At 68.6% G+C, this 224,621-nt stretch carries 219 protein-coding genes, 1 tRNA gene, 3 pseudogenes and 1 riboswitch (2 of these 224 running past the window's edge); of the genes and pseudogenes, 109 read left to right on the plus strand and 114 right to left on the minus strand.

The window, feature by feature from the left end; translation table 11 throughout:
* Together ACQPYY_RS27995 and ACQPYY_RS28000 are read right to left on the minus strand one after the other, a co-directional pair.
* Nucleotides 1–186, minus strand: the start of a protein-coding gene (locus ACQPYY_RS27995; protein ID WP_433591600.1) for a class I adenylate-forming enzyme family protein. 1,065 nt of this gene lie to the left of the window's left edge; 186 of the gene's 1,251 nt are visible here — the first part of the coding sequence; the start codon lies at nt 184–186; the stop codon falls past the left edge of the window.
* Between the two features lie 319 nt (nt 187–505).
* The gene (locus ACQPYY_RS28000) at nt 506–1,300 is read right to left on the minus strand and encodes an enoyl-CoA hydratase/isomerase family protein (protein WP_433591601.1); all 795 of its coding nucleotides are present in this window, start codon (nt 1,298–1,300) and stop codon (nt 506–508) included.
* 201 nt (nt 1,301–1,501) lie between these two features.
* On the opposite strand from ACQPYY_RS28000, the gene ACQPYY_RS28005 reads away from it, so the two are divergent.
* Nucleotides 1,502–2,527, plus strand: a complete 1,026-nt coding sequence (locus ACQPYY_RS28005) for a glutathione S-transferase family protein (RefSeq protein ID WP_433591602.1) — start codon at nt 1,502–1,504, stop codon at nt 2,525–2,527.
* Nucleotides 2,528–2,531: 4 nt separating this feature from the next.
* Here ACQPYY_RS28005 and ACQPYY_RS28010 read toward each other — a convergent pair whose 3' ends face one another.
* Together ACQPYY_RS28010 and ACQPYY_RS28015 are read right to left on the minus strand one after the other, a co-directional pair.
* Nucleotides 2,532–2,951 carry a VOC family protein gene (locus ACQPYY_RS28010; protein WP_379093896.1) on the minus strand — a complete coding sequence of 140 codons (420 nt, stop codon included), beginning with the start codon at nt 2,949–2,951 and terminating at the stop codon, nt 2,532–2,534.
* Nucleotides 2,944–3,795, minus strand: coding sequence for a helix-turn-helix domain-containing protein (locus ACQPYY_RS28015; RefSeq protein WP_433591603.1), 852 nt, complete (start codon nt 3,793–3,795; stop codon nt 2,944–2,946). The genes ACQPYY_RS28010 and ACQPYY_RS28015 overlap by 8 nt, the downstream gene beginning before the upstream one ends.
* 130 nt (nt 3,796–3,925) lie before the next feature.
* Here ACQPYY_RS28015 and ACQPYY_RS28020 point away from each other — a divergent pair, with 130 nt between their 5' ends.
* The 3 genes from ACQPYY_RS28020 (at nt 3,926) to ACQPYY_RS28030 (ending at nt 6,553) form a co-directional block, all read left to right on the plus strand.
* The gene (locus tag ACQPYY_RS28020) at nt 3,926–4,642 is read left to right on the plus strand and encodes a hypothetical protein (RefSeq protein WP_357087233.1); all 717 of its coding nucleotides are present in this window, start codon (nt 3,926–3,928) and stop codon (nt 4,640–4,642) included.
* Nucleotides 4,639–5,586 (plus strand): ABC transporter ATP-binding protein, encoded by a 948-nt coding sequence (locus tag ACQPYY_RS28025; protein WP_433591604.1) that lies wholly within the window; start codon nt 4,639–4,641, stop codon nt 5,584–5,586. The genes ACQPYY_RS28020 and ACQPYY_RS28025 overlap by 4 nt, the downstream gene beginning before the upstream one ends.
* Nucleotides 5,587–5,764: 178 nt before the next feature.
* A complete protein-coding gene (locus ACQPYY_RS28030; RefSeq protein WP_433591605.1) occupies nt 5,765–6,553 on the plus strand; it encodes a hypothetical protein in 789 nt (262 codons plus the stop codon).
* Nucleotides 6,554–6,556: 3 nt separating this feature from the next.
* On the opposite strand, the gene ACQPYY_RS28035 is transcribed toward ACQPYY_RS28030, so the two are convergent.
* Entirely contained in the window at nt 6,557–7,090 is a 534-nt protein-coding gene (locus ACQPYY_RS28035) for a VOC family protein (protein ID WP_433591606.1), read from the minus strand.
* A gap of 146 nt (nt 7,091–7,236) precedes the next feature.
* On the opposite strand from ACQPYY_RS28035, the gene ACQPYY_RS28040 reads away from it, so the two are divergent.
* Together ACQPYY_RS28040 and ACQPYY_RS28045 are read left to right on the plus strand one after the other, a co-directional pair.
* Nucleotides 7,237–10,986 carry an ABC transporter ATP-binding protein gene (locus ACQPYY_RS28040; protein WP_433591607.1) on the plus strand — a complete coding sequence of 1,250 codons (3,750 nt, stop codon included), beginning with the start codon at nt 7,237–7,239 and terminating at the stop codon, nt 10,984–10,986.
* A gap of 112 nt (nt 10,987–11,098) precedes the next feature.
* On the plus strand, nt 11,099–14,845 hold the full coding sequence (locus ACQPYY_RS28045) for a multifunctional oxoglutarate decarboxylase/oxoglutarate dehydrogenase thiamine pyrophosphate-binding subunit/dihydrolipoyllysine-residue succinyltransferase subunit (protein ID WP_433591608.1): 3,747 nt from the start codon (nt 11,099–11,101) through the stop codon (nt 14,843–14,845).
* A gap of 58 nt (nt 14,846–14,903) precedes the next feature.
* Here the strand turns inward: ACQPYY_RS28045 and ACQPYY_RS28050 are convergent, their stop codons facing one another.
* Nucleotides 14,904–15,752, minus strand: a complete 849-nt coding sequence (locus ACQPYY_RS28050) for a GNAT family N-acetyltransferase (protein WP_433591609.1) — start codon at nt 15,750–15,752, stop codon at nt 14,904–14,906.
* 88 nt (nt 15,753–15,840) lie between these two features.
* The gene (locus tag ACQPYY_RS28055) at nt 15,841–15,969 is read right to left on the minus strand and encodes a hypothetical protein (RefSeq protein ID WP_357283393.1); all 129 of its coding nucleotides are present in this window, start codon (nt 15,967–15,969) and stop codon (nt 15,841–15,843) included.
* A 223-nt stretch (nt 15,970–16,192) separates the two neighbouring features.
* On the opposite strand from ACQPYY_RS28055, the gene ACQPYY_RS28060 reads away from it, so the two are divergent.
* Both ACQPYY_RS28060 and ACQPYY_RS28065 read left to right on the plus strand, forming a co-directional pair.
* On the plus strand, nt 16,193–16,849 hold the full coding sequence (locus ACQPYY_RS28060) for a PadR family transcriptional regulator (protein WP_379093870.1): 657 nt from the start codon (nt 16,193–16,195) through the stop codon (nt 16,847–16,849).
* Nucleotides 16,850–16,861: 12 nt separating this feature from the next.
* A complete protein-coding gene (locus tag ACQPYY_RS28065) occupies nt 16,862–18,358 on the plus strand; it encodes a DHA2 family efflux MFS transporter permease subunit (RefSeq protein ID WP_433591610.1) in 1,497 nt (498 codons plus the stop codon).
* Nucleotides 18,359–18,466: 108 nt separating this feature from the next.
* Here the strand turns inward: ACQPYY_RS28065 and ACQPYY_RS28070 are convergent, their stop codons facing one another.
* The 3 genes from ACQPYY_RS28070 to ACQPYY_RS28080 form a co-directional block, all read right to left on the minus strand.
* Nucleotides 18,467–19,087 (minus strand): Uma2 family endonuclease, encoded by a 621-nt coding sequence (locus tag ACQPYY_RS28070; protein WP_433591611.1) that lies wholly within the window; start codon nt 19,085–19,087, stop codon nt 18,467–18,469.
* Between the two features lie 245 nt (nt 19,088–19,332).
* On the minus strand, nt 19,333–20,886 hold the full coding sequence (locus tag ACQPYY_RS28075) for a molybdopterin-dependent oxidoreductase (protein ID WP_433591612.1): 1,554 nt from the start codon (nt 20,884–20,886) through the stop codon (nt 19,333–19,335).
* 66 nt (nt 20,887–20,952) lie between these two features.
* A complete protein-coding gene (locus tag ACQPYY_RS28080) occupies nt 20,953–21,384 on the minus strand; it encodes a VOC family protein (protein ID WP_357087266.1) in 432 nt (143 codons plus the stop codon).
* Between the two features lie 140 nt (nt 21,385–21,524).
* On the opposite strand from ACQPYY_RS28080, the gene ACQPYY_RS28085 reads away from it, so the two are divergent.
* The gene (locus ACQPYY_RS28085) at nt 21,525–22,394 is read left to right on the plus strand and encodes an alpha/beta fold hydrolase (protein ID WP_433591613.1); all 870 of its coding nucleotides are present in this window, start codon (nt 21,525–21,527) and stop codon (nt 22,392–22,394) included.
* Between the two features lie 72 nt (nt 22,395–22,466).
* On the opposite strand, the gene ACQPYY_RS28090 is transcribed toward ACQPYY_RS28085, so the two are convergent.
* From ACQPYY_RS28090 to ACQPYY_RS28105, 4 genes are all read right to left on the minus strand, one after another.
* Nucleotides 22,467–24,263: an AMP-dependent synthetase/ligase gene (locus ACQPYY_RS28090; RefSeq protein ID WP_379093854.1), complete on the minus strand. Its 1,797-nt coding sequence runs from the start codon at nt 24,261–24,263 to the stop codon at nt 22,467–22,469.
* A 111-nt stretch (nt 24,264–24,374) separates the two neighbouring features.
* Nucleotides 24,375–25,289 (minus strand): alpha/beta hydrolase, encoded by a 915-nt coding sequence (locus ACQPYY_RS28095; RefSeq protein ID WP_433591614.1) that lies wholly within the window; start codon nt 25,287–25,289, stop codon nt 24,375–24,377.
* 27 nt (nt 25,290–25,316) lie between these two features.
* Complete coding sequence (locus ACQPYY_RS28100; protein ID WP_379093848.1) at nt 25,317–26,147, minus strand: SDR family NAD(P)-dependent oxidoreductase; 831 nt, start codon at nt 26,145–26,147, stop codon at nt 25,317–25,319.
* A gap of 38 nt (nt 26,148–26,185) precedes the next feature.
* Entirely contained in the window at nt 26,186–27,706 is a 1,521-nt protein-coding gene (locus ACQPYY_RS28105; RefSeq protein WP_433591615.1) for a flavin-containing monooxygenase, read from the minus strand.
* Between the two features lie 130 nt (nt 27,707–27,836).
* Here ACQPYY_RS28105 and ACQPYY_RS28110 point away from each other — a divergent pair, with 130 nt between their 5' ends.
* Nucleotides 27,837–28,463, plus strand: coding sequence for a TetR/AcrR family transcriptional regulator (locus ACQPYY_RS28110; protein WP_379093842.1), 627 nt, complete (start codon nt 27,837–27,839; stop codon nt 28,461–28,463).
* Between the two features lie 85 nt (nt 28,464–28,548).
* On the opposite strand, the gene ACQPYY_RS28115 is transcribed toward ACQPYY_RS28110, so the two are convergent.
* Both ACQPYY_RS28115 and ACQPYY_RS28120 read right to left on the minus strand, forming a co-directional pair.
* Entirely contained in the window at nt 28,549–29,295 is a 747-nt protein-coding gene (locus ACQPYY_RS28115) for a Crp/Fnr family transcriptional regulator (protein WP_433591616.1), read from the minus strand.
* A gap of 102 nt (nt 29,296–29,397) precedes the next feature.
* Entirely contained in the window at nt 29,398–30,417 is a 1,020-nt protein-coding gene (locus tag ACQPYY_RS28120; protein WP_433591617.1) for a glycine betaine ABC transporter substrate-binding protein, read from the minus strand.
* Nucleotides 30,418–30,707: 290 nt separating this feature from the next.
* Between ACQPYY_RS28120 and ACQPYY_RS28125 the strand changes: the two genes are divergently transcribed.
* From ACQPYY_RS28125 to ACQPYY_RS28160, 8 genes are all read left to right on the plus strand, one after another.
* The gene (locus tag ACQPYY_RS28125) at nt 30,708–31,604 is read left to right on the plus strand and encodes an ABC transporter substrate-binding protein (RefSeq protein ID WP_433594751.1); all 897 of its coding nucleotides are present in this window, start codon (nt 30,708–30,710) and stop codon (nt 31,602–31,604) included.
* 16 nt (nt 31,605–31,620) lie between these two features.
* Nucleotides 31,621–32,766, plus strand: a complete 1,146-nt coding sequence (locus ACQPYY_RS28130) for an ABC transporter ATP-binding protein (protein WP_433591618.1) — start codon at nt 31,621–31,623, stop codon at nt 32,764–32,766.
* The gene (locus tag ACQPYY_RS28135) at nt 32,763–33,404 is read left to right on the plus strand and encodes an ABC transporter permease (protein ID WP_379093827.1); all 642 of its coding nucleotides are present in this window, start codon (nt 32,763–32,765) and stop codon (nt 33,402–33,404) included. Before ACQPYY_RS28130 ends, ACQPYY_RS28135 begins: the two co-directional genes overlap by 4 nt.
* Nucleotides 33,401–34,111 carry an ABC transporter permease gene (locus ACQPYY_RS28140; RefSeq protein ID WP_433594752.1) on the plus strand — a complete coding sequence of 237 codons (711 nt, stop codon included), beginning with the start codon at nt 33,401–33,403 and terminating at the stop codon, nt 34,109–34,111. The genes ACQPYY_RS28135 and ACQPYY_RS28140 overlap by 4 nt, the downstream gene beginning before the upstream one ends.
* Nucleotides 34,112–34,161: 50 nt before the next feature.
* On the plus strand, nt 34,162–34,584 hold the full coding sequence (locus ACQPYY_RS28145; protein WP_357087292.1) for a CBS domain-containing protein: 423 nt from the start codon (nt 34,162–34,164) through the stop codon (nt 34,582–34,584).
* A gap of 60 nt (nt 34,585–34,644) precedes the next feature.
* Entirely contained in the window at nt 34,645–35,316 is a 672-nt protein-coding gene (locus ACQPYY_RS28150; RefSeq protein WP_357087294.1) for a response regulator transcription factor, read from the plus strand.
* Nucleotides 35,313–36,671, plus strand: coding sequence for an ATP-binding protein (locus ACQPYY_RS28155; RefSeq protein WP_433591619.1), 1,359 nt, complete (start codon nt 35,313–35,315; stop codon nt 36,669–36,671). Before ACQPYY_RS28150 ends, ACQPYY_RS28155 begins: the two co-directional genes overlap by 4 nt.
* A 91-nt stretch (nt 36,672–36,762) precedes the next feature.
* The gene (locus ACQPYY_RS28160) at nt 36,763–37,098 is read left to right on the plus strand and encodes a hemophore-related protein (protein ID WP_433591620.1); all 336 of its coding nucleotides are present in this window, start codon (nt 36,763–36,765) and stop codon (nt 37,096–37,098) included.
* Between the two features lie 60 nt (nt 37,099–37,158).
* On the opposite strand, the gene ACQPYY_RS28165 is transcribed toward ACQPYY_RS28160, so the two are convergent.
* Entirely contained in the window at nt 37,159–37,950 is a 792-nt protein-coding gene (locus tag ACQPYY_RS28165) for a hypothetical protein (protein WP_433591621.1), read from the minus strand.
* 118 nt (nt 37,951–38,068) lie between these two features.
* Between ACQPYY_RS28165 and ACQPYY_RS28170 the strand changes: the two genes are divergently transcribed.
* Together ACQPYY_RS28170 and ACQPYY_RS28175 are read left to right on the plus strand one after the other, a co-directional pair.
* Nucleotides 38,069–38,776, plus strand: coding sequence for a TetR-like C-terminal domain-containing protein (locus ACQPYY_RS28170; protein ID WP_433591622.1), 708 nt, complete (start codon nt 38,069–38,071; stop codon nt 38,774–38,776).
* 117 nt (nt 38,777–38,893) lie between these two features.
* Nucleotides 38,894–39,754, plus strand: coding sequence for an Ig-like domain-containing protein (locus ACQPYY_RS28175; RefSeq protein WP_433591623.1), 861 nt, complete (start codon nt 38,894–38,896; stop codon nt 39,752–39,754).
* 22 nt (nt 39,755–39,776) lie between these two features.
* On the opposite strand, the gene ACQPYY_RS28180 is transcribed toward ACQPYY_RS28175, so the two are convergent.
* From ACQPYY_RS28180 to ACQPYY_RS28205, 6 genes are all read right to left on the minus strand, one after another.
* Entirely contained in the window at nt 39,777–40,421 is a 645-nt protein-coding gene (locus ACQPYY_RS28180) for a response regulator (RefSeq protein WP_433591624.1), read from the minus strand.
* The gene (locus tag ACQPYY_RS28185) at nt 40,418–41,578 is read right to left on the minus strand and encodes a sensor histidine kinase (protein WP_433591625.1); all 1,161 of its coding nucleotides are present in this window, start codon (nt 41,576–41,578) and stop codon (nt 40,418–40,420) included. The genes ACQPYY_RS28180 and ACQPYY_RS28185 overlap by 4 nt, the downstream gene beginning before the upstream one ends.
* A 126-nt stretch (nt 41,579–41,704) precedes the next feature.
* Nucleotides 41,705–42,922, minus strand: coding sequence for an NAD(P)-dependent malic enzyme (locus tag ACQPYY_RS28190; protein ID WP_433591626.1), 1,218 nt, complete (start codon nt 42,920–42,922; stop codon nt 41,705–41,707).
* Nucleotides 42,923–43,390: 468 nt separating this feature from the next.
* Nucleotides 43,391–44,947 (minus strand): FAD-binding protein, encoded by a 1,557-nt coding sequence (locus ACQPYY_RS28195; RefSeq protein ID WP_433591627.1) that lies wholly within the window; start codon nt 44,945–44,947, stop codon nt 43,391–43,393.
* A 51-nt stretch (nt 44,948–44,998) separates the two neighbouring features.
* Entirely contained in the window at nt 44,999–45,265 is a 267-nt protein-coding gene (locus tag ACQPYY_RS28200) for a hypothetical protein (RefSeq protein ID WP_433591628.1), read from the minus strand.
* The gene (locus tag ACQPYY_RS28205) at nt 45,262–46,116 is read right to left on the minus strand and encodes a PHP domain-containing protein (RefSeq protein WP_433591629.1); all 855 of its coding nucleotides are present in this window, start codon (nt 46,114–46,116) and stop codon (nt 45,262–45,264) included. Before ACQPYY_RS28205 ends, ACQPYY_RS28200 begins: the two co-directional genes overlap by 4 nt.
* Nucleotides 46,117–46,178: 62 nt before the next feature.
* Here ACQPYY_RS28205 and corA point away from each other — a divergent pair, with 62 nt between their 5' ends.
* Nucleotides 46,179–47,255 carry a magnesium/cobalt transporter CorA gene (corA, locus tag ACQPYY_RS28210; RefSeq protein ID WP_433591630.1) on the plus strand — a complete coding sequence of 359 codons (1,077 nt, stop codon included), beginning with the start codon at nt 46,179–46,181 and terminating at the stop codon, nt 47,253–47,255.
* Nucleotides 47,256–47,271: 16 nt separating this feature from the next.
* Here the strand turns inward: corA and ACQPYY_RS28215 are convergent, their stop codons facing one another.
* From ACQPYY_RS28215 to ACQPYY_RS28225, 3 genes are read right to left on the minus strand one after another with little or no spacing between them, the layout of a single operon-like run.
* Nucleotides 47,272–47,847 (minus strand): suppressor of fused domain protein, encoded by a 576-nt coding sequence (locus tag ACQPYY_RS28215; protein WP_357283338.1) that lies wholly within the window; start codon nt 47,845–47,847, stop codon nt 47,272–47,274.
* A 4-nt stretch (nt 47,848–47,851) separates the two neighbouring features.
* Nucleotides 47,852–48,346: a general stress protein gene (locus ACQPYY_RS28220; RefSeq protein WP_357091391.1), complete on the minus strand. Its 495-nt coding sequence runs from the start codon at nt 48,344–48,346 to the stop codon at nt 47,852–47,854.
* A 51-nt stretch (nt 48,347–48,397) separates the two neighbouring features.
* A complete protein-coding gene (locus ACQPYY_RS28225; protein WP_433591631.1) occupies nt 48,398–49,333 on the minus strand; it encodes an HpcH/HpaI aldolase/citrate lyase family protein in 936 nt (311 codons plus the stop codon).
* Between the two features lie 61 nt (nt 49,334–49,394).
* Between ACQPYY_RS28225 and ACQPYY_RS28230 the strand changes: the two genes are divergently transcribed.
* From ACQPYY_RS28230 to ACQPYY_RS28270, 9 genes are all read left to right on the plus strand, one after another.
* Nucleotides 49,395–50,720: a magnesium transporter MgtE N-terminal domain-containing protein gene (locus ACQPYY_RS28230; protein ID WP_433591632.1), complete on the plus strand. Its 1,326-nt coding sequence runs from the start codon at nt 49,395–49,397 to the stop codon at nt 50,718–50,720.
* Nucleotides 50,717–51,304, plus strand: coding sequence for a DUF1003 domain-containing protein (locus ACQPYY_RS28235; RefSeq protein WP_379093780.1), 588 nt, complete (start codon nt 50,717–50,719; stop codon nt 51,302–51,304). Before ACQPYY_RS28230 ends, ACQPYY_RS28235 begins: the two co-directional genes overlap by 4 nt.
* 156 nt (nt 51,305–51,460) lie before the next feature.
* Nucleotides 51,461–52,897 carry a lytic transglycosylase gene (locus ACQPYY_RS28240; protein ID WP_433591633.1) on the plus strand — a complete coding sequence of 479 codons (1,437 nt, stop codon included), beginning with the start codon at nt 51,461–51,463 and terminating at the stop codon, nt 52,895–52,897.
* Nucleotides 52,898–53,073: 176 nt separating this feature from the next.
* Entirely contained in the window at nt 53,074–53,943 is an 870-nt protein-coding gene (locus ACQPYY_RS28245) for a lytic transglycosylase domain-containing protein (protein WP_433591634.1), read from the plus strand.
* 71 nt (nt 53,944–54,014) lie between these two features.
* Entirely contained in the window at nt 54,015–55,151 is a 1,137-nt protein-coding gene (locus ACQPYY_RS28250) for an Mrp/NBP35 family ATP-binding protein (RefSeq protein WP_379093771.1), read from the plus strand.
* 83 nt (nt 55,152–55,234) lie between these two features.
* A complete protein-coding gene (locus tag ACQPYY_RS28255) occupies nt 55,235–55,621 on the plus strand; it encodes a DivIVA domain-containing protein (protein WP_433591635.1) in 387 nt (128 codons plus the stop codon).
* A complete protein-coding gene (locus ACQPYY_RS28260; protein ID WP_433591636.1) occupies nt 55,618–56,190 on the plus strand; it encodes a DNA-3-methyladenine glycosylase I in 573 nt (190 codons plus the stop codon). Before ACQPYY_RS28255 ends, ACQPYY_RS28260 begins: the two co-directional genes overlap by 4 nt.
* Nucleotides 56,191–56,355: 165 nt before the next feature.
* On the plus strand, nt 56,356–56,523 hold the full coding sequence (locus tag ACQPYY_RS28265; RefSeq protein WP_083869218.1) for a DUF3117 domain-containing protein: 168 nt from the start codon (nt 56,356–56,358) through the stop codon (nt 56,521–56,523).
* Between the two features lie 62 nt (nt 56,524–56,585).
* Entirely contained in the window at nt 56,586–57,878 is a 1,293-nt protein-coding gene (locus tag ACQPYY_RS28270; protein WP_433591637.1) for a methyltransferase domain-containing protein, read from the plus strand.
* A gap of 34 nt (nt 57,879–57,912) precedes the next feature.
* On the opposite strand, the gene ACQPYY_RS28275 is transcribed toward ACQPYY_RS28270, so the two are convergent.
* Nucleotides 57,913–58,824: a LysR family transcriptional regulator gene (locus ACQPYY_RS28275; protein ID WP_433591638.1), complete on the minus strand. Its 912-nt coding sequence runs from the start codon at nt 58,822–58,824 to the stop codon at nt 57,913–57,915.
* A 69-nt stretch (nt 58,825–58,893) separates the two neighbouring features.
* Between ACQPYY_RS28275 and ACQPYY_RS28280 the strand changes: the two genes are divergently transcribed.
* Nucleotides 58,894–59,397: a GNAT family N-acetyltransferase gene (locus ACQPYY_RS28280; protein ID WP_433591639.1), complete on the plus strand. Its 504-nt coding sequence runs from the start codon at nt 58,894–58,896 to the stop codon at nt 59,395–59,397.
* Nucleotide 59,398: 1 nt separating this feature from the next.
* On the opposite strand, the gene glgA is transcribed toward ACQPYY_RS28280, so the two are convergent.
* Nucleotides 59,399–60,568 carry a glycogen synthase gene (gene glgA, locus ACQPYY_RS28285; protein ID WP_433594753.1) on the minus strand — a complete coding sequence of 390 codons (1,170 nt, stop codon included), beginning with the start codon at nt 60,566–60,568 and terminating at the stop codon, nt 59,399–59,401.
* Nucleotides 60,569–60,788: 220 nt separating this feature from the next.
* Here glgA and glgC point away from each other — a divergent pair, with 220 nt between their 5' ends.
* A complete protein-coding gene (glgC, locus tag ACQPYY_RS28290; protein ID WP_379093751.1) occupies nt 60,789–62,003 on the plus strand; it encodes a glucose-1-phosphate adenylyltransferase in 1,215 nt (404 codons plus the stop codon).
* Between the two features lie 98 nt (nt 62,004–62,101).
* Nucleotides 62,102–63,292, plus strand: coding sequence for a DUF7373 family lipoprotein (locus tag ACQPYY_RS28295; protein ID WP_433591640.1), 1,191 nt, complete (start codon nt 62,102–62,104; stop codon nt 63,290–63,292).
* Nucleotides 63,293–63,310: 18 nt separating this feature from the next.
* On the opposite strand, the gene ACQPYY_RS28300 is transcribed toward ACQPYY_RS28295, so the two are convergent.
* The 6 genes from ACQPYY_RS28300 to ACQPYY_RS28325 form a co-directional block, all read right to left on the minus strand.
* The gene (locus tag ACQPYY_RS28300) at nt 63,311–63,808 is read right to left on the minus strand and encodes a hypothetical protein (RefSeq protein WP_379093746.1); all 498 of its coding nucleotides are present in this window, start codon (nt 63,806–63,808) and stop codon (nt 63,311–63,313) included.
* Nucleotides 63,809–63,908: 100 nt separating this feature from the next.
* Nucleotides 63,909–64,145, minus strand: a complete 237-nt coding sequence (locus tag ACQPYY_RS28305) for a hypothetical protein (RefSeq protein WP_379093743.1) — start codon at nt 64,143–64,145, stop codon at nt 63,909–63,911.
* 214 nt (nt 64,146–64,359) lie between these two features.
* Complete coding sequence (locus ACQPYY_RS28310; RefSeq protein ID WP_433591641.1) at nt 64,360–66,021, minus strand: ABC transporter permease; 1,662 nt, start codon at nt 66,019–66,021, stop codon at nt 64,360–64,362.
* Nucleotides 66,018–66,953: an ABC transporter ATP-binding protein gene (locus tag ACQPYY_RS28315; protein WP_433591642.1), complete on the minus strand. Its 936-nt coding sequence runs from the start codon at nt 66,951–66,953 to the stop codon at nt 66,018–66,020. The genes ACQPYY_RS28310 and ACQPYY_RS28315 overlap by 4 nt, the downstream gene beginning before the upstream one ends.
* A 41-nt stretch (nt 66,954–66,994) precedes the next feature.
* Nucleotides 66,995–67,630 (minus strand): TetR/AcrR family transcriptional regulator, encoded by a 636-nt coding sequence (locus tag ACQPYY_RS28320; RefSeq protein ID WP_379093734.1) that lies wholly within the window; start codon nt 67,628–67,630, stop codon nt 66,995–66,997.
* Nucleotides 67,631–67,878: 248 nt separating this feature from the next.
* On the minus strand, nt 67,879–68,526 hold the full coding sequence (locus ACQPYY_RS28325) for an O-methyltransferase (protein WP_433591643.1): 648 nt from the start codon (nt 68,524–68,526) through the stop codon (nt 67,879–67,881).
* A 236-nt stretch (nt 68,527–68,762) separates the two neighbouring features.
* Here ACQPYY_RS28325 and sigE point away from each other — a divergent pair, with 236 nt between their 5' ends.
* Genes sigE through ACQPYY_RS28350 form a run of 5 tightly spaced genes read left to right on the plus strand, consistent with a single transcriptional unit; the run spans nt 68,763 to nt 72,832 of the window.
* Entirely contained in the window at nt 68,763–69,452 is a 690-nt protein-coding gene (sigE, locus tag ACQPYY_RS28330; RefSeq protein WP_379093731.1) for an RNA polymerase sigma factor SigE, read from the plus strand.
* Nucleotides 69,453–69,507: 55 nt separating this feature from the next.
* Nucleotides 69,508–69,912 (plus strand): hypothetical protein, encoded by a 405-nt coding sequence (locus ACQPYY_RS28335; RefSeq protein ID WP_379093728.1) that lies wholly within the window; start codon nt 69,508–69,510, stop codon nt 69,910–69,912.
* Nucleotides 69,913–69,922: 10 nt separating this feature from the next.
* Entirely contained in the window at nt 69,923–71,482 is a 1,560-nt protein-coding gene (locus tag ACQPYY_RS28340) for a S1C family serine protease (RefSeq protein WP_433591644.1), read from the plus strand.
* A gap of 13 nt (nt 71,483–71,495) precedes the next feature.
* Entirely contained in the window at nt 71,496–71,933 is a 438-nt protein-coding gene (tatB, locus tag ACQPYY_RS28345) for a Sec-independent protein translocase protein TatB (RefSeq protein WP_433591645.1), read from the plus strand.
* 59 nt (nt 71,934–71,992) lie between these two features.
* The gene (locus tag ACQPYY_RS28350) at nt 71,993–72,832 is read left to right on the plus strand and encodes a hypothetical protein (RefSeq protein ID WP_357091433.1); all 840 of its coding nucleotides are present in this window, start codon (nt 71,993–71,995) and stop codon (nt 72,830–72,832) included.
* Between the two features lie 52 nt (nt 72,833–72,884).
* On the opposite strand, the gene ACQPYY_RS28355 is transcribed toward ACQPYY_RS28350, so the two are convergent.
* The 6 genes from ACQPYY_RS28355 to dapE form a co-directional block, all read right to left on the minus strand.
* A complete protein-coding gene (locus tag ACQPYY_RS28355) occupies nt 72,885–73,808 on the minus strand; it encodes a glucosyl-3-phosphoglycerate synthase (protein ID WP_379093719.1) in 924 nt (307 codons plus the stop codon).
* Entirely contained in the window at nt 73,805–74,677 is an 873-nt protein-coding gene (gene folP, locus ACQPYY_RS28360; RefSeq protein WP_433591646.1) for a dihydropteroate synthase, read from the minus strand. The genes ACQPYY_RS28355 and folP overlap by 4 nt, the downstream gene beginning before the upstream one ends.
* 136 nt (nt 74,678–74,813) lie before the next feature.
* On the minus strand, nt 74,814–76,583 hold the full coding sequence (locus ACQPYY_RS28365) for a long-chain-acyl-CoA synthetase (protein ID WP_433591647.1): 1,770 nt from the start codon (nt 76,581–76,583) through the stop codon (nt 74,814–74,816).
* Nucleotides 76,584–76,682: 99 nt separating this feature from the next.
* Nucleotides 76,683–77,234 (minus strand): TIGR00730 family Rossman fold protein, encoded by a 552-nt coding sequence (locus ACQPYY_RS28370; RefSeq protein ID WP_379093710.1) that lies wholly within the window; start codon nt 77,232–77,234, stop codon nt 76,683–76,685.
* Nucleotides 77,228–78,031: a TIGR00730 family Rossman fold protein gene (locus ACQPYY_RS28375; protein ID WP_433591648.1), complete on the minus strand. Its 804-nt coding sequence runs from the start codon at nt 78,029–78,031 to the stop codon at nt 77,228–77,230. Before ACQPYY_RS28375 ends, ACQPYY_RS28370 begins: the two co-directional genes overlap by 7 nt.
* Nucleotides 78,032–78,096: 65 nt before the next feature.
* Nucleotides 78,097–79,203 (minus strand): succinyl-diaminopimelate desuccinylase, encoded by a 1,107-nt coding sequence (gene dapE / locus ACQPYY_RS28380; RefSeq protein ID WP_379093704.1) that lies wholly within the window; start codon nt 79,201–79,203, stop codon nt 78,097–78,099.
* A 109-nt stretch (nt 79,204–79,312) separates the two neighbouring features.
* Here dapE and dapD point away from each other — a divergent pair, with 109 nt between their 5' ends.
* Entirely contained in the window at nt 79,313–80,275 is a 963-nt protein-coding gene (dapD, locus tag ACQPYY_RS28385; protein WP_379273364.1) for a 2,3,4,5-tetrahydropyridine-2,6-dicarboxylate N-succinyltransferase, read from the plus strand.
* A 77-nt stretch (nt 80,276–80,352) separates the two neighbouring features.
* On the opposite strand, the gene ACQPYY_RS28390 is transcribed toward dapD, so the two are convergent.
* The 3 genes from ACQPYY_RS28390 to ACQPYY_RS28400 all read right to left on the minus strand — a co-directional run bounded on the left by ACQPYY_RS28390 (nt 80,353) and on the right by ACQPYY_RS28400 (nt 82,580).
* Complete coding sequence (locus tag ACQPYY_RS28390) at nt 80,353–80,664, minus strand: hypothetical protein (protein WP_357283292.1); 312 nt, start codon at nt 80,662–80,664, stop codon at nt 80,353–80,355.
* 100 nt (nt 80,665–80,764) lie between these two features.
* Complete coding sequence (locus ACQPYY_RS28395; RefSeq protein ID WP_357091451.1) at nt 80,765–81,136, minus strand: PPOX class F420-dependent oxidoreductase; 372 nt, start codon at nt 81,134–81,136, stop codon at nt 80,765–80,767.
* Between the two features lie 34 nt (nt 81,137–81,170).
* A complete protein-coding gene (locus ACQPYY_RS28400) occupies nt 81,171–82,580 on the minus strand; it encodes an acyl-CoA synthetase (RefSeq protein WP_433594754.1) in 1,410 nt (469 codons plus the stop codon).
* Nucleotides 82,581–82,738: 158 nt separating this feature from the next.
* On the opposite strand from ACQPYY_RS28400, the gene ACQPYY_RS28405 reads away from it, so the two are divergent.
* Entirely contained in the window at nt 82,739–83,593 is an 855-nt protein-coding gene (locus ACQPYY_RS28405; protein WP_433591649.1) for an oxygenase MpaB family protein, read from the plus strand.
* A gap of 13 nt (nt 83,594–83,606) precedes the next feature.
* Here ACQPYY_RS28405 and ACQPYY_RS28410 read toward each other — a convergent pair whose 3' ends face one another.
* Nucleotides 83,607–84,239: a TetR/AcrR family transcriptional regulator gene (locus ACQPYY_RS28410; RefSeq protein WP_379093692.1), complete on the minus strand. Its 633-nt coding sequence runs from the start codon at nt 84,237–84,239 to the stop codon at nt 83,607–83,609.
* 148 nt (nt 84,240–84,387) lie between these two features.
* Between ACQPYY_RS28410 and ACQPYY_RS28415 the strand changes: the two genes are divergently transcribed.
* A complete protein-coding gene (locus ACQPYY_RS28415; RefSeq protein ID WP_379093688.1) occupies nt 84,388–85,251 on the plus strand; it encodes an oxygenase MpaB family protein in 864 nt (287 codons plus the stop codon).
* Nucleotides 85,252–85,273: 22 nt separating this feature from the next.
* Here ACQPYY_RS28415 and ACQPYY_RS28420 read toward each other — a convergent pair whose 3' ends face one another.
* The 7 genes and pseudogenes from ACQPYY_RS28420 to cofG all read right to left on the minus strand — a co-directional run.
* Nucleotides 85,274–86,233 (minus strand): proline dehydrogenase family protein, encoded by a 960-nt coding sequence (locus ACQPYY_RS28420; protein ID WP_433591650.1) that lies wholly within the window; start codon nt 86,231–86,233, stop codon nt 85,274–85,276.
* A complete protein-coding gene (gene pruA / locus ACQPYY_RS28425; protein WP_433591651.1) occupies nt 86,233–87,867 on the minus strand; it encodes an L-glutamate gamma-semialdehyde dehydrogenase in 1,635 nt (544 codons plus the stop codon). The genes ACQPYY_RS28420 and pruA overlap by 1 nt, the downstream gene beginning before the upstream one ends.
* Before the next feature lie 76 nt (nt 87,868–87,943).
* Complete coding sequence (locus ACQPYY_RS28430) at nt 87,944–89,431, minus strand: GMC oxidoreductase (protein ID WP_379093679.1); 1,488 nt, start codon at nt 89,429–89,431, stop codon at nt 87,944–87,946.
* A gap of 351 nt (nt 89,432–89,782) precedes the next feature.
* Nucleotides 89,783–89,856, minus strand: a tRNA-Asp gene (locus ACQPYY_RS28435).
* Nucleotides 89,857–89,926: 70 nt separating this feature from the next.
* The gene (dapC, locus tag ACQPYY_RS28440) at nt 89,927–91,033 is read right to left on the minus strand and encodes a succinyldiaminopimelate transaminase (protein WP_433591652.1); all 1,107 of its coding nucleotides are present in this window, start codon (nt 91,031–91,033) and stop codon (nt 89,927–89,929) included.
* A 9-nt stretch (nt 91,034–91,042) separates the two neighbouring features.
* Nucleotides 91,043–91,366 carry a ferredoxin gene (fdxA, locus tag ACQPYY_RS28445; protein WP_040812194.1) on the minus strand — a complete coding sequence of 108 codons (324 nt, stop codon included), beginning with the start codon at nt 91,364–91,366 and terminating at the stop codon, nt 91,043–91,045.
* 139 nt (nt 91,367–91,505) lie between these two features.
* Nucleotides 91,506–92,825: pseudogene (gene cofG, locus ACQPYY_RS28450) on the minus strand (7,8-didemethyl-8-hydroxy-5-deazariboflavin synthase CofG); the annotation flags it as partial.
* A 174-nt stretch (nt 92,826–92,999) separates the two neighbouring features.
* Between cofG and ACQPYY_RS28455 the strand changes: the two are divergent.
* The 3 genes from ACQPYY_RS28455 to ACQPYY_RS28465 all read left to right on the plus strand — a co-directional run bounded on the left by ACQPYY_RS28455 (nt 93,000) and on the right by ACQPYY_RS28465 (nt 96,757).
* Complete coding sequence (locus ACQPYY_RS28455; protein ID WP_433591653.1) at nt 93,000–94,493, plus strand: hypothetical protein; 1,494 nt, start codon at nt 93,000–93,002, stop codon at nt 94,491–94,493.
* A gap of 99 nt (nt 94,494–94,592) precedes the next feature.
* A complete protein-coding gene (locus ACQPYY_RS28460; RefSeq protein ID WP_433591654.1) occupies nt 94,593–95,099 on the plus strand; it encodes a PH domain-containing protein in 507 nt (168 codons plus the stop codon).
* A 116-nt stretch (nt 95,100–95,215) separates the two neighbouring features.
* A complete protein-coding gene (locus tag ACQPYY_RS28465; protein WP_433594755.1) occupies nt 95,216–96,757 on the plus strand; it encodes a PH domain-containing protein in 1,542 nt (513 codons plus the stop codon).
* A 6-nt stretch (nt 96,758–96,763) separates the two neighbouring features.
* Here the strand turns inward: ACQPYY_RS28465 and ACQPYY_RS28470 are convergent, their stop codons facing one another.
* The 6 genes from ACQPYY_RS28470 to typA all read right to left on the minus strand — a co-directional run bounded on the left by ACQPYY_RS28470 (nt 96,764) and on the right by typA (nt 103,638).
* A complete protein-coding gene (locus ACQPYY_RS28470) occupies nt 96,764–98,068 on the minus strand; it encodes an FAD-binding oxidoreductase (protein WP_433591655.1) in 1,305 nt (434 codons plus the stop codon).
* A gap of 83 nt (nt 98,069–98,151) precedes the next feature.
* Nucleotides 98,152–98,649 carry a hypothetical protein gene (locus ACQPYY_RS28475; protein ID WP_379093664.1) on the minus strand — a complete coding sequence of 166 codons (498 nt, stop codon included), beginning with the start codon at nt 98,647–98,649 and terminating at the stop codon, nt 98,152–98,154.
* A complete protein-coding gene (locus tag ACQPYY_RS28480) occupies nt 98,646–98,804 on the minus strand; it encodes a hypothetical protein (RefSeq protein WP_167333469.1) in 159 nt (52 codons plus the stop codon). The genes ACQPYY_RS28475 and ACQPYY_RS28480 overlap by 4 nt, the downstream gene beginning before the upstream one ends.
* A gap of 12 nt (nt 98,805–98,816) precedes the next feature.
* Nucleotides 98,817–99,707 carry an N-acetyl-1-D-myo-inositol-2-amino-2-deoxy-alpha-D-glucopyranoside deacetylase gene (mshB, locus tag ACQPYY_RS28485; protein ID WP_433591656.1) on the minus strand — a complete coding sequence of 297 codons (891 nt, stop codon included), beginning with the start codon at nt 99,705–99,707 and terminating at the stop codon, nt 98,817–98,819.
* Entirely contained in the window at nt 99,704–101,464 is a 1,761-nt protein-coding gene (locus ACQPYY_RS28490; RefSeq protein WP_379095781.1) for an ABC transporter family substrate-binding protein, read from the minus strand. Before ACQPYY_RS28490 ends, mshB begins: the two co-directional genes overlap by 4 nt.
* 278 nt (nt 101,465–101,742) lie before the next feature.
* Nucleotides 101,743–103,638, minus strand: coding sequence for a translational GTPase TypA (gene typA / locus ACQPYY_RS28495; protein ID WP_379093657.1), 1,896 nt, complete (start codon nt 103,636–103,638; stop codon nt 101,743–101,745).
* A gap of 168 nt (nt 103,639–103,806) precedes the next feature.
* On the opposite strand from typA, the gene ACQPYY_RS28500 reads away from it, so the two are divergent.
* A complete protein-coding gene (locus tag ACQPYY_RS28500; RefSeq protein WP_357091493.1) occupies nt 103,807–103,983 on the plus strand; it encodes a hypothetical protein in 177 nt (58 codons plus the stop codon).
* Between the two features lie 21 nt (nt 103,984–104,004).
* Nucleotides 104,005–104,298, plus strand: a complete 294-nt coding sequence (locus ACQPYY_RS28505) for a 4a-hydroxytetrahydrobiopterin dehydratase (RefSeq protein WP_379093654.1) — start codon at nt 104,005–104,007, stop codon at nt 104,296–104,298.
* On the opposite strand, the gene ACQPYY_RS28510 is transcribed toward ACQPYY_RS28505, so the two are convergent.
* Together ACQPYY_RS28510 and ACQPYY_RS28515 are read right to left on the minus strand one after the other, a co-directional pair.
* Nucleotides 104,240–105,460, minus strand: a complete 1,221-nt coding sequence (locus ACQPYY_RS28510) for a mannosyltransferase (RefSeq protein WP_433591657.1) — start codon at nt 105,458–105,460, stop codon at nt 104,240–104,242. The two genes, ACQPYY_RS28505 and ACQPYY_RS28510, sit on opposite strands and share 59 nt — an antisense overlap.
* 146 nt (nt 105,461–105,606) lie before the next feature.
* Nucleotides 105,607–106,836, minus strand: a pseudogene (locus tag ACQPYY_RS28515) (mannosyltransferase); the annotation flags it as partial.
* A gap of 247 nt (nt 106,837–107,083) precedes the next feature.
* Here ACQPYY_RS28515 and ACQPYY_RS28520 point away from each other — a divergent pair.
* Both ACQPYY_RS28520 and ACQPYY_RS28525 read left to right on the plus strand, forming a co-directional pair.
* The gene (locus ACQPYY_RS28520) at nt 107,084–107,866 is read left to right on the plus strand and encodes an Rv1157c family protein (RefSeq protein WP_379093648.1); all 783 of its coding nucleotides are present in this window, start codon (nt 107,084–107,086) and stop codon (nt 107,864–107,866) included.
* Between the two features lie 107 nt (nt 107,867–107,973).
* Nucleotides 107,974–108,339, plus strand: a complete 366-nt coding sequence (locus ACQPYY_RS28525) for a hypothetical protein (protein ID WP_357283263.1) — start codon at nt 107,974–107,976, stop codon at nt 108,337–108,339.
* Between the two features lie 134 nt (nt 108,340–108,473).
* On the opposite strand, the gene ACQPYY_RS28530 is transcribed toward ACQPYY_RS28525, so the two are convergent.
* The 4 genes from ACQPYY_RS28530 to ACQPYY_RS28545 all read right to left on the minus strand — a co-directional run bounded on the left by ACQPYY_RS28530 (nt 108,474) and on the right by ACQPYY_RS28545 (nt 115,735).
* Complete coding sequence (locus ACQPYY_RS28530; protein WP_433591658.1) at nt 108,474–109,199, minus strand: DUF1906 domain-containing protein; 726 nt, start codon at nt 109,197–109,199, stop codon at nt 108,474–108,476.
* A gap of 286 nt (nt 109,200–109,485) precedes the next feature.
* A complete protein-coding gene (locus tag ACQPYY_RS28535; RefSeq protein ID WP_433591659.1) occupies nt 109,486–110,718 on the minus strand; it encodes a hypothetical protein in 1,233 nt (410 codons plus the stop codon).
* A gap of 155 nt (nt 110,719–110,873) precedes the next feature.
* Complete coding sequence (locus tag ACQPYY_RS28540) at nt 110,874–111,518, minus strand: CHAP domain-containing protein (protein ID WP_433591660.1); 645 nt, start codon at nt 111,516–111,518, stop codon at nt 110,874–110,876.
* Nucleotides 111,519–111,556: 38 nt separating this feature from the next.
* A complete protein-coding gene (locus ACQPYY_RS28545) occupies nt 111,557–115,735 on the minus strand; it encodes a BTAD domain-containing putative transcriptional regulator (RefSeq protein WP_433591661.1) in 4,179 nt (1,392 codons plus the stop codon).
* A 149-nt stretch (nt 115,736–115,884) separates the two neighbouring features.
* On the opposite strand from ACQPYY_RS28545, the gene ACQPYY_RS28550 reads away from it, so the two are divergent.
* Complete coding sequence (locus ACQPYY_RS28550; protein WP_357283257.1) at nt 115,885–116,361, plus strand: hypothetical protein; 477 nt, start codon at nt 115,885–115,887, stop codon at nt 116,359–116,361.
* Here ACQPYY_RS28550 and ACQPYY_RS28555 read toward each other — a convergent pair.
* The 3 genes from ACQPYY_RS28555 to ACQPYY_RS28565 all read right to left on the minus strand — a co-directional run bounded on the left by ACQPYY_RS28555 (nt 116,358) and on the right by ACQPYY_RS28565 (nt 118,771).
* Nucleotides 116,358–116,903 carry a hypothetical protein gene (locus ACQPYY_RS28555; protein ID WP_433591663.1) on the minus strand — a complete coding sequence of 182 codons (546 nt, stop codon included), beginning with the start codon at nt 116,901–116,903 and terminating at the stop codon, nt 116,358–116,360. The two genes, ACQPYY_RS28550 and ACQPYY_RS28555, sit on opposite strands and share 4 nt — an antisense overlap.
* 192 nt (nt 116,904–117,095) lie before the next feature.
* Nucleotides 117,096–117,779, minus strand: a complete 684-nt coding sequence (locus ACQPYY_RS28560) for a GNAT family N-acetyltransferase (RefSeq protein ID WP_433591664.1) — start codon at nt 117,777–117,779, stop codon at nt 117,096–117,098.
* A gap of 305 nt (nt 117,780–118,084) precedes the next feature.
* The gene (locus ACQPYY_RS28565; RefSeq protein ID WP_433591665.1) at nt 118,085–118,771 is read right to left on the minus strand and encodes a nucleoside deaminase; all 687 of its coding nucleotides are present in this window, start codon (nt 118,769–118,771) and stop codon (nt 118,085–118,087) included.
* Nucleotides 118,772–119,026: 255 nt separating this feature from the next.
* On the opposite strand from ACQPYY_RS28565, the gene ACQPYY_RS28570 reads away from it, so the two are divergent.
* Nucleotides 119,027–119,266, plus strand: coding sequence for a hypothetical protein (locus ACQPYY_RS28570; protein WP_433591666.1), 240 nt, complete (start codon nt 119,027–119,029; stop codon nt 119,264–119,266).
* Between the two features lie 69 nt (nt 119,267–119,335).
* On the opposite strand, the gene ACQPYY_RS28575 is transcribed toward ACQPYY_RS28570, so the two are convergent.
* Nucleotides 119,336–120,097, minus strand: a complete 762-nt coding sequence (locus ACQPYY_RS28575) for a dienelactone hydrolase family protein (RefSeq protein WP_433591667.1) — start codon at nt 120,095–120,097, stop codon at nt 119,336–119,338.
* A gap of 198 nt (nt 120,098–120,295) precedes the next feature.
* On the opposite strand from ACQPYY_RS28575, the gene ACQPYY_RS28580 reads away from it, so the two are divergent.
* The 7 genes from ACQPYY_RS28580 (at nt 120,296) to ACQPYY_RS28610 (ending at nt 128,954) form a co-directional block, all read left to right on the plus strand.
* Nucleotides 120,296–120,703 carry an SgcJ/EcaC family oxidoreductase gene (locus ACQPYY_RS28580; protein ID WP_433591668.1) on the plus strand — a complete coding sequence of 136 codons (408 nt, stop codon included), beginning with the start codon at nt 120,296–120,298 and terminating at the stop codon, nt 120,701–120,703.
* Nucleotides 120,704–120,937: 234 nt separating this feature from the next.
* Entirely contained in the window at nt 120,938–124,210 is a 3,273-nt protein-coding gene (locus ACQPYY_RS28585) for a protein kinase domain-containing protein (RefSeq protein ID WP_433591669.1), read from the plus strand.
* A gap of 157 nt (nt 124,211–124,367) precedes the next feature.
* Complete coding sequence (locus ACQPYY_RS28590) at nt 124,368–125,204, plus strand: hypothetical protein (RefSeq protein ID WP_433591670.1); 837 nt, start codon at nt 124,368–124,370, stop codon at nt 125,202–125,204.
* Between the two features lie 243 nt (nt 125,205–125,447).
* Nucleotides 125,448–126,026, plus strand: a complete 579-nt coding sequence (locus ACQPYY_RS28595) for a TetR/AcrR family transcriptional regulator (RefSeq protein WP_433591671.1) — start codon at nt 125,448–125,450, stop codon at nt 126,024–126,026.
* 22 nt (nt 126,027–126,048) lie between these two features.
* Nucleotides 126,049–126,327, plus strand: a complete 279-nt coding sequence (locus tag ACQPYY_RS28600) for a YciI family protein (protein WP_379093605.1) — start codon at nt 126,049–126,051, stop codon at nt 126,325–126,327.
* 408 nt (nt 126,328–126,735) lie between these two features.
* Nucleotides 126,736–127,944: an FAD-dependent oxidoreductase gene (locus ACQPYY_RS28605; protein WP_433591672.1), complete on the plus strand. Its 1,209-nt coding sequence runs from the start codon at nt 126,736–126,738 to the stop codon at nt 127,942–127,944.
* Between the two features lie 95 nt (nt 127,945–128,039).
* Nucleotides 128,040–128,954, plus strand: a complete 915-nt coding sequence (locus ACQPYY_RS28610; protein ID WP_433591673.1) for a hypothetical protein — start codon at nt 128,040–128,042, stop codon at nt 128,952–128,954.
* A gap of 76 nt (nt 128,955–129,030) precedes the next feature.
* On the opposite strand, the gene ACQPYY_RS28615 is transcribed toward ACQPYY_RS28610, so the two are convergent.
* Complete coding sequence (locus ACQPYY_RS28615) at nt 129,031–129,477, minus strand: MarR family winged helix-turn-helix transcriptional regulator (RefSeq protein WP_433591674.1); 447 nt, start codon at nt 129,475–129,477, stop codon at nt 129,031–129,033.
* Between the two features lie 74 nt (nt 129,478–129,551).
* Between ACQPYY_RS28615 and ACQPYY_RS28620 the strand changes: the two genes are divergently transcribed.
* The gene (locus ACQPYY_RS28620; protein ID WP_433591675.1) at nt 129,552–129,926 is read left to right on the plus strand and encodes a cupin domain-containing protein; all 375 of its coding nucleotides are present in this window, start codon (nt 129,552–129,554) and stop codon (nt 129,924–129,926) included.
* A 145-nt stretch (nt 129,927–130,071) separates the two neighbouring features.
* Here ACQPYY_RS28620 and ACQPYY_RS28625 read toward each other — a convergent pair whose 3' ends face one another.
* Entirely contained in the window at nt 130,072–130,644 is a 573-nt protein-coding gene (locus ACQPYY_RS28625; protein WP_433591676.1) for a TetR/AcrR family transcriptional regulator, read from the minus strand.
* Nucleotides 130,645–130,741: 97 nt separating this feature from the next.
* On the opposite strand from ACQPYY_RS28625, the gene ACQPYY_RS28630 reads away from it, so the two are divergent.
* From ACQPYY_RS28630 to ACQPYY_RS28650, 5 genes are all read left to right on the plus strand, one after another.
* Nucleotides 130,742–131,173, plus strand: a complete 432-nt coding sequence (locus ACQPYY_RS28630; RefSeq protein ID WP_433591677.1) for a tautomerase family protein — start codon at nt 130,742–130,744, stop codon at nt 131,171–131,173.
* Entirely contained in the window at nt 131,166–131,645 is a 480-nt protein-coding gene (locus tag ACQPYY_RS28635) for a hypothetical protein (protein ID WP_433591678.1), read from the plus strand. Before ACQPYY_RS28630 ends, ACQPYY_RS28635 begins: the two co-directional genes overlap by 8 nt.
* A 5-nt stretch (nt 131,646–131,650) precedes the next feature.
* Nucleotides 131,651–132,070, plus strand: coding sequence for a VOC family protein (locus tag ACQPYY_RS28640; protein ID WP_433594756.1), 420 nt, complete (start codon nt 131,651–131,653; stop codon nt 132,068–132,070).
* Nucleotides 132,067–132,555 carry a tautomerase family protein gene (locus tag ACQPYY_RS28645; protein WP_433591679.1) on the plus strand — a complete coding sequence of 163 codons (489 nt, stop codon included), beginning with the start codon at nt 132,067–132,069 and terminating at the stop codon, nt 132,553–132,555. Before ACQPYY_RS28640 ends, ACQPYY_RS28645 begins: the two co-directional genes overlap by 4 nt.
* 758 nt (nt 132,556–133,313) lie before the next feature.
* Nucleotides 133,314–134,264 (plus strand): LysR family transcriptional regulator, encoded by a 951-nt coding sequence (locus tag ACQPYY_RS28650; RefSeq protein WP_433591680.1) that lies wholly within the window; start codon nt 133,314–133,316, stop codon nt 134,262–134,264.
* 302 nt (nt 134,265–134,566) lie between these two features.
* Here the strand turns inward: ACQPYY_RS28650 and aspS are convergent, their stop codons facing one another.
* Nucleotides 134,567–135,865, minus strand: coding sequence for an aspartate--tRNA(Asn) ligase (gene aspS, locus ACQPYY_RS28655; protein WP_433594757.1), 1,299 nt, complete (start codon nt 135,863–135,865; stop codon nt 134,567–134,569).
* 836 nt (nt 135,866–136,701) lie between these two features.
* On the opposite strand from aspS, the gene ACQPYY_RS28660 reads away from it, so the two are divergent.
* Both ACQPYY_RS28660 and ACQPYY_RS28665 read left to right on the plus strand, forming a co-directional pair.
* Nucleotides 136,702–137,454: a Mut7-C RNAse domain-containing protein gene (locus ACQPYY_RS28660; RefSeq protein ID WP_433591681.1), complete on the plus strand. Its 753-nt coding sequence runs from the start codon at nt 136,702–136,704 to the stop codon at nt 137,452–137,454.
* A gap of 548 nt (nt 137,455–138,002) precedes the next feature.
* Nucleotides 138,003–138,227: a hypothetical protein gene (locus ACQPYY_RS28665; RefSeq protein WP_433591682.1), complete on the plus strand. Its 225-nt coding sequence runs from the start codon at nt 138,003–138,005 to the stop codon at nt 138,225–138,227.
* Nucleotides 138,228–138,512: 285 nt separating this feature from the next.
* On the opposite strand, the gene ACQPYY_RS28670 is transcribed toward ACQPYY_RS28665, so the two are convergent.
* From ACQPYY_RS28670 to ACQPYY_RS28680, 3 genes are all read right to left on the minus strand, one after another.
* On the minus strand, nt 138,513–138,842 hold the full coding sequence (locus ACQPYY_RS28670; RefSeq protein WP_433591683.1) for an STAS domain-containing protein: 330 nt from the start codon (nt 138,840–138,842) through the stop codon (nt 138,513–138,515).
* 715 nt (nt 138,843–139,557) lie between these two features.
* Nucleotides 139,558–140,637, minus strand: a complete 1,080-nt coding sequence (gene ychF / locus ACQPYY_RS28675; RefSeq protein ID WP_379093518.1) for a redox-regulated ATPase YchF — start codon at nt 140,635–140,637, stop codon at nt 139,558–139,560.
* Between the two features lie 66 nt (nt 140,638–140,703).
* Complete coding sequence (locus ACQPYY_RS28680) at nt 140,704–141,333, minus strand: TIGR03086 family metal-binding protein (protein ID WP_433591684.1); 630 nt, start codon at nt 141,331–141,333, stop codon at nt 140,704–140,706.
* A 101-nt stretch (nt 141,334–141,434) separates the two neighbouring features.
* Between ACQPYY_RS28680 and ACQPYY_RS28685 the strand changes: the two genes are divergently transcribed.
* A complete protein-coding gene (locus ACQPYY_RS28685; protein ID WP_433591685.1) occupies nt 141,435–142,382 on the plus strand; it encodes a helix-turn-helix transcriptional regulator in 948 nt (315 codons plus the stop codon).
* Between the two features lie 3 nt (nt 142,383–142,385).
* Here ACQPYY_RS28685 and ACQPYY_RS28690 read toward each other — a convergent pair whose 3' ends face one another.
* Both ACQPYY_RS28690 and ACQPYY_RS28695 read right to left on the minus strand, forming a co-directional pair.
* Entirely contained in the window at nt 142,386–143,300 is a 915-nt protein-coding gene (locus tag ACQPYY_RS28690; protein WP_433591686.1) for a family 43 glycosylhydrolase, read from the minus strand.
* Between the two features lie 66 nt (nt 143,301–143,366).
* Nucleotides 143,367–144,680 (minus strand): MFS transporter, encoded by a 1,314-nt coding sequence (locus ACQPYY_RS28695; RefSeq protein ID WP_433591687.1) that lies wholly within the window; start codon nt 144,678–144,680, stop codon nt 143,367–143,369.
* Nucleotides 144,681–144,883: 203 nt separating this feature from the next.
* On the opposite strand from ACQPYY_RS28695, the gene ACQPYY_RS28700 reads away from it, so the two are divergent.
* Together ACQPYY_RS28700 and ACQPYY_RS28705 are read left to right on the plus strand one after the other, a co-directional pair.
* Nucleotides 144,884–145,378 (plus strand): diadenosine tetraphosphate hydrolase, encoded by a 495-nt coding sequence (locus ACQPYY_RS28700; protein WP_433591688.1) that lies wholly within the window; start codon nt 144,884–144,886, stop codon nt 145,376–145,378.
* A 199-nt stretch (nt 145,379–145,577) separates the two neighbouring features.
* Nucleotides 145,578–147,023 (plus strand): DUF1254 domain-containing protein, encoded by a 1,446-nt coding sequence (locus tag ACQPYY_RS28705; protein WP_379093500.1) that lies wholly within the window; start codon nt 145,578–145,580, stop codon nt 147,021–147,023.
* Between the two features lie 217 nt (nt 147,024–147,240).
* On the opposite strand, the gene ACQPYY_RS28710 is transcribed toward ACQPYY_RS28705, so the two are convergent.
* The 3 genes from ACQPYY_RS28710 to ACQPYY_RS28720 form a co-directional block, all read right to left on the minus strand.
* A complete protein-coding gene (locus ACQPYY_RS28710) occupies nt 147,241–147,558 on the minus strand; it encodes a helix-turn-helix domain-containing protein (RefSeq protein WP_379093497.1) in 318 nt (105 codons plus the stop codon).
* Nucleotides 147,555–147,920 carry a type II toxin-antitoxin system RelE/ParE family toxin gene (locus ACQPYY_RS28715; protein WP_433591689.1) on the minus strand — a complete coding sequence of 122 codons (366 nt, stop codon included), beginning with the start codon at nt 147,918–147,920 and terminating at the stop codon, nt 147,555–147,557. Before ACQPYY_RS28715 ends, ACQPYY_RS28710 begins: the two co-directional genes overlap by 4 nt.
* Nucleotides 147,921–148,019: 99 nt before the next feature.
* A complete protein-coding gene (locus ACQPYY_RS28720; RefSeq protein ID WP_433591690.1) occupies nt 148,020–148,775 on the minus strand; it encodes an ATP-grasp domain-containing protein in 756 nt (251 codons plus the stop codon).
* A gap of 95 nt (nt 148,776–148,870) precedes the next feature.
* Here ACQPYY_RS28720 and ACQPYY_RS28725 point away from each other — a divergent pair, with 95 nt between their 5' ends.
* Nucleotides 148,871–149,530, plus strand: coding sequence for a DUF6304 family protein (locus ACQPYY_RS28725; protein WP_433594758.1), 660 nt, complete (start codon nt 148,871–148,873; stop codon nt 149,528–149,530).
* A gap of 137 nt (nt 149,531–149,667) precedes the next feature.
* Here ACQPYY_RS28725 and ACQPYY_RS28730 read toward each other — a convergent pair whose 3' ends face one another.
* The 5 genes from ACQPYY_RS28730 to ACQPYY_RS28750 form a co-directional block, all read right to left on the minus strand.
* Entirely contained in the window at nt 149,668–150,084 is a 417-nt protein-coding gene (locus tag ACQPYY_RS28730) for a PIN domain nuclease (protein ID WP_379093488.1), read from the minus strand.
* Complete coding sequence (locus ACQPYY_RS28735; RefSeq protein WP_357280055.1) at nt 150,081–150,299, minus strand: type II toxin-antitoxin system VapB family antitoxin; 219 nt, start codon at nt 150,297–150,299, stop codon at nt 150,081–150,083. The genes ACQPYY_RS28730 and ACQPYY_RS28735 overlap by 4 nt, the downstream gene beginning before the upstream one ends.
* Nucleotides 150,300–150,399: 100 nt before the next feature.
* The gene (locus ACQPYY_RS28740) at nt 150,400–151,224 is read right to left on the minus strand and encodes a carbohydrate ABC transporter permease (RefSeq protein WP_379093485.1); all 825 of its coding nucleotides are present in this window, start codon (nt 151,222–151,224) and stop codon (nt 150,400–150,402) included.
* Nucleotides 151,221–152,117, minus strand: a complete 897-nt coding sequence (locus ACQPYY_RS28745) for a carbohydrate ABC transporter permease (RefSeq protein ID WP_433591691.1) — start codon at nt 152,115–152,117, stop codon at nt 151,221–151,223. The genes ACQPYY_RS28740 and ACQPYY_RS28745 overlap by 4 nt, the downstream gene beginning before the upstream one ends.
* On the minus strand, nt 152,114–153,469 hold the full coding sequence (locus ACQPYY_RS28750) for an ABC transporter substrate-binding protein (RefSeq protein ID WP_433591692.1): 1,356 nt from the start codon (nt 153,467–153,469) through the stop codon (nt 152,114–152,116). Before ACQPYY_RS28750 ends, ACQPYY_RS28745 begins: the two co-directional genes overlap by 4 nt.
* Before the next feature lie 358 nt (nt 153,470–153,827).
* Between ACQPYY_RS28750 and ACQPYY_RS28755 the strand changes: the two genes are divergently transcribed.
* From ACQPYY_RS28755 to ACQPYY_RS28775, 5 genes are all read left to right on the plus strand, one after another.
* A complete protein-coding gene (locus ACQPYY_RS28755; RefSeq protein WP_433591693.1) occupies nt 153,828–156,143 on the plus strand; it encodes a carbon starvation CstA family protein in 2,316 nt (771 codons plus the stop codon).
* 7 nt (nt 156,144–156,150) lie between these two features.
* Nucleotides 156,151–156,390, plus strand: a complete 240-nt coding sequence (locus ACQPYY_RS28760) for a YbdD/YjiX family protein (protein ID WP_433591694.1) — start codon at nt 156,151–156,153, stop codon at nt 156,388–156,390.
* A 68-nt stretch (nt 156,391–156,458) separates the two neighbouring features.
* Nucleotides 156,459–158,105, plus strand: coding sequence for a DNA-3-methyladenine glycosylase 2 family protein (locus ACQPYY_RS28765; protein WP_433591695.1), 1,647 nt, complete (start codon nt 156,459–156,461; stop codon nt 158,103–158,105).
* 35 nt (nt 158,106–158,140) lie between these two features.
* The gene (locus ACQPYY_RS28770; RefSeq protein ID WP_433591696.1) at nt 158,141–158,659 is read left to right on the plus strand and encodes a methylated-DNA--[protein]-cysteine S-methyltransferase; all 519 of its coding nucleotides are present in this window, start codon (nt 158,141–158,143) and stop codon (nt 158,657–158,659) included.
* A 69-nt stretch (nt 158,660–158,728) separates the two neighbouring features.
* Entirely contained in the window at nt 158,729–159,001 is a 273-nt protein-coding gene (locus tag ACQPYY_RS28775) for a DUF2277 domain-containing protein (protein ID WP_379093464.1), read from the plus strand.
* A gap of 94 nt (nt 159,002–159,095) precedes the next feature.
* Here the strand turns inward: ACQPYY_RS28775 and ACQPYY_RS28780 are convergent, their stop codons facing one another.
* Together ACQPYY_RS28780 and ACQPYY_RS28785 are read right to left on the minus strand one after the other, a co-directional pair.
* Nucleotides 159,096–162,452, minus strand: coding sequence for an AAA family ATPase (locus ACQPYY_RS28780; RefSeq protein WP_433591697.1), 3,357 nt, complete (start codon nt 162,450–162,452; stop codon nt 159,096–159,098).
* Nucleotides 162,453–162,879: 427 nt separating this feature from the next.
* A pseudogene (locus tag ACQPYY_RS28785) lies at nt 162,880–164,040 on the minus strand (exonuclease SbcCD subunit D); the annotation flags it as partial.
* Between the two features lie 278 nt (nt 164,041–164,318).
* Here ACQPYY_RS28785 and ACQPYY_RS28790 point away from each other — a divergent pair.
* The gene (locus ACQPYY_RS28790; RefSeq protein WP_433591698.1) at nt 164,319–165,479 is read left to right on the plus strand and encodes a DNA recombination protein RmuC; all 1,161 of its coding nucleotides are present in this window, start codon (nt 164,319–164,321) and stop codon (nt 165,477–165,479) included.
* Between the two features lie 117 nt (nt 165,480–165,596).
* The gene (locus tag ACQPYY_RS28795; RefSeq protein WP_433591699.1) at nt 165,597–166,742 is read left to right on the plus strand and encodes a DUF6542 domain-containing protein; all 1,146 of its coding nucleotides are present in this window, start codon (nt 165,597–165,599) and stop codon (nt 166,740–166,742) included.
* Between the two features lie 150 nt (nt 166,743–166,892).
* Here the strand turns inward: ACQPYY_RS28795 and ACQPYY_RS28800 are convergent, their stop codons facing one another.
* Nucleotides 166,893–167,909, minus strand: coding sequence for a 4-hydroxy-3-methylbut-2-enyl diphosphate reductase (locus tag ACQPYY_RS28800; RefSeq protein WP_433591700.1), 1,017 nt, complete (start codon nt 167,907–167,909; stop codon nt 166,893–166,895).
* Between the two features lie 114 nt (nt 167,910–168,023).
* Here ACQPYY_RS28800 and ACQPYY_RS28805 point away from each other — a divergent pair, with 114 nt between their 5' ends.
* From ACQPYY_RS28805 to ACQPYY_RS28815, 3 genes are all read left to right on the plus strand, one after another.
* Entirely contained in the window at nt 168,024–168,743 is a 720-nt protein-coding gene (locus ACQPYY_RS28805) for a lipid droplet-associated protein (protein WP_433591701.1), read from the plus strand.
* Nucleotides 168,744–168,955: 212 nt separating this feature from the next.
* A complete protein-coding gene (gene xseA, locus ACQPYY_RS28810) occupies nt 168,956–170,182 on the plus strand; it encodes an exodeoxyribonuclease VII large subunit (protein WP_433594759.1) in 1,227 nt (408 codons plus the stop codon).
* Nucleotides 170,182–170,406: an exodeoxyribonuclease VII small subunit gene (locus ACQPYY_RS28815; protein ID WP_357280090.1), complete on the plus strand. Its 225-nt coding sequence runs from the start codon at nt 170,182–170,184 to the stop codon at nt 170,404–170,406. The genes xseA and ACQPYY_RS28815 overlap by 1 nt, the downstream gene beginning before the upstream one ends.
* 49 nt (nt 170,407–170,455) lie before the next feature.
* On the opposite strand, the gene ACQPYY_RS28820 is transcribed toward ACQPYY_RS28815, so the two are convergent.
* Nucleotides 170,456–171,037, minus strand: a complete 582-nt coding sequence (locus ACQPYY_RS28820) for a DUF4245 domain-containing protein (RefSeq protein WP_433591702.1) — start codon at nt 171,035–171,037, stop codon at nt 170,456–170,458.
* Between the two features lie 206 nt (nt 171,038–171,243).
* Here ACQPYY_RS28820 and glpX point away from each other — a divergent pair, with 206 nt between their 5' ends.
* From glpX to ACQPYY_RS28835, 3 genes are all read left to right on the plus strand, one after another.
* Nucleotides 171,244–172,275: a class II fructose-bisphosphatase gene (gene glpX / locus ACQPYY_RS28825; protein ID WP_357280095.1), complete on the plus strand. Its 1,032-nt coding sequence runs from the start codon at nt 171,244–171,246 to the stop codon at nt 172,273–172,275.
* A 155-nt stretch (nt 172,276–172,430) separates the two neighbouring features.
* Nucleotides 172,431–173,822: a class II fumarate hydratase gene (locus tag ACQPYY_RS28830; RefSeq protein WP_433591703.1), complete on the plus strand. Its 1,392-nt coding sequence runs from the start codon at nt 172,431–172,433 to the stop codon at nt 173,820–173,822.
* 88 nt (nt 173,823–173,910) lie between these two features.
* Nucleotides 173,911–174,663 (plus strand): isocitrate lyase/PEP mutase family protein, encoded by a 753-nt coding sequence (locus ACQPYY_RS28835; RefSeq protein ID WP_379093437.1) that lies wholly within the window; start codon nt 173,911–173,913, stop codon nt 174,661–174,663.
* Nucleotides 174,664–174,679: 16 nt separating this feature from the next.
* On the opposite strand, the gene ACQPYY_RS28840 is transcribed toward ACQPYY_RS28835, so the two are convergent.
* Nucleotides 174,680–175,858 (minus strand): FAD-dependent monooxygenase, encoded by a 1,179-nt coding sequence (locus ACQPYY_RS28840; protein ID WP_433591704.1) that lies wholly within the window; start codon nt 175,856–175,858, stop codon nt 174,680–174,682.
* A gap of 106 nt (nt 175,859–175,964) precedes the next feature.
* Between ACQPYY_RS28840 and ACQPYY_RS28845 the strand changes: the two genes are divergently transcribed.
* Both ACQPYY_RS28845 and ACQPYY_RS28850 read left to right on the plus strand, forming a co-directional pair.
* The gene (locus ACQPYY_RS28845) at nt 175,965–176,693 is read left to right on the plus strand and encodes a TetR/AcrR family transcriptional regulator (RefSeq protein WP_379093430.1); all 729 of its coding nucleotides are present in this window, start codon (nt 175,965–175,967) and stop codon (nt 176,691–176,693) included.
* Between the two features lie 49 nt (nt 176,694–176,742).
* Entirely contained in the window at nt 176,743–177,165 is a 423-nt protein-coding gene (locus ACQPYY_RS28850) for a limonene-1,2-epoxide hydrolase family protein (protein ID WP_357091684.1), read from the plus strand.
* Between the two features lie 209 nt (nt 177,166–177,374).
* On the opposite strand, the gene ACQPYY_RS28855 is transcribed toward ACQPYY_RS28850, so the two are convergent.
* The 3 genes from ACQPYY_RS28855 to ACQPYY_RS28865 all read right to left on the minus strand — a co-directional run bounded on the left by ACQPYY_RS28855 (nt 177,375) and on the right by ACQPYY_RS28865 (nt 180,465).
* On the minus strand, nt 177,375–178,232 hold the full coding sequence (locus ACQPYY_RS28855) for an acyl-ACP desaturase (protein WP_379093426.1): 858 nt from the start codon (nt 178,230–178,232) through the stop codon (nt 177,375–177,377).
* A gap of 217 nt (nt 178,233–178,449) precedes the next feature.
* A complete protein-coding gene (locus ACQPYY_RS28860; protein ID WP_379093423.1) occupies nt 178,450–179,850 on the minus strand; it encodes a PhoH family protein in 1,401 nt (466 codons plus the stop codon).
* Between the two features lie 243 nt (nt 179,851–180,093).
* Complete coding sequence (locus ACQPYY_RS28865) at nt 180,094–180,465, minus strand: DUF488 domain-containing protein (protein WP_379093420.1); 372 nt, start codon at nt 180,463–180,465, stop codon at nt 180,094–180,096.
* 22 nt (nt 180,466–180,487) lie between these two features.
* Here ACQPYY_RS28865 and ACQPYY_RS28870 point away from each other — a divergent pair, with 22 nt between their 5' ends.
* Nucleotides 180,488–180,760, plus strand: coding sequence for a hypothetical protein (locus tag ACQPYY_RS28870; protein ID WP_379093418.1), 273 nt, complete (start codon nt 180,488–180,490; stop codon nt 180,758–180,760).
* Nucleotides 180,761–180,784: 24 nt separating this feature from the next.
* Here ACQPYY_RS28870 and ACQPYY_RS28875 read toward each other — a convergent pair whose 3' ends face one another.
* Nucleotides 180,785–181,111, minus strand: a complete 327-nt coding sequence (locus tag ACQPYY_RS28875) for a hypothetical protein (RefSeq protein ID WP_379093416.1) — start codon at nt 181,109–181,111, stop codon at nt 180,785–180,787.
* A 61-nt stretch (nt 181,112–181,172) separates the two neighbouring features.
* Here ACQPYY_RS28875 and ACQPYY_RS28880 point away from each other — a divergent pair, with 61 nt between their 5' ends.
* On the plus strand, nt 181,173–181,481 hold the full coding sequence (locus tag ACQPYY_RS28880; RefSeq protein ID WP_379093414.1) for a glutaredoxin domain-containing protein: 309 nt from the start codon (nt 181,173–181,175) through the stop codon (nt 181,479–181,481).
* A gap of 60 nt (nt 181,482–181,541) precedes the next feature.
* Here the strand turns inward: ACQPYY_RS28880 and glyA are convergent, their stop codons facing one another.
* Together glyA and ACQPYY_RS28890 are read right to left on the minus strand one after the other, a co-directional pair.
* Nucleotides 181,542–182,900, minus strand: coding sequence for a serine hydroxymethyltransferase (gene glyA / locus ACQPYY_RS28885; protein WP_379093411.1), 1,359 nt, complete (start codon nt 182,898–182,900; stop codon nt 181,542–181,544).
* A 46-nt stretch (nt 182,901–182,946) separates the two neighbouring features.
* A riboswitch (ZMP/ZTP riboswitch) is annotated at nt 182,947–183,032 on the minus strand.
* A 286-nt stretch (nt 183,033–183,318) separates the two neighbouring features.
* Nucleotides 183,319–184,515, minus strand: coding sequence for a DUF885 domain-containing protein (locus ACQPYY_RS28890; protein WP_433591705.1), 1,197 nt, complete (start codon nt 184,513–184,515; stop codon nt 183,319–183,321).
* A gap of 239 nt (nt 184,516–184,754) precedes the next feature.
* Between ACQPYY_RS28890 and coaA the strand changes: the two genes are divergently transcribed.
* Nucleotides 184,755–185,687 (plus strand): type I pantothenate kinase, encoded by a 933-nt coding sequence (gene coaA, locus ACQPYY_RS28895; RefSeq protein WP_357091711.1) that lies wholly within the window; start codon nt 184,755–184,757, stop codon nt 185,685–185,687.
* 41 nt (nt 185,688–185,728) lie between these two features.
* Here the strand turns inward: coaA and ACQPYY_RS28900 are convergent, their stop codons facing one another.
* Nucleotides 185,729–186,334 (minus strand): hypothetical protein, encoded by a 606-nt coding sequence (locus ACQPYY_RS28900; RefSeq protein ID WP_379093405.1) that lies wholly within the window; start codon nt 186,332–186,334, stop codon nt 185,729–185,731.
* 151 nt (nt 186,335–186,485) lie between these two features.
* Nucleotides 186,486–187,256, minus strand: coding sequence for an isoprenyl transferase (locus ACQPYY_RS28905; RefSeq protein ID WP_379095769.1), 771 nt, complete (start codon nt 187,254–187,256; stop codon nt 186,486–186,488).
* Between the two features lie 163 nt (nt 187,257–187,419).
* On the opposite strand from ACQPYY_RS28905, the gene trhA reads away from it, so the two are divergent.
* The 3 genes from trhA (at nt 187,420) to ACQPYY_RS28920 (ending at nt 190,495) form a co-directional block, all read left to right on the plus strand.
* Nucleotides 187,420–188,127: a PAQR family membrane homeostasis protein TrhA gene (gene trhA / locus ACQPYY_RS28910; RefSeq protein WP_433591706.1), complete on the plus strand. Its 708-nt coding sequence runs from the start codon at nt 187,420–187,422 to the stop codon at nt 188,125–188,127.
* Nucleotides 188,128–188,184: 57 nt separating this feature from the next.
* On the plus strand, nt 188,185–189,762 hold the full coding sequence (locus tag ACQPYY_RS28915; RefSeq protein ID WP_433591707.1) for an adenylate/guanylate cyclase domain-containing protein: 1,578 nt from the start codon (nt 188,185–188,187) through the stop codon (nt 189,760–189,762).
* A gap of 244 nt (nt 189,763–190,006) precedes the next feature.
* Nucleotides 190,007–190,495, plus strand: a complete 489-nt coding sequence (locus ACQPYY_RS28920) for a hypothetical protein (protein WP_433591708.1) — start codon at nt 190,007–190,009, stop codon at nt 190,493–190,495.
* A gap of 62 nt (nt 190,496–190,557) precedes the next feature.
* Here the strand turns inward: ACQPYY_RS28920 and ACQPYY_RS28925 are convergent, their stop codons facing one another.
* Entirely contained in the window at nt 190,558–192,636 is a 2,079-nt protein-coding gene (locus ACQPYY_RS28925; protein ID WP_433591709.1) for a thioredoxin domain-containing protein, read from the minus strand.
* Nucleotides 192,637–192,761: 125 nt separating this feature from the next.
* Between ACQPYY_RS28925 and ACQPYY_RS28930 the strand changes: the two genes are divergently transcribed.
* On the plus strand, nt 192,762–193,556 hold the full coding sequence (locus ACQPYY_RS28930; protein WP_433591710.1) for a maleylpyruvate isomerase family mycothiol-dependent enzyme: 795 nt from the start codon (nt 192,762–192,764) through the stop codon (nt 193,554–193,556).
* 130 nt (nt 193,557–193,686) lie between these two features.
* The gene (locus ACQPYY_RS28935) at nt 193,687–194,739 is read left to right on the plus strand and encodes an extracellular catalytic domain type 1 short-chain-length polyhydroxyalkanoate depolymerase (RefSeq protein ID WP_433591711.1); all 1,053 of its coding nucleotides are present in this window, start codon (nt 193,687–193,689) and stop codon (nt 194,737–194,739) included.
* 36 nt (nt 194,740–194,775) lie between these two features.
* On the opposite strand, the gene ACQPYY_RS28940 is transcribed toward ACQPYY_RS28935, so the two are convergent.
* From ACQPYY_RS28940 to ACQPYY_RS28965, 6 genes are all read right to left on the minus strand, one after another.
* On the minus strand, nt 194,776–195,249 hold the full coding sequence (locus ACQPYY_RS28940; RefSeq protein ID WP_433591712.1) for a hypothetical protein: 474 nt from the start codon (nt 195,247–195,249) through the stop codon (nt 194,776–194,778).
* A gap of 92 nt (nt 195,250–195,341) precedes the next feature.
* Nucleotides 195,342–195,560, minus strand: coding sequence for a hypothetical protein (locus tag ACQPYY_RS28945; protein ID WP_379093380.1), 219 nt, complete (start codon nt 195,558–195,560; stop codon nt 195,342–195,344).
* Nucleotides 195,561–195,746: 186 nt separating this feature from the next.
* The gene (locus ACQPYY_RS28950) at nt 195,747–195,896 is read right to left on the minus strand and encodes a hypothetical protein (RefSeq protein ID WP_379093377.1); all 150 of its coding nucleotides are present in this window, start codon (nt 195,894–195,896) and stop codon (nt 195,747–195,749) included.
* 273 nt (nt 195,897–196,169) lie between these two features.
* A complete protein-coding gene (locus tag ACQPYY_RS28955) occupies nt 196,170–197,267 on the minus strand; it encodes an FAD-dependent monooxygenase (protein ID WP_433591713.1) in 1,098 nt (365 codons plus the stop codon).
* Nucleotides 197,267–197,614, minus strand: coding sequence for a DoxX family protein (locus ACQPYY_RS28960; protein ID WP_433591714.1), 348 nt, complete (start codon nt 197,612–197,614; stop codon nt 197,267–197,269). Before ACQPYY_RS28960 ends, ACQPYY_RS28955 begins: the two co-directional genes overlap by 1 nt.
* 156 nt (nt 197,615–197,770) lie before the next feature.
* Entirely contained in the window at nt 197,771–198,376 is a 606-nt protein-coding gene (locus ACQPYY_RS28965; protein ID WP_379093368.1) for a response regulator transcription factor, read from the minus strand.
* Nucleotides 198,377–198,459: 83 nt separating this feature from the next.
* On the opposite strand from ACQPYY_RS28965, the gene ACQPYY_RS28970 reads away from it, so the two are divergent.
* Both ACQPYY_RS28970 and ACQPYY_RS28975 read left to right on the plus strand, forming a co-directional pair.
* On the plus strand, nt 198,460–200,202 hold the full coding sequence (locus ACQPYY_RS28970) for a histidine kinase (RefSeq protein ID WP_433591715.1): 1,743 nt from the start codon (nt 198,460–198,462) through the stop codon (nt 200,200–200,202).
* Nucleotides 200,203–200,298: 96 nt separating this feature from the next.
* On the plus strand, nt 200,299–200,604 hold the full coding sequence (locus ACQPYY_RS28975) for a hypothetical protein (RefSeq protein ID WP_433591716.1): 306 nt from the start codon (nt 200,299–200,301) through the stop codon (nt 200,602–200,604).
* Between the two features lie 23 nt (nt 200,605–200,627).
* Here the strand turns inward: ACQPYY_RS28975 and ACQPYY_RS28980 are convergent, their stop codons facing one another.
* Nucleotides 200,628–201,491 carry an alpha/beta fold hydrolase gene (locus ACQPYY_RS28980; RefSeq protein ID WP_433591717.1) on the minus strand — a complete coding sequence of 288 codons (864 nt, stop codon included), beginning with the start codon at nt 201,489–201,491 and terminating at the stop codon, nt 200,628–200,630.
* Between the two features lie 387 nt (nt 201,492–201,878).
* Between ACQPYY_RS28980 and ACQPYY_RS28985 the strand changes: the two genes are divergently transcribed.
* The 5 genes from ACQPYY_RS28985 (at nt 201,879) to ACQPYY_RS29005 (ending at nt 206,760) form a co-directional block, all read left to right on the plus strand.
* Nucleotides 201,879–202,646, plus strand: coding sequence for a DUF3159 domain-containing protein (locus ACQPYY_RS28985; protein WP_433591718.1), 768 nt, complete (start codon nt 201,879–201,881; stop codon nt 202,644–202,646).
* A complete protein-coding gene (locus ACQPYY_RS28990; RefSeq protein ID WP_433591719.1) occupies nt 202,570–204,474 on the plus strand; it encodes an alkyl/aryl-sulfatase in 1,905 nt (634 codons plus the stop codon). Before ACQPYY_RS28985 ends, ACQPYY_RS28990 begins: the two co-directional genes overlap by 77 nt.
* A gap of 134 nt (nt 204,475–204,608) precedes the next feature.
* The gene (locus ACQPYY_RS28995; protein WP_433591720.1) at nt 204,609–205,475 is read left to right on the plus strand and encodes an alpha/beta fold hydrolase; all 867 of its coding nucleotides are present in this window, start codon (nt 204,609–204,611) and stop codon (nt 205,473–205,475) included.
* Nucleotides 205,476–205,554: 79 nt separating this feature from the next.
* On the plus strand, nt 205,555–205,788 hold the full coding sequence (locus ACQPYY_RS29000) for a hypothetical protein (RefSeq protein ID WP_433591721.1): 234 nt from the start codon (nt 205,555–205,557) through the stop codon (nt 205,786–205,788).
* A gap of 21 nt (nt 205,789–205,809) precedes the next feature.
* Nucleotides 205,810–206,760 (plus strand): SGNH/GDSL hydrolase family protein, encoded by a 951-nt coding sequence (locus tag ACQPYY_RS29005; protein ID WP_433591722.1) that lies wholly within the window; start codon nt 205,810–205,812, stop codon nt 206,758–206,760.
* Nucleotides 206,761–206,852: 92 nt separating this feature from the next.
* Here ACQPYY_RS29005 and ACQPYY_RS29010 read toward each other — a convergent pair whose 3' ends face one another.
* On the minus strand, nt 206,853–207,389 hold the full coding sequence (locus ACQPYY_RS29010; protein WP_433591723.1) for a hypothetical protein: 537 nt from the start codon (nt 207,387–207,389) through the stop codon (nt 206,853–206,855).
* A gap of 258 nt (nt 207,390–207,647) precedes the next feature.
* Between ACQPYY_RS29010 and ACQPYY_RS29015 the strand changes: the two genes are divergently transcribed.
* Both ACQPYY_RS29015 and ACQPYY_RS29020 read left to right on the plus strand, forming a co-directional pair.
* A complete protein-coding gene (locus tag ACQPYY_RS29015) occupies nt 207,648–209,072 on the plus strand; it encodes an MFS transporter (RefSeq protein WP_433591724.1) in 1,425 nt (474 codons plus the stop codon).
* A gap of 99 nt (nt 209,073–209,171) precedes the next feature.
* Complete coding sequence (locus ACQPYY_RS29020) at nt 209,172–209,516, plus strand: DUF1361 domain-containing protein (RefSeq protein WP_433591725.1); 345 nt, start codon at nt 209,172–209,174, stop codon at nt 209,514–209,516.
* Between the two features lie 43 nt (nt 209,517–209,559).
* On the opposite strand, the gene ACQPYY_RS29025 is transcribed toward ACQPYY_RS29020, so the two are convergent.
* On the minus strand, nt 209,560–211,017 hold the full coding sequence (locus ACQPYY_RS29025) for an SPFH domain-containing protein (RefSeq protein ID WP_433591726.1): 1,458 nt from the start codon (nt 211,015–211,017) through the stop codon (nt 209,560–209,562).
* Between the two features lie 9 nt (nt 211,018–211,026).
* Nucleotides 211,027–211,236, minus strand: a complete 210-nt coding sequence (locus ACQPYY_RS29030) for a hypothetical protein (protein WP_433591727.1) — start codon at nt 211,234–211,236, stop codon at nt 211,027–211,029.
* Nucleotides 211,237–211,376: 140 nt separating this feature from the next.
* Between ACQPYY_RS29030 and ACQPYY_RS29035 the strand changes: the two genes are divergently transcribed.
* Both ACQPYY_RS29035 and ACQPYY_RS29040 read left to right on the plus strand, forming a co-directional pair.
* Nucleotides 211,377–212,072 (plus strand): hypothetical protein, encoded by a 696-nt coding sequence (locus ACQPYY_RS29035; RefSeq protein WP_433591728.1) that lies wholly within the window; start codon nt 211,377–211,379, stop codon nt 212,070–212,072.
* Nucleotides 212,073–212,196: 124 nt separating this feature from the next.
* A complete protein-coding gene (locus ACQPYY_RS29040) occupies nt 212,197–212,664 on the plus strand; it encodes a VOC family protein (RefSeq protein WP_433591729.1) in 468 nt (155 codons plus the stop codon).
* A gap of 28 nt (nt 212,665–212,692) precedes the next feature.
* Here ACQPYY_RS29040 and ACQPYY_RS29045 read toward each other — a convergent pair whose 3' ends face one another.
* The 3 genes from ACQPYY_RS29045 to mca form a co-directional block, all read right to left on the minus strand.
* Nucleotides 212,693–213,592, minus strand: a complete 900-nt coding sequence (locus ACQPYY_RS29045; protein ID WP_433591730.1) for an alpha/beta hydrolase — start codon at nt 213,590–213,592, stop codon at nt 212,693–212,695.
* Between the two features lie 130 nt (nt 213,593–213,722).
* On the minus strand, nt 213,723–214,010 hold the full coding sequence (locus ACQPYY_RS29050) for a hypothetical protein (RefSeq protein ID WP_379095766.1): 288 nt from the start codon (nt 214,008–214,010) through the stop codon (nt 213,723–213,725).
* Complete coding sequence (gene mca, locus ACQPYY_RS29055) at nt 214,010–214,891, minus strand: mycothiol conjugate amidase Mca (RefSeq protein WP_379095762.1); 882 nt, start codon at nt 214,889–214,891, stop codon at nt 214,010–214,012. Before mca ends, ACQPYY_RS29050 begins: the two co-directional genes overlap by 1 nt.
* Before the next feature lie 173 nt (nt 214,892–215,064).
* On the opposite strand from mca, the gene ACQPYY_RS29060 reads away from it, so the two are divergent.
* Together ACQPYY_RS29060 and greA are read left to right on the plus strand one after the other, a co-directional pair.
* Nucleotides 215,065–215,481 (plus strand): DUF4307 domain-containing protein, encoded by a 417-nt coding sequence (locus ACQPYY_RS29060; RefSeq protein ID WP_379093321.1) that lies wholly within the window; start codon nt 215,065–215,067, stop codon nt 215,479–215,481.
* A 247-nt stretch (nt 215,482–215,728) separates the two neighbouring features.
* Nucleotides 215,729–216,220 carry a transcription elongation factor GreA gene (greA, locus tag ACQPYY_RS29065; RefSeq protein ID WP_357280179.1) on the plus strand — a complete coding sequence of 164 codons (492 nt, stop codon included), beginning with the start codon at nt 215,729–215,731 and terminating at the stop codon, nt 216,218–216,220.
* A 200-nt stretch (nt 216,221–216,420) separates the two neighbouring features.
* Here the strand turns inward: greA and ACQPYY_RS29070 are convergent, their stop codons facing one another.
* Complete coding sequence (locus tag ACQPYY_RS29070) at nt 216,421–217,566, minus strand: cystathionine gamma-synthase (RefSeq protein ID WP_433591731.1); 1,146 nt, start codon at nt 217,564–217,566, stop codon at nt 216,421–216,423.
* 95 nt (nt 217,567–217,661) lie between these two features.
* Here ACQPYY_RS29070 and ACQPYY_RS29075 point away from each other — a divergent pair, with 95 nt between their 5' ends.
* Nucleotides 217,662–218,837, plus strand: coding sequence for an acyl-CoA dehydrogenase family protein (locus ACQPYY_RS29075; RefSeq protein WP_379093315.1), 1,176 nt, complete (start codon nt 217,662–217,664; stop codon nt 218,835–218,837).
* Nucleotides 218,838–218,911: 74 nt separating this feature from the next.
* Nucleotides 218,912–219,259, plus strand: coding sequence for a DUF6401 family natural product biosynthesis protein (locus ACQPYY_RS29080; RefSeq protein WP_379093312.1), 348 nt, complete (start codon nt 218,912–218,914; stop codon nt 219,257–219,259).
* 86 nt (nt 219,260–219,345) lie between these two features.
* Here ACQPYY_RS29080 and ACQPYY_RS29085 read toward each other — a convergent pair whose 3' ends face one another.
* The gene (locus ACQPYY_RS29085; protein ID WP_433591732.1) at nt 219,346–220,548 is read right to left on the minus strand and encodes a mechanosensitive ion channel family protein; all 1,203 of its coding nucleotides are present in this window, start codon (nt 220,546–220,548) and stop codon (nt 219,346–219,348) included.
* A gap of 185 nt (nt 220,549–220,733) precedes the next feature.
* The gene (locus tag ACQPYY_RS29090; protein ID WP_433591733.1) at nt 220,734–221,381 is read right to left on the minus strand and encodes a transglycosylase SLT domain-containing protein; all 648 of its coding nucleotides are present in this window, start codon (nt 221,379–221,381) and stop codon (nt 220,734–220,736) included.
* Nucleotides 221,382–222,240: 859 nt separating this feature from the next.
* Here ACQPYY_RS29090 and ACQPYY_RS29095 point away from each other — a divergent pair.
* Entirely contained in the window at nt 222,241–222,840 is a 600-nt protein-coding gene (locus ACQPYY_RS29095) for an HD domain-containing phosphohydrolase (protein ID WP_433591734.1), read from the plus strand.
* A 115-nt stretch (nt 222,841–222,955) separates the two neighbouring features.
* Here ACQPYY_RS29095 and ACQPYY_RS29100 read toward each other — a convergent pair whose 3' ends face one another.
* Nucleotides 222,956–224,347, minus strand: coding sequence for a cystathionine beta-synthase (locus tag ACQPYY_RS29100; protein WP_433591735.1), 1,392 nt, complete (start codon nt 224,345–224,347; stop codon nt 222,956–222,958).
* An 81-nt stretch (nt 224,348–224,428) separates the two neighbouring features.
* On the opposite strand from ACQPYY_RS29100, the gene ACQPYY_RS29105 reads away from it, so the two are divergent.
* Nucleotides 224,429–224,621 carry the start of a hypothetical protein gene (locus ACQPYY_RS29105; RefSeq protein ID WP_433591736.1) on the plus strand. Its footprint extends 272 nt past the window's final position, so 193 of the gene's 465 nt are visible here — the first part of the coding sequence; its start codon is at nt 224,429–224,431; the stop codon falls past the right edge of the window.

Here is a 224,621-nt window from a genome sequence, read left to right on the forward strand (position 1 = left end):
GAGCCGGGGGCCGCCGATCTCGACGACGGCCTCGCGGGCGGCGAAATTGTGGACCTGGATGTCGAGTAGCTCGGTCAGTGCGGGGGTGAGGTTTCCGTAGCGCAGGATGCCGTCGGCGGCGCGCGCAAGCGGGTTGTCACACCAGCCGTTTCGCGTGTGCGGGAATTCCACGAGTAACTGCGACATCGTCCCTCCGAGTGCCTCGAAGCCCTGCCAGGCATGAGTGACTATATGATGCAGATCACAGAAGTGGGCGGATTGTCGGCAAACGGATGTCAGGCTTTGACCCCACGGAAACAGATCGGCGTCCTGCCAAACCCTGGTTCCCCCAATCGAGCCTGCGGAAACGTCGGATTTCGGATGTCGTTCACGACCGGGCGTCCGGAATGCGGATCGAGCGGTCTCGTGTCGCCCTCACTCCGACACCATCGCAGGTAGACGGCTTGACACGCCCGGGCGTCATTAGACACGCCGGGCGCGCGCAGCCGGTTCGACCGGTCGGGGTCTATTTGCCCGTGTACGTGGCCTTTCCGGGGCCGACCTCCAGGAAGCTGCGCACCGCGCCCTTCAGGTCCGCGGTGCCGAAAAGTTGCCCGGACACCTCCGGGGTCACCGAATCGGCGTGGGCGACACCGCCGGACCGCCAGGCCTCGATAATCGTCTTGGTGGCCGCGTGCGCGCGTGTCGGCCCCTCGGCGAGGCGGGCCAGCAGCGCCCGGGCGGCGGCGTCCACGTCCTCGTGCACGGCATTGACCACACCCCAGTCGGCCATGGTGGCGGCGTCGTAGAGGTCACCGGTCATGACGAACTCGCGGGCCCGGCCCGAACCGGCCCGCTCGGCCAGCCGCTGCGGGCCGCCCATGGACGGGGTCAGGCCCACCACGGTCTCCACCAGACCGAACTTGGCCTTGGGAGCGGCCAGGATGATGTCGCAGGCCAGCGACATCTCGAAGGCCGCGGTCAGGGTCAGCGAGTGGGCGGCGAAGACGACCGGGCACGGCAGCGCCTCGAGCGGGTGGATGATGCGCGCGAACAGGGCCTGCCACAGCTGCGCGCCCTCCTCCTCCGACAGCCCGTCGAAGACATGCACGTCCACCCCGCCCGACACCAGCTTGCCGTCGGCGCGGATCAGCAGCGCGCGGGGCGGATTCGCCGACAGCTCCTCGAGATCCGAGGCGAGGGTGTCCATCAGCGCCTTGTCGAAGAGGTTCAGCGGCGGATGGTCGATGGTGAGGATCGCCGCATCCGCGCCGCCATCGGTGACGATGCGCTCCAGGCGGGTGGGCTTCGAGTCAGTCATGCCCTGAATGTATGCGGACGCTTACCTTCGCAAAAGAGGCGGCGCGACATCGGTACGACTACCTGCGAGGAGATCACCCCGAGGTTCGCGGCCGTCTCGATTCTGGACCGACGGAGCGGGGGAGCGAAGCGGAGGAGGGAAGGATCGAGACCTCGGGGCCGCGAACCCGCCCGGAGCGGAGCGGAGGGCAAAATAGACACAGTGACCACCTCGAACAGCGAGCCGGGGACCTATGTCGAGCCCGGCGAATTCAAGCGGGACACGAATTACATCGAAACGCGGATCACCGCGGACGGGCGGGACGGGTATCCGGTCGAGCCGGGCCGGTACCGGCTGGTCGCGGCGCGGGCATGCCCGTGGGCCAATCGCACGCTGATCGTGCGGCGGCTACTGGGGCTGGAATCGGTGCTGTCCCTGGGCTTGTGCGGGCCGACCCACGACAAGCGCAGCTGGACATTCGACCTGGATCCGGGCGAGGTGGATCCGGTGCTCGGCATCCACTTCCTGCGCGACGCGTACTTCGAGCGATTCCCCGACTACCCGCGCGGCATCACCGTGCCCGCCGTCGTGGACCAGCGCACCGGCGCGGTGGTCACCAACGACTACGCGCAGATGACCCTCGACTTCTCGACCGAGTGGACCGAGTACCACCGGCCCGGCGCGCCCGACCTGTACCCGGAAGATCTACGCGCGGAAATGGATCCGGTCATGCGCCGCGTCTACACCGAGGTCAACAACGGCGTGTACCGGTGCGGGTTCGCCGGCGACCAGCAGGCCTACGACGCCGCCTACGACCGGCTGTTCACCGCGCTCGACTGGCTGAGCGAACGCCTCGCGGGCCAGCGGTACCTGATGGGCGACACCATCACCGAGGCCGACGTGCGGCTGTTCACCACCCTGGCCCGTTTCGACCCGGTCTACCACGGCCACTTCAAGACCAACCGGCAGAAGCTCACCGAGATGCCGGTGCTGTGGGCGTACGCCCGCGACTTGTTCCAGACCCCCGGTTTCGGCGACACCATCGACTTCGTGCAGATCAAGCAGCACTACTACATCGTGCACACCGACATCAATCCGACGCGGGTCGTGCCCCAGGGCCCCGAACTCGGCGACTGGCTGACCCCGCACGGCCGGGAAGCCCTGGGCGGCAAGCCGTTCGGCGACGGCACCCCGCCGCCTCCGCCGGTGGAGGCCGAGCGGGTGCCCGCCGGTCACGGCGCGGTCTGACCGCTCACTCCCCCGCCGCGCCCCGATAGGTGCCGAAGCTCCAGTAGACGCCTTCGGGGTCGCGGCAGGTGAAACCCCGTGATTCGTAATCGGTTTCGTCGCGCAGTTCGCGGGTGATGGTCGCGCCCGCCGCCCGCGCCCGCTCGTACAGCGCGTCGATCTCGTCGAGGGCGATGTACACCGAGCCGACGCCGGGCGGCTGGCATGCCAGCGCCATGCCCTCGCGCACCCCGCCGAGCATGATCGCGCCGCCGCCCGGCCAGGCCAGTTCGGCGTGGTCGACGGTGTCGCCCGAGTCGTAGCGGGCGGTGGTCTCGAAGCCGAAGGCGGCCTCCAGGAACGTGATCGCGGCCGCGGCGTCGCGGTAGACCAGGGTCGGCCAGACGACGATGGCGGTCCGCACGGAATTGGTGGTTTCACTCATGGCACCAGCCTCCGACCTCGGCCACCGGTTGGTCTTGGACGAATGGGAACTCCTCGTGTTCCCGCCACACCGACGGCGGCATGCCCGCCAGCTCCCGCCACTCGCGGGCCATGTGCGCCTGGTCGTAGTACCCGGCGGCCGCCGCCACGGTCGCCAGCGGCGGCGCGACCGGCTCGCGCAGCAGTTGGTGTGAGCGTTCGAAACGGGCCACCCGGACCGCGTCCTTGGGGGTGATGCCGAACTCCGCGCCGAAACGGTTGCCGAGATGCCTTCGACTCCAGCCGATCTCGTCGGCGACCTCGGCCACCCGCACGGCCGGGTCCGGCCCGGACAGCAGCGCCCAGGCGTGGGTCAGCTCGTCGTCCCAGCGCACGGGGGCGATATGCCGCAGCAGGATCTCGTCGATGACGGCGAACCGTTCCGGCCACGACACCGGCTCCGCCAGCCGCTCCCGCAGCTCCGTCGCGCGCGGCCCGAGCAGGTCGGCCAGATCCACGATCCACGAACCGAGCGCCGCGGCGGGCATCCCCAGCACCGCCCGGCAGCCCAGCGGGGTCAGATTCAGCTGCACGCCGTGCTGGAAGCCGTTGTGCGCGATCACCGCCGGACGCACCGTGAGCCCGCTGGCCAGCATGTTCCAGTGCCCGCCCGGCTGCTCGGGATGACTGGAGACGGGGACGTGGATGGATTCGCCGATGGTGATGATCACCGTCAGCGCCGAGCCCGGCATGCCGACGTGGGTGCCCGGGGTGAAGCCGTGCAACAGGTAGCCCTCGTAGCCGAGGACGTACGCGCTCAGCCGCGGGTCGGGCACACCCGAGGCGCCTTCGGACACGCCTGCCACGCGATCCACCCTAGGCCGATCCGGCGCGGCGCGCGATGCTCTCATCCGGAACCGGTCTATCTCGCGAATCGTTGTCGAGGTGCCATAGAGTTTCGGTCGGAGAGGACCGCACGGAAGTAAGGGGTTGCCGATGTTCAAGGGCGGATTCGAAAAGGCGGTCGTTTCGCTGCTCGACAACGGGTCCCAGGTGCAGGCCCCGGCGGTCGCGAAATACGTCGCGAAGCTGCGGGCCGATCATCCGGACGAGACACCCGGGCAGATCATCGCGCGGTTCGAGAAGCTGTATCTGAACACCGTCACCGCCTCCGGCACCGCGGTCGGAGCGACGGCGGCCGTGCCCGGCGTCGGAACCGTCGCGTCGGTGGCCGCCATGAGCGCGGAGACCGCGTTCTTCCTGGAGGCGTCCGCGGTGTTCACCCTGGCCGTGGCCGCCGTGCACGGCATCGCGCCCGAGGACAAGGAACGCCGCCGCGCCCTGGTGCTGGCCGTGGTGCTCGGGGAGAGCGGCATGGAGATCGTGCAGAAGAGCGTCGGCGTGTCGGCGAAGAACTGGGGTGGCCTGATGGCCGCCAAGATCCCCGGCCTGAGCTCCATGAACGATTCGCTGCTCAAGCGGTTCATGGTGCAGTTCATCGCCAAGCGCGGGGCGCTCATGGTCGGCAAGGTGATCCCCGCCGGAATCGGCGCGGCCATCGGCGGATTCGGCAACCGGGCGCTGGGCCGCCGCACCGTCGACAATGCCCGCAACGCCTTCGGCGCGCCGCCGCTGAGCTGGCCGCAGCCCATGATCGTCGACGCCGACCCGCTGACCGCCCTGAACGCGCCGGCCTGGAACAAGCAGCAGTGAGCGCCCGGCCCCTCGCCTTCGCCGCCGGCGGGCTGACCAAGACCTTCGACAGCATCACCGCCGTCGACGACGTCAGTTTCGTGGTGCCCGCCGGGACGGTGGCCGCGCTGGTGGGACCGCACGGCGCGGGCAAGTCCACGGTGCTGCGCATGCTGCTCGGACTGCTCACCCCCACCTCCGGCACCGCCGGTGTGGGCGGGCCCGGTTCCGGTGCGCGGGCCGGGCGGCGGGCGGTCGGCGCGATGCTCACCCCGCGCGGGCTGGACCCGGCGCGGCGGGTGTTCGCCCAGCTGCGCGTGTACGCCGCGGCCGCGGGCGTCTCCGACGAGCGGGCCGAGGAACTGCTGCGGCTGGTCCGGCTCCTCGACGCCGCCGACGAACGGATCGGCACCCTCACCGAGGGCATGCGGACCCGCCTGGCGCTGGCCGTCGCCCTGCTCGGCGATCCCCCGCTGCTGGTGCTCGACGATCCGGCCACCGGACTCGACGTCGGCGAGACCGCCTGGCTCAATGACCATCTGCGCGGCCACGCCCGCCGCGGCGGCACCGTGCTGCTCACCTCGCGCACCCTGAGCACCGTGCTGCCCATCGCCGACGAGCTCATCGTCATGGACCGCGGCCGCATCGCCTACCAGGGCAGTCCCGCCCGGCTGCGCCGCAGCCACCCGGACCGGCTGCTGGTCAAGGCCTCCAGCCCGATCGCGCTGGCCACCTCGCTGGCCGCGCAGGGCTTCACCGACTCGGTCATGCGGCCGGACGGTCGCCTCGCCATCGCGGAAGCCTCACTGTCACAACTGGAATCGGCCGCCTCCGCCGCCCGGGTCCAGCTCACCGAGGTCACGCCCGAACACATCCACCCCGATCAGGTGCTGGCCGCCCTCACCCACACCGGACCCACCGCCCCCGCCTACCCCGGCCCGGCCGCCCCCGGGGCGTATCGGTGACATCGGTGTGCCACATCGACATTCGCAATCGGTCGGCGGCGCCGGCGACCGGTGGCCCGGCCCGCGAACGACCGGTCCTCCGCACCGCCGCCGAGACGCTGGATTCCGGATCAGCGTCCCGTGCCGCACGGATATGCGGAGCCGCCCAGGCCGGGGACGCTTCACGAAAGGACGCTCGATGAAGTTCACTGTGCCGCCGGTGGTGGCCCGGGCCGCGAATTCCGAAGTGCGGAAGGTGACTTCGGTGCGGCTGAACTGGGTGATCGGCGGCGGGGTCGTCGCGGCGGGTGTGGCGGCGTTCGTGGCGCTGGGGACCGGATTCCAGCCCGGGGGCGAGAACGCGCAGGGGTTCAGCTCCGGGTCCGGCTGGGCGTCCGTGCTGACCGCGTGGGTGGTGGTGCTGACCGTGGCCGCGGCCGCCGCCTTCGGGGCGGTCGGCGCGGGCTCGGAGTTCGCGACCGGGGGCGTGGCGATGGGCTCGCTGTTCACGCCCGACCGAACCCTGCTGCTGAGCGCGAAACTCGCGGTGGCGGGGGCGTTCTCGCTCGCCACCGTGGTCGCCATGGAAGTGCTCGGCGGAGCCGCCATGCGACTGGCGGGCGGCTCGCGGGTGCCCATGGACGGCGGCTTCTTCGGCGTGCTGATCGGGGTGGCGCTGGCGGCGGTGTGCTGGACGGTGATCGGGGCCGCGGTGGGCTTCGTGCTGCGCTCGCCCACCCAGGCGCTGATGGCGGTACTGGGCTGGGCGGTGCTGGAACCGCTGATCTGGATCACCGCGCGCGCCATCGGATTCGGCGGGCTGGCGGCCATCCTGCCGGTGTCCTCGACGGTCGGGGCGATCAGCGGCGGACGGTACGCCAAGAACGCGCTCATCGCACCCACGCCGGCGGCCATGGCGATGCTGGTGCTGTGGACCGCGGCGGCGGGCGCGGCGGGCTGGTGGTTCTACACCCGCCGCGACATCTGACGCTCAGTCCCGGTCGGCGAACACCCGCTGCCAGACCGCGTGATCGGTGCGCGGGCCGCCCGGGGTGTCCGCGCCGTACTCGGCGATGAGCCCCGGCAGGTCCAGCGGCAGGCTCGGCGCGGTCATTCCCGCCAGTTCGGCCTCCACCGCGGCGTCGGGAACCAGCCAGCAGACCTCGAATTCGATGCCGTCCGGATCGGCCGCGTAGAGGGCCTTGGTGGAGGCGTGGTCGGACGCCCCCGTGAGCGCGCCCGCCGCGATCAGGGCGTCGCGCACCCGCTGCAACTCGCTGAGCGTGTTCACCTCCCAGGCCAGGTGGTAGAGCCCGACCCGGCCGGTGCGGTGCGGGACCGACGGGTCCGGGGACTGGAACAGGCCCAGGTCGTGGTCATTGGCCGACCCCTCGGCCTGCAGGAACGCCCCGCCCGGGAAGCCGCCGGGCAGCCGGCGGAAGCCGAGCACCTCGCTGTAGAACGCGACCGAGCGTTCCACGTCGGAGACGAACAGGACAGCGTGATTGAGGCGCTGAATCGGCATGGCGGGAACTCCGTTTCGACGTGACCGGACGCGGGGGTGCGAAGTTCAGCGGAACACGCCGGGACCGGAGACACAAGGCGGCGTCCCGGCCACACTGATGAGGGGACGGGAACAAACAGGGGGTGGGGCGGTCGTTGTTCTCCGCGATGAGTTCGAGTGATGTGGGCGAGGCGATGGTGACCGGGGCCGGTGACGGAACAGGCCGCGGATGGCTGCGGCGGCTGTGGGACAGGTGCGCGGGGCACCCGTGGATGCTGGCCGGGCTGGCGGTGGCGATCGTGGCCGGCGCGGTCGTCGAGGTGACCGGGCCGCTACTGGCCAAGCGGGCCCTCGACGGCGCGACCGCGGGCCATACCGGCATCATCGCGGGCCTGGCGATCGCCTTGGGCGCGCTCGCCGCGGGACGCTTCCTCGCCTCCTTCGGCCGCCGCATGCTGGCCGGACGGCTCGCCCTCGACGTCCAGCACGAACTGCGGGTGGATCTGCTGGCCGCGCTGCAACGCCTGGACGGGCCCGGGCAGGACGAGCTGCGCACCGGCCAGGTCATCTCCCGCTCGATCAGCGACCTCACCCTGGTGCAGGGGCTGCTGTCGATGGCGCCCTGGTCCTCGGTGGCGGCGCTGCAATTCGTGCTCGCGGCGGGCGTCATGCTGTGGCTCTCGCCGCCGCTGGCGCTGGCCGCGCTGCTGGTGGTGCCGGTGCTGGCCTTCGTGGTCTACCGGGTGCGGCCGCGCCTGTACGCCGCCACCTGGTCCGCGCAGCAGCGCGCCGCCGATCTGGCCCAGCACGTCGAGGAGACCGTCACCGGCGTGCGCGTGGTGAAGGGCTTCGGGCAGGAGGCCCGCATGGTCGACCTGCTGGAGGGCCACGGTCGCGAGCTGTACGCCGAACGCATGCGCGCGGCCCGCATCGACGCCCGCTTCAGCCCGACACTGGGCTCGATTCCGCAGGCCGGGCTGGTCGCGGTGATCGCGGCGGGCGGGCTGCTGGCCTTCCACGGCAGCATCGGGCTCGGCACCTTCCTGGCCTTCGTCGCCTACGTGGCCACCATGACCAACTCCACCCGGATCGTGTCGTACGTGCTGGTGATGGCGCAGTTGACGCGGGCCGCGGCCGAACGCGTGCACCAGGTCATCGACAGCGCGCCCGACCGCGTCGACCCCGAGCATCCGGCGCCGGTGCCCGACGGGCCGCTCGGCATCCGAATCGAGGACGTCACTTTCGGTTTCGATCCGGACCGGCCGGTACTGCGCGATGTCAGCCTCGACATCGCGCCCGGGGAGACGGTGGCGATCATCGGCCCGGCGGGCTCGGGCAAGTCCACGCTGAGCCTGCTGCTACCGCGCTTCTACTCCCCCGACTCCGGCCGGATCAGCCTCTACGGCACCGATTCCCGCGCCGATGTCGCCGACCTGCGCGCGGCCGAGCTGCGCGCGGCCGTGGGCGTGGTGTTCGACGAGGCGTTCCTGCTGTCCGACACCATCGCCGCCAATATCGCCCTGGGCCGCCCCGAGGCGACCGAGGCCGAGATCCACGCGGCCGCCGCCCAGGCCGCGGCGGACGACTTCATCACCGCCCTCGCCGACGGTTACGACACCGTGGTCGGCGAACGCGGCCTGACCCTGTCCGGCGGCCAGCGCCAGCGCATCGCCCTGGCCCGCGCCCTGCTGGCCGACCCGCGCGTCCTGATCCTCGACGACGCCACCTCGGCGGTCGACGCGGTCACCGAGGCCGCGATCTTCGCGTCCCTGCCCACCGATTCCGGCCGGACCACGCTGATCCTGGCCCACCGCGAATCGACGCTGTCCCACGCCGACCGCGTGATCCGGCTGCCCGCACCGGAATTCGCGCCGCTCGATCCGGCGGCCGCGGACTCCGACCTCGAACTCGGGCAGACCGCGGCGGGCGCGCAACCGGATCGGGATACGCCCGAGGAAGTGCGGCGGGTGCTCGGCAAGCTGCCGCCCGCGCTGGAAGAGCCCGGGCTGGACGCGGACTCGTTGCGGGAGCCCGACCCCGGGTTCCGGCTGAGTCACGCGCTGGGACTGGTGAAATGGCTGGTCGCGGGAACCATGCTCCTGCTGGCACTGAACGCGCTTGTCGGCGTGGGTTTCCCGTCGGTGGTGCGGTACGCGGTGGACGCGGGTGTCGGGCGGCACGACGGCGCGGCGCTGGTACGGGCCACCGTCATCGGCGTCGTCCTGGTCGTGGCCGGGTGGCTGGTCGCGGCGACCGCGCTGCTGTGGAGCAACCGGGCCGGTGAGCGGGTGCTGTTCGGGTTGCGGGTGCGCAGTTACGCGCATCTGCAGCGGCTCGGCCTGGACTTCTACGAGCGGGAACTGTCCGGCCGCATCATGACCCGGATGACCACCGACATCGACGCGCTGTCGACGTTCATGCAGACCGGCCTGCCGGACGCGCTGGTCGCGCTGCTGACCGTCGGCGGAATCGCGGTGGCGCTCACCATCATCGACCCGGGCCTGGCCCTGGTGGTGTTCGTGACGGTGCCCGCGCTGCTGGTGGCCAGCTGGAAGTTCCGCAAGGTCTCCGATTCCGCCTACAGCGCTTCCCGGGAGCATTCGGCGACCGTGAACGCCGACTTCGCCGAGAACGTCGCGGGACTGCGGGTGGTGCAGGCCAACCGGCACGAGGCGATCTCCGAGCGGCGCTTCGCCGGATACTCGGACAACTACCGGGTCAGCCGGATGCAGGCGCAGCGGGCCATCGCCACCTTCTTCGCCTTCGTCGGCATGTGGGCGGACCTGGCGCTGGCCGCCGTCGTGTTCACCGGGGCCTGGGCGGTCGCGCACGGGACCACCACCGCGGGCACCCTGGTCGCGTTCGTGCTGTACCTGCAGCTGCTGTTCGGGCCGATCATGCAGTTGTCGCAGCTCTTCGACGGGTATCAGCAGGCGCGGGTCGGGCTGCGGCGCATCGGGGAACTGCTGCGCACCCCGTCCTCGATCGCCCCCGATCCCGCGGACGCGGCCCCGATCGACGGGCAGCTGCGCGGCGAGGTGGTGTTCGACGACGTGCGCTTCCAGTACCCGGGCGCGGTGCGGCCCGCCCTGGAGGGCGTCAGCCTCGGCATTCCGGCGGGCGGCAGCCTCGCGCTGGTGGGCGAGACCGGCGCGGGCAAGTCGACCATCGTGAAGTTGCTGGCCCGGCTCTACGACATGCCACGAGAACCTGTGTCCGGTGACGCGAATCACGAAGTTACCGACGCCGCGACGGCAATCTCCATAGCGAAAACGCATGACAAAGCCCGTGATCCGGACACTCACGGCGCAATTCGGGTGGACGGCGTGGATATTCGCGACTATCGCCTCGCCGACTTCCGTTCCCGGCTCGGCGTGGTCCCACAGGAAGCTCACCTCTTCACCGGCGACATTGCCAGCAACATTGCATTTGGCAAACCTTTTGCGAGTCGCGTTGAAATCGAGGCGGCGGCCGCCGCGGTCGGTGCGCTGGACACCATCGCCGCGCTGCCCCGGGGCATGTCACAGCCGGTCGGGGAACGCGGGCGCGGGCTCTCGGCCGGGCAACGCCAGCTCATCGCCCTGGCCCGGGCCGAACTGGTCCGGCCCGACCTGCTCCTGCTCGACGAGGCCACCGCCGTCCTGGATCCGGCCGCCGAGGCATCGGTGCTGGTCGCGAGCGAATCGGTGACGCGGGGGCGGACCTCGATCATCGTGGCGCACCGGCTCGCGACAGCCGCGCAGGCCGATCGGATCGCGGTCGTCGAGCACGGCCGGATCAGCGAAATCGGGTCACACGACGAACTCCCCGCGGCCCGCGGCGCGTACTCCCGCTTGTGGGCTGCGGCGCGGGCGACGGAAGGAATATTCTCGAGCGAGGACGAGTCGTCACGAGAGAATGCGTCCGCTCGGTGGTAGCCACGACCGACGGCGAACGGGGGTGGGCATATCCTCAGTGGGGGCGCATCGGCGCGCATCCGCCGATTACCCGTGCCGGGCACGTCACAAACGTCGCAGCGCGAAGAACGAAATGAGGCGAACACCTGCTGTGAGCAGCTCAACAGACCAGTTCGGACAGAACCAGTGGCTTGTCGACGAGATGTACCAGAAGTACAAGCAAGACCCCTCGTCCGTCGATGAGAGCTGGCACGAGTTCCTGGCGGACTACACGCCGGAGAACACTGCCGAGATTGGTAACAACAGCCAGGCGGCCGCCGCCGTCGCTCCGGCCCCCGCCGCCGTCGCGCCCGCCGCTCCCCCCGTCGCCGCACCCGCCGCGCCCGCCCCGGCTCCGGCCCCCGCGCAGGTGCGCACCCCGCAGACCACCCCGGCCCCGAGCTCGAACGCGGCCCCGACCTCCGGCGGCCCCAAGCCGTCCGCCGAGGACGAGACCAAGGTGCTGCGCGGCGCGGCCGCCGCGACCGTGAAGAACATGTCGGCCTCGCTGGCCATCCCCACCGCTACCTCGGTGCGTGCCATCCCGGCGAAGCTGATGATCGACAACCGGCTGGTCATCAACAACCACCTGGCCCGCACCCGCGGTGGCAAGATCTCCTTCACCCACCTGCTGGGCTACGCCATCGTGCAGGGCATCAAGTCCTTCCCGAACATGAACCGGCACTACGCCGAGATCGACGGGAAGCCGAACGCGGTCACTCCGGCGCACACCAATCTCGGTCTGGCCATCGACCTTCCGGGCAAGGACGGGTCCCGCGCACTCGCGGTCGCGGCCATCAAGAACACCGAGGAGATGACCTTCGCGCAGTTCCACACCGCGTACGAGGACGTCGTCCGCCGGGCGCGCATCGGCAAGCTGACCAACGACGACTTCTCCGGCGTCACCATCTCGCTCACCAACCCGGGCACCATCGGCACCAACCACTCGGTGCCGCGTCTGATGCTGGGCCAGGGCGCGATCATCGGCGCGGGCGCCATGGAGTACCCGGCCGAGTTCCAGGGCATGAGCGACCAGCAGCTCGCGGAGATGGGCATCGGCAAGCTGATGACCTTGACCTCGACCTACGACCACCGCATCATCCAGGGCGCGGAGTCCGGCGACTTCCTGCGGACCGTCCACAACCTGCTGATCTCCGACGAGTTCTACGACGAGATCTTCCACGGCATGGGTGTCCCCTACGAGCCGGTCCGCTGGCGCAAGGACATTCAGGAACGCGGCATCGACAAGTCGACCCGTGTCCAGGAGATGATCAACGCCTACCGCAGCCGCGGCCACCTGATGGCCGACACCGACCCGCTGCGCCTGGTGAAGGACAAGTTCCGCTCGCACCCCGACCTGGATGTCACCCAGCACGGCCTGACCCTGTGGGACCTGGACCGCGAGTTCAATGTCGCGGGCTTCCACGGCCAGGAGCGCATGAAGCTGCGCGACGTGCTGTCCATCCTGCGCGACGCCTACGCCCGCCACGTGGGTGTGGAGTACACCCACATTCTGGATCCCGAGCAGCTCAAGTGGATTCAGGAGCGGGTCGAGCAGAAGCACGCGAAGCCGACCGTCGCGGAGCAGAAGTACATCATGTCCCGGCTCAACGCGGCCGAGGCGTTCGAGACCTTCCTGCAGACCAAATACGTCGGCCAGAAGCGCTTCTCGCTGGAAGGCGCCGAGTCGGTCATCCCGATGATGGACGCCGTCATCGACCAGTGCGCCGAGTACGCCCTCGACGAGGTCGTCATCGGTATGCCGCACCGTGGCCGCCTGAACGTGCTGGCCAACATCGTGGGCAAGCCCTACTCGAAGATCTTCACCGAGTTCGAGGGCAACATGAACCCGGCCGCCACTCACGGCTCCGGTGACGTGAAGTACCACCTCGGTGCGCGCGGCACCTACCTGCAGATGTTCGGCGACAACGAGATCGAGGTGTCGCTGACCGCGAACCCCTCGCACCTCGAGGCCGTCGACCCGGTGCTGGAAGGTCTGGTCCGCGCCAAGCAGGACCTGCTCACCAAGGAAGACATCGTCACCAAGGGCGAAGAGGCGCGGTCGTTCTCGGTCGTGCCGCTGATGCTGCACGGTGACGCGGCCTTCGCCGGCCAGGGTGTCGTGGCCGAGACGCTGAACCTGTCGGGTCTGCGCGGCTACCGCACCGGTGGCACCGTGCACATCGTGGTGAACAACCAGATCGGCTTCACCACCGCGCCGGAGTACTCGCGTTCCACCGAATACTCCACCGACATCGCGAAGTTCATCGGCGCCCCGATCTTCCACGTGAACGGCGACGACCCGGAAGCCTGTGTGTGGGTGGCCAAGCTGGCCGTCGACTACCGGCAGAAGTTCCAGCGCGACGTCGTGATCGACCTGATCTGCTACCGCCGCCGCGGCCACAACGAGGGCGACGACCCGTCGATGACCCAGCCGGGCATGTACGACGTGATCGACACCAAGCGTTCGGTCCGCAAGGCGTACACAGAGTCGCTGATCGGCCGTGGCGACATCTCCATGAAGGAAGCCGAAGACGCCCTGCGTGACTACCAGGGTCAGCTGGAGCGGATCTTCAACGAGGTGCGCGAGCTGGAGAAGTTCCCGCCGGAGGCGTCGGAGTCGATCGAGGAAGAGCAGCAGCTGCCGCCGAATCTCGTGACCTCCGTGGACAAGACGGTGCTGCAGCGCATCGGCGACGCGTTCCTGAACGTGCCCGACGGCTTCACCGTGCACCCGCGCGTCAAGCCGGTGCTGGAGAAGCGCCGCGAGATGGCCTACGAGGGCAAGGTCGACTGGGCCATGGCCGAGTTGCTGGCCTTCGGCACGCTCATCGACGAGGGCAAGGCCGTCCGCCTGACCGGTCAGGACTCGCGCCGCGGCACCTTCTCGCAGCGCCACTCGGTCATCATCGACCGCAAGAGCGGCGACGAGTACACCCCGCTGCACAACATCGGCTCGGCCAACCCGGGCTGGTTCGCGGTGCACGACTCGGCGCTGTCGGAGTACGCGGCGGTCGGCTTCGAGTACGGCTACTCGCTGGGCAACCCGGACGCGCTCGTCCTGTGGGAGGCGCAGTTCGGTGACTTCGTCAACGGCGCGCAGTCCATCATCGACGAGTTCATCTCCTCCGGTGAGGCCAAGTGGGGTCAGCTCTCCGAGGTCGTGCTGCTGCTGCCGCACGGTCACGAGGGCCAGGGTCCGGACCACACCTCGGGTCGGATCGAGCGCTTCCTGCAGCTGTGCGCCGAGGGTTCGATGACGGTGGCGGTCCCCTCCACCCCGTCGAACTACTTCCACCTGCTGCGCCGCCACGCCCTGGACGGCATCCGCCGCCCGCTGGTGGTGTTCACCCCGAAGTCCATGCTGCGCAACAAGGCTGTCGTCTCCGAAGTCGAGGACTTCACCGACAACAAGTTCCGCACCGTGCTCGAGGAGCCCACCTACGAGTCGGGCAACGGCGACCGCGCCAAGGTCAAGCGCGTGCTGCTCACCTCCGGCAAGATCTACTACGAGCTGGTGGCCGAGAAGAACAAGCACAACCGCGACGACGTGGCCATCGTCCGCGTCGAGCAGCTGTACCCGATTCCGAAGTTCCGCCTCAACGAGGCCCTGGAGCAGTATCCCAACGCCTCCGATCTGGCGTGGGTCCAGGAGGAACCGGCCAACCAGGGCGCCTGGCCTTTCTTCGGCCTCAACCTCCCGGAGATCCTGCCGGCCCGCTTCGGCAAGCTGCGCCGCATCTCCCGCCGCGCCATGTCGGCCCCGTCCTCGGGTTCGTCCAAGGTGCACGCCGTGGAGCAGCAGGAAATCATCGACGAGGCGTTCTCCCCGACCGCCTAGTCACCGAATCCCAGTGCGGGGCCGGATCTCTCACCGAGATCCGGCCCCGCGCCGTTTCTCAGTCGAGGCGGTAGATGTCGTAGTCGCTGAGTGGCCGGAAGCCGAGTCGCTGATAGAGGGCCGTGCTGGTGCGGTTCGCCTGATCGGCGAAGAGCATGACGTCTTTCGCGCCGGAGGCGAGGGCGTGGCGGCAGGCGTAGGTCGTGGCGGCGGCTGCGAAGCCCTTGCCGCGCAGGGGTTTCGGGGTGAAGACCGGGGCGATGCGGATGGTTCCGGTTACGGCTGTGCCGGTTCCGGCCATCGATACCGGGGTGCCGTCCACTTCCCACAGCGAGAGGCCGCCTCGCGTGAGGCGTTCATCGACCATGCGGTCCAAGTGCGCCGGGGGCGGGTCGCCGATATCCCGGGTGAATTCGAGCAGAAATTCGATCGCCAGTTCCCGGTCACGGTCGGTCGCGAGGCGTCCGATGCCGTCCGGCATCGGATCGGGCGGGATCAGATCGCCCAGCCGGTAGAGGCGATCGGCGCGGCTCAGGGTGACCGACTTGCCGTGCGACCGCGCCCAGGCTTCCGCGACGGGACGGGCGGAGTCGGAAGGGCCGGACACCGCGGACAGCGCCGGATCGATCGCCGAGTAGTCGCGCACGAGTGGATCGATCGCCTCGGACGGCAACGGGGACACCACGATTCCGAAGGGCGGTGTCCGGAAGAACGCGGCTGTGACCTCGCCTCCGGCAGTGGTCCACCACCCGAAATGGGGAGCGGCGTCCCCGTAGATCGTCGGCCCCTGCCGTCGCAGTCGATCCAGCACCGTGAGCAGCACGGTGTTCCGGATCGGATCCGACCGCAGGAATTCGTCCGCCGCCCGCTCGTATGCCGACAGGTCCTCGGTAATCGTCCACCCCATGTGTCCATCATGGCGCAGACGACCGGGAACGGGACAGCCCGCCGAGAATGACTCGGCGGGCTGTGCGGTGTCCGGTGCCGGCGACGAGTTACTCGCCCGCCGAATCCGCCTGCTCCGCAGTGGAATCGGCCGTGCCCTTGATGTCCCAGGCCGCCATCATCGCGGCGAGGCCGTCCGCGGCGGCGGTGTCCTGGGTGGTCGATTCCTGGTCCGACATGGCGGGTACCTCTTTCTGCTACTTCCCTGACGAAAGGTTGATGTTACCGGTCGGTTTCAGTTGCTGCTCGCCGAGAAATGGCCTGCAACAATCGATTTCACAGACACGTGACAGGGGTCACAAATACCGGCGGAGCCGGTCGCCCGAGAGGGGTTGTGGGCGCGGTGTTCGGCGTCGTATATTCCACGTGGAATATTTGGTCCGGAGGATGGTGGTGACGGTGATGGCGTCACTCGAAACGGAGGTCGTGGTGATCAAGAAGCAGTCGGCTCCAGCGCTCACGCCGATGGCGCTGCTGGTTCTCGCACTGCTGGAGGAACGTCCGATGCACCCGTACGAGATGTATCAGCTGTTATTGAGCCGCCACGAGGACCAGTTCACCAAGATCAAGCCGGGGTCGCTGTATCACACGGTGGCGCGGCTGACCGATCAGGAACTGATCGCGGCGGAGAGCACCGATCGGGCCGGTAACCGGCCGGAACGAACCACCTATCGCATTCGCACGGCCGGGCACACGGCGCTGCGTGAACGAGTCCGGGACCTGCTGCGGGAACCGGTTCACGAGTACCCGGCGTTCGTGACCGGATTGGCCGAAGCGCACAATTTGCCCGTGGACGAGGTCATCGATGCCCTCCGCGAACGCGTCGCCTCGATCGAGGCGCGGGTCGCCGAGCTGACCATGCTCCGCGACCTGGCCGCCGCCTCCGATGTCCCGCGCCGTTACTGGATGCGGGTCGACTACATACGCGCGCACAGCACCGCCGAAGTCACCTGGCTGCGCGGACTCATGGACGAGCTCCGCAGCGGCGAACTCGAATGGGAGACCTTCGACTCCGAGTCCGGCGAGCGCGTCGACACCAGAACCCACTCCCAGGGGTAGGAACCCGAATCCATGTCCACTCAACGCAACCCGTGGCTCGCGCTCTACGCGCTGGTCGTCGGGTTCTTCATGATCCTGCTGGACATGACCATCGTCGCGGTGGCCAATCCGGCGATCATGAAGGACCTGAACGCCGATGTCTCCCAGGTCATCTGGGTCACCTCCGCCTACCTGCTGGCCTACGCGGTGCCGCTGCTGGTCACCGGCCGGCTCGGGGATCGCTTCGGCCCCAAGAACATCTATCTCGGCGGCCTGGTCGTGTTCACCCTCGCCTCGCTCTGGTGCGCCGAGTCGACCAGCATCAACATGCTGATCGCGGCCCGCGCCGTGCAGGGCCTGGGCGCGGCGCTGATGACGCCGCAGACCATGGCCGTCATCACCCGCACCTTCCCGCCGGACAAGCGCGGCGCGGCCATGGGCCTGTGGGGCGGTGTGGCCGGTCTGGCCACCCTGGTCGGCCCGATCCTGGGCGGCGTGCTGGTGGACTGGCAGGGCTGGCAGTGGATCTTCTACGTGAACGTGCCGATCGGCATCATCGCCTTCGCGCTGGCGTTCTGGCTGGTCCCGTCGCTGCCCACGCACGAGCACAAGTTCGACCTGGTCGGTGTGGCGCTGTCGGGCGTCGGCATGTTCCTGCTGGTGTTCGGCATCCAGGAGGGCAACACCCACGACTGGGACGCCGAGATCTGGGCCATGATCGCCGCCGGTGTGGTGGTGCTGGCGCTGTTCGTGGTCAACCAGGCGCGCAATACCGGTGAGCCGCTGGTGCCGCTGAGCTTGTTCAAGGACCGCAACTTCGCGCTGTCCAATGTGGGTATCGCGGCCATGGGCGCGGCGGTGACCAGTGTGTTCGTGCCCGCCTACTTCTACCTGCAGCAGGTGCACGAGCTGTCGCCGACCCGCTCGGCGCTGATCTTCGCGCCGATGGCCATTCTGACCGGTGTGTTCGCGCCGATCATCGGCAAGATGTCGGACAAGGTCGCGCCGCGGGTCATCCCGACGATCGGTTTCGCGATGTTCGCGGCCACCCTGTTCGGTTTCGCCGTGTTGATGAAGCCGGACGGCTCGCTGCCGCTGTTCATGATCGTCGGCGGCTTCGCCGGTATCGCCAACGCCTGTATCTGGGCGCCGCTGGCCTCCACCGCCACCCACAACCTGCCGGTGCAGCTGGCCGGTGCGGGCGCGGGCGTCTACAACACCACCCGCCAGGTGGGTTCGGTGCTCGGTTCGGCGACGATCAGCGCGCTGCTGTCGGCGCGGATCTCGGCGCAGGGCCTGCAGAGCGGTCCGATCGGCGAGGGCTCGGGCGGTAAGAGCCTGAGCGATCTGCCCGCACAGGTGCGGGATCCGATCCTGGAGAAGCTCAGCACCGCGCTGAGCCAGTCCATGTACCTGCCCGCGGCGATCCTGCTGATCGGTGTGGTCGCCTCGGCGATGTTCATCAGCTTCGGCAAGCAGGGCGACGGTAAGCAGGACGATATGGCGAAGGCGAACATCGGAGCGCACTGACCTATCGCAGGGCCTGATCGGCCGCTGGTCGATCGGCTCGAATCCAAAGGTGCTGCCCGCCAGGACTTCCCGGCGGGCAGCACTGTTTCCGTCCCCTGCGGGTCGCGGTCAGAGCAGCAGGCCGGCGAGGCGGGTCCAGTCGATGCGGATGTCGATCGGCATGTCCGTCAGGGTCTCGCCGATGTGGGCGGTCAGCCGCCGCAGCGGCCGGTAGTGGCCCAGTACCAGGACGTGGGTCTGGATGGCGCGCACTCGATCGCGATCCATGTAGACCAGCCAGTACCAAGGGATTCCGGCCAGTGCGTACTCGGCCATCTTGTCCGTGGTGTCGACGCGTTCGGTCGCCGGGGACACTACCTCGACGGCGATCTTCACCCGCTCGGCCCGCAGCGGGCCGACATCGGCGGGCGCACAGGAGAACAGGATGATGTCGGGACGGCGGATGGTGAGGCGCGGCGATTCCCACAGCAGCACGTCCTGGTCGACGCCGACGTAGAGCGAGCCGTCGTTGTATCGGCTCATGTGGTGCTCGGCCCCGGACTCCAGCATGGCGGCCAGCCGGCGGGTGGCGTTGCGGTGGGGCAGGGCGGGCGTTTCGGCGCGCACCACGTCACCGTTGACCACCTCGACGAGCCGGCAGAAGTCGGGGGGCAGCTGCTTCCAGATGTCGAGCGTGATCGGTTCGGGCTGCAGGTTTTCCGCCCGCGCCCATTCGAGTACGCCGAACATGCGCGCTCCCCTCATTCCCCGAACGAGTTGTGCCCCCGGGCGAGCAGATGCCCCCGAGCGGCCGGACCGAGCCACGACTGCCGCGATGATCTTAATCCGCGCGGGCCGCCGAAACGGTTGTTCGGAACGTTCGCCCGCGCCGGACCGGCGAGCCGCGCGGACGATGGTCGGGCACGAGGTGTTTCGCGCACTGGATCGGCGGCGTGCGTGACGCGGCGCCGATTCTTGGGGCGGAACAGTCTTTTTCAGCCGATTCGCACGGTCAACGACGGATATCCGGTCGCGCCGTCGGGCACGACGTCCTGTCGCCGCTCGGTCTGGGTCTCCCCCGTGCCGTCGGTGGCGCGCGCCCAGACGGTGTGTACGCCGCTGCCCGCGGGCGCGTCCCAGTCGAAGGCCCACTGCACCCAGGTGTCGATGGACGGGGCGTTCGCCAGGCGCGCGGGCTGCCAGTCCCCTTGGTCGATACGGACTTCCACGCCGCGGATGCCGCGATGCTGCGCCCACGCCACCCCCGCGATGGTGACCTTGCCGGGCGCGAGGGTGCGGCCGCGCGGGGTGTCGATGCGGCATTCGGTCTTGATGGGGCCGTACGCCGACCAGCCGCGTTTGGTCCAGAACGCTTCCGCGCGATCGAATCTGGTGATCTCGAGTTCGGTCACCCACTTGGTGGCCGACACGTACCCGTACAGGCCCGGTACCACCAGCCGCGCGGGATAGCCGTGCGCGGTGGGCAGTGGTTCACCGTTCATGCCGACGGCCAGCATGGCGTCGCGGCCGTCGGTGAGCACGGCGAGGGGGCTGCCCGCGGTGAAGCCGTCGACGCTGCGGGAGAGCACCATGTCGGCGTCGGGGTGCGGCCCGGCCTGGGCGATCAGTTCGTCGAGCCGGTAGCCGAGCCAGCGGGCATTGCCGATCAGTTCGCCGCCGACCGGGTTGGAGACGCAGGCCAGGGTGACCAGCCGTTCGATGGGGGTGCGGGCGGCGAGATCGGCGTAGCCGAGCCGGATCTCGCGATCGACCATGCCGTGGATGCGCAGGGACCAGTCGTCCTTGCTGACCTGCGGCACGGTCAGCGCCGTGTCGATGCGGTAGAAGCTGGAGTTCGAGGTGAGGTAGGGCGTGAGGCCCGGCAGTTTCAGGTCCGCGCCCGGGTCGACGGGCGGCTCGACGCTGGTCGGCGTGGGCAATTCGACGTCGGCCCGCTCGGCGGAGACGTCCCGCGACCGCAGCCCGATGAGCCGTCCGGCCATGCCACCGGCGACCGCGACGGCTCCGGTGATGGCGAGCCAGCGCATCACCTGCCGCCGTTGCGTGGTCTGTTCCGCGGCGGACTCCGCGGTGGCCGGTGTCGCGTCGGCGCGTTCGGCGGACTCCTCGAGCCGGCGAATCAGGCTGCGCAGCACGAGAATTCCGGCCACGGTGCCGAGCAGCGCGGGTATCGCCCAGGTCCAGGCGGCAGCGGGACGTCCCACCGCGGCCGACATCGCGAGCAGTCCGAAGACCCCGAACAGGATCGATCCCCAGGGCCGCCGGACCCGCTCGGCGAGTCCGGCGACGGCCGCCAGCACGACGGCCGCCACGCCCATCGACACGAACAACAGCAGTTTGTCGTTGGTGCCGACCAGCCCGATCACCCATTCCCGGAACCCGTCCGGCGTATGGTCGACGACCCACGCCCCGACGGCCTGCAAGGGGGTGCTGTCCGGACTGATCAGCACCGACACCACTTCGGCCACGCCCAGCGTGACCAGGCCCGCGACGATGCCGCCAGCGATTCGTACTTCGCGATCGGCCACGAAACCGACCCTACTGCGGGAACCGCCGCGCGAACCCGCGCCAGAAATGACGATCCGGTGACGTCGTCACATGGTGGCGGAACCGGTGTAGTTGATCATCCACGGCACCGAGAACTTGTCGGTGACCATGGCGAACGCGTCGGCCCACTCGACCTTGCCGAGCGGCATGGTGACGGTGCCGCCGGGGGCGAACTCGTTGAACAGGCGCTCGGCCTCGGCCGCGGACTCCACCTCGACCTGGACGGCGAAGCCGGGGTTGGAGTTGTCGATGTCATTGCCGGGCGGGGTGTCGGACACCATGAGGATATTGGTGGCGCTCAGCGGCAGCTGCGCGTTGGCGACCCGGTTGGCGATCTCCGGGGGCAGGTCGCCGGGGGTGTCGCCACCCATGTCACCGAAGCGGACGATGGTGGCCTCGCCGCCGAAGACGGACTGGTAGAAGGTGATCGCCTCCTCGGCGTTGCCGTTGAAGACCAGGTACGGGTTCAGTGCGGGCATGGGTTCCTCCTCGGTCGGTGTGGCGGGTGCGGCGGCACCCGACAGGTAGGACGCGGGGGCCGCCCGGAAATCATCGGTCGCGGCCGGGATATTTCGGTGAATGCGAGAAATATTCGGTGCGTCCCCCGGTTGACCTTGCTATGAGCGAACTGCCCCGGGTCCAGCACCGTCACCTCGAGGTGGACGGCGTCGACGTGTTCTACCGCGAATCGGTCCCCGCCCGCGCCGATGCCCCGGTCCTGCTGCTACTGCACGGTTTTCCCACCGCCTCGCACCAGTTCCGGCGGCTCATGGACGCGCTCGGCGACCGCTACCGGCTGATCGCGCCGGACTATCCGGGTTTCGGAAACACCGTGGCGCCGGCGGATTTCGACTACACCTTCGACCGGTTGGCCGATATCACCGAGGGATTCGTGCGGGGGCTCGGCCTGACCCGGTTCGCCATGTACATCTTCGACTTCGGCGCGCCGATCGGCCTGCGCGTGGCCGCCCGCCATCCGGAGTGGATCGCCGGGCTCGTGGTCCAGAACGGCAATGCCTACGAGGCCGGACTGTCCGAGGCCGCACAGGGTTTCGTCGCGCTGCGGCCCGATCACGAGGGTGACGAGGACGTCATCCTCGGCCTGCTCACCCTCGAGGGCACCCGCGGCCAGTACGAGGGCGGCGTTCCCGATCCGAGCCTGCTGAACCCCGACTCCTGGACCCTGGACCAGCACTATCTGGATCTCCCCGGCCGCAAGGAGGCTCAGCTGGCCCTGGCCTACGACTACAAGTCGAATGTGGCCCGCTATCCCGAATGGCAAGCGTGGCTGCGCAAATACACTCCGCCGACCCTCATCACCTGGGGTGCGAACGACATGTTCTTCCCCGCCCCGGGCGCGCACGCGTATCTCGCGGACGTTCCCGACGCCGAACTGCACCTGTTCGACACCGGCCACTTCGCGCTGGAAACGCATGTGGCCGAGATCGCCCCGCTGATCGCGGACTTCCTCGACCGGCTGCCCGCCTGAACGAACGAGGCGCTGCCGGTGGAATTTCCACCGGCAGCGCCTCGTTCGACTCGGGTCAGGAGTCGACTCCGATCAGGAGTTGTAGATCGCGTCCACGTCGGCCGCGTACTGCTTCATGACGACGGCCCGCTTGAGCGACAGCTTCGGGGTCAGCTCGCCACCCTCCTGGGTCCAGTCGACCGGCAGGATGCGGACCTTCTTGATCGCCTCGGCGTGCGAGACCAGCTTGTTGGTGGCCGCGACCGCGTCATTGATCTCGCCGACCAGGGCCGGGTTCTCGATGAGGTGCTCGATCGGGGTGTCGGCGGGAATCCCGTTGCGCGTCTTCCACGCCGGCAGCGCCTCGGGGTCGAGGGTGACCAGCGCGGCGATGAAGGGCTGCCCGTCGCCGACCACCATGACCTGGCTGATCAGCGCGTTCTGCCGCAGCGAGTCCTCGAGCATGGCCGGGGAGACGTTCTTGCCGCCCGCGGTGACCAGGATTTCCTTCTTGCGACCGGTGATCGCGATGAAGCCCTGCTCGTCGATGGCGCCCAGGTCGCCGGTCTTGAACCAGCCGTCGGCGTCGAACGCGTCGGCGCTGGCCTCCGGGTTGTTCCAGTAGCCGCCGAACACGACCGGGCCGCGGATCAGCAGTTCGCCGTCCTCGGCGACCTTGGCGCCGTGGCCGGGCAGCGGGCGGCCGACCGAGCCGACCTTGATGTGCCGGGGGGTGTTGACGCTGACGGCCGCGGTGGACTCGGTCAGGCCGTAGCCCTCGTAGATGGTGACGCCGGCGCCGCGGAAGTAGTGGCCCAGGCGCGCGCCCAGCGGGCCGCCGCCGGAGACGGCGGAGGAGCACTGGCCGCCCATGGCCTCGCGCAGCTTGCTGAACACCAGCTTGTCGAGTACCGCGTGCTGCAGCTTGAGCACGATGCCGGGGCCGCCGGTCTCGAGCGACTGGCTGTACTGGATGGCGATCTCGGTGGCGTAATCGAAGATCTTGCCCTTGCCGCCGTCGTGCGCCTTCTGCTTGGCGCCGTTGAACACCTTCTCGAACACGCGCGGCACCGAGAGGATGAAGTTCGGCTTGTACTGGCCGAACTGCTCGACCAGGGTGGACCAGTCGGCGGTGTGGGCCACGGTGACGCCGGCGTCGAAGGCGGCCAGCGCGACCGCGCGGGCGAACACGTGGGCCAGCGGCAGGAACAGTAGCGACTTGCGGCCGGGCTGCAGGAACTCGCTCATGGAGGAGCGGTCGGCGGCCGACTCGGCGTAGAGGTTGGCATGCGAGAGCATGACGCCCTTGGGCCGGCCGGTGGTGCCGGAGGTGTAGATCAGGGTGGCCGGGGACGCGGCCTTCACCTGGGCGCGGCGCTCGTGCACCACGGCGTCGTCGAGATCCTTGCCGCGGGCGGTCAGCTCGGCGATCGCGCCCTTGTCGATCTGCAGGACCTCGCGCAGGCTGTCGAGCCCGGCCTCGATCTCGGCGATGGTGGCGCGGTGCTTGTCGTTCTGGACGACGGTGAGCTTGGTGGCGGAGTCCTCGAGGATCCAGCGCGCCTGCTCGGCGGAGGAGGAGTCGTAGATCGCGACGGTGCAGCCGCCGGCCGCCCAGATGGCGAAGTCCAGCACGACCCACTCGTAGCTGGTCTGAGCCATGACGGCGACGCGGTCGCCGAGCTCGATACCGGAGGCCACCAGTCCCTTGGCCACGTCGGTCACGGTCTTCGCGAACGTCGCCGCCGTGACGTCGTTCCAGCCGCCCTTGCCATTCGGGGTGTTGAAGACCACCAGCTCGGGGGTCTTCTCAGCATGCCGGAACGCGCCGTCCGACATGTTGGCGTTCTCCGGAATGGTGTAGGTAGCCGGGACTTCGAACTCTCGCATCGCTGCCCTTCCACAGAGGTTTACTGGCGGGTAATTTACGCCACGCTCACAGGTAACTCTCCGCGGACCGCCCGAACCTGTTCCCGGACGGTCTCGCGCTGTGATTCGTCTCTATCCTATTGACCGAGTTTGCGCCGGTCGAAGCGCCTGGCGCAGGAATTGCCCGAGTTCGACGGTGACCGCGGCGGCCGGCGCCACCAGAGCCGCCTGCAACTGGGCGACATGCCAGAGGCCTTCGGTCTCGGTGAACTCGGTCGGCACACCCGCCGCGCGCAGCTGCGCCACCAGCCGCGTGCACTGGTCGTGCAGCAGCTCGGCCTTGTCGGCCTGGACGTAGGTAGGCGGCAGTCCGCGCAGTTCGCCCAGCAGCGGCGCGTACCCGGCGTCCTTGCCGTCGCCGCGACCCAGGTAGGCCGCCGCGCAGGCCCGCGACCACGGCTTGTTGATGACCAGATCGCGGTTGCGGGTGGGGACCTCGTTCGGGTCGGTCCACGGCGCGATCAGGCCCAGGGCGGCCGGGGTCAGGCCGTGCCGGTCGCGCAGTCGCTCGGCCAGCGCCAGTGACAGCCCGCCACCGGCCGAATCACCGGCCACCGCAATGCGTTCCGGCCGGTAACCGGCCGCCACCAGTTCCAGGAACGCGGCCTCGGCGTCCTCGAGCGCCGCCGGGAACGGGTGCTCGGGGGCCAGCCGGTAGTCGGGAACCTGCACGGCGCAACCGGTTTCGCGGGACAGGTAGGCCGCCAGCGAGCGGTGCGTGAGCGGCGAGCCGACGGTGTAGCCGCCGCCGTGCAGATACAGCACGGTGGCGCTGTCGGAGACCGGCCCGACCGAGACGCGCTCGGCCGGGCGGCCGCCGAGGCGGATGTGCTCGACATGGGTGCCGCGCGGCGCGCGCTGCGCCACCGAACCCCAATCCATCAGTGCCCGCTGGACACCGAACGGGAGCCGGTGATGGAGCATGACCCGGAAGACCGGGTTCAGCACGGCTCGGACGACGGGCAACGGCAGTGTCACATCGGGCATGACCGAATGTCCTTCAGAATCGCTGTATTACGGCAGGAACCGCTTCTGCACGACCGCGGAGATCCGCTGGTAGTACGAAGCCGTGGTGCGCACGAACAGGTCGAGAGCCTTGGCCTCCCAGCCGATCAGCACGCGGCCGTAGCCCTTGCGGACCGCCTCGGTGATGGTCTGCGCGGCCATCTCCGGGGTGTGCAGGGCGAGCTTGCTGTCGAAGAGGCTCGCCAGATTCTTCTGGTCCAGGCCCTCGGAGACGGTGGCGTTGCGGGCGACGGCGGTCTTGATGCCGCCGGGGTGCACGCAGGTGACCTTGACCGGGGTGCCGCTCATCAGCATTTCCTGGCGCAGCGCCTCGGTGAAGCCGCGGACCGCGAACTTGGCCGAGTTGTAGGCGCTCTGGCCGGGGACCGCGATCAGGCCGAAGAGGCTGGACACGTTCACCACGTGGCCGTCACCGGATTCGATGAGGTACGGCAGGAACGCCTTGGTGCCGTTGACGACGCCCCAGAAGTCGACATCCATGATGCGTTCGATGTCCTTGAACGCGGTGTCGGTGACATTGCCGTGGTGGGCGATGCCGGCGTTGTTGTAGATCTGGTTGACCTTGCCGAAGTGCTTCTTCACCTCGTCGGCGTAGAGCAGCACGGCCTCGCGCTCGGCCACGTTCAGGCGATCGGACTTGATCTTGACGCCGAACTTCTCACAGCGCCGCACGGTTTCGGCGAGGCCCTCGGCGTCGATGTCGGACAGCGCCAGGTGCGCGCCCCGCTTGGCCAGGTTCTCCGCCAGCGCGCGGCCGATGCCGGAACCCGCACCGGTGATCACGCAGACCTTGTCCTTGAAGTAAGCATCGTTGCTCACGGTTACCGCTTTCGGTTCGTCAGGAGTGGGGGGTGTGACTAAACGGCCTGTGCGACAGGCCGGCGGGTGGTCTCGTAGGCCGCGACGTCGAAGTGCTCGAGCAGACTACGGAACCGGAAGGTGAAGTCCGGCCAGAGCGTGGTGTTGTTGCCGTGCTTGTCCAGGTACCAGGAGGCGCAGCCGCCGGTGCTCCACACCGCGCCCTCCAGCTTGCGCTGCAGACCCGCGTTGTACTCGTCCTGCACGTCCTTGCGGACCTCGACGGTGCGCAGGCGCAGGTTGTCGAACTGGGCGATGGCGTCGGAGATGTAGTTGATCTGCGACTCCAGCATGAACACCATCGAAGTGTGGCCCAGGCCCACGTTCGGGCCGAGCATGAAGAACATGTTGGGGTAGTTGTTGATCGCCGAACCCTTGTAGCCCTGCTGGCCGATGGCGTCGAACACCTCGGACAGGGTACGGCCGTCGCGGCCGGAAACCGTGTCGTAGACCGGCGAGTCGGTGACATGGAAGCCGGTGGCCACGATGATCGCGTCCACCTCGCGCTCGACGCCGTCCTTGGTGACGATGGCGTTCGGGCGGATCTCCTTGATGCCGTCGGTGACGACATCCACGTTCTCGCGGCTCAGGGCCGGGTAGTACTCGTTGGAGATCAGCATGCGCTTGCAGCCGATACGGAAGTTCGGGGTGACCTTCTTGCGCAGTTCCGGATCGCGGACCTCGGCGAACAGCTTGGCGCGGGCCACGGTCTCGAGGGCGAGCATGGCGGGCGGGAACTTGGCCAGGCCGACCACCTGGGTCTCGCGGGCGGCGTAGATGCCGGCGCGGTAGAGGCTGCGCAGCGCGGGAATGCGCTTGAGCGCGAACTTCTCCGGGGCCAGGTACTCGCGGTCGACGCGGGGCAGCAGCCAGGGGGCGGTGCGCTGGTAGACGTCCAGGTGCGCGACCTCGGCCGCGATGTTCGGGACGATCTGGATGGCGGAGGCGCCGGTGCCGATGACGGCGACGCGCTTGCCGGCCAGGTCGGAGTCGTGGTTCCAGCGGGCGGAGTGGAAGATCTCGCCCTGGAAGTCGTTGATGCCCTTGATGTCCGGCAGGTTGGGCTCGCACAGCGCGCCGACGGCGGACACCAGGATGTCCGCGGTGAACGGGCCCTGGCTGGTCTGGATCTCCCAGCGCGCCTCGGCGGCGTTCCACTGGGCGCCGGTCATCTCGCAGTCGAAGATGTGCTTGTCGCGCACGCCGTACTTGTCGGCGACGCCCTGGATGTAGCGCTGGATCTCCGGCTGCTTGGAGAACGAGCGCGACCACTCCGGGTTGGTGGCGAAGGAGTACGAGTACAGCTGCGAGGGGACGTCGCAGGCCGCGCCCGGGTAGGTGTTGTCGCGCCAGGTGCCGCCGACATCGTTGCCGCGCTCCAGCACGAGATAATCGGTGCGTCCCTGCTTGCTCAGCCGGATGGCCAGGCCCAGGCCCGAGAACCCGCTGCCGACGATGATCACGTGGGAGTGCCGGGCGGGCCGGTTGCCGACAGCTTTGTCTGTAACCTTGCGACTCATGTACCCGAGAATATGGTCTTATTGAGTGGGAGTCAATACTGTTATTGAGCGCTGGTCAATATTATTGACTCGTGTTCAGTAACTGTCGACCCCAGTCAGTACTGTCGGACAAGTGACCAAGGAGCGCGTCGTGAGCAGCAGACCGGACAGCCGGGCCAAACGCGTGCGCCTCAGCCCCGGCGAACGCCGCGAGCAACTGATCACCCTCGGCGCCCGCATGCTGCGCGAACGCGCCCTCGAGGACATCTCCATCGGCGAGATCGCCGCCCAGGCCGGCATCTCCCGCGGCCTGCTCTTCCACTACTTCCCCACCAAGCACGACTTCCACCTGGCGATCGTCAACCACGCCAATGCCGAACTCCTCGAACGCACCACCCCCGACCCCACCCTGTCGCTGTTCGACATGCTGCAGGACGCGATCGAGCGCTACATCGCCTACGTCACCGAGAACCGCACCTCGTATCTGGCGTTGCTCCGCGGCCCCGCCAGCGCCAGCCCGGAACTCGTGGCCCTCGTCAACGCCACCCGCATGGCCCTCGTCGACCGCATCCTCACCGAGGCCCCCATCCCCGCCGACGACCCCGACCGCCCCCGGCTCGCCTTGGCGGTCCGAGGCTGGATCGCCTTCGTCGAGGAAACCACCCTCACCTGGCTCCGCGAGGAACCCATCCCCCGAGAAGCCCTCGTGGACATGCTCGTAACCTCCCTGCCCGCCCTCGCCCTCAACGCAGATCTGGCCGCCGCCCTTCAGCAGTGAGCGCCGCCGCCGCGAGCATGAGCTCTGCCGCCAGTTGGCTGTGGACCACCAGCAAGCGGGCGATACAGCGAGCACGCCTGAAAAATCAGGTCACCCGGGCGTCTTTCACGAAAACATCCGTCAACTCGGCTGCCCGCCGCAGGTTTTCGAGATGACGAACCATGACATGTCGCTTCATCAGGCACACGGAACCGTCCGCGCCCAGTTCCTTCATCGCCTTGCCCACCGCGTCCACCCGCGCCCCGACCAGATTGCCCAGCTCCTCGTAGGACAGCCGCACGGTGAGCTCCCACCCGGCCGCCACCCGCCGCCCGTACGACTCGACGAACTCGACGAGCAGGCGCGCCAGCCGCACCCGCACCTGATGGTCGCGGAAATCCAGGCGGCGCTGATCCGACCAGGCCAGCCGGTCGGCCAGGGAACGGCACAGCACCAGGGAACCGTCGTGATGGGTTTCCAGGAAGGTCATGAACGCCGTGCCCGGGATGCGGTGCACGATGGTGGGCGTGCACACGGTCGCGGTGTTGGAGCGCAGCGAATCCGGCACCAGCGCACCGAGTTCACCGATCACGTCACCGCTGACCCGGATCGCGAGCAGCCGGCCGTCGGCCGTGGTGATCTTCACGCACGCCGACAACGAGCGGTCGCGCGAGCGCAGCAGATACACCATGCTGCCGGGATCGCCCTGCCGCATGAGAACCGTGCCCGGCGGGCCGTACGTCCGCGTCCCGAGCCGGAGCAGCGACCTCCGGGATCGCGGGCACAGCCGCTCCATGAAAGTACCTGTGGGCCAGGGCCAATTGCCCAGATGATCGTCGTCAGGTGAGTTCACCGTCGTATCCAGTTCCGTACCGCCGTTGGAAGCTGCCCCCGAACCCTCCACGGTAAGCGACCGAAAGGGTTTGTGGCACAGCGCGACGGTGGTGGACCCGGATCAGAGGGCGTGGGCGTCGAGCCAGGTTCGGGCCACGGTGGAGGGGATGGCGTTCTGGTCGCGGATCTGGTGGATCATGTCGGCGAGCTCGGTGGTGGTGAGTTCGCCTGCCACGTAGTTGAGTTTGCGGAGCTGCGGGTCGGTGAGGGCGGACTTGCGGAGGATGGGCGCGACCATGGCGGCACGGAAGGCGTAGTCGGGGTCGGAGAGGGGCGTTAGGTCGGCGCCGTCGCCGGGGAGGAAGGATGAGGGGCCGGGGAGGACTGCTAGGTCGATTTCGCCTTCGGAGAGGGCTTTTCGGAGGTCGGTGGGGGTGGTGAAGGCGACCCATCGGGTGATGGTGCAGTGGTAGACCGACTGCAGGGGGGTCAGGACATCAACTTCGGGGTCGAGGGGGGTGCGTTGCGCGTCCAGGGGGGCGCCGGTGTCGATGCCGAGGATCAAGCTGTCGCAGCGGGGGGCCAGGTCCTTCAGGGAGGTCGGGAGAGTCGTGGGGTGGGCGGCGGAGGCGACGATGGCGGGGCGCAGGTCGGTGCCGTCGGCGGGGTCGGAGGTGGCGACACCCTGCGGAAGGGCTTTGGCGAGGGCCGCATTCACCGCGTCCGGCTTGGTGACGGTGGCGGTGGAGTCGAGGGCGGTGAGGATGTCGCCGGTGATGTCGCCGAACAGGGCGAGGTCGCCGGAGTCGAGGGCGGCGAGCAGATCGCCGCGGGAACCCACCCGCTCCGCGACGCGGGTGTGCAGGCCGGTGCGGGCCAGTGCGCCCGCGTAGAGTTCGGCGATGATCCGGGACTGGGGCGAATCCCCTGCTCCCACCGTCACAACCGGACCGGCGTCCTTGCTGCCGCAGGCCACCGCGGCCACCGCGATCGCGGTGACGAGCGCGCCCCGGCCCAGTGTTCGCACGGCGCAAACCAATCGGTTGGATCCGGTCCCGGACGTGCGCGCGCGGCGCGACGGGCGACGGCGGGCGGCGCGGCGGCCGAGCGCCTGCGAGGGATGGGAGTCAGTGCCGGACACGCGCAACAGTCTGCCGCGCCGACCCTCGCGGCGGTGAAACCGGGCCGGACATCGGGCGTGCCTTTTCCGCCGGAAGCGTGAAACCGACCGTAGGTAGGCACCGTTCGCGGGATGAGACGGGCAATATGGACAGTTAGGTCTGTTCCAGGGGTGGTGACACCCCGCCCGCCGCAGGCATCCCGCTCGGAAGGACGACAGTGCAATCGCTCATCACCACGCGCGCCGATGGCAAGCGCATCTCCCGGACCGTACTCCGAATCCTGGCCGCGTCGGTCGCGCTGGCCGCCGCCATGGCACTGTCCGCCTGTGGCGACAACAAGTCCAATCCGCTCGGTGGGGGCGGCGGCTGCGGCGGCGACGCGAACAAGGTGACCGTCGGGTCCGCCAACTTCCCCGAATCCGAGACCGTGGCCGACGTCTACGCGGAAGCGTTGCGGGCCAACGGGTTCAGCGTCGACACCAAACTCAATATCGGCAGCCGTGAAGCGTACGTGCCCGCGTTGAAGCAGTGCGCCATCGACCTGATCCCGGACTACACCGGGAATCTGCTGCAATACCTGGACAAATCGAGCACCGCCACCACGCCCGACGAAGTGAACACCGCACTCGCCAAGGCGCTCGGCGATCAGCTCGCCATCGGCACGCCCGCACCCGGCGAGGACTCCGACGCCGTCGTCGTCACCAAGGCGACCGCCGAGAAATGGAATCTGACCAGCATCGCCGACCTGGCCGCACACTCGGCCGAGGTGAAACTGGCCGCGCCGGCGGAATTCTCCGAACGGCCGGGCGGGCTACCCGGCCTGAAGAAGAACTACGGACTCGACATCTCCGCCGGCAACTTCGTGCCGATCGCAGACGGTGGCGGCCCCGCCACCGTGAAGGCGCTGACCGACGGCCAGGTCACCGCCGCCGACATCTTCACCACCTCCCCCGCCATCGCCGCCAACAACCTGGTGGTGCTGACCGACCCCAAGCACAACTTCCCGCCGCAGAACGTGGTGCCGCTCTACAACACCGCCAAGAAGAGCGACAAGCTGACCAAGGTGCTCGACGCGACGTCCGCGAAACTCACCACCGCCGAACTCATCTCGCTCAATACCGCCGTCTCCGGCAGCAGCAAGACCGAACCGGCCGCCGCCGCCCGCCAGTGGGCCGCCGCGCAGGGGCTCGACCAGCCGATCGCATAAGGAGAGGCGGAACACGGTGTCCGACATCGAATTCACCGGCGTCAGCAAGACTTACCCGGACGGCAGCACCGCCGTCCACGACCTGAGCCTGCGCATCGAATCCGGGTCGTTCACCGTGTTCGTGGGACCTTCCGGCTGCGGCAAGACCACCTCCATGCGCATGATCAACCGGATGATCAGCCCCAGCCGCGGCGCCATCACCGTAGGCGGACAGGACATCTCCCGCGTCGACCCCGTCGAACTGCGACTCGGCATCGGGTACGTGATCCAGAGCGCGGGCCTGCTGCCGCACCGCACCGTCGTCGACAATGTGGCCACCGTGCCGGTGCTGCGCGGGCAGTCCCGCCGCGCGGCCCGGCGGGCGGCGCTGGAGGTGATGGATCGCGTCGGACTGGATCACGCTCTGGCGCAACGCTATCCGGCGCAACTTTCCGGCGGCCAGCAGCAGCGCGTCGGCGTCGCCCGGGCGCTGGCCGCCGACCCGCCCATCCTGCTCATGGACGAGCCGTTCAGCGCCGTCGACCCCGTCGTGCGCACCGAACTGCAGAACGAGATGCTGCGGCTGCAGGCCGAACTGCACAAGACCATCGTCTTCGTCACCCACGACATCGACGAGGCCATCAAACTCGGCGATCACATCGCCGTCTTCGGGCCCGGCGGGCACCTGCAACAACACGACGTCCCGCAGACCGTACTCGCCCGGCCCGCCACCGATTTCGTCGCCGGATTCGTGGGCCGCGACCGCGGCTACCGCGAACTGTCCTTCCGGGCCGCCGGCGCCGTACCCCTGCACGACCTCTCCACCGTCTCCCCCGAACAGGTGCCCGGCCTGCGGTTGGACAAGGGCGAATGGCGGCTCGTCATCGACGAGGCCAAGAAACCCATGGGCTGGATCGACACCACCGGCGTGGAAGGCGTCCGCGCCGGGCACGCGCTCGCCGACAGCATGGCCTCGGGCGGCTCCCTGTTCCCGCCCGGCGGCGACCTGCGGCAGGCACTCGACGCCACCATCTCCTCGCCCGCGGAAATCGGTGTCGCGGTGGACGATTCCGGCGGCGTGCGCGGCGCCATCTACGCCCGCGACGTGCTCGAACAGCTGCACCGGCAGCGCACCGCCGAGGACGCCGAACGCAATCGGGTCTTCTTCGAGGAGACCACGTGAAGTACCTGCTGGACAATGTCGGCGAGATCGCCGGATACGCCCGCACCCACTTGTGGCTGGCGCTGCTGCCGCTGGCGCTCGGACTGGTGATCGCGATCCCGGCGGGCGCGCTCGCACATCGGGCGCGCTGGCTGCGGCGGATCACCACCACCACGGCCGGGATCGCCTACACGATTCCGTCGCTGGCATTGTTCGTGATCCTGCCGCCACTGCTCGGGATCGGGGTCATCGATCCGCTGAATGTCGTTATCGCCCTGACCATCTACTCGGTGGCGCTGCTGGTGACGGCGGTGCCGGCGGCACTGGATTCGGTGCCCGACGCCACCCTCGACGCTGCCGACGCCATCGGCTACCCGCGCTGGCGGCGGGTGCTCACCGTCGACTTCCCGCTCGCGCTGCCCGTCTTCCTCGCCAACCTGCGAGTCGTGGCCGTCACCAATATCTCGATGGTGACCGTCGGCGCGCTGATCGGGGTGGGCGGGCTCGGCAAGCTGTTCACGCAGGGATATCAGCGTGACTATCCGGACGAGATCGTGGCGGGCATCATCGTCGTACTGGTGCTGGCCTTGATCGTGGACCGGGCGCTGTACCTGCTGGGCAAGGTGGCGACGCCGTGGCTGAAAGGGGCTGCGCGGTGAACCTTTTCGTGGACGCCTGGCACTTCCTCACCGACGGCGCGAACTGGTCCGGTCCCGCCGGGATCGGGCGGCGGCTGCTCGAACACCTCTGGTACAGCCTGCTGGCCGTGGGACTCTCGGCCGTGATCGCGGTGCCGATCGGCCTGCTGATCGGGCACACCCGGCGCGGGTCGGCGCTCATCGTCGGATTCGCGAACTCCATGCGCGCCCTGCCGACCCTGGGCGTGCTCACCTTCGTGGTGCTGCTCATGGGGCTGGGGCTCACCCCGCCACTGCTGGCGCTGCTCACCGTCGGCATTCCGCCGCTGCTGGCGGGCGCGTACGCGGGCATCGCCAACGTGGACCCCATCGTGGTCGACGCCTCCCGTGCCATGGGCATGAGCGAGCCGCGGGTGCTGCTGCGCGTCGAACTCCCCAACGCGCTGCCGGTGCTGCTCAGCGGCCTGCGCGCGGCCACCCTGCAGGTGGTGGCGACCGCGACCATCGCCGCCTACGTGAACCTGGGCGGGCTGGGCCGGTACATCTTCGACGGCATCAGCCTCTACCGCTACGACAAGGTGTTGGTCGGCGCGATCCTGGTGGCCGCGCTGGCGCTCGTCCTGGACGGTCTGCTGGCGTTCGTGGTGTGGCTGAGCGCGCCCGGGACCGGACGATTCGGCCAGCTCACCGCCCGGATCCGAAACAAGCGCATTGACCTTCCGGTGTGATCGGGGTCACGATGTCTCCTGGCACACCCATCCGAGACAGGAGGTTCGCAGTGAAGGCTCGCGACATCATGCACCGGAATGCGGAATGCATCCCCGCTGATGAGACGCTCGATCGCGCCGCGCAGATGATGCGCAACATGGACGTCGGCGCCCTGCCGATCTGTGACGGCGACCAGATGATCGGCATGCTCACCGACCGCGACATCGTGGTCAACTGCATCGCCATGGGACACGATCCGGGCAAGGTTCGCGCCGGAGACCTGGCCCAGGGCCGGGTGTGGTCGGTGGACGTCGACACCGACCTCGGAACCGTCCTCGACGTCATGGAGCAGAACCAGATCAAACGCATGCCCGTCCTCGACATGCGCAAGGGCAACAAGCTCGCGGGCATGATCTGCGAATCCGACCTCGCCAAGAACGTCAGCGACAAGCAGCTCGCCGCGTTCATCAGTGCCGTGGCGGTGCCGCACTAAATCCACGGGAAGCGTCCCGGTTCGCAGCGGATTCACAGGCAGTGACCGGAGAATTGCCGGGTGCAACCGGGACGCATTCTTGTCATCGAAGACGCCGAGGCCATTCGCGCCGCCGTGGGAGCCGGGCTCACCGCCGCCGGGCACGACGTGCTCGCGCGAGGCGACGGCGCGCTGCTGGAACAAGACCTCACCCGCTACCGGCCCGACGTGGTGGTGCTCGACGTCGGCCTGCCCGGGCGGGACGGGTTCGCACTCTTGGAATCGGTGCGGGCGCGCTCCGCGGCGGGCGTGGTCATGCTCACCGCCCGCGACGGCGTCGAGGACCGGGTCCGGGGACTACGCGCCGGATCCGACGACTACCTGGTGAAACCGTTCGACCTCACCGAACTCGTGGCCCGCGTGGACGCGCTGCTGCGGCGAATGGGGAAACTCCAGCGCCGCACCGTGATCGGCGACCTCGAGGTGACCGTGGACACCGGCACCGCGCGCCGGGGCGGACAGGAACTCACGCTCACCGCCACCGAGTTCAAACTGCTGGCGTACCTGGCGGCGCAGCGGGACCGGGTGGTGACCAAGACCCAGATCCTCACGGCCGTGTGGGGATACGACGACTACGACCCGAATCTGGTCGAAGTGCACGTCAGCGCGCTGCGGCGCAAGCTCGAGGAACACGGGGAGCGGGTCGTGCACACGGTGCGCGGGCTCGGGTACACCCTGCGGGCGCCGAAGTGAGGACGGTCTCGCTGCGTGGGCGGGTAACCCTCACCGCCGCACTGGTTTCCGGCATCGTACTGGTGCTGGTCGCGCTGAGCGTGCACGCGTTGTTCGGGCTGGTCGTCAACCGCAGCGAGAACACGGTGCTCACCGACCGAGCGCAGCTGGCCCGCGAGCTCGCGCAGAACGGGGTGACACCGGAAGATCTCGTCGCCCACGTCGACACCCGATCCGTGCGGGTGCGGCTCGTGCTCGCCGACGGCCGCACCTTCGGCAGCCTCGACCACCGGATCGCCGAGGACACCACCACCAAGACACGCCTCATTCGCTTGAGCGGGTCCGGTGAGATCGACGGCAGCCGACTCACCTTGCAGATCGACACCCCGCTGCTGGCCCGGGTGCAATCACGGCTGGGACTGCTGCTGACCGCGGCGACCACGTCCGCCATCGCGATCATCTCGCTCGCGCTGTGGTTCGGGATACGCCACGCGCTCGGACCGCTCGACGCCATGACGCGGCTGGCCCGCGACATCGCGCACGGCCACCTCGGACGACGGCTCGAACCGTCCCGCACCGACACCGAATTGGGGCGCACCGCGGCCGCGTTCGACGAAATGCTGGACGCGCTGGAAGGGGCGTTGCGCGACACCGCGGCCGCCGAGGCCCGGTCCCGCGCCTCCGAACAGCAGATTCGCGCGTTCGTCGGGGACGCCGCCCACGAATTGCGCACACCCATCACGGGAGTGCGCTCGCTCGCCGAAGCGGTCCTGCAACAGCCCACCGACACCGATCCCGAGGATCGACAGCGGATGCTGCTCCTCTTGGTCCGCGAGACGCATCGCGCGGGGCGGTTGGTCGATGATCTGCTCGACCTGGCACGCATCGACGCCGGGCTCCAGCTCCGGCGCGCACCCGTCGATCTGCGCGCGCTCGCCGCCGCCCAGCTCGACAGCATGCGAATGCTGCATCCGGACACCGAATTCCACCTCATCGGCGATCCCGTCACCGTGTCCGCCGATCCCGAGCGCGTCACGCAGATCCTCACCAATCTGCTGACCAACGCCTGCCAAGCCATGCGGGACCACGGCTCGGTCTCCATCGACGTGCGCGCCGCGCTGGACCGATCCTCCTCCAGCACAGTCGAAGTGACGATCTCCGACACCGGGCCCGGCATCCCTGCCGAAGCCCGCGAACGCATCTTCGACCGCCTCGTCCGCCTCGATTCCGCCCGCGACACCCGCCCCGACGGGTCCGGTCTCGGCCTGGCCATCGCCCGCGGTCTCGCCCGCGCCCACGGCGGCGACCTGGCCTGCATCGCCCCCGAACCCCGCGGCGCGCAGGGCGCGGTATTCCGCCTCACCCTCCCCGCCTGAAGATCACCTGAAGAAGCCCGCCGGCTTCAGGGAGGCTTCAGGTTCGGCGGGCAGATTCGACGGCGAACCCACCACACACCCTGGAGTGAGCATGAAACGCACCCTCGCCGTGGCCCTCGCCGGAGCCGCCGGAGCCGCCGCCATCGCCCTCGCGATCCCCGGCACCGCCTCCGCCGACACCCCCGCCTGCGGCCCCGCCGCCGCGGCCGCCGCGCGCGCCGACTCCGCCCCTAAGGTCGCCGCCTACCTGGCCGCGCATCCCGATGTCGCCGCCGAGATCGCCAAGGTCAAGGCGCTGCCCAAGGATCAGCGGCGGGCGGAGCTGAAGGCCTGGCGCGAGGCCAACCCGCAGCAGGCGCAGGATCTGAAGGCGGCGCGCCAGGCCGTCATCGACTACCACAAGGCTTGCGGCAAGCAGCACAAGTAACCGGTCATCGCGTGTGGGGCCCGGTCGAAACGACCGGGCCCCACACGCGTTTCGGGACCTCTAGACCGTCGCGGCCACAGGTGCGGCCGCGATCAGCCAGTTGCTGAACTCCGCGGCCAGATGCCACCGATGCTGCCGGATGAACCTCCCGGGCAGGCTCGCCGGAAACTGCACGGTGAGAAGCGCGTTCACAGCGCCGTCCTGATCGCGGAACTGATGACGGACGCCGCCGATGACCAGCCCGTCATCCAGAACCGCTTGCCCCGCGATCTGAATCGGATATCGCGGGTCGACCGGAACGGTCAGGGCATCGGTCGTGGTGTAGTCGACCAGGAACCGGGTCGGCATCGGCGATCCGCCGGTGGTCTCGACGACTTCCTGCCGTCCGTCGGGCAGCCCGCGGAGCAGATAGTGATCCGGGCAGGCGTCGACCATCTCGGCCTCACGGTTGTCGGCGACCAGATTCTCGAACCACGCGGCGAACCGTTCCGCGGAGTAGCCCGGGACCTCCAGGCGAATCGCGGAGTGCTTCGTCCGACCCCGGCTCATCGCCATCCCCACGCGGGCCATCCGCTCCGACCGGACCAGATCCCGCTCGAGCAGTGCGTAGATCCCGGCGTGCCCGAGTCGAATCTTCCAGTCCGTCAGCGTGACTCGCTGCACAGCGAGGGGCGCGGCGAGCAACTCCGCGATCGTGCGATCCGGCAGCAGTTCGGCGACAGCACGCTCCCCGAGCCGGGAGGCGAGCTTTCTCAGAACAGCACCGGCACGCCGCGATTCCCACGCCCGCACCTGATCTCGGGTGATCCGCCGTCCCCCCAGGTCCGCACGAATCTCGATGGGCTCGGCCATATCGTGTCCTCTCATCCCCATCCTTAACGCAAGAGAGCCTAGCATTAAGCCCGGTTCGATGGGAATGCTAAAGCCAGGATTGTTAGCTTTCGATCTCCGAAACTGTTATGAACAGGGCATGGATCAGCCCGGAGACCGCGAGAACCCGGAATCAAGCCCCCGCCGCAGGACCGGAGGCCGATCCGCCCGAGTCCGCCAGGCCATCCTCGCCGCCACCCTCGACCAGATAGCCGACCACGGCATCGAGGGCCTGACCATCACCGAGGTGGCCGCCCGTGCCGCCGTCGCCGAGACAACCATCTACCGCCGCTGGGGCACCCGCACCGCCCTCATCGCCGACGCCGTCACCGAACTGGCCGCCGAAACCAACCCCATCCCCGACACCGGCACCCTCCGGGAAGACCTCCGCCAACTGGCCCAGCAGATCGCCGACCTGATCTCCCGCCCCGGCATAGCCCGACTCCTCGGCACCACGGTCGCCCTCTCCCCGGACCCGGAAGTCGCGGCGGCTCGCCGCCACTTCTGGGCCACCCGCTTCGAACAGAGCTCCTCGATCATCCGACGGGCCATCCGGCGCGGCGACCTCCCCCCCGACACCAGCCCCGGGGACGTCATCGAAACCCTTTCCGCCCCTCTGTATTTCCGCCTTCTCGTCGGAGACCGCCCCCTCGACACCGCTTTCATCGAGCGCTGCACAGACCACGCCGTCACCCTCTACACCACCCCGGATCAACCGAGACGCGCCGCCAACCCACGCGGCCGCGATCTGCCTCACGCCACAGATGGTCAGTCGACCAGAAACGCGGATGATCAAAGACCTATCTGACATGGGTTCATTTCGGAATTGGGTCCGTGGAAGTAAACGGCGTGATCTAATTCCGCCAACTCGGGTGAATCCTGCCTCGATGACGATATCGAGGGCGCCCGGTGCGTGGGAGAAACGATGGTGGACAGAAGTATGCAGCGGGCGGCCGGATCGGTTGCCGCGTTTGCGGTGGCGGCCGGGTTCGCGGTCGCGGCGATGCCCGGCATGGCCTCGGCCGCGTCCGGGACAGTGACCTGGAACGACGGGAACAGCAAGTTCACCCGGACGGTGTCCAACACCAACCCGATCGCCGGCGAGGTCGTGACCGTGTCGACGAAGTTCGAGCGGACCGGCATCCCGGTGGAGTACATCTACTCGATCAAGGACGCGCACCCGACCTGCCTGACCCCCGTCGCGGGCTCGGCGAAGATGGGCGGCGACCAGGTCTCCATCGACACCACGCCGGACGCCGTCAGCGCCTCGTTCAGCATCGTCAAATACCCGGTGTACCCGAACATCTCGCCGAAGTCGCAGACCTTCGAGGTGCAGTACACCGTGGGCGTCAACTGCGCCCGCGACACCCCGCTGGCGACCTCCATGAGCTACAGCGGCTCCCTCGGCTCGGGCAACTACACCGACAAGGGCCCGGCCATCACCGTGTCCAGCGACGCCGTGTCGACCACCGTGCTCACCGACGTCAGCGGCGCCAAGATCAACACCCCGGTCACCCTGGAGGCCACCGTGTCCCCGGCCGCCGCGGGCGGCACCGTCCAGTTCAAGGCGGGCGACCAGGTCCTCGGCGATATCCCGGTCAACGCGAACGGCAAGGCCACCATCGTGTGGACCCCGGGCGCGGCGGGCTCGTACACCATCGGCGCGAACTTCTCCGGCCGCACCGGCGTCGCCGCCTCGTCCACCACCAAGGTGGTCACCGTGGCCGACGTGCCGGTCGACCCGGGCCCGGGCACCAAGCCCAGCACCGGATCCTTCGGATTCTGATCGCCGCCACGGACTCGGCCGGCTACCGGCCGAGTCCGTGCTGGTGCGCGAACACCACCGCCTGAATGCGGTCGCGCACACCGAGTTTGGCGAGTACCCGGGACACGTGCGTCTTGATCGTCTCCTCGCCGACACCCAGCGCGGCCGCGATCTCGCCGTTGCTGCGCGCATCGGCCAGCAACAACAGCACCTCCCGTTCCCGGGCGGTCAACTGCGCCAGCTCGGGCGGCTCCACCGGCGGCGCGATACCGAGCGCGAAACGTGTTGCGAGCCTACGCGTCATGGACGGGTCGATGACCGCGTCCCCACGCACCGCGACCCGGATCGCGGCCACGAGCTCTTCCGGGGGAAGACTTTTCAAGAGAAAGCCGCTCGCGCCCGCCGACAAGGCCCGATGCAGATTGGCCTCACTGTCGTAGGTGGTGAGCAGCAGCACCCGGGTGCCGCCCGCGGCGACGATCGCCTCGGTCGCGGCCAAACCGTCCAGCTTGGGCATGCGGACATCGAGAATCGCCACATCGGGATGCGTGCGGGCGGCTGCCTCGATGGCCGCGCGGCCGTCACCCACCTCGGCCACGCACTCCAGATCGGGGTGAGCGTCCACCACCGCGCGCAAGCCGGAACGGAAGACCGCGTGATCGTCGGCGATCAGGACCGTGATGCTCATGCGACTCCGATCGGGACGGAAACCCGGATATCCCAACGGGTTCCGGAGGAATCGGCACCGTGGACCACGGTCCCGTCGAACAGTTCGACACGGCGGCGGATGCCGTCCAGACCGCGATGCACATCCGCACCCGGCGCTCTGGCCGTGATCGGATTGGTCTCGCGAATCTCCACCGAGCCGGGCCGGTAGACGATTTCGAGCTCGGCCCGCTCGCCACCATGACGCAGCGCATTGGTCAGCATCTCCTGCACGACCCGATAGAGCATGACGTCGAGCGACTCCGGCAGCACCGGCGCCTCCCCCGAGACGGTCACGCGCACAGTCAATCCGGCATCCCGCACCCGGTGCACCAGATCATCGATATCGGCCAGCCCGGGCTGCCGCTCACCGTCGTCCTCGCGGCCGTGCAGCAGATCCAGCTGCCGCCGCAGATCCACCATCGCCGCCCGGCTACTGGACTCCACCGCATGGACCGACCCGGCCGCCGACTCGGAATCACTGCGCGACAAAGCCATTCGCGCTACGCCCGCGTGAATTCCGATCGCGCTCACATGATGCGAGATGACATCGTGCAGATCCCGCGCGATCGCCTCCCGCTCATCGGCCAGCGCCCGATCCAGCGCCGCCCGCTGCTCCTGCCGTCGCAGCCGCTCCCGCTGCTCCAATTCCGCGATATAGGCCCCGCGCGCCGCCGTGTACCGGCCCACCAGCCACGGCACCACCCCCGCCCCGAGCGCCGAGATCACCAGCCGCACAGGATTGTTCGTGCCCGCCAGTGCCGCCATCATGTTCACCGTCAACGCGCCGCCCGCCAGCAGCGTGACGGTCAGCACCGACACCACCCCGCTCAGCCACGCGCCCGCCTGATACCCGGCCACCAGGAACCCGACATCGAAAACCCTGGCGGTGAGCCCGTAATGGTGCGCGAACACCGCCACCGACACCTTCACCACCACCTGCGCCACCGCCACCGCGGCCGCCGTCGCCGCCGGAGCGGCCAGCGCCAGATCCGCGGCCACCGTGGCCACGGTCAGCACGGTGGCCGTCACCGGGGCCAGGCCGAACCCGCCGCACATCACCATCTGCGCACCGTCCAGCACGGCCGCCACCGCGGCCACCAGCAGCGACTGCCGAGCCAGTGACCTGGTCACATCCATGGCCGCACGCTACCGTCCGGACCCCTCCTCCCCCGTGTGGGGGACGACCGAATCCCGCGCCCGCGAACGCGGAAGGGGCGCTTCGTCGATGACGAAGCGCCCCTTCCGGCTCGGTTCAGCGTGCGACTACGCGACACCCTCGGCGCGGGCGGCATTGCCCACGGCCTCGGCGACCGCCGGGGCCACGCGCGGGTCCAGCGGGCTCGGGATGATCTTGTCCGCGGACAGCTCACCGGCGACCACATTGAAGATCGCCTCGGCCGCGGCCACCTTCATGCCCTCGGTGATGCGGCGGGCGCCGGCATCCAGCGCGCCCTTGAAGACGCCCGGGAAGGCCAGCACATTGTTGAGCTGGTTCGGGAAGTCGCTGCGACCGGTGGCCACGATGGACGCGTACTTGGCGGCGACGTCGGGGTGGATCTCCGGGTTCGGGTTCGACATGGCGAACACGATGGACTCCGGCGCCATGGACGCGATGAGCTCCTCGGCGATGGTGCCCGCCGACAGACCCAGGAACACGTCCGCGCCCGCGAGCGCCTCGGCCGGACCGCCGGTCACATTGCGCGGGTTGGTGCGCTCGGCCAGCGCGGTCTTGTACTCGTTCAGGTCGCCGCGATCCTTGCTCACGATGCCCTTGGAGTCGAGCACGACGATGTCGGAGACACCGGCGGCCAGCAGGATGTCGGTGCACGCGACGCCCGCGGCGCCCGCACCCGAGACCACGACCTTCATGCTGGACATGTCACGGCCCTGCACCGCGGCCGCGCCCTTGAGGCCGGCCAGCACCACGATGGCGGTGCCGTGCTGGTCGTCGTGCATGACCGGGCAGTCCAGCGCCTCGATGACGCGCTTCTCGATCTCGAAGCAGCGCGGGGCGGAGATGTCCTCCAGGTTGACCGCGCCGAAGCTCGGGCGCAGGCGGATCAGGGTCTCGACGATCTCGTCGGGGTCCTTGGTGTCCAGCACGAGCGGGATCGAGTCCAGCCCGGCGAACTTCTTGAACAGCGCCGCCTTGCCCTCCATCACCGGCAGCGAGGCGCGCGGGCCGATATCGCCCAGACCCAGCACGGCGGTGCCGTCGGAGACGACCACGACCAGGCGCTCGGCCCAGGTGTAGGTCTTGGCGAGGGACTCGTCCTCGGCGATGCCGAGGCAGACCTTCGCGACGCCCGGGGTGTAGGCGATGGACAGATCCCGCTGGGTCTCCAGCGGTGCGGTGAGTTCGACCGAAAGCTTGCCGCCAAGATGCCCGGCGAAAATTTCTTCCGTGGTGATGTCGGACAGGTTCGCGCCATTGGACGCGGGGGCCTCGGTGGCATTCACTGCTTCAGTCACGGGTGACACGCTTTCACTCCTGATCGGTTCGGACTCAACCGTTTGACGGTTACCGTTCGGTAATAGCTGTTTTTATGGTTTCGGTGCTCATATATATCTTTTCGCCGTGACGGAATGGTCGACGGCGGCACAGATCGTCGAGCGAGAACCGGAGGGGTGTGTCCGGACGAGACAGTCGGGGTGATCCCGGGTGAACCCGCGAGTCGGAGTTCGTGATCACCGAGTGTCCCGGGCCGGGCGGTGGCTGCGGCCGGGATCGGCCCATTCTGCCAGTCGCTGCGACGGGGTGCCAAATCGACCCCGGGTCCGTCGCGTCGCCTCACCATCGTTGAAGAGTAAGTCAGCCGCGTCACGCGCAGGTGAACGGAAACTCGCTGGTGGGAACCCGAACTCGGAGAACTGTCACAACCCGGTCGCGGGGACGGTTGTGAGGTTGTCAACGGGACTGTTCGACTGATCAGTAACCTACCGCCCGGTTCACGCCGGCGCCGCCTCGGCTACCACGGGTTGCGGTCGGACCCACACGGATTCGAGACCGCCGGAGAGCAACCGTACCCGCCAGTCGCTTCCCGCGCCGGGGTGGTCGGTACGCCGATGCATTCCCCGGGTCTCGGTCCGGGCCAGCGCCGAATATTTCGTCCAGCGCGCCACCGCGAGCAGTGCCGCGGCCTGCCGGGCCCACAACCGATCAGGACCTTTTCCGCCCAGCGCCAACTCCGCCCCCGGCCACAGGCCGTCCAGTTCGCCGATGCTGTCGCGCAGACTGCCGTCACTACGCCAGTAGCTGCGCCGCAGGGGCAGAGTGTGCTCCTGGACCAGTCCCACCACCGCGCGCGGATCCAGGCGGGACTTGTCCCCCAGGCCCACACCCGGCACCGGCCGCGCCTTGCCCAGCTTGCGCCGGGACGCCGCGAAACCGGCCGCACCGGCACCCGCCCACACCCCCGACGAGATGGACCACGCGCCGTTCTGGCCACCGAAACCGCTGACCGCGCCGGTGATCGGCTCCCGGGTGGTGACATCCCCCGCGCCGTAGAGGCCCGGCACGGTGGTGGCGCAATCCGGTCCCACCAGGCGCAATCCACCCGTACCGCGCACCGTGCCCTCCAGCACCGCGCCCATCGGCACCTGACCGGTCGGGCTCGGGCCCAGCCGCAGCAGCTCCGCGCGAACCCCCTCGGGCAGCTCGTCCAGCGCGGCATACACCCGCCGGCCATCGGCGATGGCCGCGAAAGCCTGTGCCCGCGAACCGCATCCCTGACCCCACAGCACCGACCGCGATTCGTCGTACAGAGTCGCGAAATGCATGACCTGGTCCGAGGCGAACACCGCCGACACCGGGCGACCCCCGAGCGGCCGGGAATCAGCCACCGGAGCCAGCGAATACGCGTTGGAGAACTCCATGCCCGACAGTTCGGCCCCGGCCTCCGCGCCCATGAGCAGGCCGTCCCCGGTATCCACATCGGTGCCGGCGCCGCCGGAGAGGAACGCGCAGCCGCCGGTCGCCAGCACCACCGCGCGGGCGCGGACGATCCAGGTGGGCGAGTCGCCGTGCAGCGCCACGCCCGCCGCGCCGGACACCACGCCGTCCTTGTCGGTGATCAGCTGCAAGGCCGGATGGTGGTCGAGGATGCGGACCCCCGCGATCACCATGCTGCGCCGCAGCCTGCCCAGATACTTCGCGCCGTCGAGGTAGACCCGCGCCGGACGCTCCGCGTGTTCGCCCTGAAAACGGAAGCCGCCGTGCACCAGCTGGCCGACCCGCCGATGCGTCTCCTCCAGCACCCGGTACATCCAGTCCGGTTCGCCCAGCCCGCCGCCGTGCGCGAAGTTCTGCCGCACAGCCTCCTCGCGGGCCGCGCCCGACGGGATGTTCCACAGGGTGACCCCGCCCCGCGCAGTCGGCCCGCTGGATCCACAGCGGGCCTTGTCGACGACCAATACCCGCGCGCCCGCGGCGGCCGCGGCAAGGGCGGCCCAGCATCCGGCCGGGCCACCTCCCAGCACCAGCACATCGGCGTCGAATTCGGTCATAACGACAAATGTTCGACGACAGTTCAACTCGCCGCAACCGTTATGCGTATTTCAATTCCACCACTGCGCCCACAGCAGATATCCCGCTATCCCGAAAACTGCCAAGCATCCGAAAAAAGCGGCAAAACCTTGACGTCTATCCGCATAAATCTGGGCGGCGACAACCGCGAGCGCGGCGGCCACATGCCATGTCACCGACTCCGCTCCGGGGCCCGGAAAACCGCGGCGAGCACCGATGCTCGCGGCCCCGGCGACCGTGACCGCCAGCACCACCGTGCCCCCGGCGACGATCCCGCTCAGACCCCGGAACACCTTCACGCGGTGATCACCGGAACCCCACTGGCTTTGCCCACAATTTCCTCGAATTGTGTTGGGTCGGTGGTGAATTCACCGAGCCGAATGGTCTTGTTGGCGCCGTGGTAGTCGGAGGATCCGGTGGTCAGCAGCCCCAGCTCCGCGGCCAGCCCGCGCAGCACCGCACGGTCGGCCTCGCTGTGATCGATGTGGTCGATCTCCAGACCGCCCAACCCGAACTCGGTCAGCTCGCGAATGTGGTCCAGCGCCAGCAGCCGCCCCCGCTTACGGGCGCGCGGATGCGCCACCACCGACACCCCGCCCGCCGACGCCACCATCTCGACCGCCCGCCGCAGCGGCGTGTCGGCCTTCTCGACGTAGTACCGGCCATGCGGGGCCAGCAGATCCTGGAACGCGGCGTCCACCGTCGGCACAACGCCCGCGGCCACCAGCGCCCGGGCCAGATGCGGCCGGCCCGCCGACGGGCCCACCGAGGCCATCACTTCCTCCGGATCGATGGGCAGGCCGTCCGCGGCCATCTGCTCGGCCATGGCGCGCAACCGCACCACCCGCTCGGCGCGCAGCCGCTCCCGCTCCTGCGCGAAGGACTCGTCGGTCGGATCGAACAGGTAGGCCAGCAGGTGCACCGGCACCGGGTAACCGTCCTCGCCGAGCCCCACACACGACATCTCCATGCCCCGGACCAGCGTCAAACCCGGCGGCAGGGCGCCGACGGCCTCGGCCCAGCCGGAGGTGGTGTCATGGTCGGTGAGGGCCACCACGTCGAGACCGGCGGCGGCAGCCTTCGCGATCAGTTCGGCCGGGGTGTCCGTGCCGTCGGACGCGTTGGAATGGGTGTGGAGATCGATGCGCACCCCACCTATCTTGCCTGCGGCGCAAACGATCACCCCGACCCGGGACGATTAGCATCGTTGATGTGTCCTCCTTACCGCCGCTGCCCTCGTTCCACTGGCCCGGGCGGCCCGGCGAACCGGTGCCCGCCACACCGGCCGCACCGCACGGCACGATCGTCGACTGCGCCGTCTACGTGGACGGACAGCGGCTGTGGGACCGGTGCACCTACAAGAACGCCCTCGCCGAAGTGCGCGAACGCAAAGCGGGCTTCGTCTGGCTGGGTCTGCTCGAGCCCGGCAAGGAGCTGATGACCGACGTCGCCGAGACCTTCGGCCTGCACTCGCTGGCTGCCGAGGACGCGGTGCACGCCCACCAGCGTCCGAAACTCGAACGCTACGACGACATCCTGTTCCTGGTCATGCGCACCGTGCAGTACCTCGAGCACGAGCTCAAAACCGTCGCCGAGATCGTCGATACCGGCGAGATCATGGTCTTCACCGGACCCGACTTCGTCATCACCGTGCGCCACGGCGAGCACGGCGGGCTGGCCGGACTGCGGAAAGACCTGGAAGCCGACCCCGCGCAACTCGCGCTCGGCCCGGGCGCAGTGCTGCACGCGGTAGCCGACCACGTCGTCGACACCTATGTCACCGTCACCGCCGATATCGAGGAAGACGTCGACGCCATGGAGGAAGAGGTCTTCACCCCCGCCAACAAACTCCAGATCGAGGCGATCTACCAGCTCAAACGCGAAGTGGTGGAACTACGCCGAGCCGTGAAGCCCCTACAGCTACCCCTGCAGGTGCTCACCCACGACACCACCCTGCCCCTGCCCAAGGAGATTCGGCGCTACCTGCGCGACGTCACCGACCACCACACCGCGGTCACCGAGCAGATCCTCGACTTCAACGAATCCCTCAGCGCCCTCATCAATGCCGCGCTGGCCAAGGTGAGCGTCCAGCAGAACACGGACATGCGCAAGATCTCGGCGTGGGCGGCCATGGCCGCGGTGCCGACCGCCATCGCGGGGATCTACGGCATGAATTTCGATTTCCTACCGGAGCTCCGATGGCACTACGGCTATCCCATCGTGATCGGTGTCATGGTGCTGCTGTGCACGATGCTCTACGTGAATTTCCGTCGGAACAAATGGCTTTGAGCAACCCCGCGGCGCGCTAGAGGCTCGCCGCCGGACGGGCCGGGTCGCGGACGTCGATGCCCGCCTCGGCCCACGCGTCCCGCAGCGCCGCCGCGCCGCGGATGCGCACCCACGCCGCCTCGGTCGCCGTGATCGGCGCGACCGTCAGGAAGCGCACCGGGTCCGCGGGATCGGGCAGCACCACCTCCGGGATCTCGCTGTCGCCCAGCAGGACCGCCGTGAACGGCGCGTTGGCCCAGATCGGCTCGCCCAGGTCCAGCAGCGCGTCCGCCTGCAACACAACGCCTTCGACCGCGGGCGCGGCCACCAGCACGCCGAGGGTCCGGGTCAGCCCCGAACCCGCCCCCGCGCCGCCGCGCAGGGTCAGCACCAGCTCCGCGCGCGGGCCCCGGACCGGATCGGCCAGCGCCGCCGCCGGATCGGTCATCGGATGCCGGGAGCCGCCCAACGTCGAGTAGTGCACGAACTCGCCGTCCGGGATGCGCAGGATATCGATGGGCTCCAGACCCAGGAACGTCACCGACGCCGCGTCCGCGGACTCCACCCCGAAGTGACCGAGCACCGCGGCCCGGACCTTGTCCAATACCTCCATCGATTCAGATGGCCAGTCTGGCGAGCATGTCGCGCGCCTGCTCGGCGGTCTTCGGATCGCACAGCACGTCGTAACGGCCCGCCACCAACTGCATGGTGGAGGCGAAGTCGCGCTGGCCCCGGGTCGCCGCGTACGGGATGGACGCGGAGATGAGACCGAAGATGATGCCGCCGACCAGGCCGACCACCAGCGGGCCCAGCGTGCCGCCGGTGGTGAACATGCTCAGCAGCAAGCCTAGGAACAGGCCGAGCCAGGCACCCGAAACCATGCCGCCGCCAATGACTTTGCCCCAGGTCAGCCGGTACAGCACGCGCTCGACCTGCATGAGGTCGACACCGACGATGGTCACGCCCTCCACCGGGAACTGGTTGTCGGCCAGATAGTCGACCGACCGCTGCGCCTCCGCGTAGGTTGGGTAGGAGCCGATCGGCCAGCCCGACGGCGGCGTCGGCAGGGCGGGCTGCCGGCCCCGGCTCGCATTCCCCATGGGATTCGTCATGACTCCATCATGCTATTTCCGGCCGACACCTGCCCGATCGCCGGGCCGGATTCACAGAGCTCGCGCGGTTCGCGCCATGCCGGCGGCCCGACCTTTGTCAGCGATCACCTGAGCCATCTTGGCGCTGGCCTCGTCGATCATCTCGTCCCCGAGCATGACCGCGCCACGCGCGCCGCCCTCGGCGGAGGTGTGGAAGGCGTACGCGTCGAGGATCTCCTCGGCCCGGTCGTAGTCGGCCTGGCGCGGGCTGAAGATCTCGTTGCACGCGGTGATCTGGTCCGGGTGCAGCACCCACTTGCCGTCGAATCCCAGTGCCGCCGTGCGGGCGGCGTTGCGGCGGAAGCCGTCGATATCGCGAACCGCCAGGTAGGGGCCGTCGATGGCCTGCAGGCCGTGGGCGCGGGCCGCGAGCAGGATCGTCATATAGATGTGGTGATAGGCGTCGCCGGGCTCGTAGCCCTCGGGCTGCTCGCCCACCACGAGGGTGCGCATATTGATCGAGGCCATGAAGTCGGCCGGGCCGAACACCAGGGTCTGGACCCGCGGGCTCGCGGTGGCGATGGCGTCGATATTGCGCAGGCCCAGGGCGTTCTCGATCTGCGGTTCGATGCCGATCCGCCCGACCGGCAGGCCGTTGGCCTTCTCCAGTTGGGTCAGCAGCAGGTCCAGCGCCCGCACCTGGCCGGCATCGGTGACCTTGGGCAACAGGATGGCGTCGAGTTCGGAGCCCGCGCCCTCCACCACCGTGATGACATCGGCGTAGGTGTACGCGGTGGTCCAGTCGTTGACCCGGACCACGCGGATCTGGGAACCCCAGCCGCCGGAATTGAGGGCCGCCACGATATTCGCCCGCGCGGCCGCCTTCGCCGCCGGTGCGACCGCGTCCTCGAGATCCAGGAACACCTCGTCGGCGCCCAGCCCCTTGGCCTTCTCGATCATGCGCGGGTTACTGCCGGGTACGGCCAGTACCGATCGGCGCGATGTCATGGGTCACTCCTTCTCGTGGCGCGGCGTTTCGGACGCGCTGGACCCACTAGCCTTATCAAACATGGCAGCGACGAAGGTTTTCGCCGCCCGGTTGGCGGGCTTGGTGGTACTGGGACCGGACGGCGAGTCTATCGGCCGCGTCCGCGACATCGTGATCTCCATCCGATACGACCGGCAGCAGCCCCGGGTACTGGGCATTCTCGTCGAACTGCCCACCCGGAAGCGGATTTTCGTGCCCATGCTGCGGGTGCAGGCCATCGAACCCGGCGCGATCACCCTCACCACCGGAACCATCAGTGTGCGCCGCTTCGAGCAGCGGCCGGGCGAACTGCTGGCCATCGCACAGATTCTCGACTCCACCGTGCGCGTCGCCGACCCCGAACTCGAACATCTGGCGGGCGTGGACGTGGTGGTGGTCGACCTCGGCATCGACAAGGGCCGCACCCGCGACTGGGTGGTGTCGCGGGTCGCGGTGCGCGAACGCCGCCGCCTCGGTGTGGGTTTCGGCCGCCGCGGCGCGGTGCACGTGGTCGACTGGGCGCAGGTGCGCGGGCTCACCCAGACCGAACTGAACATGCCCGGTCAGGACGTCACCCAGCTGCTGGGACAGTTCGAGGGCATGCGGGCCGCCGACGTCGCGCACATGCTGCGGGAACTGCCGCTCAAGCGCCGCATCGAGGTGTCCGCGGCCTTCGACGACGAACGCCTCGCCGACGTGGTCCAGGAACTGCCCGAGAACGACCAGGTGGAACTGCTCGAGCAGCTCGGCGTGGAACGCGCCGCCGACCTGCTCGAGGCCATGGACCCCGACGACGCGGCCGACCTGCTGGGCGAACTGCCCGCGGGCGAGGCGGAATCGCTGCTGGCGCTGATGGATCCGGAGGATTCCGAACCGGTCCGCCGCCTGCTCGAGCACGCGCCCTACACCGCGGGCGGTCTGATGACCCCGGACGCGGTGGTGCTGACCGCCTCCACCACCGTCGCCGAGGCGCTGGCCCGGATCCGAGATCCCGAGCTCACCCCGGCGCTGGCCTCCATGGCCTTCGTGGTGCGCCCGCCCACCGCCACCCCGACCGGCCGGTACCTGGGCTGCGTGCACTTCCAGCAACTACTGCGGGAACCGCCGGCCAACCTGGTCGGCGGCATCGTGGACACCGATCTGGTGCAGCTGCGCCCCGATGCCCCGCTCACCGCGGTCACCCGATATTTCGCCACCTACAACCTGGTGTGCGGACCGGTGGTGGACGCGGAGAATCATCTCTTGGGCGCCGTCAGCGTCGACGACGTGCTCGACCACCTGCTCCCCGAGGACTGGCGTGAGCAGGACGAGGACAATCACGACGTGCACGGGATGCCTGTGATCGAAGGGACGGGAGGCCGCTCATGAGCGAACGGCTCGACAAATCCAGTGCGCGCCAACGCCTGGAGACGCCCCTCGAGAATCGCTTCCGCGGCTTGGACTGGGACGCCGAGGCACTCGCGGTCACCAGCGAGCGGATCGCCCGATTCCTGGGCACGGGCCGCTATCTGGTGATCCAGACCGTCATCGTGGTGGTGTGGATCCTGCTCAACGTGTTCGCGCTGCGGCTGCAGTGGGACCCGTACCCGTTCATCCTGTTGAACCTCGCGTTCTCCACCCAGGCCGCCTACGCCGCGCCGCTGATTCTGCTGGCGCAGAACCGGCAGGACAACCGCGACCGCGTCTCGCTCGAGGAGGATCGGACCCGAGCGGCCCAGACGAAGGCCGACACCGAGTTCCTGGCAAGGGAGCTGGCCGCCCTGCGACTCGCCGTGGGTGAGGTCGCCACGCGCGACTACGTGCGCAGGGAACTGGACGATATCAAGGAAACCCTGGTCAGATTGGAGAAACTGGCCGCCGACGGGGAGATCGTCCAGTCGCGGAAAGCAAAGAAGGGTACCGAGCGAAAGGCCAACGAGGTCGCGATTTCGGCACAGAAAGATGGCGACTGACCACAGAAGTTGTACCGAACAAGCTGACTCATGGGTAACCTGGATCACGTTGTTCCGAGCGACCGACCCAGACACTGCCGCAGCACACGTGTCACCACGGGGCTCCGGCCGCACGACTGAGGGGATTGTGTGGTGGCGAAGAGAATTTCTGCTCCGGTGACAGCGTCTGCGCTGTTGATAGCGGGCCTGGTCACCGCCGGTTCCGCCACCAACACGACGGTCCACCCCGTCGCCCCGCAGGCCGCGCCCGACGCCTTGCTCGCGGCCTCCGCCGCGACCAACGCGAGTCTGAACACGCCTGTGGACACGCCGTCGGATCGGCTCGTCGGACTGGTGCCGGCTGCTCCGGAGGCGCCCCGCAAACTCAGCGCAATGACTCCGCCCGCGGACGGCATGCCGCTCTTCGGCGGCACCGTCCCGCTGCGCGACATCGCCCTGCCCGGCGGCGGCGGACTGCTCGGCATCCCGGAGATCGTGCTGGCCGCCTACCGCAATGCCGAACTGGCGCTGCAGTCTTCGGACCCCAACTGCCATCTGCCGTGGTACCTGCTGGCCGGTATCGGCCGCATCGAGTCCAACCACGCCAACAACGGCCGCACCGACGCCGCGGGCACCACGGTCACCCCGATCTACGGTCCGGCGCTGGACGGGACACTGCCCGGCAACGAGATCATCAAGGCCGCCGACGGCAACTACGTGCGCGCCGTCGGGCCCATGCAGTTCCTGCCCAGCACCTGGTCGCTGTACGCCGCCAACGGAAAGGGCAGCGGCACACCCGATCCCAACAACGTCTTCGACGCCGCGCTGGCGGCCGGGAAGTACCTGTGCTCGGGCGGCCTGGATCTGGCCGACTCGCAGCAGCAGCTGCGGGCGGTGCTGCGCTACAACAATTCGATCTCCTACGCGGCCAATGTGCTCAGCTGGGCCAACGCCTACCGGACCGGCGGCGCGCCGCAGCAGGTGAGCATCTCGCCGGATCTGGTGCCCAACAACTACGTTCCGGTCAACGGCCCGGACATCACGGTGGCCTCCACCACGATTCCGGCCGGACCCGCGCCGGAGGGCGCCCAGCAGACGGTCGTGACCACCACGCCCGGCGCGACCCAGGTGATGATCACCATCGCGGGCCTGCCGCCGATCCCGTGCGGCATCTTCTGCCCGGCCACCCCGGCCGTGCCCGCCAATCCCTGTGAGCAGGTGGCGGTTCCGGCGCCGGCGCCGGATCAGAAGCCCGCCGACGCGGCCACCGACCCGGCCGCCGAGGATCCGGCCAAGCCCGCCGACGCGCAGCCCGCCGACCAGAAGCTGGGCCCCGACGGCAAGCCGTTGCCCAAGGATCAGCCCATCATCACCACCTGCACCGCGCCGGTGCAGCAGGCCGAGAACAAGCCGCAGGATCAGCCGCAGCAGGGTGTCCAGCAACCGCGGGACCAGCAAACGGTGACGCCGTCCAAGACGCCGGAGGCGCAGCCGCAGCCGCCCGCGGACGCCGCCCCGGAGGTCGTCGATCCGACCACTCCGGCGCCCGGCATCACGCTGCCGTTCGGCATCACGATCCCGCTCCCGGCTCCGGCCCCCGCGCCGGTTCCGTAACGAAGGTGTGATTCGCGAGTTTCGGCGCGTCGCTCCGGAACTCGCGTTTGACTAGGCATTCCTTCAAAACCTGAAAGTTGATCACGAAGATGTAACAAGAAGGTCTCGGATGAGGTAACGTGACCTGTGTTGCATCTCCCCGGTATCAACCGATGGCAATGGAGGGTCACCACACAGTGGGTCGTCACCGTAAACCCCCGGTCCCCAGAGTTCGTCGTGGATCGGTCATCGCATTGACCGGGCTCGTGCCCGCAGGGCTCGCCACAGTTACCGGAGCGGGTGATGGCCACATCACCGACAAGCTCGCGGCAACCTTCCAGCACCAGTTCGGCGGCGACGAAGACCAGCCACCCGCACCGGAGGCGGCCCCGCCCGCCGCCCCAGCCCCCGAACCCCTCCTGCACGAAGCCAAACAGGTTGCGCCCGTGGGCCCGCCGGAGATCAAGTCCGTCGCGCTGCCCGAGGGCCGGGTGCCCGCCGCCCGCGCCGCCGGACCGCTCGGCATGCCCGGCATCGCCCACGACGCCTACCAGAACGCCGAACACGTGCTGGCCGTGGAGAACCCGACCTGCAACATGCCGTGGAACCTGCTGGCCGGCATCGGCCGGGTGGAATCCACGCACGGCTTCGGCGGCAAGGTCGACGAGGACGGCAATCCGCTGCAGCCCATCTACGGCCCGGTGCTCGACGGAAGCCTTTACGGCAACAACGTCATCCAGACCTCCGACGGCGGCGACCTGGACGGCCTGTCCGGCAGCTACCGCCGCGCCGTCGGGCCCATGCAGTTCCTGCCCGAGACCTGGCGCAAGTACGCGGCCGACGGCAACGGGGACGGCATCGCCGATCCGCAGAACATCTACGACGCCACGCTCACCGCGGGCAAGTACCTGTGCTCGGGCGGCCTCGACATGCGTGACCCGGGCCAGCAGACGCGGGCCATCCTGCGCTACAACAACTCGATGGCCTACGTCGCCAATGTGATGGCGTGGGAGACCGCGTACGGCTCCGGCATCGCTCCCTCGGCCGCCGCCCTCCCCCGCATCTGACACCCGCCCCGCATCTGACATGAGTGTGCCCCGCATCGGGGCGCGAAACCGGCGCTCCTAGACTTGGGCCCATGCCAGTGGTTACGGAATCGGATGTGCGGGGCGCGCTCGCGAAGGTGAACGACCCGGAGATCCGGAAACCGATCACCGAGCTGGGCATGGTGAAGAGCGTCGACGTCGGCGCGGATGGCGCGGTCAAGGTCGTGATCTACCTGACCACCTCGGCGTGCCCGATGAAATCCGCCATCCAGGAACGGGTCACGAAGGCCGTCAACGACGTGCCCGGAGTCGGCGCCGTCAGCGTCGACCTGGACGTGATGAACGACGAGCAGCGCACCGAGCTGCGCCGCAAGCTGCGCGGTGACGCCGCCGAGCCGGTCATCCCGTTCGCCCAGCCCGGATCGCTCACCCGTGTGTACGCGGTCGCCTCCGGCAAGGGTGGCGTCGGAAAGTCCTCGGTCACCGTGAATCTCGCCGCCGCCATGGCCGCGAAGGGCCTCTCGGTGGGTGTGCTCGACGCCGACATCTACGGCCACAGCGTGCCGCGCATGCTGGGCACCGAGCAGCGGCCCACCCAGGTCGAGCGGATGATCATGCCGCCCATCGCGCACGACGTGAAGGTCATCTCGATCTCCATGTTCACCCAGGGCAACACGCCCGTGGTGTGGCGCGGCCCGATGCTGCACCGCGCGCTGCAGCAGTTCCTGGCCGACGTCTTCTGGGGCGACCTCGACATCCTGCTGCTGGACCTGCCGCCGGGCACCGGCGACGTGGCCATCTCGCTGGCCCAGCTGATCCCCAATGCCGAGATCCTGGTCGTCACCACCCCGCAGCTGGCCGCCGCCGAGGTCGCCGAGCGCGCGGGCAGCATCGCCCTGCAGACCCGGCAGCGGATCGCGGGCGTCATCGAGAACATGTCCTGGCTGGATCTGCCGGACGGCTCGCGCATGGAGCTGTACGGCTCGGGCGGCGGTCAGACCGTGGCCGACAACCTGACCCGCACCATCGGCGCGAATGTGCCGCTGCTGGGCCAGATCCCGATCGAGCAGCAGCTGCGTGAGGCCGGCGACGAGGGCACCCCGATCGTGCTGCGCGCGCCCGAGAGCCCCTCGGGCAAGGCGCTGCTGGACATCGCCGAGAAGCTCTCGGTCCGCCGCCGCGGCCTGGCGGGCATGTCGCTGTCCATCGACACCACCCGCCACCTGTAGCGAAGGGGCCGTGCGGAATTCGACGGCCGAATTCCGCCGGGGTGTGGGCAGCCGCCCGCGACGGTGACCCCTAAGCTCGGGGCATGCTCACCATGCTGCTGTACGTGCTGATCGTCGGACTGGTCGCCGCCCTGCTGTTCCTGGTGGCCAGTGCGATCTTCGGGCGGTCCGAGGAGCTCGGGCCGCTGCCGGAGGGCACCACGGTCACCGTGCTGCCCGTGGCGGGCATCAGCGGGACCGATGTGCGGGCGCTGCGCTTCCAGCAGGTGTTCCGGGGGTACAAGGCCGGTGAGGTCGATTGGGCGTTGACCCGGCTCGCCGCCCGCATCGACGAACTCGAGGGTCAGCTGGCGCAGGCGACGGCCCCGGCGGACGCGCCCGAGGAGACGCCACGCCCGGACGGCGAACGGGAAGTTCCCGAAGTGCTGACGGCCGATCCCGCCGAGCCGGGCCCCGAGGCCACTCGATGACCGTGCCCGTGGAATCCGACGGACGAATTCGGTGCGGTTGGTCGGAGGGTTCGCAGCTGTACCGGGAATACCACGATCAGGAGTGGGGTCGCCCGTTGCACGGCGATGACGCGCTGTTCGAACGGGTGTGCCTGGAGGCCTTCCAATCGGGGCTGGCGTGGATCACGATTCTGCGCAAGCGGCCCGCGTTCCGGGCGGCATTCGCGGGCTTCTCCACCGAGCGGGTGGCGGGGTTCGGAGAGGCCGATGTGGAACGCCTGCTGACCGACCCGGGCATTGTTCGCAATCGAGCCAAAATCGAGGCCAGCGTCCACAATGCGCGGGTTGCCCGGGATCTCGACGAGAGTCTCGACACGCTGCTCTGGAGCTTTGCCCCGGCCCCGCGGAAGCGGCCTCGGAAAATGTCCGATGTGCCCGCTGTCACGCCCGAATCCACCGCTCTCGCAAAAGAACTCAAGCGGCGCGGGTTCAAATTCGTGGGACCCACCACGGCGTACGCACTCATGCAAGCGACAGGGATGGTAGACGATCACATCGCCGATTGCTGGGTGAATGTGGGGACACGCTGAACGCCACGTCGGTCGGTTTTTGGAACTCAGGTACCCGCCCCGATCCGCGATAGGGAAGAATGGGCAAGGTGTAGCCCGCCACATACCGGCGGGCTGCCTGGTTGGTGACAACTGGAGTTCCATGAAAGTGCGCAGCAGACCGCGCAGATCTGGAGGGAGCAGAGGATGGCGGCCATGAAGCCCCGCACCGGGGACGGTCCCCTCGAGGCAACCAAGGAAGGGCGTGGAATCGTGATGCGGGTTCCACTCGAGGGTGGCGGGCGTCTGGTCGTCGAGCTCACGCCGGATGAAGCCGCGGCGCTCGGTGACGAACTCGTCAAGGTCACCAGCTGATCGCTGCCGGTGAGCCCAACCCGGGGGCTCCTCCCCGGAGCCCCCGGCTTACCGGTATCGCGGTGAACGACAACACACAGCACCCCATAGTCGGCACGGACCAGCGCTCCCCCGCGGATCGGCTTCTGGCCTGCGCCGACCTGCTGGCCTGCCCACAGTGCGGCCATCCCCTGACGGCCGGCGTCGACCCGGCTGCCGACGACTCGCCGACCCGAACCCTGCGCTGCCGGCTCGGCCACAGCTACGACCTGGCCAAACAGGGCTACGTCAGCCTCCTCACCGGCGCGTCCACCAAGATGACCGGCGACACCCCGGCCATGCTCGACGCCCGCGCCGCCTTCCAATCCGCCGGCCACTTCGCCCCGATCGCCGCCGCCCTGGCCGCCGCGATCGCGACGCCCCTGCCCGGCCGCGCTGCCGACACCTCACTATTCGGAGCGGACTCGCCCCCGGCTGCCGCTGCCACCGACGCCCGACCGGCCCCACTGCGCGAGGACGGGGCGGCGACCCCCACCGCCCTCCGCAATTCGCGCAAATCCGGCACCGACTCGGCATCCCGCCATCATCGAGCCCGCGCCGGTATCGCCACGCCCGGAATGTCGGTCGCCACCGCCTCCGCCGCACGACTGGCCGCCACGCTCCTGTCCGGCGAGACGGCCGCGACGGGCGGCGGGCGCACCGAGGCCCCCGGCACGCCGGAAAGTCCGGTCGGCAGCCGGTCCTGGGCGGGGCCGGACCCGGCGGCGGAATCGCCGACGCCCGTTCGGATTGAAGCGGCCGATCGCGGTCTCGCGGTCCTCGAGATAGGCGCGGGCACCGGCTACTACGTGGCCGCGGTACTGGACGCGCTGCCCGGAGCGCGCGGCATCGCCCTGGATGTGTCGAAGGCAGCTGCCCGTCGGGCGGCTCGGGCTCATGTGCGGGCGGGGTCGGTGCTGGCGGACGCGTGGCGTGGGCTGCCCGTGCCCGACGGGGTGATGAGCGCGGTCGTGTCGGTGTTCGCGCCGCGGAACGCGGACGAGGTCGCTCGGGTGCTGGCCGAGGGCGGGCGGTTCGTGGTGGTGACTCCGACCTCGAGGCATCTGCGGGAGCTGATCGAGCCGCTGGGGATGGTGAGCGTGGACGCGGCCAAGGAGGATCGGCTCGCCGAATCCCTCGGGGAGCGTTTCGAGCTGGTGGGGCGCGAGGCCGTCGAATACACGATGTCGCTCACGCACGAGGATGTGGCGCGCGTGGTGGCGATGGGACCGTCGGCGTTCCACGGGGACGAGGGCCGGGCCGAAGCTGTTGCGGCGCTGCCCGATCCGGTGGCGGTGACCGCTTCCGTGACGGTCTCGGCGTACCGGCCACGCTGAGCCGGGCCGATCCGGTCCCGGAAGCGTGTGGCGCTCACGGCTGTTCGCGCGGCGCGGCCGGGCGGTTCGGGAGCAGGGCGAGCAGATTGTGGACCAGCGGCCGGTCGTCGCCCACGCGGGTCGCGGTGTAGATGGTGGTGGCGGCTGCGGTTCCGGTCAGAGGGATGATGCGGACCGAGTCGGGGGCGGTGAAGGTGGCGCTGCGCGGGGCGATGGTGATGCCGAGGCCCGCGGCAACCAGGTAGAGGATGATCGTCCAGTTGGTGGCTTCCTGGACTATGCGGGGCCGGCGTCCGGATTCCAGGAGCGGGGTGAGGTTCTTCTCGTAGGCGAGTTCGCCTGCCGCGCGGGGGAAGAAGACCACGGGGTGGTCGGCGAGTTCGGCGCCGGTCAGGGTGGGGCGGGCGGCGGCGGGGTGGTCGGCGGGCAGGACCGCTACGAACGGTTCGGTGATGAGCGGGGTGGTGACCGTGCCGGGCTGGTCGTCGGGGTCGCGGACGATGGCCATGTCGAGGGTGCCGGAGGCGAGGCGGGCCATCAGGTGGCTGGTGAAGCCTTCGGTCAGGTCGACGTGGACGAGGGGGAAGCGTTCACGGAATTCGCGGACGCCGCGCAGGGGTTCGAGGGGCAGGACCGAGGGGACGAAGCCGAGGTGCAGGGTGCCCTGGCCGCCCTGGCCGATGCGGATCACCTCGGCGAGGTCGCGGTCGGCGTGGCCGAGCAGGGCGGCGGCGCGGTCGCGCAGCACAATCCCGGCCGGGGTGAGGGCGACGGTGCGGGAGGTGCGGTCGAAGAGCCGGGTGCCGAGCAGGGTTTCCAGGCGCTGGATCTGCTGGGTGAGGGCGGGCTGGGCGATGTGCAGGCGGGCCGCTGCGCGCCCGAAGTGCAGTTCCTCGGCGACGGCCTGGAAATACCGCAGATGCCGCAACTCCACCCCAGCGTTCATAAGCTGATGATATCGATCGCAGCTATCAAGTATTGGACGTTATGGTTCGAAGTCCGACATGCTTTCGGGGTGACGCAGCAGATGGACGCCGAAGCCCCCGAGCTCGATTCGATCGTGGTCGCACCGATGGCCGGACCCGAGGACGCGCGCGCCTTCCGGGACCTGAATCTGGAGTGGATCGAGGCCTTCTTCACGGTCGAGGCCGCCGACCTGGCCACCCTCGACAATGCCGAGGCCATCGTCGCGAACGGCGGCGAGGTGCTCGTCGCCCGGCTGGACGGTGCGGCCGTCGGCTGCGTGGCCCTGGTCCAGGAGCATCCGGGAGTCTTCGAATTGTCGAAAATGGCTGTGTCGCCACGCTTCCGGGGCCGGGGCATCGGCCGCGTGGTGTTGCGGGCGGCCATCGACCGGGCCCGCGAGCTGGGTGCGAAGCAGTTCTTCCTGGCCAGCAATGCCCGCCTGGCGAGCGCCGTGCACCTCTACGAGTCGATGGGTTTCGTCCACGTCCCGCCGTCGGAGTTGCCGCCCAGCCCCTACGACCGCGCCGACGTGTTCATGCGCTACCCGCTCTGATTCAGCCCTTGCGAACCTGGTCGTAGATCCGCGCGGTGCGGGCCGCGATCTGTGTCCAGTCGAAGTGGTGGATGGCCCGGACCCGCCCGGCCGTCCCCATGGCGGCGGCGGTGACGGGGTCGGCGGCCACCAGGTTGACGGCCCGGGCCAGGCCGCGTTCGTAGTCGTGGGGGGCGTGCTCGTCGTAGTGGACCAGCCGCCCGGTCTCCCCTTCGGCCACCACCTCCGGAATGCCGCCGACGTCGGAGGCGACCACGGCGGTCCCGCAGGCCATGGCCTCCAGGTTCACGATGCCCAGCGGCTCGTACACCGACGGGCACACGAAAACCGTTGCGGCGGCGAGCACCTGCCGGACCAGTTCGGTCGGCAGCATCTCCTTGATCCAGAACACCCCGTCGCGGTCGTCGCGCAGCGCGCGGACCGCGGTCGCCACCTCCGCCTCCATGGCGGGGGTGTCGGCGGCGCCGGCCAGCAGGACGAGCTGGATGTCGGGGTCCAGGTGCCGGGCGGCGGCCAGCAGATGCGGCACGCCCTTCTGCCGGGTGATGCGCCCGACGAAGGCGGCGATCGGCCGGTCCTGCGACACGCCGAGTTCGGTGAGCACGTCACGGGAGCCGAGCGCGGGCCCGCCCGGATGCCAGACCCGGGCGTCGATACCGTTGTGCACCACGTGGACCTTCCCGGGGTCGATGTCGGGATAGGCGTCGAGGACGTCGGCCCGCATGCCCGCGCTGACCGCGATCACGGCGTCGGCGTAGGTCACGGCATTGTGCTCCGACCACGACGAGAGCCGGTAGCCGCCGCCGAGCTGTTCGGCCTTCCATGGCCGCCGCGGTTCCAGCGAATGCGCGGTCAGCACGTGCGGAATCCCGTACAGCTGCGCGGCCAGATGCCCGGCCAGCCCGGTGTACCAGGTGTGCGAGTGCACCACGTCGGCGAAGCTCGCGGCGTCGGCCATCCGCAACTGCGCCGACATCATCTGGACGGCGGAGTTGGCGGCGAAGAGCATCGGATCCGGTTGGTGCACCACCGCATCCGTGCGCGCGACCCCCATGCAGTGCACGGTGACGTCGCACAGTTCCCGCAGCCTGGGCACCAGTTCGGTGACGTGCACCCCCGCCCCGCCGTACACCTCGGGCGGGTATTCACGGGTCATCATGGCCACTCGCAGTCCACGAGGTGCTCTGTCCATGGCCTCCGCTCCGCTCCGGCTGTCCGCGGCCCTCTAAGGCTCGGTGTCTCTCATCCCCGGGTGTTCATCGCGACGTGTGCACGGGTCCAACGTAAACGCTCGCTGTGGAACCATCCAATCGACGTGGCCAGCAAGATCGCGATGAACACGGCACATGCTGGACATTCCACGTTCGGGTGCACCCGGTAGTTTCAGTGGTGTGAGGAGCCAGCCGCACGTACTCGGGATCGTGCTCGCCGGTGGCGAGGGCAAGCGACTCTTTCCGCTCACCAAGGACCGCGCCAAGCCCGCGGTGCCGTTCGGCGGCGCGTACCGGCTCATCGACTTCGTGCTGTCGAATCTGGTGAACGCCGGTTACCTGCGGATTTGTGTTCTGACGCAGTACAAGTCGCATTCCCTGGACCGGCACATCTCGCAGACCTGGCGATTGTCGGGGTTCGGCGGGGAGTACATCACCCCGGTGCCGGCGCAGCAGCGGCTGGGGCCGCGCTGGTACACCGGCTCGGCGGACGCGATCATGCAGTCGCTGAACCTGATCTACGACGAGGACCCCGAGTACATCGTGGTGTTCGGCGCGGACCACGTCTACCGGATGGATCCCGAGCAGATGGTGCAGGCGCACATCGAGTCCGGGGCGGGCGTGACGGTGGCGGGCATCCGGGTGCCGCGCAGCTCGGCCAGTGCCTTCGGCTGCATCGATTCCGACGAATCCGGCCGCATCATCGGCTTTCTGGAGAAGCCGGTGCACCCGCCGGGCACCCCCGACGACCCGAACGTCACCTTCGCTTCCATGGGCAATTACGTCTTCACCACGAAGGTGCTGGTGGACGCGATCCGCGCCGATGCCGACGACAACGACTCCGACCACGACATGGGCGGCGACATCATCCCGTCCCTGGTGCGCGGCGGCGCGGCCGCGGTCTACGACTTCTCCACCAATGTGGTGCCCGGCGCGACCGACCGCAGCCGCGGCTACTGGCGTGACGTCGGCACCATCGACGCCTTCTACGACGCCCACATGGATCTGGTGTCGGTGGACCCGGTGTTCGACCTGTACAACAAGCACTGGCCGATTCGCGGTGCGGCCGAGAACCTCCCGCCCGCCAAGTTCGGCCGTGGCGGGCTGGCCCAGGAGTCGATCGTGGGCGCGGGCAGCATCCTGTCGGCGGCGACCGTCCGCAATTCGGTGCTGTTCTCCAACGTGCTGGTGGAGGACGGCGCGACGGTGGAGGGCAGCGTGCTCATGCCGGGAACCCGGATCGGCCGGGGCGCGGTGGTGCGGCACGCCATCCTGGACAAGAACGTGGTGGTGACCGAGGGCGAGATCATCGGCGTCGATCGGGAACGCGATCGGGAACGCTTCGCGGTCAGCAACGGCGGCGTCGTGACCGTGGGCAAGGGCACCTGGGTCTGATCGCGACACGGTATAGGAGTGGACAGTCGGCGGTCGTTGGCCCGAAAATCTTTCGATAGGGAGCGCTGCCGACGCAGGGCCGCGCGGGAGGGATCATCATGGGCCGTCCGGCGCGGGTCGTCACCGCACTCACCTGTCTCGCCTTGATCGCCGCACTGGCCTCCGGCTGCGGCCGTTCGGGCACCGCCGTCCCCGGCGAACTGGATGTCCGCACCCTCGACACCGGGACCTATCCGGTGAATCGCTACACCTACGACCGCAACAACGGCGGCAAGGGCGCGACGCTCGAGGGCATCCGCATGACCGCCGCGGTGGCTCCCGCGGTGAAGATCGATCCGGCATTGAACATCGGCCGCGGCGGTGCGGTGCTGGCCAGCGTCGACGATGTGCTCAATGTCAGTCACCTGGCGTCCGCGGTGAAGAACGTGCTGGTGAATCGCGGCTTCGTGGCCGGTTTCGCGGCCAGCGGCTCCGATCGTGAGGACGTCAACGACAATCCGGACCCGAACGGCACCACCATCACCACCCGCGTGCTGCGCTTCCCGACCGCGGATGCCGCGAAGCTGGCGGCCCGCGAGCTGGAGGACGCCGACTTCTCGGTGGCGTTGAACGTCAATCAGAAGCTCACCCTGCCCGACTATCCGGACGCGTACGCGCACTGGCGGCCGGGCGTGCCCACCATCGGAGTCGCGATGGCGCACAAGGATTTCGTGATCTCGCTGTTCATCCTGCGCCCCACCGCCGATCTGCAGGGCTTGCTGTCCTGGTCCAAGAAGACCCTGGACGCGGAGGTCCCGGTGCTGGACGCGTTCGCGGCCACCCCGAACGATCAGATCGCCCAGCTGCCGGTGGATCCGGATCGCCTGCTGGCCCGCACCCTGGTGATGGACCGCGACCACCGGACGGTGGATCCGGACAAGTTCGCGGTGTTCCCGGCCAACTGGCTGGTGCTGCCGTCGGATGATCTGGGGTTCTGGACCAAGCTGGTGGCCGATACCGGCGCGAGCGAGATGTCGGTCGCGGACGGCAGTTTCGTGATCCGGGTGCGCGACGCGCAGGCGGGCGCGGACCTGATGGCCGGAATGATCCGGAATCTGCAGGAGACGACCACGACCGCCGTGGACGACAAGGTGCCGGATTCCCAGTGCGTGCACCGATCCTCGGACAAGAAGCCCAGCCGCTGCTATGTCCGCTACAAGCAGTACGTGGGCGTGGCGGACGGGTCCAATGACGCCGAGGCGAAGAAGAAGGCGGTCGCGCAGTACGCGCTGCTGGCCAACAGCTTGTAGCGAATTCTGGTGCGGCGCTCAGGGCGCCGCGTCTCGGAAGCGGATGCGATCCGCGTCCAGCAGTCGCCAGGCGGCGGGCCGATGGGCGCGGTCGCCGGTGGCGGGTTCCGGCTCGGCGCAGCGGTGACATTCCGATTCCGCTACCGCGCAGTCGGTTTCACCTTCGGCTGGGCATGGCGTGGCCGCGCTGCGGGAGACGGTGTGCCGGGCCCGGGTGAGCCCGCCGCGCGGGGTGCTGTCGTCCCGGAACCGGTAATCGCGAAAACCGAACGGCTGCAGCAGTGCTCGCAGGAACTCCGCGCCGTCGCCGGGCAGCACGGTGCGCTGCTCGCCGAGGATGTCGACGCCCTGGTGGTACCAGACCCGCGCGACCAGGCCCTCGATCGGATCCACCGCCCGGAAGGTGGCGCGGCCGTCCGCGGCGAGCCGGAATTCGGCGATGCGCCGCCACTGCCCGCCGTCGCGGAAGTACAACCCGACCACGGCCGGTACCCGCTGACCCATGGGAACCCCCACTCGTCGAACTATTCTCGTGGAGTATCCGACCGCGCTATCCGGAAACCTGGTGGGCCGCCCGGAAACCTGAAGTGCCGTCCGGAAACCTCGCGGCGACCGATCAGTTCGTGATTCCGGGTCGCATCGGGAACCCGGGCGCGGGTGTGCCGGTGCCGCAGAACGGCTGACACGAGCCCGTCGTGGTCGGCACGTAGCGGGATTCGCGGTCGTCGAATCGGGCGCCGCTCACCAGCATGAGCACCAGTAGCGCCGCACCCAGGATGCCGCCGAAGACGACCAGTGCCGGCCACAGCCATCCCGTCGGCAGGTGCACCCCGAGGGCCAGTCCCTCGAACATCTCCCCCACCTCCTAGCGATAAATCGATCCCCTTCTGGGGTACACCCCAGGCCCGGCCCGAATCCACCCCTGGACACTGCCCCTGCACCGCCACCGCTGCCCTCCCGCCATACCCGCACCGGCAGCTGATGATTCGCTGCCGGGCCGCCCGTGTGCCGGGCACGCGAACGGCCGCCCCGGATGTCCGGGGCGGCCGTTCGCGGGGCGGTCGCCGTCAGGCCGAGCGCAGGTCCCGGCGGCGGAATGCGATGAGCCCCACCGTGATCAAGGCCACGTCGACCAGCAGCAGCACCACGATCGGGGTGGCGGTGAACGCCGCGCCCGGCACCTTGGGCGCGTGCTCGAAGGGGTTCAGGTCGCGCAGCCATTGCGGCGCACCGGACAGCGAGCCGAGCAGGAACGCGGCGATGGCGGCGGTCAGCACACCCCAGGCGACGGAACTCCAGCGCGGCAGCAGCCCGAACAGGGCCACGGTGATGGCCGCGAAGGTCCACACCGCGGGCACCTGCACCAGAGCGGCGGCCAGGGTCTGCCCCAGCTTGCCGCCGACGTCCCCGGCGGCACGGCCGTAGACCAGCCCGGCGAGCCCGGCCGACGCCATCAGGGCCAGCAGCGGACCGAGCAGTCCATACGCCAGATGCGATGCCACCCAGCGGGTTCGCGACACCGCGCCGGTGAGCAGGGTCTCGGCGTGCGCGGTGCTCTCCTCGGCGTGCAGCCGCAGCGTGGCCGACACCGCGTACGCGGCCGCGCCGACCGCGACCATGGTGAACGCGTAGTTCACCATCGCCTTCTCCAGCGAGTCCGAGCCGCCCATGCGGGTGATCAGGTCCTTGATGGTCTGGCTGGTGCCGAGCTCGTCGCCGATGCCGTGGATCACGCTGCCGATCAGCAGCCCGTACAGCCCGAGCCCGACGGTCCAGGCCAGCAGGGTGCCGCGCTGCAACCGCCACGCGAGTCCGAAGGGACCGCTCAGGGCGGGCCCGGCGCCGGCCGCGCCGGGTCGCTCGGCGATCAGGCCGGCGCCGATATCCCGGTGTGCCAGCAGGTAATACGCGGCGACGGTCAGCACCACGGTGGCGGCCAGGTGCAGCAGCAGGATGGCGAAGTGGTCGCCCGCGTACGGCCGCACCTGCAGTGACCAGCCCTGCGGCGAGAGCCAGGTGAGCGGACTGGTCGGCCCGTCTCCGGCGCGCGCGTCGCCGATGGCCCGCAGCGTGTAGGTGACGCCCAGCACCGCGAAGGCGAGCCCGCGCGCCACCCGCGCGCTCACCGACAGTTGCGCGGTGACCGCCGCGACCGAGGCGAACACGATGCCGGACGCGGCCAGCGCCAGCCCGAACGCCAGCGACCCGGCCTTCGGGACCGAAGTGCCCGCGAGACTGACGAATCCGAGCAGTCCCGTGGCCAGTGCCGCACCGTAGGTCATGATCAGCACGGCGGTGAGGCCCGCGAAGCGGCCCACCCGGGTGGCGGCCAGCAGTTCGGTGCGGCCGGTCTCCTCGTCGGCGCGGGTGTGCCGGATGACGGTGAGGATGGTGGCGATCCCGATGAGCGTGTGGAACATCCCCGCTTTCCAGATGCCCACGGCCCCCAGGTCGGTGGGGTTGTAGACGGGCCCGTACATGGCGAGCTGGGCGGGGCTGGCGAGGATGCTGGTCGCGAGGTGCGCCAGATCCTCCGGTGTGCTGTACACCTTCTCGACGCTCTTGATGTAGACGCTGCCCAGCGGCAGCGACAGCAGCAGCACCCACAGCGACAGCACGATCCGGTCGCGCCGCAGGTACAACCGCAGCAGCTGGCCGGTGCCGGTGAAATCGGCTGCGCGCAGCGGTGATTCGGCGATGCGAGGTGCGGTGGCGGTGACGGCGGTCATTTCGACACCTTCTCGCGCTCGCCGGCGGGCGCGCCGCCGTCGAGCGAATAGTGGCGCAGGAACAGTTCTTCCAAGGTCGGCGGCTGACTGACCAGGCTGCGCACCCCCGCGTCGCCCAGCACCCGGATGAGTTCGCCGAGGTGTTCGCTGTCGACCTGGCAGTGCAGGGTGCTGCCCTCCACACTGATGTCCTCGACACCGGGCACCCGGCTGAGATCGCCTGGGCTGCCGATCATCTCGGCGGTGATAGAGGTGCGCGACAGGTGCCGCATCTGCGCGAGCGTGCCGGTCTCCACGGTCTTGCCGGACCGGATGATGGTGACCCGCTGGCACAGCTTCTCGACCTCGGACAGGATGTGACTCGACAGCAGCACGGTGGTACCGCGCGCCACCGCCTCGGCCACGCATTCGCCGAATATCTGCTCCATCAACGGGTCCAGGCCCGAGGTGGGTTCGTCGAGCAGCAGCAGCCGCGCGTTCGACGAGAAGGCCGACACCAGCGCCACTTTCTGCCGGTTGCCTTTGGAGTAGGTGCGCGCCTTCTTGGTCGGGTCCAGTTCGTAGCGCTCGATCAGTTCGGCGCGCCGGTCCTCGTCGATGCCGCCGCGCATGCGGGCCAGCAGGTCGATGGTCTCGCCGCCGGACAGCGAGGGCCACAGCGTGACATCGCCGGGCACGTAGGCGATGTCACGATGCAGAGCGACGGCGTCGGTCCACGGGTCGCGGCCCAGTACCCGGGCCTCGCCCGAGGTGCGGGACAGGATGCCGAGCAGGACGCGGATGGTGGTGGACTTCCCGGCCCCGTTCGGCCCGAGGAAGCCGTGCACCTCGCCGTGCGCGACCTCCAGGTCGAGGCCGTCCAGCGCGCGCACCTGCCCGAAGTTCTTGTGCAGGTCCCGGACTTCGATCGCCGGGCTGGCGGGAGTGGTCATCGAATCTCCTTGCAGGAAAACGATTGTGGGGAGCCGAGGGTCTATTCGGCTTGCTGTTGGAGGTAGGCGTCCAGCATCGTGCGGTCGGCCAGCAGGCCGGAGCTGTAGAGCTCGAGTGCGGGCAGCATCATGTGATCGGCGTACTCGCGCAACGCCTTCCGGTAGTCCACGGGCCCCTCGTGCTCGGCCGCGTACAGCTGCAGGAACATCATCATGCCGCCGCCGTTCTGGGTGGCGATGTAGCGCGCCATGGCCGCGATGTCGGACATGGCCCGCACGGTGCCGGACGCGATCCCGGCCCGCAGGTACAGCTCGGTGTCCTCGACCATGTGCTCGAAGAAGTTCCGCAACAGTGGCCCACCCGCCTGGAGACTGCGCATCAGGTAGGCCATCAGCGGCGCGAATTCCTCGATCTCGGCGAGCTGCCGCATCGTCGCGGTGGGTGAGGGGTCCTGGACCGACTCCAGCTTGGCGGCCTTGACGGTCGCGCGGACCTGGTCATCGCACGCCTCCCGGAGTCCGTCCTTGGACCCGAAATAGTGGATGACCAGCCCGGGGGACACTCCGGCGGCGGTGGCGATGGCACGCACGCCGACCCCGAACCCTTGTTCCCCGAACACGGTGATCGCGGCGTCGCGAATCCGCGCCCGGGTGGTCAGATCGTCGATTGAACGCACGTTCAACAGATTAAACACTCGTTCAACGCGAGCGCAAGGGGGAGCGCGGGACACATTCGGTCCGATTGGTCATCAGAGAAATCTGGCGTGCGCCTCGGGGATTTTCCGCGCGCGGAAAAACGCCCGCGAGCAATGATCGCCGCGCGGACTATCGCCGGGCGGAACACCTCGGCGACGTCGAAATCATCACCGGCCGTGGGGTTCTCGCCCCGTGCGCCGGATCCTCAGCCGCACGAGGCGCAGAGATCTCAGCCGCGCGAGGCGCAGAGCAGGCCGTCCCCCACCGGGATCAGCACGCTGGTCAGATCCGGATCCTCGGCGATCGCCCGGGTGGCGGCGCGCACGGCCGTGGTCTGCGGGTCGCGCTGGCTCGGATCCGGCACGCGCCCGCCGAGCAGCGCGTTGTGCAGCAGGATCGCCCCGCCCTCGCGGAGCAATCGCACCGCCTGCACCACGTACTGGGGGTGCTCCAGCGGCGCGGCGTCGATGAAGACCAGGTCGTAGGCCCCATCGGCGAGTCGCGGCAGCACGTCGAGGGCGCGGCCGTTGATGAGCCGGGTGCGGGCGGGCGCGATCTCGGCCGACCGGAACGCCTCACGGGCCGCGCGCTGATGCTCGGGCTCGGAGTCGATGGTGGTCAGCGTGCCGTCCTCGCGCATGCCGTCGAGCAGCCACAGCCCGCTCACCCCCGCCCCGGTGCCGACTTCGACCACGGCCCGCGCCCCGAGCAACTGGGCGTACATGCTGAGCAGCGCGCCGACTGCCGGCGCGACCGGGGCGGCGCCGAGTTCGAGCGCGCGTTCGCGCGCGCCGACGAGGATGTCGTCCTCGGCGACGGATTCCTCGACGTATTCGAGGTTGCGCTGCAGGTTCTGTGCCGCGGGAGTCAGGCTCACGCAGTAGAGGCTAATGGCGATACACCGGTAAGGCGTGGCGGTGACCGGCCGGTGTGGCGATTTTTCTCAGGTGTCCCTCAGCCTCTGCATACGGCTGCCACATCACGACCGACCAGAGTAATGCTCACGCCAGGCCAGCGACCGCGGTCTCGGGGAACGGGAACAGCCGATCGAACGGATGGGTTGACACCGGTAACCGAGGTTCACGGTCCCGAGTAGGAGGTAACCCCATCCACATGGTCGACGCGGCGCGTGAACACGCCAACACCCTGCACCCGCAGATCCAGCCGCACGACAGCGACACCCCGCTGGACGGTGCGTTGCTGCTGTCCCCCGCCGACGACGAGGCCGCCCTCACCGGGACCGCCGCCTTCGACGCCACCGGCGACCGCAATGTCATGCCCACCTGGGACGAACTGGTCCGTGAGCACGCCGACCGCGTGTACCGCCTGGCCTACCGCCTCACCGGTGATCCGCAGGACGCCGAGGATCTGACCCAGGAAACCTTCATCCGGGTCTTCCGTTCCTTGCAGAACTATCAGCCCGGCACCTTCGAAGGCTGGCTGCACCGCATCACCACCAACCTGTTCCTGGACATGGTCCGCCGCCGCAACCGCATCCGTATGGAGGCGCTGCCCGAGGACTACGACCGCGTCCCGTCCGAGGGTCCCGATCCGGAGCAGGCCTACCACGACGCCAACCTGGATCCGGATCTGCAGTCCGCGCTGGACTCGCTGGCCCCGGAGTTCCGTGCCGCCGTGGTGCTCTGTGACATCGAGGGCCTGTCGTACGAGGAGATCGGCGCGACGCTGGGCGTCAAGCTGGGCACCGTCCGCAGCCGCATCCACCGAGGACGTCAGGCACTGCGCGAGCAACTCGAGCATAATGGGGTGGAGCGGCGCATCGCCGCCGAGCAGATCGGGTGACCCGCGGGCAGCGCTCGCCCGAAGACCTCGAATCGTCCGGAAGGGTGTGCAGCGTATGAACGGCGAGGACCGACCGCACCGTCGTCCCCCGCGTTTCGCCCCCACCGAGCATCTGGCCAGTGAGGCCATCGCCGCCTACGTGGACGGCGAACTACGGATGAACGCGTATCTGCGTGCCGCCCACCACCTTTCCGTGTGCCGCGAGTGCGCGGCCGAGGTGGACGCCCAGCAGCAGGCGCGGATCGCGCTGCGGCAGTCCTCCGATCAGATCTCCGCGCCGCTGAGCCTGCACGACACGCTGAGCCGGATTCCGCGGGCGCTGTTGCAGGAGTGCGCCAATCACCCCGCGCCGGATCCGGCCGATCGGGATCGGGGTCCGCTGGCGCGCGGCATGAGTTCCTTCGGGCTGCGCCAAGATTCGTTCGACAGCAGACGGTGGACCTCGTGGTGGCGCAAGTAGAGTCCATAGCGTGACCACCGAATCGAAGAACACCGGGCCCGAGCCCGAACGGGAGGCGACCTCCGATTCGGCGGCCGATCGGGGGAACCTGCGGCCGTCGGACGCACCGGTGCTGGGGCCGCGGCCGGTGTACCGGCCGCACGTGGACAATCACACCGCGCGCGCTTTCCGCCGCCCGAACGGCCAGAACGGCTCGTTCGCGGCCCGCACCGCGGGTGCGGCGGCCGCGGCGGCGCCGGGGGGCTCCGAGATTCAGAACCGGCCGCCGGACGCGGTGCTGGCCGAGGCGTTCGGACGTCCGGAGGGTTCGTCCGAGCTGTTGCAGCGTGATCCCGAAGCCAAGGGCGAGAGTGCCGCGCCGAGCGCGCCCGCCGATCCGTGGCGGGATCCGAATTCGGCCGCGCGCCTGGGCAGTCCGGCCGTGCCGCGGCCCCCGGCGCCGCCGCTCACCCCCGGACCCAAGCTGGGTGCGCGCGAGGTGCTGTTCGGTGGCCGGGTGTCGTGGCGGGCGCTGTCGCTGCTGGCGGCCATCGCCGCGGTGATCGGCCTGATCGGTGGGGTCGTCGGGGCCTTCACGGGTTCGTCGGCGTCGGCGCTGACCTCTCGCAAGGTGTCGTTGCAGTCCGCGCCCGCGGCCCCCGAATCGCACAACCAGATCACCAAGGTGGTCAACGCGGTGATGCCCGCGGTGGTGACGGTCCGCGCCTGGCTGGGCGACACCGGTTCCACCGGTTCGGGCGTGGTGATCGACGGCGAGGGCTACATCGTCACCAACAATCACGTGATCTCGCTGGCCGCCAATGACAAGTCGGGCAAGGCCAAGCTGGACGTGGTGTTCTCCGACGGGCAGCGGGTGCCGACCCGCATCGTCGGGCGCGACACCAAGACGGATCTGGCGGTGCTCAAGGTCGACGTGAAGAACCTGTCGGTGATCCAGCTCGGCAGTTCCGGCGACGTGCAGGTCGGCGACGAGGTGCTGGCGCTGGGCTCCCCGCTGGGCCTGGAGAAGACGGTCACCTCCGGCATCGTGTCGGCGCTGCACCGGCCGGTGAAGGTGGGCGGCGAGGGCACCGACACCGATGCCACCCTGGACGCCGTGCAGACCGACGCCGCGATCAACCACGGCAACTCCGGTGGCGCGCTGGTGGACATGCAGGGCCGGCTGATCGGCATCAACTCGGCCATCAAGTCCGAGAGCGGCGGTTCGGTGGGCCTGGGCTTCTCGATCCCGGTCGATCAGGTCAAGCGCATCTCGCAGGCGCTGATCCACAACGGCGAGGTGTTCCACCCCATGCTGGGCGTGAGCGCCAAGACCAAGCTGGTCGCCAATGACGTGATGAGCGGCGCGGCGGTGTCCGACGTGCAGGCCGGCGGTCCGGCCGCCAAGGCGGGCATCGTCGAGGGCGACGTCATCGTGAAGGTCGGCGACCGTGACGTGTCGGGGCCGGAGGAGCTCACCGTGGCGGTGCAGTCGCACGAGATCGGCCAGACCGTGAACGTGAAGCTCATTCGCGACGGCCGTGAGGTCGATGTTCCGGTGACGCTGGAAACGGATAAGAAGAACGGGTAGGTAGCCTGTACTCGTGTTCAGCAATATCGGCTGGGGCGAGATGCTCATTCTGCTTGTCGCCGCCCTCGTGATTCTGGGTCCGGAGCGACTGCCGGGCGCCGTTCGCTGGACCGCGCACGCCTTGAAACAGGCCCGCGATTACGCGACCGGCGCTTCCCAGCAATTGCGCAATGAGCTCGGCCCGGAATTCGACGAGATCCGTAAACCATTGGAGCAGTTGAACGAACTGCGGGGTATGAATCCACGGTCCATGGTGACCAAACACCTGCTGGACGGGGACGACTCGATCCTGAACAGCTTCACCGACCTGACCAAATTCGACAAGCCGGGCAGCTCCGCGAACAGCGGAAACGGTTCCAGCAATACCGGATACGGCCCCATTTCCATGCCGGCGGAACAAAAACCACTGGAGCGCAACGAACGTCCGCCGGTGGATCCCGACGCCACCTGAGATCAATACTGTCTACCGGACTTGACACATGATGCTGTCCAGCTATCTAGACTGCGCACATGTCGGCCGACGAGGTGGCCCGGGTATTCGCGATCGAGGACAAGGTCGAACGCCTGAAAGCCGCCACCGAAGGCGTGGCAGCCGCGCAGCAGCAGATCAATGAGCTGACGCGCATCCGCCGCGCAGTCATCCGCGAACTACATGCCGAGGGCTGGACGTTCGCCAGAATCGGTGCGGCCGCGGGTCTTTCCCGCGCCCGCATCCATCAGGTGAGCACGCAGGGCCCGGTGCCCGAGGGCCTGTTCTTCGGTCACGGTCCGCTCACCATCCTCACGCCGGACGTGCGCAGCACCACCCGCTCCATGGCCCTGGTCGGCGCGCCCGACGCGGCCGCGCCGCACCGGCTGGTGGAACTGCTGCGCGAGCTCGGCTTCACCGCGAATGTCCAGCGGTTTCTCCCCGGTCGCCCGCTCGATCTGGACCGGGACGGCCTGATCGTGCTCGGCGGGCCCGAATTGTCACCCAGTCTGCGCTATCTGGTGGCCGCCGATCCCCGGCTGCGCCGCACGGTGGCGCGGGCCGGCCGGGTGCGGCGGGGCATCGAGGACCGGGCCGCGCGGCGGGTCTACCGCCCGGGCGGCACCGAGCCCTACGACATCGCCTACCTGGCCCGCCTCCCCCGACCGGACGGCAAGGGCAGCGTGCTGGTCATCGACGGCCTGCACCCGCCCGCCTCCCTGGGGGCGATCCGGCTGCTGGCCACCCGGCTCGCGACCCTGCACGAGCGGGCGGCCACCCACCCGTTCTCGGCGGTGGTCGGGGTCCGCTACGACCGCTCCACCGGGGAGCCGATCGAAGCGGACCTGCTCACGCCGATCTATCGCCACGACAGAGCCTGATTGCCCTGCGCTTCGCTCCGGGCGGGTTCGCGCTTCGGGCTGCCGCGGCGGGTCAGGCCGCGGCCTCCTCTGAGCGCAGGGTGTTCATGGGCGGGCGGTCGGCGAGCGAGACGTCGGTCATGTTCGCGATGAATTCGCCTGCCACCATGGGGAATTGGGTCAGCGCGGCGCCAGAGTCCTGGATCCCGCTGCGACCCAGGACGGTGCCCAGGATCTGGCGGCTCATGACGCCCAGGTCGGCCAGCGGGCGGTTGCGGTGCTGGCGGACACCGAGATTCACCTGTCCGATGGCCGAGAGGCCGAGCAGGTCGTAGGTGTCGAGCAGCAGGCCGATTTCCACGCCGTAGCCGGGGGCGAAGGGCACCGCGGTGAGCAGTTCACGGGTGCCCGCGTACTCGCCGCCCAAGGGCTGCAGCACATTCGAGAGTTCGGGGCGCAGCGCGGCCAGCAGCGGACGGGCCACCAGTTCGGTGACGCGGCCGCCGCCGTGGTGGTCGACGGATTCGCCGGTGCGCAGCGGGCGGCGGTAGTACGCCTTGACCAGGTGCATGCCGTCGACCGTGAGCAGCGGGCCCAGCAGCTTGGGCACGAAGTTCGGGTCGGGATCGATGAGGTCGGAGTCGACGAACGCGATGAGGTCGCCGCTGGTGACGGCCAGCGACCGCCACAGGCATTCGCCCTTGCCGGGAACCGGGTCGAGTTCGGGGACGGCCTGCTCGCGGGTGACCACACGGGCCCCGGCGGCCTGTGCGCGGACGGCGGTGGCGTCGGTGGACCCGGAGTCCAGGACGACGAGTTCGTCCACCAGCGTGCCGAGCAGGGGCCGGATGCTGGCCACCACGGCGGCCACGGTGGCTTCCTCGTTGAGGGCGGGCAGGACCACCGAGACGGTGCGGTCACCCTTGGCCGCGACGAGTTCGGGGACCGACCAGTCGGGACGGTCGAAGGTGTTGGTGTTCACCCAGTCTGTTTTCATGCGAGACCTCGCAAAGTACGGGCGGGTGGGCGGTGACCCTGGATGGCGGCGATCATGTCCACGACCCGGCGGGTCTGGGCCACCTCGTGCACTCGAAAGACGCGGGCACCCGCGGCGGCCGACCAAGCAGTCGCTGCCAATGTGCCCTCCAATCGTTCGGATAGCTCGACACCAAGAGTCTCTCCGATGAAATCCTTATTGCTCAGCGCCATCAAGACGGGCCATCCGGTTTTCACAAGAACGTCTATCGCCCGCAACAATTCGAGCCCGTGGTAGGTATTTTTCCCGAAATCATGGGTCGGGTCGATCAGAATCGAGTCCTTGGCCACCCCGGCCGCCGCAGCATTTTCGGCCGCGGCCACCACCGTCTCGGTGACCTCGGTCACCACATCGGCGTACCGCACCCGGTGCGGACGGGTCCGCGGAACCGCGCCCCCGGTATGTGAGCAGACGATTCCCACACCCAGTTCGGCGGCCACGCCGACCAGTTCCGGGTCCGCGCCCGCCCAGGTGTCGTTGATCAGGTCCGCGCCCGCGGCGACCGCGGCCCGCGCCACATCGGCGCGCCAGGTGTCGACGCTGATGAGTAGCTCGGGATAACGCTCGCGGATAGCCGCCACGAACGGCACCACCCGGCGCGACTCCTCCGCGGCGTCCACCTCCGACCCGGGCCCGGCCTTCACCCCGCCGATGTCGACCAGATCCGCGCCGCCGGCGACCGCGGTGTCCACGGCTCGCAGGGCGGCCTCGTCGGTGAACGTCGCGCCCTTGTCATAGAAAGAGTCCGGCGTCCGGTTCACGATCGCCATGACAAGCGCCCGATCCGTCGCCACCGGCTTCCCGCACAATGTCGGCAACGGCGCACACATGCCCTCGACTGTACTGTGTCTAATCTGCCCCTCCGCTTCGCTCCGGGGCGGTTCGCGGCCCCGGAGGTCTCGTTCTTCCCTCCCTCCGCTCAGTCCAGGAACGAGACGGACCGCGAACACCCAGCGAGTCCAAGAATCAACCGCGCGGAACGTTGCCCGCAGCGACGTCCGCCACGTACTCGGGATAGGCCGGAACATAGCCGTCAGTGCGGCCCGCAAGGACGTAGAGCGTGCTCTCGACGTCCGGGGCGTAGCCCTGCTTGCGCAGTTCGACCTTCCGGTTCTTGAACGTGGAGGTCTGTTCCAGTTCGGGCACCACCCGGATGAACAGCGGCACTGCGTAGCCGGGCAGGCGGTCGTAGAGGGCCTTGGCGGCCACCTTGCCGTCGAAGTGCGCGCCCTCGTGCAGGGTCACCGCGGCCATGCCCGCCTTGCCGTCCGCGCCGGGGATGTCGACGCCGTAGACGACCGCCTGGGTGACCTCGTCGATGCCGTCGAACGCGCCCTCGACCTCGGTGGTGGCCACGTTCTCGCCCTTCCAGCGGAACGTGTCGCCGAGCCGGTCCACGAAGGCGATGTGACCGAAGCGCTGGTCACGGACCAGGTCGCCGGTGTCGAACCAGCAGTCGCCGTCCGCGAAACCGTCACGCACCAGCTTGGATTCGGTGGCGGAGGCATCGGTGTAGCCGTCGAACGGCGAGCGGTCGGTGACCTTGGCCAGCAGCAGCCCGACCCCGCCCGCGGGCACCCGGCGCAGCCGGCCGTCGGGGTGGCGCAGCGCCTTGCCGGTGGCGTCGTCGTATTCCACGATGGCGAAGGGCAGTGGGGTGAACCCGGCGGTGCGGGCGACGGAGAAGGCGTTGATGAAGGCGACGTTTCCCTCACTGGCACCGTAGAACTCGACGATCCGCGCGATGCCGAACCGCTGCTGGAACTCGTCCCACAGTTCGGAGCGCAGGCCGTTGCCGACGCACAACCGGATCGTGTGCTGCCGGTCGGTGGGCTTGGCCGGCTGGTTGAGCAGGTAGCGGCACAGTTCGCCGATATAGACGAAGGCGGTGGCCCGGTTGGCGATGGCCTCGTCCCAGAAGCGGGTGGCCGAGAACTTGCGGCCCAGCGCGAAGGTGGCGCCGCCCGCGATCACCGAGGACAGGGCCACCGTGAGGGCGTTGTTGTGATAGAGCGGCAGGCAGCTGTAGAGCGTGTCCCTGCCGTCCAATCGCACTCCGAGCCCGCCGATCCCGGCCATGGACTTGGTCCAGCGCATGTGGGTCATGACGCTGGCCTTGGGCAGGCCGGTGGTGCCGGAGGTGAAGATCAGGTAGGCGCGTTCCTTGGCCGTGATCTGTTCGGTGACAGCGGGATTCGAGGGGTCGGCGGTGGCGGCCTCGGCCTCCAGCTGTTCGGTCCACAGCAGGGCGGGCCGCGTCTCGCCGAGGGTCTCCAGCGCGTCGGCGCACTCCTCGCCGATGACGTCGAGCACCGAGTTCAGCAGCCCGAAGCTGTGCCGCAGCACCACATCTCGCTGGTTGTGGTTGAGCAGGCCCGCGGTGGCGCCGAGTTTCACGGTGGCGAGCACGGTGAACAGCGCCTCGGGCCGGTTCACCATGAGGATGCCGACCACGTCGCCGCGCGTGACGCCGTGCGCCGCGAGCACCTTCGCGTACCGATTGACCAGCGCGTTGGCCTCGCCCCAGGTGTATTCGCGCCCTTCGAATCTCAGGAAGGCCCGGTCCGGGTGCTTGGCCGCGCCGCGCTGGAAGAACAGCCCGATCGACGCCTTGTCGCCGGCTTTCACCGCCAGGCGCCCGACATTGCGGATCATGCCGGGTGCTTGCAATGCCATGCCGGGCAGGGCGCGAACCAGGTCGAGCAGGCTCACCGTCGATCGGGCGTCGGTACTCACTTCGTTGTGCTCCTCACCGGGTCGTGCGTACGCCCCGCTCTCGTGTGCCTACCCTGACCGATTCGTCCGATCTTGTCGAGTGAAACCGAGGAGTTCCGGTCAGCGGGTGAGACGCAGCCCGGCGAAGGCGGTGTCGAAGCTCTTGGTCACCAGCACCCGGTCGATGGCCTCCAGCCCGGCGTAGCCGCGCACCCGCAGCTCACCGATCCAGTCGAACAGGCCGCGGTAGTGGTCCTGCGGGTCGAGCACCACCACCGGTTTGGCGTGCACGCCCAGGTAGGCGCCGGTCCAGGTTTCGAAGAGCTCCTCGAGCGTGCCGATGCCGCCGGGCAGGGTGAGGAAGGCGTCGGCGCGCTCGTCCATGACCTGTTTGCGCTCGCGCATGGTGTCGGTGACGATCAGCTCGTCGGCGTCGGTGTCGGCGACCTCCTTGTGCACCAGGTGCTTGGGGATGACGCCGACGGTGTGCGCCCCGGCGGCCCGCGCCGCCTGCGCGACCGCGCCCATCATGGAGACGTTGCCGCCGCCGGACACCAATTGCCAACCGCGACGGCCGATCTCGGCGCCGACCCGGGTGGCCAGGTCCAGCGCCACCGGATCGTCGACGCTGGCCGAGCAGTACACGCAGACCGCGTAGGCATCGCTCACCATTGCTCCTCCACCCCCACGTCGTTCATCTCCTGGCGCGCCCGCGCGGCCAGGGTGACGATCTCCACCACCTCGTCGACGCTGTCGGTGACGTGCAGCAGCCCCAGGTCGCCGGCGGCGATCTTGCCCGAGCCGAGCAGCGAGTCGTGGATCCAATCCACCAGTCCCGCCCAATATTTGGTGCCGAACAGGATGATCGGGAAGCGAGTGATCTTGTGGGTCTGCACCAGGGTCAGCGCCTCGAACAGCTCGTCGAGGGTGCCGAAGCCGCCGGGCATGCACACGAACGCCTGGGAGTACTTCACGAACATGGTCTTGCGCGCGAAGAAGTACCGGAAGTTGATGCCGAGGTCGACCCACTCGTTGAGGTGCTGTTCGAACGGCAGCTCGATGCCGAGGCCGATCGAATAGCCGCCCGCCTCCGACGCGCCCCGGTTGACCGCCTCCATCGCGCCCGGCCCGCCGCCGGTGATGACCGCGAAACCGGCATGGGCCAAAGCGCTTCCGATCGCGACCCCGGCCTGGTACTCGGCCGAGTCGGCGGGCGTGCGGGCGGAGCCGAAGACGGCCACGGCGCGCGGCACCTCCGCCAAAGCGCCGAAGCCCTCGACGAATTCGGCCTGGATGCGCAGGACGCGCCACGGGTCGGTGTGCACCCAGTCGGCCGGGCCGCGCTCGTCGAGCAGATGCTGGTCGGTGGTCCCGATCCCCTTCTTGCGGTCCCGCCGCAGCATGATCGGGCCCCGGAACCGTGGTGTCTTCGACAAACCCGCACCCTCGTTTTCGCCGTCAGCAGACATAGAGGCAACCGTACAGCGAGCGAATGGCCGTTGTCGGTCGCTCGTTCAGCGTGGTGCTGAACAGTTCATCGGCCTTTCTCGCCGGTGAGGTAGCTGCGCAGCATCGAGGCCACCTGGGTGATCTGTTCGACGGGCAGATGCTCGTCGCGCTTGTGCGCCAGGTTCGGGTCGCCGGGACCGAAATTCACCGCGGGCATGCCGCGGGCGGCGAACCGCGAGACATCGGTCCAGCCGTACTTGGCGCGCACCCCGCCGGAGCCGTGCGTGTGCACGATCTCGATGAGGTCCTTGGCGGCCGGATTCGACAGGCCGGGCAGGGCGCCGGGCGCGCCGTCGGTGCGCTCGAAATCCAGTTCCAGTCCGGCGAACACCTCGCGCACGTGCTCGGTGGCCTGGTCCAGGGTGCGGTCGGGGGCGAAGCGGAAGTTCACGTCCACGGTGGCGACGTCGGGCACCACATTGCCCGCCACACCGCCCTCGACCCGGACGGCGGACAGGCCCTCGCGATAGGTGCAGCCGTCGATCTCGACCTCGCGGGCCCGATATTCCGCCAGCCGTTCCAGGATCGGGGCGAGCCGGTGAATGGCGTTGTCTCCCAGCCAGGCTCGCGCGGTGTGCGCGCGCACGCCGGCGGTGGTGAGCCGCACCCGCAGGGTGCCCTGGCAGCCCGCTTCGATCCAGCCGCCGGACGGCTCACCGAGAATCGCGAGGTCGCCCTCGAGCCATTCGGGCAGTTCGCGTTCGATGCGGCCCAGCCCGTTGTACTCGGCCGCGATCTCCTCGCAGTCGTAGAAGATGAGGGTCAGGTCGTGCACCGGGTCGGCGACGGTGGCGGCCAGGTGCAGGAAGACCGCGTCGCCGGACTTCATATCGACGGTGCCGCAACCCCACAGCTGCCGTTCGCCGTCGGCGGTGGTCTCGAAATGGCCGGGCACATTGTCGGCGATCGGCACGGTGTCCAGGTGCCCCGCCAGGATCACCCGGCTGGGCAGGCCCCGATTGGTCCGCGCCAGCACGGTATTGCCGTGGCGCAGGATCTCGTATCCGGTGGTCTGCTCACGCAGGGCCTTCTCGACGATGTCGGCGATGACCTTCTCGTTCCGAGAGACGCTCGGAATATCCACGAGCGCGGCGGTGAGTGAAATCGGGTCGGCTCTCAGATCGATGGTCACTCGATCCACCCTAAAGGAGGAATAACCGCAGTTCTTCGCACGGTGGCTGCGTTGGCACAAATCGGCACCGCATTCGGTATGAATTCGCAGCCCGGTAACGTGTGGGGACGTGAGTACTCAGGGAGCAGCAGCAGTCGGCATCGCCACCATCACCGTCAACGGGACGGTTCTCGACACCTGGTACCCGTACCCGACGCTCGGTGAATTCTCCGCCGACGAGGTGGGCACGGTGCGGCTGGACGCCTCCGATCCCGAGTACGCCAAGTTCGCCGCCTCGGCCGGTGTCGACGAGGACCGGCGGGTCGAGACCGTGGTGGTCCGCACCGTGATCGCCGACCTGGCCGCCGCGCCGATCGACACCCACGACGCCTACCTGCGTCTGCACCTGCTCTCGCACCGCCTGGTCCGCCCGCACGGCGCGAACCTCGACGGCATCTTCGGGCTGCTCGCGAACGTGGTGTGGACCAACCACGGCCCGTGCTCGACCGAGGAGTTCGAGCTGACCCGCCTGAAGCTGCGGGCCCGCGGCCAGGTCACCGTGTACGGCGTCGACAAGTTCCCGCGCCTGGTGGACTACGTGCTGCCCTCGGGTGTCCGCATCGCCGACGCCGACCGCGTGCGCCTGGGCGCGCACCTGGCCTCGGGCACCACCGTCATGCACGAGGGCTTCGTCAACTTCAATGCCGGCACGCTCGGCAATTCCATGGTGGAGGGCCGGATCTCGGCCGGTGTGGTGGTCGGCGACGGCTCCGACGTCGGCGGCGGCGCGTCCATCATGGGCACCCTGTCCGGCGGCGGCAAGCAGGTCATCTCGCTGGGCGAGCGCTGCCTGCTGGGCGCCAACTCGGGCCTGGGCATCTCGCTCGGCGACGACTGCGTGGTGGAGGCGGGCCTCTACGTCACCGCGGGCACCAAGGTGGCGCTGCCCGACGGCCAGATCGTGAAGGCCGGTGAGCTGTCCGGCAAGTCGAACCTGCTGTTCATCCGCAACTCGCTGACCGGCGCGGTCGAGGTTCGCCCGCGCAAGGGCACCGGCATCGAACTGAACGCGGCCCTGCACGCCAACGACTGAGATGTAACAAACGAAAACCCCCGTCGGCTCGGGCCGCAGGGGTTTTCGTCATTTTCGGGCTCAGCCGCGGGCCGCGCTCACTTGTACAGGGCGCACCACGGAGCGGGCTGTCCGTCGAGCGGCGGGATCGGGCTGGTGTTGTTGCACTGGCCCGAGCCGGTCTGGAGAGCCTTGATCAGGTTCGAGGAACCGGCCGCCGACGGATCGAACGATCCGGTGCCGGTGGGCCCGGTGTTCACCGATCCGGTGCCGGTGGGCCCGGCGACGGGCTCGGCGGGTTGCGGCATCGGGGTGAGCGGCAGTGGCGCGGCGGTCGCCGCGGCGGCGGGGGCCAGCAGTCCGGCGAGGACGGCGGTGGCGGCCATGGTGGTGCGCAGTGCGGTGGGCATCGTTCGGCCTTCCTGGATGACGAGAAACAACCTCCAGGACGCTAGGGGCGGCCCCGAGCCGCGGCCAGACCCCGAAACCCTCGGCAGCAGAACCTCGGTGTCAGTCGATCCCGAAGGCGATGACGCGCTCCGGGGTGATGCGGATGATCTCCGGGGACAGGCCGGGGTAGAACGGTTCGACATCACGCAGAGCCTGTGCGGTGCCGCGGATTTCGAGGCAGCGCACGGTCCACGGGTCGACGGACGGCACGTCGTCGACGACGAAGGCGATCCGGTCCTCCTTCGACAGATTCCGGAACTTCTGGCTGGCGCCCATGTGGTGGCCGCCGATGTCGATGGTGCCGAGCGCCGCGTTGTAGCGGTAGCCGACCGGATTGTTCTGCGGGGAGCCGTCGGGCCGGACGGTGGCGAGCCGTCCGAGCCGCTGACTGTTCAGGTAGTCGATCTGGGCAGGCGACAGGGATGCGGTCATGGCGATCACGCTAGAACCTCGACCGCGCTTCAGGTCAAGACAGGAGCTTCTTCTGCACCTTGCCCATGGCATTGCGCGGCAGCGCGTCCACCAGACGCACCTCGCGGGGGCGCTTGTGCACCGAGAGTTCCCCCGCCACATGGGCGATGAGCTCGTCGGCGAGGGCTTCGCCCGCGCCGTCCCGCGGTACCACGTACGCGACGATGCGCTGGCCGAGGTCCTCGTCCGGGACGCCGATGACGGCGGCCTCGGCCACCGCGGGATGCCCCAGCAGGCAGGTCTCGATCTCACCCGCGCCGATCCGGTAGCCGCCGGATTTGATCAGGTCGACCGATTCCCGGCCCACGATGCGGTGGAAGCCCGCGGCGTCGATGACGGCCACGTCACCGGTCTTGAACCAGCCGTCGGCGGTGAAGTTCTCGGCGGTCACCTCCGGCTTGCCCAGGTAGCCGTCGAACAGCATGGGTCCCCGAACCTGGAGTCCGCCAACGCTTTCCCCGTCGTGCGGCACCGGCGCGCCGGACTCGTCACGCAGCCGGGTCTCCACCCCGGCGACCGGGGTGCCCACCCAGCCGGGGCGGCGTTCGCCGTCGGGCCGGGTGGACAGGGTGATCATGGTTTCGCTCATGCCGTAGCGCTCGATCGGGGCGTGCCCGGTGAGGTCGGCCAGCCGCTCGAACACCGGCACGGGCAGCGGGGCGCTGCCGGAGATCAGGATGCGCGCTTTCGCCAATTCTCGTGCGGTGTCGGGCTCCTCGACGATCCGCGACCACACGGTGGGAACGCCGAAGTACATGGTGCCGCGCGCGTCGGCGTAGGCGCGCGGGGTGGGCTTGCCGGTGTGGACCAGCGGGCTGCCCGCCCGCAGCGGGCCGAGCAGGCCGAGGATCAGGCCGTGCACGTGGAACAGCGGGAGGCCGTGCACCAGAACGTCGTTCGAGGTCCAGCCCCACGCCTGGATCAGGGCGTCCAGCCCGGCGGCGATGGCGGCGCGGCTCAGCATCACGCCCTTGGGCGCGCCCGTGGTGCCGGAGGTGTAGAGCACGAAAGCCGTTGCGGTCCCGGCGGGTTCGGCGTACCGGTGCCAGGACCGGGCGTGCTTGCGGACCGGGATCACGGGCAGCTCGGAGCCTTCGGGGGCCGTGCCCAGCCAGGCCTGGGCCTCCGAGTCGCGCAGAATGTGGGCCAGTTCCGCGCTGCCCGCGTCCGGCGGCACCGGGACCACGGTGACCCCGGCGATCAGGCAGCCGATCACCGCGAGCACGGTGGTGACGGTCGGCTCGGCCAGCACCGCGACCCGGCGGGCCTGGGCGACGCGTTCGGCGACCGAGGTGGCCGCGCCGAGCAGATCACTGCGCGACAGGGTCTCGCCGTCGATGGTGACGGCATCGGGGATATCGGCTCCGGCGGCGATGGCGGCCGGATTCAGCGAACTCAGCAACAGCGGCGACACGGGCTCACGCTACCCGAGGCCGCGGTCCGCCGACCTGCTGCCGCGACGCGCAACGGTTCGCTTGCGAAGCCGTCGCGCCGGTTGACAGACCACCCGAGTGGGTAAGACAGTTTCTGTACAACCTTCTCACATCGAGGATGTGGTCAACGATGACCAGGCCGCTGCCCCACCCCGGCGAATCCGCCGCGCCCGCACCGGAGATCGATGTCCGCCGCTACCTCGACGGCGCGGCCGGCTTCTTCGGCGCGGCCGCGAACGTGATCATGCAGCTCTCCAATCCCCCGGTCGGCTACGGCGTGGTGGAGAGCCCGGTGGAGTCCGGGAACGTCATGATCCACCCGTTCAAGCGGCTGCGCACCACCCTGACCTACCTGGCCGTCGCGCTGCTGGGGACCGACGAGGACCGCACCGCCTACCGCGAGGCCGTCGACGCCGTGCACAAGTACGTCCGATCCCGCCCGGACAGCACCGTGAAGTACAACGCCTTCGATCCGAGACTCCAACTCTGGGTGGCGGCCTGCCTGTACTGGGGCGCGCGCGACCTCTACGAGCGCATGCACGGCCCGATGGACGACTACGACGCCGACGCCTTCTATCACCACGCCGCCCGGCTGGGCACCACCTTGCAGGTGCGCCCGGAGATGTGGCCCGCCGACCGCGCCGCCTTCGACCGGTACTGGGCCGAGAACCTCGCCCGGACACGCATCGACCCGAAGATCAAGGCGTACTTCGACGATCTCATCGACCTGAAGATGCTGCCCCACCCGCTGCGCCCGCCCTTCGCGGGCGTGCACCGCTTCTTCGTGACCGGTCTGCTGCCGCAACACCTCCGGGACGAGATGGGCATGACCTGGACGCCGCGCCAGGACCGCGTACTGGCCGCCATGCTGCGGACCGCGGGCGCGGTCGAATCGGTGGTGCCGACCTCGCTGCGCGCCTTCCCGCTCAACGTCTACCTCACCGATATGCGGCTGCGCCGCCGGCTGGGCCTGAAGCTGGTGTGAAACCCGTTGCCGGTCAGAGGATTCGGAAGCCGGGAATCACGTGCTCGCGGGCGAATTTGCGCAGCGCCTCCGGATCGCCGAGCGGGATGACGGTCTGCGGCGTGAGGGCCAGCGAGAGCGCGGCCCGGGCGGTCATCTCCGCCAGCGGCAGCGGATCGTACTGCGGCAGTTTGCCTTCCGCCTGGAGCCGGGCGGTGAACTCGGCCAGGTAGTCACGGCCCAGTTCGATCACCGGCGCGCCCTGCACGGTCAGATACGGCAGCACGATCTCGGGTTCGGTCTTGAGTAGCCGGTCCAGCAGCTGGTTGTTGCGCAGGCCCTCGGTGAAGGCCACGAACAGCGCGACGATCTGCTCCTCGGCGCTGGCGTCGGCCTCGATCGGACCCTGCACCGCCGCGTCCACGTCGTCGATGAACTGGCGGGCCTGCCGCAGGCCGACGGCCTGGATGAGATCGTTCTTCCCGGCGAAGCGCCGGTAGAGGGTGGCCAGCGAGAGTCCGCCGCGCCGGGCGACCTCGACCATGCTGGTGCGTTTGATGCCGAAGTCCAGGAAAGCCAGCAGGGCGGCGTCGAGGACCTTCGCCTGATTGCGGTCCTCGGGGCCGGATCCGCGAACGAGCGGCAGCAGTTTGGCCAGTTTGGCCATGGTCCGAGCCCTTTCCGGTCACGAAGAAACGGTGAGGCACTAATCTTCGCACATTGACACCGGCACCCCACGATGAGAAGGTGAGTGGCGAAATTTCTCACACTCTCCTCATCCGGCGAGGAGTGACGACCGAGGAGTCGAGTCAACGATGACCGCCCCGCTGCGCAAGTTCGACGAGTTTCCCCCGGCCTATCAGCCGTTGACCCCCGCGGACATCCGTGAGCACATCGACGGCGTCGCGGCCTTCCTCGGCGGTGCCGCCAACGTCGTCATGCAGCTCTCGCTGAAGCCGGTCGCCTACGGTGTCATGGAGAGCGACGTCGACAGCGGCAAGGTGACCCTGCACCCGGTCAAGCGGCTGCGCACCACCCTCACCTACCTCTCGGTCGCCCTGCTCGGCAACGACCTGGACCGCACCACCTACCGCGAGGCCGTGAACGGCGCGCACCGCAGCGTCCACTCCAAACCGGGCAGCCCCGTCAAGTACAACGCCTTCGACCCCAAGCTCCAGCTGTGGGTGGCGGCCTGCCTGTACTGGGGTGTCGACGACCTCTACCACCGCATGCGCGGCCCGATGGATCCCGCACTGGCCGAGGCCTTCTACCAGTACTGCGCCCGCCTGGGCACCACGCTGCAGATGCGCCCGGAGATGTGGCCCGCCACCCGCGAGGACTTCTACGCCTACTGGGACGAGAACCTCGCGACCAAGTCCATCGACGGGCCCACCCGCAAGTACTTCAACGACCTCACCGATCTGAAGATGGTGTCGTGGCCGGTGCAGTTCGCCCTGGGCGGCCTGCACCGCTTCATCGTCACCGCGCTGCTCCCCCAGCACCTGCGCGACGAGATGTCCATGACCTGGAGCGCCCGCGACGAGCGCGTCTTCACCGGCTTCCTGCGCGTGATCTCCGCGGTCTGGACCCGCATGCCCACGATGCTGCGACTGTTCCCCTACAACTTCTTCCTGGCGGACATGCGCCTGCGCCGCCGCTTCGGCCGCCCGCTGGTCTGAGCCCGACGAAGCCGGAGAGCCCTCAGCCGCGCTCGGCCAACGCGCGCAGGAAGAAGCCGAGATTGGCCGGGCGTTCGGCGAGACGGCGCATGAGGTAGCCGTACCACTGGGTGCCGTAGGGGATGTAGACCCGCAGCGCGTGGCCGTCGCCGACCAGGCGGCGCTGCTCGGCGTCGCGGATGCCGTAGAGCATCTGGAACTCGAAATCGCCTGGTTTGCGGTGATTTTCGGCGGCCAGCGCGAGGGCGGCGGAGATCATGGCCGGGTCGTGGGAGGCGATCATCGGGTACCAGGCGTTGCGCAACAGCACCTCGAGGCAGCGCAGGTAGGAGGCGTCCACCTCGGCGCGGCGCTGGTAGGCGACGGTGCCGGGTTCCTGATAGGCGCCCTTGCACAGGCGGATTCGGGTGCCGTCGGCGGCCAGGTCGCGGGCATTGTCCTCGGCCTGACGCAGATAGGTCTGCAACGCTACCGCCAGCCACGGGAATTCGGTGCGGGCATTACGGACCGCTTCGAGGGTGTCGGCGGTCGTGGTGTGGTCCTCGGCGTCGACGGTCACCCAGACGTGGTGTTCGACGGCCTTGGCGCACAGCTTGTGCAGGTTCTCCGCGGCGATGGCCGGACCGTCCTGCCCCAGGGACTGACCCAGCGCAGACAGCTTGAGCGAGACCTCCACCCGCGGGATGTCGGTGAGCACCCCGGCGGCCGTCCGGTCCGCCTCGGCCAAGTCGTCGATGAGCGAGAAGTATTCCGCCACAGCGGCATCCGCCTGAGCGCGGTCGGTCGTGTACTCGCCCAGGAAATCGACGCTGACCGAGCGCCCGCTCTCCAGCAGCGCCCGCGCGACCGGCACCATGTCCGCGCGGGTCTCGCCCGCGACGAACCGCCGCACCACCGCGGCGGTCACCGGCACCTTCGTGATGACGTCCTTGATCCGGGACGACCCGGCCGCCGCCAGGATCGCCGGGCGCAGTGGGTTCATCACGCCTCCATGTGGGGGTAGCGGTACTCGGTGGGCGGGACGAACGTCTCCTTCAGGGTGCGGGGCGCGACCCAGCGCAGCAGGTTGAGGTGGGAGCCCGCCTTGTCGTCGGTGCCCGAGGCCCGGGCGCCGCCGAAAGGCTGCTGGCCGACCACCGCGCCGGTGGGCTTGTCATTGATGTAGAAGTTCCCGGCCGCGAATCGCAGTGTGCCGGTAGCGGATTCGACAGCCTGGCGGTCGCGGGCGAAGATGGCGCCGGTGAGGGCGTACGGGGAGGTCCCGTCCACCACGTCCATGATCTCCTCGAAGGCGTCGGGCGCGCCGTCGTCGTAGACGTAGACCGACAGGATCGGCCCGAAGTACTCGGTCTCGAAGGATTCGTCGCCCGGGTCGTCGCTGAGCAGCACAGTCGGCCGCACGAACCAGCCCTCGCTGTCGTCGTAGCCGCCGCCCGCCGGAATCGATATGCCCTGCTCACGGGCGCGCCCGATGGCGGCCACGCACTTGGCGTAGGAGCGGTCGTCGATCACCGCCCCACCGAAATTCGAGAGATCGGCGACATCCCCGTAGGTCAGAGATTCCACCTCGGCCAGGAAGTCCGAGCCCATCCGCCGCCACACCGACTTCGGAATGTAGGCGCGCGAGGCGGCCGAGCACTTCTGGCCCTGATACTCGTAGGCCCCGCGAATCATGGCCACGCGCAGCGCGTCCGGATCGGCGGAGGGGTGCGCGAGGATGAAGTCCTTGCCGCCGGTCTCCCCCACCAGCCGCGGATAGCCGTGGTATCGGCCGATATTCGAGCCCACCGTCTGCCACAGGTATTGGAAGGTGCGCGTCGATCCCGTGAAGTGGATGCCCGCCAGCCGAGGATCGGCCAGCACGGCCTCCGACAACTGCGCGCCGTCACCGGTCAGCATATTGATGACACCCGGCGGCAGTCCGGCCTCCTCCAGCAATTTCATGGTGTAGTAGGCCGAAAGCGTCTGCGTCTGCGAGGGTTTCCACACGACCGTATTGCCCATGAGCGCGGGCGCGGTGGGCAGGTTCCCGGCGATGGCGGTGAAGTTGAAGGGCGTGATGGCGTACACGAACCCTTCGAGGGGCCGGTAGTCCATCCGATTCCACACGCCCGGTGAGGATTGCGGCTGTTCCCGCAGGATCCCCCGCGCGAAGGCCACATTGAACCGCCAGAAGTCGACCAGTTCGCACGGTGCGTCGATCTCGGCCTGCTGCACCGATTTCGACTGTCCGAGCATGGTGGCGGCGGCGATGGTCTCACGCCAGGGGCCGGACAGCAGGTCGGCGGCGCGGAGCAGGATGGCGGCCCGCTCCTCGAAGGGCATGGCCCGCCAGCCGGGGGCGGCCGCGGTCGCCGCGGCGATGGCGGCCCGGGCTTCGTCGTGGGTGGTGTTGGCGTAGGTCCCCAGTACGTGCCGGCGCCGGTGCGGCATCACGATATCGCGGCGTTCACCCGCGCCGGGCTGATGTTTGCCGCCGATCACCAGCGGCACTTCAACGGCTTCGGCGGAGAGTTCGGCCAGCCGCCCGGCCAGCAGCGCGCGTTCGCGACTGCCGGGGGCGTAGGTGTGCACCGGTTCATTGACGGGAGCGGGGACAACCGTGACAGCGTCCATATCCAACACTATCGCGATCGTCCCCGCCCGGCCGGACAGAACACGCCCCGACGGCCGCTACAGCGGAATTTTTACATCAGTGGAAGTCCTCGGCGATGATCTTCTCAATGTTGCGTTCCGCCAATGCCGTAATGGTTACGAAGGGGTTGACGGTGGTGAAGCCCGGGATCAGCGAGCCGTCGATGACGTAGAGGCCCGGGTAGGACGAGAGGCGGCCGTAGTTGTCGGTGGCCACATTGAGCACGCAGCCGCCCAGCGGGTGGTACGCGAAGTCGTCGCCCCAGGTCTTGTAGGTGCCGAACAGGTCGGTCCGGTAGATGGTGCCTTCCTTCTTGTTGATCTTGTCGAAGATCCGCTTGGCCGCGTCGATGCCGGGCTGGTTCCAGGCGGTCTGCCAGTTCAGGTCGACGCCGCCGCTGCCCGAGTTGTAGGTGAACTTGGCCCGGTTCGGGTTCTTGGTGATGGCCAGGTACAGGCTGGCGAAGGTCTCGATCCCGGCCGGGAACGGCGACACCTCGGCGAAGGCCGGGCCACCGGTGTCGGCCAGGTTGTCGATGCCCAGGCAGGGGATGCAGGACTGCAGGCTGCCGGTGGCGTCCCAGGCCTGGTTCTGCCGGGCGACCATGACATTGCCGTTGTTGCCCCAGCCCGCGCCGACCGAGTCGGGCAGGTTGGGCAGCTTGCCGGTGGCCTTCTGGGTGACCAGCAGTTTGCTGGTGCCCACGCTGCCGGCCGCGAAGAAGACCTTCTGCGCCGTAACCGTTTTCGACTTCACGGTGTTGCCGCTGGTGTCGATCTGGTTCATCACGACCGAGAACCCGCCGCCGTTGGCCGGGGACACGGTGGTGACGACGTGCTGCGGGACGATGGTCACCTTGCCGGTGGCCGAGGCGTCCGCGAGATAGGTCTTGTCGAGGGAGTTCTTGCCGTAGTTGTTGCCGTAGATGACCTCGGCGTTGAGGGCGGAGCGCGGCGCGGTGTTGGCCTGCTCCTGCTTCATGTAGTTGAAGTCGTAGACGTTGGGGACGAAGGTCCAGTTGAAGCCGGACCGCTCAGCCTGCTTACGCCCGACGCGCGCGAACTGGTAGCAGTCGGCGCTCTCGAACCAGTTCGAGTCGATATTGTTCACCTTCAGCCCGGCATTGGCGCGCGGGTAGTAGGTGCTGTACATCTCGCCCGGGTCCACCGAGGGCAGGATGGTCGGGAACCAGCTCTGCTGCGGCGTCACCGCCATACCGCCATTGACCAGCGAGCCGCCGCCGACGCCGCGGCCCTGGTAGATGCGAATCCCGCTGAACTGCTCGGAATCCAGCACGCCGGTGTACCGGGAGATGGACTTGTTGTAGGGCGCGCCCATGAAGTGGTTGACGGGCTGGTCGGTCTCGGTGCGCAGCCAGAACGAGCGGCCGTCGGGCTTGAGCATGTTGCAGAAGACCTTGCCGTCGGAGCCGGGCTGGCTCCAGGACATGCCCTTCTCGACCATGACCACGTTCTGCCCGGCCTGCGCGAGCCGCAGGGCCGCAACCGCGCCGCCATAACCTGTTCCAATTACCAGGACCGGCATCTGGTCGCCGTCGGCGATCGACCCGGCGGGTAAGGCCCGGGCGGCTGGGAGCTTCCCTAGTAGCGCGGCCGCCCCGAGAACAACCCCCGTTGCAGCTAGGAACCCTCGTCGGCTGACATTGCTGCCGTAAACACTCTTGCCGGGGGTTTCATAAGACAATCCACGCACTGAAATACTCCTCATCGAGTTGCGATGAGAACTTGTTATAGATGTTCTGGAGTGAACGTGTGTCAGTTTTCACAAAACGAGAGCTGACAACATATCTCGCTAACCACAGGCAACCGGGGACGCGACAGCGCGCGGACAGCAAAAAGCCTCCCCACCGAAATCGGTGGGGAGGCTGTGCACGTGCGACCCTGACGGGACTCGAACCCGCGACCTCCGCCGTGACAGGGCGGCGCGCTAACCAACTGCGCCACAGGGCCTTACGAATCGCTCGGCTATCCGGCCTGGCGACGTCGTAGACGGTATCACGCGGGCCCGGGTAACCGAAAATCAGCTGGTCAGACGATCAGCCGCGGTCGCGATGCGCTCGTCGGTGGCCGTGAGGGCAATGCGCACATGCTGATTCCCGCGCGGTCCGTAGAACTCACCCGGGGCGGCCAGGATGCCGCGCGCGGCCAGCCAATCCAGAGTGGTGCGGCACGGCTCGTCGCGCGTCGACCACAGGTACAGACCCGCCTCGGAATCGTCGATCCGGAATCCCGCGCGCTGCAGCGCATCTCGCAGCACCACCCGGCGGGCACGGTAGCGGTCCTTTTGCTGAACCTCGTGGGTGTCATCGCCGAGGGCCGCGGTCATGGCGGCCTGGATCGGGAACGGCAGCATCATGCCGGAGTGCTTGCGCACCTCCAGCAGCTCCGCCACCAGCTCCGGGTCACCGGTCACGAAACCCGCGCGGTAGCTGGCCAGGTTCGAGGTCTTGGACAGCGAGTGTATAGCCAGCAGGCCGGTGTGATCACCGTCACACACCTCGGGGTCGAGGATCGACACCGCGCGGCCCTCCCAGGCCAGACCCAGGTAGCACTCGTCGGAGGCCACGATCGCGCCGCGCTCGCGGGCGAACCGCACCACCTTGCGCAGATGGTCGACGCCCAGCACCTTGCCGGTCGGGTTGGACGGCGAGTTCAGGAAGATCAGCGCGGGCCGCTCGGGGCCCAGCGCCACCGTGCTGTCGGCGCGCAGATACCGGGTACCGGCCAGCAGCGCGCCCACCTCGTAGGTCGGGTACGCGACCTCGGGGATGACCACCAGATCCTCGGCGCCCAGCCCGAGCAGCCGCGGCAGCCCGGCGATGAGCTCCTTGGTGCCGATGGCCGGCAGCACCGCCGCCGGGTCCACCCCCGTGATCCCGAATCGCCGCTTCAGGGCCGCCACGACGGCCTCGCGCAATTCGGGCGTGCCGTGCGTGGTCGGATACCCGGGCACCTCCGCCACCGACGAAAGCGCCTCGCGGATCAGCGGATCCACCGGATCGACCGGGGTTCCGACCGAGAGGTCGACGATGCCGTCCGGATGCGAAGCGGCTTTCGCCTTCACCGAAGCGATGGTGTCCCAGGGAAAATCGGGCAGCAGTGCGCTGACCCGGCCACGCGCGGTCAAATCTCGGTCCTACTCGCTCGCCATCGGCGGCAGCGCGGCGATGAACGGCGGGTCGTAGTCGACCTTGCCGACCTTGGTGGCGCCGCCCGGGGAACCCAGGTCGTCGAAGAAGTCGACGTTGGCGTTCACGTAACCGGCCCACTGATCCGGGGTGTCGTCTTCGTAGAAGATGGCCTCCACCGGGCAGACCGGCTCACACGCACCACAGTCCACGCACTCGTCGGGTTGGATGTACAGCATGCGTCCGCCCTCGTAGATGCAGTCCACGGGGCATTCCTCGATGCACGCCTTGTCCTTCACGTCAACGCACGGTTCAGCGATGATGTACGGCACTGCCGCTCTCCTAGTCTGTCCACACCTGAGGGGGATACCTCCCCCCGGCGAAACCCTATCCCGGCCAGCCAACATTACTCTTGCACAGCCTGCCCTAACTTCGCGCGGTCACCTCGGGACCCCGTCCGGGCCGCGTGAGGTCGTCCCAGTCCTGCCACGGCAGGCCCTTCGGCCGCACGTCGGCGGCCAGACCGGTCACCGGGTCGACCAGCGCGGCCACATGCCCCGCGATGCGCGGATCGATCCAGGGCTCGCCCGCCAGCACGTATTCCGGGTGGGCGGTGACCCGCTCGGTCAGCACATAGCCGCAGTCCGCGGTGATCCGCGCCAGGGTGTCCAGGTTCGGCCACGGGCGTTCCGGATTCACGTGATCCGGCGTCAGCGGCGAGACCCCGCCCCAGTCGTCGATGCCCGCCCCCAGCAGCGCCCGGCATTCCTCGAGCGACACCAGGTTCGGCGGGGCCTGGATGCGCATCCCCGGGCCCATCACCAGGCGGGTCACCGCGATGGCGGCGCGGAACTCCTCCATCCCGGCGTCGGGGCTGTGCCGCATGGCGGTGTCGTGCTTGGCCAGGAAGTTCTGCACGATGACCTCCTGCACGTGCCCGAAAGCCTTGTGCAACTGGTGAATCGCGAGAATGGACTCGGCTCGCTCGACGATGGTCTCGCCGATGCCCACCAGGATGCCGGTGGTGAACGGCACCGAGAGGCGACCGGCGTCGGTCAGCGCCCGCAACCGCACCGCGGGGTCCTTGTCGGGCGAACCGTAGTGCGCCTGACCGGGTTCGGTGAACAGCCGGGTGGAGGTGGTCTCCAGCATCATGCCCATGGACGGCGACACCGGCTTGAGCCACGCCAGTTCCGCATGGCTCATCACGCCGGGGTTCAGGTGCGGCAGCAGCCCGGTCTCCTCGAGCACCCGGATCGCCATGGCGCGGATGTAGTCCAGGGTGGAGTCGTAGCCGCGTTCGTCGAGCCACTGCCGGGCCTCGGGCCAGCGGTCCTCGGGACGGTCGCCGAGCGTGAAAAGCGCTTCCTTGCAACCGAGTTCGGCGCCCTGCCGGGCGACGTCGAGGATCTCCTCGGGCTCCATGTACATGCCCTTGCCCTGGGCGCGCAGCTTGCCGGGCACGGTGACGAAGGTGCAGTAGTGGCAGCGGTCGCGGCACAGGTGGGTGATGGGGATGAACACCTTGCGCGAGTAGGTGATCGGCAGGGTCTCGCCCGCGTACCCGGATGCCCGCAGCCCGGCGTCGCGCACCCGCGCCGCCGATTCGCACAGCTCGACCAGGTCCGCGCCGCGCGCCCGCAGCAGCACCGTGGCCGCGTCCAGGTCGAGCGTCGCGCCGTCCCGGGCCCGTCCCAGTGCGGCCCGCATGGCCTCGGCATCGGGTGTCACCTGCTCCCGCGGTGCGCTGGGCAGGCTCGGGGTGGGTAGATCCGTCACGTCCACGATCATGCGCCATCCATCCCGCTGATCCGACTCGGGTGCCATGGAACGAGGCAACCCGCGAGACCGCCGAGGTTATTCCGATGCAATTACTTGCATCCTCGAGTACATCTATTCAAATCTCGGAATCGATCCAATAGCCTCGCGGGCGACTACTTCCCAGCAGAAAAGGGAGAGATCTTCGTGCTCGCGCAAATCCGACGTGCCGCCGTCGTCGCCGGCCTCGGCGCCACCGCCCTGCTCACCATCGCCACCAGCACCGCATCGGCCTTCGGGCCGCTCCCACCGGCCAATCCCTATCTGGGACCGGTCGGCACCGCGACCATGCACGGCGATTCGGAAGCCTCCGACACCACCCCGCTGCCGGGCGTCGGCACCGGCGGGGTGCACGCCGACTTCCACGAACAGGGCGCGGCCTGCCCGACCATCCTGCAGGGCGCGGACGGCCTCCCGCAGGCGCTGTGCACCAAGATCACCGACCGCGCGCCCGAGGTGCTGCTGCTGGATCCCAGCAACGGCAACACCCTCGCCAAGCTCGACCTCACCAAGGGCAGCCTGCTCGGCGGCGTCTACGCCTACCTGGACAACCAGGACCGGATGGTCACCGTCGACGGCTCCGGCAACCTGCTGCGCATCGGGCACCAGCGCGGCTCCGACGGCAAATGGTCGCTGTCCATCGCCTCGAAAACCGATGTGACACAGGCGGTCACCGGCCACTGCGGCGGCGGCGACTGCGACGCGGTCAGCTCCGTCTCCCCCGACTACCAGGGCCGGGTCTGGTTCGCCACCGACGGCGCGGCCGCCGGATTCGTCAACCTCGACGGCAGCGCGCGTTCCCTCGTGCTCGCGCCCGGCGAGAACGTGGCCAACAGCATCGCCACCGGACCCCAGGGCATGGCCGTCGCCACCGACCACGCCCTCTACCTGCTCGACGTGGACGGCGGCGGCAACCCGCGGATCGTCTGGCGGCAGGCCTACGACCGCGGCCCCGCCCGCAAACCGGGCCAGCTGAGCTGGGGCACCGGCGCCACCCCGACCTTCTTCGGCCCCGGCGACGGCACCGAATACCTGGCCATCACCGACAATGCCGCCACCAAGGAAAACCTGCTCGTCTACAACACGGCCACCGGCACGCCCGTCTGCTCGGTGCCCGCCATCGACGGCACCGAGAACTCCCCCATCGGATCCGGCAACAGTGTCTTCGTGGCCAGCACCTACGGCTACCCGTACCCGGCGCTGCCGCCCAACGCGGGGACCAGCCAGCCCGCCAGCGCGCCGATCTCGGGCGGTATGACCCGCATCGATGTCACCGGCTCCGGCTGCACCGTGGTGTGGACCAACACCGTGCCGTCCTCGGCGGTGCCGCGACTGTCCGTGGCGGACGGCAAGATCTACACCTTCACCCGCCACTCGCTGCTCGGCAGCGGCAGCAGCGCGCTCGGTAGCGGCAGTTCCGCGCTCGGCAGCGGCAGCGCGGGTCTGGGCAGCGGCAGCGCCGGCGTCACCGACAACTACAGCTTCGCGGTGATCGACGCCAATACCGGCAAGGTCGACTCCGAGCAGTACGTCGGCGCGACCACGATCAACGACACCCTGGAGATGGTCGGCACCATCGCCCCCGGCCGAATCCAGTACCAGGGCACCACGACCGGGTTCTACCGCGTCACGCCCAAGTAGTAGCAGTCCCGCCGCGGCGGCGGCAGCGACCGAACCGAGCGTCCGGTACTCGCTCGCAACAACCGCCTCCGCGGCCGGATTCGTGCAAGCATGGGCACCATGTCCCAGCCCCTCGCTCCCGGCGGCCTGCTGGCCGACCCGGCCCGGCGGCCCAGCCCCCGCGCCAAACTGCTGTGGGCGCTGAGCGCCGCCCTGTCCTGGGTGGTGCCGGTCCTCGGGGTGGGAGTCTGGGCGCTGTTCGATTCGCACCGGCGCGGGCTACAGGGTCTGGTGCTCGGAATCGTGCTGCTGGCAGCGGTTTTCAGCATCGTGGTGATTCCGCTGTGGCGGTACGCCGTGCACAGGTGGGAGATCACCGACGAGGCCGTCTACACCCGGACCGGCTGGTTCACCCAGGAGAGCCGGGTCGCGCCGATCACCCGGGTGCAGACGGTCGACACCTATCGCGGGCCGCTCGAGCGACTGCTCGGGCTGGCCACCGTCACCGTCACCACCGCCTCCTCGGCGGGGGCGGTGCACATCAGCGCGCTGGCGCTGGCCGACGCGCGGGACACCGTCACCCAGCTGACCGCGATCGCCGCCCAGCACCGCGGGGACGCCACGTGAGCAAGCCGCCCCACCAGCCGGAAGACTTCTCCGATTCCTATCCGACAGAACAGCTTTCACCGCTGCCCGCGAGCCTCGAACCGGCGGGCGCGGGCTGGCAGCGGCTCGACAAGCGCATGCTGCTGGTGCACCCGGTCACCGAACTCATCCGCTTCATCCCGGTGCTGATCGCCACGCTGGTCGCGGGCGCCCGCGCCGACAGCCCGCTGTGGAGCCTCACCGTGGTCGGCGTGATCGTGGCCTTCGCGCTCACCCGCTGGTTCACCACCACCTACCGCATCACCACCGACAATGTGGAACTCCGCACCGGCCTGATCCAGCGCAAACGACTCTCCGTCCCACGCAACCGGGTCCGCTCGGTGGACGTGGAGGCCGATCTGCTGCACCGGGCGCTCGGACTGGCCGTGCTGTCCATAGGCACCGGGCAGCACGTGGACAAACGGGAGCAGTTCAAGCTGGACTCCCTGGACGCGAACCTGGTGCCGGACCTGCGGACCGCACTGCTGGCGCACACCGGGACGGGCGCGGAATCGGCTGCCCCGCAGTCGATCACGCCCGAAACCCCCGCCCCGGCCGTGGCCGGCAATGCCGTGGAGATCGCGCACTGGCAGGCGGAGTGGGTGCGGTACGCCCCGCTGTCGCTGACCGGCTTCGCCATCATCGCCCCGGTCGTGGGTCTGGCCTTCCAGTACGGCTTCGCGCAGATCTTCCTGAAGTCCGGCACCGTCCAGGATGTCGGCCACCGCAGCGCGGGCGTCATCGTGGGCGTCATCGCGCTGCTGATCGTGCTGCTCGTGGTCGTGGTCAGCGTGGCCGCCTGCGCCCGCTACCTGCTGACCTGGTTCGGGCTCCGGGTCCACGACGACGGCAAGACCCTCACCATCCGGCACGGCCTGCTCACCACCCGCCAGACCACCCTCGACCTGGCCCGCCTGCGCGGCGCGACGGTGAACGAGCCGCTGCTGCTGCGTCTGGCCGGGGCGGCCGAGCTCGAGGCCATCATGACCGGCACCAGCCCGCGGCAGAAGATCCTGCCGCAGGCTCCGCGCGCCGCCGTGCACCGGACGCTCGCCCACCTGCTCGGCGCCGGCCGAGCCGGAACTGCCGACACGACATCGCCTGCCACACAACCGATCTCCGCCGTGGCGGTGGTGGGCGCCACCGATGCCGCCGCACTCGTCACCGTGCCGCTGCTCCCCCACGGACCCGCCGCGCGCCGCCGCCGCTACACCCGCGCACTGGGCCCGCTCGCCGCGGCCGCCGCCGCTCTCCTGGTGATTTCCCTTGCGGGAGGCCAAGTTCCGCTATGGGTCTGGATCGCGCTCGCCGTCGCCGTGCCGGTCGCCGTAGCCCTCGCGTGGGATCGGTACCGCGGTCTCGGCCACGCCGTCCTGCCCGCCGCGGACGGCCAGCCCGCCTGGCTCATCACCCGCAGCGGCTGCCTGGACCGCGACCGCGACTGCGTGGAAGCCCCCGGCGTCATCGGCTGGACCGTGCGCCAGACCTTCTTCCAGCGCCGCGCGGGCGTCGCCACCGTGGTGGCGGCGTCGGCGGCGGGCAAGAAGCGGTATCACGTCATCGATCTGCCGCTGGAGCAGGCGTGGGAGCTGATCGAGGCGGTCACGCCGGGACAGCTGGGCGTCCCGGCTCGGCGGTGATCCGGCTCAGCCCTGGACCGGAAAGTTGGCGCGAATCACGTTGTGCGGGTCGCGCTCTCGCTTGACGGCCCGCAGCCGGTCCAGGGTCGCCGGGTCGAACGCGGCGGCCGCCGACTCGCCCGGGGTCAGGAAGGTGAAGGGCTTGCGCCCGGTGACCTGACCATCCAGCTGCGCGACCAGGGTGTCCACCTTGGCGTGCACCGCGTCCCGCAGCTGCGGCAGCCCGATGCCCAGCAGATACACCAGGTACCCGTCGGACAGTGCACCGCGCGCGCCCGCGGCGGGTCCGGCGAACGCGCCGCCGAGGCCGCGCACCTGGATATTGGCCAGTGGCGCAACGGATTCGCCCAGCAGGATCTTCTCCGCCTCCGCCGTCAGCTCGGGCAGCAGCTCGGTGCGGCCGATGGCCGGGCTGGGATCGGTCGGCTCGGAGGTGATGGTCCCGATCTCCGCGACCGTCATGGGCGCCCGCGAATCGGAGACCGCGCCGCCGATCCGGTCCAGCGCCGACACCAGGTCCCGGCCCGTGCCGGCGTCACCGAGGTAGGCGACATCGAGGGCCACCAGCTCCGGCGACCGCGGGAACTGGAAGCGCTGGAACCACACCGACAGCTCGTCCGGCGCGTGCGCGGTCAACGCCCGGAATGCCTCCCACACCTCGGGCATCCGCTCGGCGGGCCACATCACCCGGCCGCCGTACAGGTCGGGCGCGGGGAACAGCTCGACTTCGAGCCCGGTCACCACCGCGAAATCGCCTCCGCCGCCGGACAGGGCCCAGAACAGGTCCGGATCGCTGTCGGCGGTCACCCGGGCGGGGCGGCCGTCGGCGTCCACGATCTCGAAGGCGCGCACCGCGTTCGACGCCCACCCGTACTTGCGGCCGAACCAGCCCGCGCCGCCGCCCAGCGTGTAGCCGGTCACCCCGACCACCGGATTGCTGCCCGCCAGACCGGTGAGCCCGTGCTCGGCGGCGGCCGCCTGCACCCCGCCCCACCGCACGCCCGCGCCGACCCGCGCCACGCGGGCCGCCGGATCGATCTCCAGGCGATCCAGCGCGCCCGTGCGCAGCAGGACGGCGGTCTCGACGCCGCCCGCCGCGCCGTGCCCGGTCGGCTGGGTCACCACCGGACGGCCCGCGGCACGCGCGTACGTCACCACGGCGGCCACGTCCTCGGCGTCGGCGACCTCGGCGACCGCCGCGACCGGCTGCGTCACCGCCAGGCTCCACGGCCGCGCGACCTGATCGAAGTCCGCGTCACCGGCCTCGAGCACCCGGCCCCGGACGGTATTGCGCAGTTCGTCGAATCCCATCGTCTTCCCCTCGTCTGTCTCGCGAACGCGATTCCGCAAGAAGGACGAGACGCGACGACGAAGTGTGACAGCGCCCCGGAGACTCAGGCTCCGGCCGACGCCAGACGCGCGGTGGCACGGTAGTAGAGGTACATGCCCGCGGGCAGCAGACCGCAGATCAGCAGCAGCATGGTGGGCCAGTCGCCCATGAGCAGCGCGTAGCCGCTCGGGCTGAAACCCGCGCAGATCAGGAAGCCCAACGCCCACACCAGGATCGGCAGCGCCATCACACCGATCCGATCGGTCGCCACGCCCATGCCCATCACCAGCAGCACGTTCACCACCGCGGCCGCCAGCGCGGCCACCGGCACCGGGATCGCGCCCGAGGTCATGCTCGAGGCGAGCGAGCCGGCAGCCAGCACGGGGGCGGGCTCGGGAATGGTCGCCTGCCCGGCGTAGAGGGGCAGGAACAGCACCTCCAGGCCGAGCGTGATCACGGCGTCGATCAGCAGCAGCCCGGCGATCACCGCGTTCAACACGACGCGGCCCGGGCGCGGGCTCGCCACCGCGTCACCCGAGCGGGCTCCGACGGCGGCCGTCACGGCACCGGCGGGAAACCGAGCAGCGTCAGCAGGTGACTCTGCATGTCCACGAAGCCGTACAGCACCGACAGGTACAGCTCGTGCTGCCACTCGAAGTAGGGCCGCTGGCTCTCGACGAACGCCGCGATGGCGTTCTGGAGGTCCCAGTTGTACATAGCCTCAGTCTCTCATTCCAGCCCGCCGAAGAGATCATGTTCCCGACCGTCGGGGCCGAGTGGGCCGCGCTCACCCCGCACCAGAATGTAATGCTCCTCCGGCAGCACCGGCTGGGCGACATCGTTCGAGAGCGCGAACTCCCGGCCCGAGGGCGCCACCGTCACCTGCGTGGCGTGCGCCCGCAGCGCCGCCCGCTTGGCCGTCAGCACATCGGACACGTCCACCGCGGTGGTGACCGATTCCGCCGGGACACAAGCCAATTCGCCCTCGTGCGGCAGCCGCCAGCCCGGTGGCAGCGCACCCGGCAGCTGATCCACGGTGCGGCGCTTCAACGCCTCGGTGTGCATGGCCAGCACCGCGGCGTCGGTAACCGTCCAGTACACCTTCGGCACCGTCCAGCCCCAGTCCGAGGCCGCGTCCACGGCCGCCATGGTGATCTCGTGCGCGCGAATGTGATCGGGATGCCCGTACCCGCCGCGCGGGTCGTAGCCGATCACCACCCGCGGGCGCAGCTCCAGCAGCACCCGCACCAGCGCGTCGGTGGAGGCGGTCCCGGACTTCACGAAGGCCCGCGGATCGCGCGCCGACGGCGACCCGGCCATACCGGAGTCCCGCCAGCGGCCCGCGCCGCCCAGGAAGTGCGGCGGGCCCGCGTCCAACGCGTCCAGGGCCCTGGTCAATTCGGCGATCCGGTAGCCGCCCAGCTGATCGGCCGACCCGGCCACCAGCCGCGCGTACTCCTCGCCGATGACCTCGCCCTCCTCACCGAGCGTGCAGGTCACCACGGTGACCGGGACGCCGCGGCGGCGGTAGTGGGCGATGGTGCCGCCGGTGGTGATGGATTCGTCGTCGGGGTGCGCGTGCACCAGCAGCAGGCCGTGGCGCGCGGAATCGACGGTCACGGCAACCTCCGCCAATTGGCGGCATCCGCGAAGATGCCGGTCTGGATGGCGCCGCTCAGCGAGGCCCCGTCCACCCGCGGGCCCGCCGCGGCCACCTGGGTGTCCTGCACGATCGGCAGCACGGTCGACATCTCCCACAGCCGGGGCTCGGCCTCGGCGATCACCTTGCCGGGATCCAGGCCGCGCAGCGCGGCGTCGATACCGGGCTGCAAAGCCGCGTCACAGACCCCGGACAGGTTCGACGGCGACTTCTTCGCACCGTCAGCGACCGTGGTGTCGCCGTTGTCGCCCGGCGGGGCCACCGGCGCGCACCCGTACCGGGAGGCCAGCACGGTGGCCGGATCCTGGCCGGTGCGCTCCCAGCCGACCACCGCGTCGATCCCGGCGTCGGTCAGTTCCTTGCCGTACAGCGTCGCCGCCGTGACACTGCGGACGATGACATCGATTCCGGCACTGCGCAATTGGTCGGCCGCGGTATTGGCCACCGCCAGCGACGTGGTGTCGCCGTCCACCGCGCCGATCCGCACCGTCAGGGATTTGCCGTTCTTGGCCAGCGGACGCGGCTGCGGCGCGGGCGACGTCGCCGACGGCGCCGCGGGCGTCTCCGCGGCCCGCGCGAAACCGGCCTCCGCGAGCAGCGCGAACGCCTCCTCCACCGGCAGCCGCGGCGGCTGCGTGGCCGCGTACCCGGGATCCGACGGCGAAAGCACCTGCGCCCGAACCGGTTCCACCCAGCTGCCGGTCTGCGCGCCGACCGTGGCCAGCAGCACCGGATCCAGCAGCGCCAGCACCGCGCGCCGCACCCGCACATCGGCGAGATCCCCGCTGCGCCCGTTGAGCACCAGCGACATCTCCCGCGACTGCGCCATCACGGCCGTGCGCACCGAGGGGATCGCCGCCAGCTGCGCCTGCAACGCCACCCCGCCGTGCACCAGCGCCATCTGCGCGTCCCCGACCCGCAGCGACTCCGCCACCTGCGCGGGAGTTCCGCCGCGCCGCAACAGGATCTGATCCGGCACCGCGGGCTGACCCCAGTACCGGTCATTGCGTTCCAGCAGGATCTCCTCGCGGCCGCGATCGGCCTGCTTGATCCGGAACTGACCGCCCGAGATCCGGATGGTGTCGACCAGGCCCTGCTCGAAACCGCTGTCCTTCACCAGATGCTGCGGCAGCAGATCCGTGAACAGCTGCCGCCAAGCCGGATACGGCTGCGTCATCGTGACATTCACGGTCTTGCCGCCCGCCGCGGAACTGACATCGGAGATCAGCCGGTACCCCGCCGGATCCACCGTGCCCGGCTGCGTGATCATCTGCTGCCACAGGTATTTGAAGTCCTCGGCCGCGATCGGCGCACCATCGGACCAGGACGCCTCGTTCTTGATCTGGTAGCTGATCGTGAACGGCTCCTGCGAGGTCACGTCCGCCGACACCATGAGCGCCGGATTCAGCATCCAGTCGGTCGCGCCCGGCACCCCCGGCGTCGGCGCGGCCTTGAACGGGCTCGGCAACACCATGGACGCCACGGCCGCCGTCGCGGGCGACTGCTGCGACCGCAGATGCGGATTGAACCCGATCCCGATGTCGTCCACCGCGACCACGACCGAATTCTTGCCCGGCTTGGCGGGCTGCGTCTTGGGAGAGTCCGTGGACTCGATGGGCGGCGGCGGATTCGCGGTGCAGCCGGTCGCGACCGCCAGCAGGGTCGCCACCATCAACAGCACCGCGCGCACCGATGCGCGCCTCCGGGCCCCCGTCATCACGTTCGGCACTCTATATCCAATCGGCCCTCCGCTTCGCTCCGGGCGGTTCGCGGCCCTAGTAACCCCGGTCTTCGCTCCTCGGCTTCGCTCCCGCTCCGAGGCGGAGGTCTATCGAGCCGCAGTCCGGACCGGGGCGGGCCGCGAACACCGAGGCAGGTCTGACCAGGCCGGTGCGGCCCTCGGTTCGTGGTCGGCACATCACCACAGCGCAGCCGAGGCCGAAGGCGAGCCAGCGTGCTGGCTTGCCTTCGGCCTCGGGCGTGGCGTGTTTCCTGTTACTGCGCGGCGCGGTCGCGCGCCTTGCGGCGGGAGATCTCGCGCTGGCGGTCGGTGGCGCTCAGGGTCACCTTGCGCACGCGCACGATCTCCGGGGTCACCTCGACGCACTCGTCGTCGGTGCAGAACTCCATGGCGGACTCCAGGTCCAGCTGCAGCGGCTTGGCCAGGGTCTCGAGCACGTCACCGGTGGCGGACCGCATATTGGTCAGCTTCTTCTCGCGGGTGACGTTGATGTCGAGGTCCTCGGCACGCGGGTTGATGCCGACCACGTGACCCTCGTAGGTGTCGGCGCCCGGCTCCACGAAGAACTGACCGCGGTCGGCCAGCTGGATCATGGCGAACGGGGTGACCGAGCCGTTGCGGTCGGAGACCAGCGAACCGGTGTGGCGGGCGCGGATCTCGCCGGCCCACGGCGCGTAACCGTCGAACACGGCGTTGGCGATACCGGTGCCGCGGGTCTCGGTGAGGAAGTCGGTCCGGAAACCGATCAGGCCGCGCGACGGCACGATGAACTCCATGCGCACCCACCCCGCGGAGTGGTTGCTCATCTGGACCATCTTGCCCTTGCGGGCGGCCAGCAGCTGGGTGACGGCGCCGAGGTACTCGTCGGGGCAGTCGATGGTCAGCTCTTCGAACGGCTCGTGGGTCTTGCCGTCGACGACCTTGGTGACCACCTGCGGCTTGCCGACGGTGAGCTCGAAGCCCTCGCGGCGCATCTGCTCGACCAGGATGGCGAGCGCGAGCTCACCACGGCCCTGGACCTCCCAGGCGTCCGGGCGGCCGATGTCGAGCACGCGCAGCGACACGTTGCCGACCAGCTCCTGGTCCAGGCGGGTCTTCACCATGCGGGCGGTCAGCTTGTGGCCCTGCACCCGGCCGACCAGCGGCGAGGTGTTGGTGCCGATGGTGACCGAGATCGCCGGCTCGTCGACGGTGATGCGCGGCAGCGCGACCGCGTTCTCCGGGTCGGCCAGGGTGTCGCCGATCATGATGTCCGGGATGCCCGCGATGGCGACGATGTCACCGGCCACGGCCTCCTCGCCGGGCTGACGCTCGACGCCGATGGTCTTGAGCAGCTCGGTGATCTTGACGGTCTTGACGCCGTCGCCGTGCATCCACGCGACGTTCTGGCCCTTCTTCAGGGTGCCGTTGTGGATGCGCACCAGGCCGATACGGCCCAGGAACGGGGAGGCGTCGAGGTTGGTGACGTGCGCCTGCAGGGTGGCGGTCGGGTCGCCCTTCGGAGCCGGGACGTACTTCATGAGGACCTCGAACAGCTCGTCGAGGTTCTCCGCGTCCGGCACCTGGCCGTTCTCGGGGCGGCTGGTGGAGGCGACGCCCGCGCGGCCGGAGGCATAGAGCACCGGCAGGTCGAGGGCCAGCTCGGCGGCTTCCGAGGCCTCGTCGTCGAGGTCGGAGGCCAGGTCCAGCAGCAGGTCGTGGGATTCCTCGACGACCTCTTCGATACGGGCGTCCGGGCGGTCGGTCTTGTTGACCACCAGGATCACGGGCAGCGAGGCCGCGAGGGCCTTGCGCAGCACGAAGCGGGTCTGCGGCAGCGGACCCTCGGACGCGTCGACGAGCAGCACGACGCCGTCCACCATGGACAGACCGCGCTCGACCTCACCACCGAAGTCGGCGTGGCCGGGGGTGTCGATGACATTGATGACGGTGACCGATCCGTCGGCATTATGCCGGTGAACAGCGGTGTTCTTGGCGAGAATGGTGATGCCCTTCTCGCGCTCGAGGTCACCGGAGTCCATCACTCGGTCGACGAGTTCGGCGCGTTCGGCGAACGCACCGGATTGCCGGAGCATGGCGTCGACCAGTGTTGTCTTGCCGTGGTCGACGTGCGCCACGATGGCGACGTTGCGGAACTCGACAGACGACACGTTTGATTCCTCCTGGTGAAAAGTCTGTTGCCGACCCGGATGGGTCTCATGCGTGGGGCTGCCTACGACGAGACATGGCGAACTCCACCGGGCATGCGGCGAGCTACACATTACCGGGCGACGTGGGTCACCTGTTCAACGGCCAGAGGTTAGGTTAAGCTAACCAACATGGGCAAGGTCAAGGCAAAGGACGTCTCGCGTCTCAAGCCGAAGAAGAAATGCTGCCGCAAGAAAACGCGGTGCATGAAATGCCCTGTGGTCATCATGAAGATGAAGAAGGCGGAGGCCGCGGGCTGCTGCGGCAAGGAACTCAAGAAGTGCCTCAAAGCCGCACGCGCCGCCTGAAATCGGAGTAGACCAGGACTTATGAGTCCTGTCTTGCTCTCCGACGACGAGATCGCCAAGGCCCTCACCGACCTGCCCGAATGGACCCGAACGGGCGACAGCATCAGCCGCACCATCAAGGCCGACTCGTTCCTGGCCGGAATCGAGCTGGTCCGCCGGGTGGCGGCCGCGGCCGAGGCCGCCGACCACCATCCCGACATCGATATCCGCTGGCGGCGGGTCACTTTCACGCTCTCGACCCACTCCGCCGGCGGCCTCACGCCACTGGATATGGCTCTCGCACGGGAGATCGATCGACTGCGGGCGCAGGGCTGAGCCGCTTCACCGCGATCATCCAGCCGAACAGCACCAGCACCCCGGCCGCGTTCGCCGTTCCCGCCCAGGCCAGGTACCAGGGCCGGGAGATCTCCCACATGTTCGTCTGCACCGTGCCCAGCAGCCACGGGATGCCGACGATCGTGTTGAACAGCCAGAACGCGCGCATCAGGCCCGCGCCCGGCGCATCGCGCAGCGGGCCGAAGCGCAGCCACAGCACCAGCGGGACCAGGCAGATCCAGTGGTGCGACCAGGAGATGGGCGCGGCCATCATGCCGAACAGCTGCACGATGAGCAGGGTGCCCAGCCGGTCGTCGGAACGCAGTGCGCGCCAAGCGAAGAAGGCCAGCACGGCCGTGGCCAGCACCGCCGACTTCCACAGCAGCCCGCCGCCGATATCGTGCCCGGCCAGGCGGCTGAGCGCGCCGCGCAGCGACTGGTTGACCACCGAACCGACCGGCCCGATTCGGTGCGGGTCGCCGACCAGCTCGCCGAAGTACTTCTTGGTCTCGTTGGGCGTGAGCAGGTAGGTCAGCCCGATGGTCCCGACGAACGCGCCCACCGAGGCGGCGATCGCGAGCCACTGCTTGCGGGCCACGAAGTACAGCCCGGTCACCGCCGGGGTCAGCTTGATGCCCGCACCCAGGCCGACCCACGCGCCCGCCAGCCACCACCGGGTGCTGCGCGCCGCGGCCATCGCCATGAACACCAGGAACACGTTGACCTGGCCGTAGTCGAGGGTGGACCGCACCGGCTCCAGCCACATGCCGCCCGCGGTCCACGCCACCGCGGACGTGCGCCAGCGCTGGTCCTGCATGGCCTCCGGGCCGAGGATCATCTCCAGCGCGATCCAGATGATGCCGAACAGCGCCCCGACGGTGGCCAGCAACCAGCCCACGGCGACCACGTCGAAGGGCAGGAAATGCAACGGATACAACAGCAGCGCCGCGAACGGCGGATACGTGAACGGCAGCGGAAATTGTGGTGACCGACTGGAATCGGTCCATTCGTAGAGGTTCCCGCCGAAGAGATTGGCGGCGCCTTCGACATAGACGTGCAGGTCCACGAGGATCAGGTTGCTGGGCCAGAACAGCGCCCAGGCCACACGAGCCAGCACCGAGATGCCGAGGGCGACGGCAGCCAGCTGGAAACGTCGATTCACAAAACGGACTTTCGGGTCGGATTGGTCACCGACCGGAGTTCACGGCTGGCGATCTCGCCTGACGGCGCGCGGATAAGCGTAGCCGTAGTAACGAATATCTCGCGCACCCAAGAAACGTGGGCACCGGGACCCGCCTATTGCGAATTTCACACCGCGACTTTCACTTCAGCGTCGGCCTGGCTACGACTCGCGAGGCGACCCGCCCAGATGATCCAGGCGAACAACGCCAGCACGCCGAACACGTCCACCGCGCCCAGCCAGGACAGGATGCCCGGCCGCGACATGGTCCAGATCGAATCCTGGAAGAACCCGAGCACCCACGGCACGCCGATCAAGGTCACCACGAGCCAGTACCCCGCGAGCACCCGCGCCCCGGGGGCATCGCGCAGCGGACCGTAGACCAGCCACAGGATCACCGGCACCAGCCAGATCCAGTGATGCGACCACGAGATCGGCGACACCATCAGCCCGAACAGCTGCACGATGATCAGCGTGCCGAGCCGGTCGTCGGAACGCAGTGCGCGCCAGGCGAAGAACCCGAGTACCGCGGTCACCAGCACCGCGGCGATCCACACCGGGCCCGACACCACGTCGTGGCCGAGCAGGCGGCTGAGCGCGCCGCGCAGCGACTGATTGGTCGACGAACCCACCGGGCCGATCCGCTTGGCGTCGCCGAGCAGCTCCCGGAAGTACTTGTTGGTCTCCCCCGGCGTCAGCAAGTAGGTCAGGCCGATGGTGCCGAAGAAGACCACCGCCGACCACAGCGCGGTGAACCAGCGCTTGCGGGCCGCGAAGTACAGCCCGGTGACCGCCGGGGTGAGCTTGATGCCCGCCGCCACGCCGACCAGCGTGCCCGACACCCACCACCGCGAGCTGCGCACGGCGACCATGGCCAGCAGCACCAGGAAGACATTGACCTGGCCGTAGTCGAAGGTCGTGCGCACCGGCTCGAGCCACATCCCGACGGCCGTCCACGCGACCGCGGCTGTGCGCCAACGCTGTTCGCGCATGGCCTCGGACCCCAGGATCATCTCCAGCGCGAACCACACCACACCGAACAGCGCCGCCACCGTGGCCAGCAGCCACCCGATGGCGACCACGCCGAACGGCAGAAAGTGCAAGGGGTAGAACACCAGCGCCGCGAACGGCGGATAGGTGAAGGGCAGCGGGAAGTCCGGCGTCTTACTGGCGTCGGTGTACTCGTAGAGGTGCCCGCTGCCGAGATTCGCCGAGCCGTCGACGTAGACGTGGAGGTCCACGAAGTTCATGCCATTGGGCAATAGCAGGACCCACAGCAGACGGGCCAGCACCGAAATACCCAGTGCCGCGGCGGCCATATGGAAGTGTCGTTTCACGGCACGTCTTTCAGCTCGGGCGGTCTACGGCCGCGGCCAGCCTAGTCGTAGCCCGAAATGCGCCGCGCATCGGACGCGCTGCGTAACATTTGCATCACCAGCCCCATTGGTAACACACATTCTGGTCGGTCGTTCGATAGCGTCAGCTGATCAAGTTCGCCAAGATCACACGCTGGCTGTACAACACGGCAGCCCGGTCCCTAGAGTGGCGCGGAGCGATGGGGCTCCATCGCCGCTAGTTGTACCCGAGGTAAGGACGGCTACACCAGTGCTTCGCACCCGAGGAACGCGGTTCACAGTCTCCGCGCTGGCCCTGGCGGCCTGCGCCACCGTCGCCGTGCCGACTGCGGCAGAGGCGAAGCCCGCGCCCGCCCTGAGCGCGGTGTCGATTCCGATGATCCCCGAAGGGGTTCCGGTCGACGCCCTGGCCTCGCTGATCCCCGCCATCGTGGGAGCGGCCGCCGGGCCCGCCGATATCGCCGATGCCGGCCCGAAGAACACCATCCTCGCCCAGGCCAAGCAGCTGCTGGAGAACAGCAATCTGCCGCCGCAGGTGAAGACCACGCTGCTCGCGGTCATCAAGTTCCTCGACGGCAGTGGCGGCGGCGGCCCGGACATTCCGGAGGACGGCCCGGTCATCTCGCAGTTCCTGTGGCCGACCATCGGCAAGGGCTGCATCTCCTCGTCCGCCGACTCGGTGGGCACCGCGCTGGCCGTCGCCGGTCCCGCGCAGCTGCCCCCGCCGGGACCCGCGCAGGGCCAGGCCGGTTTCGTGTTCACCGCGCTGGGCACCAAGCGGCCCACCGACCCCCAGCCCGTCCCGATGACGGTGCAGTGGCTGAACCTGGACACCCGCGCCACCGGCACCATGAACCTGACCGACGACGCCAAGATCAACCCGGACGGCCCGGCCACCCTGTCGGCCATCGCCAACACCGGCGCCGGTCGCGTGGTCGCCGTCGTCTCGGGTTCGCTGACCACCCAGTCCGACCCGGAGGCGCAGCCGATCACCTGCTCCTTCCTGCCGACCATCGGCTTCTTCACGGTCTAGTCTCGGCGCACGCCGAGAATTCGCCCCCGTCCCTCCCGAGCGAAAGCCCGGGAGCGACGGGGGCGAAATCGTTTGCAGGAGCGGCTTCCTGTGGTAGACCGCTAACTATGGCCGCTGTTTCCAACCCTCTGCGGGGACTGCATTCGCGCCGATCGATCCTCTCGATTCGCTCGGAGGGATCGATCCTGTCGATCGGCTCGGCCTATTCGATCCTGTCCATCGGCAGCGTGGGCTCGGTGCTGTCGATCGGGTCGGTGGGCTCGTTCGGCTCTCTCATCTCCTCGGCGTCCTTCGGCAGCCTGGGATCCGCCTTCTCCGGCCTGTCCCGCTTCTCGCTGTTCTCCTGGAACGGCAATGGGCAGGCCTTCGCCAACGGCTCCGACGAGGAACACAACGATCCCCACCTGATGCTCCGGGTCGTCCCCGAAGAGCCCGATCTGGTGCGGGACCCCACCTGCCACTGCCAGACCTAGAGACCGTTGCCGACTTCGTCGACCAGCTGAAGTCGGGCCACTACGCGGACACCGGGTTCCCAGCCCACTCCCTGTTCATCTTCGTGTCCCGCTGCCACCGGCAGCGGGACACGAGAGCTGCGAGAGTCGGGTGGTCACCACCACTGGCCGTACTGCGGGGCCAGGACAGAATTGACGTCCACGGAGATGCCGCCCACCTCGCGCTGGTCGATCTCGAACTGGTGCAGGGCGGCGGCGGGGTGGACGTAGCCCTTCGGGGTGCCCCAATTGTGCTGCCAGAAGAACGAACCCAGCCCGACGTCGCGAATGTTGTCGATGGTCGGCGAGTTGGCGTACACGCCGGTGCGCCCGTGCCCGATGACGGTTTCCCACCCGCGCAGGTAGGGCTCGATCATCGACTCGAACTCCTCGTCGCTGGGGTTGTCGTCGATGGACGCGTAGATCGGCGCGCTGTCCGGGCCGCCCGCGGCCTTGTGCAGTACCAATCCCCGTGCGGCGTGCTTCAATCCGGCCGGGTAGCCGCCGCGCCAGTCGGCGGTCGGGCCTTTGCCGAACTGGTAGCAGGACACCACCGACAGGCCCGCGGTGCGCAGGGCGTCGACCTCGCGGGCGAGCAGCGGTTTGCCTTCCATCCATTCCGCGCCGGGCCGCCGGTCGGAGACGTAGCGGATGACGCCCATATGGCCGTCGTCGCTGATGGATTGGGCCGTGGGGACGCCGCCCGCGTAATCGAGCAGGGTGCCGAGGGATTCCTTGGCGGCGGCGGTGGCGGGTGGGAGGGCCATTCCAGCGGTGACCCCGGCGGCCAGGGCCGTTGCCCCGGAGAGGAAATTCCGTCGGTTGACAGGGGCAGAACTCATCACGGCTCCTTCGCGCACTGGTCGAACATTCCGATCGAGTGCTGGAGGAGTCTGGCTCTGGACCTATTCGGTCCACCTGCGGCGTACCCGGCGCACCTTCCCCGATGACAACAAGATCATCCGCGCGCCGGGAGCCCCTGAACGTGCCCTCATTTCACCATATTCACATTGGAATCGCCAGACTCATCGAGCACATCGGCACCATATGTCACATCGATGGAAAACCAGGCAACGACCGGCCGACAGCGAACAAATAGCTAGGAATTTTCGTGGCCGCCGGCAGCCGTCAGACGCGGGTCTTGTTCAGCTGCGCGCCCACGTCGATGGTCCGGCGCGAAACGTCCGCCACCTCGGTCCGCACGACCGTCGCCACCTGCGCGGCGATCTGCTTGCGCATACCCGCGAGCTTGCCCAGGGCGGCGGCCCGCCAGCCCTCGGCGGTCATCTCCAGATCGATGTCGCGAGCCCGGGGCGGGGCGGCGTCGATGACGATCAGCAACGGTTCGGCGGCCCGCGCGGTGAGGGCCACGGGCACGTTCACCTCGGCCCGGTAGCGGTTGGTCTTCAGCACGTCCACGCTGATGTCCAGGCTGACCGGAATGGTGAGGTCGAAGCGCACCAGCGCGGGATCGTGGACTTCGGCGGCAGTGGCTTCGGCGGCCTGCGCGGCCGCGGCGGATTCGGCGGCGGCCCTGGGCAATTCGGCGATCCGCGGCGCGGGCGGTGCCGCCGGGGCGGCCGGCGCGGCGGCGGCCACCTTGGGTAGTCGCACGCTGCCCTGCACCCAGACCTCGGCCTTGTTGCCGGGGCCGGTGCGCAGCGGCCCGACCTCGATGGGTTTGCCGGCCATCGACTCCACCACCTGCCGGACCCGGTCCGCGGTGACGATCAGGTCGAAGAATCGGTGCCCGAACTCGTCGTAGCCGATCCATGCATGGGTGGGGCGGCCCTTGTAGGGCGAGCGGGTGCCGTCCAGGATGGCCTGCACGTCGAAGGTGCGGCCGCGCTGGGAGTCCGGGTCGGCCAGGATCGTGTTGATCCGGTTGGCGACCTCGCGCTGCACCAGCTGCGCGATCGGGTTGAGCAGGACTTCCCAGGCGGTGCCGATGGCTTGCGCGCGCATGACGAAGCTCACGTCGCGGCCGGTGACCGGGGGGATGTCGATGACGATGAGCAGCGGGTCGGCGGTGCGCGCGTGCATGGTGAGGTCGATCTCCACGACCGCCTCCAGCCGCAGCCGCTGTCCGCCGAGGGTGACGTCGACCCGCAGGGTGACCGGGAGCATGACGTCGAAATGCACGTGGGGGGCGCGCCGGATGATGGTGGGCTTGCCGATGCTGCCCTTGGCCACGAAGCGGGCCAGTCCGGCGGGCCCGATTCCGAAGGGCCCGATGGTGATTCCCCGCCCGGCCACGCTGGAGACCGCGGATTCGATCCGGGATTCCGTCACCGCCGCCGCCACGAAACGTTCGCCGAATTCGGCGTAATCGATCCAGGTCGGTGCGTCGGGCAACGTCATCCAGCTCTTTCTTCGGGCGGGGACCCCTGTCCTGCCGATGAGGGGGCAGCAGGACAGGGATCAATCGGCGACGCTGCCGGGCGCCGCCGAAACCATCGTAGGCGGAAGATGCGCTCGGTTGTACACCCCGCCCCGCGTGTTTCCAGAATGTGGAATCAGCGCGTTCCCAATCGCCCGAAACCGACCAGCCCAGTTGTGCCGGATGGGCGGAATTCATGGATGGCGACGCCACCGGATTCTCCGGCTTCATTGCCACCCACCGTGGTGATCGTATCCGAATCCACCGCGATCACAATATTCGTGTGCTGATGGAACACACTGGAATCGGAGTACAGGACAACGTCTCCGACACGCGGTAGATAACCCGCGTTCGCCTCCCCGAAACGGCGCTGACCCCGGTAGTACTCCTCCAGCGTGTAAACGCCGGGTATACGCCAGGATCCGGAATTCGGATTGTGCAGCGGTTGCCCGGCGGCACGCATCACCCAGCTCACGAAGTCGGCGCACCACGGTTCGGCAATACCCTCGGAGTATTTGTCGCGTCCGCCCTGTTCCTCGAATTGTTGCCGCAGCACATCCACCACGCGGTTCTGCGCGGCGGTCAACCCGATGGAATCGATGGCCGGAAAATCGTGCACCAGGCCGCCGGCCAGGTTGCGCGGACCGGTGAACGGATCCGCCCCGGGGTGTCCGTGCTGCCACCAGCGCACCCCGGCCACTCCCCCGGCCGCGAGGCCGCCGACCACCACCAGCGCCAGGATGGTTGCCAGCGTCCGGCGACCGACCGCCCACGTCGTCATATCGCCCTCCCCCTTCGGCCGATGATCGGCCTCGAGGATTAGGACGTCTCACACCGCTGGGAAGTTCCCTCGGCCGCCCGCTCGGCCGATTCGGCGGCCGGGTCGAGGCGGCCGTGGCCGATCGCGCCCAGCCGCCCGGCCCGCATCAGGCCCAGGCCCGCGGGCGCGAGCTCGCCCAGCTGGGTGCGCAGCCGGGCCTGGAGTTCCGTCCCGGCGGACCGGTGTCCGGCGGCGCGCGTGTGGTCGCCGAGGTAGGCGGCCAGTTCGGCGAGCACGAAGTCCATCGGCCCCATGGCCGAGGCTCCCGATTCCAGCCCGCAGACGGTGCCCGCGTACGGCAGCAGCTTCGCGTAGATGTCGCGCGCCTCGGCGGGTTCGTCGAGTGCGATGGCCAGGCGAGCCTTCACCGCGGTGAAGGTGGACCAGAACTGCGGGGCGAGGGGCGGCGCGGCGGCGAGGGTGCGGCGGGCCTCCTCGGGGCGGCCCGCGTCCACGAGCGCGAGCGCGTAGCCGTGGACGAACAGCTCGGGTTTGAGCGCGGTTCGTTCGCGCAGGTCGTTCAGATACTCCGACATGTCGCCGCGCAGCCAGCCGATGGACACGGCGATGCCGACGTGCAGCGCGTTGGTGTCGCGGGTCGGTTCGGCCGCGCCCTCCAGCGAGTGCGCCACCAGGTCGTCGACGCCCGCGCCGCCCGCGGCGAGCAGGCGCAGCACCTCATCGGTGTTGCCGCGCAACAACTCCAGCACCATGCCGAAGGGCGCGATGGCGTCGAGCAGGTGCCGCAGCTGCCCGTCGGTGGCGTAGGCCCCCGCCTGGGCGGCGTGTTCGGCGGCGGCCACCAGGTCGGCGTCGGCGAGGGTGGCGCGGAACAGCAGATAGTGTGCGAGCGCGCGGAATTCGGTGAGCTCGGCCTCGGTGGAGATGCGCAGCAGGTGGGTGGCGTAGCGCCGCAGGTCGTGGGCACGCAGGAAGCCGGCCGCCGCGAAGGCCGCGAACGCCTGCGCGTTGAGCACCGTGCAGAGCAGATCCGGATCGCCGAGCGGCTCGGCCAGCGCCATCGCGGTGGCCGCCAGCACGCAGGCGGCGGCCGGATCCTCGACCGCGCGATCGAAGACAGCGGTGACCTGCAACATGATTCGCGTCCGCACCGGCTGCACCGGATCGGCCGACGCGGCCCGCAACGGCCCCCGCAGCCCCGGATCGGGCGTGTGCCAGTCGTGCACCGACCAGATCAGCGGCGTCGGCCAGCAGGTGACCGCGTGCGCGAGAACCGCTGTCCCACCGACCGATTGGGCCAGATCCAGCGCCTGCGCGCGCGCCGCCCGCGCCGCGATGTGCTGCCCGTCGTAGGCCAGCGCCACCACCAGCTCGCATCGCGCCTCCAGCACCGCCAGCCGATCCCGCTGCGCCGCACCCTCTCCGGTGTGCCCCGCCAGATCGTGCAAGGCCAGCACCGACCGCCACCGCCGCACGGCATCGGCCCGCATCCGCCGCTCCACGCACCGCCGCGCCGCCGCCCGCACATAGGGCAGCGCCACCGTCGCGGTCTCACCGTCGGCCCCGAGCGCCGCGTGATGCGCCAGCTCGTCGATATCCCGACCGCGAGGAACCCGAGGCTCCTCGATGTCGGAATAGGCTCCGGCGAAGGGGAACTCGGCCGCGAACCCACCGATCGCCGATGTACTCAGAGCTGTCATGGCCGACGTGTATGCGGCATCCCGGGTGCCGCGCGCCGACGCCGCGCCCAGCCCTCCGGTCACCCCGCCCGCCGCGCCGGGGATGCCACTCGCCGTCCCGGGAACGCCGTTCGCCACACCCGGGACACCACTCACCGCGCCGCGCACGCCGTCCGCCACGCCGGGACCGCCACCAACCCTGCCGGGCACGCCACTTGTCGCGCCGGACATTCCACTCGCCGGGCCAGGCATTTCAACTGTCGTGCTCGGCATTCCGCTCGCGGTACCGGTCAATCCACTCGCGTTGGCACCGCTTCCGTGCGCGAAAGCCGCGCCGGTGTCACCGGCGGCGTACTTGATTCCGGCTTGGAACAATCCCGCCATCCGCAGCGAAGCCGCCGAGAGCGCCGACGGATCGGGTTTCGGCGCGCGCGGACCCGGGACGTTGCCGGTTGCCGCGGCCACCTCGTCCGCGCCGCGCAGCGCCGACAACGTGCGATCGATGCGAGATCCGTTGGGGTACTCCGGCATTCCGAGGAGGGCGGCGACCACTTCGTCGGCCCCACGCAGTGCGGACAGCGCCCGGTCCGCCGCGAGGGGGAAGCCCGCACCGTCGGTCCGGGGACGGGCCGACGAACTTCCGGCATCGGGTTCATGTCCCGAGCCGAACGGGTCGCGGGTCTCGGCTCCGGGGTCATGGCGCAGGTATTCGAAAGCGGCCCAGTGCATTCGGGTGCGGCGCAGCGCGGGCAGGTCGTAGTAGACGGTTTCGCGGACAAGCGCGTGGTCGAAGGCGACGCGCCCGGCCCGGTCGGTGCGCAGCAGCCGCGCGGTTTCGCCGGTGGCGACGAGGTCGATGACAGTGTCGTGGGACTGCCGGGTGGAACCCGCGAGCGTGGCGATATCACTGTCGCCCCAGACCGACAGGTGGCGCAGCAGGTCCACCACGCCCGGCGGCAGCTGGGCGATCCGGCGCCCGAGCAGGTCGCGCACGCTGTCCGGCAGTGCGTCGGTGATGCCTTGGGTGGCAACGAGTTTGGCGAGTTCGCGCACGAACAGCGGGTTGCCGCCGGTGCGGCGGCGCAGCAGTTCGACGGTGCGGTCGTCGAGGGCGGCGAGTCCGGCGGCGGCCGCGGCGCGGCGGGTCCCGGCCATGTCGAGTCCGTCGAGTTCGATGCGGTCGGCGGTGAACAGGGCCAGCGCGGCGGCGGTGTCGCGGACGCCGGGTCCGGCTTCGGTGCCGCGCAGGGTGGCGATGATGAGGATCGGGCTGTCGCGCAGCCAGTTCACCACCTGCCGCAGGACCTGCAGGGTGGCGGTGTCCGCGCCGTGCACGTCCTCGAGCACGATGGCGACGGGTGTCCCGGCGGACCGTTCCCGGCAGGACCGGACCACGCGGCGGGCCAGGGTGAAAGCGTCGGCGGCGGTGAAGGTTTCGGGGTCGGCGGCGTCGAGTCCGGTGAGCACTTCGGCCCAGGACCAGGCGGGCGGCGCGGAGTCGACCTCGGGGCAGCGGCCGAAGACGGTGGTCCAGCCGCGTTCGCTCAGGTGCGTGGTGATGGCGGTGGCGAGGGTGGTCTTCCCGGCCCCGGCCTCGCCGGACAGCCAGACCAGCCGCACGTGGCCTTCGGCGGCGGCTTCGGCGGCGGCCAGCACGGCGTCGCGCTGGGCGGCATATCCGCTGTCCGGCAAAGGTTCCGGGGCGGGCAGGGGTTCGGGTTCGGCGGGCCGGACCACCACGGCGGGCGGCGCGGTCTCGGCGTCCACCGAGTGGGTGAGGATGGCGGTTTCCAGGTCGCGCAGCGCGGGTCCGGGGTCGACCCCGAATTCGAGGGTGAGGAATTCGCGGCTGCGGCGCACCGTGGCGAGCGCGTCCAGCGACTGTCCCAGTCGGTATTGGGCGAGGGCGAGCAGCCGGGCGGTCTCCTCGCGGCCGGGGTGCTCCTCGAGGATGGGCCGCAGCGCCAGCACCACTTCGGCGGGCCGGTTCATCTCGAGCGCCGCCTGGGCGCGCAGTTCGGCCGCGGTCATCTTGAGCGCCTGCAGCCGCGCGGTCTCCTGGGTCGCCCAGGTCATGCCGGGGAAGGATTCGAAGGCCCCGCCGTGCCAGCAGGCGAGCGCGGAGTCGAGCACCCGCACCTGTTCGAGGGGTTCGGGTCGTCCGGCGGGATCGCGCATGGCGGCCTCGTGCCCGTGCAGCAGTTGTTCGAAGAGCCAGGAGTCGACCTGGTTGGGTTCGAGGTTGAGCGCGTAGCCGTGGGATTCGGAGACGATGACGCGCGAGTGGGCGCGGCGTGGCCGGTCGGGTTCGAAGACGCGACGCAGGTTGTGGATGTACACCTGGAGCGCGGCAACGGCTTTGGCGGGCGGGTCGCCGTGCCAGAGATCGTCGATGAGCCGTTCGGTGGGCACCACGCGGCCGCCGGCGGCGACCAGCCGGCCCAGTACCGCGCACTGCATGGGCGCGCCCGGGGGCACACGCTGGCCATCGATGCTGATGTGCAGCGGGCCCAGCACCCCGATCCTTATCAGCGCCATAGCCGGTGTCCGACCCCCATACCCACTTCGAATAAAACCAAACAGGATCCTCTCAATATGGCAGAAATTCTGCGGCAGTACCCAGTCTTGTGATCCGGCTTAACTCGATACGAAGTCATTCCGAAGAGCTATCCCGCACACTGCCTAGGGTGTTCGACCCCTCTCCGCCGCCCGACGCCGATCTCGCGGTGCTACACAGCCTCCCGCATCCGGCCTGCCTGCACGACGGCGGCTACGACGTGGTCGCAGCCAACGACGCCTTCAAGAAATTGTTCCCTGGCACGGGCCCGGGCGCGAATCTGATGACCGCGATCCTGCTCGAACCCATGGCCCGCTATCGGTTGGGCGACTGGGAAGCCGAGGCGCAGGTGATGGTGTCGGCGTTCCGGGCCGCCGCCCCCGAGCTGCGGCCGGATCGGGTGGAGGAGATCGTCAATCTGGCCCGCCGCTCCCCCGACTGGGATCGCCTGTGGGACAGCGGGGTCGTCCCGGCCGCGCCCTACGAGCGCACAGTGCTGATGAACGATCCGCTGACCCGCAAGGAGCGGCGGATGTACGTGCAGACCTTCGAGTTCCGGTCGCCGCAGCGGCCGTGGTGGCTGCTGACCGTGGTCCCGTTCGACTAGGCCTCCGCGGCCGGGATCTCGAACCAGCCGTCCTCGGGTTCGGCGTATCCGTGGTACATGAGCGGGATGCGCCGGTCGACGCCGAAATGCCGGTAGACGGCGAGCATGGCGGATCGGACGGCGTAGTTGTGGAAGTCGTCGATGCGGCGCGGGCCGAGCCAGTGTTCGGGGAGCAGTTCGAGCCGGGCCAGCTCGTCGGGATCGTCCGCGTCCAGCCCGATGGGGGGCTCCGGATCGGCGATGAAGTGATCGTGCAGGACCACGTGCATCCGGTGCGGGTCGTGCTGTCCGGCGGTGAAGGCCAGGAATCGGGTTCGGATGCTGGGTACGCCGTGCGCGTGCAACCACTCGACGAGGTGGGGGTTGGGGCTCGGGATCGGGTCGGGCGACCAGCGGGGTCCGGCGGCGAGCGGCGCCTGCTCGACCAGGTGCAGGACTCCGGCTCCGGGCACGCGGGGTTCGGGGACGAGGAACAGGCTCAGGACCGGGGATCCGGACACGCTGTCGGAGAGGCAAACTTTCGTGCGCATGGGGTCGGGCATGCGCCGCTCCTTCGGGAGAACGGTTGCTGGCATGGTCATCCGAGGTGGTGCCGGCTCGTCGAGTGACCAGACTCGGACAGATCCCTCCTCGACGCCCGACCGGTGCAACACCCGGAATTATAGTCGCCGGCCATCGATCGGACCGACCGGTCTTTCGGCCGGTCCGATCGGGTTCGCGGGCGCTTCTCCGGCCTACGCGCCGACCAGACGACTGCGCGTCCCCGGCGCGGGCAGCGCCGCCAGTTCGCCCTCGATGACGGCCCGGACATGGGGCCACTCGTCCTCCAGGATCGAATAGAACGCGGTGCTGCGCACCTCGCCGTCCAGCCCGCGCGAATGCGCCCGCCGGACCCCGTCGCTGGTGGCGCCGAGCCGTTCGATCGCCATGCGGGAGCGCAGGTTCCGGACGTCGGCGCGCATGGCGATGCGCCGCACCCGCCACACCTCGAAGGCGTGTTGGAGTAACAGCAGTTTGGACTCCAGGTTGATGCCCGCGCCACGGGCCTCCCGGGACAGCCAGGTGTTCCCGATCTCGGCGGCGTCGGGCACCGCCAGCAGCGGATCGTCACTGGGCGCGCCGTGGACCAGCGGCCACACCACCGGACCCTGCCAATAGTCGAAGCGGGTGAACCGGGTCGAGCCCAGTATCCGGCCGCCGGCCATGGCCACGATGGCGAAGGCCACCGAGGTGCCCGAGGCATGCCCGGCCAGCGCCTGGGCGATGTATTCCAGCGCCTCGTCCACACCGTGCGGGACAGGAGTGAACGCATAGTCGTCGCGATTCCCCGCCGCGGCCTCCGCGAGACCCGACGCATGCTGCGGCGCAAGGGGTTCCAGCCGTACCAGACGGCCGGTCAGAGTAACGGGTACGGGCACGTTCCCTCGATCTTTCGGAGACGGTCGGGGGTCGCGTCAGGCATTGGCCGCCCCGGCCACCCACTCCGGAATCGACGAACCAGCCCTGGCGCGCCAGTAGCAGCATCGGATAGTGGGATGAACGATAGCGGAACACCAGCGCACCGCGCCGCAGGCGGCATGTAAATTTCGAGCGCTTTTCCGCGCGTCGCGCCGCTATTTTCACAGGTGTCATTCAGCCGATTCCGAGCCGACCGTCCGCTACCATCCGGCGACTCCGCCGCGACCTCCGGAAACGTCGAATACCTATGCGCTGGAAGGTATTACTACGCCGTCGTTCCGCGCCAGAACCCGCCATGGACGGCCCACGCCTCCGCGAGCTCGACCGGCCCCACCACCGCGATCCTCCGCTGCCCCGCCGCGAATACCGCCCGGCACGTCAGCGCCATCGTCGGGTTCTCCCGATTCGCCCCGGTCAGCCCCAGCAGCTGGTCTTCCCCGAGTGCATAAACCACCCGCCCGATATTCGCCCAATAGATCGCCCCGGCGCACATGACACAGGGCTCACAACTGGTGTAAACCGTACAGCCACGCAGAAACTCGGCATCATAAGCCGCAGTGGCCGCCCGGACCAGATTCGTCTCCGCGTGCCCGGTCGCATCCCTTCCGGTCACCACCGTGTTCTCGGCCTCCAGCAACACCGCCCCATCGGGCCCGGTGAGCAACGCCCCGAATGGGTGATTGCCCCGTTCCCGCGCCCGCCCCGCAATGGCGATAGCGGCCGCGAGAAGACGGGTATCCAGGTCGGTCGGGAAGCTCTCCTGCGAACCGGGGTTCATCGCACCATCATCACCCACCGGGACGGCGCGCGGCGCTCCGGCCGCGAGGTCCGGGCCCCGGATGGGGCTCGGAGTCGTCCTCGCTCGCGAACTCATCGAACGATTCGAGCGAATGGGATCGAACTCGGGAACGGCTCCGCCGCCTCGGCTCGTCTCGACGATGGCGATCTGCATGTTCACGAGTGACGCGGCAGCTCCGGCGGCCGCCGATCCTGTTGCACTGGTGCAGGATTCGTTCGAATCCGCTCCAACGGAGCTGGCCGGGCGTGAACGGCGACGTCCTGTGGACCCGGGAGATCGCCGCGAACGCCGCCTCTGACCTGGGCTCGTTAAAGCACAGTGCTGCAACATCCGTGCAAATCGGGCGAACTTTGGGCTAGCTTCCGAAGGGTGCGGTCGCTGTGGGCACTCGATACCAGGAGGCATCCCATGAGATCCAAGCGCGCGGCATTGGGGCTGGCCACGGCCATTCTCGCGGTTGCGTTCGGCGCGGGCGTCGCCGCCGCCGATCCAGACGATCCTGGCACCGCGGGCACGGGCCCCGACTCAGAGCTCTGCCCGTACCCCGATGTGAACAATCCGTATTGCACCTCCTTCCCCGACGATCACAACAACGAGGGCGATATGGGCAACGGTCACGACGAAGGGGGCGTGGGCGGCCACCGCTGAACCGGGCCGTCAGCAGCCGAGCCCCAGTCCGGACACCGGGTGGGGGCTCAGCTGATCGGGTTTCCTCCGCTACCGGATCAGAGTGCGGTCGAACAGGGCCAGCAGTTCGCGGTAGTGCCGTTCGGAGGCTTCGGAGTCGTAGGCAGCGGTGTCGGCCTGGGTGTAGCCGTGTTGGGCGCCCTCGTAGACCTCGGTGCGGTGGCGGACGCCGGCGGCGTCCAGCGCCTTGTCGAACTGGGCGATGTGCTCCGGGGTCATGTGGTGATCGTCGCCCGCGTGGGCGAAATACAGTTCCGCGGTGATGTTTCCGACCGTCAGGTGCGGGCTGTCCGGGGTGTCGGTGACGAGTGGACCACCGTGGAATCCGGCCACCGCCGCGATCCTGTCCGGGAACATGGCGGCGGACACGACCGCCAGCCGCGCACCCATGCAGTAGCCGGTGACGCCCACCTTCCCCTCGGTGACCTGCGGCGACGCCGCCAGCCACGCGAGGTAGGCGCCGACGTCCGAACGCAGGACGTCCGGTGTCAGCTCGCGGATCATGGGGAAGAGCTGCTGGAAGATCTCGGGCCGCTGTACCGGGTCGATGAGGTCCGGCAGCTCGATCACCGGTGCCCGCCCGTGCCGGTAATAGGCGTTGGGCAGCAGGACGGTGTAGCCGTGGGCGGCGATCCGATCGGCCAGCGCCCGCAGGCTGGGCCGCAGTCCGAAACCGTCCTGAATCACCAGCACTCCCGGATGGGCGGCGCCATCGTCCGGACAGGTGAGATACGCGTCGGCGACACCATCGGGTGTGTGCACGTCGACCGACATACCGCGCGTGTGAGTCATCGTCGAATCCTCTTGTCGTAGTTGATGTGCTGTGATCAACACGACGAGGGCGGAGCCCGTGCGGCGCTCAGCGGAGCACCGGGTAACCAATCCGTGTGCGGCGCAAGCCAGTCCCGGTAGTCATCGCCTCACACTGTAACCGAAGCCACCGATCTTGGTCATTGACCTCGAGTGGGGTTGGGGTTCGAAGATTGTGACATGACAACCACGGAACTCGATCGGACCGAAGACATCGCCGCCATCAACGCCGTCGTGGCCGCGGTGGCCGAGGCGCAGCGCGCAGAGGACGCCGACGCCTTCCTCGCCCTGTTCCACCCCGATGCCATCTGGACCACCGGCGGCGGCAAATTCCTCGACGGCCTCACCGAGATCTCCGAGTTCACCCGCGCCGTACTCCCCGGCGCCACCAAGGACGGCTACGCCACCTACGAGCCGTTCTTCATCCGCTTCATCCGACCGGACGTGGCCGCGGTCAAGGTCCGCCAGCAGTACTTCGACCACGCCGACGAACTCCAGGCCCAGGGCTCGCCGCTGTACGGCATGACCAAGGAAGACGGCCGCTGGCTGCTCACCTTCTGCCAGAACACCCCGGTCACCGACCACTGACCGACCCCGCGGCCACGGAGAGCCACAGGATTGAGCCCCGCCCGGATCACCGGGCGGGGCTCAATCAGTCTGCGAGAGAAGCGGTTCGACTGCCGACTCCGCTTTCTCCGGTGACGCTTTCGACGAAACGCCACGTCCGCTTCACCCGAGCTGCCCGGCGGGCGGCGCGAGCGGCGTGGCCGGAGGCGACGGGCGGCGATATTCTGACTGACGTGCCGCGGTTGCGAGCAACGGATGGTTGACGGCGACCCATTCGAGACGCAGCGTGATGTCCGTGTCGATGTCATCACGGACTTGAACGCGGCCGGATTCGGAGACGCCGAGGAGATCGGCCGGGGCGGTTTCGGCGCGGTGTACCGGTGCAGTCAGATCGCCGCCAGCCGCACGGTGGCGGTCAAAGTTCTCACCGGCGAACTTCCGGAGAATCGCGAACGCTTTCTGCGCGAGCAGCACGCGATGGGTCGGCTGACCGGCCATCCCAATATCGTCGACATGCTCGAGATCGGGGAGACCGGAACCGGACGCCCGTATCTGGTGATGCCCTACCATTCCCGGGGCTCCCTCGACGCACGTATTCGACACGACGGTCCGTTGCCGCTGGCCGAGGTCCTCCACCTCGGGGTGAAGACAGCGGGGGCTTTGGAGACGGCCCATCGGCTGGGTGTTCTGCATCGTGATGTCAAACCGGCCAACATCCTGCTGACCGATTACGGCGAGCCGGCGCTGACGGACTTCGGGATCGCCCACTTCGCAGGCGGATACGAGACAGCGTCCGGCGCGATCACCGGCTCGCCCGCCTTCACCGCACCCGAAGTTCTCGAAGGCCGGGCACAGACTCAGGCTTCGGATGTGTACGGACTGGGCGCCACGCTGTTCTCGGCCCTCACGGGGCACGCCGCGTTCGAGCGCCGCAGTGGCGAACAAATGGTGGCTCAATTCGTGCGGATCACCACTCAGCCGATCCCGGACTTGCGCGAATCGGGCATCCCCGCCGATATGTGCGCGGTCATCGAGGCGGCGATGGCTCGTGACCCGCATGACCGGCCCACCGCGGCGGAGTTGGGTGAACAGCTGCGCCGGCTGCAAAACGACCACGGTCTCCCGGTCGACAGGATGGCGCTGCCCGCCGAGCCGCAACCCGCCGCGACGTCGGCCGAGGCGAAGCCGCACGCGGTCACGCATTTCCGGGGCGACGGCTTGCGGGCGGGGACGGGGAATCTCCCCTTGGAGATGACCAGCTTCGTGGATCGGAGGACCCCGCAGTCCGATGTCAGGAACCTATTGTCCGGCTCTCGTCTGGTGACACTGACCGGGATCGGGGGCGTAGGCAAGTCACGGCTCGCCTTGCGCGTCGCTCACACCCTGCGGCGGAAATTCGAGAACGGGGTCTGGCTGATCGAACTGGGCGACCTGCGTGCCAACGAATCGTTGCCGAACGTCGTGGCTGCCATCTTCGGTGTGTCCGACCACGGCGGTGGATCGACACTCGACACGCTGATCGAGTTACTGGCACCCCATGATCTGCTCCTGGTGTTGGACAACTGCGAGCACATGGTCGAGCCGGTCGCACAGCTGGCCGAAGCACTCATCCGAGCCTGCCCGGGCGTGCGGATCCTGGCCACCAGCCGTGAAGCCCTGGATATCGAGGGCGAGGCGGTATATCGGCTGCCGCCGCTGGAGATACCCGAGTTGGCCGCCGATCCGGCGGTCCGGACCGTGCCAGGCGACACCGCGGTGACACTCTTCGCGGAACGAGCGGCCGCGGCGGTGCCGAGGTTCGAACTGAGCGATGACAACAGGGCCTACACCGCCAAGATCTGTGCCCGGCTGGACGGCCTGCCGCTGGCCATAGAACTGGCCGCGGCACGCCTGCGGACGATGTCCATCGAACAGCTCCTGGCCCGGCTGGACGACCGCTACGCCTTCCTGACTCGGGGCAGCCGCAGCGCACCCAGACGGCAACAGACCATGCAGTACTGCATGGACTGGAGCCATGACCTGTGCACACCGGACGAACAGCGGCTGTGGAGCCGGCTGTCGGTGTTCACCGGCGGGTTCGAGCTCGACGCGGTGCTGCAGGTGTGTTCGGCGGGCATGACCGAGCCGGATTTGCTGGATACGTTGTCGGGCCTGGTGGACAAATCGATCCTCGTCCGCAAGGAAGTGAACGGTTCGGTGCGGTTCCAGATGCTCGAAACAGTCCGCGAATTCGGTCAGCAGAAGGCCGAGGAGTCCGGAGAATATCCGCTCCTGCGCCGACAGCATCTGGAATGGTGCGAGCAACTGGTGCACGCGGCCGATGTCGACTGGATCGGGCCGCACCAATTGGACTGGGTCGAACGGCTCGAGCGCGAGCTACCGAACATTTCGAAAGCGTTGGAGTTCAGCCTGATCGACGCCGAGGAGGGCGGACTGCGGATCGCCGCTCCGTTGTACATGTTCTGGATGTTGCGGGGCCGGATCGGCGAGGGTCGCCGGTGGTATGAACGGATTCTCGCCCGCCTTCCCGGTGGCCGGCCGACGGACCGGGCCAAGGCGCTCCACGCCGCCACCTTGATGGCTGGGCTTCAGGGTGACCTGACGGCCGCCGCCGGCCATGTCACGGAGCTGGCCGGCCTGGCCGAGCAGACGACCGACCCGATAGTCCCGGCGGTGCTCGCACACATCCAGGCGAATTACGCTCTCACCAGTAGCGTGGGTGATCTGTCCGGCCCGATCGCCGATCTGGATCATGCGCTGCGCACCTACGAGCTCTGCGGTGAAAGCACCATGCAGTTGGATGTCCGGGTCTCGCTGGGATGGGCCTATGCGCTGCAAGGCGATACCGCCCGAGCCCTCGACTGCCTGGACAAGGCGCTCGATCTGACCGAATCCGCCGGCGAAACGATCTATCGATCGTGGGCACTGTGGTCAATGGGATTCGCCGCGTGGCGCGCCGGTGACCCCGACCGTGCCGCGAGCTCGCTCGCGAAGGGAATTCGATTGGCCCGCAAGGCCTCCGATCCGCTCGTCGCCACCGGCTGTCTCGCGACGCTGGCATGGATCGCCGCCGAGCAGCACGATGCTCAGCGCGCGGCCGTCCTCCTGGGCGCGGCCGATGCGCTGGGACGCCTGGCCGGCAGCTCCACCGTCCTCGGCCGCCATGGCCCCTACCAGGACGAATGCGAGCAGCACAGCCGCAGCATCCTCGGCGGGCGGGCCTTCGACGCGGCGCGGCGAGAAGGCGCCTCGATGAGTCTCGACGCCGCAGTCGCTTTCGCCCTCGGCGAGCGCCCTCCAGCCCCGTCGTCAGCCGATCATTCGCCCGAGCCCCTCAGCACACGCGAACGCCAGGTCGCCGATCTCGTCGCCGAAGGACTGACCAGCAAGGCGATCGCCGATCGCCTGGTCGTCTCGCCGCGCACCGTGCAGGGCCATATCGAACATATCCTCACCAAACTGGGCTTCACCTCGCGCGCCCAGATCGCGGTATGGGCGGCGGCCCAAACCCATGACACCGCTGAGTAATCGGGTCGAGGGACATCCATACGAGAAGTAGCTCCCGAAGGGCCCGACTCCCGATCGGACGAGCACGGATCGATCTGATCATGCTGTGCAGCACCGGATTTCGCAGACATCCGTTGAAGAGAGCCGAGATCGATCAGCAGAGAGGCAGAATTGGTGCATGGCTGATCTCACTCTGACCCCGGAGCGGCGAAGTGAGCTCGCGGCTCTACTCAGTGATGAACAGAGATTGCGCGCTGAGTATCCAAAGGTCGCGGAGTACCTGGAGACGGCGCCGATGCTGCCGGGCACAGATGATCAGCAAGCCGACGAAGCATTCGACCTGAAGTTTGTGCACTACATGACGGGCGGCGAGTCTTCGAGCGGAAACCCATACTGGGACATCGTGGAGTCGGCAGTCTCGGAGCGAGATGGGCGATGGGTCGCGGACGGCGGCAAACCGTCCGGGAGCGCCCGGCTCGCGTTCGCGCAGACAATCCTCCAGGCCGCATACGCGTACGCCATACCCTCGCCCGAAACGATCGCGTGGGTCCGGGAGTTCTGTGCAGCCGGCCCGGTAGTGGAACTCGGTGCAGGACGCGGGTATTGGGCGGCGCAGCTGGAGCATGCGGGGATGAAGGTAGACGCCTATGACTCGGAACCGCCGGATATCACCGACAACATCTCGTTCCCTGGCGCTGCCGGTCAACGCGACATCTGGCACAGTGTGGGCGATTTGGAGCAATACTTTGCCCGGACCGCGGGGAACGCCGATCACACGCTACTGATGTGCTGGCCGCCCGGATGGGGAAGCCCGATGGCCTCCGCGGCCCTTGCCAGGTTCGCTGCGCACGGAGGTCAGCGGCTGATCTTCATCGGTGAGCCGAAGGGCGGCAAGACTGGCGATGACGCCTTCTTCGATGCCCTCTCGGAAGGTTGGGAGCTGAAATCTACTCCACTTTACTATGTTTCATGGTGGAACCTATCCGATGTCGCCCAGGGGTGGGTGCGCCGGTAGTCACTGTCACGACTCGTCGTCACCTGTGAGCGCCATGCGGAATACGACGGAGCTTGACGCCCTTGCGGATAACTCTGTCCGAAACACCGTTGTCGGCCGCCTGCAAGCATGATCTTGACCCATTAGGTCGTGTGTCCTAGCCTCATGTCTAGGACACACGACCTAGACATGGCGTAACGCCAATCAAGGGAGGCGAGCGGTGCACAGTTCACGATTGACAGAAGCGGAGCGCAGGGTATTTCGTTGAGCGGCAAGACAACTCGTGAACAGATCGTTACCGCCGCGGACGAGCTGTTCTACCATCGGGGGTTCGAGCAGACCTCGTTCGCGTCCATCGCCGAGGTCGTCCATCTGTCGCGCGGCAACTTCTACCACCACTTCAAGGCGAAGGACGACCTGCTCGACGCGGTCATCGTGGCTCGTCTCGCCGACACGCGCGCCATGCTCGAACGTTGGGAATCCGAGGCAACCGACCCGGCCGGTCGCATCCGCACATTCATCGACATCCTGCTGGTCAATCGTGTCGACATCCAGACCTACGGCTGCCCGGTCGGCACTTTGACCAGCGAGCTGGCCAAACTCGACCACACCGCCCTCCATGCCGCCAGCGGGCTGTTCACCTTGTTCCGAGATTGGCTGAGCGAGCAGTTCACCCAGCTCGGCCATGGCGATGATGCCGACGACCTGGCCATGCACCTGCTGGCCGCGAGCCAGGGTGTGGCCACGCTGGCCAACGCCTTCCACGACGAGCGGTTCATCTGCCGCGAGGTCGAGCGACTCCACGACTGGCTCGACACCCACGTCGACAACTCACGAAAATAGAAGCGAGACAACCATGTTCGTAGTGCTGCTGAAGTTCTCCGCAAAGAAGGCCGATGCGCCGCAGCACCTGCCCGGCCACCAGCAGTGGATCCAACAGGGGTTCGACGACGAGGTGTTCCTCCTGGTCGGCAGCATCAAACCGGGTGTCGGAGGAGCGGTCCTGGCCCACAACACCTCCGCGGAGGATCTCCAGCGGCGAGTCGCGCAAGACCCGTTCGTCGCGGCGGACGTCGTGACCGCCGACATCGTCGAGATCGCGGCCGGGCAAGCCGACGATCGCCTGAAGTTCTTGCTCGACTGACCGCCGGCGTCGCGCCCACGCCACTCGCCGCGCTGACCGAACCGGCCACGCAGACGGCCCAGACACAGCTGAGCCCCCACCCAAAACGCCAGGCAAGGACTCAATGAGCTTGTGCGCGTGGCGGTTCGAATGCGGCTGCTTGTTCTTCGACAATGGCGCTACTCCACCGCCATCATGCGCGGATGCAGGGCCGGATCGCCCACTTACGGAGGCGGGATGAGTGTCCTGTCGATACCCAGCGTGCCCATCAGGTCTTCGTGCAGCTCGAACCAGACATGGTTGACGGAACCGTACGCAGTGCGAAGTCAACCAATGGTTGACGATTGGCTGGTAGTCAACTATTAGTTGACGAATGGTGATAGTTCGTGAGTGGCTTTCGCCGACAGCACATCGAACCGAGGAGTCGCGATGGAAGTCTTCGACAGCGCTGCGCGCCGGCAACCTGAGTCTTCGGGCAGGCGGGCGACGGTCGTCGGCGCAGGGATCGCCGGCTTGGCTGCCGCGTTGCGATTGCGTCAGCAGGGCTGGGACGTCGTCGTGGTCGAACACGCGCCGAGCCGCCGCAGTAGCGGTTACCTGCTGAACCTGCACGGACCCGGATACGCCGCTGCCGAGCGGCTCGGGCTGCTACCGGCGTTGACCCCGCGCGATATCGGATTCTTCACCTCGGTCCTCGTCCACGCCGACGGCCGGGAGAAACTCAGGATTCCCGCCGCTGTCACCGAGGCCGCTGTCGGGAACCGGACCTTGAGCTTGTTCCGCGGCGATCTGGAGTCAGCACTGTACGAGGCCGTCGCCGACTTCGCCGATATCCGTTTCGGCACCACGGTGCGGGCCATTACCCAGACCCCTGCGGAGGTCGACGTCACCCTCAGCGACGACACCCGCCTCCACACCGAACTCCTCGTCGGCGCCGACGGCGTGCACTCCCGGGTTCGAGAGCTCGTATTCGGCGCCGAGTCCGAGTATTTCGTGGACCTGGGCCATATGATCGGCGCATTTCCGCTGGAAACACCTCCCGCTCACATGCCCGATGGGGTCGGCACCACGTACATCGGTCCCGGACGTACGGCCGCGGTGATGAACCTGGGACCGGCCAGATCCTCGGCGTTCTTCGCCTACCGCTGCCCCGCCCCTGCCACCGATCTCGCTCTCGGTGCCGCACCCGCCCTCACCCGAGCGTTCGGGGATCTCGGCGGCGGTGTCGCCGACGCACTCCGTCAGCTCGACGCCGAGCCCGGCACCGCCTACTTCGATTCGGTCGGCCAGATCGTGATGGACCGCTGGAGCCAGGGCCGAGTCGTCCTGCTCGGCGACGCGGCCTGGTGCGTAACGGTATTCGCCGGTTACGGCGCCGCCCTCGCCCTCGACGGCGCCGACCGGCTCGGCACCGCGCTGGCGGCACACGGCGACGACATTCCCGCCGCCCTCGACGCCTGGGAGACGACAGTGCGGCCGGAGGTGAACAAGCGACAGGCGTTGGCGCGGAAGGGAATCAGCCGATTCGCCCCGCCGTCACGCACACATGTGTGGGCGGGCGAACTGATGCTCCGCGCAATCCAGCTCCCCGGCATCCGCGGCCTGGTTCGACGCTCCATCCAACGCGCCAACAACTAGCCGCCGAGTCCGCTGATCCCGCTTCCAAGCCGGCCAATCGCTGACCATGCCATCTTGCGGGGCGGGTGGCGGGTGTGCCCGTAGGCTAGGGCGGCATGACGCTCGACCAGGTCGTGGCCGAACTCTACGGGCTCCCGCCCGCCGAGTTCGTGGCCGCCCGCACCGAGCGGGTGCGGCAGGCCCGCGACGCCGGGGACAAGGCCCTGGCCGCCGCCATCGGCAAGCTCCGGCGGCCGACGGTCGCCGCGTGGGCGCTGAATCTGCTGTCTCGTGAGGCGAGGAATGATGTCAGCGCACTGCTGGAGGTGGGCGACGCCCTGCGCGATGCCCAGCGCCGACTGTCGGCCGAACAGCTGCGCGCCCTCACCACGCAGCGGCAGAAAGTGGTCAACGCCGTCACCCGCAAGGCCGCCGAGCTGGCGGCGGGCCGGGGCCAGCGCCTGACCGAACCCGTCCTGCGCGATATCGGCGCGAGCCTGCAGGCGGCCCTGGCGGATCAGTCGGTCGCCGACGGGCTCCGCGCCGGAACCCTCACCGCCGCAGCCACTTACGAGGGATTCGGCCCCGCCGCGCTGACCGCGGTTCCCAGCGATGTGCCTCGCAGCTTCGGAACGCGCTCGACGACAACCGATCCCACCGCGGATCGCGCTGGGAAATCGGCCGCGCGGACTCGGCGGCGCGCTGATTCCACGGCTGCCGACGAGCCCGCCCCCGATCCACAGGCCGAGGTGCGGCGCGAGCTCCAGGAGATGCTCGCCGAGGTCGAATCCGCCCGCGCCGCTGTGACTTCCGCCCGATCCGACCACGACACCGCGGCCGCCGATCTCGCTGATCTCGACGACCGCATCGAAGCCCTGCGCGGCGAGCTAACCGAAGCCGAACACCGCCACCGGTTCACGGCCGCCGCCGAGCGTTCGGCTCGCGAGGCCCTGCAGCGTGCACAGAAACATCTGGACGGTGTCGAACGCCGCGTCGAACGCGCCCGGAAGCAATTGACTCCCGGCGTCTGAGCGGACCCACGTCGTATCGGGCGCGGCAGCGGTCAGCGCGCTTTCCGTTGCGCATGTACCGCAGTGACCGCCGAGGTCACAGCGGGCGGAAGGTTTTGGTCCGCCCGGAATCCAGTGCTTCGCTCATGATTTCGCCGAGCACGGCGCGGGCGGTGGCCACCTGTTCGGCGCCGATGCGTCCGGCGAGCCGGCGCTCGTAGTCGGCGTGGAACTCGCGGACGATGCGAAGCATGTCGTCCCCTCTCGGGGAGAGGTGCAGCCGTTTGGCACGCTTGTCGATCGGGTCGGGTCGGCGCTCCACATATCCGTGCCGGACCATCTCGTCGACCACCTTGGCCGCGCCCTGCGCTGTGATGCCGAGTTGTTCGCCCAGCTGGCTTGCGGTGCAGGGGGATTCGGCGAGCGCGCGCAGGACGTACCCGTAGGAAGCGCCGAGGATCACATGACCGTGCTCGGCGAGGTGGGCGTGCAGCTGCTGCACGAACGACTGATAGGCCTGGCCCAGTAGTACGCCGAAATCCATGTGTTGACGCTCCTTTCGCGAAGACATATATTCAACTGTAGTTGAACACCTTGGTTGAACATCTAGGAGGCATCATGCCACTCATCAAAGCCGCCGACGCCCCCACCTTCGAAGCTCCGCTCATGACCGCGACCGGCCTGGCGGCACCCAGCCGCGGCTCCGAGGAGAACAGCGTCTGGCGCTTCACCATGCACCCCGGCAACCCCGGTCACGCGCACGCCGTGTCCCGCGAGGAGATCTTCGTCGCGCTCGCCGGAGCCGCCCGCGTCGAGATGGATGGCCAGACATGCGATTTCCGCGCCGGCGACGCCCTGGTGATCCCGGCGAACACCGTTTTCAAGGTCTCCGTCCCCGGCGACGAACCCTTCGAGGCCATGGCCATCCTCCCCGTCGGCGCCTACGCCCAGGCCCCCGGCGGTGACCGCGTCAGCCCACCCTGGGCGCAGTAACCCGCCGAGCCGATCGCGGCTGGTCCCGTCCCCCCGCCGCTTCGCGCCGCTGGCTCCAGCGAGCTCGAGTGCGCGCCCATGCCGATAAGCGGCAGTTCAATCGGCGCTGGCGGAGGTCGTTGGGTCGGCGGTCGCGGTCTCGATCTCAGCGGTGAGTGATCGATGCCTCGACGATCGTTTCGAGTTTCGCGCTGATGCGGTCCAGTGCCTGGGTGCTGCGCTCGGCACGGCACATCGCCACGCTTCCTTCGACGGCGGCGACGATCAACGTGGCGGTATGTTCGGCGTCCGCCTTGTCGGCACCGTGTTCGCGCAGCGACGCTGCCAGGAGACCGGTCCATTGGGCGAAGGCGGCCGCCGCCGCGTCGTGGGGGGCGCGGTCGGCTTCGGGGAGGTCTTCGATCGAGACCGCCAGTACCGGGCAGCCCGCCCGGAAGTCGGTGTCCACCACGATTTTCCGCCACATGCCGAGGAAGGCGCGCAATCCTTCGACCGATCCGTCGGCGAGTTCCCGGGTCAATATCGCAGCGGTCAGGTCACCGGCGAAGGTGACGGCTTCGGTGGCCAGCTGCGTCTTGCCGCCCGGGAAGTAGTGGTAGGTCGATCCCAGTGGCGCATGGGCGTGCTTGGCGAGTTCGCGAACGCTGGTGGCGTTGAGGCCGCGCCGTCGGATCATGTCGGCCGCCCCGGCCACGAGCTTCTCACGTGATTCCGCCACCACAACCTCCTTGCCTATAACGATCGTCATATAGTAGCGTCCCCCGATTATAACGGTCGTTATAGAGCCGTTTTCCGTGAGCTGAAGGAGTACGCCGATGCCGATGATTCACCTGACCGCGCCCGCTGGATCCCTGACCGATGAGGCGCGCGGGGCGCTGCTGAAGTCACTCCCGGCAACCCTGCTGAAGTGGGAGGGCGCTCCCGATACCGCGTTCTTCCGGGCGCAGGCGTGGTGTCGCGTCGAGGAAGTCGCCGGGGGCGGATTCTCCGCACTGGAAGACGACCTGCCGCGGTTCCGGGTCGATGTGACCGTCCCCGAAGGCGCGCTGTCGGAGCGCCGTAAGACCGGGCTCGTCACCGAAGTCACCGGGGAGATACTCGCCGCGGCCGGTCTCACCGACGGTGACGGCCTGCGGGTCTGGGTGCTGATTCACGAGCAGCCGGAGGGGACCTGGGGCGCGGGCGGGAACATCGTGAAGTTCAAGGAGTTGGCCGCTTTGGCGCAGGGGCACCGCGAGAATGCCTGAGCTGCAGTTCATTCGGGCCGGCCGTCTGGAGTGGCGGGACCGGCCCACACCGGTGCTGCAGGATGCGCGGGATGCGATCGTGCGCCCGATCGTGGCGGGCCGCTGCGATGGCGACACCCTCCCGATTCATCGGCATGTGTCGCGGGCGATGCAGGTGGGCATGCGGGCCGGGTTGATCGGTCCGGTGGTGGGCAGTATCTGCGGGCCGGTCCCCTTCCGGGGACCGTTCGACGTGTCGTTGATGCACATGTACGCCAACGACGTCACCTTGAAGGTCGGTGTCTCCAACGTCCGGCCGGTCCTGCCGGAGCTGCTGGATTTTGTTGCCCAGCAAAGCTTTCCCGCCGAGCAGGTCACGACCCTCACCGCGGACTGGGAAGACGCACCCGAGGCGTACGCCGCGCACACCACCAAGCTGGTGCTGCACCGCGAACCGCTCCACACCGCCGCGCCGGAGGGAGCCGAGCGGTGATCAACATGCACCACGTCCACCTGATGGCCGCCGACATCGATACGACGGTCTCCTTCTGGCGTTATGGGTTCGGCGGCCAGGTCGTCCACGACGCCGAGTTCGCGGGCGCGCGAAACGTCTTCCTGCGCATCGGGACCGGGCGCATCCATCTCTACGAACAGCCGCCGAAACACCTCGGCCAGGGCACTGTCCACCATGTCGGCGTACAAACCGACGAACTCGAATCGGTCGTCGCTCGTGTCCGGGCGATGGGCTACTCCGTCACCGACATTCGGGTCGAACCGACCGCCTCCTATGCGATGGCGCAAGGACCCGACCGGCTACTGGTCGAGATCTTCCAACCGGACCCCGCCGGCCTCCCACCCGAACTGCACGAGTTCTTCGGACTCGAAATATCCACCACCCCAGAGGAATCGACCCCATGACGATCATCACCGTCACCAGCCATCAGGGCAGACTGTCGCTGGAACAGCGTCGAGAACTGGCCCGTACGCTCACCGACGCCGCCCTCGTGCCCGAGATCGGTCACCCTGCACCGGAAGCCCGGATCGGATTCCAGGTTCATTTCGTCGAACGCGAACCCGACATGATGGCCATCGGCGGAGTCCTCGTCGCCGACCAGCAGCCCCCGGCAGATGTCATGGTCGTAGACATCGCCGTCATGGACGGCGACTGGACTCGCGAGGTACGCGCCACGGTCATCCAACGAACCTTCGCCGCACTGATCGCTGCTACCGGCGCCGCCGGACCGGAACCGACCTGGTGGATCAACTTCCGAATCATCGACGAAGGCAGCTGGGGTTCACGCGGCGGCGTCCTGTCCATCCTGGACCTGCTCGCCAGCGGCGTCTTCACGGACGAGAAAGCCGCCGCCATCCGAGCCCACATCTCGACCGCGCCCCAATCCTGAAGGCGAACAATCCAAGTCCGCACCCCTCAACGCACTGTCATGGCCGCTTACCGCGCTGACGGAACCGGCCGCCACAGACGGCCAAGACACAGCTGAGCCCCACCCGAATCACCGGGCAGAGCTCAATCAGTCTGCGCGCGTAGCGGTTCAACCGCCGACTACGGGTTCTTCGATGGTGCGGGGCTCACACGTTGAAGCGGAATTCGACGACGTCGGCGTCGAATATCTGCACGCCAAACGCCCTACTCGCGCCTCAACTCGTGTTCCGGAGCCGAATAACCTCAGACGCGCTCGCAGGACTGACTTCCGATAACCTCCGCTTACCGGCGGATCGCCGAACGCCCCGTAATGCCGAATGCCGAGCGGCACATGACGGAGGTGGAACTGGACAATAATCCCCCAGGATGTACCCCTCAGCGTCGAGATCCGAATGCGCCGCCATGCCACTGACCGAACTGGTCAGCGCTGTATATCGGAAGATCAACGGGCCGAGGTCATCTTGATCGGCAGACCAATCGCCAGCCGTCACGATGCGATGCCGAAAGTTGGCTCACCCGCCGAAACTGCGCAATTAACGCAATTAAGAAGCCCGATGTTTCCCGCTCCGGCAACAGTGAATACCCCGAAAACATTAGAGCACCGGTAAGCCGAAGAGAAACCAACATTCGTGGATAGTCCACAAGTCCGGCTTGTGAATGAATAGGGCGATTCGACAAGAGAATTCAGTTCCGATAACCAATCGACCTAGACTGCGTCTCATGGAAGTGCACACCCGTCAGTTGCAATACTTCATCGCGGTGGCGGAGGAGCTCAGCTTCACCCGCGCGGCGCAGCGACTGCATGTCTCCCAGCAGGGCTTGAGCACCCAGATCAAGCAACTCGAACATGCGATGGACGTGGTGTTGTTCTCCCGCACCACCCGCAGTGTCGAGCTGACCGCCGCCGGCGCGGTGTTCCTGCAGGATGTCCGCGGCCCGCTCACCGGCCTGGACGTCGCGATCGAGCGAGCCCGGTCGGTACACCGCGGTGAGCAGGACAGACTGGTCTTGGGCGCACTGGAGGGCGCGGCGCTGACCCTGACCGAGCCGATCCTGTCGGCCTTCCGCCAGCGCCATCCTGCGATCACCGTGGAGTTGCGGCACTTCACCTACGAGGACCCGTCGGCGGGGCTGGTAACGGGCTCGGTGGACGTGGCCTTCGCACGCCGCCCCTTCGTCGACACGGGGGTCGACTTCGAGCCGCTGTTCGCCGAACCGCTGATGGTCATGGTGGCCGCCGGTCACCGGCTGGCCGGTCGCGCCGAGGTCTTCGCGCACGAGTTGCTCGACGAGCCTCTCCTCGGAGCCGCCACCACCGATCCGGTGTGGAATGCGTTCTGGGAGTTGGACGCCTACCGCGACGGCGCTCCGGCCCCGGTCGTGTCCCGGTCGAACTCGCTGCTCGAGGAGCTGCACAAAGTCGCCACCGGAGTCGGCATCGTCCTCACCGCGGCCTGCGCACGCTGGATCCCTTTTCCGGGTGTGCGCCTGCTGCCGATCGCCGATGCCCCGTCCAACGAGGTGGCGGTCGGCTGGCGCCGCGCACACGAATCGGCACTGGTCCGTTCGTTCGTGGAGGTTGCCCGCAGCATCCGCGACACCCACCCGAAGCTGGTCAACCAGCTGCAGGAACCCGATTTCGCGGACTGCAAGATGCCGCCTCACCTCTGATCCACACCCCTGGCCCTTCGACAATCGGAGACACTGATATCTCGGTGGTGGCACCGTAATGCCGCTTACGGGGCGACTCTGACCGACCGAGCCCCGGTCGGCCGAACGTACCCTCATGCCGAGTTCCGCGCATGTGGTCCCGCTGGATCGGTGTTTGTCGACGGTTGCCGACATTCACGATGCCGACCACCCGATCGGGCTACGTGGCCGAAGTGCGGAGATGTCTGGGAGTGGCGCAGGTCGAGAACGCTCGGCCCGGGGCTGTGGCGGTCCGTCCACCACAGCCCCTGCTTGCCGCCGTATCAGGGGTGGAGTCGATGGATATCGCGAGGGAACAGGGTTGCGTAGCGGATGTTGTCGACCTGTAGCAGTCGTGCGACCAGTCGTTCGAGGCCGATGGCGAAGCCGCCGTGTGGTGGCATCCCGTGTGCCATCGCCTCCAGGTAGGCCGAGTAGTTCATCGGGTCCTCGCCTCGGTCGGCCAGGGCTGCGAGGTAGTCGGAATGGTTGTGCAGGCGCTGTCCGCCGGTCACGAGTTCGAGCCCACGGAACAGCAGGTCGAAGGAGTTCGTCCAGCGCGGATCGTCGGGTTCCGGGTGCGTGTAGAAGGGCCGCTTCGCGGCCGGGTAGCCCTCGACTGCAAGAAAGTCAGAGTCGAATTCGGACTTCGCCCACTTCCCGAGTGCACGTTCGTGATCCGGTGACAGGTCGAGTTCTTCCGGTGCGGCGCCGACGAGTTCGAGGGCCTCGGTGAAGTGCAGAACCGGTATCCGGTGCGGGACGGACGGTAATTCGACTTCCAGGGCCTCGATCTCAGGGCCGGCGGTGGCGCCGAGGTGGCCGACGATCGCAGCCAGGGTGTCGCGAAGCAGGGCGAGGACGTCACGATGGTCGTCGATGAAGCCGAATTCGACGTCGAGAGAGACGTATTCGGACAGGTGCCGGGCAGTATCGTGTGGTTCCGCGCGGAAGACCGGCCCGACCTCGTAGACCCGTTCGAAGGCTCCGACGAGGATCTGCTTGTACAGCTGCGGTGACTGTGCAAGGTAGGCGGGTGCACCAAAGTAGTCCAGGGCGAAGACGTTCGCACCGGATTCGGAGGACTGCCCGACAATCTTTGGGGTCGTGACCTCCATGAATCCGATGCCGTCGAGGTGTCCGCGGAATCCGGCCATGGCGGCCGCGGCGATCGTCCACACCGCGCGGCGGGTGGGATGCCGCCACGTCAGCGCGGCATGGTCGAGTAGCGTCGGCAACGTTGTACCGAGCTTCGGCCGCCACAGTTCGATCGGTTGTGGCTGGGCGGGTTGCCCCAGCGCCGTGATGGTGGGATCGACGATTTCGACGCCGCCGGGCGCTTTCTCGTTCCTGGTCAGGACACCGCTGACACGCACAACGGTTCCCTCCGGCAGGTTCGCGGTTTCCGCGCGCACCGCGGAATCGGTCACGACGACTTGCGTGAATCCTGAGCGGTCGCGGACGACCACGAAAGTGACCGTCGCGAGTTGCCTGCGCCGGTGGACCCATCCCTCCACGGTGACCCGCCCGTCGGGCGCGGGTGGGGGCGTGGAAGTCAGTTCTGCACAAAGAGTGCGTGGCATGAGGCTCACCTCCTGGTTGCTGTCCCCGGGAGGTGTGGGCGATCGGGTTTGTCGCGGTGCCACCACACCTTCGCAGCAGACTCGCTGCCTCTGACGGTCGGTTTTTGCTCGGTGACCAGCCGATGCGGCTCAGGGTTCGTCACACCCGTCACAGCCGACGCCAGCCAGCCTATCTTCTGAAGTGAGCGGTCCGCATCTCGATTTCAGCGGGATCGGCTCCCACGCCGGTCCGGACGGAGACAGCCCGGCCGACACGGACGAACGCACTGTATTGCCGATACCGCGCTGACCGAACCGGCCATCGCAGACAGCCAACGACACGGCTGAGCCCCGCCCGGATCACCGGGCGGGGCTCAATCAGTCTGCGCGCGTGGCGGTTCGACCGCCGACTACGTGTTCTTCGATGGTGCGAGGCTCACACGTTGAAGCACAATTCCACCACGTCGGCGTCCAATATCTGCACGTCAAACACCCTGCTCACACCTCGACTCGCGTTCCGGAACCGAATAACCTCTGCACATCTCCCCACCCAACCACCACCGACGCTGGCCGGGAGATACTGCCCCACCCACATCCGCCCCGGCTGGAAGCCAAGTGTCCCGAGGCGGCCGGAACCTGTTGCGATGACCGCCTGAGCCCACACCGATGAGCGGATGTCCGTTGCCTACCTCAACGTTCAGTGGCGCCGACTGCTCTGCGGTCCGCCAAAGGGGGAGAGCGGACCGTTCTCGGTCAGCGCATCCGGGGAGATGCTGACCCGCACCGGGCATAGGCGGGATTGCTCAAACCGGAGATTGCTCTGGGCACGCTGGGTGCTCCCGCCGGACAATGGTCCTATGACCGCCAGTGTCGAACTGCGTGTGTATGCCGAGCTGAACGACTTCTTGCCCCCGGGAGTGCGGTACGCCGCGCAGCTGCGGCCGGTCCGGCCGCACCAGACCGTGAAGGACGTCGTCGAGGCTGCGGGTATTCCGCACACCGAGGTCGACCTGATGCTGGTGAACGGTGAGTCCGTCGACTTCGGCCGCCGTCTGCAGCCGGGCGATCGGGTTGTGGTCTACCCGATGTTCGAGACGCTCGACATCGGGCCGCTGACCCGGGTGCGTCCTTGTCCGCTGCGCGATCCGCGCTTCATCGTCGATGTCAACCTCGGCGGGCTCGCACGGCTGATGCGGCTGATGGGACTCGACGTGCGCGGGGACTGGGAAGCCGACGACGCAGCACTGGCGAAAACAGCCGCGGCCGAGCATCGAATCCTGCTCACCCGCGACCACGGACTTCTCAAGCGCCGCACCGTGACTCACGGCGTATTCGTCCGGTCGGACCACCCGCTCGAGCAGATGGTGGACCTCGTCCGCCGACTCGACCTGGCGGATCGGCTGGTGCCGTTCAGTCGCTGCCTGCGCTGTGGCGGCGCTGTCACCGGTGTGGCCAAGCAGGACATCATCGAGAGACTCGAACCACTCACCCGCCGCTACTATGACACCTTCCGGCAGTGCTCGGATTGCGGCCGAATCTATTGGGAGGGTTCACATCAGCGACGTCTGGACGCCCTGGTGGCCCGGATCCGCGCGGCCATCTCGTCGTGATACGGCGACGGCGCTCCTCAGCACCGTGACGGCGGTCGGCCTTCTCGCAGAGGGCATTCACCGAAATCCATTCACCAGCTCCGCGCGCAGGGCATGAGCTGCACTCGTATGCACGGAAAGCCGACAATCGGCCACCGCGACCGGGCTGCCGACGGGCTCTCCGGGGAGACGGCTGAGGCTTGCGTGGCGCAGCTCGAGGCCGAGGGTCGCACGGGCGTGGTTATCAATATGATCCCGGTCCACTCCCGGCTGGAGGACTGGCAGTTCGATAGGTAGATGCCTGAATGCCCGCGCCGCAGTTCGGTGGCCGTCGGCCATTCGATGATTCGCAGCGCCTCGTCGGACCGACGGCACAAACGTCCTGAATTGCCGCTTACGGGCGACTCGGACCGGCCGAGCCGCGGTCTGCTGAACGCACCCTCATGCCGAGTCGAGAGTGCGTTCAGGTACTGCCGTCGATTCGGACGGCCGCGTACGCTTATGCGCTGGATCGATGACGAACGAAGGCGTAGCTGTTCAGCGGTACCCAACCGGCATAGGAGACGGATATGGACCAGCAGCAGTTCATTGCCACCCGGCGGGAGTTCGACGAGATCGATGCGGATCGGGACGGTTTCATCACCTTCGATGACGCGCTCGTGTGGGGTATGGCCCAGGACCCGGAAGTGCGGGACATCGTTGGGCGCCGCATCAACGAAGACCGCATCTGGGCGGAGGGGCAAATCTCCTTCGAGGAGTTCCTGAACTACAAGGAGCTGACCAACCACTCGTAGGCATGACGAGTCGCGGAATCGCCCGGTCGCCCGATGGGCGCTGAACAAGGTTCCGATTGATGACCCATTCCGGTCGGCGAAGTGTGGCCGGCGCTACTGTTATCGCAGGTCATCGGGACAACTACCTCCCGTTTCGCTGACCTGCCATGTGCGGCTCCCACTGGCCGCAATCCGCACCATGGTGCACAGTGCCGCCAGGGTTGACCCCTGACGGCACTGTCGCGTGACCATCCCGCCCCGCCCGGCCGGGGGCCACGCTCGGGCGACAGGCAGGCCGGGATTCGGCTACTCGCAGACGTCGAACGCTGTGGCCAGGCCGACGACTTCGAGGATGCGGGTGACGCAGCGGGAACCCTCGACACACAGCTCGCACTGGCGGCGGTGGGCGAATTCGAGGGCCTCGACCATGGCGCAGATGCCGGCCACGCCGAAGAATGTCACCGAGGTCATGTCGATGACGGTCGATCCGCCGATGCCGATGCTGTCGAACAGTGCGTTCTGGAACATGGGGGCGGTCCGGATGTCGATCTCGCCACTGACGGTGCAGACCTGGATGTCGTCGAGGGTGGTCGTGATCGAGGTGGTCAGCAGAGCAGAGTCGGGCTGGTGAGTCATCACCATCACCTGGATTCGGGGCGCAATGGCTGAACGCCGTTCGCGGTCAGCGCCCTGGTGCAGCCGCGATAGACCAGGCTATTTTTTGAACCCTGAGTGCACAGTACCCCGGACCCCACCGGCCGAGCCTTGTACCAAGGCGGCGAATCGGCGACAGTTCGCGGGGGAACCGGGTCCGGCCGTGGCCTGAGGTTGACCTTGAACGCCTACCCTGAGGCAGGTCGGTCCCCTCTGCGGGTGGCGCAGACCCCTCGGCAATAGCCTTTGGGCCCTCGTGGCATTCCTCGCGGCCGACCTCGGCGTACATCTCCGCCGCGAGTTGAGAATCCAGCCCGCCCCGGTGAAACCCAGCGTCGGGCACAGATTCGGAGACTCGCCATGACAGCAACCCCACCCGAACCACGCCGAGACAGACCCGCTCCCCGGGCAGGGAAACGGCATACGATCGCACCGGTCATCACCCGCGGTTCCGACGACGACGAGCCCGTGGTGTGGCCGGAGCCGAGTCGGCTCGAATCGTGGTGGGACGCCGTCATGCATCCCGCCGAGCCACCAACATGACCTGAACTGCGACTCCTGCCGTTCGCCATCACCATCGGCCACCGCGGACAGCCAAGACACAGCCGAGCCCCGCCCGGATCACCGGGCGGGGCTCAATCAGTCTGCGCGCGTAGCGGTTCGACCGCCGACTACGCGCTCTTCGACGGTGCGGGGCTCAGACGTTGAAGCGGAATTCCACGACGTCGCCGTCCACCATCACGTACTCCTTGCCTTCCATCCGCACCTTGCCCGCGGACTTGGCGGCGGCCATGGAGCCGGCGGCGACGAGGTCGTCGAAGGCGACGATCTCCGCCTTGATGAAGCCGCGTTCGAAGTCGGTGTGGATGACGCCGGCGGCCTTGGGGGCGGTGTCGCCCTGGTGGATGGTCCAGGCGCGGGCTTCCTTGGGGCCTGCCGTGAGGTAGGTCTGGAGGCCGAGGGTGTGGAAGCCGGCGCGGGCCAGGGCGTGCAGGCCGGGTTCGGTCTGGCCGATGGACTCGAGGAGTTCGAGGGCGGATTCCTCGTCGAGTTCGAGGAGTTCGGCTTCGACCTTGGCGTCGAGGAAGACGGCGTCGGCGGGGGCGACGGCGGCCTTCAGTTCTTCCTTCTTGGCCTCGTCGGTGAGGATCGACTCGTCGGCGTTGAAGACGTAGAGGAACGGCTTGATGGTGAGCAGCGACAGTTCCTTGAGCAGGTCGGTGTCGATCTGCGCGCGGGCGGCGAACAGCGTCTTGCCGCCGTTGAGGATCTCCTGCGCCTGCTTGGCGACGTCGGCGACCGGCTTGCGGTCCTTCTTGACCCTGGCTTCCTTCTCGAGCCGGACCACGGCCTTCTCGAGGGTCTGCAGGTCGGCGAGGATGAGCTCGGTCTCGATGACCTCGATGTCGGACAGCGGGTCGACCTTGCCGTCGACGTGGATCACGTCGTCGTCGGCGAATACGCGCACGACCTGGCAGATGGCGTCGGCCTCACGGATATTGGCGAGGAACTTGTTGCCCAGCCCCGCGCCCTCGGACGCGCCCTTCACGATGCCCGCGATGTCGACGAACGACACCACGGCGGGCACCAGCCGCTCGGAGGAGAAGATCTCGGCCAGCTTGCCCAACCGCGGGTCCGGCAGCGGCACCACGCCGACATTCGGCTCGATCGTGGCGAACGGGTAGTTCGCGGCCAGCACGTCATTGCGCGTCAGAGCGTTGAACAGCGTCGACTTTCCGACGTTGGGCAGGCCGACGATTCCGAGGGTGAGACTCACGAGAGTGGGAGTCTACCCGTCGCCCCGGACCGGGCGATCACCCCAGGTCCGGGGCCGCCACGCCGTTCAGGCGCGCGGGGTGCGGCCGAGGTAGGCGAGCAGTTCGGCGACGACGGGGGTATCGGTCGCGGGGGCGTCGGTGACGACGGGGGCGAAGACGCCGTAGTCGCGCAGCGGCTCGATGAGGCCGCGGGACGCGGTGAGCAGGTGGGCGGCCAGCTCGTCGGTGAGGGGTGAGGGCTGGCCGGTGCCGATGGCGATGTCCCAGGCGTGGACGGCGGCGTCGAGGGCGCACATGACGGCGGCGACCGGGGTGGGGAGTTCGCCGTGCGGGAGCGGGGTGGGGACGGTCTCGGTGCCGTCGGTGACGGTGGCCCAGGCGGTGGCGGTGGGTTCGATTGCGGCGGAGACCAGTTCGGCCGCGCCGCCGTCGATGCTGCCGGACGGCTCGAAGGGGTTGTAGGCGGGGCCGTCGCCGATGCCGAGGAACTTGGCGTAGGCGAGCTGGTCGCCCGCGGCGTGCTGGACCACCTGGGTGACCGTCCAGTCGGAGCAGGGGGTGGGGTTGTCCCACTGGTCCGGGCCGACTCCGGCGACGACGTCGGCGAGCGCCCGGTGGGAGGCGGCGAGCACGTCGCGCCAGACCGGGGCGAGGGTGACGGCGGGCGAGTTGTCGGTCTGCGGGTTCGTGTTCATTGTTCTTGCCTCTCAGGTCGTTTCGATCCGTTGAGATAAAGGTATGACCTGATTAGGCTAGATTTCTTCCTAATCAAAGCAGCCGAGCGAAAGGAATCGATGTGACCTCCCCCACAACCCGTTTGCTCCGCCTGTTGACGCTCCTTCAGGAGGGCACCCATACCGGCCGTGACCTGGCCGAACGCCTGGATGTCACCGACCGCACGCTGCGTCAGGACATCGCTCGGCTGCGCGATCTCGGGTACCCCGTGCACGCCGCCCGCGGGCCGGTCGGCGGTTACCGGCTCGGACAGGGGGCCACCATGCCTCCGCTGCTGCTCGATGACGACGAGGCCGTCGCGGTGGCCGTCGCCATGAATGTGGCGGCCGACGGCAGCACCGGGATCACCGATATCCAGGCCAATCTCGAACGCGCCCAATCGAAGCTGGATCGCATCCTCCCGAAACGGCTGCAGCGGAAGGTCACCGCCCTGCGCACGGTGACCGATATCGGCCCGGCCGTCACCGGCTCCCGGGAGCCGGACGCTCCCGTGCCCGCCGAGACCCTCGCCACCCTGGCGACCGCCATCCGCGGCGCCACCACCCTGCATGCCGATGGTGTGGAGTCGGAGCCCTACCGGCTGATCAGCTGGCAACGCCGCTGGTATCTGGTCGCCTACAGTCTCGCCACGCATGCCTGGCAGGCGCTGCCCGTGGCGGCGATGTCCGAGATCCGGCCCGGTACACGTCATTTCGCCGCACGAGCGCTACCCGACTCGGATCTCGTCGCCTTCGTGCTGCGTGAAATAGCCTCCACCGGTTGGCAAGTCCACGCCCGGGTCACGGTGCTGGAGCCCGCCGAGACCGTCATCGCCCGAATCAACCCGACGGTCGGCGTGGTGGAGCCGCTCGACGACTCCTCCTGCCTGCTGTTGACCGGGGCCGACCGCCTGGAGACGATCGCCATCTACCTCAGCATGCTGATGATGGACTTCCGCGTCGCCGAGCCGCCGGAACTCGTCGCGCATCTGCGCACCCTCGCCCGCCGCTACGCGGCCGCCACGGAGTGAGGATTACCGCGCGATCGTCTGCTCGGACAGCACCGTGAAATGACGGACCGTTCCCGACAGTTCCGGTAGCTCGACGGGTGCCGTCCAGGTGCGAAATCCGTCGACACTGTCACTGTAGAAGTACTTTCCTTCGGTGTAGGCGTCGAAGTAGATCCGATGGCCGCCGCTCGGCAGTGCGACCACGCACTGCCCTTCCCGGGGCGCACCCCATCCGGCCCAGTCGCCGAGGCCGATGAACCGGTACGGCCCGAGCGGATGCGGGGCGACCGCGAGTTCGATGAACTTGGTGGATTCGTTCTTGGCGAACGCGTAGTAGCTCCCGTTGTTCGCCACGATGGTGGTGTCGATGAAGCCGAGGTGACCGGGCTGCTGCGGTCCGATTCCGAGCAGCGGAATCGGCGGGCTCCAGATCGGGCGAGCCGGGTCGGTCGCGATCATCAGGTAGGGGGTGAACCCGTGCCCCTGCGAGATGGAGACGAGTACACCGACGAAGCCGGGCATGTGGGTGAACCACTTTGGCGCCCACGCGGCTTCGGCTTTCGGAACCGGCACCGGGTAGTCGGACACATGGGTCCAGTTGATCCGGTCGGTACTGCGCGCGAATCCGATCGTATGGCCGTCCCCGGCCGTGGTGTAGGTGAGGTAATACGACCCATCGGTATGTCTCAGCAGACTGGGGTCTCGAACCAGCCCGGCCGGGGGCCGATAGGCATTCGCACCGAGCAGCTCGAAGTTGGTCGCGTCCTGGGATTCATAGACGTACAGCTCGGAGTCACTGCTGTTGGTGAACGCGGTCATCGTGTACCGGGTCCCCGCGGCCGCCCGCGCCACCGCCGGCCGCGCCCCGACCCCGGCTCCGAGCGAGAACAAGGCGATCGAAGCCAGTACGGATCGCCGATTCCAGCGGATCATGTCCATCCACCGGATTATTCAAGGCCCGATTGCCGACACGTAGCCGCCGCGCCGCGAAATTCGCGATCGCGGTCACCTTTCCATCGCGGGGATGAGCTCGGTTTCGGGAATCTCGGTGCCGTGCAGCGAGGTTCCGGCGGTTTCGCGGAGAAAGGCGCAGGCGACCAGTCCGATGAGAGAAGCCGCGACCATATAGCCCGCCGGGAAGAGCGACCAACCGGTGTGTTCGATGACGGCCTCGTTCACCAGCGGCGCGGTACCGCCGAACAGAGCGGTGGACACGTTGTAGCCCAAGGCGAATCCGGCGTACCGAACGTGAGTCGGGAAGATCGCCGGGAAAGTGGAGCTGATCGTCGACAGCTGCGGCACGTACAGCAGTCCGAGCACCACGAATCCGATGACAGCCCAGACGGTTCCGCGCCCCATCAGCCAATACATGGGTATGGCGGCGACCGCGAGCCCCACCAGCGAGACCAGCCACATCGGACGCCGGCCGACCCGATCCGACAGCCGCCCGAAGAACGGCAGCGACACCATCATCACCAGCTGGCCGATCAACATCATGGCGGTGGTGGTGGATTCGCCCAGGCCGATGGTCCGCTGCAGGTAGGTGGGCTGGTACGTGAGCAGCGTGTAGTTCACTACGTTGAGCGCCACGACCAGGCCGATCAAGGTGAGTAGTTCACGCCGGTAGGTGGTGAGCACCGCGCGCAGCCCGCCCGGCGGGGTCTCCGCCTCGGACAGCTCGGTGAACACCGGCGACTCGTCCAGCCTGCCGCGCAGGTACCAGCCGGTCAGGCCCAGCGGCACGGCCAGCAGGAAGGGAATGCGCCAGCCGCCCGCGTACATGGCGTCCGAGCCCAGAGCCAGCTGACAGGCCAGCACGACCGCCGAACCGCCGACGAATCCCGCGAGGGTACCGAATTCGAGGAAGCTGCCCAGGAATCCGCGGCGGCGATCCTCCGCGCATTCGGCAAGATATGTTGCGGCGCCGCCATATTCGCCGCCGGTGGAAAAGCCCTGCACGACGCGCAGCAGAATCAGGAGAATCGGCGCGAACACCCCGGCCACGGCGTGAGTCGGGAGCAGACCGATGGCCCCGGTGGCCGCCGACATGATCAGGATCGTGGTCGCCAGCACGGCTTTCCGCCCGATCCGATCGCCCAGCGGCCCCCACACCATGCCGCCCAGCGGCCGCAGCAGGAACGAGACCGCGAACCCCAGCATCGTCCCGAGCGTCCCCAGCGATCCCGGGAAGAAGGCGGATGTGAGATATCCGGCTGTGGCCGCATACACCCCGTAGTCGAACCACTCGGTGGCATTGCCCATGGCACTCGCGGCAACCGACCTCCGCAACGGAAGCCCGGCGTTGCTCGATTCCGTCATCTCTCGCATGTAACAAACCGATACCCACGCTAATCGTCCACAAACCGCGGTGACCTCGAATGCCCTGTCGCCGACCATTGCCACCAGCGTCTAAACCCGAACGTGATCGTTCCCATAACACCGATCGATTTCCTGAACCGCGAGCGCCGATTTCGCTCTCGAGGAATGATTCGACAGACGATTCGTCCTTGCTCGGCGGGGAAATGAGCGACGAAATCAGCGGCGTGCCTATCGACTACCGCACCGATTCACTCGGCGCCGCTCGCCAGGGCACGAACCCGACAGTCCTCACGCGCATGCGAACCGGCTGGGCGGTAATCGGTTCCACCCAACACCTCCCCGGCTACTGCCTGCTGATCCATGACGGCCAGGCCGATCAACTCACCGAACTTCCCCGTCCTGACCGCCTGGCCTTCATGCACGACCTGATCATCCTCGGCGAAGCAATCGAAACAGCTTGCCGCGCAGTCGATCCCGACTTCTGGCGTATCAATTACGAAGTCCTCGGCAATAGTTGGCACCACCTCCACGGCCATGTCCACGCCCGCTACCGGTGGGAACCGGACGACCTCCGCACCGGCCCGGTTCACCTCTACGGCTCGGCCCGCAACGCCCCCGAACATCTCCTCGGTCCACAGCACGATGCCCTCCGTGACGCGATCACGGCCGCACTGGTGTCGATACTCGACCAGGATTGATCACCGCGATCGATTGCCATCGGTTCGCCATAACACCCACCAGTGGGCACACTCGCGGAGGCATACACTCGCGCGGGCGGTTCGATCAGCTGGCTTGCGCCGATCTCATCGATTTCAATTAACGAGCAATATCATTGCTACAAATTAGCTGCACTCGTCAGAAGTGCAGGTCCTGCGCACTCGACCGATGGAGGATGCGTTGCCCAGAACACTGAGGTTCCGTCCCGCTCGCACGACCCTCGCCCTACTCGCGACGGTCGCGGTAGCGGCGACCGCGGCGGCCTGCTCGTCGGACTCCTCGTCCTCGGAGTCCACGTCGCCGACCGCCGCCGACCGCGACGACGCCGCGGTGAACGCGTACGTCTACACCTACCCGCTGGTGACCATGGAGCTGACTCGGCGGCAGCAGACCAATGTCCCGGCTCCGGATCCCGCCAAGGGCGTCGCCCCGATGAATCAGCTGGCGCCGTTGAACTTCCTGCCGGACGCGAATTTCAAGAATGTCGTCCGCCCGAACGTGGACACCCTCTACACGTCGATGCTGTTCGATGTCGCCAAGGAACCCCTGGTGGTCAGCGTGCCCGCGATGGGCGATCGGTACCACCTGTTCCCGATTCTCGACATGTGGACCAATGTGGACCACTCCGCCGGTCCGCGCACCATCGACGACGCGGGCAAGGGCTACCAGTTCGCCATCGTCGGCCCGAACTGGAAGGGCGACCTCCCCGCGGGCGTCCACGAATACCGGCTGCCGACCGACGGCGGCTGGATGCTCGGCCGGATCCAGATCGACGGCCCCGACGACATCCCGAACGTGACCGCCATCCAGGACAAGATGACCGTGGTCCCGCTCAGCTCCTACAACCAGCCCTACAGCCCGCCGCAGAACGCCGACCTGCACCCCGAGTGGCCGTCGAATCAGCCCGTGGCCGAGTACATCCACAAACTGACCCCGCAGCAGTACTGGGACCTGTACTACGAGAGCCTGTCCCACACCCAAACGCGCCCTGACGACAAGGACGCGCTGCGCCAGTTCTCCGACATCGGCTGGAGCCCGAACCAGAAACTGGACCTGTCCACATTGCCGAGCGCCGACCGCACCCGCTGGGAGCAGGCGTATCCGACGGCCCTCGGCAAGATCGAAACCGACATCCAGAACAAGCCGGTCAACGGCTGGAAGACCGCGCGCACCGATATCGGCAACTACGGCACCGACTTCAGCGCCCGCGCCATCGTCTCCTACGCCGGCCTGGGCGCGAACCTTCCCCAGGACGCCCTCTACCCGGGAGCCCACGTCGACGACAAGAACAACCAGCTCAACGCCGACCACAACTACGTCCTGCACTTCCCCGCCGACAAGATCCCCCCGGTCCACGGCTTCTGGTCCCTCACCATGTACGACGGCAAGGGCTTCTTCGTCCCCAACCCCATCAACCGCTACGCCCTCCGCGGCGAACTCCTCCCCAAGAACCCCGACGGCTCGGTAGACATCTACATCCAGCGCGAAACCCCGGGCCCCGCCAAAGAATCCAACTGGCTCCCCGCCCCCACCACCGGCGACTTCAACCTGATGCTCCGAACCTACTGGCCCGACCAGAAGATCATCGACGGCAACTGGAATCCCCCAGCAGTTACCACGAACTGATGAGCCGGGCGCGACCGGCCACAATGACCTGATAATTCCTGCATGGAGTCCGAGCTGATCAGCCTGGCAGTTGCGGGGGTCGGCGTGGCCGGCACGTTCGGGGCCGCGGTGGCCGCTCAATGGACCACGCGGGCACGTCGAACTGCAACCTCAGAGGCGATACCGGCTCGCATCGGAGTGAGCATGGGATCCCATCGCTCGAAGCCATGTCGGAGTATCAGGCGATCGCCGATATCTCGCCGTCCTCGAAGTGAATCGACTGGTGCAGGCGGCCGCCGAGGGCGGCCGCGTAGCGCGCGAGCAGTTCGTAGCCGGCGATGCTGCCCTGCTCGATCTGGGAGATACGCCCCTTGGTCACGCCCATCCGCTGCGCGAGCTGTTGCTGCGTCATCCCTCTGGAGCGCCGAATCTCGGCAAGCCGATGGCCGATCATCTCCGCGAGTAGCTCTTCTTTCCCGGCGGCAACGGCTTCTTCGCCACCCGCCCGTTCGACGAACTCCCCGCGGACGTCCTTCCACCGCGAGTATCCGCTCATCCGTGACCCTCCATCTCTTTCCGCCGCTGCGTCATATAGCTCTCGTACCGCTGCTCCGCCAGTGGAATCGCCACCCGATACCAAGACTGCCATCGCTTGTATTTGTCGCCCGCCACCAGCATGATCGACGACCGCCACGGATCGAAGGCGAACAGGATTCGTACGGTGCCCGACCTCAACTCCTTCAGATTCGTAATCGACGAACCCACGACGGTGTCGACCAGCGGACGTCCCAGACCCGGACCGAGCTCCGCTAGCAGATCGATCGCCTGCACCACCCGCCGATAGTCGGGTTCTTCCAACTGTGTGATCCACTCACGGACCTCATCGACCACGTAGATGTCCCACTCTTGGTCTGCCACCCGCAGAAGTATAGAAATAACTATACCCGCCAGGGTTGCTTCAGGCTATTTCGGCCTATGGAACCAGCAGCCCGGGCTGGCGCACGTCGCAATTGGGCCTCAGGCCTCCACCGAGGCGAGCAGCTCACTCCATCGGCGCATGACCAGGTCCGTGTAGAGGTCGGCGGTGATGTCGTACGCGCCCAGGGCGTAACCGTCGTTGGCTTCGACCAGCGCGGTTTCGCCACTGGACAAAACGCCGAAATCGATGCCGTACGCGCTGGGTGCCGTCCCCGAACGGTGGTAGGCGGCGATGGCTGCCTCTACCACGTTCACATCGACGGGGGTGGTCGGGTCGCCGTCGTAGCGGTCGACGGAGACGACTCGATGATCGGTGACGTAGACCCGGTATTCGGCGACCCAGTTGACCAGCTCGGAGCACCAAACCCGTTGGCGGCGGCTGATGTTGCCGAATGTGGCGATATCTCGCTCCGAGTAGCAGACCGCGCCGGTGAAGCTCTTGCGCCGGTCGGCGGGCTTGATGAAGGTGGCCGGGATGGAGCCGCCGTCGAAGGCACGCTCGACTTCTCCCAAAGTCGCGATCCACACCTTCCGCCGGAGAAACTCGGTCAGAGCGGCGGGATAGTCGTCGGGCTCGGGCACCGGGACTCCCAGTTGGCGCATGGCTCCGTGCATCGCGTCCATGCAGCCCGCGATGAACACGTCCGGGCCCAACGCCAACTGCCGACGATGGATCCGCTTGATCGTGTAGTACCGCACCGGAATCCCGCGCCGCGCCAACCCTTGCTCCAGCAGCGTCTCCTCGTGCCGCATCGGCCCCTTGCCGGAGTACTGGAGGAACGCGGTGGCGAACATCCGCCAATCCTGCCCTACCGGACCGCCTGGATTCGTGTTCGAAAGCGAGCGGCAACCAGACCTACAGCAGGACAATTGGTTTCGTGGAGGATCGAATGCGGGCGTGGTCGTTTCCTGGCAGTTACGAGGATGGGCGGGGGCGGGTGGCGATCAAGTGGCGGATCGAACCGTATGCGGTGGCGGGGTGGGCGGGAGGGTACGAGATTTCGACGGTGGTTCGGGGGATACCGCTCAGCGGGGGTGATTTGGATTGCATCGAGCCGGATCCGCCGGACCCCCGGGCGCGGGAGGTGCTGTCGCTCGATGATCGGTTCGACGCACTCACACGATGCAGGCTCACCGGCGAGTTGCCGTGCACTGTCGCGGTCTCGGGGGTTCGGCAAGCGGAGGTCGTCCGGTTCACGTTGGATCTCACGCCGGATACACAGCGCGACACGCTGCGGCTCAGCTTGGCGCTGAACGGCACAGCGTACGAAACCGATTGCCACACTTTTGAAACCGGGCTACTGAAACTAATCACGGCGTTGCCGGAGGGCACATCGCTGGTGTGCTGCTACACCTGCCTGTATGCCGATTACTCTCCGGTGAACGGCCCGATCATGGGTATGCGTTGTTATCGCGAGGCCAAGGAGCAGTATCTGGCGGTCAGGGCCGAGCCTGACATCTGGAATGTCCCGGCGACCGAGGCGGTCCCCGAAACCTATCTATGTTCGCAGTACCGGGTCCGCATCCCCGGCACCGGTTACCGCGGATAGCGCTGGGACGACTTGTGGGGCGGGCATGGAGGCGGGATCAAACCCGCGACGTCTACACAGCCTGGATGACCTCTACCAACTGAGTTACTCCATGCTCAGGTTCCTGGCATCGGTGCCGTCTATCCAATATCGTTCGGCTAGCGAGGAGGGTCGGCGACAAAGACAACCGGCTGGCCGGTGATGCGCGCGATGGTGGCGAAATCATGGTCGTCACAGAGGATTGTGAGCCGGTGATGTTCCGCGGTGGCGGCGATGAGCAGGTCGACGGGCCCGGCCGACCGATGCGTTCTATGCTCGGTCATCAGCTGTTGAACGGCTTCCGCGCGTTCGTAGACCCGGTCCGGCATCGCAACCCATCCAAACAGGTCCCGCAGCAGTCGCTGCTTCTCCAGCCTGTCCGCCAATGACCTTGCCGAATAAAGGAATTCGAGTTCGACGGCGGGGCAGGTCGCGATGACTCCTGCCGTCAGCTGATCCATCCATGACTGACGAAGCTTGTCCTGCAGGATCCGAAAAAGGCCCGACGTGTCGATGAGATAGAGGGCTGGAGTCACTTGCGGTAGGCCGCCTTGTTGTCGAGGAATTCATCGAAGTCGCCGCGATCAGCCATCTCGCCCAGCCGGGCAAGCGCACGGACGCGTACCAGCCGCTGCCCCACTTCGCGAAGCGCGGCGTTGACCGTGTCTTTCTTGGTCTTCGTGCCCAGCACCTCGGCAGCGATCGCCAGAGCTTCTTCATCGATCTCGATGGGAGTCTTCGAGCCGGCCATGTCGCAACCTCCAGATATCCAGGAACTCCTAGTCGGATACCCAAGGTTACCAATAGCTGTGACCAGGAACAATGGCGCGTTAGAGCATGCGGGTTATCGGCTAGCGGCCGCCGAGGCCGGAGAGGGCTATGCCTCGGACGAAGGCGCGTTGGGCGAGGGCGTAGACGAGGAGGAGGGGGAGGAGGATGACGGTGGCGGCTGCCATGAGGAGGGGCCAGTTGGTGGAGTATTGGCCTTGGAGGCGGACGAGGCCGAGGGTGGCGGTGGCGTAGTCGTTGCGTTGGATCATGATCAGGGGCCAGAGGAAGTCGTTCCAGACGGTGATCCAGGTGAGGACCGCGAGGACCATGACGGCGGGTTTGGTGTGTGGGAGGAGGACTCGCCAATAGGTTTGCCAGGGGGTGCAGCCGTCGAGGGTGGCGGCTTCTTCCAATTCCACTGGGAGGGTTCGGAAGAACTGGCGCATGAGGTAGGTGCCGAAGGCGCTGCCGAAGAGGCCGGGGACGATCATGGACCAGGGGGTGTCCATCCAGCCGAAAGCGCGCATCAGCAGGAATTGCGGGATGACGGTGACGGTCAGCGGGACCATGAGGGTGGCCAGGTAGCCGAGGAAGAGGGCCTCGCGGCCGGGGAACTCCAGGCGGGCGAAGGCATAGCCGGCCAGGGAGCAGAAGAAGACTTGGCCGATGGTCACGCAGGCCGCGTAGATGACGGTGTTCAGGAGCATGTGGCCGAGAGGGATGGAAGCGAAAGCTTCGCGGTAGTTGGACCATTGGGGGTGCGACGGCAGCGGGGCGGCGTCGGTCAGTTCACCGTCGGATTTCAGGGAGGCCGAGATGGACCAGAGGATCGGGGTGAGGGCGCACCAGGCCACGGCGATCAAGGCCAGGTAGGTGAGGACGGCGGAGGTCAGGCGGCGTTTCATCGGTCCACCTCGGCGCGACGGGACAGCCACTGCTGGATGAGGGTGAAGGCCAGCAGGATCGCGAAGATCACCCAGGCCAGGGCCGACGCGTAGCCGACTTCGTAGAAGCGGAAGGCGTTCTGGAACAGCATGATTCCCAGCACATAGGTACCGGTTTCGGGGCCGCCGTTGCTGCCGGTGAGGGCGTACGCCTGGTCGAAGGCCTGGACGGAGTTGATGACCGTGATGACGAGGACGAAGGACAGAGCGCCTCGGATCAGAGGAAGGGTGATGGAGACGAACCGGCGGAAGCCACGGGCACCGTCGATCTTCGCTGCCTCGTAGAGGTTTTCGGGGACGCCCTGCATGGCGGCCAGCAGAATCACCGTCGCGAAGGGCACCGACTTCCACACCGTGACCAGGCTCAAGGACACCATGGCCCAGTGCGGGTCGGTCAACCACGGGATCGGGCCCACGCCGATCCAGCCCAGCAGGATATTGGCGAGACCGTCATCGCTGGCGAAGATGAAGCGGAAGACCACCGCCATCGCCACGGTCGACGCCACCAACGGCAGGAACGCGAGGGTGCGGAAGACCCCGATGGCCCGCAACTTCCGGTTCAGCAGCGCGGCCACGGCAAGACTGATCACCACCGTCGGCACCAGGGTCAGCACCGTGAACACGGCCGTATTCCGCAGCGCGATATAGAACAGCGGATCCTCGGAGATCAACCGCCGGTAATTCGCCACCCCCACGAATCGCGGCGGACTGAACAGATCCCACGAGTGAAAACTCAGATACAGCGAGAACCCCAGCGGGAACAGCATGAACACGAGGATCGCGGCCACATTCGGCGCCACGAACAACGTCCCGGCCCGCGCCCGCCGCCGATCCAGCTCCGATCCCCGTCTCATACCGCCGCCCGCAACACCTGGTCGATATCCGAAGACGTCTGCCCACCCAGCGATTCCGCCGACGCCGCACCCCGCAACACGCGATTGCAGCCCCGCTCGAGCAGCGCTTCCACCTTGCCCCACAAGGGCGTCACCGCCAGTGGACGAGAATTCTCCGGCCCCTCGGTGAAGACCTCCAGATTCCGCACCCCCGGATGCGCCGCCGCGAATCCCGCCGACCGCATGGCCGACCGCATTACTGGCACGAACAGCCCCGATTCGGCGATGATGGCCTGCCCTTCCGGCCCGGTCGCGAATTTCACGAACTCCCACGCCTGTTCCCGGCGCGGACTGCTCGCGGCGATGGCCAGCCCGGTGCTGCCGATATCGGTGATCGCCCCCGGTCCCCCGTGCGGCCCGACCGGCAGCACCGTCACGTCGAAGTCCAGCCCGTCCCGGTCGGCGAACTCCGAGTACAGCCAGTGCCCGCCCAGGAGCATGGCGGCCTTCCCGCTGCGGAACAGGTCCTGCGCCGAAACGGACTGCCGGTCGCCGACACTGGGCGCGACCCGATGCCGCACCGCGAGGTCGGCGTAGAACTGGAGCCCGGCCGCGAACCGCGGGTCCCCCAGATTCGTGTGGTCCGGCCGCACCGGCGGGCTGAACCATTCGGTGCCGTTGTTCATCCCGAAGCAGGCCGCCGAGAAGTACGGCACCCACGCGTCCACGAAACCCCATTGGCGAGTGCGCCCGTCGGCGTCCCGGTGGGTGAGGGTCCGCGCGGCGGCCAGGAACTCGTCGAAGCTCCACGCCGCGGACCAGCGCACCGGCGGCTGGATCCCGGCCTCGGCGAACAGCTTCCGGTTGTAGTAGAGGAACACCCCGGACCATTGCTCGGGCAGCGCGTACTGCCCGCCGCCCCACACGAACGTGTCACGCAGCGTGGCGTACCCGTCCGCCCGCAGCCGCGCCGCGTAATCCGGTTCCCGATCCAGGAATTCACGCAGGTCGGCCAGTACCCCGCGATCCGCGAGCCCCGCGTACAACAGCTCCCACGCCATCAGCACGTCCGGGCATTTGCCGCCCGCGCAGTAGGTGAGCATCTGCTGCAACGGATCCGGCCCGGACATGATGGTGCGGATCCGGATGTCGGGTCGCCGCCGCTGGAATTCGTCGATGATCCGCAGCCGCGCCCGCGCCTCCTCGGGCCGCGCCTGGAAGAAGAAGGTGACCGCGTCGTCGTCCCCGCCCGCGCAGCCGCCGGCGGCGAGCAGCGCACCGGCCGCGGCCGAGCGCAGCAGGGTCCGCCGGTCGAAACCGTCGCGCGCACCGCCGATCTCCCGTACACCGGCCGGGCGGGGGTGCTGCGGCATCGCGTCTCCTCGGGTCGCGGACGATCGCGGCGGGGTCATGACTCGGGCGACGGGGCGGCCGGAAGGATATATCCGTGAACTAAACGAACTAATGCCACCACCGTGACGTGGATCTCGAACCAGCATGGCAGCATACGGGGAGCTACCCGCGACACGTCGAAAACACGCGAACTCGCGGGCATCGCACCGGATCGCAACACCCCCGCCGACCCCGGTACAGCGTCCCCCGGGCCAACCGAACCCGGCGGTACGAGATGCAGGTGAACGGCTGGTCAAAGCCGGTTCAGACGCATGTCGGTTGGGCTACGTTGTGACCATTTGAATCAGTGACCGTTGTACCGCACGGGAGAGTTGGCGCATGGCGACCATCGAGTACCTCCGGACGGATCCCGACCTGCCACCGGTGGGCGTCGTGGACCGGACACCCATGACACCGGCGAAGAAGGGCATCTTCCTCGCCATCGCCGTCGTCGGCGCGATCGCCTGGGCCATCCTCGCGTTCGTGCGAGGCGAGAACGTGAACGCGGTGTGGATCGTCATCGCCGCCTTGTGCACGTACGTGCTCGCGTACCAGTTCTACGCCCGGCTCATCGAATACAAGATCACCAAGCCGCGTGACGATGTCGCCACTCCCGCCGAGGAGATGGAGAACGGCAAGGACTACATGCCGATGGACCGGCGGGTCCTGTTCGGCCACCACTTCGCCGCCATCGCCGGCGCGGGCCCGCTGGTCGGCCCGGTGCTCGCCGCCCAGATGGGCTACCTACCCGGCACCATCTGGATCATCGTCGGCGTGGTGCTCGCCGGTGCGGTGCAGGACTACCTGGTCCTGTGGGCGTCGGTGAAGCGCCGCGGCCGCTCGCTGGGCCAGATGGCGCGCGACGAACTCGGCGTGGTCGGCGGCGTGGCGGCCATCGTCGCCGTGCTCGTCATCATGATGATCCTGCTCGCCGTGCTCGGCATCGTCGTCGTGAATGCTCTTGCGGCAACCGAGAACAAGACCACCCACGTCCTCGAGGGCGGCAGCCCGTGGGGTGTGTTCTCCATCGCGATGACCATCCCGATCGCCCTGTTCATGGGCTTGTACCTGCGCTACCTGCGCCCCGGCAAGGTCGGCGAGGTGTCGATCATCGGTTTCGCGGCGCTGATGCTGGCCATCATCTCCGGCAACTGGGTCGCCGGATCCGGTTGGGGCCGTGACCTGTTCACGCTGTCGGGCACCACCATCTCCTGGATGCTGATCATCTACGGCTTCGTCGCGTCGGTGCTGCCGGTGTGGATGCTGCTCGCCCCGCGCGACTACCTGTCGACCTTCATGAAGATCGGCACCATCGGCCTGCTCGCCCTCGGCGTGCTCGCCACGATGCCGGTGCTGAAGGCCCCCGCGGTCTCCCAGTTCGCGAGCAACTCCAACGGACCGTCCTTCGCGGGCAGCCTGTTCCCGTTCCTGTTCATCACCATCGCGTGCGGCGCGCTGTCGGGCTTCCATTCGCTGGTGTCCTCGGGCACCACGCCCAAACTGCTGGAGAAGCAGTCGCAGGCGCGGATGATCGGCTACGGCGGCATGCTCATGGAGTCGTTCGTCGCGGTCATGGCCATCATCGCGGCGTCGATCCTGGACCAGCACCTGTACTTCGCGATCAACACCCCCAACATGACCTCCGCGCAGGCGGCCGCCGACAGCGTCAACAAGCTCGGACTGAGCGGCAACCCGATCGACGCGCAGTACCTGAACGACGTGGCGGCGGGCACGGGCGAGTCCCGCGTCTACTCCCGCACCGGTGGCGCGCCCACCCTCGCCATCGGCATGACCGAGATCATGCACAAGTTCATCGGCGGCGACAGCCTCAAGGCGTTCTGGTACCACTTCGCCATCATGTTCGAGGCGCTGTTCATCCTCACCACCATCGACGCGGGCACCCGTGTCGCGCGGTTCATGCTCTCGGACTCGCTGGGCAACCTGGGCGGCGTCGCCAAGAAGTTCCGCGACCCGTCGTGGTGGCCGGGCGTGTTCATCTGCTCCGGACTCGTGGTGGCCGCGTGGGGTTCGGTGCTGCTGATGGGCGTCACCGACCCGCTGGGCGGCATCAACACGCTGTACCCGCTGTTCGGCATCTCCAACCAGCTGCTCGCGGCCATCGCGCTGACGGTGGTGCTGGTGATCGTGGTGAAGAAGGGCCTGCTGAAATGGGCCTGGATTCCGGCGGTTCCGCTGGTCTGGGACCTGATCGTCACCATGACGGCCTCGTTCCAGAAGATCTTCTCCGGTGACCCGAAGATCGGCTACTGGACGCTGCACTACAACACCATCGACAAACAGAACGCCTACATCGCGGCCCGTGACACCGGTCAGCTGCCGAAGGGCATCAAGGATGTCGACGCGCTGAACGTGCAGATCAGCAATATGGACAAGATCATCCGCAATACCCTCATCCAGGGCACGCTGTCGATCGTGTTCGCGGTGATGGTGCTGATCGTGGCCCTGGTTGGCGTCTGGGTCTGCGTGAAGGCCATCCGCGCGGGCGGCAGTTCGACCACCGAGACCGAGGAAGTGCCCTCGAAGCTGTTCGGCCCCAAGGGGTTCATCGCCACCAAGGCGGAGCGGGAGGTCCAGCAGGAATGGGACGCCCTGATCGCCGAGGGCAAGGTCGTCGCACCCGGCGCGAGGCATTGACGCGCCGATGACCACCCCCGACGCCCCGTCCACCGCAGGTCCGCTGCGGCGGACGGGGCTCGCCCTCGTCCGGGCCGTGAAAGCCGTTGCCTGGTGGTTCAACTCGATCCTCGGCGGCAACGACTACGCCCGCTACGCGCAGCATCAGCGCCTGCACCACCCCGGCTGCGAGATTCCCAGTGAACGGGACTACTGGCGCGACCGGCACGCGGCCGCGGACAAAAATCCGGCGAACCGCTGCTGTTGAGCCCGGGTGACGGTTTTACGCCGACGCTCATGGCCGATTTCCGCTAGCGCGGGCGGGCTGGGGCTGACATGGTGGTATGCGTGAGTGCGAACGACTTGGACTTCGAGCGTTGCTACCGCGCCGTGGCCACCCGGGACTCCCGGTTCGACGGACACTTCGTGACCGCGGTACGCACCACCGGAATCTATTGCCGCCCTTCCTGTCCGGCCATCACCCCCAAACGGGCCAACGTCACCTTCCTGCCGACCGCGGCCGCCGCCCAACAGGGCGGATTCCGGGCCTGCCGACGCTGCCTGCCCGACGCCGCCCCCGGGTCGCCGCTGTGGAACACCCGCGCCGACCTGGCCTCCCGGGCCATGCGGCTGATCGGCGACGGCGTCATCGAACGCGGCGGCGTGCCCGCCCTCGCCAACGCCCTGGGCTACTCGCAACGCCAGCTCACCCGGGTACTCACCGGCGAACTCGGCGCGGGCCCACTGGCTTTGGCGCGCGCCCACCGCGCCCACACCGCGCGACTGCTCATCCAGACCACCCGGCTGCCCATGTCCGACATCGCGTTCGCGGCCGGATTCGCCAGCATCCGGCAGTTCAACGACACCGTGCGCGAGGTCTTCGCGGTCAGCCCCACCGCGCTGCGCGAGGAATCCCGGCGCCGCAACGGCGACACCCTGCCCGCCACCAACGGGCTGCTCACCCTGCGCCTGCCCTACCGCGAACCGCTGGACCGGTCGTGGCTGGAATGGTTCCTCGCCGCGCACGCGGCGCCCGGGCTGGAGCTGTACGAGAACGGGGTGTACACGCGCAGCCTGCGAACGCCCCACGGTCACACCACCATTCGGCTGTCGATTCAGCCCGGGCACGTGCGGGCGGCGCTGTCGTTGCAGGACATGCGGGACCTCGCGCCGACCGTGGCGCGCATCCGGCACTTCCTCGACCTCGACGCCGATCCGATCGGTATCGACGAGGCGTTGACGGCGGGTATGGCGGGGATGCCGTTACGTGTGGGCCTACCCGGCGAGGTTCCGGAGGCGGATCCGACCGCGCAGCGCTCGAACGGCGCCGCGGGCGCGAGCAGTGCCGTGCCGCCGGCGAACGGTGGCGTGCCGCGGTCGAACGGCGGTGTTCGGGCGAACGACATCGCGTTGCCCGCCGGCATCCGGGTGCCGGGCTGCCTGGACGGTCCGGAGCTGTTGCTGCGCACCATGATCGGGCAGCAGATCTCGGTGGCGGCCGCCAATACCCACACCGCGCGACTGGTGCAGCACCTGGGCGAGCCCATCGACGGGCCCATCCCGCACCTGTTCCCCACCGCCGAGGCCATCGCCGAACACGGCTCCGAGGTGCTCACCGGCCCCGGACGGCGGATCGACGCCATCGTCGGCGCGGCCAAGGCCCTCGCGTCCGGAGACCTGGTGCTGCACTCCGGCCGCACCGCCGCCGAACTGCGCCGCGACCTGCTGGCCCTCGACGGCGTCGGGCCGTGGACCGCCGACTACGTGACGATGCGCCTGCTCGCCGACCCTGACGTGCTGCTGCCGTCCGACCTGGTGGTGCGGCGTGGGGCCGCGCTGCTCGGCGTGGACCTCACCGCGACGGCCCGCTGGTCGCCGTGGCGGTCCTACCTGACCATGCACCTGTGGAAGCACGCCCTGGCCAATCCCGAGCCACGGGCCTCCGCGAAAATCGAACCACTCGGCCGACGCGCCGCCCAATGAGCACGCCGCCGACTCCCACCCGGAGGACACCCCTCATGAGCTCCGAAAACACCCACGCACCAGCGGATTACGCCACCACGACCACCGCGGCCGGGCCGTTCACGGCCGTGGTGGACGCCGACGGGGTGGTCCTGGCCTCCGGCTGGACCGCCTCCGCGGAGGAGCTGCGCGTGCTCATCCACCCCAGCATCCGGCCCGCCGAACTGCGGGCCCGCGACTCGCTCGGGCCGGTCTCGCGGGCCATCGCCGACTATCACGCCGGTGATCTGACCGCCATCGACGCCATTCCCGTCCGGCAGGTCTCCGGGCCGTTCCTCACCCACGCCTGGGAGATCCTGCGCAAGGTTCCCGCGGGCGAGCCGGTCACCTACACCGACTTCGCGGTCATCTCCGGCCGCCCCGCCGCCACCCGCGCCGCCGCCAACGCCTGCGCCCGCAACGCCGCGGCCCTGTTCGTCCCGTGCCACCGCGTCATCCGCACCGACGGCGGCCTCGGCGGCTTCCGCTACGGGCTGCCCGTCAAACGCTGGCTGCTCGACCACGAAGTCGCCTGACCCGCACCCTCCCGACCTGCGACATCGCTCCGACCGGGGGTGTCGGTGCCCCGGCGTACGCTCGCAACCATGTGCCGCAACATCCACACCCTGCACAACTTCGAGCCGCCGGCCACCCCGGACGAGGTGCACGCGGCCGCCCTGCAATACGTCCGCAAGATCAGCGGAACCAATAAACCCTCCCAAACCAATCAGGCAGCCTTCGACCTCGCCGTCGAGGAGATCACCGCCGCCACCATCCGCCTCCTCGAGGGCTTGACCACCAACGCCCCGCCCAAGGACCGCGAGGTCGAAGCCGCCAAGGCGCGCGCCCGCGCCGAAGTCCGCTTCGCCCGCAGCTGACCGACACCGCGAGGCCTGGGATCGAACACGTCAGGGACATCAGGCCGGCGGCATGATCGACGTCCGACGTCGAGAAGGCCGCGCGGGCAGGCGGTCAGACGCCGACCGAGGTTTCCAGCCGGGAGCCGGTGCGGCCGCGGATGACGTGGAGGCGGCTGGGGATGCGCTGGCGCATTTCGTCGACGTGGCTGACCACGCCGACCACACGGCCGCCGGAGCGGAGTTCGTCGAGGACGCCCATGACAGAGTCGAGGGTGTCGGCGTCGAGGCTGCCGAAACCCTCGTCGATGAAGAGGGTGTCCATGACCAGACCACCCGATTCGGCGGAGACGACGTCGGCCAATCCCAGGGCCAGGGCCAGGGAAGCCATGAAGGTCTCGCCGCCGGAGAGGGTTTTGGCGGGGCGGACCGCGCCGGTGTAGTCGTCGCGGATATCGAGACCCAGGCCACCGCGACGGCCGCGGGGGCCCGCGGCGTCGGTATGGACGAATTCGTAGCGGCCGCCGGACATTCGGCGCAGGCGGACCGATCCGGCCAGGGCCACTTCCTCCAGGCGGGCGGCCAGGACGTAGGAGCGCAGGGACATGCGGCGGTTGTTCTCGCCGCGGCCCGCGACCACCTCGGACAGGCGGGCCAGTTCGTCATGAGCGCGTTGCAGCGGGGCGATGTGTTCGACGTCGGACTGCAATCGCGCGCAGAGGTCCGCGAGTTGCCTGACCCGCCGCTCGGCTTCGGCGTGGGCCGCGACCGCCCGGTTCAGCTCCGATTCCGACTGGGCCACAGCGTTTTCCAGTTCAGCCGGATCACCCGGTTCCGTGTCCCCGGCGGCGCGGATCTCCGGTTCGGCGAGGACGGCCTCGGCGTGGGCGCGAGCGCGGTCGGCGGCCACGAGTTCGTCTTCGATCTCCGACTGCTGCGCGGACGTGCGCGAGGCGGCGTCGACCGCGCGGGCGTACTCGCCCAGCACGGTGTAATCCGGGCCGGACTCCCCCATCACCGGGGGCGCGGATTCCACCAAACCCGCTTCGTACGACAGCTTTTCGACCCGCACGGCGGCCGCGGCCACCTGCTCGCGGGCGGTGACGGCGTCGACGCGGGCCGCGCGGACCACACCGGCCTCCTCGACCAGGGCGGCCAGCCGTGCGCGCCGCCGCTCGACCGTGCCGTCGGCCCCGGCGGCGGCGCGCAGCCGCTCGGTGAGTTCGGCCAGCCGACGATCGGTGGCCACGATCCGCTCGGTCGTCGCACTCATACGGCTCTCGCACTCGCGCGCCTCGTTCTGGAGCCGGGTCTGATCCGCCCGCAGCGTGTTCAGTTCGGCGGTGAGCCCGTCCACCAGCCCCGCCGCCCGCTCGGCCGCGGTGAACTGACGCGTCGAATCATCCAGCGCCGCAGCCAGTTCCGCCTTGTCGACGTCGCCGCCCCGCTCGACCAGCACTTCGACGGCCCGCTCCAGCTCCGCGACCAGCTGACCCGCTCGCTCCCGGGCGGCCTCCGCGGCCCGTTCGGTGGCCAGCGCCGCGTCCTCGTCCGCCTTGGACACCGCGTGTTCCGCGGGCCGCGCCGGATTCGGGTGCGCGTCGGACCCGCACACCGCACACGGCTCCCCCTCGACCAGCGCCTCCGCCAATTCCGCGGCCATCCCGGCCATTCGCTGCTCCCGCAGCGCCTGTGTCCGCTTCCACGCCTCCGCGTGCGCGGTCCTCGCCTGCTCGAACCCGGTCGCCGCCCACGCCAGCTCACCCCGCTTCCGCTCCAGCTCGACCGCGGCCGCCGCCGACGTCCGCAACCGCAGACACTCGGCCTCCAGCCCGGCCAGCGCGGCCGCCGCATCCGCGGCCCCACGTAACCGGACCTCCACCCCCGCAACAGCTTCCGGCAACTCGCTCAGCCGCGCGATCAACGTCGCCGCCCGACCCGCCAGGTCCTTCTGCTCGGTGCGCAGCCCCGACAATTCCCGAGTCAGCTGATTCGCCGACTCGGCATCGGCCCGCACCTCATCCAGCGCACCCACCTGCGCACTCCACCGCTGCACCGCCGCCTCGAGCCCGCCACCGGAACCGGCCCGGGGCAGGTCGTTCAGTCCACCGGCGCCGCGCGAACCCGTATCGATCTGCGTGCCACGGTGGTTCGCGCGAAGGTGCGGAGGCTCGTCACCGGCGACCTGACCTGGTGTATCGGCCGCCGACGGCCGTGCCGGGTCCACCACGTTGCCGCTGCCCCAGGAGGCTTCGCCGTCACGACCGGGCGCATCGTGTTCGACAGGCCGACCGGCGTCCGTTCCCGGCTGGATTCCGGGCGCGGGGAGGTCGGCCAGGTCGGCGGCGAGGTCGGTGCCCGCGAGCTCGGCGGCGGCCAGGTCGGCCGCGGCCCACGTGGTTCCGGGGAGTTCGGCGGTCGCGGGGTCGAGGAGGCGGTCGGCCAGTTGCTCGGCGGCGCGGGTGGCGTCGTCGGCGCGGCGGCGCAGGGCGACGGCGGCGGCGCGGGCCTCGGCGAGGGCGGCGGCGACCGGTTCGGCACGGCGGGCTCGGTCGAGCTCGGACTGGCGGGCCGCACGGTGGGTGGCGGTCGCGGTGAAGTCGGCGAGCTGGGTCCGGGCCGTGGCGCGGCGACGGAACAGGTCGTGGCGGCGGCGCTCGGCCTCGGCGGCGGCGCGAACATTCGACGAATCCTGTTGGCGCTGTTGGAGGTCCGCGGAGGTGGCGGTCAGCGTGGCGTGGGCGGCGGCCAGCAGGGACTGCGACCAGGCGACCGATTCGAGGATGGCGGCGGAGTCGGTGGCGGGTAGACCGGCGGCGGTTCCGACGCGGGCGATCAGGGCATCGATGCCGTGCTTGCGGGTGTCGAGTTCGGCGGTGCTCGCGCGGCGCCTATCGATGAGCCACTGTTCGGCGGTGCCGAAACGTTCGGTGTCGAAGAGCTTTTCGAGGAGCTTCTCGCGTTCCTCGTTGTCGGCGCGCAGGAAGCGCGCGAAATCGCCCTGGGGCAGCAGAACGACCTGGAAGAACTGGTCGGCGCTCATGCCGAGCAGGCGCAGCACCTCGTCACCGATATCGGGGATGCGGGACAGGTTCTGGCCGCGGCCGTCGAGCCATTCCAGGGTGGCGACCGAGTTCTCCTTCACCCAGCCGGATTTGGCGCGTTTGCTGGGCCGCTGGAATTCCGGGGATCGGATCAGGCGCAGGGTCCGGCCGCCGACCGTGGCCTCGAGCAGCACCCGGGGCGGGGTCTGCTCGTCGGCGTGATCGGAGTGCAGGCGCTTGCCCTCCTCGCGCGCGCCGGGCACCTTCCCGTACAGCGCGAAGGCGATGGCATCGAGCACCGTGGTCTTCCCGGCCCCGGTCTGCCCGTGCAGCAGGAACAGCCCGTCCGCGCCCAGCTCGTCGAAATCCACCACGGCCGTCTCGGCGAACGGCCCGAACGCCGTCAGCTCCAGCCGATGCAGCCGCATGCCGTGACCCCTTCCCGCAACGCTTCGACCCATTCGACAACCGATCGCGCGCCCGCAGCGGCGGGACACGCCGAAATACCCCGTGCCACAGGGCTCACGCGGTCATCCCGTCCGCGGCCTCGCCGGACTCGCCCGTCCCGAGACCGAACTCCTCCACATCGAACAGCCCGAGCGCGGCATCGGCCTCCGCCGCGTCCGCCCCACGCACCGACCCGTCGAACCCGGCCGCGCTGACCACCCGCTCCGCTTCGGCCGCCCCCGGCTCGGCGACATCCGGCTCCGCCGACACGGAGGCGCTTCGGGTGGCACCCAGCTCGGTCGGCACCGCAGGCGTCTCCGCAACGACGGCCTCGGCCGCTACCGACGCCGTCTCCGCGGGGGCAGTCACCGCCGGTGGAGCTGCCACGGCTGGCGACGCCAGGCGCTCATCCGGCGCGGAAACCCGGCGGAGGCCGTCCTTTTCGCGGGTGGCGGCGGAGAGGGCGCGTTCGAGCCAGGTCATCTCGCCCGCGGTCGGGACGCCCCGGACGTCGGAGAGGAAGCTCTGGGCGATCTCGGTGTCGCGGCGGCCGTGGACGCGTTCGCGGTAGCGGAGTTCCGGGTTGCCGTCCGGGCGTTGCCATTCCACATGGACGGCGTGCGGGAAGCGGTCGCGCAGCCGGCGCAGGGCGTCCACGGGGCGCGCGGTGTCGGTGAGGGTCGCCGATACATAGTGGGCTTCGGCGTCGGCGTGCTCCGGCGATTCCAAGAGGGATTCCAGCGGTCCGGTGAGCTGGGACAGGCCACGCACCACCGGGAGGTCGTGGCGCCGCACCTCCGCGAGCCCGGAGGCGTCGAGATCCACGATCCACACGGCCTTGCGGTGCGAGCGCTCGCCGAACGAATACGGCAGCGGCGATCCCGAATACCGGACCGACTCCGACAGCGTCTGCGGCGAGTGCAGATGACCCAGGGCGGTGTAGTCGATGCCGTCGAACGCCGACAACGACACCGTCTCCACCCCGCCCACGGAGATGGAACGCTCCGAGCCCGTCGCCTCACCGCCCACCACGAACGCGTGCGCCAGCACCACCGCGCGCGCCCCGGCCCGCCCCGCCAGATCCGCGCGCACCCGCCCCATGGCCGCGTCCAGAATCTCGGCGTGTGAACGCGCCTGCGGTACACCCAATTCCGCCCGGGTGATCTCCGGCTCCAAGTACGGAATGCCGTAAAAGGCAATGTCACCGAACTCGTCGGAAAGCACGACCGGCCGCGCCACATCCGCGATCCGGCAGCGCAAATGCAATCCGCCCGCCGCCGCGAAACTCCCGAGCGCACCCAGCCGAGTCGGCGAGTCATGATTTCCGGAGGTCGCGATAATCGCCGCCCCCGCTGCCCGAATTGCCTCGAATCCCCGATTGCACACCGCGATCGCATCCGCGCTGGGAATGGAACGGTCGTACACGTCCCCCGGCAGCACGACCACGTCCACCCCCTCGACCCGCACCAATTCCGCGATGGCCGCCAGCGAGCACTCCTGATCCGTCAGCAGATCGACGCCATGAAAGGTGCGCCCGATATGCCAGTCGGAGGTGTGCAGGATCCGCATGCCGGAGAACGCTAGGCGATCGCTCCGACAGGTTGGGCTACACCCTGGCGAGTCGACTGAAACACGCCGATGTATGCCCCGGCGATTCAGCGTCTGCCGAGGAGACAACTGATTTCGCGACGGTCCGGGTAACTCGCCGGGTACGCCCGGAGTCGGCTCGGCGCCCCACCGTCGGCACGGATCCGGCACACTCGACGGCTCTCCGCCGTCCGCCGAAGACACGGGGAGGCGGGCGAGCTTCACCGGATTGTCGGTCCCGTACGGCACTATCACAGGCCATGACCGCACCGATGCTGTTCGCGCTGCTGTTGGTGTTCGTTTCGGGGCTGGCCCTGGGCTGGCTGGGGCATGCCGCGCGGGCGGGGCAGCGGGGTGCGATGGCCGAGGCGAGACTGGCGGCCATGCGGGACAACGAGCAGTTGTTGCGGCAATCGCTCGGGGCGGCCAGTGAGGACGCGGCGCGGCGGCAGTCGCATGCGATCGGCGCGCTGGTGGAACCGCTGCGCGACGCGGTCGGCAGCCTGGACCGGCATATCCGGGAGGTCGAGCACAACCGCATCAACGCGTATTCGGGCCTGCGCGAACAGGTCGCGGGCATGCAGCGGATGTCACACCAGTTGTCCACCCAGACCGGTCAATTGGTGGCCGCCCTGCGTGCGCCCCAGGTGCGCGGCCGCTGGGGCGAGATCCAGCTGGAGCGGGTGGTGGAGCTGGCCGGGATGGCCCGGCACTGCGATTTCGACACCCAGGTGACCCGCCGCGGCGACACGGTGGTGCGGCCGGACCTGGTGGTGCGACTGTCCGGCGGCCGTCAGATCGTGGTGGACGCCAAGGTGCCGTGCACCGCGTTCCTCGACGCCGCGGGAACCGAGGACCCCCGCGAGCGCGCCGGTCATCTGGCCCTGCACGCGCGGCACCTGCGCAATCACGTGGATCAGCTGGCGGCCAAGGAGTACTGGGCGGCCTTCGACCCCTCCCCCGATTTCGTGGTGCTGTTCGTGCCCGGTGATCCGTTCCTGGACGCGGCGCTCACCGCCGATTCCGGACTGCTCGAGTACGCCTTCGGTCGCAATGTGGTCTTGGCGACGCCCACCACACTCATGGCCCTGCTACGCACGGTGGCGCTGGGCTGGCGGCAGGAGGCGATGTCGGCGGACATGGCCCTGATCCAGCAGCTCGGCCGCGAGCTCTACACCCGGCTCGGCACCACCGGCCGCCACCTGGACCGGCTGGGATCCCAGCTGGGCAAGGCGGTCGACGCCTACAACCACACGGTCGCGTCGATGGAGTCGCGCGTGCTGGTGACGGCCCGCAAGATGCACGATCTCGGTGTCGCGGACGCCGCCCCGCCGGAGGTCCGCGGTATCGACAGCTGGCCCCGCGCGGTCGGCTTCGCCGGAGACGAATATCGGTTCCGCGACGAGGCGGGTGAGGCCTGAGCAACCGCTCGGTCCCAGGGCGCACACGCCGTAGCTAACTCCTGGTTCACACGATTCGGAATACCTGCCCGATGTCGCCTGCCTCGTGAAACACCGACATGCCTTAGTGTGCTTGACGTGGCAGTTACCCAACGCGAGCGAACCGAGGTGCCCCCGCCGCACCGTTCGATCCTGCCGTCGGTTCCCGGCGTCTCGGCCCCGATCGCGGTCCTGATCGCCGTGACGTGCACGTTCGTCGGGTTCCTGATCGATTCGATGGGCGGCGACGAGCTCACCGGCACGTTCGCCAGCCTGTACGTGATCGGCTGTCTGCTCGCTGTGCTCGCGGTCCGCTTCCGTGGACTGTTCACCGCGCTGGTGCTGCCGCCGCTACTGCTGTTCATCGCGGTGCCGGTGTCGTACCAGCTCCTGCTGGGCTCCGCCCGAAGCTTCAAGCTGCGCGAGATCCTGCTGAATCTGGCCATCCCGCTGGTGAACCGGTTCCCCACGATGGCGCTGGCCACCACGCTGGTGCTGATCGTCGGCGGGGTCCGGATCGCCATGCACCGCAAGGAGGGCAAGGACGGCGTCGACGGCGAGGCCCGCACGCTCCGGGGCCGCGCCACCCGGCCCGGCGGCGCCCGCGCCCAACGCACCCGGCCCGCCGACGCCAAGGACCCCGCCAGACGCCGCTTCCGGCCCGGCGACGACACCACGGGCGCGGGCGTGACCGAACCCACCGAAACCGAGTCCGCCCCTTCGTCCCGCCGCGCCACCGGCCGGGTCGCCGCCGGACCGCCGCGGGTGGGGGCGAACCGGCAGTCCGGTGAGACCCGCCGCCGCTCCCGCGAGGCCGATCCGGCCGCCGCCGATCGCACCCCGCCCGCCACCGAGGGCCGCCGCCGCCCGGCGCGCCCGGACCAGTCCGCCGCCCCCGCCGAAGGCCGCCGCCGCGGCCAGTACGGCGAGCAGCAGCCGCCGCGCACCGGGGAACGCCGCGCGGTCCCCGCCGAGCCGCCCCGCGGCGGCGAGCGTCGCGCCGCCCCGGCCGACCGCACCCGCACCGGGGAACGCCGGGCCGCGCAGCCCGCGCCGGAGCCCGCCGCGGGCGACGGCCGCCGCCGGCGCGCCCAGAGTCCCGAACAGGCCGCGGGCCCCGGCGCCAATCCGGCCCCCGCGGCCGAGGGCGGCCGCCGTCGCCGCCCGCAGCCGGGCGAGGTGCCCCCGCATCCGCGTCCGAATGTGCGCTATCGCGAACGCGATTCCGGCCGCATCGAACGCTGACCGCGACACCCGAGCGGCGATCGCCGTAGATTTCCGGCAATCACGAAATTCGGGACGAAATAAGATCATTTGGATAGCAATTCGCGCCCGCCACAACGAATGTGGCAGGCGCGAATGTGTTTTCGTAGCCGGATAAACCCGGCCGCGGGATTACCCGCGCGCGGCGCGCAGTTCGCGCGGCAGCGAGAAGACCAGCGTCTCGTTGGCGGTGGTGACCGGCAGCACCTCACCGAAACCGTGCTCGGCCAGCAGTTCCAGCACGCCCTCGACCAGGATCTCCGGAACCGAGGCGCCCGAGGTGACGCCGACCGTGCCGATGCCCTCCAGCCAGGCGGTGTCCACCTCGCGGGCGTAGTCCACCAGGTGCGCGGCGCGGGCGCCCGCGCTGAGCGCGACCTCCACCAGCCGCACCGAATTGGACGAGTTGCGCGAGCCGACCACGATCACCAGATCGCATTCGGGGGCCATCGCCTTCACCGCGGTCTGACGGTTGGAGGTGGCGTAGCAGATGTCGTCGCTGGGCGGATCCTGCAGCTTGGGGAACTTCTGCCGCAACCGGTTGACCGTCTCCATGGTCTCGTCGACCGACAGCGTGGTCTGGGAGAGCCAGATCACCTTGTTCTCGTCGCGCACGGTGACGGCGTCGACGGCGTCCGGGCCGTCCACCAGCTGCACGTGCTCGGGCGCCTCACCGGCGGTGCCCTCGACCTCCTCGTGGCCCTCGTGGCCGATGAGCAGGATGTCGAAGTCGTCGCGGGCGAAGCGCTTGGCCTCCTGGTGCACCTTGGTGACCAGCGGGCAGGTGGCGTCGATGGTGTGCAGCTTGCGGGCGGCGGCGGATTCGTGCACGGCCGGGGAGACGCCGTGCGCGGAGAACACCACCAGCGCGCCCTCCGGCACCTCCTCGGTGTCGTCGACGAAGATCACACCGCGTTCCCGCAGTGTTTCCACCACATGCCGGTTGTGCACGATTTCTTTGCGGACATAGAGGGGGGCGCCGTGCTTTTCGAGCGCCTTCTCCACAGTTTCGACCGCCCGGTCCACACCGGCGCAATAACCGCGGGGTTCGGCGAGCAGTACGCGCTTGTGCGAAGGACTCAGCGGCGCGCCGGCATCACCCGCCGCGGACCGGACGATTCCGACGTTCAAAGGGATACCCGAGGACATGCCCCACAGAATACGTGTGCGGCCCGGTGCGCATTCGCGCGGAGGTTGGCATCACAATCACTTTTCGTGTGCTGTCACCTTTGCATCACACGGCGTTTCGGGCAGGCTAGGGGCATGTTCCGACCTCCGTTCCTGGCCCGGGTCGCCGCCGGGGCCGCCGTCTACGCCCTCGAGGAAACTCGTCGGCTACCGGCGACCGCGATCAACTTCCCGATCACCGCGATCAGCCAGATGCTGCAGACCACCATGCACCTCCAGCAGTTCGTGACCAGCCTCGCCCTCAAAGGCGACGCCGTCTTCGACCGATTGCTCACCCAGTCCGAGGAGCAGCCCGCCTGGGCCACCTTCGACGAGGACGATGACGACGAGCAAACTCCTGGCTTCGGCGCCGAATCGGCTTACCGGAGCCGTTTCGACCTCTTCACCGAGCCCGAACCCGCTCCGGTGCCCGCCGAATCGGCCGCGCAGGAGGCTGCCGAACCGGAGGCCACCGAGACCGTCGCGCCCGCAATGGCTTCCAAGGCCGCCACCAACGGCCACAACGGCAGCGCCGCGGCCAAGCTGGAACTCGTGGCCGACGCCGAGCCCGCCCCGGCCGAGCCCGCCCCGGCCGAGCCGGAGGTCGACGCCGCGCCCGAGACCTCCGTCACCGAGCCCGAAGTGGCGGCCCGCCTCGCGTACGCGGACATGACCATCGCCCAGCTGCGCGCGCGACTGCGTCAGCTGTCCGTGGAGGATCTGGCAACCCTCCTCGACTACGAGAAGCAGACGCGCGACCGCGCCCCCTTCGTCACCATGCTGACCAACCGCATCGCGACGGTCTCCGCGCAGTAATCACTCGATCGGCGCCGACCGTCCGGGACACGACCCGGACGGTCGGCGCTGTCGCGTCGGTAGGCGCTGCGCTGTCGCGTCGGTGGGCACTGCGCTGTCGCGTCGGTGGGCACTGCGCTGTCGCGTCGGTGGGCACTGACAGAATCGTCGGCGTGAGCACCGAAACGACGCCGGGCGCCGCGAAGCCGCCGAGTTCGTCCGCCGAGAACCCGATGCCGGTGCGGACCATCGCCGTCAAGGTGGCGCAGTGGATCGACCGGCTGGGCGCGGTGTGGGTGGAGGGCCAGATCACCCAGATGAATCTGCGCCCGGGCACCCGCACCGCGTTTCTGGTGCTACGGGACACGGCCGCGGACATGTCGCTGTCGGTGACCTGCGATCCGGAGCTGCTGCGCGGTTCCGCGGTGCCGTTGCAGGAGGGCAGCCGGGTCGTCGTGTACGGCAAGTTGTCGTTCTTCACCGGTCGCGGCACGGTGTCGTTGCGGGTCACCGAGATTCGCCCGGTGGGCATCGGCGAGCTGCTGGCCCGCATCGAGCGGTTGAAGTCGTTGCTGGCGGCGGAGGGCCTGTTCGATCCGCGGCTCAAGCGTCCGATCCCGTTCCTGCCCAATCGGATCGGCCTGATCACCGGCCGCGCCAGCGCCGCCGAGCACGATGTGGTGACGGTGGCGACGCAGCGCTGGCCCGCCGTGCGCTTCGAGATCCGCAATACCGCCGTGCAGGGCCCGACCGCGGTGCCGCAGATCCTGGAGGCCATCACGGCGCTGGACGCGAATCCCGACGTGGATGTGATCGTGCTGGCGCGCGGCGGCGGCAGCGTGGAGGATCTGCTGCCGTTCTCCGACGAGACCCTGTGCCGCGCCATCGTTTCCGCGAAGACCCCGATCGTCAGCGCCATCGGCCACGAACCGGACAATCCGATCTCGGATTATGTGGCGGACCTGCGCGCCGCCACCCCCACCGACGCGGCCAAGCGGATCGTCCCCGACGCGGCCGCGGAAACCGCGTTGCTGCAGGAGCTTCGGTCGCGCGCCAACGCGGCCCTGCGCGGCTGGGTGGACCGGGAGGCGCGCGCCCTGACCCAATTGCGTTCGCGCCCGGTGCTGGCCGACCCGCTGCGCCTGCTCGACCAGCGTCACGACGAGGTGGAGCGTTTGCGCACCGCCGCCCAGCGCGCGGTGGATCATCGGCTCTCGGGCGAGTCCACCACCACCCGGCACCTGCGCGAGAAACTCGCGGCCGTCGGTCCGGCCGCCACGCTGGCCCGCGGTTACGCCGTGGTGCAGCGGGTGAACGGCAAGGACCGCGAGGTGGTCCGGGCCATCGAGGATTCGCCGCCCGGCACTCAGCTCCGTATCCGGGTGGCCGACGGCGCGATCTCCGCCGCGGCCCTCGGCTCCCAATCCCTGGCTCCCCGCCCGACCCGGAAGGACTCCTGATGACCGACGACGAACGCACCGAGATCGCCGGGCTCGGCTACGAGCGCGCTCGCGACGAGCTCGTGAACGTGGTCAAGATGCTGGAGCAGGGCGGCATGGATCTGGACGAGTCGCTGGCGCTGTGGGAGCGCGGCGAGGCGCTGGCCACCCGCTGTGAACAGCATCTCGCCGGTGCGCGCAAGCGCGTGGAAGACGCCCTGGCGCACCGCACTTCGGCGGAGTAGACGGCGCTGCGCCGGACGGGCCCGGACAGCGGGCCCGGCGCCGCCGGGATCAGCTGCGCGGCAGCGGCTGGGCCTGGCCGATGGCGGTCGACAGCGTGTTGAAGGCCGCCCCGTTGCCCGCGCCCTTGATCAGGATCCGGACGTCGCCGAAGTCGGAGATCCAGGCGGGCTCGGAGCCTGGTTCGGCGAACACGCTCCACTTGTGGTCGCCGCGCTGCTCGCTGCCGGTGGCGACCTTCACGGGCGCGTACTTCTTGGCGAGCGCGTCCACACCGGCGTTGGACTGCGTCAGCTGCATGTAGGTGCCCTCGGGGCTGATGAACCCGACCGTGCTGAGTTCGCCGCCGCCGGTGCCGGTGATGGTGTCGTGGCTGCCGGAGTTGGGGGTCCACTTGTCCGGGCCGCTGTCGGGGAGGACGGGCAGCCGGATCGGGAACGACAGGTGCCGCGCGTCGTCGGTGAGGGCGGTCTTCACATCGAAGGCCGGAATCTGGCCCTGTGTCGGCCCCTTCGTGGTGAAGGAGCACTGGCTCGCGATGCCCGCGATGACCAGGCAGATCAGCACCAGCGGGAGCAGGGACCAGATGAGGTCCCGGTAGTCGTTCTGGCTGCGCGGCTTTTGGTACGACACGCACACAGTATCCACGGCACTCGGATGCGACCCGGCTCACACTGCCGTCAACGAATCCCCGCGGTGCCGTCGACGAACCCGTTCGGGTCGGGCGTTTCCCGTAAACGTCCACGACCAGCGCGAAAGTGAAACGTCAGTACTTGCGTGGAGCCCAAAACCGCAATGCGACAATTTACGCAGCAGTTGACAACAAGGAGGCTCCTCTCATGACCGCATCCAGCCGCCGCGAGGCACCGGACCGCAACCTCGCACTCGAGTTGGTCCGGGTCACCGAGGCCGGCGCCATGGCCGCGGGCCGCTGGGTAGGCCGGGGTGACAAGGAAGGCGGCGACGGCGCTGCCGTGGACGCCATGCGTCAGCTGGTCGCGACCGTCTCCATGCGCGGCATCGTGGTGATCGGTGAGGGCGAGAAGGACGAAGCGCCCATGCTGTACAACGGCGAGCTGGTCGGCGACGGCACCGGCGCCGAACTGGACTTCGCGGTCGACCCGATCGACGGCACCACCCTGATGTCGAAGGGCTCCCCCGGCGCCATCTCCGTGCTGGCGGTCGCCGAGCGCGGCGCCATGTTCGACCCGTCGGCCGTGTTCTACATGGAGAAGATCGCCGTCGGCCCCGACGCCGCCGATGTGATCGACCTGGGCGCGCCGATCGCGGAGAACCTGCGCCGGGTCGCCAAGGCCAAGAACTCCTCGGTCTCCGACCTCACGGTCTGCATCCTGGACCGCCCCCGCCACGCCGAGCACATGAAGGCCGTGCGCGACGCGGGCGCCCGCATCCGCCTCATCTCCGACGGTGACGTGGCCGGCGCGATCGCCACCGCCCGCCCGGAGTCCGGCGTCGACATGCTGATCGGCATCGGCGGCACCCCCGAAGGCATCATCGCCGCGGCCGCCATGCGCTGCATGGGCGGCGCGCTGCAGGCCAAGCTGGCCCCGAAGGACGACGCCGAGCGCCAGAAGGCCATCGACGCCGGCCACGACCTGGACCGCATCCTGAACACCACCGACCTGGTCTCCGGTGACGACGTGTTCTTCAGCGCCACCGGCGTCACCGACGGTGACCTGCTCAAGGGCGTGCGCTACTACGGTGGCGGCGCCTACACCCAGTCCATCGTGATGCGCGCCAAGTCCGGCACCATCCGCATGATCGACGGCTTCCACCGCCTGACCAAGCTGCGCGAGTACGCGTCGGTGGACTTCGTCGGCGACGAGCACGCCACCCCGCCGCTGCCCTGATCGGCATCGCCAAACTGATTGCCGCCCCGGTGGATACATCCACCGGGGCGGCTTCATTCTTCCGGCGCGCAGGTGGCCTATTCCCGGCCTGCGTGTGCCGATTCCCTCAGGCGTGGCACTCCCGCGAGGCGCGGGACGGGCCTAGGGTCGAATTCATGACCGAGTACCGGATCGAGCACGACACGATGGGTGAGGTTCGTGTCCCCGTCGACGCCCTGTGGCGCGCGCAGACGCAGCGCGCGGTGGAGAACTTCCCGATCAGCGGACGTGGCCTGGAGCGCGCGCAGATTCGCGCGCTCGGCCTGCTGAAGGCGGCCTGCGCCGCCGTGAACCGCGATCTGGGCTTGCTGGACAAGGCCAAGGCCGACGCCATCATCGCGGCCGCCAACGAGGTCGCCGACGGCCGCCACGACGACCAGTTCCCGATCGACGTGTTCCAGACCGGGTCCGGCACCAGTTCGAACATGAACGCCAACGAGGTGATCGCGAGCATCGCCGCCCGCGACGGCGTCACCGTGCACCCCAACGACGACGTCAACATGTCGCAGTCCTCCAACGACACCTTCCCCACCGCAACGCATCTCGCGGCCACCGAGGCAGTGGTCAAGGAGCTGATCCCCGCCCTGGACCATCTGCGGCTGGCCTTGCAGGACAAGTCGCGGGAGTGGAAGTCGGTGGTCAAGTCCGGCCGCACGCACCTGATGGACGCGGTCCCGGTCACCCTGGGCCAGGAGTTCGGCGGCTACACCCGCCAGGTCGGCGCGGGCGTCGAACGCCTGCTCGCCACTCTGCCCCGCGTCGGTGAGCTGGCCATCGGCGGCACCGCGGTCGGCACCGGCCTCAACGCGCCCGCCGGTTTCGGCGCGAAAGTCGTTGCGGAGCTGACGAAGGCGACCGACCTCGACCACCTGTCCGAGGCCCGCGACCACTTCGAGGCACAGGCCGCCCGCGACGCCCTGGTGGAGCTGTCCGGCGCGCTGCGCACGGTCGCGATCAGCCTCACCAAGATCGCCAACGACATCCGCTGGATGGGTTCGGGCCCGCTCACCGGCCTGGCCGAACTCCAGCTCCCGGACCTCCAGCCCGGCTCCTCGATCATGCCCGGCAAGGTGAATCCGGTCCTCCCCGAAGCGGTTACGCAGGTGGCGGCGCAGGTCATCGGCAACGACGCCGCCATCGCCTGGGGCGGCGGCAACGGCGCGTTCGAGCTGAACGTCTACATCCCCGTGATGGCCCGCAACGTCCTCGAGTCGATCCGCCTGCTGGCCAACGTCTCCCGCCTGTTCGCCGACAAGTGCGTGTCCGGCCTGGTAGCCGACGTGGACCGCCTCCGGCACCTCGCGGAATCCTCCCCGTCCATCGTGACCCCGCTGAACTCCGCCATCGGCTACGAGGAAGCCGCCGCCGTCGCCAAGCAGGCCCTGAAGGAGCACAAGACAATCCGCCAAACGGTCATCGACCGCGGCCTGATCGGCGACAACCTCTCCCTCGAGGAACTCGACCGCCGCCTGAACGTGCTCTCGATGGCCAAGGTCGACGGCAACTGACCTCGGCACCGCCCGGCACCGGCGTGCGACCGGTGCCGGTGGCGCAGTCCACCTTTCGCCCACCGACACCGTCAGGCAGGATCGAATCATGAGCCTCGAGCAGCAAGCCGCCGACTTTCTCGCTCTTCACCAGCCCGGTGATCCCGTCATCCTGCCGACCGTGTGGGATGCCTGGTCCGCGACTCTCGTACGGGAGGCCGGGTTCTCGGCGATCACCGTCGGGAGCCATCCGCTCGCGAATTCGCTGGGGAAGGCGGACCGGGAGGGGATGACGTTCTCCGAGGTGACCTCGCGGATTCGGGAGATCACGGCCGCGGTGGACATTCCCGTCTCGGTGGATATCGAGTCCGGGTACGCGCAGAAGCCGGCGACTCTGATCGAGGGTCTGCTGGAGGCCGGGGCGGTTGGTCTCAATATCGAGGACACCGTGCACAGCGAGGGTGGCCGGCTGCGGGAGCCGCGGGAGCATGCGGATCTGGTCGGTGAGTTGCGGCGGGCCGCCGACGCGACCGGGGTGCATGTGGTGGTGAACGCGCGCACCGATGTGTTCCTGCGTCCCGATACCGGGACTCCGGCGGAGCGGTTGGACAGCGCGCTCGAGCGGTTGCGTCTCGCCGCGGCCGCCGGGGCCGACGTGCTCTATCCGGTCGGCCGGCACGAGCCCGAGGTATTGCGGCGGCTCACCGGGGAACTGCCGTTGCCGATCAATTCCATCGGCATCCCCACCCAGGGCGGACGGGAGTACTTCGCCGAATTGGGTGTGGCCCGGGTGAGTTTCGGGCCGTTCCTGCAGAACGCGCTGACCGATTACGCGAACGGGCTGTTCGGGCCCTGGCGTTGACCCGACAGCGGCTGGCTCAGTGGGAGACCAGCGCCGGGTAGTCCCGCAACTCGATGTCGTTCTTCGCCGAATCGGCGTACTTCAGCATCATGTCGAAGGCCCAGGATCCCAGGAACCAGTTGCGGAAGCGCAGGCCCAGGGCGGTTTTCGGGGCCAGGAACGGGCCGGGGCGGGCGTCGTCGGCCTTGCGCAGGTAGCGCTTCATGATGTCCTCGTAGCGGGCGAAGGCGACGGTGTGGTCACCGTCGGCGACGGCCAGTTCACCGGCCAGGACGTACGCGCCGACGACGGCGAGCCCGGTGCCGAATCCGGCGAGGGTGTTGCCGTAACCGGCGTCGCCGACCAGGGCCACGCGTCCGGAGACGAAGTTCTTCATCGTCACCTTGCTCAGCGAGTCCAGGTAGAACCCGTCCAGGTGCGGGAGGTCGGCCAGCATGGCGGGCACGTCGCCGCCCATGCCGGTGAACTTCTCGGCGACGATCCGGCGCTGCTCGTCGAAATCGTCTCGGGAGTACTCGAGTTCGGGTGAGGCGAACATGTACATCTGCGCGGCCTTCGCCCCGCCGTCGACGGCGAGCCGCCCGGGCGCGGTCCAGCCGTGGGACACCGCCCGCTCGCGCGATCCGTCGGCGTCCTCCCACGGCGACGCGCCCGCGAGCGCGTAGTAGTAGCCGCGGTAGGCGAGGAATTCGGATTCGGGCCCGAAGGCCAGTTTCCGTATCCGCGAGTGGATTCCGTCGCAGCCGAAGACCAGGTCGAAGCGCCGGGCCGGGGCATGCGCGAATTCGACGTCCACGCCGTCGGCGGTCTCGGTGAGCGCGGTGACGGTGTCGCCGAACAGGTATTCGCAGGTGTCGGCGGTGTGCTCGTACATGATCGCGGCCAGGTCGCCGCGCAGGATCTCGATGTCGCCGCCGGTGAAGTCGCCGGAGATGAGGGCCCGCTGCTGCCCGGACTCGTCGAGCATGACCATGTCGGTCTTGCCGGTCTGGCGGCGTTCGATGTCGGCGAGCACGCCCATCCGCTCGAGCACGGTCATGTGAGTCTCGCCGGTGAAGTCGATGGCCTGTCCGCCGGTGCGCAGGGCGGGGGCCTTCTCGACCACGGTCACCTGGAAGCCGTAACGGTGCAGCCAGTAGGCGAGAGCGGGACCGGCGACGCTGGCGCCGGAGACGAGGACGGTGGTGTTGCGCATAATGGTGACCCCTTCAGTAACTGCGTCCCTCGGACGCTGTTGATGATTAATAGAGTATGGTGGACGCAGTTAGGTGTCAACTCGGAAATCCGGAAGGATGGCGACCATGCCGGCACCCACCACCCGCGAACTGCTCTGGGGCACCCCCGACCGCCCCCGGCGCGGGCCCAAACCCTCGCTCACCCTCGAGCGCATCGTCGCCGAGGCCGTCGACCTCGCCGACGCCGAAGGCCTGGCCAGCCTGTCCATGGCCCGGCTCGCCGAACGGCTCGGCTGCGCCAAGATGGCCCTGTACCGCTACGTCCCCGGCAAGACCGAGCTCACCGCGCTCATGCTGGACGCCGCCCTGAGCTCGCCGCCGGAGAACCACACCGACCCCGCCGATCCCGAATCGTGGCGGGCCTACCTGCGGGAGTGGTCCGGGACCTTCTTCGGCAATGCCGTCGCCCACCCGTGGCTCAACGAACTGGCCACCGGCGTCCGCGTGATGGGCCCCAACGAGCTGGCCTGGCTGGAGACCGCTCTCGCCGTGCTGGACCGCAGCGGCCTGACCCACGCGGAACGCCTCGACACCGTCGTCCTGCTGCTCAACCACGTGCGTGGGATGGGCCTGCAGACCGGGACCGCGGGCGCGGACCTCGAGGGCGAACTGGCGCGGGAGATGACCGCGGTGTTCCTCACCCAGGCCGACCGCTTCCCGCACGCGGCGGTGGCGCTCGCCGAGGCCGTCCCCGGTACCGGGAGCGCGGCCGCGGCGGGCCGCGACAACGCCCTCGACTACGGCATCGAGCGCATCCTGGACGGGGTGGCGGCGCTCATCGCGACACGGCGGTAGTTGCCGGGAATGTCTGTGCCGCGGCCCGGATTCGGCTTACGCTCGGCAGATGGCGGAGCTACCCGAGCTGAAGCAGGATCCGGTCACCACCGTGCGCGAATTCTTCGCGGCGCTGGAGATGAACATCGTGCCCGAGGCCCTCGAACTGGCCGACCCGGGCATCGTCTGGAAGAACACCTCGCTGCCCGACGTGCGCGGTATCGACCGGGTGCGCTGGGTGCTGGGCCTGTTCAACAACCCGCGCTTCGGCTTCCGGGCCGATATGCACCACATCGCCGCGACCGACGACGGGGTGGTGCTCACCGAGCGCACCGACTACCTGCGGGTGGGCCCGATCGAGATCGCGTTCTGGGTGTGCGGCACCTTCGAGTTCCGCAATGGCCGCATCACGCTCTGGCACGACCATTTCTCGTGGGAGAACGTCCTGCGCGGCACGGCGACCGGCGTGGTGCGCGCGATACTCCCGCACTGAACCGCGCAGCACGGCGCCGACCCGTGAAAGCACAACGGCGGCCCGTGAAAGCACAACGCCCGCCACGATTCTCGCGGCGGGCGTCGGCATCGAAACCGCGCACGAGGCGCGGCGTCAGGTCGGGTACCCCGGCGATTCCGGGGCGCGGCAGGCGGTTCGGTCGCGGCGGCTGTCCTGGCGCCTCGACCGGTCCGGCTGCGTCGGCTGGTTCAGGGGCGCAGGTGGGCCAGTTCGGCCCGCGCCTTCTCCCCGTCCTCGCCGAGGTCGGTGCGGGTGAAGACCTTCCACTGCTCGAGCAGCGGTCCGAACACCAGCTCGGGCTCCCGGGCGCGGTCGTAGATCCCGGCCGCGGCCAGCACCTCGTCGCTGGAGCGGCCGTCGGACAGTTCGATCACCGGCACCTGGAAGTCGGCGACGCGGTCGGCGATGGCGCGCAGGGTCTGGTCGGGGGCCAGGTCCAGGGCGGCGGAGATCAGGTTGGCGAAGAAGACGGCCTGCAGCTCGTCGTCGGCGGCCAGGCGGTCGGCGATCGACGCGACCATGACGTCGCCGGCGAGGCGGGCGGTGTTGCGGTGCCGGACGGCGGCGGCGGCCTCTTCGAGGGCGGACACGGCGAGCACCTCGAGCAGGTGCATGCCGGGACGGTTGAAGCTGGCGGTCATGGCCGCCATGCGCATGCGCTCCAGCGCGATGGGGTCGACGGCGCGGGTGACCATGAGGAAGTTGCGGATGAGGATCTCGTGGCGGTTCTCCTCGGCGGTCCAACGGCCGACCCACCGCCACCACGGGCCGGTGCGCAGGTGCTTGCCCAGCTCACGGTGGTAGGAGGGCAGGTTGTCGGCGATCAGCACGCTCACCGTGAGGGCGGTCTTGGCGACCTCGCTCAGCTCGGATTGCGCCGGGTCCCAATCGGTTCCGCCCATGGCCTGGAAGTTGCGGCCGTCGGACCACGGCACGTAATCGTGGGGCTGCCACTCCGGGCTGGCGTCGATATGCCGTGTGAGGTTGGTCTCCACCTCCGCCGCGAGTGAATCCAGCAGGTCCCGATCGGCCAAAACGTTGTGCACGCGAACAACCTAGCGGCAGATCGGCTACCGCGGGGATCTTCGCGAGTATTCGTCTTCGCTATGGCCGTTCCCGGGTCCGGTACGCCCGCGCGGGACGCCCCGGATCGGCCGGGCTACTTCTCGGTGACCGTGGTCTTGTTGTCGACCCAGGTGATGCCGCCGCCCGGCCGAAGGGCGCGTGGCTCTCCGGCCGGGCGGGTGAACTACCTACCGAATCTCAGGAATTCGGTCCGAACTCCTCCAGCATCTCGGTGACCAGCGCCGCGATCGGCGACCGCTCACTGCGGGTGAGGGTGACGTGCGCGAACAGCGGGTGCCCCTTGAGCTTCTCGATCACCGCGGCCACGCCGTCGTGCCGGCCCACCCGCAGGTTGTCGCGCTGGGCCACATCGTGGGTGAGCACCACTCGCGATCCGCTGCCCAACCGGCTCAGCACGGTGAGCAGCACATTGCGTTCCAGCGACTGCGCCTCGTCCACGATCACGAAGGAGTCGTGCAGCGAGCGTCCGCGAATGTGGGTGAGCGGCAACACCTCCAGCATGCCGCGCGCCTGCACCTCCTCCATCACCTCGGGGCTGGCCAGCCCCTCCAGGGTGTCGAAGACGGCCTGCGCCCACGGCCCCATCTTGTCGGCCTCCGAGCCCGGTAGGTAACCGAGCTCCTGCCCGCCCACCGCGTAGAGCGGGCGGAACACCACCACCTTCCGATGCGTGCGGCGCTCCAGCACCGCCTCCAGTCCGGCTGTCAGCGCCAGCGCGGATTTACCGGTACCGGCCCGCCCGCCGAGCGAGATGATGCCGACGCTCTCGTCCAGCAGCAGATCCAGTGCGATCCGCTGTTCGGCCGAGCGCCCGTGCAGTCCGAACGCCTCCCGGTCGCCGCGCACCAGCTGCACCCGCTTGTCCGGGGTGACCCGGGCCAGGGCGCTGCCGCGCGGGCTGACCATGCGAATCCCGGTGTGGCAGGGCATGTCCCGCGCCTCGTCGAGATCGAGGACCGAATCGGCGTAGAGCTTGTCGACGGTGGCGGTGGCCACCTCGAGCTCCACCATGCCGGTCCATCCGGAGATGACGACATCCTGGGCGTGGTATTCCTCGGCCTGCAGGCCGACCGCGCCGGCCTTGACCCGCAGGGGTATGTCCTTGGATACCAGCGCGACCCGCTGGCCCTCGGCGGCCAGGTTGAGCGCGCACGCCAGGATGCGGGAATCGTTGCTGTCGGTGCGGAATCCGACGGGCAGTACCGCGGGGTCGGTGTGGTTCAACTCCACCTGGAGTGTCCCGCCCTGGGTGCCGACCTGCACCCGCTGATCGAGCCGACCGTGCGCCAAGCGCATATCGTCGAGCATGCGCAGCGCCTCGCGAGCGAACCAGCCGAGTTCGTGGTGGTGGCGTTTGGCCTCGAGCTCACTGATCACCACCAGCGGCAGCACCACGTGGTGCTCGCCGAAGCGGGTCAGGGCCCAGGGGTCGGACAGCAACACCGACGTGTCGACTACGAAGGTTTTCGGTCCGGAATCGGACGACTGCGAGGCGCGAACTCCCCGTGTCGTGGGCCGCGGGCTCTGGTCAGAGCCGGCGTCCCTGGTGGGAGCGTTGACGGAGCGTGCATCAGTCACGGTGGGCTCCTTTGCCACTCGCGCGACACCGCGCGAGCGTTCTCGCTGGGCCGGTCAGCCTTGGGGTCGTACGACCCGAGGGCCGGGTGCCGGCCCCCTCGTACTGAGTTGCTCAGTCACGATCAGGACCTCCCGTACGAGCCACACCTACGCGGCCCGCACCCCCGACGCTACCGCCGAATTCGCGATCCGGCCGCCCGTCTATCGGGCACATTCGTGAAGATCGGGTTAACGGGAGTCCCGTTAGGGTGTTTCGCCCAATTCCGCGAGAAGCACCGGGACATGGCTGTGCTCCGGCTCTTTCGTGGCCGTGACCAGGGTCAACGGACCGGCCGCGGCCTCCGCCCGGAGGTGCGCCAGACCTTCGCGGGCCGCATCGGCGTCGAGCTCGATTCGATACTTGCGCTCGAACTCGGCACGGCGTGTCTCCGGCGCGGCGTGATACCACTTGCGAAGTTCGTTCGACGGGGTCACGTCCTTGGCCCATTCGTCAATGGCCGCTTGCTGTTTGCTGATGCCGCGCGGCCACAGCCGGTCCACCAGCACGCGGCGGCCGTCGGCGGCATCGGGGGCGTCGTAGACGCGCTTGACCCGGTATCCCGGTTGCTGTGTCATGGCCTCCATTACAGTCGAGACCATGGCCGAAACTCCGGATCTGGCGACCCTGTCCACCAAGGAATTGCACGACCGCGCCGTGAAGCTGGCCGCCCGCCACGGTGACGTGAAATTCCTGTGGCAACTGCTCAAGGCGATCCCCGGCGCGGAGGTCGCCGCGGGCAAACAGGGCGAGGGTGAAGTCGACATCTGGAACACCGCGGCCCTGCTCGACGACTACTTCCACGCCGGTGAGGGCAAACTGGGCGAGGTGCTGCGCCCGATGTACGTGGACTACCTCACCAAGCACGCCTGAGGCCGGGAATCCCCGGCCTCCGAGTCAGGAATCGCCGAGCGGCGTGCCGTGCAACCCCGTGAGCACGGCACGCACGAACGGCGCGAATCCCTGCGGCCCCGAGGCGAAGTCCTTCAGGTGGACGGTGGTGCGGTCACTGGATTCGAAGACGGCGCGCACGATGCGCAGCCGGTCCTCGAGGTCCAGGCCCGCACCCATGATCACGTGGTCGATCGGGGTGCGCGCCAACGTGTCCCGCAGATCGGCCAGCCCGGTGCCCGCGTGGAGATCGACCTCCGGGAGGTCGACGCGCTCGCGCACCTCGTCCACCACGGCCGACGTCAATCCCAGCAGTAAAACGGTCGTCGTCATCCCCGCCTCCGATCCCCTTGCAGCATAGGCCGTTCCGTCGCCGGGGTCCTACACTCCGAGAATGAGCGCTGATGCCACCGCGGAGCTGATCGTCTACCGGCGTCCCGGCTGCCCCTATTGTTCGCGCATGCGGCGGGTCCTCAACCGGCACGGCATCGTTCACCGTGAGGTCGACATCTGGCAGGACCCCGACGCGGCGGCGTTCGTCCGCTCGGTGGCCGACGGCAACGAGACCGTGCCCACGGTCGTGTTCCGCGACGGTTCGACGGAGCGCAACTGGGTCAACCCGCATCCCAAGGAATTGATCGCCACCGTCTCCGCCGACGCTCCCCAGCTCACCGGCGGCCCGCGCAGGTTCTGGACCTTCTGAAACGACGAGCGCCCGCCGCGATCGTGAGATCGCGGCGGGCGCTTGACCGTTCGGCAGCTGTCAGCCCAGCAGACGCCAGTCCTCGAGGCCGTCGTACAGCGGGAAGTCCTGGGCCAGCTTGGAGACGCGCTGACGCAGAGAGTCCAGGTCGGCGGAGCCGGTCAGCGCGGCGGCGATGATCTCGGCGACCTCGGTGAACTGCTCGTCGCCGAAGCCGCGGGTGGCCAGGGCCGGGGTGCCGATGCGCAGGCCGGAGGTGACCATCGGCGGGCGCGGGTCGAACGGAACCGCGTTGCGGTTCACGGTGATTCCGATCTCGTGCAGGAGGTCCTCGCCCTGCTGGCCGTCGAGCTGCGAGTTGCGCAGGTCGACCAGCACCAGGTGCACGTCGGTGCCGCCGGTCAGGACGGTGATGCCCTTGTCCTTGGCGTCGGTGGCGGTCAGGCGCTCGGCGAGGATCTTGGCGCCGGAGATGGTGCGGGCCTGACGCTCCGCGAACTCCGCGCCGCCGGCGATCTTGAAGGCCACGGCCTTGGCGGCGATGGCGTGCATGAGCGGGCCGCCCTGCTGACCCGGGAAGACCGAGGAGTTCAGCTTCTTGGCGAACTCCTGCTTGGCCAGGATCAGGCCGGACCGGGGGCCGCCCAGGGTCTTGTGCACGGTGGAGGACACGACGTCGGCGTGCGGGACCGGCGACGGGTGCAGCCCGGCGGCGACCAGACCGGCGAAGTGCGCCATGTCGACCCACAGGTACGCGCCGACCTCGTCCGCGATCTCACGGAAGGCGGCGAAGTCCAGGTGGCGCGGGTACGCCGACCAGCCGGCGACGATCACCTTCGGGCGGGTGTCGCGGGCGATCTTGCGGACCTCGTCCATGTCGACGCGGTGGTCTTCCTTGGACACGCCGTAGGCGTGCACCTCGTACAGCTTGCCCGAGAAGTTCAGGCGCATGCCGTGGGTGAGGTGGCCGCCGTGGGCCAGGTCCAGGCCGAGCAGCTTCTCGCCCGGGTTCATCAGCGCGGACAGGACGGCGGCGTTGGCCTGCGCGCCCGAGTGCGGCTGGACGTTGGCGAAGTCGGCGCCGAAGAGCTCCTTGACGCGGGCGCGGGCCAGATCCTCGACGATGTCGACGTTCTCGCAGCCGCCGTAGTAGCGGCGGCCCGGGTAGCCCTCGGCGTACTTGTTGGTGAGCACGCTGCCCTGTGCCTGCAGGACCGCGCGCGGCACGAAGTTCTCCGAGGCGATCATCTCGAGGGTGTCGCGCTGGCGAGCGAGTTCGCCGCCCATCGCGGCCGCGACCTCGGGGTCGAGTTCGGCGAGGGACTGGCTGTTCACAGAGGCGCTCGTCTGGGTCGTCACGTCGCCGAGTGTATTGGCCGCCGCCGCGGAGTCGGTCAGTGGGTTCAGGGAATCGCGCATGGCGCACCTCCGTCGTCCGGGTACCCCGAATCGGGATTCGGGGATCGCCAGGCACCCAGGCGCGCGGTGCCGGACTTGGGGTGCTTCCCGGTGGTTACTTCCACCTCGAGTGCGCCAGTCGCGGTCCTCCCATCCTAGCCAACGGCGTTAACAGTCCTTCGAGTGGACAGAATCACAGATACAGGCTATGGCGGAGCAACAAATCTGGGTAAGGTGACGCACGGCTGACCCAGATGGGTCAGTGTCCTTGCCCCTACCCAGATTTCGAGGATTCATCACATGCTGTTCAACATCGCGACCGGTGGCCCGACCGACATCCTGTTCACCCTGCTGAAGACCCTGTGCACCATGTCCTCCGGTGGCGCGTCCTGTGCCTCCTGGGGCGCCTGACCCGTTCCGGACCTTCGGGGAGTACCCCTCACATGCGGCGGATCGCGCCGGGCGTGAGGGGTTCGTCCAACAACCGGCGGAAACGCTCGGACCGCTCGGCGGCATCGCCCGCCCGGTCCAGCCAGCCGCCCAGTAGTCGATAGCCCTCCACATAGGTGGAGATGTAGGCCCGCCACAGCGGTGAGGACAGGAAGCGCAGCGACTGTGTGGCCCGCTCCGGCGTGACCAGGCTCCAGCGCTGCAGATACTCCGCGACCTCGGTCGAATCACGTTTGCGGTCGTGCAGCAACAGCGCCGCATCCTGGCGCACACTCAGCAGGTTCGCCGACGCCGTCGAAATCCGCTCGGCGCGTTCGCCATCGAAACGCAGGCCGAGATCCGCGTAGATCTCCTGTGCCCAGCGGCCCCAGCCCGGGCCAACGATCGACTTCAGGGCCAGATCGGCCAGCCCCTCCGCCATCAGGCACTGCGGGGTGTTCACCACGAACAGCGTCTGCTCGTCCTGCCCGGCGCCGACCAGTCCGGCCTCCTTGCGGCAGTGCTCGGTGTGGTGGCCCGGGTAGGACTCGTGCGCGATCAGCCCGGGCAGCTGCGACAGGTGCTGCTTGAGATCGGAGTTGATGGCCACCCGGGACTGGTAGTTGCCCAGGTAGTAGTTGAAGCCCGACCACGGCTTGTCGCCGACCACTTCGTATTCCACGTGCTCGTTGTCGGGCAGCGGATAGCGGTCGCGGACCAGTTCGCGCAGCGCGCCGGAGAAGGCGGCCACGCATTCCTTCAGGCGTTCGGGCGGGATCTCGTCCTGACGGCGGTGCGCGGAGATGCGGTCGAGCAGCGGTCCGTCGCCCGCCAGCACCTCGTCGAGCTGCCGGTGGGCCTCGCGGTAGTCCTCGGTGTCGCCCGGGGCGATGTCGACGTCGAAGTAGGCGCTCACCTCCTCGACGAAGGAGATGTCCTCCCCCGCGAACTTGCGCCCGGAGCATTCCAGCGCCCGCAGGTGGACGTCGAGGAATTCGACGCGCTCCTCGGACAGGCCCGCGTCGGGCAGTTCCTTGCGCAGGCCCGCGGCCTGGTGCGCGAGCTCGCGTGGTTCGGGCTTCGGCGCGTTCTCGACCTCGCGGCGCAGGGCCGGGTCGCCGGTGTAGGCGTCGACGAATCCCTCCTCCAGCCGGTCGAAGGCCAGTCCCAGCCGTAGATACTCGGTCACCAGGGGATGCGCTGCCATAGCTCGACCCTAGGTGATTCTCAGCGCTCGAGCGGCCCGGATCCCGTGCCGCGCAGCCTCACCCGACACGCCCGATGCCTGTGATGTGGCCCATCCCACTCTAGTTACCGGCCAGTAGCAACACCTGGTGTTCACCTCGATGTTGGAGCCGAGCACAATTCGGCTATGCGTGGAGTGTTGGCGACGCGAGGCGAGTGTCAGATTCGAGGACACGAGTGTCGAATGCAAGGACACGAGTAATGGCACGGATGAGCGAGCCCAGCCCCTACGTCGAATTCGACCGCAAGCAGTGGCGTACCTTGCGCAAGGCGACTCCCCTGGTGCTGACCGAAGAGGAACTGGTCGGCCTGCGCGGTCTCGGGGAGCAGATCGACCTCGAAGAGGTCGCCGAGGTCTACCTCCCACTGGCCCGACTCATCCACCTGCAGGTCGCGGCCCGGCAGCGCCTGTTCGCCGCCACCGCCACCTTCCTCGGCGAGACCCACCCCGACCGTCAGGTGCCGTTCGTCATCGGCGTGGCGGGCTCGGTCGCCGTCGGCAAGTCCACCACCGCGCGTGTGCTGCAGGCGCTGCTGGCGCGCTGGGACCACCATCCGCGGGTGGATCTGGTCACCACCGACGGATTCCTGTACCCGACAGCCGAACTCACCCGGCGCGGCATCATGCACCGCAAGGGCTTCCCGGAGTCCTACGACCGGCGCAAGCTGCTGCGTTTCGTCACCGAGGTGAAATCCGGCGCGTCCGAGGTGTGCGCGCCCGTCTACTCGCACATCGCCTACGACATCGTGCCCGGCGAGTACCACTGTGTGCGCCAGCCCGACATCCTCATCGTCGAGGGCCTCAACGTGCTGCAGACCGGTCCGCGCCTGATGGTGTCGGACCTGTTCGACTTCTCGGTCTACGTCGACGCCCGCATCGAGGACATCGAGAAGTGGTACGTGCAGCGCTTCCTGTCGCTGCGCAAGACCGCGTTCCAGGACCCGAACTCGCACTTCCACCACTACGCGAACTTCAACGACCAGGAAGCCACCAACCAGGCCAAGGAGATCTGGCACAACACCAACCGGCCGAACCTGGTGGAGAACATCCTGCCGACCCGGCCGCGCGCGACCCTGGTGCTGCGCAAGGACTCCGACCACACCATCAACCGGCTGCGGCTCAGGAAACTCTGAATCTCGTGCGAGCGAGGTGAGTCGAGCGTCCAGGCGGTGAGTCAGAGCGTCCAGGCGGCGTCCAGCCGTGCGCCGACGTCGATATCGGTGGCGGCCCGGATGTGCGGTTTGTCGATCTCGGTGGCGATGTAGCGCGCCACGAATCGGCGGATCTCGTGATCCACGCTGGCGATGATGCGCAGCAGTTCGCCACGGCGGGTGGCGCTGGCCACATTGATCCGCACATTGCTGGGCTGCGGTTCGGCGATCTCGATGAGCACCCGCAGCGGTTCGGCGGTGCGCACCGTCAGATGCAGGTGGATGGTGCCGTCCACCCGGAACGGGTAGCGGTCCACCGCGAGGTCGATGAGCAGGTCGACCTTGAGCGGGATCACCAGGTCGAACGAGATGATGTCGTCCATGTCACGAGTGAGCCGGGGCTGCCCGAGCCGCACGGTCGCCGAGAGTTTGGCCAGTTTGCCCGGTCCCGCGCCGATCGGCCCGAATTCGAACGCCTCCCCGGTGAGTTTCCCGAACGCCCCCGCGATCCGCTCCGGTGAGGCGGCGTACTCGAGGAATCTCCGCCCGAATTCCTCGTAGCTCAGGTACGGCACCGCGACGACCTGGGATTCCGCTAGGCCGCTCGAGTCCTCACGCAGCTCACTCATACCACCAGACGGTACGGCAGCGACCGGCCCGCGAACGCCGAAGCCGTTGCACTGCAACGGAACCGTTGACCGACTGTTGCGGGATCACCCACAACATTCTCGCTTCGTACTCCTGTGACACAGTCACAGGAGTACGAGATGACAGAGGCGGTCAGACGCCGAAGCGGCGGTGCCGGGCCGCGTAATCCCGCAGGGCCCGCAGGAAATCCACGCGCCGGAATTCCGGCCAGTACGCCTCGGTGAACCAGATCTCCGAATAGGCGCTCTGCCACAACAGGAATCCGGACAAGCGCTGCTCACCGGAGGTGCGGATGACCAGATCCGGGTCGGGCTGGCCGGAGGTGTAGAGGTGCTGGCCGATGGCGTCGACGGTGATCGACTGCACCAGATCCTCGCCGGTCTCGCCCGCGTCCATCTCCTGGCGGACCAGGGAGCGGACCGCGTCGGCGATCTCCTGGCGGCCGCCGTAGCCGATGGCCACGTTGACGTGCACGCCGGTGCGGCCCTCGGTGCTCTTGGCCGCCTCACTGAGCCGGCGCGCGAACTCGGCGGGCAGCTGATCGAGCGCGCCCACGATGCGGACGCTCCAATCCTGTTCCGGCGCAGACAGTTCGTCGACGACGTCGGTGATGACCTCGAAAAGTGTGTCGAGCTCGTCGGAATCGCGGCGCAGATTCTCGGTGGAGAGCAGGTAGAGGGTCACCATCTCGATGCCGGCCTCGCCGCACCAGCCGACCAGCTCGGCGATCTTCAGCGCACCGACCCGATGGCCGTGCGAGATATCGCTGAACCCGTTCTCCCTGGCCCAGCGACGGTTGCCGTCACACATCACAGCGACGTGTCGCGGATGTTGTTTACCCGCCAGCTGCCTGGCCAGCCGTGCCTCGTATACGCGATATGGGAGTCCACGCACCTGACCCACAAACTTCACGGCCGCAACCCTACGCTCACCCGCCTCCCCGCGTATTTTGCCGGTCGAAAGAGCCGTAGAAACTTTCGTACCGGCCGATGACCGGGTGCCGAACCCATTCTGGACGTAGCGCCGAAGACAACCTACGGTACCGTAGGTTACCGAGGAGGAACATATGGCCGACATCGTGCAGCCCGTTGATCACACCGCGGGTCTGGTCGAAACCGTCCGCGACGAGCTGGCGGCCATCAAGCCCCGCCTACGCGGCTGGATCCATGCCTGGGCCGTCGGCGTCGCCGCCATCGCGGTGATCGTGCTGGTGTCCGTGGCGAGCACGGTGTCCGGGAAAGCCGCGTGGTCGACGCTGGTCTACGGCATCACCGTGTGCGGGGTGTTCGGGATCAGCGCGACCTATCACCGGGTGAACTGGAAGACCGCGCGCGCCCGCATGTGGATGAAACGGGCCGACCACTCGATGATCTTCCTGTTCATCGCCGGCAGCTACACGCCGTTCGCGCTGCTCGGGGTGCGCGGGACCGCCGGCAATGTGCTGCTGGCCATGGTCTGGGCGGGCGCGCTGGCCGGGGTGGCGCTGAAGATGCTGTGGCCCACCGCCCCTCGCTGGGTCGGGGTGCCGCTGTATCTGTTGCTCGGGTGGGCCATAGTCCCGGTGGCCGGGACGCTCATCGGCAATGTCGGCTGGACGCCGGTGATTCTGCTGCTCGCGGGCGGCATCGCCTACAGCGTCGGCGGGATCCTGTACGCCGCGCGCTGGCCCGATCCGTGGCCGGAGGTGTTCGGACATCACGAGTTCTTCCACGCCGCAACGGTGATCGCGGCGCTGTGCCACTATGTCGCGGTCTGGCTGGTACTGCTGAGCTGATCGAGTAATTCCCCACAAAGGTGCAATCTCGGCCGAAAGTTCCCTAGAGTCTGCGACGTGACCAGCAGACTCATCCTGTGGGCGCTGCGGGCGCCGGGGGGTCTGTCTGCTGTCGTCATGGCGTGCAACCTCGGCGGCCTGGCGGTGATCACCACCGAACTGTTCCTGAGCGGCTTCCTGAGCCGGCTCGGTTCGAACTGGATCTCCACCTTCATCGGAGTGTCCGTCTATCCGGCCATCGGCGCCCTCGCGGGCATCGTGCTCGCGGTGCGCGACCGGCGGCATTACTTCGGCTGGCTGGACCAGCATCGGCCGCCCACCGAACACGAGGCCCGGCGACTGCTGCGGCTACCGCTCGCGATCACCATCCGTGCGCTGGCCATCTGGCTGCCGGGCGTGATCGTGGCGGCCGCCATCTTCGCCCACGCCACCGAGGACCGCAGTTTCCCCGTGGTGCTGTCGATGTTCACCCTCGGCGGGCTGGAGTCGGCGGCGCTCACCTATCTGATCGTGGACCGGCTGATCCGGCCGACCATTCCGGTGGTGGCCGAGGTGCTCGACGAGACCGCGCACTGGAGCAATACCGTGCTGGCGCGGGTGCTGGTCACTTTCGCGGTGGCGGGCGCGGTGCCGCTGCTCATGCTGGTCACCGTGCTCGCCGATCCGTCGACCGACAGTGACGACCGCATCCGGACCGGCATCTATCTCGCCATCGTCGGCCTGTCCGCGGGCGTGGTCGCGACGGCGGCGCTGGCGCGCGCGGTGGCCACGCCCATGCACACCCTGCGCGACGCGCTCGACCGGATCGCGCACGGCGATCTCGAGGCGCGGGTGACCATCAACAGCACCAGCGAGATCGGGCGGCTCGAGCATTCGGTGAACGAGCTGGCCGCCAATCTCAGTGAGCGCGAGCGCATGCGGACCGTCTTCGGGCGGCACGTGGGCGACGAGGTGGCGGAGCGGGCACTGTCGGGCAGCCCCAGCCTCACCGGCGACATGCGGGAGGCGACGGCCCTGTTCGTGGACGTCACCGGTTCGGTGGCGCTGGCCACCGAGCTCGCCCCGCACGACTTCGTGGCCAAGCTCAACCGACTGCTGACCATCGTGGTGGCGGCGACCGAGGACAACCACGGTCTGGTCAACAAGTTCGAAGGCGATGCGGCGCTGTGCATCTTCGGCGCGCCCATCGCTCTCGACGACAACGCCACCCCCGCTTTGAAGGCGGCCCGCCGGATTCGCGACGAGGTGGCCGCGCTCGGCGAACTCGACGTCGGCATCGGCATCGCCCGCGGCTGTGTCTTCGCCGGGGACGTCGGCACCGACACCCGTTTGGAATTCACGGTGATCGGCGACGCGGTCAACGAGGCCGCCCGCCTGACCACCGAGGCCAAGCTCGTCCCCCGCCGGATTCTCGCCTCTCAGGCGGTCATAGACGCCGCCTCCGACGCCGAGCGCACACAGTGGATCCTGCACGACACTCTCCACCTCCGCGGCCGCAAGGAACCCACTCCGGGCTGGACCGATGTACCGGCCGCCGTGCCCGCGTCCCCCGCGTCGATCCACCGCAACGGCACCGTCCCGCAGGACGCCCCCCGACCGGCCGCACCCCAACCCCCGAAACCCGCCGATCGCTGATCATTCAATCCGCGCGAACGTGGTGTGCGAACTCGGCGGGACCTGGAAGTACATCGCTGAAACACATGACCTCAACACGCCCCGGACTGTAAGACCGGCCAGTCCCTCCAGGCAACGGAATATGCGCGTTGGCTATGTCAGGCCCACCCCTGGACCCTTCGATCCGACTGTCGTACTACGGGATCGGGTTGGGCTCGTACCCGAGGGTGATTCCCAGCGAGGGCGAGGGCCCGACAGTGAGTGTATGGAGGAGATCGGCGCGTTCGAGCGGAAGTCGGCAGCGGGGTGGGAGCGGCCCGAGCGGGCGGTGCTCGCGTACCGGGCGGTGGTGGTGGCCCTGGTCGCCGGAGTGGCGGAGACGCTGTTGCGGGCGGCGCGGGTGCTCGAGGATCCCGGGGTCGGGCTGTCGGGTGTCGCGGTCGGGTTGGGGATTCGGGCGGCGATCTATCTGACGGTGTTCTGGCTCGCGGCCCGCATGTTGTTCGGAAGCCGTTGGGCGCGAGTGATTCTCGTGGTGGGGCTGGGCACCGTCGGGGTGGCTTCGCTGGTGGCGGAGCCGCTGAGCGCGCTGCTCGAGGCTGATTCCACGGGTGCGCTGTTCACCGGCTGGACCCCGGCATCCGTGCTGATCGGGCTTTTTCGCGCCGCGCATATCCTCGCGGTCCTGGTCGCCGTTCCAGCCGCCGTACTGGCGGGAAACCGGGTCCAGGCCATGCGATCTCGCGTGGCCTGACACTCCGGGCCCGCACCTCTCAACTCGGAATATGCGGGCGCGGGAGGACTGCCGGCGGACCGTCAGGCCGATTGCGGCGGAAGCAGACCGGCGCGGACGTCTTCGACCGTGGTGACCGGGAGGTCGCAGACCGAGCCACGGCAGATATAGGCGGCGGAGGTGTCGCGCACCGGCGGCCGGTCGGCCAGCAAGGGCTGGGAGTCGACGCCGCCGGAGACGATGACCGAGCCGCCCGGAGCGGCCGCGCGGGCAGCGGCCACCAGCGTTGCGGCCGAGCCGGATTCGCCATCCGGGCCCGCGGAGATCGCCACCTGTATGGGCCCGCGCAGGGCGGCCTCGGCCACAGCCAGCCAGTGTCCCGCCGAGCGGGGGGCGCGGGCCAGCAGAACCGCTCCCCGCGCGAGGGTTTCGTCGGCGAGCCGCCGGTATCGGGCGGCCTGATCCGGGTCGGTGAGCGCGGAGGCCGTGAGCAGGGCCTCGGCGAGAACCGAAGTGCCCGAAGGGGTTGCGCCGTCCAGGGGGTCGCGGGGCCGGGTCAGCAGGGTTTCGGCGTCGTCGGCGGTGTCGAACCAGCTGCCCAGGGTGTCCACGTCGGCGAAGTGCGTGATGGCCGCGTCGAGTACGCGGCGCGCCTCGGCGAGCCAGTCCCCTTCGGCGGTCTGGTGCAGTGCGAGCAGTCCCAGCGCCAGCCAGGCGTAGTCCTCGAGCACGCCCGCGGCCGTGCCGGGCACGCCGCCCAGCGAGGCGCGGCAGACGCGGCCGTCGGTCACGTGGGTGTCCAGCAGGAACCGCGCGCACCGGACGGCCGCCGCGATCCACTCCGGATGCTCGTGTGCGGCACCGGCTTCCGCGAGCGCGACGATGGCCATCCCGTTCCAGGCGGTGACCACCTTGTCGTCCCGCTCGGGTTGCGGCCGCAGTTCCCGCGCCGCCGACATGGCCGCCCGGATGGCCTCGAACCGCTCGTGGTCCACCGGCTTGGGGTCGGTGTAGCGCGTCAGCACCGAGGTGCCGTGCTCGAACGTCCCCGCCGTCGTGACACCGAAGATCTCCGCGGCCCAGGCTCCGTCGAGCGCCCCGAGCACGCCGTTGAGTTCCGCGGGCGTCCAGACATAGGTGGCTCCCTCGACCCCGGGCTGCCCCGGTTCGAGGTGGGTGTCGGCGTCCAGGGCGGACGCGAAGGCCCCCTGCTCGGTGCCCAGATCGGCCATCAGGAACTGGACGGTCTCGCGAGTCACCCGCAGCGCCAAGGATTCTCCGCCGCGCTCGCTCCCGGGCGCGTCGAGCCCGCGCCGGGCCAGGTGCGCGTACACCCGCACCAACTGGGCGTTGTCGTACAGCATCTTCTCGAAGTGCGGCACCACCCACGCCGCGTCTACCGAGTATCGCGCGAACCCACCCCGCAGCTGGTCGTAGATCCCGCCCCGGGCCATCGATTCACAGGTGAACGAAACAGCCTGCAGCACACCGAGATCCCCGGTCAGCTCATAATGCCGCAGCAGCCCTTCCAGCAACGCCGACGGCGGGAACTTGGGCGCGCCCCCGAACCCGCCGTGCTGCGCGTCCACGTCCTTCGACACGGCCGAGACCGCGTGCTGCACCAGGTCGGCGCTGATCCCGACCCCGGCGTCGGGCAACCCCGCCGTCTGCTGCCGCAGCGCCTCTCCCACTTGCGCCGCCGCGGTATTCACCTCGTCCCGCCGATTCCGCCACGTCTCCCCCACCGCGGTCAGCACCTGCGCGAACGACGGCATCCCGTGCCGCGGCGTCTTCGGGTAGTAGGTCCCGCAGTAGAACGGCTCCCCCTCCGGCGTCAGGAAGCACGTCATCGGCCACCCGCCCTGCCCGGTCATGGCCACGGTCGCGTTCATGTACACCGCGTCCAGATCGGGCCGTTCCTCCCGATCCACCTTGATGCACACGAAGTTCTCGTTCATGAGCTCGGCGGTGGCCTCGTCCTCGAACGACTCGTGCGCCATCACATGACACCAGTGGCAGCTGGCGTACCCGATGGACAGCAGGATCGGCACGTCCCGCTCGGCCGCCTCGGCCAGCGCCGCCGCGTCCCACTCCCGCCAATGCACCGGATTCCCGGCATGTTGACGCAGATAAGGCGAGGTGGCACTGCCCAATCGGTTCATATCCCCAGCCTCCCACACCCGGCAAGAGGCGACCGCGATCCACCCCTGGAGGCCACGGGCGGCCGGGCCGGGACGCCGCCGCCGGTAATCCGGATGGTGATGCCCGCACCCGATACGATCCAAGGGTGAGGGCGACCGCTGACCATCTCTCGGCGCTGCGCATCGAGCGACAGACCGTGCTCGATTACTGCGCCGATCTCACCGACGCCGAATGGCGCGCCGACAGCCTGGCCGCGGGCTGGAGCGTGAAAGACGTTGTCGCGCATATGGCCGCCGACCTGCGAACCGTCGTCACCCCGGCCGCGCTCGCCTTCATGGCCACCAAGGACGTGGAGAGCCTCAACGAGCGGGCCGTGGCCGCCTCGCGCCGGCGGTCACCGGCGCAAGTCCTCGAAGGCTTCGCGACCTGGACCCGAGTCGGCACGGCCGCCCTGGCCGTCCTGACCGCACCCGGTCTCGGCGGCGTCCGGCTGCCCGTCGGCGAGCTCGGCCGCTATCCGACGCGCCTCTTCCCGGCGATGTTCCTCTTCGACTGGCACACCCACCTGCGCCACGACATCGCCGCGGCGTTGGACCGCCCGCACCCGCCGACCGACGAGCGGCGGGTGGCCTCGATCCTGGCCTGGTTGACCAGCCTGCTGGAGCAATCGCACCGCGACCGCCTGGCCTGGCTGGACGCCCCCGTCGCCATGACCTTCACCGGCCCCGGCGGCGGCACCTGGCGCGTCGACACCGACCAGGGCGGCCCCATCCGGGTGCGACGCGGCGGGACGGAGAACACCGCTGCCCAAATCACCGCTCGCGCCGACGAATTCCCCCGGTGGGGAACGACCCGCGCCGCGTGGCGCGACTGCGAGGTCTCGATCACCGGCGACACCGAGCTCGGTACCCGCGTGCTCGACGCCATCGATCTCATCTGAACCGCCCAGCCGGTCACCTACCGCAATCCCCGCAAGTTCGCGCGATCCTGCGGGACAATTCTCGGGACGCCGCGCCCGCGGAATCGCGACCGAGACCGTGTGCGACCAGATCGGTGAAAGCCGGGGAACCATGCGCGTATTCGACCATTGCGGCACCGTCCGACTGTCCGTGATCGTCCTCCTGACCGGCCTGCTGATCGCCACCGCGGCCCCATCGACCGCCGGGCCCGACGACACCGGCCGGATCGATACCGGCACCTACACCTCGGGTGTGCTGACGTACGGCTACGAGGCTTTCGTGCCCGGTGACCTGCCCGCGAACCCCGCACTGGTGGTGATGATCCACGGGTGCAAGACCACCGCCGAACAGCAGCGTCGCGCCAATCTCCTGGACCCGATCGCGCGCAACGACGGATTCGTGGTCCTCTATGTCGACGGCAGCCCGTTCCATCTGCTGCAACAGCGATGCTGGTCGGGGCTGCTCGCGCCCGCGTCCGAAAGCCGGGCTTCCGGGGACGCCGCCGCGATCGCGGCGATGACCCGGCTCGCCATCGAGCGCTACCACATCGATCCCGATCGGGTCTACGCGTTGGGGATGTCCTCCGGGGCCTACGAGACCACACTGCTGGGTGCGTATTTCGCGGACCTGTTCGCCGCCATCGGCGTGCATTCGGGGGCGGCGTTCGATCATGGCGCGCTCGGCTGTGTGGGCCCGTACCTGCCTACCGCCTCAACCGAACAGCTTGCCGCACAGGCATTCTCCGCCGAGGGCCGCTACCGCAGGGTGCTCCCGGTCATCGGATTCCACGGCGATGCCGATCTGGCGGTGCCGTACGAATGCGGGCGCGAGGTCATCGAGCAGTGGCGACAGACCGACAATCTGGTGCTCGCCGCACAGGAAGCCCCGCAAGGGATTCCTGTGCGGCCGACCGGCAGCGCCGAGGGTGTCGCCGACAGGCCCGAGGGTCTTTCCTACGCCGTCGAGTCCTGGCGACAGCACGAATCGGACTGCCCCACACTCCAATTGTGGACGATCCACGGTATGGCGCATTACTGGTCGGGCGGTTCGGCCGATCCCGACGCCGCCGAGTTCACCGACGCCCGTGGCCCGAACGCCTCACAGGCGGCGTGGGATTTCTTCTCCCGCATCCACCGCACCGACACGGGGTTCCGTTGCGAATGAGCCGCGCCCGGATGCCGTGATGCGGTGCGACAGTTGTCAGATCGCGCTGCGGCTGAACCGGTAGGTGGCGTTGCTCGCGCCGGGAGCGGCGTTGTCGGTGCTCGGAGCGTCCGCGCCCGGGCCGGTGTAGGAGAAGGAGCCGGATTCGTTGGTGCGGCACCGCAGCGTGACCGAGTAGGTGACGGGGCCCGCGGCGGCCGGCTCGGTGGCGTCGATGACCGCGACGCCGGGCTCCGGTGACGTGTAGGTGTAGGTGCTGTCGTGCCAGACCCCGGTGCCGGCCACCATGTATTGCAGGGAGCCCTGGCTGGGGAACCGCACGATGGCCATGGATTCGCCGTTGGCGGCGGCGGGGACGGAACGTGAGCCCCCGTACAGGATCAGGTACTGGTTCGTGGTGTCGGCGGGGACGGTGCACGCACCGGGATCCGCGTGTAGCGGACCGGTAGCGGGCAGAATCCACGCGAGAGCGGTGACGCCGAACGCGGCGACACGGATGCCGGCCTGCATAGCTACTCCTCTCCAGTGAACGACCGCACCGCACGACGGAACGACCGCACGGCGCGGCGGTGTCGAATCTCGTTCGGGAACAGTCCGATCAGCTACGGGAAGCACCAGTTCAGGGTGGCCGATCCCGGCGTCGGGATGTGGACGCAGATGTTCACCCAGATGTAGGGGGCGTCCACATTCTGCAGCGCGACGGGGCGGTCCACGGTCGATTCCGTGGCTTCACTCGCCGACGCGGGCGCCACGGCCGCAAGAGCGACCAGCGGGGCGGCTACCGCGGCGACGACCACAGAGCGGGCGATTCCTGCAAGCATCTCATCTGCTCCTACGAATCGAGAACGATGATGACGAGCTCGGGACAGAAGTACGACGAGGACAGACGCTAGGCCACCGGGGCATAGGTTTGCCATCTCTTAGCTATCGACTTGTCCGTTTCGTTATCGCCCATCTTTTCCGCTCATCTGGTCAGGCCGGCCCCACGGCCATTTGCCGCACCGGGCTCACCGGTGGCGATGCTCGGCGAACAACACCCAGGTCGCCAGTCCGACGAGAGCGAACAGCAAGATCGCGGTCCCGATCGCCACGGCGGGGCCGGAGTAGGTCGGAACCGTCTCCGATGCCATGACGGCCGCCACGCTGCCGAACGACACTCCGATCACCTCGTTCCTCGGCCGACTTCGCTTCCGAAGATCCATGATCCGCGCCGAATCCCCGACCGGAACACCTCTTTACGGGATGCTGACGGCCACGTCCGTACGGATGCGTGGCGTATCGCCGGAGGACACTCAATTGGCGGCTTCCTTGCCTACGGACTCCTGGTAGACGTCGGCGTAGGTTCGCGAATCCTTGATCCCTGAGTCATACCGCCGGCGAACGAGAACAACTAGTCCTCGGCGGCCGCGGCCGACCGAGGAAGAGCTGGTTCAGACCTCCCAGTCGAGGATCGGGGCGAGGGATTTGAACTGCGCGGAGGGTGGGGTGAGGCGCAGGATGGCGTTGCGGGCCAGGACGGCCAGCGGGGAGGACAGCTGGCCGATCGCGCCGATGGAGCGGGAGCGTTGGACGATCATCTGGGTCCGGGGGCGACGCTGGGTGTCATAGGGGGTGAGGTCGCCGCCCTCGGCGGCGACCCGGGCGAGGACCACAGCATCCTCGAGCGCCTGGCAGGCGCCTTGGCCCAGGTTGGGGGTCATGGCGTGGGCCGCGTCACCGACCAGGGCGATGCGCCCGGCGGTGAAAGCCTTCAGGGGCGGGAGGTCGTAGAGGTCGTGTTCGAGGAGGGCGGTGTCGTCGGCTGCCGCCAGCAGCATGGGGATCGGCTCGTGCCAGGAGCCGAACCTGGCACGCAATTCGGATAGACCGCCACCCTCGGCACCCGCGGGCAGGTTGGCGGTGGCGAAGCAGTACACGCGACCGTCGGGGAGGGTGCCGTATCCGAAACGTTCTCCCCTGCCCCAGCTTTCACCCATGTCGCCGATGGGCTCGGCCGGGGTCACCACCACCCGCCAGGCGGTGTATCCGCTGTAGCGGGGTTCCACGGAACCGCAGACGGTGCGGCGCACCATGCTGTGGATGCCGTCCGCGCCCACGACCACGTCGCCGGTCGAGGTACCAGCCGAGTGCGCGACGGCGCCGTCGGGGCGGGCTTCGGTGGCCGAGATCCCGGTGCGCACGGCGGATTCCGGGACCGCGGCGCGCAGGATGTCCAGCAGGTCGTGACGGTGCATGAGGATCGGGCTGCCGTAGCGGGCGCGGATGGCGTCCACGTCGGTGCGGGACAGCCAGCGGCCCTTGCTGTCCCGGATTCCGGCCGAGTTCTCCTCGCGGGCCCGGCTGCGGATCTCGTCGCCGAGTCCCAGCGCATCCAGTGCCCGAAGAGCATTGGGCCACAGCGACAATCCGGCCCCGACCTCCGTGATCCGGGTGGACCGCTCCAGCACTTCCACGTCCCAGCCGTGGCGGGTGAAGGCGATGGCGGTCGCGAGACCGCCGATGCCGCCGCCGACGATGACCGCCTTCATCACCGGGCGAGCTGCAGGGCCATGGTGGCCGCCGCGGGGACGAGGTAGAGGACCGGGAAGATGGCCGAGGAGGCGTGGCCGGCGCGGATGGAGGTGGCCGAGGCGCCCAGGAAGTAGAGGATCAGGCACACCGCCGCCGCGATGCCGATCGCGGGGAGGAAGAACCCGACGATCAGGCCCAGCGCGCCCGCGGATTTGGCCAGCGCCAGCCAGTTCCACCACGAGGTGGGAACACCGTACTGCTGGAGCGGTTCGACGACGAACTCCTTGCGGGTGAACAGGGAGAAGCCGGAGAAGCCGATCCACAGGGCCGCGACGATTCCGACGACGTGGTACGCGATGTTCATGAGTCCATTCCTTGCACGCTTCGATCTTGTTTTCGTACTGGAACAGCGTCACATTCGCGGATCGCGGCCTGTAGTGCGCGAGTCATCGCTTCGAGCTGCATTCGACAGCGACGGGCCGTGCAAAACGCACGGTCCGTTCGTGCACAATCGGCGTCGTCAGAGCCAGCCGGCCTGCTGGGCGATGCGGACGGCGTCGACCCGGGTGCGCGCCTGCAGCTTGTCCGACGCCGCGGCGAGATAGTTGCGCACCGTGCCGTAGGACAGATGCAGTTGTGCGGCAATCTGTTTCGGGTCGGCGCCGCTGGCCAGACAGCGCAATACATCGGCCTCGCGGTCGGTCAGCGGGTTGGCCGGGCCGCGCAGCGCGGTGAAGGCGAGGCTCGGATCCAGCACGCTGCCGCCGGCCGCGACCGTGCGGACCGCGTTCAGCAGATCCTTGCGTGAGCTGTCCTTGAGCACGAAGCCGGAGACGCCGATGTCGATGGCGCGCTTGACATGACCGGGGCTGGCGAGCGAAGTCAGCACCAGTACTTTGCAGTCCGGATGGTCGCGGCGGATCTCGGCGGCGGCGGTGAGTCCGTCCTTGCCGGGCAGATCGATGTCGAGGATGGCGAGATCGATGCGCTCGGCGGCCACGGTCGACACGATCGCTCCGCCCTCCTCCAGGACGGCGGCGACCTCGAGGTCGTCCTCCAATTCCAGTGACGCCACCAGGGTTTCGCGCAGCAGCCGCATATCCTCGGCGATCAGCACTCTGATCATCTGTTACCCAACTCCTCACCACGTCCGGATCGCTGGAGCTGTTCGACTTGCCCAGGACCGGCCGACCGGTATGCAATCATCGCGTGTCATTGCTCTCGAGGTCGACCGGGTACCTGTTCCTGGTCGCGTACGCCGGCTCGGTCGTCCTCGGCGGCAGCGGCATCGCCATCGCCTGCTGCGCGATCGGGCAGGCGGCCATACTGGTGGTGGCGCATCGGCGCGGCCCGGCATGGCCGGTCCTGGCCGTGCAGGCCCTGCTGACCTATCTGCCGATCGTGTTCTTCGGGTCCACCGCGGTCGATCTCGACTCGTTGCTGGCCGCCACCGTCCTCCTCATGCCCGGACAGCGGTTGCGGTGGTTCGGATTCTGCGTCGTCACCCTGGTTTCCGGCCCCGTCCATCATGGATTGCCGGCGTCGGGCGAGGCGTACCTGCACGCGTATGTCGCGACCGCGGCCGTCGGCCTGGTGGTCTACAGCCTGCTGAGATTGCCGAACCTGGTCGATCAGCTGGGCTCGACCCGAGAGGATCTGGCGGACGTCGTCCGGGCCGAGGAACGACTTCGCGTCGCCAGGGATCTGCGCGCCGGGCTCGGCGAACAGCTGGTCGCCGTGACGGAGCGACTACAGCTGGTGCGGCGCGAACTGGCGGAATCGCCGGATCGGGCGGTCAGCACGGCCGACGACGTGGCCGACCGGACACGCACGATCGTCGCGATGATGCGCCGCACGGCTTCGGACCAGCGCGAGCACGACCGGCCCTCGAAAGACCCGGCACCGGTGGCGCGATTGGCCCCGCGGTTGACACTGGCCGCGCTGGTGGCGAGCATGCTGGCGATCATCGCGAATCAGATCCTCGAGGTGCCGCAGTACCAGGCGGTGAACGCGGTCGGCGGCCTCGCCCTGTGCGCGCTGCTGCTGGCGCAGGTGATTCAGCCGCGGTTCGCCGTGCCGCTGCTGTGGACCCAGCTGCTGCTCACCCTGATTCCACTGTTGTGGCTGGGCTCGGCCTGGTGTTCCTGGCTGAGCCTGCTCGCCGTGGCCGCGCTGCTGCGCGAGCGCGCGCCCTGGGCGATCGCGGCGGTCGGCCTCTTCGCGCTGCGCGCGGTCTTCACCGAACCGACCGGCGCACTGGATGATCGGACCAGCTGGGTGCTGCTCGCGCTGCAGGCGACCCTGTCCCTGTTCGGTCTGTCGAAATTTCATCAGCTGTCGGTGCAGCTGAACCGATCCCGATCCGAATTGGCCGACCGGACAGCGCAACTCGAACGCCTGCGGCTGGCCCGCGACATCCACGACCTGCTCGGCTTGACGCTGTCGGTGCTGGCCCTGAAATGCGACCTCATCGGCGAACTGATCACCCGGGACCCGCTCCGCGCGGAATCCGAGATCGACCAGGCGATCCGCATCGCGGCCGACGCGCGGTTCGAGGCCCTCGCCCTCACCGACGATCAGGCCGCCCGTTCCCTGCGCAACGAATTCGACTCGGCCCGCACGATACTCAGCGCCGCCATCGCGACCGTCCGCATCGGCTACGACGACGACCTGCCGGAACGAGCCGACACCGTACTCGCCCCGGTGGTCCGGGAGGCGGTCACCAATGTGCTGCGCCACAGCACGGCGACCCGCGTCGACATCTCCTGCCGCAGCCGAAATCGGAAGGTAGAACTGAACATCCACAACGACGGTGTCCGCGCCGCGGCGAAATCCGGCGGGTCGGGACAGGGCCTGGAGAACATGCGCGCACGCGTACTGGACGCGGGCGGCTCCTTCACCACCTCGGCGCGCGACGGCGAATTCCGACTCGAAGCCGCACTCCCCTGCTGACCCGTGCATTCTGCACGCCGCGACCCTGCCGGATGCATGGCCGGCCGATGACCGCGGACACTACCGCCCGGCCCGCGCCAGTGTGAGCCTTGTCGAATGGCCGTAGTCAGACTGCACAGGTTCCGAGTCGCCCGCGCCGATCTGGACCAGCTGCTGGCCCAACGCAGAACCCTCATCGACGCCATCCGCCTGGTCCACCCGGGCCTCACCGAAACCCGTCTCACCAGGCTCGAGGACGGCACCTACCTCGACACCTGGCGCTGGGACCGCGCCGAGCACATGCTGGCCGCCGTCGCCGCCGCCCAAGGCGTCCCGCTGGTGGACGCCACGGAAGCGCTCATGCTGGACGCCTCCGTCCTCACCGGCGAAATCCTCGACGAGACCCCGGATCAGGTCGTGTAGTCGATGTCGTCGGTGGCGAAGAACTAAGGCCCGGTCTCTTTCGGACTCAGGAATTCGGTCAGGGCCGCCGCGACGGCGTCGGGATTCTCCAGTTGCGGGTAGTGCCCGGTGGCCGGTGGTTCGTCGAGCACGGTGATCGTCGCGTGCGGCAGCCGCTCGCGCAGCCGGGGCAGGACGTGGCCTCCGCTGACCGGGTCGGCGGGACCCCAGACGAACAGCATCGGGCCGGGATACTGCTCGAGCGCCGTGCGCCAGCGGTCCGCGTGCTCGCGGCGCTCGTCGATGTAGCGCAGCAGTCGATGCTGGACGCGTTTGCCCTCGCCCATGGTCGTGGCCAGCCACATGTCGTGCAGCAGTTCATCACTCACCGGACGACCGAGGATCTCCCGCAGGGACTTCCGGTACATCCGTTCGCTGGCCAGGTGCTGGACCACGGCGCCGAGCGGACCGTGCAGCAGCTTCTGCACCCGGGTGGGCCGGTGCAGGTCCGGATACAGCCCGCCGTTGAGGAAGGCGGCCGCGGTGATCCGGCTCGCGTCGCGGTGCAGCAGTTCCTGCGCGACCGATACCCCGTAGTCGTGCGCCACCAATGCGGTCGACCCGATCCCGAGCCGCTGCCACAGCGCCTCCACGATCGACGCCTGCTCGGTGATCCGGTAATCGTGCCGCGCCGGTTTCGCACTGGCCCCGAACCCGAGCAGGTCGAGTGTGGTGACCCGGCAACCGGATTCGACCAGCCGGGGCACGATCGGGGCCCAGTCGTGTGACGAGGTCGGGAAGCCGTGCAGCAGGGTCACCGGACGGCCGTCAACGGGTCCGTCCTGCCGGTGGAAGATGTCGTGACCGCTGATTCCACCGGCGATCCATGCATCGAGTCCGGGTTGCATCGCGAGTCCTCCTGGTCTCGGCCACAAGGGCATTCACAGCGGTCCCAGTGTGCCTTAACCCCGGTGGATGGGCTCGGCCCGCGGGAAAGTGACGCGGGTCGCAATCGCGGCGGCCGGTCTGCCGGGTCATAGAAGCATTGCCCGCCACCGGTCGCGCTTATTACAGTCAGACTGCAGTAAGCATCCGACGGAAGGCTCTGACCATGAATTTCCCGATCATCAACCTCGGCTCCGCGACGCTGGATCTCGCCACCGAGGTCACCCAGCTGGCGGCGAACGCCACCTACCTCCTGCAGTCCTGGGGCTCGATGTAAGCCGAATCGATATCGCGAGCCGTCCACATCCGCGGCTCGATCCATGAAAGCCTCTAGTAGCTGGGAGATAGCCATGACACTGGTGACGGGAGTGGACATGCGGGATCCCGCAAACAGCCGGTCCACCGCGGCCGAGATGTGGGGAAAGTTCCGGGCGCTGGGCGGACCGCAACATCTGCTCGACGGAGCGGCCCCCGCGATCGGGTTCCTCGCCGGGTACACCGTGGTGAACGCCAAGATCGGGGTGCTGGTCGCGCTCGGGGTCGCCGGACTGATCTCGCTGTATCGCTTGATGAAGGGCGATTCGGTGAAGGTGGTGTCGGCTTCGCTGGCCGCGGTCGTGGTGTTCTCGCTGTTCGTGGGCATCACCGGTGAGGGACGCGGGTTCTATCTGCCGGACCTCATCATCTGCGCGGTGTGCACGGCGGCTTTCGGGATCACCTTGCTCAGCGGCCGCCCGCTCAGCCACTGGGCCTGCCGCAAACTCGGCCTGGAACGCACGTACGTGGCCGATCCCGAAGCGCGGATTCGCTTGCACCACAAGGTGTCACTGGCCTGGTTCGGCTTCTGGGCGGCGCATCTGCTGATCATGGTGCCGCTGTATCTCGCGAACAAGGTGGTGCTGCTGGGCACGGTGGCGCTGGTGCTGGGCAAACCGGCGCTGGTGGTCATGCTCGCCGTCACCTGGCTATGGGTCCGACCGACCCGGTCTCCCAGCGGAGAAATGTCGATCGCCGGAACCCCGGTGGAACAGGAGGCATGGAGTGAGCACGCAGTCCGACCCCAGTCAGCACGTTCTCGATCAGCAACAGCGGGCCGCCGCCGAGCTGCCCTTCGGTGACACCACCGACCAGCAGGACGCGGACCGCGGGTTCATCACCGCGCTCGAACCCGGTGTGGTCAAGGACGCCGATGGAAATGTGGTCTGGGACAACGACTCCTACGGGTTCCTGAACGGGGCATGCCCGGCGTCGGTGCACCCCAGCCTGTGGCGGCAGTCCGGGCTGAACATCCGGCAGGGTCTGTACGAGGTGACCGAGGGGATCTATCAGATCCGCGGACTCGACCTGTCCAATATGACCCTGATCGAAGGCAAGACGGGCGTGATCGTGATCGATCCGCTCATCTCCGCCGAGACCGCGAAGGCAGGCCTCGAGCTGTACCGCGCCCACCGCGGCGACAAGCCGGTGACCGGGCTGATCTACACCCACTCCCACGTCGACCACTTCGGCGGCGCGATGGGCGTGACCACCCAGGAGGATGTGGACAAGGGCCGCTGCCCGGTCATCGCGCCCGCCGGATTCCTCGAACACGCCGTCGCAGAGAACGTCTACGCCGGAACCGCCATGGCCCGCCGAGCCGCCTACATGTACGGCGCGGCCCTGCCCCGCGGCCCGAAGGGGCAGGTGGGCGCGGGTCTCGGGCAGACGACCTCGACCGGCACCGTCACCCTCATCGCGCCGACCCACGACATCACCGAGACCGGTCAGGAAATGACCGTCGACGGGGTGCGCATCGTCTTCCAGATCACGCCCGGCACCGAGGCGCCGTCGGAGATGAACTTCTACTTCCCCGACCACCGGGCGCTGTGCATGGCGGAGAACGCGACCCACACGCTGCACAACCTGCTGACCCTGCGCGGCGCGCTGGTGCGCGACCCGCACGTGTGGTCGCAGTACCTGACCGAGTCGATCAACCTGTTCGGCTACGACTCCGACGTCGTGTTCGCCTCCCACCACTGGCCGACCTGGGGCACCGAGCGCCTGGTGGAATACCTTGCGCAGCAACGGGACCTGTACGCCTACCTGCACGACCAGACCCTGCGCCGGTTGAACCAGGGCTACGTGGGCAGTGAGATCGCCGAGACCATCGAACTGCCGCCCGCCATCGCCGGGGCCTGGCACTCGCACGGCTACTACGGCTCGGTCAGCCACAATGTGAAGGCCATCTACCAGCGCTACATGGGCTGGTTCGACGGCAATCCGGCGCACCTGTGGGAGTACCCGCCGGTCGAATCCGCCACCCGGCACGTGGAATTCATGGGCGGCGCGGACGAGGCGCTGCGCAAGGCGCGGGTGGCCTTCGACAACGGCGACTACCGCTGGGTCGCGCAGGTGGTCAACTACGTCATCTTCGCCGACCCGTCCAACGAGGCGGCGAAGACGTTGCTGGCCGGCACCTACGAGCAGCTCGGCTACGGCGCGGAGAACGCCACCTGGCGCAACTTCTTCCTGATGGGCGCCTACGAGCTGCGCAACGGGAATGTCGGCACACCCACCCAGCCGAACTCCCCGTCCATGATGTCGGCCCTCACCATCGACCAGGTCTTCGACGCCCTGTCGCTGCGCCTGGACGGTCCGAAGGCCTGGCACGAAAAGGCGATCAGCGACTGGGTTTTCACCGATGAGAAGCGCACTCACCGCCTCGAACTGCGCAACGGCGTGCTCATCCACTTCGACCGCCGCGACGGCGACAGGCTGCCGCCCGCCGACGTCACCTTCACCCTCACCCGCGCCACCCTGATCGGCGTCCTGCTCGCGGGCCAGGATCTGAACGCCGCGCTGCAGTCCGGCGCCATCACCATCGACGGCGATGCCCAGAGCTTCGTCAAGCTGACGGCCCTGTTCGACCAGCCCAACCCCGATTTCGCCATCGTCACCCCCGACTAGCGGGCATTTCCCATCCCGGGGCGAGCATCGCTCCCCCGGGATGCGACCGGGTTTATATGTAACTGCCAGTAGCGGAAACCTTGGAGCTGTGACACGCTGTTCTGCAACGCAGCGACGATGAAAGGTGCAGGTCAATGGCGACCGATGGATCCGCGGGGCGATTCACCGCCTTTCGACGTGACGGCCTGGTGTTCCCGGTGATCGATTCCGGGCCGATCACCGGCGACCCGGTCCTGCTGCTGCACGGCTGGCCGCAGGACTCGCGCAGCTGGCATGAGGTGGCGGAGCTGCTCAATCAGGCCGGCTTCCGGACCTTCGCGCCGGACCTGCGCGGCGCGAGCCGCACCGCGGCCCCGCGCTGGCGCTGGCAGTATCGGCTCGACGAGCTGGCCGCGGACGTGCTGTCGATGATCGATCAGATCGGGCGTCCGGTGCACGTCGTCGGGCACGATTGGGGAGCGGCCGCGGCCTGGGCCGCGGCGATCTCGGGGTCCGAGCGGCTGCGATCCTTGGCCGCGTTGTCGGTACCGCATCCGGGCGCGTTCGCTCAGGCCATCCTCACCACCCGCCAAGGGCCGGCTTCCTGGTACATGTACTTATTCCAGCTGCCGGTAATCCCCGAAATCTTGCTCCGCACAGGGCTTTTCAAGAAGTTGCTGCGCCGAACGGGCCAGACCGCGCAGGTCAGCGAGCGCGACGCCGCGCGGCTGCGCGACCGCGCGATCGCCCGCGGCGGGCTGCACTGGTACCGCGGCGCGCCGTTCTCCTCGCCACGCTTCCTGCGCGGCCGGGTCGACGTCCCGACGCTCCAGGTGTGGAGCGACGGCGACACCGCGGTCCTCGACAGCGGCATCGAACTGACGCATCGTTTCGCCGACGGCCCGTTCCGAGTCGAAGTGCTGCCGCACGTATCGCATTGGATCCCCGACGAAGCGCCCGAATCGGTGGCCCGGCTGCTCATCGAGCATTTCGGCGCGAGCGGACCGGGCGAGCAGCGGTAGCCCGTAGGGTGGGGTGAGTAGTTGTCGGCCCGGGTCAGTCGGATTCGGTGACCCGGCGCCAATGGCGGGATGTATTCCGATGGGCCCTGCACGACAGACCACCCTCCAGCCTGAGCAGAGCGGCTTCAGCGCCGCGCGGGAGGCGGAGCGGGCCGCCGAAGAGGAGCGGAATGCCCTGGCCGCCCACACCGTCGCGGGCCACTCGCTCGACGCCGAGGACTGCGCGTATCTACTCCGGATGCTCGGTTTGACCGTGACCCCCGCGACCGACACGCTAGGATCTGGCGACCCCATACCGGACATAGCACCCTGACCATACGAAATGCCGAGGACCATGAGCCGCTTCCTTTCCGCCGTCGCAATGGTCTTCGGAGGGGCGGCGTTATTGAGCGGCCTCACCGCGCCGGTCGCCGGGGCGGACGCCGATCCGGCGCAGGCGCAAGGCAAGTCGCTGGTGGTCATGGGCGATTCGAACACCGCCAATGCCACCTGGTCCACGATGCAGCCCCAGCCCACCGGGGTGGCGTGCCCGCATCTGCCCACCTCCTGGCCGACCCAGCTGGCGGACCGGATGGGGTTGTCGGCGACCAAGGATGTCGAGGACGTCTCCTGCGTCGGCGCGTACATGTGGCGGCACGGTGAAGACCGGTTCTGGACGGCCCTGACCGAGGCGCGGCAGGCGGCCGCGAACGGCGCGTTCGGGCCGCGGACCAAGGCGGTGCTGCTCCAGTTCGGTTTGAACGACGCCTGGGGTTCCGACCACGTGGCCCAGAACGAGCTGGTGCCGTGCCTGCTCGACGTGCTGCGCGGGTGCAGCACGGCCGACGCGGCCACCAACGCGAATCCGCCCGCGCTTCTCACCGGTCAGGACTACGTCGACCACCTGCGCGACATCATCACCTACATCCGCTACTACGCGCCGAACGCGCGCATCGTCCTGGTCGGCTACCAGGAACTGCACACCCCCGGCAGCGACGCGATCTGCATGGGCGTGCTGGGCGTCCCGGTCGGCCTGCCGCACGCGGGTGCGGTCACCGATGTCTTCGACAGCCTCCGCGAGGCCCCGCGCGACGCCGCGGCCGCGCTCGGCGTGGAGTACTTCGACGCCGCCGCGGTCACCGCGGGCCACGGCCTGTGCTCCCCCGACCCCTGGCTGAACGGGATCTTCACCCCGGGCCCCGACTGGTACGGGCAGCCCGGCCACCCGACCGTGCGGGGCGACGCCGCCGTCGCCGAGGGCCTGCGCCAGTTCCTGTCCGCACCCGCCCCGGCCCCGACTCGCTGAGCGGATATCCGGCCGCCCGACGGCCCCGATGACGAAGGCTCCCATCCGAATCCGATATTCGGATGGGAGCCTGTTCGTGAGCCCGGAGGGTCCTACGGCACGACGACGTCGATATTCGCCGGGATGTTGGCGCGGTCGGTGCGGATGGTCAGGTGCACCCGGCCGGCGCCTGTTTCGACCGGGAAGATGGCCGGATAGGTGCTGCTCTGCCCCGCGGCGATGAAGCGGGTGACGCTACCCTGCTGGCCGGTGTCGGCGTTGTTCCAGTCGATGATGGCGTTGACATCGCAGGCCAGCAGCTGCGCGGCCCAGTTACCCAGCGGTGAGAAGCCCTGGCTGATGCGCAGGATCACCGAGTGCGAGGCGCCGGGCGCTTCGGAGTACTGGTAGAGCGGTCCGTCGAAAGCCGTACCGCCGGTGGAGAACATGCCCGCGCACACCCCGTTGCCGAGGGTGAAGACCGGGCTCATATTGAAGCTGCTCTGCGCGCAGGAGCGCGGTTCGGTGTTCGACCAGCCCAGCTGACAGGGGCTGCCGTTGGGTTCGGCGCCGGCCGGTGCGGCGGCGACGGCGACGCCCGCTCCGAGGATGGCAACGGCGGTCAAGCTATTGATCGTTCGTTTCATCATCGGCCAATCCTCACAGCCGACACCGGGTCGATGTCAACCATGTCCGGGGCGTGTCCCCATTCGAATCTCGCGAAAGTTTCGGAGCCAAGGACGTTTTCGCGCAGGACAGAACCTTGTCGATACTCATACCCCCAATAGGTATGAGAAGTGCCACAGTGCTCCGGGCTGTTTTCGAATACCCCATGGGGGTACCAATGGACGGGTTGGAACTGCCCGTGGCCACCCCGGCCCCGAAACCTCTGCCAGGGAGTGATTCCTATGTCCACCCACACCTCCGCGCCGCCCCCGTCGCGGCGCTGGATCGCCTTGGGGCTCATCGCCCTCGCCCAGTTCATCGTCATCATGGACACCTCGATCATCGGCGTCGCACTGCCGGAAATGCAGGACGCGCTGGGGTTCTCGCAGGAGAACCTGTCCTGGGTCTTCAATGCCTACGTGGTCGTGTTCGGCGGCCTGCTGCTGCTCGGCGGCAAACTGTCCGACATCGTCGGCGCACGGCGGATCTTCCAGACCGGGTGGGGCATCCTCGCGGTCGGCTCGCTGGTCGCCGGGCTCGCCGGCAACGCCGCGGTCGAACTGATCGGACGCGGCGTCCAGGGCGCGGGCGCGGCCCTCATCGCACCCTCCGCCCTGACGCTGCTGATGATGCTGTTCGGCGGCAATCCCAGCGAACTGACCAAGGCCTTCGCCGTGTACGGAGCCGCGGCGCCCGCAGGCGGCACGGCCGGGGTGTTCCTCGGCGGCCTGATCACCCAATATGCCTCGTGGCCTTGGGTTTTCTACATCAATATCCCGATCGCGCTGGTAGCGTTGCTGGCCGCTCCGGCCCTGGTGCCCGATGGCGCGATGGCCCCGCACGCGTCGGTGGATCTGCTCGGCGCGGCGACCGCCACCCTCGGCCTCGGCGCCGCCGTCTTCGCCGTGGTGCGCGGGGACTGGTCCGCCACCTCCACCTGGGTGGTGCTGGCGGCGGCCGTCGCCCTGCTCGGCGCGTTCATCGCGATCCAGGCTCGCCGCCGCGAACCGCTCATGCCGCTGAGCATCTTCCGCGCACCCGACCTCGGCGCGGCCAACCTCGCCCAGGTGCTGCTGGGCGCGGCATGGGTGCCGATGTGGTTCTTCCTGAACCTGTATCTGCAGCAGGTCCTCGGCTATTCGGCGTTCCCGTCGGGTGCGGCGCTGCTGCCCATGACCGCGCTCATCATGATCGGCATGATCGCGATCTCGCCGAAACTGTTCGCGCGCTTCGGCGCTCGCACCATGACGGTCGCGGGCCTGGTCATCCTGGCCGCCGGACTGGCGTGGCTGTCGTTCATCCGTCCCGACGGCAACTTCTGGATCGACGTGCTGCCCGGTTCACTGGTGGCGGCGCTGGGCATGTCGCTGGCCTTCATTCCCACGCTGCAGACGGCGATTTCGGCCGCGCCGCCGCAGGAGGGCGGCCTCGCCTCGGGCATCGTGAACACCGGCTACCAGATCGGCTCGGCGCTGGGCCTGGCCGCGGTCACCGCCATCGCCGCGAACGCGGGGGCCGACCAGCTCGGTGACGCCGGCGCGCTCACCGATGGCTTCTCGGCCGCGTTCGTGACGGCCGGGATCATCGCCGTCGGCGCGGCGGCGCTCGCCCTGGTGACCTTCCGGTCTCCGGCCCGGCGCGGCGAGGAGGTCCCGGCTGGCGCATGATCGCGGAATACCAGCGCACGAACCGCGAACGGCCCGGTGGGAATTCTTCCCACCGGGCCATTGCCAACTATTTGCCGGATTTGGCGATAGGTTGCCGATATGAAGCCTGGCGTACTACTTCTGCTCTGCGTCCCAGGACTCAACACCTATGCGCTGCTACTCATCTACATGCGCTCGCGGATCTATCGAGTGCCGGTTTACCGGCCGATGGCCTGGAACTTCCGCCTCACCGCCTCGATAGGCATCTATCTCGGCCGGTACCTGCGATTGGACAGCTGGGACGTGCGTTCCCCCGCACAGCTCCGGGCCAAGCTGCGTGAGCATTTCGATTCGAACGCCGCCCGCGGCCGCTTCGCGTTCTTCTGCGTGACCCACACGATCTTCCTGGGGCTGATGTACGGCCTGATCGTGAGCCCGCTCGTCGACTCCATGGCGCACGGCTGAGGCCGACGGGCCGGTGATCCGCGCGGACCACCGGCCCGGCTGATCAGTGACCGTTGGCGCTGAGGGTGACCTCGCCGTTGGGCCTGTTGTCCGGCTCGAGGACCGGCATCAGCGATTCCCTCGCCATGGAGGTGAGAGTCCCTGCCTGCTGGATGATCTCGGCCAGCGCGGAGGTCACGCCCTGGGCCCCGTTGAGCACCGTGAACTGCCCGACGTGTTCGAACGGCTTCGCCGCGGCGGCCACGATCTCCGGCAGATGCTCGGCGATCTGCTGGGCAATCACCGCCTCCTGGTTCTGGCTCATCGCCTCGGCGCGCTGCTGAATGCCCGCCACCTCGGCCGCCATCCGGGCGCGCACCGCGTCGGCTTCGGCGAGACCGCGCGCCTTGATCGCATCCGCCTCCGCCTGACCGGTGAGCCGGGTCGCCTCGGCCTCCGCGGCCGCCCGCGCCTTGATCGATTCGGCTTCGGCGAGGGCCTGCAACTTCGTCTGCGCCGCAGCGGCTTCCGCGCGCAACCGGGTTTCCTGGGCGTCGGCCTCGGCCTGACTGATGCGGGCGTCACGGGCCGCGGTGGCGAGAGTGGTCTGCCGGTACGCCTCGGCGTCGGCCGGCTTGCGGATCTCCACCTGGAGCTGCTGCTCCTTCTGCTGCGCCTCCAGCTGCGCCACCTTGGTCTCGACCTCCACGACCGCCTGACGGGCGGTCGCCTCGGCCAGCGGACCCTGCTGCTGCGCGTCCTTCGTGGCCCGGTCCACCTCGGCCTGATATCCGGCCTTCTTGATCTGGGTGTCACGCACCGACAGCGCGACCTGCGCCTGCGCGGCCTGCTCCTGCGCGATCGCCTCGCGTTCGGCATTGGCGCGCGCGATGCGCGCGTACTGCTCCACCTCCGCCTGATGCGGAACGGCCAGGTTCGCGATGTAATTCGACTCGCTGGCGATGGACTGGATCTGGAACGAGTCGATCACCAGGCCGAAGGACTCCATCTCGTGCGAGCAGCGGTCCCGCACCTGCTCGGAGAACTTGTCCTGATCGCTGATCATGTCCTGCACGGTCATCGAGCCCGCGATGGCGCGCAGATGACCGATGAACACGTTCTGCACCTTGGTCTCGAGCTCGTCGGTGGGCCGGTCCAGGAACCGCCGTGCCGCGTTGGCGATCGAGGTGTAGTCGTCGCCGACCTTGTACATGACCACACCGGTGAGATGCAGACCGATCTTCTGCCGGCTCACGCACGGCACCACGATCTGGGATTCGTGCGCCTCCAGCGAGATTCGCCGCACCTTGGTCAATCCCGGCGCGACCAGGCATCCGCGCCCGGTGACGATCCGGAACCCCATACTGTCCCCCGACCCGCCCGGCCCCGATCCGGCCCGGAAGCCCGAGATGATCAGCGCCTCATCGGGTTCGGCGACGCGCCACGCGAGCCGCAGCAACCCGATCCCGGCCAGCAGAACAACGAACACCAACCCGACCACACCAATGACCAGGATGTCCACGATGCACCTTCATTTCACGGGAACGACTTCGACCGTCCGGCCACCCAGACTGCCGACCACGAGCACCTGAGCGTGCTTGGGAATCGTCGACTCGCTGTCGGCGGCGCGCGCCAGGAACCGTTCGGACCCGGCCCGCACCTCGATCAACACCTCCCCGAGGTGGCCGGGGGTGATCGCGGCCGTCACCTGCGCGAACTTGCCGATCACATCCGCCGCCATCAACCCCACCCCCCCGGAACCGCAGCTGTTCGACATCACAAACGCTAATCCCGCGGCGGGCACCCGGAAATTTCCTTTACGAAAAACTAACGGGTGCAACCGGTCAGCGGGCTCCGATACGCACCCTGCATGATGGGTTCATGCTCCCCACCGACCGCCTCGCTCAGGTAGACCGCCGTCCCGCCGTGATCGACACCCCGCTCGGGATCGTGGGGTTCGGCGTCACCGTCGGGTCGGAGCTGCTGCCCGCCGGCCCGAACACGCTGTGGCGCTTGCCGAACGGGTCGCATCTGCACCGGTGGCGGCATCGGGACGCCACCGTCGACCTGTTGGTCGGGAGTATCGAGATGCCCGCCTGGGACGGGGGCGCGCCGGTCGCGCTGTGGGCCGGGATCTGGCAGGTTAAGGCGCACAGCGCGGTGACGGGACTGGTGTTCACGGCCGAATTGACCGATCTGCCCGCGGGGACGACCAGCGGCCCGGACACCGGTGAGTGCCTCGCGGCGGTGAGCATCGAGAACGACCACTTCATGGTGTGTATCGGCGGCCCGGACTCGGAACTGCTGGCGCTGCAGGCCGAGGACGCGCGCCTCATGCCCGGCAGCTGGGCGCACCAGATCCACGCAGACGACCACGACACCGAATACGGTGTCCGCTACCGGGATCCGGCCCGGATCGAATGGCACCTGCCCGGCCTGGCCACCGACGAGGCCGCCCGCCTGTGCGTGGCGACCGCCTGGTGCCCGCGCGACGACGACCGCCCGGCCGCCTGGTTCGCCGTCGACATCCCCCTCGACACCGCCTACCTCCACCTCACCGCCGACCCGGCGGTCTGACCCGGCGGCGTAACGGCCATCATTCCGCCGGTCCGGCGCCATTACACGCCACGGCGGCCGGGAAGTGGCATCCTTGCGGGGTTCCCGCCCGACGACACCGCGCGCACCGAATCAGGAGCCACCCATGGCCGGACTCGTCCGCATCCGCCACGTCAAGCTGCCGGTCAGCGACCTGGCGCGCAGCGTCGCCTGGTACACCGACCTCCTCGACCTGCGCCTGGCCGGGGAATTCCGCGAAGAGGGCGAACTGCGCGGCGCGCAGCTCATGCACCCCAGCGGATTCGGCATCGCGCTGCGTGAACGCGAATACTGCGCCGGGCAACCGGATCTCGGCGGCTTCGACGCCTTCGCGCTGGAAGTCGACTCCGTCGACGACCTGCACGCGTTCGCCGCCCGCGCCGACGAACTCGACTACACCCGCGGTGAGGTCTTCGACCGCGGCGATTACGGCGCGGTCCTCGACCTCTTCGATCCCGACAACACGGTGGTCCGGCTCCTCGCCAACAATCCCTTCCACGCCGGGCGATTCCTCGGCGTGGACACCGACGGCAAGGGCGGATTCACCCGCTACGACCAGCCGACCCTGGAGTAGAACCCGGCGACTCCGGACCGGGACCGGCTCATCCCAGGCGCTTGCGCACGAAGGCCGCGATCTCCTCGGTGGCCGCGGCCGCTTCCGGGGTGTCCCGCATGATCACGTAGACGTGCGGGAGACCCTCCCCCAACGTCAACGCCACCTCCACGCCCGCCTCACGCGCGGCGGCCGCGAAGCCCTCGGCATCACTGAGCAGCAGTTCGGCCGTCCCGGCCTGGATCAGCAACGGAGGCAACCCGGTCAGATCCCCGAAAAGCGGTGAGGCCGAAGGAATCCGCGGATCCGCGCCGTCCAGATAGGTCGCGAAGATCCCGCGCAGCATGCCCGGCGTGAAAATCGCGTCCTGCCCGTCACGCTCGGTCATGGAGACCCCGGACCCGCTCATATCCAACGCGGGCGAGAGCAGCACCGCCGCCGCGGGCAGCTCCGCCCCGGCATCGCGCAACTCCAGCAGCAGCGCCGCCACCAGATTGCCGCCTGACGAATCACCCGCCAGCGCAATGGAACTCGCGGCGACGCCCTGGTCCTCCCGCAACCAGCGCCACAGCGCGCGAATGTCCTCGACCGGCGCCGGATACGGGTACTCGGGCGTCAGCCGGTATTCCGGGAACAGCACCCGCGCCCCGGCCGCCCGGCCCAGCCGCGCCGCCAACTCGCCGTGACTGTCGAGCGAGCCCAGCGTGAAACCGCCACCGTGCACGTACACCAGCACCCGGTCCGGCGAGGTGCCCGGCGCGTCCAGCCAGTACGCGGGGACGCCCGCCGCCGACACCGCGCTCACCCGAACATCATCGGGAACCGCGTACTTCCGGCCCGCGGGCAGGAACCCGGCTCGGAGTTCCGCCAGGGCCGGCGGGGTGTCGGGCCGGGCTGCCCGGCGCTGCTCGAACTGTTCGATGAACTCGCGCATCTCCGGGCTCGGCATCGCGATTTCCCTTTCCACTCCGGCTGTTTCGCTCTCCGGAGCGGAAACGGCAGCGTGACCGGAATTGTTCCGGGCGTGGGAAACGACAGCGCCCCCGGTCCATCGACCGGGGGCACTGCACATCGTCGGATCAGGCCGTGCCGTTGGTGGCTTCCGGCTTGGACTCGCTGCGCGGCGACGCGTCGTCGTCCTCCTGCGCGGCGATCCCGTGCTCGGTGCCCTCGTCGGCTTCCTGATCCGCCTCCGGGTGCTCCGGGGAGAACTCGGCGGGCAGGTTCTTGATGTGCTTGTTCATGTTCCGGATGAGCAGGATGGTGCCCGCCAGCAACACCAGCACGATCACCAGACCCAGCGGGGACGCCTTGCCGAACTCCGGGCCGGTGGGCGAATTGTTGGTCTGGGCGAGCAGGGTGAGCATCATCGGGCGGCGTCCTCGGTGTCGGCGTCGTCGATGCCCGCGAACAGGTCGGTCTCCGGGATCGCGGTCTTGACGCGGGTCTTGGCCAGCTCGAACTCCTCGGTCGGCCACAGCCGCTGCTGCATCTCCGTCGGCACCGCGAAGAAGGCGCCATTGGGGTCGATCTGGGTGGCGTGGGCGCGCAGCGCGTCGTCCCGCGCCGGGAAGTACTTGGCGCACTCGACCTGGGTGGTCACCCGGGCCATGATGTCGCCGCGCTCGGCGGCGTACTTGCGCATCCGGTCCATCCACTCCTGCATGGGGAACGGTTCGCCGATGCGCTCGTACTCGGCGGCGAAGACCTCGAGCCGGGCCAGGCTGAAGCCGTGGTCGTAGTACAGCTTCAGCGGCGTCCAGGGCTCACCCGCGTCGGGGAACCGCTCCGGATCGCCGGCGGCCTCGAAGGCCGCGACCGACACCTGGTGGCACATGATGTGGTCCGGGTGCGGGTAGCCGCCCATCTCGTCATAAGTGGTGATGACGTGCGGCCGGAACTCGCGCACCACCCGCACCAGCGCCTCGGCGGCCTCCGCCAGCGGCACCAGCGCGAAGCAGCCCTCGGGCAGCGGCGGCAGCGGATCACCTTCCGGCAGACCGGAATCCACGAAACCCAGCCAGGTCTGGCGGACGCCCAGCGCCTCGGCGGCGGCGGCCATCTCCTCGCGGCGGACCTCGGTGATGCGGTCCTTGATGCCGGGGGTGTCCATGGCGGGGTTCAGAATGTCGCCGCGCTCCCCACCGGTGAGGGTGACGACCAGCACCTCGTTGCCTTCGGCGGCATAGCGCGCGGTGGTGGCCGCGCCCTTGCTGGATTCGTCGTCGGGATGGGCGTGCACCGCCATGAGGCGAAGACCACTCACTTCTCGTTCACCTCACCGATCACGTTTTCACCTCGTAGCGTCGCGCTGCGTCAACTGGCACGTGCCGAGTCCGGACACAGGCATCGGATATCCATTCCCTATAGTTCCATCCGATCGTTGTTTGTTCCGACCTACCCCCCGGGAGCGTCCCCGACATGAGCGAAAGACCGGCCGACAGGTACGGGATAAAGCCGCGGAAGAACCGCCGCTGGCTGCCCTGGGCCCTCGGACCGATCGTCCTCGTCGGCGGACTCGTGGTCGCCTACCTGGGCTTCCGCACCTACGGGCCGCAGGACATCGAACCGGAACGCCTCGGCTACACCGTCGTCGACGACTCCACCGTCACCATCGACTTCAAGGTGACTCGCAAGGATCCCGGCACCGCGGTCGCCTGCATCGTGCGCGCCATGGACGGCGACACCGACGAGGTCGGCCGCCGCGAGATCCTGGTTCCCGGCTCCGACGCCGGCACCGTCCGCATGGACACCACGATCAAGACCGCCCGCCGGGCCGGCGCGGCCAATGTGTACGGCTGCACCGAGCATGTGCCGGCCTACCTGCGCGCCGGGTGAAAAGTCGGGTATGCGACCCGCATTGACGCTTCTACCTGCGCATTTTCAAATCGTGCTAAAATGACGCGATACACGGTTCCGGCGTTCGGAGCCGTGTTTGCTGCATTGACGGCCGGCGCTGTCGGGACTCTCCCCAGGGATCGCTCTGGCTGTCCAGGGCTGCTGTGTGCCCATCTCCGGATGGGTTTCAGCAGCGGGCATCAGGGAATCCCGGCTTGCCGGGGACAACTACTAGGGAGTGATCGAGATGACTGAGACCGTGACTTGGCTGACCCCGGAGTCGCACGAGAGGCTCACGAGCGAACTCGGCGCGCTCATCGCCAACCGTCCCGTCATCGCGGCCGAAATCAACGAGCGCCGTGAAGAGGGCGACCTCAAGGAGAACGGCGGTTACCACGCGGCGCGTGAAGAGCAGGGCCAGCAGGAGGCGCGTATCCGCCAGCTGCAGGAACTGCTGAACAACGCCAAGGTCGGCGTCGCGCCCACCAAGTCCGGCGTCGCCCTGCCCGGCTCGGTCGTCAAGGTCTACTACGACGGCGACGAGTCCGACACCGAGACCTTCCTCATCGCCACCCGCGAAGAGGGCCTCGGCAGCGCCGACCTCGAGACCTACTCCCCCAACTCCCCGTTGGGCGGCGCCCTCATCGACGCCAAGGTCGGCGACACCCGCGAATACACCCTGCCCAACGGCAAGACCATGAAGGTGACCCTGGTCTCCGCGGAGCCGTACCACAGCTGACAGCTCCCCCGCCTCCCCGCGACTTCAGCGGGCGGCAGAGAGCCGTTGACGGTCCTGCACCCGCACCGGCGTTGGGAGCCGAACCGATTTTGGTCGTACCCGGTGAGTTACCCGGAACCCTGCGAAATCAGTCGTCACGTTCCGGACAAAGCGAAGCGCCGCACCAATTCTTGGTGCGGCGCTTCGCTTTTGTCATGTACTCAAGCGAGGGCTTGCTCGATGTCGGAGAGGAGGTCGCTGATGTCCTCGATGCCGACCGAGAGGCGGACCAGGTCGGCGGGGACCTCGAGGGCGGAGCCCTCGGTCGAGGCGTGGGTCATCGCGCCCGGGTGCTCGATCAGCGATTCCACGCCGCCGAGGGACTCGGCCAGGGTGAAGATCTTGGTCTTGGAGCAGAAGTCCAGCGCCGCTTCCTTGCCACCGTGCACGCGCACCGAGATCATGCCGCCGAAGCGGCGCATCTGCTTCTGCGCCACCGTGTGGCCCGGGTGCTCGGGCAGGCCGGGGTAGATGACCTGGGCGATCTTGGGGTGGTTGGCCAGGAACTCGGCGATGGTCTCGGCGTTGTCGCAGTGCCGGTCCATGCGCAGGGCCAGGGTCTTGATGCCGCGCAGGGTGAGGAAGGCGTCCATCGGGCCGGGGACCGCGCCCGCGCCGTTCTGCAGGAACGCGAACTTGGTGTCCAGCTCCTGGTCGTTGGTGATGAGCGCGCCGCCGACCACGTCGGAGTGACCGCCGAGGTACTTGGTGGTCGAGTGCAGCACGATGTCCGCGCCCAGCAGCAGCGGCTGCTGCAGGTACGGGGAGGCGAAGGTGTTGTCCACGACCAGCTTCGCGCCGCCCGCGTGGGCGGCCTCGGCCAGCGCCGCGATGTCACCGACGTTCAGCAGCGGGTTGGTGGGGGTCTCCACCCACACCAGCTTGGTGTTGGGGCGCATGGCCGCGGCCACCGCGTCCACGTCCGAGATCGGCGCGACCGAGTACTCGATGCCCCACTGGGTGAACACCTTGTCGATGAGCCGGAAGGTGCCGCCGTAGGCGTCGTTCGGGATCACCATGTGGTCGCCGGGGCGCAGGTTGGCCCGGATCGCGCAGTCCGTGGCCGCCATACCGGAGGCGAAAGCCCGCCCGTAGGAGCCGGATTCGAGCGCGGCCAGGTTGGCCTCCAGCGCGGTCCGGGTCGGGTTGCCGGTGCGCGCGTACTCGTAGCCGCCGCGCATGCCGCCGACCCCGTCCTGGGCGAAGGTCGAACTCGCGTAGATCGGCACGTTCACCGCACCGGTCTGAGGGTCCGGATCGAACCCGGCGTGCACCGCCCGTGTGGAGAAACCCAGCTGATCGCTCATGCGAACAGCCTAAGGACGCGGCCGCTCCGCCCCGCCCCCGGGTCGGTATCGGCGCGGCGTTGTGGGCGTCGCGCGGGCGGTCCTATCGTGGGCGCATGGTCACCGTAGACGAGCTGTTCGCCATCGACTCCCTGCTCAGTGACGAGGAACGCGCCATCCGCGAGACGGTGCGCGCGTTCGCGGCGGAACGGTTGCGGCCACGGGTGACCGAATGGTTCGAGGAGGGGACCTTCCCGGCGCGGGAGCTGGCTCCGGAACTCGGCAAGCTGGGGCTGCTGGGGATGCATCTGGAGGGGTACGGGTGCGCCGGCACCTCGGCGACGGCGTACGGGCTGGCCTGCCTGGAGTTGGAGGCCGTCGACTCCGGGGTGCGCAGCATGGTGTCGGTGCAGGGGTCGCTGGCCATGACCGCCATCCACAAGTACGGGTCCGAGGAGCAGAAGCTGCGGTGGCTGCCGGAGATGGCGGCCGGGCGGGTGATCGGCTGCTTCGGGCTCACCGAACCCGACTTCGGATCCAATCCGGGCGGCATGCGGACGCGGGCGCGACGCGACGGGGACGACTGGATCCTCGACGGTTCGAAGATGTGGATCACCAACGGGTCGGTGGCCGATATCGCCATCGTGTGGGCGCAGTCGCGCGAGGGCGAGCGGGATGTGATCCGCGGGTTCGTGGTGCCCACGGACACACCGGGATTCAGCGCCCGGGAGATGAAACACAAACTGTCCCTGCGGGCTTCGATCACCGCGGAACTCGCTCTCGACGGCGTCCGGCTGCCCGCCGACGCCCAGCTGCCCGAGGCGCGGGGCCTGGCCGCGCCGCTGGGCTGCCTGTCGGAGGCGCGGTTCGGGATCATCTTCGGCGCGCTCGGCGCGGCCCGCGACTGCCTGTCCGCCGCGATCGAATACTCACGAACCCGCGAGGTTTTCGACAAGCCCCTCGCCGCCTACCAGCTCACCCAGGCCAAGCTCGCCGACATGGCGCTCGAACTCGGCAAGGGCGAACTGCTGGCCGTGCACCTCGGACGGCTCAAGGACCGGCACGTGATCTCCACTGAGCAGATCAGCGCGGGCAAGCTGAACAGCACCCGTGAGGCCATCAGGATCGCGCGGGAATGCCGGACCATCCTGGGCGCGAACGGCATCACCCTCGAGTACCCGGTGCTTCGGCACGCCAACAACCTCGAGTCCGTGCTCACCTACGAGGGCACCGCGGAGGTGCACCAGCTGGTGCTGGGCGAGGCGCTCACCGGCTCGAAAGCCTTCCGCTGAGCGGGACTTCCGGACGAATGCGTGATATATCACACTCGATCCGCGCGCCGCGGGCGGGTTGCTAGCATCGCCGGGTGTTTGTGCCCGGCTCCGCTTTGCTCGTCGTCTCGGCGCGTAAAACCCTGAATCGACTGCAGCGCACCCACGGAGCCCCCGCCCTGGAAGCCGCAGCGGTCTTCCCCGGCGTCAGCGCGGTCATCGACCAGCACGCCGCCGCCGTCCGCGACATCCTCGACCTGGGCGTGGAGAACTCCAACCTGGTCCCGGTCAGCGTGCTGCTCGCCGGGTACGCCCGCGGCATCCTCGAGGACCTCCGGGAGGCCGAACAGATCGCCCTCCCGCGCTCTCCCCTGGACTGGCAGGACGCCGACTGGCTGCATCTCCGCCTGGCCGCCGTCTGCTCCCTCGCCCGCGCCTCCTGAACCCCGATAACGAGATCAGGGAGCCGTCAGCGCGGGGAATCGACGAGATTCCACGCTGAGAGCTCCCTGATCCCGGAAGACGTCGGCTACATGTCGCCGCGATCCTGGTCGCCGTGCCGGTCGCCCCGCTCGGAGCGCTGCGCCGGGGGCGTCGGCTGGTCGCTCTGGGGCATCCGGCCGGATTGCGAGGGCATCTGGCCGCTCTGCGGTGACGGCATCTGGCCGCTCTGCGGTGACGGCATCCCGGTTCCGGGCGCCGGCATCTGACCGGTCTGTTGCTGAGGCATCTGCCCGGTCTGCGGCGGAGGCATCTGCCCGGACTGTTGCTGGGGCATCTGACCAGGCTGTTGCGGAGGCATCTGGCCGCCGCCCTGCCCGTACCCGCCCTGCTGATACCCGCCCTGCTGATACCCCTGCTGTCCGTATCCCATTGCACTACTGCCGGGTTCGGCCCATTTGCCCGGAGGCATCTGGCCCATGCCCTGGCCCGCCATGGTCGGCTGCTGCGCCATGGCGGCCCGTTGCGCGGCCATGGCCTCTTGGGCCTGACGCTGGCGCGCGGCGTCCTCGCGGCCGCGCTGATACGCCTGGGCGTGGCCCTTCACCTCGGGCATCTCGCCCTCGATGGTGTCCAGCCAGCCCGACCAGCGCTGCTGCATGGGCCGGATCAGACCGCCGCCGATACCGACGACGAGGATGCCGCCCACGGTGGCCAGGACGGTGATGAGGATCGGCATGGTGACCGAGGTGCCGACGCCGATCTGATTGAGCGCCGCGATGATGCCGATGCCCCAGATGAACACGGCCGCAATGCGTCCCAGCATGCGGCCGTAGTCCAGGCCGCTCAGCATGTTCGACACCATGTCCTGGACGACGCGGGCGATGGCGCCGGCGATGCAGACGATGATGATGCCGACGGCCAGTCGCGGCAGCCAGGCCACGACCGCGTTGAGCATGGTGCTCACCGGATTCGGGCCGAAGACGCCGAAGCCGAGTTGCAGGGTGATCAACAGGACCGCGTAGTACGCCAGCTTGGCGATGATGCCGGTGGCGTCGTAGCGGCCACGGGCGAGCATCTCCTTGATGCCGCCGCGTTCGACCAGGCGATCGAAGCCGACTCGGTGCAGGATTCGGGTCACCAGCCGGGCCACGAGTTTCGCGACGAACCAGCCGATGAGCAGGATGACCAGGAACCCGACGAATTTGGGCAGCCAGGTGGCGATGGAACTCCACGCGTCGGAGAGTCCTCGCCCGATCTGGATATCGATAGCCGAACTCGAGGTGTGCATGACCCCGTCCCTTCGCTATCTGTTCCGGCCGGGTGCCGGAACTGCTCCACGGGGCCGTTATACGCCGAGTCGATCGCCGGATCCGGCTGTTTGCGAAAGTGTTGCCCAATCGGATCGGACAACCGCCCGAATACGACGAATGGCCCGCCCCTCATCGGGCGGGCCATCGTGGTGTCGTCGGTGGATCAGTACGCGCTGTTGACGTTGTCCATCGAGCCGTAGCGGTGCGCCGCGTAGTTGCAGGCGGCCACGATGTTGGCGACCGGATCCCAGACGTCGAACGGGGTGCCGTCGACGTGGTAGGCGGCGAAGGTCGGGTCGATCACCTGCAGCAGGCCCTTGGACGGGATGCCCATGGCGGCGTTCGAGTCGTACAGGTTGATCGCCTGCGGGTTGCCGCTGGACTCCCGGATGATGTTGCGGAAGATGCCGTCGTAGCTGCCCGGGATGCCGCGCTGAGCCATGATGTCCAGCGCCTGGCGGATCCAGCCGTCCAGGTTGTCGGCGTAGACCGGCGGCGCGGGGGCGGGAGCCGGCTCGGGAGCGGGCGCCGGGGCCACCTCGGGCAGCGGGGCCGGCATGGGGGCCGGAGCCGCGGCCGGGGCCGGAGCCACGGCGGGGTGCTCGCCGGCCGACGCGAACTTGACGGTCGCGGCGGGCGCGGTGGCGGCGGCCAGGGTCTGCTTCAGCGCAGCGGGCTCGACGTCGCCGTTCGCGGCGCCGGCGGCGGTGAAGATGGAGCCGAACACGCCGAGGGCGAGAGCGGCGGCACCGGCCGTCCGAGCGGTGGCAACTACCTTGCTACGTTTGGCAGGGTCACTGAGAGCAGACATAACATTCTTGGGCATGGCGAATTTGGATTCCTGTTCGGTTTCGGGCTCGCGGGCCTGAAATGGCAGCGCTTGGTCACGCGGGCGTCTACCGACGCTCACCTGCACACTGCGGGCTGTTGTGGATGCTGTTGTGAAACCCGTTACGGGTCAATGGAGTTGGCGCCCTACCTAGAGGGCGGCAGCGAGGGTGACGGCCTCCCGGCCGTGAGCCTCAGCGCACCGATGTGGTGATCACGTTCCGCATGTGTGTTCACATCTCCTTGCGCCATCCAGACTTGCGGTCTGTTTCCGACAAGGTCACAGCTTGATAGCGCATAGTGAACGCAGACTGAATCAAAGGTTAACGACAGATGAATCCGGTTCAGGTACACGCCTTGGACCTGCATCAATACAAGCGATGACCTGGTGATTCAATTAAAACCATTAAGTGTTTCAGATCACAGAACAATTTCGCCCTCGGATCGCGATATACCGACATTTGGCATATTTCGCGGCGTTCCACCGGCGTTTCGGCTCCCTTTGGTAACGGTCCAGCAAATCACAGTAGTTAACTCAAATCACACACGTCACAATTCTCACGGCAGATAAAGACCTCGCAACGAAGTACCGCGCGGATGGGGTCGGAACATGGCATCCACCCTGGTCACCGAAGTGCCGGCGGCCCTGTCCCGCACCGATCCGGCCACCGGAAAGGCCGTTCGAGAAGGTTCTGCCGGCCTGCCTGGTTGCCGACGCCGCCCAGCTACGCCTGGCCGAGGCCGCTCGACGGGTGGCCTTCCACTCCGCGCTGCTCGGGGCCGCCGGGCGGGCACCTGGATCCCGACCTGGTTGTGGTGTTCGCCGCCGACCAAGACGCCATGTGGAGCGGGCCGGACCAACCGGGCCCGCTGACCGCGGTGGTGAGCACAGAACCCGGGCTGCCCACCGCGATCCGGCCGCGGGACCGCGATCATCTGTTCCGGTCCCTGTCGACCGTGGCGGATCTGAAAGGCCGCTCTCTGCTGGGACATTCGGTGCACACGGCCGAACTCGCCGACGCCGCAGGCGAACTCGGCCGCGCTGCCGTCTCCGGATCGATCTGGAACACCCCGGCCCACTCGGCCACAGCGAACTGGAAAGGGTTCGACCGCAAAACTATTGGACCGAACGGGTCCTGCGCCGCTCCCCCACTCACCAACTGGCCGAGGTCGCCGCCGGGCGTCACGAACGGCTCGACGGCAGCGGCCACCACCGCGGCTTGCGCGTTCACGACCTGTCCACCGTGGCGCGGCTGCCGGCGGCCGCCGACGTGTTCGCCGCCATGACCGAACCGCCCGCGCCGACTCGCGCACAAACCCAGCGAGGCCGCCGCCACCTGTCCGCCGAGGCCGCACGCGCCGAATACCTGTGCGGACTCACCGAACGCGAGGTCCACGGGCTGCGCCTGGCCGCACGCGGTCACGGGCTGCTGCCCGGCTGAACCGGCCCGTCGGGGATAGGTGGATCAACCGATATGGGCGGGGTGCGCCCTTGGACAGCGAACCGCCCGCCGGAACCGTGAAAGTTTCGGCGGGCGGGTGAGACTTCGCGGTCGGCTAGACCGGCGTGTCGGTGCTCAGGAAGCCCAGCAGGTCGTGGCGGGTGATGACGCCGACCGGCTTGCCGTCGTCGACCACCATCAGGGCGTCGGTGCTCTCGAGCAGCTTGGTCGCGGCCGAGACCAGCTCGCCCGCACCGATCAGCGGGAAGGCCGGGCTCATGTGCATCGAGACCGGGTCGGTGAGCTTGGCGCGGCCCTCGAACACGGCCGACAGCAGATCGCGCTCGGTGACCGAGCCCGCGACCTCGCCCGCCATCACCGGCGGCTCCGCGCCGACGACCGGCATCTGCGAGACGCCGTACTCGCGCAGGATCTCGATGGCGTCGCGCAGGGTCTCCTGCGGGTGGGTGTGCACCAGGTCCGGCAGTTCGCCGGACTTGCCGCGCAGCACGTCGCCCACGTGCACCTCGCCGCCGGTGGTGCCGTCCAGGCGCGAGCGCAGGAAGCCGTAGGAGCTCATCCACTGGTCGTTGAAGATCTTCGACAGGTAGCCGCGGCCGCCGTCCGGCAGCAGCACGACCACCACGGCGTCCGGATCCCGCTCGGCGACCTTGAGCGCCGCGACGACCGCCATGCCGCAGGAGCCGCCGACCAGCAGGCCCTCCTCGCGGGCCAGGCGGCGGGTCATCTCGAAGGAGTCGGCGTCGGAGACGGCGATGATCTCGTCCGGGATGGCCGGGTCGTAGGCGGTCGGCCAGAAGTCCTCACCGACACCCTCGACCAGGTACGGGCGACCGGTGCCGCCGGAGTAGACCGAGCCCTCCGGATCCGCTCCGACGATCTTGACCTTGCCGCCGGAGATCTCCTTGAGGTAGCGGCCGGTGCCGGTGATGGTGCCGCCGGTGCCGACGCCCGCCACGAAGTGGGTGATCTTGCCCTCGGTGTCGCGCCAGATCTCGGGACCGGTGGTCTCGTAGTGCGATTCCGGCCCGCCCGGGTTGGAGTACTGGTCCGGCTTCCAGGCGCCCGGGATCTCCCGGACCAGGCGGTCGGAGACGTTGTAGTAGCTGTCCGGGTCCTCCGGCGCGACCGCGGTCGGGCAGACCACGACCTCGGCGCCGTAGGCGCGCAGCACGTTGCGCTTGTCCTCGCTGACCTTGTCCGGGCAGACGAACACGGTCTTGTAGCCGCGCTGCTGCGCGACCAGGGCCAGGCCCACACCGGTATTGCCGGAGGTCGGTTCGACGATCGTGCCGCCGGGCTTCAGCAGCCCGGCCTTCTCGGCGGCGTCGATCATCTTGACGGCGATGCGGTCCTTCGAGCTGCCGCCCGGGTTGAGGTACTCGACCTTCGCCGCCACCAGTCCCGAGTTCGGCCCCACCACGGAGTTCAACCGGACGAGCGGGGTGTTTCCGATCAGATCGACGACATGGTTAGCGATGCGCATACCCATCATCGTTGCAGAAAGGAGATGCGGGCCTTCGCGCACGTCGGCGATATCACGCTTGCCGGAAATTACCATCGCCCCATGAGGATGCCGACGAGCGTGGCCGCCGCCTCCCTGCTGACCGTTCTCGGCAGCACGACCATGATCATCTCCGCCGCTCCCGCCACCGCCGGAACCATCGAGTTTCCCCAGGTCCCGAGCATGTACCACGATGCGATGCTGTGCGGCGGCACTATCCGATCCTGGGCCGAGACCAGCCCGCAGTGGCCCGGCC

Origin of the sequence: Nocardia sp. CA-145437 (assembly GCF_050956485.1) — a bacterium.
In the GTDB taxonomy this organism is placed as follows: Bacteria; Actinomycetota; Actinomycetes; order Mycobacteriales; family Mycobacteriaceae; genus Nocardia.

Coding starts and splice junctions, on each gene's coding strand:
- ACQPYY_RS28940 (WP_433591712.1), bottom strand. CDS start 195,249: ATGCAGGCCGGCATCCGTGTCGCCGCGTTCGGCGTCACCGCTCTCGCG.
- greA (WP_357280179.1), top strand. CDS start 215,729: ATGACTGAGACCGTGACTTGGCTGACCCCGGAGTCGCACGAGAGGCTC.
- ACQPYY_RS28370 (WP_379093710.1), bottom strand. CDS start 77,234: ATGGTGAGCGATGCCTACGCGGTCTGCGTGTACTGCTCGGCCAGCGTC.
- ACQPYY_RS28635 (WP_433591678.1), top strand. CDS start 131,166: ATGCCTGAGCTGCAGTTCATTCGGGCCGGCCGTCTGGAGTGGCGGGAC.
- ACQPYY_RS28680 (WP_433591684.1), bottom strand. CDS start 141,333: ATGAACACGAACCCGCAGACCGACAACTCGCCCGCCGTCACCCTCGCC.
- ACQPYY_RS28645 (WP_433591679.1), top strand. CDS start 132,067: ATGACGATCATCACCGTCACCAGCCATCAGGGCAGACTGTCGCTGGAA.
- ACQPYY_RS28250 (WP_379093771.1), top strand. CDS start 54,015: ATGCCAGTGGTTACGGAATCGGATGTGCGGGGCGCGCTCGCGAAGGTG.
- ACQPYY_RS28955 (WP_433591713.1), bottom strand. CDS start 197,267: ATGAAGGCGGTCATCGTCGGCGGCGGCATCGGCGGTCTCGCGACCGCC.
- ACQPYY_RS29085 (WP_433591732.1), bottom strand. CDS start 220,548: ATGCACACCTCGAGTTCGGCTATCGATATCCAGATCGGGCGAGGACTC.
- ACQPYY_RS29070 (WP_433591731.1), bottom strand. CDS start 217,566: ATGAGCGATCAGCTGGGTTTCTCCACACGGGCGGTGCACGCCGGGTTC.
- ACQPYY_RS28850 (WP_357091684.1), top strand. CDS start 176,743: ATGGCGGAGCTACCCGAGCTGAAGCAGGATCCGGTCACCACCGTGCGC.
- ACQPYY_RS29010 (WP_433591723.1), bottom strand. CDS start 207,389: ATGATGAAACGAACGATCAATAGCTTGACCGCCGTTGCCATCCTCGGA.
- ACQPYY_RS28260 (WP_433591636.1), top strand. CDS start 55,618: ATGACCGTGCCCGTGGAATCCGACGGACGAATTCGGTGCGGTTGGTCG.
- ACQPYY_RS28045 (WP_433591608.1), top strand. CDS start 11,099: ATGAGGCGAACACCTGCTGTGAGCAGCTCAACAGACCAGTTCGGACAG.
- sigE (WP_379093731.1), top strand. CDS start 68,763: ATGGTCGACGCGGCGCGTGAACACGCCAACACCCTGCACCCGCAGATC.
- ACQPYY_RS28640 (WP_433594756.1), top strand. CDS start 131,651: ATGCACCACGTCCACCTGATGGCCGCCGACATCGATACGACGGTCTCC.
- ACQPYY_RS28750 (WP_433591692.1), bottom strand. CDS start 153,469: ATGCCGCAGCACCCCCGCCCGGCCGGTGTACGGGAGATCGGCGGTGCG.
- ACQPYY_RS28085 (WP_433591613.1), top strand. CDS start 21,525: ATGAGCGAACTGCCCCGGGTCCAGCACCGTCACCTCGAGGTGGACGGC.
- ACQPYY_RS28315 (WP_433591642.1), bottom strand. CDS start 66,953: ATGACCACTCCCGCCAGCCCGGCGATCGAAGTCCGGGACCTGCACAAG.
- ACQPYY_RS28565 (WP_433591665.1), bottom strand. CDS start 118,771: ATGCAGATCGCCATCGTCGAGACGAGCCGAGGCGGCGGAGCCGTTCCC.
- ACQPYY_RS28650 (WP_433591680.1), top strand. CDS start 133,314: ATGGAAGTGCACACCCGTCAGTTGCAATACTTCATCGCGGTGGCGGAG.
- ACQPYY_RS28925 (WP_433591709.1), bottom strand. CDS start 192,636: ATGAACCGATTGGGCAGTGCCACCTCGCCTTATCTGCGTCAACATGCC.
- ACQPYY_RS28180 (WP_433591624.1), bottom strand. CDS start 40,421: ATGAGCATCACGGTCCTGATCGCCGACGATCACGCGGTCTTCCGTTCC.
- ACQPYY_RS28780 (WP_433591697.1), bottom strand. CDS start 162,452: ATGCGGCTGCATCGGCTGGAGCTGACGGCGTTCGGGCCGTTCGCCGAG.
- ACQPYY_RS28620 (WP_433591675.1), top strand. CDS start 129,552: ATGCCACTCATCAAAGCCGCCGACGCCCCCACCTTCGAAGCTCCGCTC.
- ACQPYY_RS28670 (WP_433591683.1), bottom strand. CDS start 138,842: ATGACTCACCAGCCCGACTCTGCTCTGCTGACCACCTCGATCACGACC.
- ACQPYY_RS29050 (WP_379095766.1), bottom strand. CDS start 214,010: ATGCTCACCCTGCTCGCCCAGACCAACAATTCGCCCACCGGCCCGGAG.
- ACQPYY_RS28615 (WP_433591674.1), bottom strand. CDS start 129,477: ATGGATTTCGGCGTACTACTGGGCCAGGCCTATCAGTCGTTCGTGCAG.
- ACQPYY_RS28165 (WP_433591621.1), bottom strand. CDS start 37,950: ATGGCCGAGCCCATCGAGATTCGTGCGGACCTGGGGGGACGGCGGATC.
- coaA (WP_357091711.1), top strand. CDS start 184,755: ATGGCACGGATGAGCGAGCCCAGCCCCTACGTCGAATTCGACCGCAAG.
- mca (WP_379095762.1), bottom strand. CDS start 214,891: ATGGCGGTGCACGCCCATCCCGACGACGAATCCAGCAAGGGCGCGGCC.
- ACQPYY_RS28570 (WP_433591666.1), top strand. CDS start 119,027: ATGAGATCCAAGCGCGCGGCATTGGGGCTGGCCACGGCCATTCTCGCG.
- ACQPYY_RS28030 (WP_433591605.1), top strand. CDS start 5,765: ATGAAGTTCACTGTGCCGCCGGTGGTGGCCCGGGCCGCGAATTCCGAA.
- ACQPYY_RS28740 (WP_379093485.1), bottom strand. CDS start 151,224: ATGAAACGCCGCCTGACCTCCGCCGTCCTCACCTACCTGGCCTTGATC.
- ACQPYY_RS28050 (WP_433591609.1), bottom strand. CDS start 15,752: ATGGGGTGGACGATTACCGAGGACCTGTCGGCATACGAGCGGGCGGCG.
- ACQPYY_RS28525 (WP_357283263.1), top strand. CDS start 107,974: ATGGCCGCTGTTTCCAACCCTCTGCGGGGACTGCATTCGCGCCGATCG.
- ACQPYY_RS28770 (WP_433591696.1), top strand. CDS start 158,141: ATGAGCTCCGAAAACACCCACGCACCAGCGGATTACGCCACCACGACC.
- folP (WP_433591646.1), bottom strand. CDS start 74,677: ATGTGTGCGCCGTTGCCGACATTGTGCGGGAAGCCGGTGGCGACGGAT.
- ACQPYY_RS28735 (WP_357280055.1), bottom strand. CDS start 150,299: ATGGCCGGCTCGAAGACTCCCATCGAGATCGATGAAGAAGCTCTGGCG.
- ACQPYY_RS28845 (WP_379093430.1), top strand. CDS start 175,965: ATGCCGGCACCCACCACCCGCGAACTGCTCTGGGGCACCCCCGACCGC.
- ACQPYY_RS28790 (WP_433591698.1), top strand. CDS start 164,319: ATGACCGCACCGATGCTGTTCGCGCTGCTGTTGGTGTTCGTTTCGGGG.
- ACQPYY_RS28375 (WP_433591648.1), bottom strand. CDS start 78,031: ATGTCTGCTGACGGCGAAAACGAGGGTGCGGGTTTGTCGAAGACACCA.
- ACQPYY_RS28460 (WP_433591654.1), top strand. CDS start 94,593: ATGTCCCAGCCCCTCGCTCCCGGCGGCCTGCTGGCCGACCCGGCCCGG.
- ACQPYY_RS28170 (WP_433591622.1), top strand. CDS start 38,069: ATGGATCAGCCCGGAGACCGCGAGAACCCGGAATCAAGCCCCCGCCGC.
- ACQPYY_RS28070 (WP_433591611.1), bottom strand. CDS start 19,087: ATGTTCGGCGTACTCGAATGGGCGCGGGCGGAAAACCTGCAGCCCGAA.
- ACQPYY_RS28985 (WP_433591718.1), top strand. CDS start 201,879: ATGACACTGGTGACGGGAGTGGACATGCGGGATCCCGCAAACAGCCGG.
- ACQPYY_RS28470 (WP_433591655.1), bottom strand. CDS start 98,068: ATGGGATTCGACGAACTGCGCAATACCGTCCGGGGCCGGGTGCTCGAG.
- ACQPYY_RS28590 (WP_433591670.1), top strand. CDS start 124,368: ATGGCTGATCTCACTCTGACCCCGGAGCGGCGAAGTGAGCTCGCGGCT.
- aspS (WP_433594757.1), bottom strand. CDS start 135,865: ATGCCACGCACTCTTTGTGCAGAACTGACTTCCACGCCCCCACCCGCG.
- ACQPYY_RS28000 (WP_433591601.1), bottom strand. CDS start 1,300: ATGACTGACTCGAAGCCCACCCGCCTGGAGCGCATCGTCACCGATGGC.
- ACQPYY_RS28835 (WP_379093437.1), top strand. CDS start 173,911: ATGAGCCTCGAGCAGCAAGCCGCCGACTTTCTCGCTCTTCACCAGCCC.
- ACQPYY_RS28430 (WP_379093679.1), bottom strand. CDS start 89,431: ATGCCGGTCCTGGTAATTGGAACAGGTTATGGCGGCGCGGTTGCGGCC.
- ACQPYY_RS28480 (WP_167333469.1), bottom strand. CDS start 98,804: ATGTACAACTGGGACCTCCAGAACGCCATCGCGGCGTTCGTCGAGAGC.
- ACQPYY_RS29005 (WP_433591722.1), top strand. CDS start 205,810: ATGAGCCGCTTCCTTTCCGCCGTCGCAATGGTCTTCGGAGGGGCGGCG.
- ACQPYY_RS28540 (WP_433591660.1), bottom strand. CDS start 111,518: ATGACGACGTGGGCGGTCGGTCGCCGGACGCTGGCAACCATCCTGGCG.
- ACQPYY_RS28105 (WP_433591615.1), bottom strand. CDS start 27,706: ATGAGTCGCAAGGTTACAGACAAAGCTGTCGGCAACCGGCCCGCCCGG.
- ACQPYY_RS28875 (WP_379093416.1), bottom strand. CDS start 181,111: ATGACGACGACCGTTTTACTGCTGGGATTGACGTCGGCCGTGGTGGAC.
- ACQPYY_RS28125 (WP_433594751.1), top strand. CDS start 30,708: ATGGCACTGTCCGCCTGTGGCGACAACAAGTCCAATCCGCTCGGTGGG.
- ACQPYY_RS28695 (WP_433591687.1), bottom strand. CDS start 144,680: ATGACGGAATCGAGCAACGCCGGGCTTCCGTTGCGGAGGTCGGTTGCC.
- ACQPYY_RS28530 (WP_433591658.1), bottom strand. CDS start 109,199: ATGAGTTCTGCCCCTGTCAACCGACGGAATTTCCTCTCCGGGGCAACG.
- ACQPYY_RS28610 (WP_433591673.1), top strand. CDS start 128,040: ATGACGCTCGACCAGGTCGTGGCCGAACTCTACGGGCTCCCGCCCGCC.
- ACQPYY_RS28995 (WP_433591720.1), top strand. CDS start 204,609: ATGGCGACCGATGGATCCGCGGGGCGATTCACCGCCTTTCGACGTGAC.
- ACQPYY_RS28065 (WP_433591610.1), top strand. CDS start 16,862: ATGTCCACTCAACGCAACCCGTGGCTCGCGCTCTACGCGCTGGTCGTC.
- ACQPYY_RS28575 (WP_433591667.1), bottom strand. CDS start 120,097: ATGACTCACACGCGCGGTATGTCGGTCGACGTGCACACACCCGATGGT.
- ACQPYY_RS28865 (WP_379093420.1), bottom strand. CDS start 180,465: ATGACACAGCAACCGGGATACCGGGTCAAGCGCGTCTACGACGCCCCC.
- ACQPYY_RS28395 (WP_357091451.1), bottom strand. CDS start 81,136: ATGACCGCATCCCTGTCGCCTGCCCAGATCGACTACCTGAACAGTCAG.
- ACQPYY_RS28090 (WP_379093854.1), bottom strand. CDS start 24,263: ATGCGAGAGTTCGAAGTCCCGGCTACCTACACCATTCCGGAGAACGCC.
- ACQPYY_RS29035 (WP_433591728.1), top strand. CDS start 211,377: ATGCTCCCCACCGACCGCCTCGCTCAGGTAGACCGCCGTCCCGCCGTG.
- ACQPYY_RS28765 (WP_433591695.1), top strand. CDS start 156,459: ATGGTGGTATGCGTGAGTGCGAACGACTTGGACTTCGAGCGTTGCTAC.
- ACQPYY_RS28555 (WP_433591663.1), bottom strand. CDS start 116,903: ATGCCCGACCCCATGCGCACGAAAGTTTGCCTCTCCGACAGCGTGTCC.
- ACQPYY_RS28305 (WP_379093743.1), bottom strand. CDS start 64,145: ATGTTCGAGGGACTGGCCCTCGGGGTGCACCTGCCGACGGGATGGCTG.
- ACQPYY_RS28020 (WP_357087233.1), top strand. CDS start 3,926: ATGTTCAAGGGCGGATTCGAAAAGGCGGTCGTTTCGCTGCTCGACAAC.
- ACQPYY_RS28880 (WP_379093414.1), top strand. CDS start 181,173: ATGAGCGCTGATGCCACCGCGGAGCTGATCGTCTACCGGCGTCCCGGC.
- ACQPYY_RS28060 (WP_379093870.1), top strand. CDS start 16,193: ATGGCGTCACTCGAAACGGAGGTCGTGGTGATCAAGAAGCAGTCGGCT.
- glyA (WP_379093411.1), bottom strand. CDS start 182,900: ATGCGCGATTCCCTGAACCCACTGACCGACTCCGCGGCGGCGGCCAAT.
- ACQPYY_RS28220 (WP_357091391.1), bottom strand. CDS start 48,346: ATGACGAATCCCATGGGGAATGCGAGCCGGGGCCGGCAGCCCGCCCTG.
- ACQPYY_RS28800 (WP_433591700.1), bottom strand. CDS start 167,909: ATGTCCTCGGGTATCCCTTTGAACGTCGGAATCGTCCGGTCCGCGGCG.
- ACQPYY_RS28225 (WP_433591631.1), bottom strand. CDS start 49,333: ATGACATCGCGCCGATCGGTACTGGCCGTACCCGGCAGTAACCCGCGC.
- ACQPYY_RS28175 (WP_433591623.1), top strand. CDS start 38,894: ATGGTGGACAGAAGTATGCAGCGGGCGGCCGGATCGGTTGCCGCGTTT.
- ACQPYY_RS28255 (WP_433591635.1), top strand. CDS start 55,235: ATGCTCACCATGCTGCTGTACGTGCTGATCGTCGGACTGGTCGCCGCC.
- ACQPYY_RS29040 (WP_433591729.1), top strand. CDS start 212,197: ATGGCCGGACTCGTCCGCATCCGCCACGTCAAGCTGCCGGTCAGCGAC.
- ACQPYY_RS28010 (WP_379093896.1), bottom strand. CDS start 2,951: ATGAGTGAAACCACCAATTCCGTGCGGACCGCCATCGTCGTCTGGCCG.
- ACQPYY_RS28745 (WP_433591691.1), bottom strand. CDS start 152,117: ATGAGACGGGGATCGGAGCTGGATCGGCGGCGGGCGCGGGCCGGGACG.
- pruA (WP_433591651.1), bottom strand. CDS start 87,867: ATGGACGCTGTCACGGTTGTCCCCGCTCCCGTCAATGAACCGGTGCAC.
- ACQPYY_RS28890 (WP_433591705.1), bottom strand. CDS start 184,515: ATGGCAGCGCATCCCCTGGTGACCGAGTATCTACGGCTGGGACTGGCC.
- ACQPYY_RS28830 (WP_433591703.1), top strand. CDS start 172,431: ATGACCGAGTACCGGATCGAGCACGACACGATGGGTGAGGTTCGTGTC.
- ACQPYY_RS28870 (WP_379093418.1), top strand. CDS start 180,488: ATGGCCGAAACTCCGGATCTGGCGACCCTGTCCACCAAGGAATTGCAC.
- ACQPYY_RS28665 (WP_433591682.1), top strand. CDS start 138,003: ATGGACCAGCAGCAGTTCATTGCCACCCGGCGGGAGTTCGACGAGATC.
- ACQPYY_RS28935 (WP_433591711.1), top strand. CDS start 193,687: ATGCGCGTATTCGACCATTGCGGCACCGTCCGACTGTCCGTGATCGTC.
- ACQPYY_RS29030 (WP_433591727.1), bottom strand. CDS start 211,236: ATGGCGGCGGATGTGATCGGCAAGTTCGCGCAGGTGACGGCCGCGATC.
- ACQPYY_RS29045 (WP_433591730.1), bottom strand. CDS start 213,592: ATGCCGAGCCCGGAGATGCGCGAGTTCATCGAACAGTTCGAGCAGCGC.
- ACQPYY_RS28355 (WP_379093719.1), bottom strand. CDS start 73,808: ATGAAAACAGACTGGGTGAACACCAACACCTTCGACCGTCCCGACTGG.
- ACQPYY_RS28035 (WP_433591606.1), bottom strand. CDS start 7,090: ATGCCGATTCAGCGCCTCAATCACGCTGTCCTGTTCGTCTCCGACGTG.
- ACQPYY_RS28420 (WP_433591650.1), bottom strand. CDS start 86,233: ATGAACCCACTGCGCCCGGCGATCCTGGCGGCGGCCGGGTCGTCCCGG.
- ACQPYY_RS28230 (WP_433591632.1), top strand. CDS start 49,395: ATGGCAGCGACGAAGGTTTTCGCCGCCCGGTTGGCGGGCTTGGTGGTA.
- ACQPYY_RS28185 (WP_433591625.1), bottom strand. CDS start 41,578: ATGGATGTGACCAGGTCACTGGCTCGGCAGTCGCTGCTGGTGGCCGCG.
- ACQPYY_RS28980 (WP_433591717.1), bottom strand. CDS start 201,491: ATGCAACCCGGACTCGATGCATGGATCGCCGGTGGAATCAGCGGTCAC.
- ACQPYY_RS28585 (WP_433591669.1), top strand. CDS start 120,938: ATGGTTGACGGCGACCCATTCGAGACGCAGCGTGATGTCCGTGTCGAT.
- ACQPYY_RS28945 (WP_379093380.1), bottom strand. CDS start 195,560: ATGCTTGCAGGAATCGCCCGCTCTGTGGTCGTCGCCGCGGTAGCCGCC.
- ACQPYY_RS28920 (WP_433591708.1), top strand. CDS start 190,007: ATGGAGGAGATCGGCGCGTTCGAGCGGAAGTCGGCAGCGGGGTGGGAG.
- ACQPYY_RS28605 (WP_433591672.1), top strand. CDS start 126,736: ATGGAAGTCTTCGACAGCGCTGCGCGCCGGCAACCTGAGTCTTCGGGC.
- ACQPYY_RS28700 (WP_433591688.1), top strand. CDS start 144,884: ATGAGCGACGAAATCAGCGGCGTGCCTATCGACTACCGCACCGATTCA.
- ACQPYY_RS28265 (WP_083869218.1), top strand. CDS start 56,356: ATGGCGGCCATGAAGCCCCGCACCGGGGACGGTCCCCTCGAGGCAACC.
- ACQPYY_RS28055 (WP_357283393.1), bottom strand. CDS start 15,969: ATGTCGGACCAGGAATCGACCACCCAGGACACCGCCGCCGCGGACGGC.
- ACQPYY_RS29015 (WP_433591724.1), top strand. CDS start 207,648: ATGTCCACCCACACCTCCGCGCCGCCCCCGTCGCGGCGCTGGATCGCC.
- ACQPYY_RS28500 (WP_357091493.1), top strand. CDS start 103,807: ATGGGCAAGGTCAAGGCAAAGGACGTCTCGCGTCTCAAGCCGAAGAAG.
- ACQPYY_RS28350 (WP_357091433.1), top strand. CDS start 71,993: ATGTCGGCCGACGAGGTGGCCCGGGTATTCGCGATCGAGGACAAGGTC.
- ACQPYY_RS28390 (WP_357283292.1), bottom strand. CDS start 80,664: ATGCCCACCGCACTGCGCACCACCATGGCCGCCACCGCCGTCCTCGCC.
- ACQPYY_RS29075 (WP_379093315.1), top strand. CDS start 217,662: ATGGTCACCGTAGACGAGCTGTTCGCCATCGACTCCCTGCTCAGTGAC.
- ACQPYY_RS28580 (WP_433591668.1), top strand. CDS start 120,296: ATGACAACCACGGAACTCGATCGGACCGAAGACATCGCCGCCATCAAC.
- ACQPYY_RS28160 (WP_433591620.1), top strand. CDS start 36,763: ATGAAACGCACCCTCGCCGTGGCCCTCGCCGGAGCCGCCGGAGCCGCC.
- ACQPYY_RS28960 (WP_433591714.1), bottom strand. CDS start 197,614: ATGAACATCGCGTACCACGTCGTCGGAATCGTCGCGGCCCTGTGGATC.
- ACQPYY_RS28310 (WP_433591641.1), bottom strand. CDS start 66,021: ATGACCGCCGTCACCGCCACCGCACCTCGCATCGCCGAATCACCGCTG.
- xseA (WP_433594759.1), top strand. CDS start 168,956: ATGCCGGTGCGGACCATCGCCGTCAAGGTGGCGCAGTGGATCGACCGG.
- ACQPYY_RS28725 (WP_433594758.1), top strand. CDS start 148,871: ATGCGGGCGTGGTCGTTTCCTGGCAGTTACGAGGATGGGCGGGGGCGG.
- ACQPYY_RS28660 (WP_433591681.1), top strand. CDS start 136,702: ATGACCGCCAGTGTCGAACTGCGTGTGTATGCCGAGCTGAACGACTTC.
- ACQPYY_RS29020 (WP_433591725.1), top strand. CDS start 209,172: ATGAAGCCTGGCGTACTACTTCTGCTCTGCGTCCCAGGACTCAACACC.
- ACQPYY_RS29000 (WP_433591721.1), top strand. CDS start 205,555: ATGGGCCCTGCACGACAGACCACCCTCCAGCCTGAGCAGAGCGGCTTC.
- ACQPYY_RS28080 (WP_357087266.1), bottom strand. CDS start 21,384: ATGCCCGCACTGAACCCGTACCTGGTCTTCAACGGCAACGCCGAGGAG.
- ACQPYY_RS28965 (WP_379093368.1), bottom strand. CDS start 198,376: ATGATCAGAGTGCTGATCGCCGAGGATATGCGGCTGCTGCGCGAAACC.
- trhA (WP_433591706.1), top strand. CDS start 187,420: ATGGCCGACATCGTGCAGCCCGTTGATCACACCGCGGGTCTGGTCGAA.
- ACQPYY_RS28040 (WP_433591607.1), top strand. CDS start 7,237: ATGAGTTCGAGTGATGTGGGCGAGGCGATGGTGACCGGGGCCGGTGAC.
- glpX (WP_357280095.1), top strand. CDS start 171,244: ATGACCGCATCCAGCCGCCGCGAGGCACCGGACCGCAACCTCGCACTC.
- ACQPYY_RS28975 (WP_433591716.1), top strand. CDS start 200,299: ATGGCCGTAGTCAGACTGCACAGGTTCCGAGTCGCCCGCGCCGATCTG.
- ACQPYY_RS28275 (WP_433591638.1), bottom strand. CDS start 58,824: ATGAACGCTGGGGTGGAGTTGCGGCATCTGCGGTATTTCCAGGCCGTC.
- ACQPYY_RS28630 (WP_433591677.1), top strand. CDS start 130,742: ATGCCGATGATTCACCTGACCGCGCCCGCTGGATCCCTGACCGATGAG.
- ACQPYY_RS28490 (WP_379095781.1), bottom strand. CDS start 101,464: ATGACGGGGGCCCGGAGGCGCGCATCGGTGCGCGCGGTGCTGTTGATG.
- ACQPYY_RS28690 (WP_433591686.1), bottom strand. CDS start 143,300: ATGGACATGATCCGCTGGAATCGGCGATCCGTACTGGCTTCGATCGCC.
- ACQPYY_RS29060 (WP_379093321.1), top strand. CDS start 215,065: ATGAGCGAAAGACCGGCCGACAGGTACGGGATAAAGCCGCGGAAGAAC.
- ACQPYY_RS28410 (WP_379093692.1), bottom strand. CDS start 84,239: ATGGCCAAACTGGCCAAACTGCTGCCGCTCGTTCGCGGATCCGGCCCC.
- ACQPYY_RS28415 (WP_379093688.1), top strand. CDS start 84,388: ATGACCGCCCCGCTGCGCAAGTTCGACGAGTTTCCCCCGGCCTATCAG.
- ACQPYY_RS28545 (WP_433591661.1), bottom strand. CDS start 115,735: ATGGCGCTGATAAGGATCGGGGTGCTGGGCCCGCTGCACATCAGCATC.
- ACQPYY_RS28505 (WP_379093654.1), top strand. CDS start 104,005: ATGAGTCCTGTCTTGCTCTCCGACGACGAGATCGCCAAGGCCCTCACC.
- ACQPYY_RS28195 (WP_433591627.1), bottom strand. CDS start 44,947: ATGACCGAATTCGACGCCGATGTGCTGGTGCTGGGAGGTGGCCCGGCC.
- ACQPYY_RS28710 (WP_379093497.1), bottom strand. CDS start 147,558: ATGAGCGGATACTCGCGGTGGAAGGACGTCCGCGGGGAGTTCGTCGAA.
- ACQPYY_RS29090 (WP_433591733.1), bottom strand. CDS start 221,381: ATGTCTGCTCTCAGTGACCCTGCCAAACGTAGCAAGGTAGTTGCCACC.
- ACQPYY_RS28755 (WP_433591693.1), top strand. CDS start 153,828: ATGGCGACCATCGAGTACCTCCGGACGGATCCCGACCTGCCACCGGTG.
- ACQPYY_RS28760 (WP_433591694.1), top strand. CDS start 156,151: ATGACCACCCCCGACGCCCCGTCCACCGCAGGTCCGCTGCGGCGGACG.
- ACQPYY_RS28815 (WP_357280090.1), top strand. CDS start 170,182: ATGACCGACGACGAACGCACCGAGATCGCCGGGCTCGGCTACGAGCGC.
- ACQPYY_RS29100 (WP_433591735.1), bottom strand. CDS start 224,347: ATGCGCATCGCTAACCATGTCGTCGATCTGATCGGAAACACCCCGCTC.
- ACQPYY_RS28840 (WP_433591704.1), bottom strand. CDS start 175,858: ATGCGCAACACCACCGTCCTCGTCTCCGGCGCCAGCGTCGCCGGTCCC.
- ACQPYY_RS28405 (WP_433591649.1), top strand. CDS start 82,739: ATGACCAGGCCGCTGCCCCACCCCGGCGAATCCGCCGCGCCCGCACCG.
- ACQPYY_RS28775 (WP_379093464.1), top strand. CDS start 158,729: ATGTGCCGCAACATCCACACCCTGCACAACTTCGAGCCGCCGGCCACC.
- ACQPYY_RS28215 (WP_357283338.1), bottom strand. CDS start 47,847: ATGGAGGTATTGGACAAGGTCCGGGCCGCGGTGCTCGGTCACTTCGGG.
- ACQPYY_RS28720 (WP_433591690.1), bottom strand. CDS start 148,775: ATGTTCGCCACCGCGTTCCTCCAGTACTCCGGCAAGGGGCCGATGCGG.
- ACQPYY_RS28095 (WP_433591614.1), bottom strand. CDS start 25,289: ATGCCCGATGTGACACTGCCGTTGCCCGTCGTCCGAGCCGTGCTGAAC.
- ACQPYY_RS28335 (WP_379093728.1), top strand. CDS start 69,508: ATGAACGGCGAGGACCGACCGCACCGTCGTCCCCCGCGTTTCGCCCCC.
- ACQPYY_RS28235 (WP_379093780.1), top strand. CDS start 50,717: ATGAGCGAACGGCTCGACAAATCCAGTGCGCGCCAACGCCTGGAGACG.
- ACQPYY_RS28465 (WP_433594755.1), top strand. CDS start 95,216: ATGCTGCTGGTGCACCCGGTCACCGAACTCATCCGCTTCATCCCGGTG.
- ACQPYY_RS28535 (WP_433591659.1), bottom strand. CDS start 110,718: ATGACGTTGCCCGACGCACCGACCTGGATCGATTACGCCGAATTCGGC.
- ACQPYY_RS28805 (WP_433591701.1), top strand. CDS start 168,024: ATGTTCCGACCTCCGTTCCTGGCCCGGGTCGCCGCCGGGGCCGCCGTC.
- ACQPYY_RS28900 (WP_379093405.1), bottom strand. CDS start 186,334: ATGAGTGAGCTGCGTGAGGACTCGAGCGGCCTAGCGGAATCCCAGGTC.
- ACQPYY_RS28295 (WP_433591640.1), top strand. CDS start 62,102: ATGGGCCGTCCGGCGCGGGTCGTCACCGCACTCACCTGTCTCGCCTTG.